General features: G+C 47.3%; 180 protein-coding genes and 3 pseudogenes (1 of these 183 running past the window's edge). 75 read left to right on the top strand and 108 right to left on the bottom strand.

Annotated elements, in window-relative coordinates; genetic code table 11:
* Positions 1 to 829, top strand: partial view of an LL-diaminopimelate aminotransferase gene (locus U2F10_RS12700; RefSeq protein WP_499872299.1) — the 3' portion only. 356 nt of this gene lie to the left of the window's left edge; only the last 829 of its 1,185 coding nucleotides appear in the window; its start codon lies off the left edge, out of view; it ends in the stop codon at positions 827 to 829.
* A gap of 293 nt (positions 830 to 1,122) precedes the next feature.
* Entirely contained in the window at positions 1,123 to 1,743 is a 621-nt protein-coding gene (locus U2F10_RS12695; RefSeq protein WP_499872298.1) for a response regulator, read from the top strand.
* Here the strand turns inward: U2F10_RS12695 and U2F10_RS12690 are convergent.
* The 5 genes from U2F10_RS12690 to dacB form a co-directional block, all read right to left on the bottom strand.
* Positions 1,701 to 1,907: a hypothetical protein gene (locus tag U2F10_RS12690; RefSeq protein ID WP_163659700.1), complete on the bottom strand. Its 207-nt coding sequence runs from the start codon at positions 1,905 to 1,907 to the stop codon at positions 1,701 to 1,703. The genes U2F10_RS12695 and U2F10_RS12690 overlap by 43 nt on opposite strands.
* A 319-nt stretch (positions 1,908 to 2,226) precedes the next feature.
* The gene (locus U2F10_RS12685) at positions 2,227 to 2,568 is read right to left on the bottom strand and encodes a hypothetical protein (RefSeq protein ID WP_163659702.1); all 342 of its coding nucleotides are present in this window, start codon (positions 2,566 to 2,568) and stop codon (positions 2,227 to 2,229) included.
* Positions 2,569 to 3,208: 640 nt separating this feature from the next.
* Positions 3,209 to 4,699, bottom strand: coding sequence for an Asp-tRNA(Asn)/Glu-tRNA(Gln) amidotransferase subunit GatB (gene gatB / locus U2F10_RS12680; protein WP_499872297.1), 1,491 nt, complete (start codon positions 4,697 to 4,699; stop codon positions 3,209 to 3,211).
* 123 nt (positions 4,700 to 4,822) lie between these two features.
* Positions 4,823 to 8,056 carry a glycoside hydrolase family 15 protein gene (locus U2F10_RS12675; RefSeq protein ID WP_163664239.1) on the bottom strand — a complete coding sequence of 1,078 codons (3,234 nt, stop codon included), beginning with the start codon at positions 8,054 to 8,056 and terminating at the stop codon, positions 4,823 to 4,825.
* 202 nt (positions 8,057 to 8,258) lie between these two features.
* Positions 8,259 to 9,656 (bottom strand): D-alanyl-D-alanine carboxypeptidase/D-alanyl-D-alanine endopeptidase, encoded by a 1,398-nt coding sequence (gene dacB / locus U2F10_RS12670; RefSeq protein ID WP_499866797.1) that lies wholly within the window; start codon positions 9,654 to 9,656, stop codon positions 8,259 to 8,261.
* A 59-nt stretch (positions 9,657 to 9,715) separates the two neighbouring features.
* On the opposite strand from dacB, the gene U2F10_RS12665 reads away from it, so the two are divergent.
* A complete protein-coding gene (locus tag U2F10_RS12665; protein ID WP_499866796.1) occupies positions 9,716 to 10,291 on the top strand; it encodes a Uma2 family endonuclease in 576 nt (191 codons plus the stop codon).
* Between the two features lie 137 nt (positions 10,292 to 10,428).
* On the opposite strand, the pseudogene U2F10_RS12660 reads toward U2F10_RS12665, so the two are convergent.
* A pseudogene (locus U2F10_RS12660) lies at positions 10,429 to 10,572 on the bottom strand (Uma2 family endonuclease); the annotation flags it as partial.
* Between the two features lie 799 nt (positions 10,573 to 11,371).
* Between U2F10_RS12660 and U2F10_RS12655 the strand changes: the two are divergent.
* The 4 genes from U2F10_RS12655 to U2F10_RS12640 all read left to right on the top strand — a co-directional run bounded on the left by U2F10_RS12655 (position 11,372) and on the right by U2F10_RS12640 (position 15,832).
* Positions 11,372 to 12,250 carry a hypothetical protein gene (locus U2F10_RS12655; RefSeq protein ID WP_499866795.1) on the top strand — a complete coding sequence of 293 codons (879 nt, stop codon included), beginning with the start codon at positions 11,372 to 11,374 and terminating at the stop codon, positions 12,248 to 12,250.
* A gap of 4 nt (positions 12,251 to 12,254) precedes the next feature.
* The gene (locus tag U2F10_RS12650; protein WP_499872295.1) at positions 12,255 to 13,562 is read left to right on the top strand and encodes a YcaO-like family protein; all 1,308 of its coding nucleotides are present in this window, start codon (positions 12,255 to 12,257) and stop codon (positions 13,560 to 13,562) included.
* 145 nt (positions 13,563 to 13,707) lie between these two features.
* A complete protein-coding gene (locus U2F10_RS12645) occupies positions 13,708 to 14,619 on the top strand; it encodes a SagB/ThcOx family dehydrogenase (protein WP_499872294.1) in 912 nt (303 codons plus the stop codon).
* A gap of 16 nt (positions 14,620 to 14,635) precedes the next feature.
* Positions 14,636 to 15,832, top strand: a complete 1,197-nt coding sequence (locus U2F10_RS12640; RefSeq protein ID WP_499872293.1) for a hypothetical protein — start codon at positions 14,636 to 14,638, stop codon at positions 15,830 to 15,832.
* 82 nt (positions 15,833 to 15,914) lie between these two features.
* Here U2F10_RS12640 and U2F10_RS12635 read toward each other — a convergent pair whose 3' ends face one another.
* The 3 genes from U2F10_RS12635 to fraC all read right to left on the bottom strand — a co-directional run bounded on the left by U2F10_RS12635 (position 15,915) and on the right by fraC (position 18,332).
* Entirely contained in the window at positions 15,915 to 16,697 is a 783-nt protein-coding gene (locus tag U2F10_RS12635) for an ABC transporter permease (RefSeq protein ID WP_006514805.1), read from the bottom strand.
* Positions 16,698 to 16,770: 73 nt separating this feature from the next.
* Positions 16,771 to 17,766, bottom strand: a complete 996-nt coding sequence (locus U2F10_RS12630; RefSeq protein WP_163664255.1) for a DUF5357 family protein — start codon at positions 17,764 to 17,766, stop codon at positions 16,771 to 16,773.
* A complete protein-coding gene (gene fraC / locus U2F10_RS12625) occupies positions 17,763 to 18,332 on the bottom strand; it encodes a filament integrity protein FraC (protein WP_163664257.1) in 570 nt (189 codons plus the stop codon). The genes U2F10_RS12630 and fraC overlap by 4 nt, the downstream gene beginning before the upstream one ends.
* A 177-nt stretch (positions 18,333 to 18,509) precedes the next feature.
* On the opposite strand from fraC, the gene U2F10_RS12620 reads away from it, so the two are divergent.
* Complete coding sequence (locus tag U2F10_RS12620) at positions 18,510 to 19,643, top strand: cob(I)yrinic acid a,c-diamide adenosyltransferase (protein WP_163671647.1); 1,134 nt, start codon at positions 18,510 to 18,512, stop codon at positions 19,641 to 19,643.
* Positions 19,644 to 19,732: 89 nt separating this feature from the next.
* On the top strand, positions 19,733 to 19,999 hold the full coding sequence (gene grxC, locus U2F10_RS12615; protein WP_163664259.1) for a glutaredoxin 3: 267 nt from the start codon (positions 19,733 to 19,735) through the stop codon (positions 19,997 to 19,999).
* A 64-nt stretch (positions 20,000 to 20,063) separates the two neighbouring features.
* On the opposite strand, the gene U2F10_RS12610 is transcribed toward grxC, so the two are convergent.
* The 3 genes from U2F10_RS12610 to U2F10_RS12600 all read right to left on the bottom strand — a co-directional run bounded on the left by U2F10_RS12610 (position 20,064) and on the right by U2F10_RS12600 (position 22,514).
* Positions 20,064 to 20,342 carry a hypothetical protein gene (locus U2F10_RS12610; protein ID WP_006514800.1) on the bottom strand — a complete coding sequence of 93 codons (279 nt, stop codon included), beginning with the start codon at positions 20,340 to 20,342 and terminating at the stop codon, positions 20,064 to 20,066.
* Positions 20,343 to 20,597: 255 nt separating this feature from the next.
* A complete protein-coding gene (locus U2F10_RS12605; protein WP_163664261.1) occupies positions 20,598 to 20,870 on the bottom strand; it encodes a hypothetical protein in 273 nt (90 codons plus the stop codon).
* Between the two features lie 399 nt (positions 20,871 to 21,269).
* A complete protein-coding gene (locus U2F10_RS12600; RefSeq protein ID WP_499872291.1) occupies positions 21,270 to 22,514 on the bottom strand; it encodes an FAD-dependent hydroxylase in 1,245 nt (414 codons plus the stop codon).
* 426 nt (positions 22,515 to 22,940) lie between these two features.
* Here U2F10_RS12600 and U2F10_RS12595 point away from each other — a divergent pair, with 426 nt between their 5' ends.
* Complete coding sequence (locus tag U2F10_RS12595; RefSeq protein ID WP_499872290.1) at positions 22,941 to 25,313, top strand: tetratricopeptide repeat protein; 2,373 nt, start codon at positions 22,941 to 22,943, stop codon at positions 25,311 to 25,313.
* 391 nt (positions 25,314 to 25,704) lie between these two features.
* Here the strand turns inward: U2F10_RS12595 and U2F10_RS12590 are convergent, their stop codons facing one another.
* Entirely contained in the window at positions 25,705 to 25,944 is a 240-nt protein-coding gene (locus tag U2F10_RS12590) for a hypothetical protein (RefSeq protein WP_499872288.1), read from the bottom strand.
* Positions 25,945 to 26,374: 430 nt separating this feature from the next.
* Here U2F10_RS12590 and U2F10_RS12585 point away from each other — a divergent pair, with 430 nt between their 5' ends.
* Positions 26,375 to 27,031, top strand: a complete 657-nt coding sequence (locus U2F10_RS12585) for a hypothetical protein (protein WP_499872287.1) — start codon at positions 26,375 to 26,377, stop codon at positions 27,029 to 27,031.
* Positions 27,032 to 27,033: 2 nt separating this feature from the next.
* On the top strand, positions 27,034 to 28,656 hold the full coding sequence (locus tag U2F10_RS12580; RefSeq protein WP_499872285.1) for a tetratricopeptide repeat protein: 1,623 nt from the start codon (positions 27,034 to 27,036) through the stop codon (positions 28,654 to 28,656).
* A 7-nt stretch (positions 28,657 to 28,663) separates the two neighbouring features.
* Here U2F10_RS12580 and U2F10_RS12575 read toward each other — a convergent pair whose 3' ends face one another.
* The 6 genes from U2F10_RS12575 to U2F10_RS12550 form a co-directional block, all read right to left on the bottom strand.
* Positions 28,664 to 29,254: a Uma2 family endonuclease gene (locus U2F10_RS12575; protein ID WP_499872284.1), complete on the bottom strand. Its 591-nt coding sequence runs from the start codon at positions 29,252 to 29,254 to the stop codon at positions 28,664 to 28,666.
* A 440-nt stretch (positions 29,255 to 29,694) separates the two neighbouring features.
* Positions 29,695 to 30,282 carry a Uma2 family endonuclease gene (locus U2F10_RS12570; RefSeq protein ID WP_499872282.1) on the bottom strand — a complete coding sequence of 196 codons (588 nt, stop codon included), beginning with the start codon at positions 30,280 to 30,282 and terminating at the stop codon, positions 29,695 to 29,697.
* A 198-nt stretch (positions 30,283 to 30,480) separates the two neighbouring features.
* Positions 30,481 to 31,629: an ABC transporter permease gene (locus U2F10_RS12565; protein WP_163664269.1), complete on the bottom strand. Its 1,149-nt coding sequence runs from the start codon at positions 31,627 to 31,629 to the stop codon at positions 30,481 to 30,483.
* A 62-nt stretch (positions 31,630 to 31,691) separates the two neighbouring features.
* Entirely contained in the window at positions 31,692 to 32,561 is an 870-nt protein-coding gene (argB, locus tag U2F10_RS12560) for an acetylglutamate kinase (RefSeq protein WP_499872281.1), read from the bottom strand.
* Positions 32,562 to 32,622: 61 nt separating this feature from the next.
* A complete protein-coding gene (locus tag U2F10_RS12555; protein WP_499872280.1) occupies positions 32,623 to 33,189 on the bottom strand; it encodes a shikimate kinase in 567 nt (188 codons plus the stop codon).
* 51 nt (positions 33,190 to 33,240) lie between these two features.
* Complete coding sequence (locus U2F10_RS12550; protein ID WP_499060802.1) at positions 33,241 to 33,822, bottom strand: DUF3038 domain-containing protein; 582 nt, start codon at positions 33,820 to 33,822, stop codon at positions 33,241 to 33,243.
* A gap of 302 nt (positions 33,823 to 34,124) precedes the next feature.
* On the opposite strand from U2F10_RS12550, the gene U2F10_RS12545 reads away from it, so the two are divergent.
* From U2F10_RS12545 to U2F10_RS12500, 10 genes are all read left to right on the top strand, one after another.
* Positions 34,125 to 35,261, top strand: a complete 1,137-nt coding sequence (locus tag U2F10_RS12545; protein WP_163664275.1) for a tetratricopeptide repeat protein — start codon at positions 34,125 to 34,127, stop codon at positions 35,259 to 35,261.
* A 226-nt stretch (positions 35,262 to 35,487) separates the two neighbouring features.
* Entirely contained in the window at positions 35,488 to 36,909 is a 1,422-nt protein-coding gene (locus tag U2F10_RS12540; protein ID WP_163699508.1) for a hypothetical protein, read from the top strand.
* Between the two features lie 143 nt (positions 36,910 to 37,052).
* Complete coding sequence (locus tag U2F10_RS12535) at positions 37,053 to 38,378, top strand: FxLYD domain-containing protein (protein ID WP_499872279.1); 1,326 nt, start codon at positions 37,053 to 37,055, stop codon at positions 38,376 to 38,378.
* A gap of 208 nt (positions 38,379 to 38,586) precedes the next feature.
* A complete protein-coding gene (locus U2F10_RS12530; protein ID WP_163664281.1) occupies positions 38,587 to 40,098 on the top strand; it encodes a UbiD family decarboxylase in 1,512 nt (503 codons plus the stop codon).
* 58 nt (positions 40,099 to 40,156) lie between these two features.
* Positions 40,157 to 41,101: a bestrophin family protein gene (locus U2F10_RS12525; RefSeq protein ID WP_163664283.1), complete on the top strand. Its 945-nt coding sequence runs from the start codon at positions 40,157 to 40,159 to the stop codon at positions 41,099 to 41,101.
* Positions 41,102 to 41,603: 502 nt separating this feature from the next.
* Complete coding sequence (locus U2F10_RS12520) at positions 41,604 to 43,655, top strand: c-type heme family protein (protein WP_163664285.1); 2,052 nt, start codon at positions 41,604 to 41,606, stop codon at positions 43,653 to 43,655.
* A gap of 81 nt (positions 43,656 to 43,736) precedes the next feature.
* On the top strand, positions 43,737 to 45,086 hold the full coding sequence (locus tag U2F10_RS12515; RefSeq protein WP_163664287.1) for a response regulator: 1,350 nt from the start codon (positions 43,737 to 43,739) through the stop codon (positions 45,084 to 45,086).
* A 481-nt stretch (positions 45,087 to 45,567) separates the two neighbouring features.
* Positions 45,568 to 46,119, top strand: coding sequence for a ferric reductase-like transmembrane domain-containing protein (locus U2F10_RS12510; protein ID WP_250564925.1), 552 nt, complete (start codon positions 45,568 to 45,570; stop codon positions 46,117 to 46,119).
* Between the two features lie 220 nt (positions 46,120 to 46,339).
* A complete protein-coding gene (locus tag U2F10_RS12505) occupies positions 46,340 to 47,524 on the top strand; it encodes a WD40 repeat domain-containing protein (protein WP_163664289.1) in 1,185 nt (394 codons plus the stop codon).
* A gap of 163 nt (positions 47,525 to 47,687) precedes the next feature.
* Positions 47,688 to 48,014, top strand: coding sequence for a CU044_2847 family protein (locus U2F10_RS12500; RefSeq protein WP_163664291.1), 327 nt, complete (start codon positions 47,688 to 47,690; stop codon positions 48,012 to 48,014).
* A 219-nt stretch (positions 48,015 to 48,233) separates the two neighbouring features.
* On the opposite strand, the gene U2F10_RS12495 is transcribed toward U2F10_RS12500, so the two are convergent.
* From U2F10_RS12495 to U2F10_RS12480, 4 genes are all read right to left on the bottom strand, one after another.
* On the bottom strand, positions 48,234 to 50,864 hold the full coding sequence (locus tag U2F10_RS12495; RefSeq protein ID WP_499872277.1) for a DUF4132 domain-containing protein: 2,631 nt from the start codon (positions 50,862 to 50,864) through the stop codon (positions 48,234 to 48,236).
* A 14-nt stretch (positions 50,865 to 50,878) separates the two neighbouring features.
* On the bottom strand, positions 50,879 to 51,274 hold the full coding sequence (locus tag U2F10_RS12490) for a hypothetical protein (protein WP_163664296.1): 396 nt from the start codon (positions 51,272 to 51,274) through the stop codon (positions 50,879 to 50,881).
* A 101-nt stretch (positions 51,275 to 51,375) separates the two neighbouring features.
* Positions 51,376 to 54,249: a tetratricopeptide repeat protein gene (locus U2F10_RS12485; protein WP_499872275.1), complete on the bottom strand. Its 2,874-nt coding sequence runs from the start codon at positions 54,247 to 54,249 to the stop codon at positions 51,376 to 51,378.
* Positions 54,250 to 54,336: 87 nt separating this feature from the next.
* Positions 54,337 to 54,882 (bottom strand): pentapeptide repeat-containing protein, encoded by a 546-nt coding sequence (locus U2F10_RS12480; RefSeq protein WP_163664300.1) that lies wholly within the window; start codon positions 54,880 to 54,882, stop codon positions 54,337 to 54,339.
* A 225-nt stretch (positions 54,883 to 55,107) separates the two neighbouring features.
* Here U2F10_RS12480 and U2F10_RS12475 point away from each other — a divergent pair, with 225 nt between their 5' ends.
* On the top strand, positions 55,108 to 56,628 hold the full coding sequence (locus tag U2F10_RS12475; protein WP_163664302.1) for a SagB/ThcOx family dehydrogenase: 1,521 nt from the start codon (positions 55,108 to 55,110) through the stop codon (positions 56,626 to 56,628).
* Between the two features lie 53 nt (positions 56,629 to 56,681).
* On the opposite strand, the gene U2F10_RS12470 is transcribed toward U2F10_RS12475, so the two are convergent.
* From U2F10_RS12470 to U2F10_RS12455, 4 genes are all read right to left on the bottom strand, one after another.
* Positions 56,682 to 57,116: an NAD(P)-dependent oxidoreductase gene (locus tag U2F10_RS12470; protein ID WP_499872273.1), complete on the bottom strand. Its 435-nt coding sequence runs from the start codon at positions 57,114 to 57,116 to the stop codon at positions 56,682 to 56,684.
* A gap of 8 nt (positions 57,117 to 57,124) precedes the next feature.
* Positions 57,125 to 57,553 carry an NAD(P)-dependent oxidoreductase gene (locus U2F10_RS12465; RefSeq protein ID WP_499872271.1) on the bottom strand — a complete coding sequence of 143 codons (429 nt, stop codon included), beginning with the start codon at positions 57,551 to 57,553 and terminating at the stop codon, positions 57,125 to 57,127.
* 115 nt (positions 57,554 to 57,668) lie between these two features.
* Positions 57,669 to 57,905 (bottom strand): hypothetical protein, encoded by a 237-nt coding sequence (locus U2F10_RS12460; protein WP_163699497.1) that lies wholly within the window; start codon positions 57,903 to 57,905, stop codon positions 57,669 to 57,671.
* Between the two features lie 162 nt (positions 57,906 to 58,067).
* Positions 58,068 to 58,985, bottom strand: coding sequence for a formylglycine-generating enzyme family protein (locus tag U2F10_RS12455; protein ID WP_163699495.1), 918 nt, complete (start codon positions 58,983 to 58,985; stop codon positions 58,068 to 58,070).
* A gap of 466 nt (positions 58,986 to 59,451) precedes the next feature.
* Here U2F10_RS12455 and U2F10_RS12450 point away from each other — a divergent pair, with 466 nt between their 5' ends.
* On the top strand, positions 59,452 to 60,063 hold the full coding sequence (locus U2F10_RS12450) for a cysteine dioxygenase family protein (protein WP_163664310.1): 612 nt from the start codon (positions 59,452 to 59,454) through the stop codon (positions 60,061 to 60,063).
* A 111-nt stretch (positions 60,064 to 60,174) separates the two neighbouring features.
* Here U2F10_RS12450 and cutA read toward each other — a convergent pair whose 3' ends face one another.
* On the bottom strand, positions 60,175 to 60,516 hold the full coding sequence (gene cutA / locus U2F10_RS12445; protein ID WP_163699493.1) for a divalent-cation tolerance protein CutA: 342 nt from the start codon (positions 60,514 to 60,516) through the stop codon (positions 60,175 to 60,177).
* 41 nt (positions 60,517 to 60,557) lie between these two features.
* Positions 60,558 to 61,487, bottom strand: coding sequence for a pentapeptide repeat-containing protein (locus U2F10_RS12440; protein ID WP_163699491.1), 930 nt, complete (start codon positions 61,485 to 61,487; stop codon positions 60,558 to 60,560).
* 391 nt (positions 61,488 to 61,878) lie between these two features.
* Between U2F10_RS12440 and U2F10_RS12435 the strand changes: the two genes are divergently transcribed.
* The 7 genes from U2F10_RS12435 to U2F10_RS12405 all read left to right on the top strand — a co-directional run bounded on the left by U2F10_RS12435 (position 61,879) and on the right by U2F10_RS12405 (position 70,100).
* On the top strand, positions 61,879 to 62,235 hold the full coding sequence (locus tag U2F10_RS12435) for a hypothetical protein (RefSeq protein ID WP_163699489.1): 357 nt from the start codon (positions 61,879 to 61,881) through the stop codon (positions 62,233 to 62,235).
* Between the two features lie 326 nt (positions 62,236 to 62,561).
* The gene (locus tag U2F10_RS12430) at positions 62,562 to 64,118 is read left to right on the top strand and encodes an FAD-dependent oxidoreductase (RefSeq protein WP_163699487.1); all 1,557 of its coding nucleotides are present in this window, start codon (positions 62,562 to 62,564) and stop codon (positions 64,116 to 64,118) included.
* 196 nt (positions 64,119 to 64,314) lie between these two features.
* Positions 64,315 to 65,133 carry a SirB1 family protein gene (locus U2F10_RS12425; RefSeq protein ID WP_348918705.1) on the top strand — a complete coding sequence of 273 codons (819 nt, stop codon included), beginning with the start codon at positions 64,315 to 64,317 and terminating at the stop codon, positions 65,131 to 65,133.
* Between the two features lie 137 nt (positions 65,134 to 65,270).
* Positions 65,271 to 66,044, top strand: coding sequence for a 1-(5-phosphoribosyl)-5-[(5-phosphoribosylamino)methylideneamino]imidazole-4-carboxamide isomerase (hisA, locus tag U2F10_RS12420; protein ID WP_163664317.1), 774 nt, complete (start codon positions 65,271 to 65,273; stop codon positions 66,042 to 66,044).
* A 534-nt stretch (positions 66,045 to 66,578) separates the two neighbouring features.
* A complete protein-coding gene (locus tag U2F10_RS12415) occupies positions 66,579 to 67,229 on the top strand; it encodes a hypothetical protein (protein ID WP_163699485.1) in 651 nt (216 codons plus the stop codon).
* 656 nt (positions 67,230 to 67,885) lie between these two features.
* Complete coding sequence (gene hpsE / locus U2F10_RS12410; protein WP_163699483.1) at positions 67,886 to 68,935, top strand: hormogonium polysaccharide biosynthesis glycosyltransferase HpsE; 1,050 nt, start codon at positions 67,886 to 67,888, stop codon at positions 68,933 to 68,935.
* A 157-nt stretch (positions 68,936 to 69,092) separates the two neighbouring features.
* Positions 69,093 to 70,100, top strand: coding sequence for a glycosyltransferase (locus tag U2F10_RS12405; protein ID WP_250564926.1), 1,008 nt, complete (start codon positions 69,093 to 69,095; stop codon positions 70,098 to 70,100).
* A 42-nt stretch (positions 70,101 to 70,142) separates the two neighbouring features.
* On the opposite strand, the gene U2F10_RS12400 is transcribed toward U2F10_RS12405, so the two are convergent.
* The 13 genes from U2F10_RS12400 to ndhL form a co-directional block, all read right to left on the bottom strand.
* Positions 70,143 to 71,117, bottom strand: coding sequence for a glycosyltransferase family 2 protein (locus U2F10_RS12400; RefSeq protein WP_163699481.1), 975 nt, complete (start codon positions 71,115 to 71,117; stop codon positions 70,143 to 70,145).
* Between the two features lie 133 nt (positions 71,118 to 71,250).
* On the bottom strand, positions 71,251 to 72,480 hold the full coding sequence (locus U2F10_RS12395; RefSeq protein ID WP_163699479.1) for a glycosyltransferase family 4 protein: 1,230 nt from the start codon (positions 72,478 to 72,480) through the stop codon (positions 71,251 to 71,253).
* A 79-nt stretch (positions 72,481 to 72,559) separates the two neighbouring features.
* Complete coding sequence (locus U2F10_RS12390) at positions 72,560 to 73,327, bottom strand: hypothetical protein (protein WP_163699478.1); 768 nt, start codon at positions 73,325 to 73,327, stop codon at positions 72,560 to 72,562.
* Positions 73,328 to 73,611: 284 nt separating this feature from the next.
* Complete coding sequence (locus U2F10_RS12385) at positions 73,612 to 74,613, bottom strand: sulfotransferase family protein (protein WP_499866775.1); 1,002 nt, start codon at positions 74,611 to 74,613, stop codon at positions 73,612 to 73,614.
* Between the two features lie 2 nt (positions 74,614 to 74,615).
* Positions 74,616 to 75,833, bottom strand: a complete 1,218-nt coding sequence (locus U2F10_RS12380) for a polysaccharide pyruvyl transferase family protein (RefSeq protein ID WP_499872268.1) — start codon at positions 75,831 to 75,833, stop codon at positions 74,616 to 74,618.
* Between the two features lie 18 nt (positions 75,834 to 75,851).
* Positions 75,852 to 76,712, bottom strand: a complete 861-nt coding sequence (locus tag U2F10_RS12375; protein ID WP_163664335.1) for an O-fucosyltransferase family protein — start codon at positions 76,710 to 76,712, stop codon at positions 75,852 to 75,854.
* 169 nt (positions 76,713 to 76,881) lie between these two features.
* Complete coding sequence (locus U2F10_RS12370) at positions 76,882 to 80,505, bottom strand: CLIPPER-2 domain-containing protein (protein ID WP_499872266.1); 3,624 nt, start codon at positions 80,503 to 80,505, stop codon at positions 76,882 to 76,884.
* A gap of 57 nt (positions 80,506 to 80,562) precedes the next feature.
* Positions 80,563 to 82,641, bottom strand: coding sequence for an OmpA family protein (locus U2F10_RS12365; RefSeq protein ID WP_499872265.1), 2,079 nt, complete (start codon positions 82,639 to 82,641; stop codon positions 80,563 to 80,565).
* Positions 82,641 to 86,150 carry a TonB-dependent receptor gene (locus U2F10_RS12360; protein WP_499872264.1) on the bottom strand — a complete coding sequence of 1,170 codons (3,510 nt, stop codon included), beginning with the start codon at positions 86,148 to 86,150 and terminating at the stop codon, positions 82,641 to 82,643. The genes U2F10_RS12365 and U2F10_RS12360 overlap by 1 nt, the downstream gene beginning before the upstream one ends.
* Positions 86,150 to 87,124 (bottom strand): DUF11 domain-containing protein, encoded by a 975-nt coding sequence (locus U2F10_RS12355; RefSeq protein WP_163668795.1) that lies wholly within the window; start codon positions 87,122 to 87,124, stop codon positions 86,150 to 86,152. The genes U2F10_RS12360 and U2F10_RS12355 overlap by 1 nt, the downstream gene beginning before the upstream one ends.
* 704 nt (positions 87,125 to 87,828) lie before the next feature.
* The gene (gene trpA / locus U2F10_RS12350; RefSeq protein WP_163668793.1) at positions 87,829 to 88,626 is read right to left on the bottom strand and encodes a tryptophan synthase subunit alpha; all 798 of its coding nucleotides are present in this window, start codon (positions 88,624 to 88,626) and stop codon (positions 87,829 to 87,831) included.
* Between the two features lie 55 nt (positions 88,627 to 88,681).
* Entirely contained in the window at positions 88,682 to 88,999 is a 318-nt protein-coding gene (locus U2F10_RS12345) for a DUF3007 family protein (RefSeq protein ID WP_499872262.1), read from the bottom strand.
* 2 nt (positions 89,000 to 89,001) lie between these two features.
* A complete protein-coding gene (gene ndhL / locus U2F10_RS12340) occupies positions 89,002 to 89,232 on the bottom strand; it encodes an NAD(P)H-quinone oxidoreductase subunit L (RefSeq protein ID WP_006514742.1) in 231 nt (76 codons plus the stop codon).
* A gap of 859 nt (positions 89,233 to 90,091) precedes the next feature.
* Here ndhL and U2F10_RS12335 point away from each other — a divergent pair.
* Positions 90,092 to 91,441 carry a Sll1247 family protein gene (locus U2F10_RS12335; protein WP_163668789.1) on the top strand — a complete coding sequence of 450 codons (1,350 nt, stop codon included), beginning with the start codon at positions 90,092 to 90,094 and terminating at the stop codon, positions 91,439 to 91,441.
* A 44-nt stretch (positions 91,442 to 91,485) separates the two neighbouring features.
* Here the strand turns inward: U2F10_RS12335 and larC are convergent, their stop codons facing one another.
* Positions 91,486 to 92,862, bottom strand: a complete 1,377-nt coding sequence (gene larC / locus U2F10_RS12330) for a nickel pincer cofactor biosynthesis protein LarC (RefSeq protein ID WP_499872260.1) — start codon at positions 92,860 to 92,862, stop codon at positions 91,486 to 91,488.
* A 550-nt stretch (positions 92,863 to 93,412) separates the two neighbouring features.
* Between larC and U2F10_RS12325 the strand changes: the two genes are divergently transcribed.
* The gene (locus U2F10_RS12325; protein ID WP_163700677.1) at positions 93,413 to 94,735 is read left to right on the top strand and encodes a HetZ-related protein; all 1,323 of its coding nucleotides are present in this window, start codon (positions 93,413 to 93,415) and stop codon (positions 94,733 to 94,735) included.
* Positions 94,736 to 95,028: 293 nt separating this feature from the next.
* On the opposite strand, the gene U2F10_RS12320 is transcribed toward U2F10_RS12325, so the two are convergent.
* On the bottom strand, positions 95,029 to 95,751 hold the full coding sequence (locus tag U2F10_RS12320) for a response regulator transcription factor (protein ID WP_006514738.1): 723 nt from the start codon (positions 95,749 to 95,751) through the stop codon (positions 95,029 to 95,031).
* A 630-nt stretch (positions 95,752 to 96,381) separates the two neighbouring features.
* Here U2F10_RS12320 and U2F10_RS12315 point away from each other — a divergent pair.
* Positions 96,382 to 97,005, top strand: a complete 624-nt coding sequence (locus tag U2F10_RS12315; protein ID WP_163668783.1) for a CPP1-like family protein — start codon at positions 96,382 to 96,384, stop codon at positions 97,003 to 97,005.
* A gap of 172 nt (positions 97,006 to 97,177) precedes the next feature.
* On the opposite strand, the gene U2F10_RS12310 is transcribed toward U2F10_RS12315, so the two are convergent.
* A complete protein-coding gene (locus U2F10_RS12310; protein ID WP_163668781.1) occupies positions 97,178 to 97,987 on the bottom strand; it encodes a hypothetical protein in 810 nt (269 codons plus the stop codon).
* Between the two features lie 223 nt (positions 97,988 to 98,210).
* A complete protein-coding gene (locus U2F10_RS12305; protein ID WP_163700671.1) occupies positions 98,211 to 99,299 on the bottom strand; it encodes a Gfo/Idh/MocA family protein in 1,089 nt (362 codons plus the stop codon).
* A 154-nt stretch (positions 99,300 to 99,453) separates the two neighbouring features.
* Between U2F10_RS12305 and U2F10_RS12300 the strand changes: the two genes are divergently transcribed.
* On the top strand, positions 99,454 to 99,828 hold the full coding sequence (locus U2F10_RS12300; protein WP_163668777.1) for a hypothetical protein: 375 nt from the start codon (positions 99,454 to 99,456) through the stop codon (positions 99,826 to 99,828).
* A gap of 193 nt (positions 99,829 to 100,021) precedes the next feature.
* On the opposite strand, the gene U2F10_RS12295 is transcribed toward U2F10_RS12300, so the two are convergent.
* From U2F10_RS12295 to U2F10_RS12275, 5 genes are all read right to left on the bottom strand, one after another.
* Positions 100,022 to 100,882 (bottom strand): tetratricopeptide repeat protein, encoded by an 861-nt coding sequence (locus U2F10_RS12295; protein WP_163668775.1) that lies wholly within the window; start codon positions 100,880 to 100,882, stop codon positions 100,022 to 100,024.
* Between the two features lie 158 nt (positions 100,883 to 101,040).
* On the bottom strand, positions 101,041 to 101,757 hold the full coding sequence (locus U2F10_RS12290; RefSeq protein ID WP_163668772.1) for an ABC transporter ATP-binding protein: 717 nt from the start codon (positions 101,755 to 101,757) through the stop codon (positions 101,041 to 101,043).
* 14 nt (positions 101,758 to 101,771) lie between these two features.
* Positions 101,772 to 102,998, bottom strand: coding sequence for an ABC transporter permease (locus U2F10_RS12285; protein WP_163668770.1), 1,227 nt, complete (start codon positions 102,996 to 102,998; stop codon positions 101,772 to 101,774).
* 157 nt (positions 102,999 to 103,155) lie between these two features.
* The gene (locus tag U2F10_RS12280) at positions 103,156 to 104,445 is read right to left on the bottom strand and encodes a glucose-1-phosphate adenylyltransferase (RefSeq protein ID WP_163668768.1); all 1,290 of its coding nucleotides are present in this window, start codon (positions 104,443 to 104,445) and stop codon (positions 103,156 to 103,158) included.
* Between the two features lie 426 nt (positions 104,446 to 104,871).
* The gene (locus U2F10_RS12275; protein WP_499060821.1) at positions 104,872 to 106,254 is read right to left on the bottom strand and encodes a serine hydrolase; all 1,383 of its coding nucleotides are present in this window, start codon (positions 106,252 to 106,254) and stop codon (positions 104,872 to 104,874) included.
* A 425-nt stretch (positions 106,255 to 106,679) separates the two neighbouring features.
* Here U2F10_RS12275 and gatA point away from each other — a divergent pair, with 425 nt between their 5' ends.
* From gatA to ilvC, 3 genes are all read left to right on the top strand, one after another.
* Positions 106,680 to 108,125: an Asp-tRNA(Asn)/Glu-tRNA(Gln) amidotransferase subunit GatA gene (gatA, locus tag U2F10_RS12270; RefSeq protein ID WP_006514728.1), complete on the top strand. Its 1,446-nt coding sequence runs from the start codon at positions 106,680 to 106,682 to the stop codon at positions 108,123 to 108,125.
* 462 nt (positions 108,126 to 108,587) lie between these two features.
* Positions 108,588 to 109,454 (top strand): Npun_F0296 family exosortase-dependent surface protein, encoded by an 867-nt coding sequence (locus U2F10_RS12265; protein ID WP_163668762.1) that lies wholly within the window; start codon positions 108,588 to 108,590, stop codon positions 109,452 to 109,454.
* Positions 109,455 to 109,783: 329 nt separating this feature from the next.
* Positions 109,784 to 110,779 (top strand): ketol-acid reductoisomerase, encoded by a 996-nt coding sequence (ilvC, locus tag U2F10_RS12260; protein WP_163668760.1) that lies wholly within the window; start codon positions 109,784 to 109,786, stop codon positions 110,777 to 110,779.
* Between the two features lie 169 nt (positions 110,780 to 110,948).
* On the opposite strand, the gene U2F10_RS12255 is transcribed toward ilvC, so the two are convergent.
* Both U2F10_RS12255 and U2F10_RS12250 read right to left on the bottom strand, forming a co-directional pair.
* Positions 110,949 to 111,119 (bottom strand): hypothetical protein, encoded by a 171-nt coding sequence (locus U2F10_RS12255; protein ID WP_163668758.1) that lies wholly within the window; start codon positions 111,117 to 111,119, stop codon positions 110,949 to 110,951.
* A gap of 181 nt (positions 111,120 to 111,300) precedes the next feature.
* Positions 111,301 to 112,143 carry an Npun_F0296 family exosortase-dependent surface protein gene (locus U2F10_RS12250; protein WP_499060275.1) on the bottom strand — a complete coding sequence of 281 codons (843 nt, stop codon included), beginning with the start codon at positions 112,141 to 112,143 and terminating at the stop codon, positions 111,301 to 111,303.
* 661 nt (positions 112,144 to 112,804) lie between these two features.
* On the opposite strand from U2F10_RS12250, the gene U2F10_RS12245 reads away from it, so the two are divergent.
* From U2F10_RS12245 to U2F10_RS12235, 3 genes are all read left to right on the top strand, one after another.
* Complete coding sequence (locus U2F10_RS12245; RefSeq protein WP_499872258.1) at positions 112,805 to 114,175, top strand: hypothetical protein; 1,371 nt, start codon at positions 112,805 to 112,807, stop codon at positions 114,173 to 114,175.
* 31 nt (positions 114,176 to 114,206) lie between these two features.
* Positions 114,207 to 114,737 carry a hypothetical protein gene (locus tag U2F10_RS12240; protein ID WP_163668752.1) on the top strand — a complete coding sequence of 177 codons (531 nt, stop codon included), beginning with the start codon at positions 114,207 to 114,209 and terminating at the stop codon, positions 114,735 to 114,737.
* Between the two features lie 68 nt (positions 114,738 to 114,805).
* The gene (locus U2F10_RS12235) at positions 114,806 to 115,453 is read left to right on the top strand and encodes a hypothetical protein (RefSeq protein WP_163668750.1); all 648 of its coding nucleotides are present in this window, start codon (positions 114,806 to 114,808) and stop codon (positions 115,451 to 115,453) included.
* A 189-nt stretch (positions 115,454 to 115,642) separates the two neighbouring features.
* On the opposite strand, the gene U2F10_RS12230 is transcribed toward U2F10_RS12235, so the two are convergent.
* The 3 genes from U2F10_RS12230 to hisH form a co-directional block, all read right to left on the bottom strand.
* On the bottom strand, positions 115,643 to 115,846 hold the full coding sequence (locus U2F10_RS12230) for a hypothetical protein (RefSeq protein WP_163668748.1): 204 nt from the start codon (positions 115,844 to 115,846) through the stop codon (positions 115,643 to 115,645).
* Between the two features lie 98 nt (positions 115,847 to 115,944).
* Positions 115,945 to 116,664: a M15 family metallopeptidase gene (locus tag U2F10_RS12225; protein ID WP_163668746.1), complete on the bottom strand. Its 720-nt coding sequence runs from the start codon at positions 116,662 to 116,664 to the stop codon at positions 115,945 to 115,947.
* Between the two features lie 5 nt (positions 116,665 to 116,669).
* On the bottom strand, positions 116,670 to 117,308 hold the full coding sequence (gene hisH / locus U2F10_RS12220; protein WP_163700773.1) for an imidazole glycerol phosphate synthase subunit HisH: 639 nt from the start codon (positions 117,306 to 117,308) through the stop codon (positions 116,670 to 116,672).
* A 130-nt stretch (positions 117,309 to 117,438) separates the two neighbouring features.
* Between hisH and U2F10_RS12215 the strand changes: the two genes are divergently transcribed.
* The 4 genes from U2F10_RS12215 (at position 117,439) to U2F10_RS12200 (ending at position 122,499) form a co-directional block, all read left to right on the top strand.
* Positions 117,439 to 117,942 carry a pyroglutamyl-peptidase I family protein gene (locus tag U2F10_RS12215; protein ID WP_163668742.1) on the top strand — a complete coding sequence of 168 codons (504 nt, stop codon included), beginning with the start codon at positions 117,439 to 117,441 and terminating at the stop codon, positions 117,940 to 117,942.
* A gap of 89 nt (positions 117,943 to 118,031) precedes the next feature.
* Positions 118,032 to 119,363: a DUF3370 domain-containing protein gene (locus U2F10_RS12210; RefSeq protein ID WP_163668740.1), complete on the top strand. Its 1,332-nt coding sequence runs from the start codon at positions 118,032 to 118,034 to the stop codon at positions 119,361 to 119,363.
* A 319-nt stretch (positions 119,364 to 119,682) separates the two neighbouring features.
* Complete coding sequence (locus U2F10_RS12205; protein ID WP_163668738.1) at positions 119,683 to 120,999, top strand: response regulator; 1,317 nt, start codon at positions 119,683 to 119,685, stop codon at positions 120,997 to 120,999.
* Positions 121,000 to 121,119: 120 nt separating this feature from the next.
* Positions 121,120 to 122,499: an Hpt domain-containing protein gene (locus U2F10_RS12200; RefSeq protein WP_499872257.1), complete on the top strand. Its 1,380-nt coding sequence runs from the start codon at positions 121,120 to 121,122 to the stop codon at positions 122,497 to 122,499.
* Between the two features lie 184 nt (positions 122,500 to 122,683).
* Here U2F10_RS12200 and U2F10_RS12195 read toward each other — a convergent pair whose 3' ends face one another.
* The 4 genes from U2F10_RS12195 to U2F10_RS12180 all read right to left on the bottom strand — a co-directional run bounded on the left by U2F10_RS12195 (position 122,684) and on the right by U2F10_RS12180 (position 127,299).
* Positions 122,684 to 123,319: a DUF938 domain-containing protein gene (locus tag U2F10_RS12195; protein WP_163668734.1), complete on the bottom strand. Its 636-nt coding sequence runs from the start codon at positions 123,317 to 123,319 to the stop codon at positions 122,684 to 122,686.
* A 129-nt stretch (positions 123,320 to 123,448) separates the two neighbouring features.
* On the bottom strand, positions 123,449 to 125,449 hold the full coding sequence (locus U2F10_RS12190) for a dynamin family protein (protein WP_499872255.1): 2,001 nt from the start codon (positions 125,447 to 125,449) through the stop codon (positions 123,449 to 123,451).
* A gap of 175 nt (positions 125,450 to 125,624) precedes the next feature.
* Entirely contained in the window at positions 125,625 to 127,133 is a 1,509-nt protein-coding gene (locus U2F10_RS12185; RefSeq protein WP_499872253.1) for a GMC oxidoreductase, read from the bottom strand.
* A gap of 28 nt (positions 127,134 to 127,161) precedes the next feature.
* A complete protein-coding gene (locus tag U2F10_RS12180) occupies positions 127,162 to 127,299 on the bottom strand; it encodes a hypothetical protein (protein ID WP_006514708.1) in 138 nt (45 codons plus the stop codon).
* Between the two features lie 478 nt (positions 127,300 to 127,777).
* On the opposite strand from U2F10_RS12180, the gene U2F10_RS12175 reads away from it, so the two are divergent.
* Positions 127,778 to 128,563: a superoxide dismutase gene (locus tag U2F10_RS12175; protein WP_163668728.1), complete on the top strand. Its 786-nt coding sequence runs from the start codon at positions 127,778 to 127,780 to the stop codon at positions 128,561 to 128,563.
* A gap of 101 nt (positions 128,564 to 128,664) precedes the next feature.
* Here U2F10_RS12175 and U2F10_RS12170 read toward each other — a convergent pair whose 3' ends face one another.
* Positions 128,665 to 130,188 (bottom strand): phosphomannomutase/phosphoglucomutase, encoded by a 1,524-nt coding sequence (locus U2F10_RS12170; protein ID WP_499872251.1) that lies wholly within the window; start codon positions 130,186 to 130,188, stop codon positions 128,665 to 128,667.
* A gap of 268 nt (positions 130,189 to 130,456) precedes the next feature.
* On the opposite strand from U2F10_RS12170, the gene U2F10_RS12165 reads away from it, so the two are divergent.
* From U2F10_RS12165 to U2F10_RS12155, 3 genes are all read left to right on the top strand, one after another.
* Positions 130,457 to 131,032, top strand: a complete 576-nt coding sequence (locus tag U2F10_RS12165) for a TetR/AcrR family transcriptional regulator (protein WP_499872249.1) — start codon at positions 130,457 to 130,459, stop codon at positions 131,030 to 131,032.
* Between the two features lie 67 nt (positions 131,033 to 131,099).
* Positions 131,100 to 131,882 carry an SDR family NAD(P)-dependent oxidoreductase gene (locus tag U2F10_RS12160; protein WP_499872248.1) on the top strand — a complete coding sequence of 261 codons (783 nt, stop codon included), beginning with the start codon at positions 131,100 to 131,102 and terminating at the stop codon, positions 131,880 to 131,882.
* A gap of 118 nt (positions 131,883 to 132,000) precedes the next feature.
* Complete coding sequence (locus tag U2F10_RS12155) at positions 132,001 to 132,654, top strand: cupin domain-containing protein (RefSeq protein ID WP_163668720.1); 654 nt, start codon at positions 132,001 to 132,003, stop codon at positions 132,652 to 132,654.
* A 57-nt stretch (positions 132,655 to 132,711) separates the two neighbouring features.
* On the opposite strand, the gene U2F10_RS12150 is transcribed toward U2F10_RS12155, so the two are convergent.
* From U2F10_RS12150 to U2F10_RS12140, 3 genes are all read right to left on the bottom strand, one after another.
* Positions 132,712 to 133,293 (bottom strand): antibiotic biosynthesis monooxygenase, encoded by a 582-nt coding sequence (locus U2F10_RS12150; protein WP_499872246.1) that lies wholly within the window; start codon positions 133,291 to 133,293, stop codon positions 132,712 to 132,714.
* A gap of 144 nt (positions 133,294 to 133,437) precedes the next feature.
* Positions 133,438 to 133,644 carry a CDGSH iron-sulfur domain-containing protein gene (locus U2F10_RS12145; protein WP_499872245.1) on the bottom strand — a complete coding sequence of 69 codons (207 nt, stop codon included), beginning with the start codon at positions 133,642 to 133,644 and terminating at the stop codon, positions 133,438 to 133,440.
* 414 nt (positions 133,645 to 134,058) lie between these two features.
* Positions 134,059 to 134,613: an NUDIX hydrolase gene (locus U2F10_RS12140; RefSeq protein ID WP_499872244.1), complete on the bottom strand. Its 555-nt coding sequence runs from the start codon at positions 134,611 to 134,613 to the stop codon at positions 134,059 to 134,061.
* A gap of 96 nt (positions 134,614 to 134,709) precedes the next feature.
* Here U2F10_RS12140 and U2F10_RS12135 point away from each other — a divergent pair, with 96 nt between their 5' ends.
* From U2F10_RS12135 to U2F10_RS12120, 4 genes are all read left to right on the top strand, one after another.
* Positions 134,710 to 135,126: a YeeE/YedE family protein gene (locus U2F10_RS12135; RefSeq protein ID WP_163697622.1), complete on the top strand. Its 417-nt coding sequence runs from the start codon at positions 134,710 to 134,712 to the stop codon at positions 135,124 to 135,126.
* A 5-nt stretch (positions 135,127 to 135,131) separates the two neighbouring features.
* Positions 135,132 to 135,578 (top strand): DUF6691 family protein, encoded by a 447-nt coding sequence (locus U2F10_RS12130; protein ID WP_250565118.1) that lies wholly within the window; start codon positions 135,132 to 135,134, stop codon positions 135,576 to 135,578.
* 259 nt (positions 135,579 to 135,837) lie between these two features.
* Positions 135,838 to 136,254, top strand: a complete 417-nt coding sequence (locus U2F10_RS12125; protein ID WP_163668712.1) for a DUF302 domain-containing protein — start codon at positions 135,838 to 135,840, stop codon at positions 136,252 to 136,254.
* Positions 136,255 to 136,297: 43 nt separating this feature from the next.
* On the top strand, positions 136,298 to 136,516 hold the full coding sequence (locus tag U2F10_RS12120; RefSeq protein ID WP_163668710.1) for a YgaP family membrane protein: 219 nt from the start codon (positions 136,298 to 136,300) through the stop codon (positions 136,514 to 136,516).
* Between the two features lie 346 nt (positions 136,517 to 136,862).
* Here the strand turns inward: U2F10_RS12120 and U2F10_RS12115 are convergent, their stop codons facing one another.
* The 6 genes from U2F10_RS12115 to U2F10_RS12090 form a co-directional block, all read right to left on the bottom strand.
* Positions 136,863 to 137,147: a hypothetical protein gene (locus tag U2F10_RS12115; RefSeq protein ID WP_499872242.1), complete on the bottom strand. Its 285-nt coding sequence runs from the start codon at positions 137,145 to 137,147 to the stop codon at positions 136,863 to 136,865.
* Positions 137,148 to 137,149: 2 nt separating this feature from the next.
* Positions 137,150 to 137,842, bottom strand: coding sequence for a hypothetical protein (locus U2F10_RS12110; RefSeq protein ID WP_499872241.1), 693 nt, complete (start codon positions 137,840 to 137,842; stop codon positions 137,150 to 137,152).
* A 52-nt stretch (positions 137,843 to 137,894) separates the two neighbouring features.
* Complete coding sequence (locus U2F10_RS12105) at positions 137,895 to 138,395, bottom strand: hypothetical protein (protein ID WP_499872239.1); 501 nt, start codon at positions 138,393 to 138,395, stop codon at positions 137,895 to 137,897.
* An 811-nt stretch (positions 138,396 to 139,206) separates the two neighbouring features.
* Complete coding sequence (locus tag U2F10_RS12100) at positions 139,207 to 139,923, bottom strand: hypothetical protein (RefSeq protein ID WP_499872237.1); 717 nt, start codon at positions 139,921 to 139,923, stop codon at positions 139,207 to 139,209.
* Between the two features lie 135 nt (positions 139,924 to 140,058).
* Positions 140,059 to 140,265, bottom strand: coding sequence for a DUF6444 domain-containing protein (locus U2F10_RS12095; RefSeq protein ID WP_163668706.1), 207 nt, complete (start codon positions 140,263 to 140,265; stop codon positions 140,059 to 140,061).
* Positions 140,266 to 140,359: 94 nt separating this feature from the next.
* The gene (locus U2F10_RS12090; RefSeq protein WP_163697633.1) at positions 140,360 to 141,568 is read right to left on the bottom strand and encodes a pentapeptide repeat-containing protein; all 1,209 of its coding nucleotides are present in this window, start codon (positions 141,566 to 141,568) and stop codon (positions 140,360 to 140,362) included.
* A 177-nt stretch (positions 141,569 to 141,745) separates the two neighbouring features.
* On the opposite strand from U2F10_RS12090, the gene U2F10_RS12085 reads away from it, so the two are divergent.
* The 4 genes from U2F10_RS12085 (at position 141,746) to U2F10_RS12070 (ending at position 147,075) form a co-directional block, all read left to right on the top strand.
* Positions 141,746 to 143,419 carry a tetratricopeptide repeat protein gene (locus U2F10_RS12085; protein WP_499872236.1) on the top strand — a complete coding sequence of 558 codons (1,674 nt, stop codon included), beginning with the start codon at positions 141,746 to 141,748 and terminating at the stop codon, positions 143,417 to 143,419.
* Between the two features lie 270 nt (positions 143,420 to 143,689).
* A complete protein-coding gene (locus U2F10_RS12080; protein WP_499872234.1) occupies positions 143,690 to 145,957 on the top strand; it encodes an eCIS core domain-containing protein in 2,268 nt (755 codons plus the stop codon).
* Between the two features lie 106 nt (positions 145,958 to 146,063).
* Complete coding sequence (locus U2F10_RS12075; protein WP_163668699.1) at positions 146,064 to 146,555, top strand: hypothetical protein; 492 nt, start codon at positions 146,064 to 146,066, stop codon at positions 146,553 to 146,555.
* Between the two features lie 19 nt (positions 146,556 to 146,574).
* Positions 146,575 to 147,075, top strand: a complete 501-nt coding sequence (locus U2F10_RS12070; protein ID WP_499872232.1) for a hypothetical protein — start codon at positions 146,575 to 146,577, stop codon at positions 147,073 to 147,075.
* 256 nt (positions 147,076 to 147,331) lie between these two features.
* Here the strand turns inward: U2F10_RS12070 and U2F10_RS12065 are convergent, their stop codons facing one another.
* Positions 147,332 to 149,116, bottom strand: a complete 1,785-nt coding sequence (locus U2F10_RS12065) for an eCIS core domain-containing protein (protein ID WP_499872231.1) — start codon at positions 149,114 to 149,116, stop codon at positions 147,332 to 147,334.
* 301 nt (positions 149,117 to 149,417) lie between these two features.
* Between U2F10_RS12065 and U2F10_RS12060 the strand changes: the two genes are divergently transcribed.
* Entirely contained in the window at positions 149,418 to 151,706 is a 2,289-nt protein-coding gene (locus U2F10_RS12060) for a substrate-binding domain-containing protein (protein ID WP_499872230.1), read from the top strand.
* 91 nt (positions 151,707 to 151,797) lie between these two features.
* Here U2F10_RS12060 and U2F10_RS12055 read toward each other — a convergent pair whose 3' ends face one another.
* Both U2F10_RS12055 and U2F10_RS12050 read right to left on the bottom strand, forming a co-directional pair.
* Entirely contained in the window at positions 151,798 to 153,585 is a 1,788-nt protein-coding gene (locus U2F10_RS12055) for a hydantoinase B/oxoprolinase family protein (RefSeq protein WP_499872229.1), read from the bottom strand.
* A gap of 77 nt (positions 153,586 to 153,662) precedes the next feature.
* Positions 153,663 to 155,783 carry a hydantoinase/oxoprolinase family protein gene (locus U2F10_RS12050; protein ID WP_499872228.1) on the bottom strand — a complete coding sequence of 707 codons (2,121 nt, stop codon included), beginning with the start codon at positions 155,781 to 155,783 and terminating at the stop codon, positions 153,663 to 153,665.
* A 179-nt stretch (positions 155,784 to 155,962) separates the two neighbouring features.
* Between U2F10_RS12050 and U2F10_RS12045 the strand changes: the two genes are divergently transcribed.
* A complete protein-coding gene (locus tag U2F10_RS12045; RefSeq protein ID WP_250565115.1) occupies positions 155,963 to 157,222 on the top strand; it encodes a Zn-dependent hydrolase in 1,260 nt (419 codons plus the stop codon).
* Positions 157,223 to 157,412: 190 nt separating this feature from the next.
* Positions 157,413 to 159,581 (top strand): response regulator, encoded by a 2,169-nt coding sequence (locus U2F10_RS12040; protein WP_499872227.1) that lies wholly within the window; start codon positions 157,413 to 157,415, stop codon positions 159,579 to 159,581.
* A 52-nt stretch (positions 159,582 to 159,633) separates the two neighbouring features.
* On the opposite strand, the gene U2F10_RS12035 is transcribed toward U2F10_RS12040, so the two are convergent.
* The 8 genes from U2F10_RS12035 to U2F10_RS12000 form a co-directional block, all read right to left on the bottom strand.
* Positions 159,634 to 160,419: a PEP-CTERM sorting domain-containing protein gene (locus tag U2F10_RS12035; RefSeq protein WP_163668685.1), complete on the bottom strand. Its 786-nt coding sequence runs from the start codon at positions 160,417 to 160,419 to the stop codon at positions 159,634 to 159,636.
* A gap of 317 nt (positions 160,420 to 160,736) precedes the next feature.
* Positions 160,737 to 161,705 (bottom strand): lysylphosphatidylglycerol synthase transmembrane domain-containing protein, encoded by a 969-nt coding sequence (locus U2F10_RS12030; RefSeq protein WP_499872225.1) that lies wholly within the window; start codon positions 161,703 to 161,705, stop codon positions 160,737 to 160,739.
* A gap of 107 nt (positions 161,706 to 161,812) precedes the next feature.
* Positions 161,813 to 165,139: an ArnT family glycosyltransferase gene (locus U2F10_RS12025; RefSeq protein WP_499872224.1), complete on the bottom strand. Its 3,327-nt coding sequence runs from the start codon at positions 165,137 to 165,139 to the stop codon at positions 161,813 to 161,815.
* Positions 165,132 to 166,448 carry a hypothetical protein gene (locus U2F10_RS12020; RefSeq protein ID WP_499872223.1) on the bottom strand — a complete coding sequence of 439 codons (1,317 nt, stop codon included), beginning with the start codon at positions 166,446 to 166,448 and terminating at the stop codon, positions 165,132 to 165,134. Before U2F10_RS12020 ends, U2F10_RS12025 begins: the two co-directional genes overlap by 8 nt.
* A 23-nt stretch (positions 166,449 to 166,471) precedes the next feature.
* The gene (locus U2F10_RS12015) at positions 166,472 to 166,750 is read right to left on the bottom strand and encodes a hypothetical protein (protein WP_499872222.1); all 279 of its coding nucleotides are present in this window, start codon (positions 166,748 to 166,750) and stop codon (positions 166,472 to 166,474) included.
* Positions 166,747 to 168,189 carry an efflux RND transporter periplasmic adaptor subunit gene (locus U2F10_RS12010; RefSeq protein ID WP_499872221.1) on the bottom strand — a complete coding sequence of 481 codons (1,443 nt, stop codon included), beginning with the start codon at positions 168,187 to 168,189 and terminating at the stop codon, positions 166,747 to 166,749. The genes U2F10_RS12015 and U2F10_RS12010 overlap by 4 nt, the downstream gene beginning before the upstream one ends.
* Before the next feature lie 122 nt (positions 168,190 to 168,311).
* Complete coding sequence (locus U2F10_RS12005) at positions 168,312 to 169,499, bottom strand: glycosyltransferase family 4 protein (RefSeq protein WP_499866743.1); 1,188 nt, start codon at positions 169,497 to 169,499, stop codon at positions 168,312 to 168,314.
* A 158-nt stretch (positions 169,500 to 169,657) separates the two neighbouring features.
* The gene (locus tag U2F10_RS12000; RefSeq protein WP_499872220.1) at positions 169,658 to 170,539 is read right to left on the bottom strand and encodes a glycosyltransferase family 2 protein; all 882 of its coding nucleotides are present in this window, start codon (positions 170,537 to 170,539) and stop codon (positions 169,658 to 169,660) included.
* Positions 170,540 to 171,029: 490 nt separating this feature from the next.
* On the opposite strand from U2F10_RS12000, the gene tnpC reads away from it, so the two are divergent.
* Positions 171,030 to 172,520, top strand: coding sequence for an IS66 family transposase (gene tnpC, locus U2F10_RS11995; RefSeq protein ID WP_499870809.1), 1,491 nt, complete (start codon positions 171,030 to 171,032; stop codon positions 172,518 to 172,520).
* A 386-nt stretch (positions 172,521 to 172,906) separates the two neighbouring features.
* Here tnpC and U2F10_RS11990 read toward each other — a convergent pair whose 3' ends face one another.
* The 7 genes and pseudogenes from U2F10_RS11990 to U2F10_RS11960 all read right to left on the bottom strand — a co-directional run bounded on the left by U2F10_RS11990 (position 172,907) and on the right by U2F10_RS11960 (position 179,511).
* Positions 172,907 to 175,561: a fimbria/pilus outer membrane usher protein gene (locus tag U2F10_RS11990; RefSeq protein WP_499872218.1), complete on the bottom strand. Its 2,655-nt coding sequence runs from the start codon at positions 175,559 to 175,561 to the stop codon at positions 172,907 to 172,909.
* 24 nt (positions 175,562 to 175,585) lie between these two features.
* Positions 175,586 to 176,341: a fimbrial biogenesis chaperone gene (locus U2F10_RS11985; protein WP_499866740.1), complete on the bottom strand. Its 756-nt coding sequence runs from the start codon at positions 176,339 to 176,341 to the stop codon at positions 175,586 to 175,588.
* A 2-nt stretch (positions 176,342 to 176,343) separates the two neighbouring features.
* Positions 176,344 to 176,790: a hypothetical protein gene (locus tag U2F10_RS11980; protein WP_499866739.1), complete on the bottom strand. Its 447-nt coding sequence runs from the start codon at positions 176,788 to 176,790 to the stop codon at positions 176,344 to 176,346.
* Between the two features lie 63 nt (positions 176,791 to 176,853).
* Complete coding sequence (locus U2F10_RS11975; RefSeq protein WP_499872216.1) at positions 176,854 to 177,363, bottom strand: hypothetical protein; 510 nt, start codon at positions 177,361 to 177,363, stop codon at positions 176,854 to 176,856.
* Positions 177,364 to 178,003: 640 nt separating this feature from the next.
* Positions 178,004 to 178,429: pseudogene (locus U2F10_RS11970) on the bottom strand (DUF8737 domain-containing protein); the annotation flags it as partial.
* A gap of 104 nt (positions 178,430 to 178,533) precedes the next feature.
* Positions 178,534 to 179,001, bottom strand: coding sequence for a MarR family winged helix-turn-helix transcriptional regulator (locus tag U2F10_RS11965; RefSeq protein WP_163668654.1), 468 nt, complete (start codon positions 178,999 to 179,001; stop codon positions 178,534 to 178,536).
* Between the two features lie 204 nt (positions 179,002 to 179,205).
* Positions 179,206 to 179,511: a hypothetical protein gene (locus tag U2F10_RS11960; RefSeq protein WP_499872215.1), complete on the bottom strand. Its 306-nt coding sequence runs from the start codon at positions 179,509 to 179,511 to the stop codon at positions 179,206 to 179,208.
* 248 nt (positions 179,512 to 179,759) lie between these two features.
* On the opposite strand from U2F10_RS11960, the gene U2F10_RS11955 reads away from it, so the two are divergent.
* On the top strand, positions 179,760 to 181,553 hold the full coding sequence (locus U2F10_RS11955) for a response regulator (RefSeq protein ID WP_163668651.1): 1,794 nt from the start codon (positions 179,760 to 179,762) through the stop codon (positions 181,551 to 181,553).
* Positions 181,554 to 181,583: 30 nt separating this feature from the next.
* On the opposite strand, the gene U2F10_RS11950 is transcribed toward U2F10_RS11955, so the two are convergent.
* Positions 181,584 to 181,973 carry a hypothetical protein gene (locus tag U2F10_RS11950; RefSeq protein ID WP_006514648.1) on the bottom strand — a complete coding sequence of 130 codons (390 nt, stop codon included), beginning with the start codon at positions 181,971 to 181,973 and terminating at the stop codon, positions 181,584 to 181,586.
* Positions 181,974 to 182,191: 218 nt separating this feature from the next.
* Here U2F10_RS11950 and U2F10_RS11945 point away from each other — a divergent pair, with 218 nt between their 5' ends.
* Positions 182,192 to 184,105, top strand: a complete 1,914-nt coding sequence (locus tag U2F10_RS11945) for a PAS domain-containing sensor histidine kinase (protein ID WP_499872212.1) — start codon at positions 182,192 to 182,194, stop codon at positions 184,103 to 184,105.
* 11 nt (positions 184,106 to 184,116) lie between these two features.
* A complete protein-coding gene (locus U2F10_RS11940; RefSeq protein WP_163668647.1) occupies positions 184,117 to 184,497 on the top strand; it encodes a response regulator in 381 nt (126 codons plus the stop codon).
* Between the two features lie 43 nt (positions 184,498 to 184,540).
* Here U2F10_RS11940 and U2F10_RS11935 read toward each other — a convergent pair whose 3' ends face one another.
* From U2F10_RS11935 to U2F10_RS11920, 4 genes are all read right to left on the bottom strand, one after another.
* Positions 184,541 to 184,909 (bottom strand): response regulator, encoded by a 369-nt coding sequence (locus tag U2F10_RS11935; RefSeq protein WP_163668645.1) that lies wholly within the window; start codon positions 184,907 to 184,909, stop codon positions 184,541 to 184,543.
* 135 nt (positions 184,910 to 185,044) lie between these two features.
* Positions 185,045 to 188,719, bottom strand: coding sequence for a response regulator (locus tag U2F10_RS11930; protein ID WP_499872211.1), 3,675 nt, complete (start codon positions 188,717 to 188,719; stop codon positions 185,045 to 185,047).
* 21 nt (positions 188,720 to 188,740) lie between these two features.
* Positions 188,741 to 191,158: a response regulator gene (locus U2F10_RS11925; protein ID WP_499872209.1), complete on the bottom strand. Its 2,418-nt coding sequence runs from the start codon at positions 191,156 to 191,158 to the stop codon at positions 188,741 to 188,743.
* Positions 191,159 to 191,461: 303 nt separating this feature from the next.
* On the bottom strand, positions 191,462 to 191,698 hold the full coding sequence (locus U2F10_RS11920; RefSeq protein ID WP_163668639.1) for a hypothetical protein: 237 nt from the start codon (positions 191,696 to 191,698) through the stop codon (positions 191,462 to 191,464).
* Positions 191,699 to 192,072: 374 nt separating this feature from the next.
* Here U2F10_RS11920 and U2F10_RS11915 point away from each other — a divergent pair, with 374 nt between their 5' ends.
* A complete protein-coding gene (locus tag U2F10_RS11915; protein ID WP_499872207.1) occupies positions 192,073 to 192,732 on the top strand; it encodes a GerMN domain-containing protein in 660 nt (219 codons plus the stop codon).
* A gap of 91 nt (positions 192,733 to 192,823) precedes the next feature.
* On the opposite strand, the gene U2F10_RS11910 is transcribed toward U2F10_RS11915, so the two are convergent.
* From U2F10_RS11910 to U2F10_RS11885, 6 genes are all read right to left on the bottom strand, one after another.
* The gene (locus tag U2F10_RS11910; protein ID WP_499060210.1) at positions 192,824 to 193,552 is read right to left on the bottom strand and encodes an LOG family protein; all 729 of its coding nucleotides are present in this window, start codon (positions 193,550 to 193,552) and stop codon (positions 192,824 to 192,826) included.
* Between the two features lie 27 nt (positions 193,553 to 193,579).
* On the bottom strand, positions 193,580 to 194,734 hold the full coding sequence (locus U2F10_RS11905; RefSeq protein ID WP_499872206.1) for a hypothetical protein: 1,155 nt from the start codon (positions 194,732 to 194,734) through the stop codon (positions 193,580 to 193,582).
* Positions 194,735 to 195,136: 402 nt separating this feature from the next.
* A complete protein-coding gene (locus tag U2F10_RS11900; RefSeq protein WP_163668630.1) occupies positions 195,137 to 195,604 on the bottom strand; it encodes an Hsp20/alpha crystallin family protein in 468 nt (155 codons plus the stop codon).
* Positions 195,605 to 195,835: 231 nt separating this feature from the next.
* Positions 195,836 to 197,392 (bottom strand): bifunctional aminoglycoside phosphotransferase/ATP-binding protein, encoded by a 1,557-nt coding sequence (locus tag U2F10_RS11895; protein ID WP_499872205.1) that lies wholly within the window; start codon positions 197,390 to 197,392, stop codon positions 195,836 to 195,838.
* A 220-nt stretch (positions 197,393 to 197,612) separates the two neighbouring features.
* Positions 197,613 to 198,032, bottom strand: coding sequence for a response regulator (locus tag U2F10_RS11890; protein WP_163668626.1), 420 nt, complete (start codon positions 198,030 to 198,032; stop codon positions 197,613 to 197,615).
* Positions 198,033 to 198,034: 2 nt separating this feature from the next.
* Positions 198,035 to 200,593 (bottom strand): HWE histidine kinase domain-containing protein, encoded by a 2,559-nt coding sequence (locus U2F10_RS11885; protein WP_499872203.1) that lies wholly within the window; start codon positions 200,591 to 200,593, stop codon positions 198,035 to 198,037.
* A gap of 569 nt (positions 200,594 to 201,162) precedes the next feature.
* Here U2F10_RS11885 and U2F10_RS11880 point away from each other — a divergent pair.
* Positions 201,163 to 205,365 (top strand): chemotaxis protein CheB, encoded by a 4,203-nt coding sequence (locus U2F10_RS11880; RefSeq protein WP_499872201.1) that lies wholly within the window; start codon positions 201,163 to 201,165, stop codon positions 205,363 to 205,365.
* A 335-nt stretch (positions 205,366 to 205,700) separates the two neighbouring features.
* Here U2F10_RS11880 and U2F10_RS11875 read toward each other — a convergent pair whose 3' ends face one another.
* The 3 genes from U2F10_RS11875 to U2F10_RS11865 all read right to left on the bottom strand — a co-directional run bounded on the left by U2F10_RS11875 (position 205,701) and on the right by U2F10_RS11865 (position 208,185).
* Positions 205,701 to 206,126, bottom strand: coding sequence for a response regulator (locus U2F10_RS11875; protein ID WP_499872199.1), 426 nt, complete (start codon positions 206,124 to 206,126; stop codon positions 205,701 to 205,703).
* Positions 206,127 to 206,143: 17 nt separating this feature from the next.
* Positions 206,144 to 207,328 (bottom strand): PAS domain-containing protein, encoded by a 1,185-nt coding sequence (locus tag U2F10_RS11870; RefSeq protein ID WP_499872198.1) that lies wholly within the window; start codon positions 207,326 to 207,328, stop codon positions 206,144 to 206,146.
* 308 nt (positions 207,329 to 207,636) lie between these two features.
* Positions 207,637 to 208,185 carry a HigA family addiction module antitoxin gene (locus tag U2F10_RS11865; protein ID WP_499872196.1) on the bottom strand — a complete coding sequence of 183 codons (549 nt, stop codon included), beginning with the start codon at positions 208,183 to 208,185 and terminating at the stop codon, positions 207,637 to 207,639.
* Between the two features lie 924 nt (positions 208,186 to 209,109).
* Between U2F10_RS11865 and U2F10_RS11860 the strand changes: the two genes are divergently transcribed.
* The 4 genes from U2F10_RS11860 to U2F10_RS11845 all read left to right on the top strand — a co-directional run bounded on the left by U2F10_RS11860 (position 209,110) and on the right by U2F10_RS11845 (position 215,386).
* Positions 209,110 to 209,442, top strand: a complete 333-nt coding sequence (locus U2F10_RS11860; protein ID WP_163668610.1) for a hypothetical protein — start codon at positions 209,110 to 209,112, stop codon at positions 209,440 to 209,442.
* 340 nt (positions 209,443 to 209,782) lie between these two features.
* Entirely contained in the window at positions 209,783 to 210,445 is a 663-nt protein-coding gene (locus U2F10_RS11855; RefSeq protein ID WP_250565113.1) for a potassium channel family protein, read from the top strand.
* A gap of 163 nt (positions 210,446 to 210,608) precedes the next feature.
* Positions 210,609 to 212,114: an efflux RND transporter periplasmic adaptor subunit gene (locus U2F10_RS11850; RefSeq protein ID WP_499872194.1), complete on the top strand. Its 1,506-nt coding sequence runs from the start codon at positions 210,609 to 210,611 to the stop codon at positions 212,112 to 212,114.
* Positions 212,115 to 212,119: 5 nt separating this feature from the next.
* Positions 212,120 to 215,386, top strand: coding sequence for an efflux RND transporter permease subunit (locus U2F10_RS11845; RefSeq protein ID WP_499872192.1), 3,267 nt, complete (start codon positions 212,120 to 212,122; stop codon positions 215,384 to 215,386).
* A 145-nt stretch (positions 215,387 to 215,531) separates the two neighbouring features.
* Here the strand turns inward: U2F10_RS11845 and U2F10_RS11840 are convergent, their stop codons facing one another.
* Positions 215,532 to 215,780 (bottom strand): hypothetical protein, encoded by a 249-nt coding sequence (locus U2F10_RS11840; RefSeq protein WP_163699156.1) that lies wholly within the window; start codon positions 215,778 to 215,780, stop codon positions 215,532 to 215,534.
* Positions 215,781 to 216,153: 373 nt separating this feature from the next.
* Positions 216,154 to 216,839 (bottom strand): annotated as a pseudogene (locus U2F10_RS11835) (phage integrase N-terminal SAM-like domain-containing protein).
* Between the two features lie 286 nt (positions 216,840 to 217,125).
* Between U2F10_RS11835 and U2F10_RS11830 the strand changes: the two are divergent.
* Positions 217,126 to 218,409, top strand: a complete 1,284-nt coding sequence (locus U2F10_RS11830) for a hypothetical protein (protein ID WP_499872191.1) — start codon at positions 217,126 to 217,128, stop codon at positions 218,407 to 218,409.
* Between the two features lie 136 nt (positions 218,410 to 218,545).
* Here the strand turns inward: U2F10_RS11830 and U2F10_RS11825 are convergent, their stop codons facing one another.
* The 3 genes from U2F10_RS11825 to U2F10_RS11815 all read right to left on the bottom strand — a co-directional run bounded on the left by U2F10_RS11825 (position 218,546) and on the right by U2F10_RS11815 (position 219,668).
* Complete coding sequence (locus U2F10_RS11825; protein WP_499872189.1) at positions 218,546 to 218,725, bottom strand: hypothetical protein; 180 nt, start codon at positions 218,723 to 218,725, stop codon at positions 218,546 to 218,548.
* 4 nt (positions 218,726 to 218,729) lie between these two features.
* Complete coding sequence (locus U2F10_RS11820) at positions 218,730 to 219,383, bottom strand: FMN-dependent NADH-azoreductase (RefSeq protein ID WP_163668598.1); 654 nt, start codon at positions 219,381 to 219,383, stop codon at positions 218,730 to 218,732.
* A gap of 126 nt (positions 219,384 to 219,509) precedes the next feature.
* Complete coding sequence (locus U2F10_RS11815) at positions 219,510 to 219,668, bottom strand: hypothetical protein (protein ID WP_499872187.1); 159 nt, start codon at positions 219,666 to 219,668, stop codon at positions 219,510 to 219,512.
* Between the two features lie 301 nt (positions 219,669 to 219,969).
* On the opposite strand from U2F10_RS11815, the gene gcvA reads away from it, so the two are divergent.
* The gene (gene gcvA / locus U2F10_RS11810) at positions 219,970 to 220,872 is read left to right on the top strand and encodes a transcriptional regulator GcvA (RefSeq protein WP_499872185.1); all 903 of its coding nucleotides are present in this window, start codon (positions 219,970 to 219,972) and stop codon (positions 220,870 to 220,872) included.
* A 541-nt stretch (positions 220,873 to 221,413) separates the two neighbouring features.
* Here gcvA and U2F10_RS11805 read toward each other — a convergent pair.
* Entirely contained in the window at positions 221,414 to 225,550 is a 4,137-nt protein-coding gene (locus U2F10_RS11805) for a LamG-like jellyroll fold domain-containing protein (protein ID WP_499872183.1), read from the bottom strand.
* Positions 225,551 to 226,831: 1,281 nt separating this feature from the next.
* Between U2F10_RS11805 and U2F10_RS11800 the strand changes: the two genes are divergently transcribed.
* From U2F10_RS11800 to U2F10_RS11790, 3 genes are all read left to right on the top strand, one after another.
* Positions 226,832 to 228,298 (top strand): DUF1254 domain-containing protein, encoded by a 1,467-nt coding sequence (locus tag U2F10_RS11800; RefSeq protein ID WP_499872181.1) that lies wholly within the window; start codon positions 226,832 to 226,834, stop codon positions 228,296 to 228,298.
* 657 nt (positions 228,299 to 228,955) lie between these two features.
* Positions 228,956 to 229,438 (top strand): hypothetical protein, encoded by a 483-nt coding sequence (locus U2F10_RS11795; RefSeq protein ID WP_163699297.1) that lies wholly within the window; start codon positions 228,956 to 228,958, stop codon positions 229,436 to 229,438.
* Positions 229,439 to 230,010: 572 nt separating this feature from the next.
* Positions 230,011 to 230,679: a hypothetical protein gene (locus U2F10_RS11790; RefSeq protein WP_163699295.1), complete on the top strand. Its 669-nt coding sequence runs from the start codon at positions 230,011 to 230,013 to the stop codon at positions 230,677 to 230,679.
* The last annotated feature ends 7 nt before the right edge of the window (positions 230,680 to 230,686 follow it).

Here is a 230,686-nt window from a genome sequence, read left to right as displayed (position 1 = left end):
CTTACTGACAGACCCTTGCTATCCCTCCCATGCAGGGGGTATTCACCTGGCCAACGGGCAAATTTATTCCATGCCGTTACTGGCAGAAAAAGACTTTTTGCCCGTGTTCAGCGACATCCCAGCAGCAGTAATCGCCCAGGCACGGCTAATGGTGCTGAGCTATCCCCACAATCCCACGACAGCTACGGCAACACCTGATTTTTTTGCAGAGGCCGTAGCCTTTTGCCAGAAACACGACCTGGTGCTGGTCCATGACTTTCCCTACGCCGACCATTGCTTCAATGGAAAACCTGCGCCGTCGGTGTTGCAAGCGGATCGAGACAAGACCTGCTCCATTGAGTTTTTTAGCTTTTCCAAGGCTTACAACATGGGGGGGTTTCGCATTGCCTATGCCATTGGTAACCCAGAGCTGATTTTGGCACTGCGTCAGGTCAAAGCAACGGTGGATTTTAATCAGTATCAAGGAATTTTGCGGGGTGCGATCGCAGCCCTAGACGGCCCACAGGACTGTGTGCGTGCCACCGTTAATACATTCAAAAACCGGCGTGATGCCATGGTTAACGGCCTCAATCACTACGGTTGGGCAGTGCCTAGCCCTGACGCCACTATGTACCTTTGGGCCAGGCTCCCTGAAGAATTTAACGACTCCATTGACTTTTGTGTGCGTCTGGTAGAGGCCACTGGTGTAGCACTAGCCCCGGGTAGAGGGTTCGGAAAATCTGGCGAAGGCTACGTTCGTTTTGCTCTCGTGCAATCCCCTGAGATTTTAGAACAGGCTGCTCAGCACATCGTTGAGTTTATGAATAGAAAAAATAAATTCAGTGTATAGAAACTTTACTGATGAAGAAACAAGCCTAAACGTATACACTTCAAACACCCCAGATATTACAGGTGATTATCCTTAGGTGTACCAAGTATTTTTATGACACGTATGGGTATGATTTATACGACGAAAAAATGGAGCCCAGTATTCGTACGTATATAGCAACACAGCAAATCATTACTGTGTCCTGTCAAATGAGGTCCTAGTTCAACCATTAAGAGATTTGTTTCAACCGGGTCTTGTAAATGTTACATCTGCCAATCAATGTTGATTAGCCTGCAAGTGCGCTGCAACTGCTTATGAATTTTCCAGAAGAGCAACGCCGTATATTACTGATCGAAGATGATTATGGTAACCGTGTGTTGTTTGCAGACTTTTTAGAGCAATGCGGCTACCGGGTATTGCCACTGGCTGATGGCAACAACTGTATTGAGATTATGCAGGAGTTTTTACCCCATTTGGTATTGCTAGATATCAAGCTACCTCACATAGATGGAGTCACGCTGATCCAGGCAATTCGAAACCATGCCCAATTTCACGCCATCCCTATTTTGGTTGTCAGTGGCTATGCGTTTCAAGCTGATCGTCGCAGGGCATTAGCAGCTGGAGCAACCGACTATATGGTTAAACCTATTTTGCCAGTCACCCTCAACAGCAAAATTCTCTCTTTGTTAAAGCTGCCACCCAAACCTATTTCTTACGAGAGGCTCTCCCAGGAGAATGCCTCCCAGGAGAATGCCTCCCAGGAGAATGTCTCTCAGGAGAGAGCCCCTGAGGAGAGAACCCCTGAGGAGAATGTCTCCCAGGAGAGGGCCTCCCAGGAGAGAGCCTCCCAAGAGCGGGCCTCCCAAGAGCGGGGGAGGCACGAGAGGAAGGGTCAAGACTCAGAACCTGGCTCATCATCAGGTTTTTGGCGCTGATCGCTAATAAATTCTTCTGTTGTGCGGCTGAGTTGTTGCAAAGAGACACTAATCTCTTCTACGGTTCCTTGCAGGTTTGATGAAAGCAGTGTTACTCGCTGAAGCTGATTAAGGGCATTGCCCATCATTTCGCGATAATACTGCTCAAATTCATCTAGAGACATGGCATTTAATTCGTTGACATGACTCTAGTCTCCGCTAATTCTGAGCTGAGTTGGATAAAAACTGCGAAAATACCCTGAATTTTTACGTAATGTTTGATACGTGAAGTCGTGGCTTTATACGGACATATAACGTAAGCCAAATATCTCAGATTGTTAAGACAATTTGCACTCGTTGTTGAATTCTATGGGCTGTAAGAGAAACGAAGCAAGTAAAACATTTAGGGTAAGCTTTGATCTTTTGAAGGCGATGCATCTCTTGACATACATGCGTTTGATCCCTCCGTAGGGGGGACAAGCCTCCTCCTACGGAGGGATGCGTTCAATTTTCGATTAATCCTTCAAATTCGGTACGTAAACTCTGAAAATTCGCTATTCGACCCACAAGCAAACTGGTCTCTTCGGCCTGGGCCAACTCTTTCTTCCACTGGCTCACATGATCCCCAGCATTTAACCAAAAGGTTACCATTTCGCTGACAACCTTATCCCAATCCCAATCCGGCTTTTTATAGATCAGCGATGTCGCCTCAATAAAGCCATCCAGGGTGCACTCGTAGCTACCCAAATAAGCACAGCTGCGATTAGGCGACTGCTCTACATACTGCTGATGTTTAAAGAAATTCCAAACTGGAGAGACTCCGACGATGTCAAAGTTATAAGTCATGGTGATTCTGAGAGATATCAAAAGGCTTAAAGCTGCCCTAGCCGTAGATACTAAAAAGGCACAGGAAAATTCCCGTGCCTAATGCATACCTTTGGGGCTAGAAAAATGCAGCATAACGTGCTCGTTATAGATAGATTTCACACATAGGTGTCATTGTTGAGCACCCCATAACTGAAGTCTTCACACAATGAAACCTTAAGGATTAGTTAAATTCTACCCGAGGAATAACCCTAAAAGAGTTCTCTGTTAACCTCTGTAGCGATCGAGAACCTATTCTTTAGGGTGAGAGGTTTGAGTACAGCAGGGGGCTGCCGCTGCGACAAAAATCCTATATCTAAAAAAACTTTTGCCGCCAAAAAATACTCAAAAAAAAGGAGAGCTACAAGCTCTCCAACCATCAGGGTGCATCTACTTAACATAGTATGCCACGGATGGGATGTGGGGTGTAACCCCCTATTCGGTTTTTTTGCGAATCTTGCTAGAACTTTACAAGTATGAAGTCAGTGTAAAGTCAGTGGCTCAAACCATCATGTGGACGTTTTTGACCATCCTTAAAACCCTAAATGCGAGCCTAGAGCCTACGATAGGCGCTTTTCAATGTCCTGAAACAGGATAACCGCCCATCAACAACACGTCCAGTCTACCCATTTAGCTTTTTGCCGAGTAACTGATTGGTCAATTTAGGATCTGCTCTTCCACCGGAGCGCTTCATGACCTGACCCACAAAGAAACCTTGCAGCTTCTTCTTGCCAGCACGATGCTTGGCTAATTCATCTGGGTTATCTGCCATGACTTCATCGATGATGGCTTCAATGGCAGCAGGGTCAGAAATCTGGACGAGGCCTTTTTCTTCGACGATGGCCTTAGGTGAACCACCTTCCTTAAGTAAGGTGGGCAGAAGATCTTTACCGATTTTATTGCTAATGGTGCCGGAGCTAATCAGAGTCACCATTTCACCCAGCCCTTCAGGGGTTAACCCAATATCGCCAATGGATAGCTTCTCAGCATTGAGGTAACCAGCGATATCGCCCATGACCCAGTTGGCAGATACTTTTGCATCAGCACCAGTGGCAATGGTGCGCTCAAAGTAGTTGGCAATAGAACTATCATCTGTCAACACACGGGTGTCATATGCAGACAGGCCTAGATCAGTTTCATAGCGATGACGTTTATCGGCGGGCAGCTCAGGTAGCGCAGCTTTCCAAGTTTCGAGCTGCTTTTTTGACACCTCAATGGGAGGCAAGTCAGGCTCTGGGAAATAGCGGTAGTCGCTAGAACCTTCCTTAGAGCGCATGCTCTTAGTAACCTGGGTGCTTTCATCCCACAGACGGGTTTCTTGAACAATCTCTTCGTCGCCACTTTCAACTGCTTCTGTCTGACGCTCAATTTCGTAATCAATCGCCTTTTGAATGGCGCTGAAGGAGTTCATGTTTTTGATTTCCACCTTGGTCCCAAAGGCTTCTTGACCTTTGGGGCGGATGGAAATATTGACATCGCAACGGAGCGAGCCTTCCTGCATGTTGCCGTCGCCAACGCCCAGGTAGCGAACAATGCGGCGGACTTCCTGGGCATACTCAGCGGCTTCTTTGCCCGTGCGCAAATCAGGTTCAGAGACGATTTCGACGAGGGGAACGCCTGCTCGGTTGTAGTCCACCAATGAATATGTGGAACCTGCAAGGCGATCGCTACCGGCATGGACCAACTTACCGGCGTCTTCTTCCATGTGTAGACGGGTAATGCCGATTTTCTTGCGTTCTACATTGCCGCTTTTTTTATCCACCAGTTCTATCTCAATCCAACCATGCTCAGCAATGGGCAGGTCGTACTGGGAAATTTGGTAGTTCTTCGGCAAGTCAGGATAGAAGTATTGCTTACGGTCGAACTTGCTATAGGGTGCAATCTGGCAATTCAAAGCCAGGCCTGTTTTGACCGCATATTCCAAAACCTTTTCATTGAGCACCGGTAATACCCCAGGCATGCCCACGGTGATGGGGTCAATGTGGGTGTTAGGATCTGCCCCAAACTCCGCTGAGCTGGGGGTGAAAATTTTCGTATTGGTGCTGAGTTGGCAGTGGATCTCTAAGCCAATGACGGCTTCGTACTCGGTCTTTGCAGGTGCCGCAGCGGTCATAGTGGACAGTGGGTGAAATAGAACGTGTCCTATTGTAGCGGCTGGCGGGAGATTGGGGGCAATGGTGTAGGGGCATTCCACGGAACGCCCCTACACCATTGCCAAAAACAATTTTGCAAAATACTACGTTGGCAATACCTCTCCCTCGTTTAGCTCAATCAAGAACTGCATTGATCGAGCAATGTATTTGGCGCAACAGTGGGGAGAATCTTGGTAAAACGAGCGCCAGGCTTTGGCTTTATCTTGAAGATAACGATGGGCGCGATGGTCGCCGCCATCGATCCAGGCGAGACGGACGGCGTGCCCGACGAGGACATCGAGCACGATATAGTCGTCTACCTGCCAGTCAGGGTTGAGGTCAAAGAGTTCTGAAAGTTCCATCAGGGCTTCAACATTGACTTGACGGTATTCGGGGGCCTGAATTTTATTGAACAGGTGCTCGATGCGGAGGGCAAAGTCTTTTTCTTCAGGGGTCGTATCGGACAAAACAAGCTCGCTGACGAGTCGATTACGCCGCTCTAGTTTGTCGCCGATGACGATGCCTTTACAGTGTTTCAGCAGTCGCCATACCCGTGGATAAAAGTCTTCGGGTACGCGATGCAGTCCACCTTCTCGCTGACGTTTGTGCAACCAGTCTTCTTCTTCGGAGAGGTCAGTTTCTTCAGCCAGAGGGAGGACCACCCAGTTTACGGATTGGGGTTTACGGGACTGAATAGATTCCTGGCGAAACAGATTGTTATCTAGCCCTTCGTAACCTGCCAAGACCTGCCGCAGACGCATCTTGATTTCAAAAGGACTCATGGCCATGAGGGTTTCGTAGGCTTCATCCTGGGTGCAGTGTTGCTCGCGGCAAATCTCACTGTTAATCAACAAGATTACATAGCTGATGCGTAGGGTGAGTAGGCCTTCGAACAGTTCGGGTTCTGAGGTGATGAGAACGCTGAGGTAAATCAGGATTTCTTGGGTGAGGGTGCGATCGCGAATATCCTCACCACAAAACTCATTGATCTTGGTCAGTAATTCCTTCGGCGATAGCGGATCAGTAATGAGGGAGGCCTCACTGTAGGCCTTACCCACCGCAATCTGTTTCTGACGCACCAACAGTTCAGTGGCCGCATCCGCTAGACCAATGGCCATCTTATTGAGCAAACCCGCTGCCCGGCGCACAATGCCCCACAGCTCTAAACGCCCGGCTTTGATATAAATCTCATTCAATAAATTGGCCAGGGTTACTGTTTCACCCGTTTCTGCCCCCCAGCCAGTATCAAAGGCCAGATTTTCTAAGCGACACAAATTACTGAGGAGTTCAATTTGCTCATACAGGTTGTCAGACGCTTTAAGAGATTGCAGTAGCCGCCAACCATCCGTTTCTCGTTCCAGATCTAGCTCCTGAATCTGACTGAGGGGCTTCGTATTGCTATCGGATAGGGGCAGATAGGCTGAAATCGGCATGGTGTAAGACGACAGCGTCTCACCTGAATTCGGCAAAGGCACATCTTCTATGCGCTCAGTGGCCGCCGTTAGCATCAGCTGAAACAGAGAGCCTACCTTAATGGGGACGCCATTACACTCACCATCTTTTAACTCAAAAATCAACTGTAGCAGCGGGGAATCATTGATGGCTTTATGCCCCAACTCAAACATGCGATGGGTCAATAGCAAGGTAACCGTCGGGCGGCCTGGCTCGTTCCAATGTTCATGAATGTAGGCCAGTTCGCTCCGAATCTGGGCCACCAAAAACTGATAGTCGAGGGTGATATAGAACTGACTGGGATCTAAAAAAGCTGGCACAAAGACAACCGTCTCGCGCTGAATGCGAAAGATGCGTGACGTGGTCAAACTGCGCAGACGACGATCAGGACGCCCCGTTGTTGCTAATTTCTCATTACAGCCAATTTGGGCATAGAGGTCGGCTAAATCGGTCGATGTTCGCACCTGAACCGGATCGATTTGTTCTAACACCTGAGTCTCAATGCCATAGTTGGCTAACTCTCGCTGTAGGTCACTGTCTTCTGATAGCAGCGAAACCTGCACAATGGGCTGACGATTTTGCCCCACCTTTAGATGCCGGGCCAACGGATCAATATCACCCAAGGTAATCAGCCCGTCCTGGAGCATTTGCCCCATGTAATAAAGACTTTGGGCCCAGACCAGGGGCACATTGTCATTGGGCTCACGAATTTGGCTGTGGGGATTTTCGCGCTCCGCTTCAATCACTGCCATGGGCACATAATAAAGCTCAGGTAACAGTTCTAAGCCATCTTTATTGAGCGCCAAAGCCTCCAGCCGCTCTCGATAGAAAGCCGCCTGAGCACCCTGATTACGGAAGAGACTATTGAGCAGCAGGTAGCAGAAAAATAAGGGCCACTCACATTCAATATGCTCAAAGGCCTTGAGTTCACCCGGCTCATAATGTAAGCGCTCAGCATCTTCAACAACAGATTGGTGCCCATCTCGCAGAAAACGCTTACAGCCATATTGTCCCTGTAGCTTCTCCACAATGGCATCGTGGGTCGCTTGCAATAGCTCAGGGTTATCAACGGCAAAGGCAGGAAAGCCAATCACACTGAGGAGGGCGGCATCGATTTCTTTAGAACCCGATTCCCTAGGCAGCAAAGATTCTAAAGTAATGCGAGTACGGGCAATTTCGTCAGGTAGAACATGGACAACTGAGCCGTGGCCGCCACGCACACCAAACAGGTTCAGGCCATTCATGGCTTCCAGGGCTGCTTTAGCCATACCGACTGAACTACCGTTCAACTCAGGCTTACCGTGGTTGAGTTTATTGCCCCGTTCCCAAATACCATAATCAGCTGTGCGATAGGCACGACCGATGTAGTAAACCAAATTTTGAACAAAGTCGACCTCGTCACGGGTGTAGATAATCTGTAGTCCCGAACTGGTCATCTGCGCCAGCATCAACAGATAAACCGAGGTGGCATCCAACTGTAGGTGGCCCCATTCATCATCGCCAACCACGGTGCTACCGGTGGGTGTATCGTACTTGGCATGGAGTGAATCCAATGGATCTTGTGTGCGTTTAAACGTTTCCACTTTGGCCGTTTGTTGCATCATGGCAAACAGCAAACCGCGCATAAGTTTAGTAACGCTTTGCTCTAGCTCGTAGGTACGCCCCAGGTTTTCATCAATTTTGCGATAGGCTAGGGCCAGTCCCCACACCGCCATGATGCTGTAGACATTGTCTCGAACCCAGGCATCCGTGTAGTCGCCGTGGGTATTAACAGCGGTACTCGCAGGCAGCAGACCTGTCACTGGATTTTGACGCGACAAAATAACCGTTTGAATCTGCTGGTAGTAATAATCGAGATGTTCTTGGCGAGAGGAAAAGCGAGACATGCGATGCTAGGGAATATCAGTAATTCCTTGCCTACGAATCAGCAGGGAACGTTAAGGAATATTTGTAGAGATAGGAACCTAAAAAAAGTATTAAGTAAGGTTATATATTAACTTACCCCCCTGCAATATTCCCAGGTGGCTGATGACTCTCGTCTAATTTGCCTGGACGGGGTCAGTATTTTCCACATTCTGGCTAGCTGGATTAGCAATCATTCAATTGGGCAGCAACTTTGACGATGTCGTCGATATGTCGCCGCAGCACGCTGCCACGCTGATCCAAGTTATTGATGATGATACTGAGCACTAAGGGGTCATAGTTGGCGGGTTCTAGGTAACCAGACAGGGATGCATTGTGACTGACAGCCCCTGTCTTACCGGTAAAGCGAATGCCACCTAGACGATTGCGGAGGGTGCCACTGCTGCCCGCTACAGCTAGGGAGTTGCGATAGATAGTGGCATGGGGGGATTGGGCCATGGCCTGGAGGGTGTCGACAAAGGCTTGGGGAGTGGCCAGGTTATGGCGCGATAGACCAGAGCCATCGACAATTTCATAGAGTTCTGGGTTGACACCGGCCCGTTGCAAAATGGTTTCTACGGCCATAATGCCGGCGGCAGTGGCATCTTCATCACTTTTGGCTCCTAGGGATTTCAGCATGGCCTCGGCATAGATATTCTTACTGTTGCGGTTGGTGCGCACGATCCATTGAGCGAGGGGCGGTGAGGTCACGGCGGCTAGCTCTGGGCCATTGGGGGCTGAGGTTGTGAGTCTGCTTTGGTTAACAGTAATGCCCTGAAGGTTGAGGCTTTGGCGAAAGCGGTTAATGAAATAATCGGCAGGATTGGGGACGGCAACTGACGCGGTGTCAGGGGCGGCTCCGGAAATAAGCTGACCGTAAACTCGCAAAATGGGGCGGCTCAGGTCACGACCAATGTCGATATATTCTGGTTGGCCAGCGGCAACGGAGCGGGAAAAGTTGTCAATCTGCCATTGGCGCTGTAGGGCAGGGTCGTCCCATTCCACCCGTAGAGGTTGGCCGACCGCCTGAGGGTAAAGGGTGAGGCCCAGCTCATTGGCATTAATAATTAAGCTATTGGCAGGGGCTCCATAACCGGCCTGGACGTCTTCCCATTCCCAGTTGGGATTAACAGTGGGTCCAGCAAAATAGGTGTCATTGCCAAGGAGATTACTGATATTGCTAACGCCCTGGGTTTTGAGCTGGCTGGCCAGGTTGTTGAGTTGCTCGTCGCTAAATGTGGGGTCGCCTCGGCCCACCACTTGCAGACTGTTTGACTGGGGCTGACTGTAGACCGAGGTGCGAATGGTGAAGTTAGGCCCGAGACTAGATAGGGCTGCTGCTGTTGTGAGTAATTTAACGTTAGAGGCGGGCACGAAGTAGCGATCGGCATCGCGACTGTAAATGACCTGACCGGACTGGGTTTCAATCAGCACACCGAGGCGAGCTTTTTTGAGTAGAGGCTGGGCTGCGATGGTGTCAATTTCTCGGGTGAGGTCAGCACGACAGTAGGCGCTGGCTGAGGTGCTGGGAAACAGAACAGCGAGGGCAGTGATCAGGGTGACCCAAGGTTTGACATGCTTCATGGAATAAACCGATCTTCTATAATCTGAATCAGCAATGGCTAATCTTAGCGTTTTTGCCCATGACTGCTTTCACCATTACCCTTGACCCGGTTGGTATCCTGACAGACGAGGCGTTTTATCAGCTTTGTCGAGCCAACCCAGATGTGAAATTTGAGCGTTCTGCCCAGGGAGAATTGGTAATTATGTCCCCTACAGGTGGTGAAAGCGGTCGTCGTAATGCTGATATCACGACTGATTTGAATCTATGGAATCGACAGGTCAAACTGGGCTATACGTTTGATTCGTCCACCTGCTTTAAGTTACCTAATGGAGCAGAGCGGTCTCCCGATGCATCCTGGATTGAGCGTAGTCGGTGGGGAGCACTGAGTCCCGCAGACCGGGAAAAGTTTCCTCCCATTGCGCCTGATTTTGTCATAGAGCTGCGTTCTGTAACGGATCGATTGGCAACGCTGCAGGCGAAAATGGAAGAGTATCGGGAAAACGGTGTGCGGTTGGGGTGGTTGATTAACCCGCAGGAGAAAGCTGTGGAGATTTATCGTCCGGGTCAGACTGTTGAAGTATTACAAGATCCACAACAGCTTAAGGGCGGAGATATCTTACCAGGCTTTGTTTTAAACGTTGAGAATATCCTGTAGGGCGGGCACGGCCCACCATCCAACCGATTGAGCTAGCGTTCCCTGAGCGGAGTCGAAGGGAACGCCTACGCAGGTATGAGACCTGCCCCTACAGGAATGGTTGTTGTTCTATGATTTCATTCCTCGACCATAATCTTCTACTGGCATGGCCGCAAAGCTCTCACCCATGGGCGTAATTCGTGGTCAGCCCTCATTTCACTTTCTCTGGCTGTTGCTAAAAACTCATATAGCTTTGTCTTTGGCACCTGGGGAAATGTTGGACTTTGTTCCACTTCGTTATAGCCAGAGCCCAGTAGCTTATTCTATGAGAATTGGTATAACACCTGAATAAACCTGAATAAATCTGAATTTAAACCTGAATAAACCTGAACTTTTCAGGATTTTTTCCGCCAAGGATTTCTGTAATAGTTAAGTTGTCCAAAAGCACAGGATTGGAAGCTTATCCATCATGAGAAGAATCTTAGGCTATGTAGTGACATACAAAGGATTATTAACATGACATTTTGTCTTTGGACGGATTAATTTACTAATGCTTCACTAGAGTGATTATCGTACTACTAAAATTGGAGTGATTAAGTTGTGAAAAAATTATCTACAATGCCATCTAATGGGGAAGTCGCAGGGACTCCAGAAAAGACAAAGCTATCATTGACCCTTGAATCTGTGGAAAAAAGGAATGGACCAGCATATATGAGTGAGAGACCTGTCGCTGCCGCCTGCTGTAGCTGCTGCTGTAGCTGCTGTGTAGGGGTGTAGGATAAGGTGGCTATAACGCCTCTATAACAACTTTATGAGGAAACTCACAAGGATTCTGGGAAGCTAAGACTATGTATGATTCCTTGAACCTGTGGAAAACAGGGCTGAGTGAGTATCTTCTACCGCTGTTCCCTGTCCTCTTGCTACACCTGTAGCTATTGTATTTGAAGGAATACTCCTTGTGCAGGTGTCTAATGTGCTGTGTTGTTGTAGCGGGCTACACCCGCTACAACAACACAATTAATGTGCTCCCACTGTGAACGTTGATGGACCACTAGTATGGTGTAGAGCGAATTTCTTCAGGTAGGATTGTTCTTTATTCAGATGACTAAATTACTAGCGTTGACTAACACTTCCGTATTTTCCAATGAAGATACGCTTTTCTTTTCAAAAGGCGATCATCAGTTAATGCAGGCGAAAGGTGAGCAAAGTCAGATCGTTGGGGACATCTTGCAGTATTTAAAAGATGAACCCAACCCTGATCGCGTTTTTGAGCAAGTTAAGCATAAACTCGATGACGACAAGGAGCTTTTTGTTCAAATCATAGATTGGTTAATTGCCAACGAAATTGTTACACCTGTTCAAGCTACTCCCTTTACCAAGGCGACCATTGGCATTTTCTCCACATTAGAAAATAATCATATTCTTTTCAATGCCTTAAGTCAGCGCCTACAAAAATTCGAATGGGTAAATATTGAAAATTTCGACACCGACTTAGAAAAAGCCACATTAACTTTGGTTGTCGCCCCTATATTTAAAGACTATAATCGCTTTTTACAATTAAATAAAAAAGCCTATAAAGACGGATTTACCTTGTTCCACCTGAGCATGGATAATTCATCGTTTACGTTGGGGCCTATTTCCGAGCCGAGGTTCAAGAGTCCTTGTTTGCAGTGTTACGCGAAAAGAAAAATCGTAAACTTTGAAAATCCAACCAAATATCTTTCCTTTATTGAAAGTTTTAACAAAAATTCGTTGCACCTATTTGACACAACCAAAACGCCTTACTTTGAAGCCGCGCTGAATTATTTAGACATCGAATTAAACAAATACTTCATCACAGAAGGGACATATTCGTCTTTGATCGGCAGAAGTATCACATTTGACAATTTCGATTTTCAGGTTTCCCGCGCTAGGGTATTAAAAATCCCGCATTGTGACGTTTGTAACCCCTATTACCATAAGACCCCTGTCAATATTTAAATCTATGCATTTTCGAAATGAATTGATCGAAAAAGAGGCGGGACTCATCAACGGCAAGTTGTACAGAATCCCTAATAGGAGCTTTTTGCCCAGCAATTTGTACCAAAGTGTCTGCGAGGGATCAAACCTTGACATGCTGGGCAGTAAACTATCAAAACTCACCGCTGGAGCGATTGCTTTTGGCGAAACTGACGCAGACGCCGCCGTCATTGGAGAATTCTATGAAAGATATTGCTCTACCATTTATGACAGCAGTATGTTGGTGCGTGGAGCCTACGAAGACATCGTTAAAATAGGCAATGCTTTGCATCCAGATGAAATAATACTTTATGCCGGTTTTCAATATGAGAAAGAAGGTTTCCTCACTTCAAGGCTGCGACCAAGCGACGAGATAAATTGGGTACTGTGCCATGACTTGATGTCTAATAACGAACCTTGTTATGTGCCAGCATTTTTAATCTTTTTTGGTTATCGCCCTGACTGTTTTGAGAGAGTTCATATCTTCAATACTACGACTACCGGATTGGCAGCTGGGCCTACTCCAAAGCATGCTATTGAGGGAGGATTTTGTGAATGTGCTGAAAGGCATGCCTTCTGCAATTTTTGGTACAACCAGAATAGATTACGGTTGCCACAATATTCACCAAGCATGATTCTGGAGGCTTTTGGTGACGATCCGAAGATAGCCAATTTGTACGATAATCCAGCGGTGCAAATGAAAATATTTGATTTGTCGCCTATCTCTTGCATTGAGGCTGCTGTTGTTTTTATGTATTTTAAGTACAAGGGCAAAGTTTACCAATCGACGGGCTCAGCGGCTGCTTTCGATAAGTGCCAATCTTTAATGAAAGCAGCGCTAGAAGCTTATCAGGGGGTTGATTATGCAATTATGCTTTACAACAAGCAATTGTGGGGCGATCAAAAGAAGTTGAATGATTTTGACTCATTGGACAGTTTCGAAAAACATTTTGCTTACTACAATAATTTCCCCGAACAAAGAAAAGAGGTGCCGGTTATTCGTGACGCCATGAATTTCGAGGATGTTAGTGATAAAATTTTCTTCAAGCCAAACGAGAAAAAAATAACCTCTTTACAGGATATTCTTGAGAAATATCAACAATTTGATTTCAACAAAGTTCTATATTACGAATCAACCACGCCGGATGCGGCCAGTGTTAATTATTTCACGATGCGAGTTGTTGTGCCAGGATGGGCATACCTTACCGGCGTCCATAATTATCCATTTCTAGGCTCGGATATCTTCAACGAAAACAACCATTTATTTACACACTTGCCCCATCCCTTTCCATGATTGTTGAATCTAACACCTTGGCTACGTTCAAATTTGGTGTTTGCCTATAGGAACACTCAAATTTTCACATTGGTGGAGTATAAAATTTTAATTTTAGGGCGTTCAAACGACTTTTAACCGTAAATTAGAGAAGGATGTAGACAACATGAGAGGTCAGAATAATTATTACCTTGTAGATGTTAAGGATAAACATCACAATGCATTTTATGACAAGCATTTAAGTCCAGAATCATATGACTTTATAGAAGTCTCAAAGATTACGCGATATAACGTTGATGATTTCGGTAAGCACGTTCATGAGATTACGAGCAACTCATATATCGTGCGACATATCTGCAACAATAGCGCAGAACTCAGCTCGTTCGACAGTATACCTTTGCCAGACTTGTCAGACGACAACTCAGCCTGTGAGCTGTTAGATAGTCTACAGGAAATCTATCATCGTCGACAAAGCAACCGCCATTATTCTCCTGAAGGAATCACCTTTGATGAATTATCAAAAGTGTTGCAAGGCGGTTGTTTTATTTTAGACCCTGCGAAAAGAAAAGATGATGACAAACCGATTATGAGGGGCATGCCTGCAAGGCGAAACATAGGTTCTGGTGGAGGCCTATACCCAATTGAGTTGTTCTTGATCAGTTCAAATACGGTCGGTTTAGAGAATGGGGTTTACCATTATAATCAAGAGCAAGTTACTCTGGATAGACTTGTGCCGAGGGGGGGCTTTCGGGATAACAATGTTAAAGAAATCGTCCAAGAGATTTTCTTTTCACTTAGTCGAGCTGATATGGATTTTGTGAACGTTTCTGGAATCATTATTCTGGCGGGATGCTTAAATCGAACTGCATACAAATATCAAGATCGAGGTTTGCGGTTTGCTTTGATTGATGCAGGTGCCATTACACAAAATCTGTACTTGACTTGTGCGGCCATGGACTTGGGATGTTGTGCTTGTGGAGGCTATTACGATGATGAGTTAAATGAGGTGTTGGGCTTAGATGGGGCTGATGAAACAGTTCTAAACGTCGTTTTAGTTGGCAAGAAGGACATCAGATAGACACTATATTGGAAATATGCAAGAAGCGCTAAATAAAAACTTTGAAGTTGTTTATATTGATTATGAAAACGATGCCTTGGTGCTGAGAAACCAGATCAATCAGGCAATTTTGCGCTTAAGTAAAATCGAATATGAAATGATCAAACAGTATGCTAAAACACCTGACTACCAGATAATTTTTAATATCTATAAAGATAAATTTGATTTTGATGTTGAATTTGTTGAGGAGCTTATAGGACATGCTCGCAGGTTGAAGTTACTGCTTAGCTTAGAGGAGCAAAGAAAACTGGCTGTAGATATTGCCAGGATGCAAAAAAAGACGATCTTTGACTATGCCTTTCTGAAATTAGCGGCGATCTTGAAAAAGAAATTCGGGCTGAATTTGAAAAGGGAAATGAGAGGTAATTTCCAATTTTTTAAGCTATTTTCAGTAGATTTAAAGGGGACCTGGCTGGAAAAGGCCTGTTCGAATAAAATTTTTCAGAAATTTTCAATACTGACTTATTTCTTACTTGTTTTAGGTAATATTTTACTGTTAGCTGCGAGAGAAAACTATAACATTGAGTTTATCCACTTGGCGAGTCTCATTACTCTCCCGCAGGTACTTATTTCTTTGATTGTACTATTTTTAATTGCACTGACTACGTTTCTTCACGAAAGCGCGCACTATCTTATCTATAAATGGCTTGGGGGATACTCTAACAGCATGGGTTTGGCGCTTCTGCAAGGGATGATTCCTGTTGTTTATACATCAGTAGACTCGGTGTCTTTCTGGAAAGACAAAGGTAAAAAAATTAAAGTCTCGATTGCTGGCATCGCAATGGACATATTGTTGTTACTTTTGTTGGCAAATATAGTTTTTGTTAGGCAGGTTTTTGGGCCAGATATGTCTTTTATCTGCTTTCTTTTGCTATGTTTTATGGCACTTCGTGTTTTGATTAATGGAAACTTTTTTGTTCCTGGCTCTGACGGATATTTTGTATTTGTAGATGCTCTTGGTGTAGAAGAATTTTGCCAAAATTCTATGGTTGAAGTTAAAAGAGGCTTTAGGTTTTTAGTGTCTTGCAGACCAGATAAGTTTTTGGCATCTTTTTCGATGAATTTGGGTAAATATTTATATGCTTCAATATCTATATTTTTCATTACTGTTTATTGGTTAATGATATTCGCAATTATTTTCTTTCCCACTATCTATCATTTTTTTTGGACCTAGTTGTAACCGTCCCAGGAAGTTAAAGAAAATTCTGGATAGTCGCATCTGGGAAAGAAGTTAGGTAAATGAGGCTGCTGGGCTCTTAAAACTGTCGGCGGGTGAAAATGTTACCGGCAATGAGGAGTAAAAGGGCTGTATAGATTAAGGCGTAGACCGCGTTTAGGGCTAGGGTGCCAGGGTCTGGCAGCAGTGTGGCCCCATAGACGGCTTCGTTTTTGAGGTTGAGGCGTTCCAGGTCGGGAATGACCAAATACATGGCTTCTATGGCTTTCTGAAAGTTCTCGGATTCGGCTAGCTGACTGAGTTTGAGGAGGTCGGTGCTGAGGTGGCCGACCAGGTAGGTGCCAAATGAGAGCAATGTGGCGAGTAGAGAGCTGGTGAAGACGCCAAATACAATAGTGATGGCGATCATAAGCAGCATTTCGAGATACATGAAGGCGATCGCAACCAACATGCTCCCGGCTGGAAATTCAATTTGTTGAACGGTAAGCAGCACGATAAAAATGCCTGTCTGCACCAGCATTAACACCCCGATCACAGCGGATAGCCCCAGGTGTTTACCCAGAATAATTTCAAACCGGCTGACGGGTTTGGCAATGAGCACCAGCACCGTTTTTTTCTCGATTTCTTTGTTGACTAAGCTAGTGCCTACAAAGATCGCCACCACCAGGGTAAATAGGTTGATGGCTGCCATGCCCAGGTCTAGAAAGATCTTTTCCGATGTACCAGCTGCAATGGGGGGGAGCAATACTGAAGCAAGCACCATCAGTACGGCAAATAGCCCTGCTAGATAAAGGATGCGATCGCGAATGACTTCTAAAAAGACATTACGTGCAACTACGATGATGCGAGGCAGATTTAGCATAGGCGGATTTATCTCTCATTTAATTTTTGTCACGTGGGGACGTTCCATGGAACGTCCCCACAGATATCGGCATCTAGGTGGCCGCATCTTCAAGGATGCCCTGACGCTCAACCTTGGTAGTCTGATCAGCACAGGTTACCTGGGCGGTGGGGGTTGAATTCTGAGGAGATTCGTCATTGGTATTTTTTTTGAGAGTGCGGGGTAAAAGGGTGCACACTTTTTCAACGTAATAGCCATTTTGTTGGGCAGTGGGTCCTAGCCAGTTGGCGCGTAACCGTAGCTGATAGCCATTGGACAGAGATTTAGGACGGGGGGCATCCAGGCTCCAAAAGACGCCTTCATTTATCGCATTGAGGACAATTCCTTCGGCAACGGAATTAATACTGTTGTCCAAGTTCAGCAGCCAGCGCTCAACGCGGGGCCAGGGGGCATTATCCAACTCTTTAACTAGGGTATCCGCCGCGCTAGTTAACAGGATATTGGCCTGGGAATCGCTGTCCGTATTACTGCCAAGCCGGTAGACAAAGGCGCTGTTATCTAAATTTTCGGCAATGAGGCTAGGATAGTCGTTAAACCAATGCTGGATGCGAAAGTAAAACATGATCCAGCTGCTAAACAACAGGTTGATTAGCAATAGGACAATCAGTTCCTGACGTACCGGGGGCTTGGGTAGCTTCCACTCCAGTTTCCAGTTTGAAAATTTAGGAATCGCCACCAGGATCGTTGCGATCACTGGCCAGAGACTAATGGCTAACTGCAAACGCTCAGTCGTCCAGGGCCTGAACAGAAAAACACAGAGGACCGCTGATGTAATCCAGGGACTGATGGAAATATCCCCCAGCATCACCGGATTTTTGGCTAGCCCCCACCAGATGGCAACGGTTAAAAATAACCAGCTAAAGGCACTCAGTAAGGCCACTGTGAAGGGGGTGGCCTCAGTACTGTCAGCAATGGTTGCCATGCCCCAAGAAAATAAACTGAGCAGCAACAATGTTTGCCAAGACAGATAGCTAGGTGGGGTAATCAGGCCGCGAATTTTATTAATGGCATCCTTGAGTACGTCAATCATGCGACACCCCTCAGAACGTAAGACCGCAGTATCAATAATAGTAGGATGGCACTAAAACTCAGGGCATTGGCCTGGAGGACTGCGATCGCAAATTGAGAGGCAGCTTCCTTATATAAGGTTGTACCCGTTCGAGAGCGACTATAGCGTTCCTTACGGGTCAGATTTTTCGGCTTAGAGGGTAAGTTCCATTCATTGGCAGCTCTCATCATCAGCTCCAGTCCTTTGAGCTTCAGAATTAGCGTCATAAAGAACGCCACCAGGCCCATCACCAGAATGATCCATCCCATCTGGGGCTTGAGGGTATTGTTGATCAAGTTGTCAAACAACACATAGCTAATCACCTGGGCCTGGAGCCTGGGTTCAAACAACGGCTCGATTGCCAAAAAGGCCAACCAACCGACCACCACCGCCAGTAAATTAACCGCCGCTGCATATCGGATACTTTGCTTGTAACCAAGCCGTAGCTGTTGCCGCAGCACCATTCCTTCTAAGGCAATGGCCACCAATAAAAATACAATCTGGAACATTACCGCTTTGAGCGGAAAAACCGGTTCAAGTTCGCCCATAGACCCATCCGAGAATCTCAGACATTAGGGTATACCCAATTTGCAAATAAGAACATCTAAATATATAAATGATGCGTTTAATTTTGGGGCATTGGTGTAGAGACGTTGCATACAATGCCCCTACAACGTTGCCTAACGCTACAATCAAAGGCGGCCAACTATACTCCTAAGCTCCCCATGGTTCGTTCCGGTATCGGTATTCGTACCGCGCAAAAAAACTCAGAGCGCATGGTGGGGCAGATCCATGTCTACGATGGCGAAGGTAAAGGTAAATCCCAGGTGGCGTTGGGGGTGGTTCTGCGTTCCATTGGCTTAGGTATCCAAACTTTTATGGAAAGTCGGGTGCTGCTGTTGCGGTTTCTGAAAGGCCCCGGACGCACCTATGACGAAGATGCCGCCATTGAGGCATTGCAACGGGGCTTTCCCCACCTGATCGATCAGGTGCGTACGGGACGAGCTGAGTATTTTGGAGCTGACGACATTACTAAGTTTGATAAGCAAGAAGCACAGCGAGGCTGGGATGTGGCGAAGGGAGCGATCGCATCGGGCCTCTATTCTGTTGTGGTGCTGGATGAGTTAAACCCGGTCCTTGACCTGGGACTGCTGGACATTGACGATGTTGTCCGTACCCTGCGACGCAAGCCTGACTATTTAGAAATTATTGCAACCGGGCGTAGTGCCCCTGTCGCCTTGCTAGAGGTGGCCGATCTACACTCGGAGATGAAACCCCAACACTATGCCACCTCCGAGATTCCAGGTCTCACTGGCATTGAAATTTACACCGGAGACGGCAAAGGAAAATCCACCAGCGCCCTGGGCAAAGCGCTACAGGCCATCGGCATTGGCATCAGCCAGGACAAGTCTCACCGGGTCATGATCATTCAGTGGCTAAAGGGAGGAAAGGGATATACCGAGGACTCAGCCATTGCCGCCCTGCGTCAGAGCTACCCGAACCTGGTGGACCACCAACGTTGTGGGCGGGATGCCATTGTCTGGCGCGGTCAGCAGCAAACCATTGACTATGTGGAGGCTGAACGCGGCTGGGAAATCGCTCGCACAGCCATTGCTTCGGGCCTATACAAAACCATCATTTTGGATGAACTCAACCCCACCGTAGACCTGGAACTCTTGCCAGAAGAGCCCATTATCCAGGCATTATTGCGTAAACCGAAGGATACCCAAGTAATCATCACGGGTCGGTGCAAAAACCCCCCAGCCTACTTTCAATTGGCCAGTGCCCATTCCGAAGTATTTAACCACAAACACTATGCAGAGCGGGGTGTGGAACTCAAACGTGGTGTAGATTTTTAAGCCGCATATTTAACAGATTTCTGGCATGATTTCTGGCATATAGATGCGTTAGGATCTCACCAGCAGTTTTTATTTCCGGTATCTAAACTATGGCAAAGGTAGAGATCTACACTTGGATGACCTGCCCTTTCTGTATTCGCGCCAAGCGACTTTTAGACAGCAAAGGTGTTGATTATCTTGAGCATATAATTGATGGGGACGAAGAAGCACGGGATGCTATGGTGGCCCGTGGGTCTGATGGTAAACGTTCAGTTCCTCAGATTTTTATTAATGACGAGCATGTTGGCGGCTGTGATTCGCTCCATGCCCTGGATGCTAGTCAGAAGCTAGATGAGCTGCTAGCAGTCTCAGCGTAGATTATTATTGATAATAATTTTGTGATAGGGGCGCACAGCTGTGCGCCCCTACGTGTAAATACTTTCAGCTGCCTAGCAACATTTCTAAACGCCACAGACCAACAGCGCATAGATGCTGACAGTAGCGGCCAATTAAGCGCTTCTCCTCAAACGATGGACGGCAGTCAAGATGGCTGTAACGAACAACTGCAATTGCAATTTCTTTGGCGTGATCCTGGGGGACACCAACTCTCATCAGGCGCTGCCAATGCTTGATTCCTATACGCTTAAGCTTTGCTCGCTTAGAGCCTTTGGAAATGGATTTTGTTTTTCTTTCTAATAAAACAGCTGCTGGTGACTGCATAAGATCCCCCTCCACATAAGCGGGTAAGTGTGACTCAGGAAACAACAAATCTTATAGAACACCGTGGGACCGTTAGATTGCTGACTCCATGTAAAGCCTTTACAAAAACCGTGAAGACTATGTTTTTAAATTTATTCAACCTGCGAAAAGGTTGGTGTGATTTGCTCCCATATCTTTGGGGTGATTGATCACACAGACCCTGTGTACCCCGTCAATTCAATTGTTAAATACCTAAGCACAAGCGTTTGAACTTCCCTAAAATTGCAGAGATGACAATCTCGCAGCACAAATATGTTGCTGGTATTGATCAATTAAATATTTTTGTGTCTTGGATGGGGTGCTATCTAAATAGATGAAGTGAACAATTGCGATCGCAAGTTCCCTAGCGTCTTTAAAGGGCACACCTTGATTGATTAAACAACGCCAACAACGAGCTCCCATCCGCTGCATAGTAGATGCCTTAACAGCTGGCATTGGATAGTTGTTCGCTTGAAAGCGAGCAGGGTTAGGTAGAGATAAAGACTGCATAATGCGACGTTTTCCAGGTGTAGTGGTTGATGCGTAGGTAGAAATGACACGTCAGCCAAGTAAGGCCTGACTGCAAGTTGTTATCGTTAAACAACCGTTATTGACTAACACTGTCATTTGAAACACCCTTGATACAAAGAATAGGAAATCCACGCCAGCAAAACCATCAGCAATCCTAGTAATCGTTTACGCCAAAAAGCGTAATGTATATCCTGGGCTACGGTGGATACATATCAAATTAGGTTTATGCAGTCCGTAATACATTTATGAATATCTATTAAAACAGCGTTAAGTATAAGTCTCCTAACGCTGCTCAACTGGATTATTTAGGGTAGTCCTCACCTATATGACTGACTCCCATGTCTGCACTTTCAGCTGCATCTTTGCAATAAACTTGCCTTAAATGGTGGGCTGTCGTCCAAAGAAACCGGTCATCACTCGCAAAAGCATGCGTTTGAGGGGGGCCGTATGTTCAATCACCCAGAACCCTGACTGGCGGAGCCACCGCAGCGGCAGAATACTATTAGAAAACATCCGATTGAGAAGATCGGTCATGCCTAAAATCAGCCAGTTCTCAGTGCGCCGCCAACGTTCGTAACGCTTCAGTACTTGGATATCAGCAATGGATTCTTGGCGACTGTGGGCAGTCTGCAAAATTGTTGCCAGGGCCGCCGCATCACGAATCCCCATATTCAGCCCTTGCCCCCCCACGGGATGACAACAGTGCGCCGCATCCCCCACCAGGGCCAGACCCGGTTTTACATAGTGATGGCTTTGCATTAATTGCACAGGAAATATCATGGGAGGATTTAACATTTTCAAGTCGCCCATGTCGTCACCATAACGCCGACGTAGCTCAGCCATAAAGGCCTTTTCGGGGAGATCTACCATGGCTTGGGCTTCAGCATGGGGAGCTGTCCAAACCACCTGACACCGATTACCAGGAAGCGGCAGAATAGCAAACGGGCCACTGGGCCAAAACTTTTCGTAAGCCGTATTCTGATGGGACTTAGCTGGGGCCAATACCGTGGTGATACAGGATTGCCAATACGCCCATCCGGCGGTTTGAATTCCGGCATAGTTGCGAATTTGGGAGCGGGCACCATCGGCCCCCACTAACAGGCGGGCACGTAAGACTTGTCGCTCATCCCCTCGCTCTAAGGTCAGCTCCGTCGCCGTTGGTGTTGATTGGATATCAACTACCGTCGTTTCATAGTAGGTTGTGATGCACTGAATGTGGGGTACTAAGCCCTGAAGAGCCTGAATCAAAACTGGATGCTCTGCGCTATAGTAAACCACCTCAGCTGGGCTATCACTGGGATAAAAATTAACCGCCTGGCCATGGTCTGAATCAGACATACGAACGCGCTGATAGTGGGTGATGTTGGGGCCCACCTGGTCCCATACCCCCAGCTGTTGAAAGATACGCGCCGATACTAGAGAAAACGCGTAGGCGCGATCGCGAGCAGCCGTTCCCGCCTGACTCTGAGTTTCAATAATGGTTACCGATAGCCCGCTATGGCGAAGCGCACAGGCTAAGGTCAATCCCACTATACCGGCCCCGACAATAGCAACATCAGTTTGGGCAATCTGCTGTTGATGGGCGGTTGTTTCGTTAGGGTAGCTAGCAGTAGAAGTGTTCAAAGTTACAGGTTATAACATAACTACTTATATTTTTGCGCGTTCATTTAATAGTGGCAACTTTAGTTTCGTTGGGTGCCCATCTTAGGCGAGACACCCTGAACAGTATGTGTGCTGATTTAAAGGATGCATCGGTCTAAAGCTATGGCTATTTCACGATGTTTTATGACTGATGTTTTATGACTAAAGTCATCCCGAGGATCAGCAATGCCATCCTAAAAATAGGCAGTAGCTCAAATTGGCCCATTTAGATACCCCCAAGCGGGTAGACCTCCTTCGTTTAGCCATTGGATTGTGCAGCAATATGGATTGAAACTACGGTGTGGTCGAGTATTTTTCGAGAATGCTAGAACTGCTAAGGGCAAAGCTCTGTGCTGTGTATTTTTGCTTTGTTTTTCAGTTATGTTCTCCTGACGTTAGCCGTTAGTTATGGGTATTCAACAATTTATGTACCGTTACAGCCACCGTTGGTTGGCACTTGCCTGCTTGGGTAGTTTGGTCTGGTTGGGCGTGGCCCTGCCGGTGCGATCGCAATCTCCCCAAATGTGCATCAATGAGAAAAATGATTATCTGCGCTACCGGATTACTGAACGAACTGAATGGGGCCGTATCGCCCTGGACAAAGGCTATATCCAGTCTGCTGTCGAGCATCTGACCCAGGGACTAGAATTGTCGAAGGCCACTGATAGTAATATCAGAGCAGGGATTTTAGAGAATTTTATTCTTGAAAATGGTGTCAATATCGATGAGGGTATCCGTGAGGTGGATACTCTGATTAAGCTTGGCGACACTGCTGCCGCCCGCACTGTGCTGACATCAGCCAACACCTTAGTCCAGGGAATACCGGACGATTACAGGTTTGAAAAAAGTGGTTTGTTAACAAAAACCGCCGCAGGCTATGCCGCCCTGGGAGAGCAAACAACAGCTCTAGATCTACTCTCCCAGGCGCGACAACTTGCCGCCAATGTGCAGGGGGCAGGGCTGCAAACAACAGCATTAACGATGGTTGGCCGACAATATGCGGCTGTTGGTGCGGGTGCGATCGCGATCGAAGTTGCCAACCAAGCCTTACAACAGGCTGAGACCATTAACCCTCAGGACTCAGACAGGCAGGCTCAAACCTTAGCCGCCATTGCTGTCATTTACGCTGAAGCGGGAGATATAGGTCAGGCCCTACAGCTAGCGAAGTCTATCGAGCAGCCTTACGCCCAAGAAAATGCCATGGGCAGTATTGCCCTATCAGCGGCTCGACTGGGGCAAATGGACCAGGCCGCCGATCTAGTACAGCAATTGACACTGGACGAGCCGACGATCGAAGCATCCAAGAACATTGGTGTATACCTGGCCAAACGCGATGATCAGGCCCAGGCCCAGCTATATTTTGATCAGGCCATTACGGCCATTGCCAACCATGGTTATCCAGGGCCACTTTTTACCGAAACGATGCTGGATGCTGGCCTTTCTGAAACAACCATGAAGGCACTTGCAGTTGCTCCAGGGGATCAGTTCAAAGTTGATGGCCTCATGGATTTGGCCACCTACTATGCCAACGTTGAAAACAATAAAGCTGTAGCCAGCGATGCCTTGCAGCAGGCCATGACGGCAACGGCTGAGGTGGAACAGGATTACATGCAACGTGATCTGTGGGAGAAAATCTATAAGCGTGCCATTGAGCTAGAAAATTATGACCTGGCCCTTGCAGCCGTTGACATGTTAGTTGCCAAAGGTCTGTCATTTAACGAGATTGAAGATTACACCACCATTGCCGTTGCCGCTGCTAAGTCGGGGCAAATAGAATCTGCCCTCAAGGCAACTGAACAGATTGACCCCAGTTACATCGCCAACACAAATCGAGCCTGGGGTGAGATTGCCGTGGCCTATGCCGTTGCTGGAGACTTTGACACCGCCTTTGCCACAGTAGAGAAAACCAATTCTTTCCCTGGCCCTGATTATGTTAGAGCATTGGTCAGGATTGGCTTGCAACAACAACAGGGCGGTTTATTAGAAGCAGCGGATGTCACAGTAGAGCAGGCACATCAAGTGGCGCAGGCCATAGACAATGAACCCGATCAGTTGATAGCGTTAAATGCCATTGCTCTGGAACATGCCAGAATGGGGCTGACTGAAGCGGCTAATAACTTTTTGGAGCCGGTCTTGGTAACTCTAAAGGCGCAATCAACCGATGATTTGTGGATGTTACAACCATTGGTTGAGGCTTGGGCCGAAATTGGGGAATATGGCTTTGCAGTGCAGATGTTAGATGCAGTGCCAGAAGAGTATCCTGAAAGTCCTCGCTGGAAAACGCTGCTGGTTGATCGCTTAATTGAGGATCAAGAAGACTATGCCACTGCGTTAGAGGTGATTGAATCTCGTGAGGATTCTGCCATTAAAGCGGCTGAAATGATGCGAGTGGCAGAACTCTATTTTCGAGATGGTAAGACTGACCAAACTTTAAAGATTTTGAATCGGGTTGCTAATGCTTCTGATGTCGGTGTAGATCAGTGGCTACGCATGGCTGAGTTGTATAGCTATCTGGGACAGACGGAGTCCATTGTGCCGCTGTTGGATCGGGCCTTTGAGGTGGCTAAGACAGTCCCCGGTGAAGAGTCTCAGGTGATTTATCTGCGTGAGGATTTGGCGGTTGATGATGAACAGGATCGGGGTAGTCTCTATGAGAAAATTGCGGTTGCCTATGGCAGAAACGGGTCGTACGATCGGGGCTTGGCTGTTGCGGAACAGTTGCAGGATACGCTGAATCGTAATCAGACAATGGATCGGCTGAATTGTTATCGTGATTTTTGAGGGTTTGAATGTTTTATAGGGTGGGTTATTGTCTGTGGTTGTGTGCGATCGCATTCCAACCCACCCACCTGTAGGTTGGGTTGCACCCCATCAAGATATGTCGCACCTTGCCAAAATTCCCATCAACCCAACATTGCCGACTTGGCACAGAATTTACATCAAGGTTGGTTGTGAAGCTCAAGCCCACTCCTAAAGTTTATTTGGCAGAGATGAGAGCGCTCTCAAAGGCTTGGCGATACTTGGTTCCCCTTACCAAGGGGAACCGTCAGGGATGGGTTTTCGAGACTTGGCACTAGTGGTCGAGATCCCTCCGCCTACGGCACCTCCCCTTGGTAAGGGGAGGACGTTGTTTAATATGCTTTTAGCCGATATTTCGTTACCCGTTCACTCCTCAATCCACTCGCACCCGCTTACTCAAAATTGCCATCATTTCATTGGGTCGCCCTGTGGGCAGAGGTTTACTCCAGTCGTTCGGCTCTGCATAGTGGAGCTTATGCAACAGGGCAATGGTATTACGGATGGCGGTAAGGCTGCCGAATAGGGTGTGGTTAACGGTTTCGTATTGGTAGTCGGGCAGGGGATTGTTGGCAGGCGGAATGTTAAACGCGCCTTGGGCGTTGTCTTGAAACATGGGTTCTGGTTCTCCGGTTGGGTACAGGGCCTCGGTGCAGAGGCGAAGGAAAGCCAGAACCTAAAAACTCAGCCACCCCGCGAATGTTTTGCTAATCGAGGTGACTGAGGCATAATAATGCCCAGACTCCAGATTGGCTAGTGCTTTCTGGGGGTTAGCCATCGGTACGGTGTTGCCGCACCTGCCGATGGTGCCAAATTATTAGGTTCTAGTGGGATAGTCGTGAGCGTCACGACATTAGACGAAAGTAGGACAAAAATCTGTTGGAGTCAAGATACAAAGTGTTAATCAGGCATCGAAGGTTTCATATTGAAAAAGGTTGATGAGTACTGAATTGCTTAACTGAAATATTTGCGGCTAATGCCGGTATTTTTCACGTCAATTCAGTCATTTGCTATAACTGTGGCAACCCTCGACCTGAGCAACCATAATGCAAAAGATCACGTTATTTTTAGCTTCCTCGTCAGAGCTAAAGGCCGATCGTGAGCAGTTTGAAATTTTTATCTATCGCAAATGCAAAGCCTGGTTTGATCGAGGTATCTTTTTGCATTTGGATATCTGGGAAGATTTTCTGGATGCTATGTCGGCAGGTGGTTTGCAAAGCGAATATAACAAGGCAATTCAGGACTGCGATATTTTCGTGCTGTTGGCCTTTAATAAGGTGGGCAAGTACACTGCCGAAGAGTTTGAAAAGGCATTTGGCCAGTTTTCGGAAACTAAGAAGCCTTTTATTTTTACCTACTTTAAGCCGTCGGAGACTATAGACCGAGATGAGCTGCAGAGCCTGTGGGCCTTTGAAGATAAGCTAAAAGAGTTGAAGCACTACAAGACCGAATACAAAACCATCGAAGGGCTGCGGGAGCATTTTAATAATCAGCTTGATAAGTTGGCAGCTAGCGGTTTTCTAGCACTAAAGATTGATGGGGATTTACCAGAAGTTCCCGAGCCAGTATCGGATACCATGCAAAATAATACAACTGTTTCTGGTGATGGCAATAAGGTTTATCAGAACGTTAATGAGAGCATCATTAACGATAGTTCCAAGACCTACACCATCGACAAGATTGACTCTGCGAGGTTTGAGTAGCTGTGGGCGATACTAAAACCTACAACATAAAAGCTATTGATAGCGCCCAGTTTTATGGTGATTTCAATAATGCAGAAATCGCCATTCAAAATACTCAGATTACGAGCGTAATTCACCAGTCTTCAGATTATGGTGAACTCCTGAGTCGTATTGAAGAAAAACGTGAACTCATAGAGCTTTTACAATCCACCGGTAAAACTGATCGTGCCTTAAAAGTCGATGCTGAGCTGGAAGAACTGGAGCATCAGCTGGAGCAGTTCAAAGAGAACGTATTGCGGTTATACGAAACATTTACCAAAATCGAGATCGATACCGAACGTCTGGCAAAGGCCAAAACCCACTTTGATCAAGGGGAGTTTCGAGAGGCTGATGCCATTTTGGATGCCGAGGATATGGCACAGGATCTGGATCAGCTGATTGAACGAGATCAGCAACTGGATCAGGAAAAAGCTGAGGTGGCTAAAAATAGGACCCAGCTAGCCAACGAATATGCGATTAAAGCGCGACTGTGGGCTACCTTCTATGACCGGCCCAATTGGTTTGAGCAGGTTTGCGAATATTTTGAAGAAGCGTTGCGGGCTGCTAACACACCAGAAATCAGATTTAGATATGGAATATTTTTGCAAAAACACAATTGCTTCAATAAAGCGAGGCCACTATACGAGGAATCGTTGCAGGTGTATCGCGAGTTGGCCTCGGAAAATCCACGCACCTATTTACCTCATGTAGCAGGAATGTTGAACAATTTAGCGATTTTGCAATCGGAGCAAAATAAGTATGAAGCAGCCCAGGGCAACTACAAAGAAGCGTTGCAAATCCGATGCGAGTTAGCCAAAGAGAACCCGAACATCTATTTGCCTTATGTAGCAGGAACGCTGAACAACTTGGCCAACTGTCAACAGTTTCAAAATGAGTATGAAGCGGCCAAAGGCAACTATGAAAAAGCGTTGCAGGTATATAGTGGGTTAGCCCAAGAGAACCCGCGTACCTATTCGCCTAAAGTAGCAGGAACACTGAACAATTTGGCGATTTTGCAATCGGGGCAAAATGAGTATGAAGCGGCCAAGGGCAACTATGAAAAAGCGTTGCAGGTATATAGTGGGTTAGCCCAAGAGAACCCGCGTACCTATTCGCCTAAAGTAGCAGGAACACTGAACAATTTGGCGATTTTGCAATCGGGGCAAAATGAGTATGAAGCGGCCAAGGGCAACTATGAAGAAGCGTTGCAGGTATATAGTGGGTTAGCCCAAGAGAACCTATGTACCTATTTGCCTAAAGTGGCGATGACGCTGAACAATTTGGCGATTTTGCAATCGGGGCAAAATGAGTATGAAGCGGCCCAGGCTAACTACGAAGAAGCGTTGCAGCTCCGTCGCGACTTAGCCGAGAAGAACCCGCGCACCTATTTGCCGTATGTTGCAACGACGCTGATTAATCTGAGTATTTTTTATTTGCAATCAAAGCCTGACTCACAAAAATCCGTGGCGCTGGCTTTAGAGGCGTTGAACTGCCTTCAAGACTTTCAGCAAATTCCCAGTCTGAACAACTATGCCCAGATTGCTTATCAGGTTTTAGAGGCTAACGACGTAGATAAGACAGGTAAACCTTTATCTACAAAAGAGTAGCGAAAACCTAGAAATGCAATACCTTACGAAACTCATTCGCCGCATCTAATCGAGATGTCTGTCCCATCAACACACAGCGAGTCAGCACATCAATGTCCAAGCCTGAAAGTTCTGGGATCTCACTGCATGGAATCTGAACATAATCACCATTCTTCAATCGATAAAGGCTAAACACCCCATCCTGCCAAAACCACACTTCAGAAATCCCCAAGGCTCGATAGCGCGACAGCTTACTAAGCCCTCCACTGGTAAACACCACCTCAATTACCAAATCAGGCGTCAGTTTAGAATCACCAAAACAATAGGACTCATCCGCTTGCGCCGATACTTCACCTTCGCGCTCATGAGTCATCGAACCAGTCGGTTCAAATTCAATACCTTTTTCCAGACAAAATAACCCAATCAAAAAGCCGATCAATCGGCTAAACATCTCATGCTCACGCCCTGGCATCAGAATTTCGATAGTCTTGTCATAATAAGCAAGACGGATGCCAGGAGAATCAGCAAACCCCGAACGGATCAGCTGAAACTTTGACCAGCTAATGCCAGAATACACAATCTGCTGATCGTTGACCGTACGAGAAAGGGTTTGCGTCATGGTTAGATACCATTAGCTCAATGTCCTGGCTTTTATCCTAGCTGATTACATCAATCATGCTTAGAAGCAGTTTTTCCGTTTGACCTCTCTGTATCGCGAAGATTATAAATTGGCGAAGATATCGAAGGAGGCATCCACAAGGGAGTTTCCCTACGTGGGGTTTCTGTTTTATCCCCTGCATCCAAAATCCCCGATACAAAACCGATAATTCTGTAGGGGTGGTGCCTTGTGCCCACCCTGGGATAACGGATGCCATTCACCAGAATTCCGTAATAATAAATTGTCCTATGGCCTTTCAGAATTGTGAGGATCGTCAATTTGTAACCATGTCGAAAGGGGCATCCACAAGGGAGTGCCCCTACGTCGCGCCATAATCTTTGACCCCAATTCAAACCGACCACCCTGGGATAACGGGACGCTATATCTACAGCTAAAGCCTTCTACAGACCAGCTCGCAGTACCTGATTAGCTGTTAAATCCACTACAGTACATTGAGACGACAGTAATACCTGATCACCCTCAAACTTACATTCCTGATAATCCCCATCCACCAGCGTTAAGACACAAACAACCTCTGCCACTGGGTCGATAATCCAATACTCCGGCACCTTGAGTTCTGAATATTCCTGTCGCTTCTCCACATAATCCCGCTCTCGCGATTTCAGATCCGTATCACTGCTAGATACCACTTCCACCACCAAATCAGGTATCGGCATTCCCAACCGCAACAACTTACCATCCCGCAAAATTGCAGCGGCAGACTCTTCCGAATGCACTACTAAATCTGGTTCCCGCGCCGACGCTTTCTCAGATGTAACCTCTAGCTGATGCCCAACAGCAAGTCTGTAATACGGAATCCCTAACCGCAAAAAATAACTCACCAAAAACATGACGATGGTCTTATTAATCGGGCTCTCGGTTGGCATTTCTACTAACACCCCGTTGACCAACTCATAGCGAGCACCTGTACCATCGTCGTAGGTCAGATACTCTTCCAGAGTTAAGGTTTTATTCGTAGCAATCGTCATGGGGATTACCGGTTGCGATTGACTCTAGGATAGCGTGCCCACTATTTTTCCAAAATCCGGATGCATCGAGGATCGCAACTTGGCAACCATATCGCAAGGGGCATCCACAAGGGAGTGCCCCTACGTCGTGCCATTATTCATACCCGCGGTTCAAACCAACAACCCTGTAGGGGTGGTGCCTCGTGCCACCCTGGGAGATCATTCCTCCAAACTACGTGGATCCAACGCATCCCGCAGACCATCACCCAACAGGTTAAAACACAACACCGTAATCACAATCAACGCTGCCGGAGGCCAAATCAACCACGGATGCAACACCAAAATCGATGCATTTGTTGCCGAAGATAACATGTTGCCCCAGGATGCATCCGGCTGCTGAATGCCTAGACCAATAAAGCTTAGGGCTGACTCTGAGAGAATATAACCCGGAATTGCCAACGTTGCTGAGATAACCACATAGGTGGCTGTCTGGGGCAAAATGTGTCGCAAAATGATGTGCAACGACCGCCCCCCCATGGCCTGACTTGCTTGCACAAAGGTGCGTTCTTTTAGTGACAACACTTCACCGCGAATAATCCGCGCTAGGCCCGTCCAGCCAATAAATGACAGAATCAGAACAATTAGTAAGAATCGCTGGGAACTGCTGAGGCCCGCTGGTAACACCGCCGCCAGTGTGACCAACAAGAAGAAACCTGGAATGGTCATAATCATTTCAACCAGGCGCATGATCACCGTATCAACGGTACCGCCAAAGTAACCAGAAATGCCGCCCACCAATAGGCCCAGGGGGAACGTAATCATAATTCCCACAAGACCAATGCTGAGACTAATGCGACCACCGTGAATCAATCGGCTGAGCTGGTCTCGGGCTGACTCATCGGTGCCAAAAATATTCCACTTACCTTCACCAACGGTGCCAAACACATGACGGTCAAAGGTAAACCCTTTGAAGAGTTCTGTCTCTTCTAGCTGCATGGACTCTTCAAAGGAAATGCTTTTCACAAAGGGTAGCTTTAGCTGAAACAGCTTATATTCTGACCCTTTAACCCACAACCGAATCGGTGATGGCTTTGAAAAATCTGTTGCAGTTACTCGCTCACCGGTTTCAATGTCTACCGGTCCCTGGGTCACTGGATACACATGGGGACCAATAAACTGCCCAGATACCTGATCCGTCCAATACACCGTAGTCGGCGGTAACAACGACCCACTGGGCTGCTGCTCGTAAGGATTATAGGGAGCCGTTATCTCTGCAAATGCTACCGTCAGGTAGAAAATAATCAGAACCGTAGCGCCAAACCGGGCCAGGGAGTTTTGTTTGAGTTTTTTCCACCAGGTAGCTGACATATCTAAGGTTGGAGGAATAGGGTGCAGGGTTTGTAGTTAAACTGCAAACCTTGCGCCCTATTCTAAGCTGTCTGATGCGAGGCGACTAGCATTGTGCCGATGCCGGAGTTGGTAAAGGTTTCGAGGAGGAGTGAATGGGGCACCCGCCCGTCAATGATGTGAGTACCGCGGACGCCCTGGGCCAGGGCACGAACGCAGCAGGTGACTTTGGGAATCATGCCGCCGGAAACGATGTCGGCATCGATCAATGCACGGGCTTCTTGAATGTCGAGTTTGTTATAGAGCGTAGAGGCGTCGTGGTAGTCCTTGAGGATGCCGGGGGTGTCGGTGAGCAGAATCAGCTTTTCGGCACTGAGGGCGGCGGCTAGCTCACCGGCCACGGTGTCGGCGTTGATGTTGTAGGGTTGGCCATTGGTGTCGGCGGCAACGCTGGAGATGATGGGGATGTAGCCTGCGTCTACCAGGGATTGGACGAGCTTGGGTTTGATATGGGTGACTTCGCCGACAAAGCCGATGCCCTCAGCCGCATGGGGGCGGGCGGTGATCAGATTGCCGTCTTTACCACAGAGGCCAACGGCGCTACCGCCCGCTGCGTTGACTAAACCGACAAGTTCTTTGTTTACCCGCCCCACCAGAACCATTTCCACCACATCCATGGTGGGGGCATCGGTGACGCGCAGACCGTCTCTAAACTGGGGTTCGATGTTGAGCTTGCTGAGCCAGGTGTTAATTTCAGGACCGCCGCCATGAACGACGACGGGATGAATGCCGACACAGGCCATAAATACAATGTCGCGGATGACGTCGTCCTTGAGGCTACTGTCTTTCATGGCGGCACCGCCGTATTTAATTACAACGGTACGGCCACGAAATCGTTGGATGTAGGGTAGGGCTTCGCTGAGGATTTGAACGCGATTGGCGGCGGTTTCCATATGGATTGAAGGGATAGGGAACGGGGGTAGGGACGTTCCATGGAACGTCCCTGCAAAATGGTTATCGATCGAGGGTGGTGCTGGTGGCTGGGTTTTTGGTAATGACGGTTTGTAGGGTATCGAGGATGCGGGATGCGATCGCATCCACCTTTTCCCCATGCTGATAAACCACCGTCGCATCGGCCTGGGCATAACGAGCCTGGCGCTGCTCTAACAGCGTGGTGAGCTTATGGCGCAGGTCGCCCTCCTGTAACAATGGACGGGACTTATCTCGACTCAGGCGAGCGATCAGTTCATCAACGGCCACATTAATCCACACCACCAGCCCCGATTGTAAATAGCTCCAGTTCTGCTGTTTAATCACCATGCCACCGCCCGTGGCGATGACCGTGTGGGTATAGGGCGCAACCTGGCCTAGCACCTGGGTTTCAATATCGCGAAAAGCCGCTTCCCCCTGCGCCGCAAAAATGTCATTGATGCTTTGCCCAGTGGCCTGCACAATCACATCGTCAGTATCAATAAAGCGGTAGTTGAGAAGTTTGGCCAGGTGTTTGCCGATGGTCGTTTTGCCAGAACCCATCATGCCTACCAGGTATAGGTTTGTACCCTTAAGCAGCTCTGTGGTCATGTGCCATGTGCGTTTTTTGACCCACCCATTATCGGCCTATTCGGGGTCAATCTATTCGGCCCGATCTAAAAGCGCTTGCCAAAGTCGCTGCTGGCCGCCACCACCGCTATAAAATAGCAAATCAATTAATAGCTGAAAGGCAAGTTTCTCCAACACATTGGGCTTCACATCCTCTTCCATCCGTTCAGTATAGGTATTGCTAAACCGATCGAGATAGTCGCCTAAAATCGCCACACGGTGGGGTGGGGTACTGTCTGCTGTCGCCTTTTCTAACGCGGTTACAGCCTGGTGAATGGCCTGCCGATGTTTGCTGGCTAGCTGGGCTGTGGTCAACACTAGCGCCCGCGCCTCATCCACATCCAGTTTTTTACGGCCCTGCCCTTTACGCAAAGGACTCGACTGCCGCAACCGCCAAAGGTTTACCCGATCCGATAGGAAGGTGTTGAGTCCGGCGGCTTTGGCCTGGTCTAAAATTGCTTCTGATCCAATGCCCACAAGTGTTTCAAGGGCAATCAGCACCAGGTCAAGCTGGCCCTTAATAGAACGTAGTTGATCAGGGGTAAGGTTAACAGACACCACTAGGCACAACGGGAACACAGTTGGACCGCCAGGGAAACCCAGAATCGGGCGCATCCCATTAAGATCGCACCCTGATCTAGATTAAACAGTCACGTTGTAGTTTAACGTTGCATCGTCTCTAGTTCGCTATCTATCCCTTGATGCCATTGCCCTAAATCATGGATGCACTGTAAAGACTTTATTGAATTTAGTCGAAACTTTATCCGTATCTAATAAGGCCCATTGCGAATTCATTAACAAGGGACAGGGTCAACCATGGGTTGGGTCAGCATCATTGAGACGATTTCCAATGATCGCTTGCCTATAAACCGATTACGCAATCTACCCTCAGGCAATTGCTAAAACGGAGTAGACTTATGGGTCGCGCTAGCATTATTGAAGCTTATATTCAACGGCTGCTTGAATTGAACCAGCCAGTGACACCAGCCATCCTCGAAGCGATTGCTAAAGAGGTCGGCATTACCAAGGGTGAAATAGAGGCTATCAATGTACAGGTTAAGGGACATCTTAGCCGTGGCCAGAACTATATTGAATTTGGCTACCTGGAGAAGGCTCTTGATGAATTTAATCAGGCTAAAGCTCTAAATCCGATCAGCCTGGACGTTTTGTTTGCTTTAGTGAAGATTTATAACCTTCGCTACAAACAGGATAGTGGTCTGGAAGATCGTCAGGAAGCAATACGTCTGGCTAAGCGATGCATAGAACTACAGCCCCAGAATAAAGAAGCCCAGGCACTGGTGCGGTCTCTACGGCGCAATGCTATTCCTGAAGCAATCTCGTTACAGTCAAAGCCAAACATCTTTATTTTGATTGGCTTTCTAGAAAATGTCTTTAGTCCGACAATGCTCTCTCGTCGAACTAAGACAAAAATTGCCCTGCTAATTCTCTTTCTACAGCAGCCGATTCGTACCCCAAATGCAGCGGCATTGGTCAGTCAGCTAGCACTGCTAGTGGGTAGTGTCGGAATCATTGGTATTGGTTTTATGAGTGTTAGCCGTTTGCCTGTCTTTTCTGACACCATCGTCGAGATCGATCCAGAAGACACATTTTCTGACACCGCTGGACCCACAACGGCCAGTACCGGTAGCTACACCTTTGACCCAGGCCCCAATGTACCGGTGGCCTTTAACTATCCTGGCCTACTGATTGAACCGAGGTTGTCGCGCCTGGGTGAGTATAAAGGAGAGCCTTATTACAAGCTCCATGGCATTGTTATTAATGACAGTGGCCAAGAAGTTATCAAGCTTGACCTGAAGGTGGAATTGTTAGATGGGAATGGCTTGCCGATTTCCATTATTCATCAAGTTAGTGTAACTGACACAAACACCATCATCCGACCTGGCGATACCCGGTCTTTTAGACTCTTTCACAAAATTACGCCAGACTTAATGAGCGTTCGTGTCACTGTGAATGACATTCAGCAGGTTGTTGGTCTCACCACCTATGAGTCCCCCAGTGCTGATAGTTCTACCTGGAGTGCATCTGTCCCCTAGGGCAACAACTTTAAACTGTTGGGTCAAACAGTTTAGTCGCAACCGAGAGAAAAATGGTTCAGATTAAACTGGGACAGGGACACCATCAGCGACAACGGCACCTTGAACAATCTTGATCAAGATCCAATTTGTGCTCCTACCACAAAGACTTTACTCAACTTAGTCACATTTTTATCCTTATTCACTCAGGGGATAGGGAATGCATTGAGTAGACACGGAGTAGATTATGGGTCGAGATCGCATCATTGAAGCTTATATTCAACGACTGCTGGCTTGGGAAAAACCAGTAACGCACGCAACCCTCGCAGCCATTGCTGAAGAGGTGGGGATTACAGATGCTGAGCTGGAGGCCATTAACAACCAGGCTCAGGCACACCTCACCCGTGGTCGTGCGTACATCGAATTTGGCTGCGTTGATGATGCTGTTAAGGAACTCAACCAGGCAGCCAATTTGGATCCGCTTAACCTGGAGGTGCTGCATTCCTTAGCCAATGTCTATAACCTGCGCCATAACCGCACCAAAGACGCCACGGATCGTCAGCGATCGCTCCTCGTTGCCAGGCGTTGTGTGGAACTTAAACCCGATGACAAGGAAGCACTGGTTTTAATTAGCTTTTTAGAGCATAACCCGGCAAAAGGCCCAAAAAACGCCTCTCAATGGACCCGGCAAAAGGTGGCCCTGTTAGCCGGTGGCGCTGCTACGGTCGGCATTGGGTTAATGGGTGTCAGTCGTTTACCCATGTTCTCTAAACCCCCAGCACCCATGGGGCCTGCCCCCGGCACCATCGTTCCAGGGTCAGCCCTGTATGCCTCCGGCGATGCTACCCAGGCCGCTGCTGATACCGCAGCCAGCACGGTAGAACTAGACTTTTCCGCTGATGTGGACATTCCCGTTTTCTTTGACCATGCGGGTCTGGTGCTAGAAGCACGGCTGTCGGAGCTGGGGGACTACGAAAACGAGGTTTACTATCAGCTGCAGGGCATTTTTATCAATGCCAGTGACCAAGAATTTAGAAGACTTGCGCTGAATGTGGAGTTCCTGGACCGCAATGATGTTGCGATCGCATCCACCAGCAAAGAAGCCATTGCCACCAGCGATGCCATCATTCGCCCTGGCGATACCCACACCTTTAATTTGCTCCAAAAAATTCCCTCAGATTTAGCCAGTGTGCGTCTGGGCGTCACCCATCTAGAGCAGGCCCCCGCCCGCAGAACCTATGTGCCACCCACACCGATCAACTACAGCTGGGAATCCTTAGAATCTGACAGCATCCGCTTTGAACTCGCCAGTCGCAGTGAAGACGTTGGCGTATCCGATATGGCGATACCCACTAAACCTGACAATCTGGACCCGACCGCTAACACCACCGACAAAACGGACACCGATCAGAAAAAGCCGCCCACAGGTCCGAACACTTTTAATGCTGAATGGGTGATTATCAATACCAGCGATGTTCCCATTCAAAAACTCAAGCTCGAAGCCAACTTTTATAGCGCCAACGATCGGCTTTTACAGAAAGAAGACATCCTGGCCATTCAAAATAACGACGCCCCGCTGCTGCCGGGTGAAATCCGCCCTTTCCGGGTGATTAAACCCATTGTTTCAGGGTATACCCGCTATCAAGTTACCGTAGTGGAGGCAGAATAGGTCATAACGCATTGGTTAACCGCAAACACATTCATGCAAAAGATAAATCAGGAATTACCGGCATTTTGTTCGTAATTCCGTGATTTATTGCGTATTGCTATGGTGTAGATGGTGGCGAAATAACCAGGTCAACGGAGTGCCCCATGGGTCGTGAGCAAATTATCGAAACCTATATTCAACGACTATTGGCGTGGGAAGAGCCCCTAACAGCCGATAAACTCAGTGCCCTAGCTGAAGAAGTTGGGTTGAGTTCGGAGGATGTAGCTGCTGTTCAGCAAAAAGCCCAGGACCATCTTGAACGCGGACGCAACTACCTGGACTTTGACTGCCTTGATGAAGCCATCACAGAACTCACCCAGGCAACAGCCCTGGATCCATTAAATTTTGAAAGCCTGCAAACCCTCACATACGCCTACGATCAGCGCTACGGCAAACACAAGCATATCGAAGACAAACAACAAGCCATTGCCCTAGCCAAACGTTGCCTGGAACTGAACCCCAGCAACGAAGACGCGGTCATGTTAATCAGCGCCCTGGAACATGAAGTCAGTGGTCGTCAGCGCCTGCTGTGGTTTGGTTTAGCTGGCCTGTTATTGTTGGGCGGCTTGAAATTCACCGTTGACACGATTGTCAAACGGTCCGAAATCAGACAGCTCACCCAAGACGCTGTCCTTGAGGCCACCCCAGGGCAACCCCCTGGCCAGACCCCAGATCGCCCATCCGCTGCTCCAAACACCGCTGCTGAAGATATTGCAATTGACACCCCAGGCACAGGTACCGCCGTCGATATTCCCATCAACTTTGACCAGCCCGGTGTCGTTATTGAGCCACGGTTATCTCGGTTAGATAACTACACAGATTCCTCTTACTACACGTTGCAGGGCGTGGTGCTCAACGATAGCGATCAAGAAATCGATAGCCTACAGCTACAGATTGAGTATTTAAACAAAGATGGCGTGGCGATCGCAACCGACAGCACAGACGCCATTGCCGAGAATGACGCCACCGTCCGCCCCGGTGATTCCCACGCCTTTGACCTGATCCAAAAAATCACCCCAGAACTGACCGACGTTCGCCTAAACCTCACCACCATCGACGAGGTTCCCGCTCCGCCCAATTACGCACAAGCCCCCCCCGTCGACTACACCTGGAGTTTTCAGCAACCCACCCAGGTCAAGTTTGCATTAGCCACCCGCAGCGAAAACTTCAATCTTTACGACCTCACCGACAGCGCCTTTTTCGATGCCGAATGGAGCGTCACCAACACCGGCGACAGTGCCATTCGCAAACTCAAGCTACAGGCCAGTTTTTACAATACCAACGGAGAACTAATTCTCAACCAAGACATCCTTGCCGTTTACGGCAGCGACGCCCCCATGTTGCCTGGCGAAGTCCGCCCGGTGCGAGTGATTAAATCGATTGAACAAGACTACGCCCGGTATGAAGTCACGGTATTAGAAGCGGAGTAGCCCTCATCTCCCACCCCCTTCTCCCCTGACCAACCCCGCTCATCACTGTGCCAAATCATCCCACCCCGCTCATTTCCTCGCATAATAGAAAATGCGGCTTTACGTTTCGTAAACTTGCATCATCTACCGAGGACCCCCCTTGGTCTCCTCTTCTAAAGGGGGGAAATCTCTGCGGGATTCTCATTACCACAAAGACCCACTTACCCCCATGGCCCGAGATCTCCGCGAATTCATTAACCTAGTCGAACAACGTGGCCAACTACGCCGCATCAAAGCCCTCGTCGACCCCGAGCTAGAAATAGCAGAAATCTCCAACCGCATGCTGCAATGCGGCGGCCCCGCCCTCCTCTTCGAAAACGTTAAAGGCTCTCCCCACCCCGTCGTCGTTAATTTGCTCGGTACCGTAGAACGCACCTGCTGGTCCATGGGCATGGAACACCCCCAGGAGCTAGAAACCCTGGGCAAAAAGCTCGGCATGCTCCAGCAGCCCAAGCCCCCCAAAAAAATCTCCCAAGCCATCGAATTTGGCAAAGTTCTATTTGACGTCCTCAAAGCCAAACCCCAGCGAGACCTGTTGCCACCCTGTCACCAGGTCGTCCTCAAAGGCGACGACGTCGATCTCACCCAAATTCCCATGATCCAGCCCTACCCCCAGGACGGCGGTAAAGTGGTTACCCTGGGGCTGGTGATCACCAAAGACTGCGAAACCGGTATTCCCAATGTCGGCGTTTACCGTCTACAGCTCCAAAGCAAAAACACCATGACCGTCCAGTGGCTGTCAGTGCGGGGCGGAGCCAGACATTTACGCAAAGCGGCTGAGAATGGGAAGAAACTGGAAATTGCGATCGCAATCGGCGTCCATCCCCTAATTATTATGGCTGCCGCCACCCCCATCCCTGTGGATCTATCCGAATGGCTCTTCGCCGGACTCTACGGCGGCAGCGGTGTGCATTTGGCTAAATGTAAAACCATCGATCTAGAAGTCCCCGCCACGTCGGAATTTGTTCTCGAAGGCACCATCACCCCCGGCGAAGTCGCCATTGACGGCCCCTTTGGCGACCACATGGGCTATTATGGGCCGCAAAATGAGCAGGCCCCACTGATCCGATTCAATTGTGTGACTCACCGCAAAGAGCCCATTTACTTAACCACCTTTAGCGGTCGGCCCCCTAAAGAAGAAGCGATGATTGCCATCGCCCTCAACCGCATTTACACACCCATTTTGCGACAGCAGGTTTCCGAAATTGTGGACTTCTTCCTACCCATGGAAGCCCTCAGTTATAAAGCTGCCGTCATTTCCATCAAAAAAGCCTATCCAGGCCAGGCCCGCCGTGCCGCCATGGCCTTCTGGACCGCCCTGCCCCAGTTCACCTACACCAAATTTGTCATCGTCGTCGACCATGACATCAATATCCGCGACCCGCGCCAGGTGATCTGGGCGCTCACCTCTAAAGTAGACCCCACCCGCGATGTGTTTATCCTGCCGGATAACCCCTTTGACTCCTTAGACTTTGCCAACGAAAAACTAGGGCTAGGTGGCCGCATGGGCATTGATGCCACCACCAAGGTACCCCCCGAAACCGATCACCAGTGGGGCGACGAGCTGAAGTCTGATCCAGAGATAGCCGCCATGGTGGAACGCCGCTGGGCTGAATACGGTCTGGGGGATCTAGAGATGGGTGAAGCTGACCCCAATTTGTTTGGCTATGATATCCGCTAGCAATTGACCATTATCAATTAATAATTGTCAATTGTTAATTATCAATTTACCAATGACCATGGCAGAAGATCGTCGACCCTGGTTTAAAACCCTGTTTTGCCTGCGCGGTTCCGTGATTCGGGCGGTGATGCCCAGGGTCGGTATCTGTGTTGGGTTTGCCCTGATCGTAACGCTGTTGGATAACGCAGGCTTTGCCGTTTCCTGGCCAATTTTAGGCGGTGTTGTCCCCAGCATTGTCCTGGGGTTGCTGCTGGTCTTTCGCACCAATGCCTCCTATGAACGCTTCTGGGAAGGCCGCAAGCTCTGGGGCAACATCGTCAATACCACCCGCAACCTGGCCCGCCAAATCTGGGTGTCGGTGGATACCAGCCGCCAGTCTAAGGAGCAGGCGCTGAAATTACTGGTGGCATTTGCGATCGCAACCAAGCAACATCTGAGACAGCAGCCTTGCGCCCATGAGCTGAACCATCTAGTGACTCCCCCACAGCTAGAAAAACTCATGGGTATGAATAGCCCACCGCTAGAAATTGCCTTTTGGCTAGGGGACTATCTACAGGTGCAACAGCTTAAAGGTCGGATTAATGCCTATCAGCTCCAGGCCATGACCTCACAACTAAACAGTTTGGTCAATTCCCTGGGCGGCTGCGAACGCATCCTCAACACACCCTTGCCCTTGGCCTACTCGATCCACCTTAAACAGCTACTGGTGATGTACTGTTTGGCCCTACCCTTTCAGGTGGTGAGCGAGCTCAACGGGTGGACGATTCCGGTGGTTGCCCTGGTTGCCTTTGCTGTGTTTGGTGTGGAAGAAATTGGCCTGGAAATTGAAAATCCTTTTGGGTGCGATCGCAATGATCTGCCCCTAAATGCCATCTGTCAAACTATGGAGCACAATATCCAAGACCTGATAACCCTGACACCAAGTATCGAAAAAAACGAACAACAACCCTGGCAGATCACCACACTGTTGCCCATGGGTAAAGAAAAACAAAATGTCGAATAGTCGAGGGCCGATCTATCAGTTGCCCAATTTTAAAGCGACATAATTCATAAGAGCTGGTTATGACCGCTTTCTCCAGACCCATTCATCTGCAAATAAAGCAACGGTAATTTTACTGATAAGCCCTTCAATCTACAGATTTCATCAAAGCTAAATATTCAGCCTTGAGAAATAGGAACAGAAATTATATATCTCTCCAAAAAAGTAGCTATAACGGATGAAATGTACTCTATAGCTACGGTTCTATCCACCAGGAAAGAACCAAAATATTTTAGCGAATATCTACATACCCATAAATTATTGGTTTTACCGTTGAGCCATACTTTATTCCTCACCATGGCATAACACATAATCGACCCATAGAGGAATTATTGCTGTTGCTGATTTAAGGGATGAAGCGATCGGGCAGGATTGCTTTACATCAGTGTTTCTTAGATTGACCCCTGCCAAGGATCAGCAACACCAAATTATTTATATGCCTAACTTTTAGGGTGAGTCATACACTATGAGGTCTCAACGCCGTCTTTCTAGTCTTGGTAATCAATTTACCAGGATGTTAACGATTATTTTTTTCGTGGGCATTATTGCCAGTGGGTTAATTCTCTCAGCTGCGATGCGTCAGAAAGCTGAGGGCGAAATCGTCCATCGGGCAGAAATATTAATCCAAACCATGAATGCGGTCAGAAACTACACCAGTGCGCAGGTAAGACCCCATCTGGCAGATGAACTGGCTGAAGCGACAGAATTTATTCCTGAAACCGTACCGGCCTATTCCGCCAGGGAAGTATTTGAAGGTTTCCGCGCCGCGAATGAATATGAGGATTTTCTATACAAAGAAGCAACCCTAAATCCAACTAATCCAAGGGATCAAGCAGACGAGTTTGAAACCCAAGTTGTCAATCAATTTCGAGAAAACAGCAAGCTAGAAGAACTCAAAGGTTATCGCAGAATGGAGGGTAAAAAGCTGCTGTACATCAGCCGCCCGCTCACCATTGAAAAAGAGAGCTGTTTAGAATGCCATGGCATCCCCTCAGATGCGCCACCCAGTATGCGGCAAACCTATGGTACTGAAAATGGCTACGGCTGGAAACTAGGAGAAACCGTTGCGGCTCAGACCATATACGTCCCCTCCAGCCAGGTATTTATAGAAGGAAATCAATATCTCTTACTCGCGGTTGCCATCTTTACCGGTGTATTTGCTGTCGTCATTGGCGTTATCAATCACCTGCTAAGAAAAACAGTGATTAGTCCCCTCGGCCAACTCAACAAGCTCATCCGCGACATCAGTCTAGGACAACGGGTCACCCTACCCACTAACTCAGACGGCACCACATCCCTCAGCAGTTTGACATCCCGCACCGACGAGCCGGGGCAACTGGCTCGAGCCTTTGAGCACATGGCCAACGAAGTTGTCCTCAGGGAACAATCTTTAAGCCACGCTAAAGAAAGCGCTGAAGCGTCAACCCAGGCAAAGAGCGAATTTTTGGCCAATATGAGCCATGAGCTACGCACACCTCTCAATGCCATTATTGGCTACAGTGAGATGCTGGCTGAAGAAGCTGAAGACCTTTCTGTCGAAGATGCCCAAACCGATCTGTATCGTATTCAAGATGCCGGCAAACAACTACTGACCCTAATTAATTCAGTCCTTGACCTCTCCAAGATTGAATCAGGTCGCATGGAGCTATTCATTGAGGAATTCTCCATTTCCTTCTTAGTTGAACAGGTTGCTGATGTCCTCAATCCCCTCATTCAAAAGAAGGGTAATAAGCTAATTGTCCATCAGGGAGCTAATGTAGACGTAATTTCGGCCGATCACTCTAAAGTGCATCAGAGCTTGTTAAACCTGCTCAGTAATGCTAACAAATTTACTCAAGATGGAACCATTGCCTTAACAGTTAAATCAAGCATGGAAGGGGATCAACCATGGATTGATTTTATTGTCACAGACACTGGCATTGGTATGACATCGGAACAACAGAAAAAGGTCTTTGAAGCCTTTGCCCAAGCCGATAGTTCAACCACTCGACAGTTTGGCGGCACAGGACTCGGCCTGACCATCACCAAACAGTTTGCCAACATGATGGGAGGAGATATTACAGTAGAAAGTCAGTCTGATAGAGGCTCCCAGTTTACTCTGCGCTTACCTCAAGTGGTTCAAGGCAACCGCCAGCCCATCCAAGAAGAGCAACCATGGCTTTTAGTACTGCAAGCACGCGAAAAGAATGAAGAAGTTATTACTCGTATGCTGCAGCAAGAAACCTGGTTAGTTAAGTGTATTGACAATAGTGCCGATGCCTTGACGCTGGCTCAGGTAGACAAACCACCGACCCTTATTTTAATTGACTTAAGTCTGGAGTCTGATGCGATTCAGTGTATCAAGTCGCTGCGACAGACGTCGGCGTTTGAGGAAATTCCTATTATTGCGATCGCTAATTCAGTTATCGAAACAGAGATCAGCATCCAAATTGCCAATGATGTTCAAAGTATCTACTATCGCAACGATTTGAATTTGCAAGACTTTTTAGAAGAACTGCATGTTTGTGCTGCGGTCTAATTTTGCTAAGTCGGTTGGGCGACAGCTTAACCATGACGTCCTGACATCGTTGAGTGTTCAATCTATCCCTTATTATTCGCCATGCCTAAGGTTTTGTTAGTAGAAAACAATGCATTAAACCGCAAAATGCTGGAACGACGCCTGAAGCATTGCGGATACGAGGTTCTGACTGCAACCGATGGCGACAAAGGTGTATCACTGGCCATCGAAAAGCAGCCCGATTTAATCATCATGGATACGGATTTACCCGTGATGGATGGATGGCAGTCAATCAAAATCCTGAAAGCATCCACGGCAGCGGCACATATCCCTATCATTGCGTTAACAACTAACAATAAATCAGGTAACTGGAAAACAGCGTTAGAAGTTGGCTGCAACGACTACGATACTAAACCCATTGTACTTAAGCGTCTGCTAGGCAAGGTGAATACATTGTTAGGGGTGACATCCCCTGACAGCACATCGTCAGCAGCCAACCCCCTAACCTTCACAAAATTAGAATCTGCGCTATCTCAATTTTCAGAATTAGAAAGCGAGTTTTCATCATTAAAGACACAGTTCACATCTCCGCAGCCTAGCCGGAACAAGTCCTCTGAGGAGTCTCTAAAGGGGCGCTACGAAGTTAGCCGAGTGCTGAGTGAAAACACATTTGGCCAGCGATTATTGGCTAAAGATCTCGACAATGATGCCAAATCAGTCATCATCAATGTCTTTAACCTACCAGTCGGAAATTCTTCACTACTGCCCCTGGTGCGTGATGCCCTGGACTCAGAAATGAAGTTTCTCAAGGTCATCACTCGACAGGATGATATTGCCACTTGCCTAGATTCGTTTGAGCAAGATGATAAATTCTACTGGGTACAGTCCGATATTGTAGGCACATCCTTAGTCGATGAGCTCGACAGTGCGCAATCCATGGGCCACGTCTTGCAGCTAACCCACAATTTGCTTAGCAGCATACACCCCTTTCACCAAGGGAAAATTGTCCACTGTGAATGTCATCCCCAAAGCTTTGTACGTCGTCAATCGGACGATCGCATCATCCTGGTGGAATATGGTGTCCTCAAGCGGCTATTTGTCAATCTGCGGTCCCATTCATTGGCCTACCGCCAAGCAATTTTGAAACACCACAACTATCAACCCGTTGAGCAGCGTGCTGGTAATCCTCAGCTAAACAGCGACGTCTATTCCATCGGCATGATTGTCCTACAATCATTAACAGGACAGTCTCCTGAATGGCTCGTTAAGACCAGCAGCAAGGGCAAGCTAACGGATTTGGTCAAGGCAGATTCGAACATTATTAAACTTTTCGAGCGAATGGTCAGTCCAAATTACCATCTTCGCTTTGAGTCAGCGGGTGAAGCCCTTAAGGCGCTCCCTTTAGGACTAATACTGAAAAAGTCTAACTATCGGCAAGCTTTATCATCCTAAGCTAGAAAAATCGCCCTAAATAACTTAATTCAGCACTTCCCTCCTAGTTTGGCATTATTCAGATACTAGGGGGGAAGTTATGTTGTTAGTAATATGAAGACATAAAAGTCAAGTCATGATTTGACTCTCTACAGAATCTTTAGCAATTCATGGGGAAACTAGAAACTTTTGATAAAGTCTCCGGATCAATATGAGTGGGTGAAATTACTCCGTTCTAACATATATACGTTAGCAAGAGCATTTATTATTTCCCTGCTCAACTACATTTAGCAGGGATTTTTTCAAACGTATCTTGTTTGATCGGGGACACAATGGGTGCATCATTATTTTTCATTTAGTCTAAAGTCGGAGTCTTAAAAATGTTTGAAGCCTTGTTACAGCGTTGCAAGTAGACTCCGTACTCACAGACAATTCGACCGTTAAGGAGATTTCACGCCAACGTTTAGTTCGGTTTGGGCGTCTCCTAAGCAGCAGTTAACCGATGAGTGTTCTACCTGAGATGAGTCTATCGTTTGAGCCCGTGCCCCTTGGAAACCATCTGGGGTTTCTGGCACTGGTTGCCTATGTCGCCACTTTGGCACCAACCATTATCCGCGTTGTCTTTCCAGCTTTCAAAAGCCATAGCATTGTTCGCTGGCTACTCAAACAGCGACGAGCTATTGGCATTCTATCTTTTGTACTTGCGGTTGGTCATACCTACTTTGTCATTCGCAAACGTAATTTTGACTTTTTTGATTTCCATACCTACCGAGCCAGTGTTGAGGGGTTGTCAACACTCATTATTTTTACGCTACTAACAATCACCTCTAACAACTGGAGCATAAAGCGGCTCAAAAAAAATTGGAAACGCCTCCATACATTGACCTATGCCGCCATGTTTCTGCTGACCTGGCATGTCATCAATAAAATGGCAGGTCAGTGGACAATGGTTACTCCAATTGCTGCCATCTGCATTATCGCCATTACAGTTTTGTTCCTGGTTCGCAAAGGATCAGAATTTCAGAAAGACCTGGTTAAAGTCAGAATCAACTAATATTTACCTCATTTCATCGAACCTGGGGGTTCAAACATGGCCCAGCGGATGATTTGAGGTGCCCTTTGTTATTGATATACTCCCTCACTAAACACAAGAGGGGGCCCATTCGAGGATGTCTGTCCACCTCTTTATGGGCAGCAGCCATGGCTAAGGAGTTCTATGTCTAGCTAGGCATAGGCTTCTGTTGGAATTTATCAGTGGTGCCAGTATAAACGTCATGATCGTCACATCAAAATCTACCGAAGCTAAGAAAAGGAACTCATTTTTAAAAAATCTTGCCAGTAAAAAGCGTCAGCAACGCGAAAATCAACCATCTAAAGCTAAAAAATCCCGTAAAAAGAAGACATCCACCGCTGAAAAGCTGAGTTTAATTAGCTTAGTGGCTGCCTGTATCGCAGTGGGTATAGACATGGTTGCGCCACCGATGGCGACCCGTATGGGTGCCGTTAATGTAGCGTCAGGTGTCACCGATGCCCATGCCTCTTTTGGTTTTGATAATCGTTTTGGCTCACGGCAGGCCTTTACAACCGATGCGGTGACCTATGGCAGCACCATGCATGCGGCCAGCCAGATTTTTGCAACGGGGCATTTTGATGGCACTATTTCGGTCTGGGATTCCGTATCTGGCAAGTTGTTGCAATCCCACCAAGTTCATTCTGATGCGGTCGAAGATGTTGTCTTGACTCCGAGTGGCAAGCTGCTGGCCAGCGGTAGCTGGGACAACGATATTCGCATTTGGAACTTAATGACAAAGCAACTGTTTCATGATTTGGTTGGGCATACCGATGATGTGAAATCGTTGGCCATCAGCGAAGATGGCAGCCTTTTGGTGAGTGGCAGTTTTGATAAAACTGTCAGAATTTGGGATATCTGGTCCGGTGAGCTGTTACACACGTTTGAGCACCCCCACGGAATTACGGCGGTGGCTATTAGCCCCAATGGCAAGACTATTGTCAGCGGGGATCGGCGCGGTATGCTTCACGTGTGGGATCTCAAAACTAAGATGAAGCTACTCACGCTGCATGGGCACAAGAGAACGGTGTGGGATTTAGCATTTAGCCCCGATAGCACCATGGTGGTGAGCGGTAGTCAAGATAGGACCGCGATTGCCTGGGATTTGCAAAAATTTGAACCTGTTTGTATGTTTGTGGGCCATGGGCGCGCAGTATATTCAGTGGCGTTTAGCCCCGATGGGCGCACGGTGGCCAGTGGCAGCTATGATCACACAGTGAAACTATGGGATGTGAAAAATCATCAGCGGGTGCAAACCCTGAGGGGGCACACAATGGCTGTATGGGATCTGGAATTTGCTGATGAGGGCAAGGTGTTGATGAGCAGCAGTGCTGATGGTGCAGTGCGCTTTTGGTCCGCAGAGTGGCTGACGAATAGGGCGGCGCTGTAGGAAGAGACGTTGCCGTAATCAGTCAAATTTTGGTTAAGTTTCCTGGAACATCCGAGTCACCTTTTAATGGGGGTGGCTTTTTTTTGCCTGTCGAAATGTTGCTGGTGGGTTGGGTAATTGTGGTACGAGCGTTATAACAGAGCTGATGTTTTAGCGCTTGCTCATGAATTACGAATCGGGCCAAACAGTCCCTGTAGAGTTAGACGATGGCAGCTTGATTTATGTCAAGGTAAAACCACCCCAAGTAACACGGGGTAATTCAGATAAGTTAGGGTCTAAGTCTTCGTTTGATAGGGTAACGTCTTCCATTGAGGGGATTGTGAAGGCCGTTGCAAAGCCGATTAATGCAGCGAAACCAACCAAAGCCAGTGTGACCTTTGGTGTGGAGGTGGAGGTGCAGGAGGGTCATCTGATTGCGGCGTTGGCCAGGGGAACTGGGACGACAAGTTTGGAGATTACCCTGGAGTGGGAAAAGGCTGAGGATGAGTAGTATAAGCTTGAATTATCGTTCAATTCTGCCTGACAGGTAGATACTATGTCCGGCTTCTTGACCATGTTGCCGATCGTCTCTTCTTGCAAAAGGTCAGTGGGGGCGATATTGTCATTCACCAGAGATGAACATCCCCCGTAGGTTGGGTTGATAACTTTATCCAACATTCTCTGCTCCCTTGCGGCTCTCCAAAACCCAACAATCCACTTCAACCCCAACCTACGGGTTAATCTGGCTCAAAATTGTTTTGTCTGTAATTTTTGTATCCTCGGCCAGCAAAAACGCCTTGCTCAAAATCAGCGCCAGGGTCTTATCCCCCTCAAAGGGCAGAAACACTTTATCCGCCGCACTTTTTCCTGCCCGCACAATACACAAATACTGATCATTCGGCTCCATCAAAATATTCCCACTGCCCAGGTGAATCTTATAGGTGCGAATATCCCCCCTCACCACCAAAAATCGTTCCTGAAACGAACAGCGGCTAGCAATCTTCTTCAACTTGGGCACCAAATTTTCCAACACTTGCCGTCGCGTCTGGGCAGTCGCCGATAGCTCCCCAAACGAATAATCATGCCAGTAGTCATAATACTGTCGTCGTCCTTCAGCGCCACCATCCGTCCAGTTTGGATCATTGCCCACACTGGCAACACCCACAAACAAATCTACATCCCGTAACACCTCTGTCAATACCAATGCCGGAATGTCACTCAACGGTATCGGCTCTGCTGGAGCATTACGATAGGTGCCATAACCACCACCACCCGCATGGGCAAAATTACTCGCCGCATCAATTGGGTAAAACCTCACCTGGTCCGTCGCTAAATAAAGATAGGTACCCGCCTCAGTCGTATCGCTACCGTAGTCATCCCCAATCCCTTCAATCCAAAACTCTGCCCGCAAATCCCACTTGGGCAATAGTAACCGTGCCGGTTCATAATCATCATCCACCATCAGCCTCAGCTGATTCTTCCAGCCCCGCTGACCACACAGCGCATTAAACTGATGCTGCTTAATAATGTGGGCTGCAAACCGATTGGAGTACACACGAGTAGTCTCTTCAGCCGCCGTGAGTAGATAAATCTCCCGGTGGGCCTGTTTAAACGGCTGCTGAATCCCATGGTTAACTAACCAACTGCGCCAGGCCTGAATGGTCTCAGTTGTTGCTGTAATCGGATGCCATAGACTGACGCGAGTTTTATGTGTCAACCAGTCAATGGGTTTTCCTTGTAGATCGACTAGATTTGTCTTCAAAGATGTTTGAGTCGTGTTGGCTATCTTGCCTTGGCCCCCTAAATCCTCCAAGTCTGGGGGACTTTGAGCAGAGACTTCCCCCAAGTTTTGGGAGCTGGGGGGACCGTTTTCCCTGTCAAACCAGAACCCTACAGCATGTTTTCCATCTTCTTCAAACTGCCAGAGCATCCGTCTCGCTAAAGTACCCACCAATGGATGATTGACATAACGCTCCTGCCAGATAGTAAAACCCCACGTCTTCTGCTGTAGATAAAATGCCTCGATGCGGTCTCTCTGGGCGGGCAACATCTTCTGAATATCTTTTGCTGCCTGTTTTAGCTCCTTTAGATCCTCACCGTAGTTATCCTTAACGGCCTTAGGCACTGACTTTTGCACGTTGCCATCTGCCTTAAGCCACCGTAGCACTGTGCTACTAGTGCCAGTCACCATCAGCTCAGCCGTAAACTCGCCCAATGTCTCTCGCCGCACGCCCACCTCACTCAACCCATAGGTGGGCACCGCCAACTCTTCAATTTCTTCTCGGGGTAGTCCCTCTCGCTCAGCCGCAGCTGTCAGTGCTTTTTCAATTCCCTTTTGGGCCGTGCCAAACTTTACCTTTACCTTTAACAATGCCAGCTGACCAATGGCATCCGCTGTGGGCATTTGCCCCAAGGCCCACACACAGGCATTGCCCAGCTTCACGCACCGTGGTCCAATGCCAGGAATTTTGCGATAGGCTGAAACTGCTAGTTTTCCCAAAGCACGCACCAACTCTTCCTCGGTTTGATCCGCACAGAGCCACACTAAACCTTTGAGAATGTCGGCATTTTTGTCTTGAATCACATCATCACCACCACGCCAACCGGGCAAAGGCTGCGTGCGGGGCTGGTCTACCAGTGGACACCACTCCACTAGATACTGTTGAAAGGTGTCTATACCTACAGCCTGGCGCAGAGGTTTGGCGCTTTTGAGCCACTTGGCGGTGGGTTTACCGCCAGAGGCTGTAGAGCAGGCTGCAAGCAGTTGAATCCAGGTAGCTTGTTTGGTTTCGGGCAGTGCTTCGATAGTTTGTTTAGCTGCATCAGACCAGGGTTCTCCGGGGGTGACTGCCAGAGTTTTGGTCTCAGCGGAGATTAACAAGCGTAGTTGGTTGGCGGCTTTGGGTGCATCGCCGTAAAGTTGTGACCAGCTGTTGCAGGTTGCTTCAATAGCAGCTTGCAGCTCGGGCGTTAGAACATGGTCTTTGAGATAATCTCGCGTCAGCTTTTTGACAGGTGTATACCAATACCAGGTGCGCAGATTCCGATCTTGACAGGTGACTAGAAATTCAATCACACCGTCTGCGGTAAAAGGTAGTTTGCGATTTAAGATCAGTAGCAACACATTGGCAATACCAGAGGCGTTGCCATAGGCATCACCATCGTCATTGTTAGTCGCCTGTTCCATGTGGTGCTTATAGGCTTGCACCATGGCAAGGGCTAACTCAGCTTGCTCAGCTCGATTGAGTTTAGAGATTTCTTCCCAAATGTCAGACTCTTTGAAGTTGTAAGAGGGACCCTTGGTTGGTTCTTGATGCTCTTGCAGAACTGCTTGGATGATATCAGCATTGTTGATGGTCATGGTTAACCTCCCAACTAACCGCCCACCAGGGGGACCAATTTCATAAAGGTGACCGAAGTCTCAGGGGCAATGGTGATCTCGTCTTCCAGCTCCGTCACTTGTTCGTCATCCACCAAAATGATAAAGCCGTTACTTTGAAAGGCGGTAATGGCTTTTTCAAACTGAGCTTCCCAGTTAATCTTGCGGGGTTTACGCAGTTTGTAACCGTTTAGTGTCTGTTCGGTTTCAGTGGGTTGCACCAATCCTGTAAAAACGTCCGGCTGCTTCGCATTAAAGTCTTTCACTTCTTGATAAACCCGACTGCGAATTAGCTCTCGCACCGTAATCTGTTCGGTTAAAAAATCTAGTACCAGCATGGGGCCATCATCACCCAGGGTGTTGGTATCTCGGATATTTAAGCGGTTTTTCATGGGTTTGAAATGCGATCGCTAAACCTAGCAGACTTAATGACAGCTGACCTAGTTCCTTCTCGCGTATTTAGATTGTTGGGTTTCTCAAAATTCAACCCAACCTACGCCACTAACTCTTTGAACCAGTTGTCCTGCCAAATATCTTCAAAGCTCTCGTCTGCCTGGGCTTCTTCTTTATAGCGCGGATCAATCTGCACCGCTTTCTGCAAATTTTCTAGGGACTTATCAGTCTCCCGCTGTAGGGCATAACAAACGGCACGGTTGTAGTACGTCTTTGCATAGGCCGGGTTTAACTCCAGTGCTTTTTCAAAACTCTTGAGGGCATCCCGGTCTCGACCCAGCTTAACGAGTGCCAATCCGCGATTATCCCAGGCCTTGACTAAATCTGGCTTAAACCGTGTGGCCTGCTCAAACGACGGTACCGCATCTTCAAAGCGCTCTAGATCCAACAGTGCCAATCCCCGATTTAGCCAGGCCACACCGTCGTTTTCCTGAATCTTGACTGCCTTATCAAAGGACTTAAATGCTTCCTCTGGCTGTTGCAAAATACCGTAGGCCACTCCACGGTTCACCCAGGCTTCGTGGTAAGTGGGGTTAAGGGCAATGGCCTTATCAAAGGAAATAATTGCCTTTTCTCGCTGCTTGAGACGGCTGAGCACCATGCCCTTATTGAGCCAGGCTCTTGGGTCCGTATCATTGAGTTCAATCACCCGTTCAAAGGTGGTCAGGGCATCGTCATAGCGACGTAGCTCACGCAGTACTAGACCGCGTTGATACCAGGCTTCTTTGCGCTGGGGTTCCAGGTCAATCACCTTTTGCAACGCCGTTAGGGCCTCATCACGACGTTTCAGCTGGGTGAGGGGTTTACTGCGGGCTAACCACAGTTCCGCATTGTTTGGCTGGATGGCTAGGGCTCGATCGTAGGTTGCGATCGCATCTTCTAAATTACCGGCTTCAATCTGGCCTTCAGCCTCGGCCACAAGCTCGTCAATGGTCTCAAACAGCTCGGGGCGATTAGACTGTAGCCGTGCCAGGCGCTCGGTCAGGCTTTGCAGTTGAGTTTGAGCCGTATCCACAAACGAATCAGCCACATATTCAGGCGTCACTTCCCCTAACTGGCGCATAATCTGGTCCTTTTGCACCTTGGCATCAGTTTGCAAGCTATCCAGCTGCTCCGCAAAGCTCTGTTTTAGCTGCTCCAAATCAGCGGCTGAGGTAGACTGCTCTCCTTCAAACCGGGTTTTCAGGTCGTCAAGGGCTGTAGCAAAGCGCTCAACAATCACCATTAGCCGCTGCTGGGCTTCCTGCTGACGACTACGGGCGGCATTCGCCAGCTCATTGATCTGCGTCCCCAGGCTGGCATCAAACTGATCCAGCTTGTCGATCACCACGTCGCGACGGCCAAACACCACATCACGCACTTGCCCCAATTGCTGGGTAAACTCGCCCTCAAGCTGCTGCAGACTTTGCAGTGATTCTTGCTGCTGCTGGGTCACACTGGACTGCAGCTCCGTAAGCTGACGGTTAAATTCGCGGGCAGCGCCATCAATAGTCTGCAGCGTGCGAGACTGCTGATCACCTGTTTCACTTTGCAACTGGCTGAGCTGATTGGCAAAACTGTTAGCCGTCTGCTGCAATGCTCGAAATGACTCATCTCGCTCGGTGCTGAGGTCCCCTTGCAGTCGTTCTAGCTGGTGCTTAAAGTTGGCGGCCACCTGGTCCATATCCCCTAACAGCACCCCTTTACGACCTTCCACATCCACTCGGAGGGTGGCAAACTGGGTCAAAAAGTCATCGGTGGACTGACGTAACTGCTGCATCAGGTCAGCTTTGCGGCCTTCAATATCGTTACGCAGCTGCTGAAACTGCTGTTGCAGGTCACCCACTGAACGTTCAATGGTCTGCAGTGCTAATTCTTTATGGCCCAGGGCATTAGCCTGCATCTCGTTCAGCTGCTGGGCAAATTCTCCCCGGCTTTGCTGCATTTCCTGGGTAAAGTCCCCCCGATCCTGCTGCATTTCTTCGATAATGTTGTCCCGCTGCTGCTCCAGCTGTGCTTTCATTGCCTTACGCAAATCTTCCAGCTGGGGGCCAATATTTTTTTCCAGGCTGGTCAGCTTTTCTAACCAGCGATCTCGCTGCTCAATGGTGTTGGCCTGTAGTGTACCAATCTCGTCAGAAAAGATAGATTCTTTGCGCTCTAGCTCATCGAGATAAATACCTTGGCGATGGTCAGCGGTGGCTTTAAGACCTGCCAAATGATTATCCAGGGTGGACTGGGCAGTATCTAACCCCTGAAATACAGACTGTTGCTGCCGCCGGGTATCGGCTTGGAGAGTTTGCAGCTGCTGAATCGTGGTCTGTTTCAGGTTATCCAGCTCTTGCAGAAAATCGGTTTGGGTCGTGCCAAAAGACTGGCGAGCATTATCCAGCTCCGTTTGCCAATCTTTAACGGTTCGTGCCTTCAGGTCAGTAATATCCGCCAGTAGCTTGGTTAAACTATTGCGCTGGGTGGTCAGGTCTCGCTGAAAACTGGTGGAGCGTTCCACCAGCTCATCGGCGCGGTCGTCAGCCTCAGCCAAAATGCCATCAATTCTACGGGTGGCAGCCTGGATCTTGCTCTCCAGGTTTTCGATTTCATTGAGCTGACCAAGGACGTTTTTAGTCACATTCTTGGTGATTTCTGTTTCCACCGCACTGCGCATTACCCAGAGCATGGCCATCCCCATCCCCAGGAGCAAGATCAAGGTGCCGATCAAAATGCTCAGCAGCACAATGCTCCAGTCAGAAGAATCACCAGCATCGTCAGGACGCTGATTCACAGCCGTCGTCGCTTCAGCCGTGGAGCTGTTACCCAAGGATGTGATCGTGGTGTCCGTCTGGGCATGACCCGGTCGAATGGGAGCACACATTAAGATCAGCATGAGGGCCAACTTTGGCCAATTAGCGGATTTTGATGATGCGCTCACAGTCATAGAGGGGAAGGGCAGGACAGGTCTTAAAGACTGCTCATAGCATACCTGAGCTAGGGCGGCTTGTAGAGGCGTTCCACCGGAACGCCTCTACAATTCATTCTCGCTATTTTCTATAGGATAACCATCGGGACCAATGGTGGTGCGATCGCATATCACGTCACTTAAATCCACCTGCCGGGCCCGGAATAAATTAGCACCCCGCAAATCTACCTGGGTTAAGTTGGCCTGGGTTAAGTTGGCCCGACTTAAATTCACCTGACGTAGATCGGCTCCCGTTAAATCAGCCCCGGTTAAGTCAGCCCTGTAAAGGTTGGCCTGATACAACGTCGCGTCAGATAACTTGGCTCCCCGCAAATTCCCATAGGACAGGATGGCCCGCTGTAGGTTAGCTTGCGACAAATCTGAAGCCTGTAGTAAGGCATTACCCAGATTGGCATCCGTTAAGGTGGCCTCAATTAACCGCACCCGACTGAGCTTGGCATAGGGTAAATAGGCTCCCTGCAGGTGAGCACCCGTGAGATCACAGTTGCGGATATCGCAATCAAATAAGTTAGCTGCTTCTAGCACAATGTCTTGAAAGTCACGTTTCCCAGCTTGATAGGCCGCTAAGAATTCATCAACCGTCATACCCATCTACGTCAAAATTGAATTGGATACCTGCCACTTGCGATAAGGCCAGCCTCCAACTGGCTCAATAAATATTGCTCCAGAAATGTTTGGCACCTGAAAGCAAGATGTTACAGAATGTAAATTAAGATACATATCGTAGAAAAAAGGCTTTCTTAAGCGTCACTTAAGATTTTCGGGGGCATCCTCGGCCTTGGGTATCCACTCAATCGATAGCTCCACTGCACAGCCATGACTAAGGCATCGCGCTCTCTCGCCTATCACTATCACCAACGCACTAAGTATTTCCCCGATGCGCTGCCCCAAGGAACCCTAAACTGGGCTGACCAGCCTGAAGTTTACAAACGTTATCCCTTGGGCAGCCGGTTTGATCTACAGGGCTATTTAGGAGCGGTGGAACGTCCCAGCGATCAATGGTGGCAGCGGCTATCGCAATTTTTATTCCACAGCTATGGGTTAACGGCCAAATTTACCAGCACGATAGGGGATACGGTTTATCTGCGTTCGGCCCCATCCGCCGGTGCGCTGTACCCGGCAGAAGTTTACTTGATTTCCCGGGGCACATCCCATCTGCCTGCTGGTTTATACAATTACCAGGTCAAGACCCATAGTTTGGTGCGGTTCTGGGACGATCATCCGTGGCAGCGATTGCAGGAGGCTTGTTTTTGGCATCCGGCCCTGGAGCACACTCACCTGGCGATGGTGACCAGCGTTGTGTTCCAGCGTTCGGTCTGGCGTTATCAGGCCCGGGCCTATCGTCGGGTATGTCTGGACACAGGCCATTTATTGGGCAATGTGGATCTGGCGGCATCGCTGTGTGACTATCGCCCCCATCTGATCGGTGGATTTGTGGATGATGCGGTGAATGATCTGCTGTACCTGAACCCAGAAGAGGAGGGTGCGATCGCGGTTTTAGCCCTGGCCGATTTGCTACAGGTCGAGCAGAACCTACCCCGGGGCTGCACCACATTGTCCAGTGATTTACAGGTATCTGAGCATGGGGTGACGGTAGATGACGGTCAGCTGCTGGCCGCACTGCATCAGGCCAGCAAAATTACCCCTCAGCCAGATAAAAGTCTGGAGCAAGCCCGGTTAGATCATTCGCCTCAACTCGCTGGCTCCCAGTATGCGTTTCCATTTGGCAATAACGCCAGTACCAAAGTAGCCCCTATCAGTTGGGGAGAAGGGCTGGAGTATTTGACTAAATCTATGCTGCACCGGCGTTCGACTCGCCGTTATCGGGGTGCGGCAATTTCCTTGGATCCTCTACGGCAGCTGCTGGATTTTACCTATCACCCTGAAAACTATAGCGAACAAGGGTTCGACCCGCAGCCCGACTATTTTGATTTGAGCCTGATTCAGACGTTTATCGTCGTGTTGGCCGTCAACAATCTGGATGCAGGCTGCTATTACTACGATCCGGCAGAAACCACCCTACGACAGGTGCGGTTTAAGCATTTCCGGCGCGAGCTACATCATCTTTGCTTAGAACAGCACTTAGGCCGTGATGCCAGTGTGGCCATTATGCATACGGCCAATTTGAAACAGGCCGTTGAGCGCCATTGTGATCGGACATATCGCTATTTGCACATGGATGCCGGTCATCTAGGGCAGCGGCTGAATGTGGCAGCCACACGCTTAGGTCTCGGTGTGAGCGGCATTGCCGGGTTCTTTGACGATCAGGTCAATGACGTCCTCGGCATCCCCGAGGATGAGGCCGTGCTATACATCACCACCATCGGCGTACCTTAAGCTCCTGATGCGGAAAGCGGGCAGGGTCCTCCCGTCCGATCTCCGTACACCCTTTAGATCCCCCCCATCTCTCGCAGACTACGAGCAATCGCTGACATATCTTCATCCCCAAAGCCCTGAGCGATCAGCCCACTCTCAATCTGCTCCACATAGGCTGCCATGGGTAGTGGCAACCCCAGTTCGCGGGCTGCCTCCAGAGCAATGAGCAAATCTTTGCGGTGCAGCCGCATCCGGAACCCAAGGGGATAGGTATTATCGAGCATATTGCCAGACCGATTGGTAAAGGCCCAAGAACTAGCCGCACCACCACCCACGGCCTGGACGACTTTTTCCATATCCAACTCCGCTTTTAGCCCCAGAGCTAACCCTTCAGCAACGGCCCAAAAGGTACCTGCAACAACGATCTGATTAATGGCCTTGGTGGTTTGCCCAGCACCGATGGGGCCAACGTGGGTAATTGTTTTACCCAGGGCCTGCAGGACAGGCATCGCTTTAGTTAGTGCTTCAGCTTCCCCCCCACCATGATGGATAGAGTGCCGTTGGTCGCCCCTTCTGAACCGCCGGATACGGGAGCATCCAACATGGCAATCTGCTGCTCAGCCAGCTCAGCTGCAATGGCTCGGGTGACCGTGGGGCTAATGGTGGACATGTCGATGACTAAACTATTGGGCTGTGCTCCTGAAATCACACCCTCAGGCCCGAGAAGCACTGCTTCAACGTCGGGCGTATCGCTAACGCAAATTACAATAATTTCAGCCTCTGTGGCAGCAGCAGCGGGTGTGGCGGCTCGCTGGGCACCTGCCTCGACCAGGGGTAATTCGCGATCGCGACTACGATTATGGACAATGAGCTGATGGCCTGTAGCTAGCAAATTTAGGGCCATGGGCATGCCCATAGTACCAAGGCCAATAAATGCAACCTTCATAGCAGTCTTCCTGTGGTGTTAGCTGTGGCACAGTCACCATAGCAAAAGCTTCCTGAAACTAATTTCAGGAAGCTGAATTTGTAAATATCCAGTTGTCTTTGAGCTGTACTAGACGTTAGCTGCCTGCACAGGGGTCAGCCGCACAAGGATCAGCCGCACAGGGATCAGCCGCACAGGGGTCAGCCGCACAAGGATCAGCCGCACAAGGAGCTGCACAGGGAGCAACTTCTTCAGTGGGTGCTGCGCAAGGGTCAGCGGCACAGGGATTTGCGCCGCCGCCGCCGCAACCAGTTAAAACACCAACACTCAACACAGAAGCAGCTGCAACAGCCGCTAAATAATTAACTTTCATCAGAGGGCTCCTCTTAAAGCATTGAACAGATAATAATGCAGCCGAAACCAAATCGACAAATTAATCCGCGAATAATTATTCGCGATCAACCTTAATGTTGGCTGAGAAAAAGATGCTAATTACCTGAAAGGCAAGGGAGTTTAGCTGATTTTTCAGCCAAAACTAGCGTTTTGGGTCCGAAACCAAACGAAATCCAAACAAAATATGACGATAGGTCGTAGGTCGGCCATGGCGATAGGCAGTCCGACAAAATCCTGGCAGATCATCCCAGGCGCACCCTTTCATAATGGCCCGCTCCTGACCGTCCTGCACGTATACGGTTGATGTAAATTCAAACACATTGCCCGCCATGTCTTCCACACCGTAAGGACTCTTACTCAGGGGATAAGCACCCACACGGCTAGTTCCTTCGGGTCCGTTTTTCTGCCAGTTTGTAGCCTGCTCTTGCCATTCGCTACCCCAGGCAAAATAACGTCCATCCATCCCGCGAGCTGCTTTTTCCCATTCGTCAGCTGTGGGCAGTCGATACTCAAGCCCATCTTCCTGGCTTTTCCAAGCGGCATAGGCTAAGGCATCTTTTTGAGACACCAGCACAACCGGGTGTTGCGCTTTACCCGGAGGGAACTGGTAGCCCCGCCAAAAGTATGGGCGCAGGTCTTGATAGGAGTGCACCAGCATATTTTGCTCTTGGTAGTTCTCGGCAGTGATGCCAGGCTGATGATAACCAGTTGCGAGCACAAACTCTTGATAATCTGTGTTTGTAACTAGATTGCGACTAATGCAAAATGCTGCCAGACGTTGATTGCCAGCCTCAGGTTCAAAATCAAACCATCGCTGCTGGCGTAAACGAGTTTCTATATCCAGGGCCTCTTCTGGCGTAGTCGCTAAAGACTGGGCCGAAATACGATAGGCAAAGTCCCGTTCCTTTTGGTCGCTACCAGATATGTAACGGCCCCGCTCAACATATAAGGAATCTTTAGTGCACCGAATATCTTGACCATCTGGGCCAATATGAACGCTCGGATCCACCTGCGAGTTGGCTTGACCACATCCAGTTGCCAAGACAACTGTAAATAGCATCCAAGTTAAAGACCGACGAAGGTACTGTTTTGAGCGTGAGTTAAGCATATACACCAAAAGCGTTCCGGGGGCGTAAACGGAGTCGAGTTCTACTGGCTAAGATTCCCTAACGTTGGCACTATTTGCCCTGCCCAGTAAGTCACTTTGAGCTCTAAGGAATAACGCAGAAGATAATTGGTTTGACCTTGAAAATCACAAAAAGGTTTATGGCTATAATCCCCTCAAAGCTAAATAGCTTAAGTTTGCTCCGCCTATTAGCTGAATTAGGCTACAGACAAGAGAATTTAACCCAGTGTCTAGGTGCGGACTGTAAGCACACCGCTGTTACAAGATGAAACGTTTCTTTCATATAACACTGTTACATTAGGGCAATGTTCTAAGTACCAGCGGATGGCTATATCTTTGTGTGTTTGAGAATCTAAGATGAAGCCATTAGTCTGATAAATCTACTCTTGCCCCTTTGCCCATGACAAACCATAACTGGTTAATTACCGATGACGGTCAGCCAACCACGTTTGGAAGCACGGATAATGTGCAGCCCCCAAAACGTGTTTATCGGCTGTATCGCTTTTTAACGGATTTAGAAGACATTTTGGCAGACGAGAAGGATGACAGTATTCGTATTCAGAAGATTGTGCCCCTTGTCCGTAAGCTACTAACTAGCTCCTACTGGTTACAAATGGAGTATGATGCACCGTCCCCAAAAACTGGATGGTCCGTAAAATTTCTGTATCGAGAATATGAATTTCCCCTAACAGTTCAAATGGTGGCCTGGGCACCTGGCCAAGTATCAACAATCCATAACCACTCAGCATGGGGGATTGTTGCTTTGATTGGTGGCGAGGAAAAAAATCATTTGTGGCAACGTTCCCCCACTGAAGACAAGCCCCATCGTCTAGAGTCGGCTGGGGAGATAGATCTAGTACCTGGCGACATTATTGGCTTTACACCAGGGGCAATTCACCAGGTACAACCCATAGGAGATGAACCGACAGTTTCCTTTAACCTCTACGGAGTCACTGACTACAAGACTCGGTACGAGTATGACGTGAAGGCGCAAACAGCGAAGCTGTTTTAAGGGGGAATGGGACTCAGGGAGTGGACAGTAGGGACGACTGCGCTATTTCTGTTGAAATGGAAAACTCCATCAAGATATCCCTTTCACAGCTGTAGCCCCACTCCCTATTCCCTAGTCCCTACTTGCTCTCTCACCAACCTGTTCCCTCACCCACTGGCCGTAACTCTCAGTGCTCTCAACAATAGGGACTGCTATAATCTCTGGCAAATCGTAGCTGTGCTGGTGCTCTATCTGTGCGGCAATTTGGTCAAATAGCGCCAGGTCAGTTTTAATCGACAATTGGTACTCAGAGTCGCTGTGAACAGCCCCCTGCCAACGATAAATTGATTGAATTGGAGTCAAGGTGACGCAGGCTGTCAATCTAGACTCAATCAAGCTTTTAACAATTGCACGGGCTTCTGTTTCAGTAGCCGTAGTGACTAACACGAGACCCAGTTGGGAAGATGACGTCATATCTCAAAGCTAAAATCTAAACCAGACAACATTAAAGGGATCTAACCGAAACTGGAGAGAATAGTCCCATGGGCACTCTGGGTGCTATTGCAGATGTCTGAGACTGAATGGCAGAAATACTTACTTACTGATTTTCGCGCTAATATCCCTTGATTTACGACTACAGTTCCTGGCTTGGATTTTTCTAGGGTTGTATGGGTGAGTATGACGCCTGTTAAATCTGCTTGATCAATATTGGCGCGACTAAGATCGACATTCACAAGATTAGCCCGTTGCAGTTGGGCATAGTGCAAGTTGGCCCCAACCATTTGAGCCTTTTGCAGATTGGCATGTTGTAATTGAGCGTGGGAAAAATTGGCGGCTGTTAAGTTAGTTCCCTGCAAATTTGCTCCCTTCATATGGGCATGGGAAAAGTTAATTCCGTTCAGGTCATAGTCTTGAAAATTAAGGCCGTTAAGCCGCGCCCCTTCTAAATGTGCGCCATTAAATTGCACAGCGGTAATGTCGGCACCATAAAGACGGGCATCGCTCAAGTTGGCCCAGGCAAGATTGGCCCCCCTTAATTGGGCTTCTCGCAAGTTAGCTCCAGCCAGGACTGCGCCGCAAAAATTAGCACAGTGTAAACGACTCTGGCGAAAGTTTACATGGGCCAGCTGAGCACCACTTAACCGGGCATGGGAGAGATCAGATTTAATCCAAAAAGTTCCACGACCCTCAATTTTGGTGAGATTGGCACGGCTAAAGTTACTCTCGCTCAGCTTGGCAAATTGCAAATTGGTTCGTTGTAGCTGAGCACCGACAAATTGTCCCTTGGTGAGAAAGGCTCGACTCAGGTTAGCAGCCGTCAAATTAGCACCGGACAAATCGACATTAACTAAAATGCAGTTCGACAGATCAGCACCGCTCAGATTAACTCCTTTAAAGTTTCGATGGCCTGATTCGTATAGCCGCAGGAACTCGTGAACTCTCATCTTAGGTTAGGACCCTAGCGTTTTAAAGATTGCCGCTGGCGAATAGGTGCTGGTAGGCAAGTCACACTGGCGACACTTCTATAGAGTAGACGGCACCTCGTACAATTAATGGGATGGTTGATGTTGGTTGATATACCAACTTAAAACTTAAGAAAATCTGAACTTTCAACACACCATAACTTTATGAAGATATCCGAGGAGGTTGCTATATCCCCCTCATTAACAGGGCAATGGCAGTCATTTTTCCTAGGAGCACTTTGGTTAGGTTTTGTAACTTATGCAGTCTTACTGGCACCACCCAGTACCCCTGATACCTTAGATGTCATTTGTCAACTGTCAGCGGGGCAATGGGTTGATCTGACCCCATTGCCCCGTTGTTTTGTTTAATCTGATGGGGCTATGGCCAATTATCTACGCCAGTCTAGTCTTGACGGATGGACGAGATCAGACATTACCGGCTTGGCCATTTGTGGTGAGTTCTTTCGGCTTTGGAGCTTTGGCTTTAATGCCTTACTTGGCTTTGAGAAAATCAACTAACGCTCTGCTATATCGAGCACCAGATACTACACGGCTAAAGGTATTTAATCAGCGATTGGTAGGGATTGGGGGTGCGATCGCGACTATCCTCCTGATCGTCTATGGCATCCAACCAGGTACATGGAGTGAGAGTGGATATACATCCGTAAGACTGTTGGTGAGTGGCGAGGGTCATTTATTCAGTTTTCTCCAGACACTCCAAATGTGTTAAGGCGCTTGCGCTTAAATAATCACCCCATTACCCCATCACTCATCCAACCATCTATAGTCCCAACCTGGGTCTTTATTTTTGTGCAGTCCCCTAACCCTTGAAGAAGATCGGCCAGATCAGCACAGGTGTTTGGTGTTAAAACGCACTCCCAAGGGAAACCCAACTCACACCATGAAACGAGACCTGGGCTATCCCGATGCAGCACCCTACATCTCTTATGCTGGAAACACGGGGATAATTCTTTTGGGTAGTCTTTTGACCATTAGGTTTGGACTGCTTCTTTATTTCCGGTTTTTGTTGCCTCTACCTCCCCTGCTTCTGATCTCATGTCCCCCACCCAAACCATTCTCCAAGCCATTCCTGGCAATCCCTATATTGGTCTCCAACGAGCTGATGCCCTATGGCATGACTATCGCCATGGCCAGATTCCCACGCCCGATGTGGTGTCTACCCAAACTGAGCCCTTGGACCTAGAGAACCAGTCTGACACCTATGATGTCATCATTTGTGGTGGCACCCTGGGCATTCTCTTAGGCGCTACTCTGGCCCGTCAGGGATGGCGTGTAGCCCTATTAGAAAGAAATATCCTGAAGGGACGGGATCAGGAGTGGAATATATCTCGTAGTGAGTTAAGGACATTTGTTGAGCTTGGTCTATTAAGTGAGACGGAACTGGAGACTGCGATCGCAACGGAATATAATCCGGCCCGCGTTTACTTCGATGGTGGTGAAGACCTCTGGGTACGCGATGTGCTCAATGTTGGCGTTGACCCGGTTTATCTGCTCGATACCCTGAAACGAGTCTTTCTAGATGCGGGGGGTGAACTTTTGGAAAAGACCCCCTTCTCCAAGGCTCGGGTGGCTCCCGATGGCGTGCAAGTGACTGCAGGTGAGCACACGTTTGTTACCCGTCTGCTGATCGATACCATGGGCCATTTCTCCCCGATTGTGCAGCAGGCCCGTCAGGGAGAGTCCCCTGATGCCGTATGTCTTGTGGTAGGAACCTGTGCCACCGGATATGAACATAATCAAACCGGAGATCTAATTGCCTCATTCACCCCGATTAAAAATCAGTGCCAATATTTTTGGGAGGCTTTTCCCGCCCGTGATGGCCGCACCACCTATCTGTTCACCTATCTCGATGCTCATCCCGACCGCATCACCCTAGAAGACCTGTTTGAAGACTACTTTCAGTTACTACCTGACTATCAAGGAGTTTCCCTAGAGCAGCTTCACTTTAAGCGGGCCTTGTTTGGGTTTTTCCCCGCTTATCGCAATAGCCCCCTACGTTTTTCTTGGGATCGGCTGTTGGCAGTTGGGGATGCTAGCGGCCACCAGTCTCCCCTCAGTTTTGGCGGATTTGGGGCCATGATTCGGCACCTAACGCGTCTGAGTGCAGGCATCAATGATGCTTTACGGCAAGATCAGCTGAATGCAGCCGCTCTTGGCTGGTTACAGCCTTATCAGCCGAATATTGCTGTTACCTGGCTGTTTCAAAAAGCCATGAGTCTTTCCATGGGTCAATCCCTGGATCAACACCACATCAACAGCCTACTAACAACCATTTTTCAAGATATGGCAGCCTTGGGTGAGCCAGTGCTACGGCCATTTCTCCAAGACGTTGTACAGTTCTTGCCCTTAGCAAAAACGTTACTGCGCACCTCTGTTTATCATCCGATGCTTGTCGCCAAAATTTTGCCCCAAGTAGGTGTTCCAGCGGTTTTAGACTGGACTGGACATTATCTCAGTTTGGCTATCTATAGCGCCCTCAATCAGATACTAACCACTCCTGCCAAAGATGCTGGCTACTATTGGCGACGGTGGAGAGAGGCCTTAATCTATGGCAGTGGCAGTGACTACGATGGGCCTTCAGCTCAACGTTAGAGGGAAGAGTTATGGGCTCTTAGTTCCTGGTTTCTGGTGTTGAGTTACCTGCGTATGCATGGATTACTCCTATCCACAGGCATTCACTCAACACTCAAAATTCAACTAACTCCCCCCTGCTCCTCTAAGACCTTTGTCGGTCCTTGTCGCCCCTGATCACCCCTCTCTCAAAGCCTTTTTAACCTCACCAATCTCCATGACCCTGCGCTTCTCCCAGGCCCGACAGCAGTTTCGCCAATTGATTGCTCAGCCCACTCGCAACCTGGCTGCAGCCGCACTCTGTCCGGCGCAAGAAATTTATCCTGAGCTTGATCCCGCCGAGATTCTGCAACAGCTGGATGCCATTGCAACGGCTATCAGACCTAACATTTCTACCTATCCCCTCAAGACCATTCAGGCCATTAATCACTATCTCTACAGAGAACTGGGCTTTAGGGGCAACCAAATGGAGTATTACGATCCTGATAATAGCTATCTCAATCGGGTGCTAGAAAGACGATTAGGCATCCCCATTACCCTGGCGCTGGTGTATCTAGAAGTTGCTCAGCGGTTAGATTTCCCGATGATTGGCGTGGGCATGCCGGGACATTTTTTAGCACGCCCTACGATTGAGGAGATGGAGGTATACATAGACCCGTTTAATCAGGGAGAGGTCCTCTTTACAACCGATTGTCAGGCTATTTTTCATCGGCTATACGGTGACAATGCGGCTTGGAGCAGCCACTATCTTGCTCCAATTACCGATAAGTCCCTTCTAGCAAGGCTTCTCAATAATTTGAAGCTAATTTACCTGAATCGGCGTGACTTAACAAACACTTTGATGATCCTTGATTATTTGCTCCTGCTGCTGCCCAATGAGCCCAGCAACAGCCGAGATCGGGGATTAGTTCATTACCAATTGCAAAACCTGTTGGCTGCCCGCAGTGACTTAGAAACCTATCTGACCCATAGCCCCATGGCTCCAGATCGTGACCAGATATCACAGTTACTAGATAACATTACGGATAATCTCTAGGCACTGGAGTCTGATTGTTTACAGTAGCTAGAAGGTCAGGCATTCAAGGCTCTTACCCATGGTGCTAACGATTTCCTCTCCCCTTTTTCTGTACAATTTGAACCATTACTTACCCTATCGAACGGTAGATTTTTACTATGGATGTGATCCCTGCCATTGATTTACTCGGCGGTCGCTGTGTTCGCTTATTTCAAGGAGACTATGACCAGTCTCAGGTCTTTGGTGATGATCCGGTGGCTGTTGCTCGCCGCTGGGCAGAACAGGGAGCTTCTCGCATTCACCTGGTAGATTTAGACGGTGCTAAAGCGGGTAAACCCGAGAACTGGCAGGCAATTACCGAGATTGTTCAGGCCGTTGATGTACCGGTTCAAGTGGGGGGAGGATTACGCGATCGCAACCGTGTAGCAGAGCTATTTGAACTGGGCGTACAGTACGCCATCTTAGGTACTGTTGCCGTTGAGAATCCTGATGTAGTGGGAGAACTCAGTGCCGAGTTTCCAGGACGTATTTTCGTAGGGATTGATGCCCGTGATGGCAAAGTTGCTACCCGTGGCTGGTTAGAAACCTCCAGTGTTATGGCTGATGATCTTGCCCGCCGCATGGGAGATTTAGGGGCTGCTGCCATTATTTACACCGACATTAAACGGGATGGCACCCTCAAAGGACCCAATTTAGACGCGCTTAGAGATCTCGCTGGAAAAATTGATACCCCTATTATTGCGTCGGGAGGGGTGAGTTCCACAAGCGATTTACTCAGTCTGTTAGGCGTAGCCCCATTAGGTGTCAGCGGTGTGATTGTTGGGAAAGCCCTCTACACGGGTAATGTTGACTTATCAGAGGCCATCAAAGCGATTGGCCCAGGCCGACTTCAGGATGTTCCCCCTAACTTACAATCAACGCGGTGGGGATAAATCAATTGACAATTTCATAAAAGAAGAAAAACTAGTTCAAATGAACTAGTTTTTCTTCTTTTAAAGGGAGACTTGGTTCATCATTAACAGTTTGCATTGTTCTGTCTTCCTAAATTTTTAGAAAAATTTTGCTGATTCTTTCCCAGAAAATAATTAAGGGGGATGACTGCAAAAGCCCCCTCACCGAGGAGGCAAAAAAATCCTTCATAAAGCGCTCTTTAAAGCTGTTTCTCGTTAGTTTTCAAACCTGAAAACCTTTGTCATTAGGAGGTTGTAGCTTAAATGTATATGTTGTATCTTTTGCCGTTTTTGCCCAAGCAAACGTGACTACCCGTTGGATCTGATCTCGAAAATTGAGGTTGTTGGCGAGGCAAAAAAGCTGCCGATGATAGTGCTTTTTTGTGTTTGGGTATCTTTTTGGTGTTAAAAACTTGTTGAATTAGTGCTATATGTTTGTAGAATTAAAAAACCAACGAGACTATCTTTCTCAAATATCACTCAAATTCATTGCAACAAAGTGAGGTTTAACCCGATATGGCTACCAATGTCCTTGATCAGCTCAAGGAAGTTGAATCCCAGTTGGCTTCTCAAGTTGAAGCACTAAGCGATCAACTCTCCGCCGCCGCAAAACAGCGCGAAGGCCTTTTGACTGTTATTAACATGTTTCAGTCAACCGGTGACACTAATGGTGTTGCCGCCAATGTTACTGAAATTCTTAGCAGCGCGGTTGCTACCGTACAAGAGGAAGAAGCGCCTGAACCTGCTCCTGCTAAGAAACCTGGCAAGCGTCGTGGCCGCAAGCCATCTGTTAAAACAGCTGCAAAAGCAAAAGCTGCCCCTAAAGCAAAAGCCCCTAAGGCCAAAGCAGCAGCGGCAGCACCCGCTGCTAAGGCTACTCGCAAGCCCCGTGGAGGCAAATCTCCTAACTGGCAGCGCTATGTGCAAGATCCTTTCCGTAAGACACCTCTACCTGATGTTGTTGCTAACATCCTAAAGGCCCAGCCAGATGAGGCATTTAAAATTGCTGAGGTTATGGATGCTATTTTCAAGAGTGATATGCCTAAGGCTACGTTCTTGAAAGCACGTAACCGTGTTTCTAATATCTTGTCTGCTGGTGCACGTACCAGTGAGTGGTACCGTGGCCGCGGTGGTAAGTACAGCATGAGCAAGAAAGCATTGTCGTAACACATCACCAACATCGGGTTAGTGAAACGAGTAAAGGTCATCTAACTTGAATATTGCTGTAAACTCCCTTGGTCGTAGGTTCAGTTAACTCTATGGCCAGGGGAGTTGCATTTATATAAACTAAAGTCGAATGTACTAACTTTTGAGAATTAATGATTTTTGGGTATGGGGTATGCACTTTTTGGGAAACACTTAACTGATGGGTCCGTCACACGTGACTCCTCCTAACCAAAAGGGGGTAGATACTTTTTCCCAGACACTTAATGAAACGGTGATTTAATTGTAAATTTTTAGATTTTTGCTGATTTAGGTTGCCTGGGGGTCACTTCTTTAGGTGGTACTGATTAGCTTTCGCAGTTATCTTGTAGTGAATACACTGAGGGCATTGCATGGTAGCAGATATATGGATGGCGCTATAACTGTATGGATATTGCTACGTCCCAGGTCTCACCCTCTAGTATTACAACCGTCTATGTAATCTTCAATTACTATCCTACGTATTAATACGAATTTACTGTTGTCATCCGTGAGTTGGCTAAGTCATAGTTTAAACAATTCAATGTCAGGTAAATTCCTCAACTTAGCTGTGGTTTTAACTGAATTCAGTAAGATATGTTCCTATAGGTGCCCAGGCGACTGTAGCGTTACTCAAATCTATGATTGATTTTTCGGTTGCTATTCGTCTTTATAACGGTGCTTTAACATTACCTAAAATTCTAGATGCCCTCAGTCTCCAGGCTATTTCGAGCAGCATCAATTGGGAAATAATTATCGTTGATAATAACAGTGTTGATGGGACAGTTGATATTGTCCATAGGTATCAGCAAACATGGACGGCATGTTCGCTGAGATATGTATTAGAAGCGCGACAAGGGGCCTCTTTTGCCCGTCGTCGTGCCATCGTGGAAGCACAGGGGACGTGGATTGGCTTTTTGGATGATGACAATATTCCTGATTCCCATTGGGTACAGTCGGCGTATGAATTTGGCTGTACCCATCCCAAGGCAGCAGCTTTTGGGAGCCAGATTCATCCAAACTATGAGACCCCACCACCTGCCAACTTTGAGCGCATTGCCCCCTTTATTCCTGTGGTAGAGCGCCAGGAGGAGGTTTGTTTCACCACGGGATGGCGCGCTATGAGTAACTTAGTTCCTCCCGGAGCTGGCTTAGTGATTTTACGCCAGGCATGGTTAGATAATGTTCCCTACCCTTTGACACTGAGAGGTCCCGTCGGAAACTCTCTAAACTTGAAAGGAGAGGATGTGGAAGCATTGCTATATCTTAAAAAAGCAAACTGGGAAATCTGGTTCAATCCGCTGATGCACATCGAGCATCAAATTCCCAGCTGGCGCTTTGAGAAAAGTTATTTATTGCGTTTTTTCCATGGCATTGGTCTGAGTAAGTATGCCACTCGTATGGTGGGTATATCCCCCTGGCGGCGACCGCTATGGGTACTCTTATTTATGGGCAATGACTGCCGAAAGCTATTGCTGCATCTGGTTAAACATCATCGTCACTTAAATAGAGATGTGGTGTCTGCAGCCGAACTACAGTTACTTATCAGCAGCTTGTTAAGTCCTTTTTATGCCTGGAAACAACGTCTGTATAACCGTGGCGAGTCTAGTTCTTCTGACTTTATACCAGCGCATGATCTGGGCAAGAAAAGTAAGCTGGGCAAGAAAGCGTCAGCATTGCCTAAATCCTAATGACTAGAAGCTTCTTATGTCCACGGTTTTAATTTATCGTGACCAGCTTTTACCGTACTCAGAGACCTTTATCCCCGCCCAAGGAGGTAACCTTTCGTGTTACAGGGCTATCTACGTAGGTACGAGCCGATTAAATCATAATTTTAATCATCGAGACATGGTTGTCTTGGGAGATCATGGCTTTCCCAGTCGACTGTGGAAAGGCTTGTACAAGTTTGGCGGCATTACGTCTCCTCGGTGGACAAAAGTCTTAAAACACTATGCTCCTAACCTGGTGCATGCCCATTTTGGCAGTGATGGTGGTTTAGTCTTGCCGCTGTGCCAGCAATTAAACGTTCCCCTGGTGGTTACTTTTCATGGCTATGATGCTACTTGGGAAACCCCTTCATGGACAACAGTACGTAGTCAAGGGGATTTCTTTAGAGCCTTGTTATTACATAAACGAGACCGAGCATTGGCGGCTGCTAACCGTATCGTTACGGTGTCTGAGTTTATCCGTGAGCAATTGCTGTTAAGGGGGGGAGATGCCCATAGGATTGTGGTGCATTACATTGGTATTGACCGACAATATTTTCAACCCTCTCCGGATCTAGATCGAGAGCCCATGGTGCTATTTGTCGGACGACTGGTCGAGAAAAAAGGGGGAGAGTATCTGATACGAGCCATGGCAGCGGTGCAACGTCAGTTGCCGCCGGTAAAGTTGGTGATCATTGGAGATGGAGGATTGAGATCGCACCTCCAAACCCTTGCTGATCAGCTTTCTGTACGGGGTCAATTTTTAGGCAAACAGTCTCCGGAGCAGGTTCGTCACTGGATGAATCGCGCCCAGGTATTTTGTGGCCCCAGTATCATCGCCCGCTCAGGTGATGCGGAAGGTTTTGGCATGGTTTTTGCCGAGGCCCAGGCCATGGGGCTACCGGTTGTGAGCTTTGCCACGGGCGGCATTCCTGAAGCCGTTATCCATGGCGAAACTGGGTTGCTGGCTCCAGAAAAAGATACTGAGCAGCTAGCCAAACATCTGCTCCGCCTATTGGAAGACACAGAATTGAGACAGCAATTCGCCCAAGCAGGGCAAGCCCACGTAGCAGCAAATTTTGATCTGCAAAGAAATACCCGCCAGTTAGAACGCATTTATGACGAAGTGGTTGCTCAATATCAGGGTTAGCCATTGCCCATCCATGACCACTGGAGAATAGGTAATGCCCGTCTACGAGCCCCGCTTAAATCCTTTTAAAGTTCGCCGCAAATTGGGCACATTAGCAATCAGGTAGTCCACCCGTTTACGCCAATCTTGAAACATTTGCTTGCGGGCCTCGGGAAATGCGTCAAACAAACGATTGACTGTGGTCAAATCTTCAGCCGTCGTGGCACGATAAGCGGCAATGGCAGCATAGGTATTCAAAATACTTTCTAGTAGGGGACGGTAGCTTTCAGGACAGCTGCGACGCAGAGGTTCGGGCTCAAGTAACATGGGCCAGGGCGGTCGCACCTGATTCCAGACAGCCAGGTCAGAGGCTTCGGTGTGATACCACATAAGGGGCTGTAGATCCCGATAGATGGGATAGTTGAGAATCACCTGGAGCCACAGATAAATGTCTTCGCCATAGGTGCAATGATGCTTGTCATAAAACCCACCAAAACGATTGACGATGGTGCGATCGCACACAATAGCTCCTGAGTGGAGCACATCAATGTTGGGTTTAAATTGCTCTGGCGGTAACCCATGGGGAAGTTGCCATCGTCCCGATGTTAACCCCAGAGCAGATAGCGTCTTACACCAATCAGACCGATTTTTACCCCGATATTGACCCGTGACACAAAGGGCACAGTCGGGGTGCTGTCTCAAGTGATTAAGCGTTATTTCTAAGAAATTAGGTAGCCACTCATCATCAGCATCTAAAAAGGCCACATAGTTTGCGTTTGCTGCCAGCAATCCTCGATTACGCGCACTACCAGGACCTTGATTATCTTGGTAAATCAGCTGAATCCGCTCATCTTCCATCGCGTTTACCAAGTCTGGACCATCATCTGTTGAGCCATCATCTACAACAATGATTTCCTGGGAAGGATGAGTTTGCGCCAGAATTGAGTTTAGTGTTTGTTCAATATACGCGGCCTTATTATATAGAGGCACCACCACACTGACGGTAAGGGGTTCCTGGAGTACCTGAAGTTGAGGCATCTGTTTACATCAAAGCAAAAGCATAGATAATTGTTTGGCATTGCTGATCCTCGAGATGGCTTTAGTTGTGAGATACCTTCAAATAGCAAGGCCTCTAGACCAGTTCATCCCCTAAATTAGCAATCGCAATTTTTTATCTGGAAAGCTGTGTCAAAGAGTTCTGAATCTTTTGACCGACAGCAGTCCAAGTGTAACGTTTTAGAAAATAGCTATGGGCTGCTTCTGTCAATGCTTGAACCTTGCGAGGATCCTGCCATAGTCGCCGAACTGCTTCCACAATAGTAGCGGGGGACTCTCTTAAGAGTAAATGTTTCTCATCTTCTACCTCCAGGCCTTCAGCTCCCTTTGTTGTACTAATAACAGGGCATTTAGCAGCAAACGCCTCTAAAAGCTTGAGCCGGGTACCACTCCCTTTTTGTAAGGGAACGACCATAACCGCTGCTCTCGCTAAGTAGGGGCGAACATCATCCACTTGACCTGTGACAATAATATTTGCATCGGCTTGGGCCGCTTTCAGCATAGCTTCGGTCGGATCACATCCCACCAATAGAAGCTGACAATTGCCAACGGTTTTTTTCAGCAAGGGATAGATCTGGTTGAGCAAAATAGATGCGGCCTCAGCATTCGGTTGATACGAGAAACGCCCAAGATAGAGCAACGTTTTAGCCTTGTCGGACAATATAGTGTTTGACTGTACAGCTTTATAGTAGTCAGGATTAACACCATTAGGGATAACATAGGCCTTCTTCTCTTCCATCGGATATAGCTGATGTAAGTGACGTACATCCTCGTGACTACACATCCAAACTTGATCAACTGCTCGAATAAATCTTGCTTCGATGTGTTTTACTTGAGCCAATATCGTAGGAGTTATAGCGTCGCTCCCCTGGTAGCGGCGATCGTCACCCTCAACATTATGATTATCGAGAATTAAAGGACATCCAACTTGTTGCAAAATAGGCAGGTAGCGGTATAACCAAATCTCCTCAACGATAATGAGAGTTGGTTTAAAACTAGTAATTCTCTGACGCAGTTGATTAGCAGCATCCTGGGTGTATAACCAATCACTACGCCCATGACCGGTGGGTCGAAACCGCCAGAGGCGACGCTGCAACTTTTCCCAAATAGAACGTGATGGTGCCGATAGATCGTAATGCTGCCAAACAGCAGTCAATGGTAATGAGCCTGCATCAGCACTGCCCTTATAAAGGGAAAAAATAGCGATTGGCCCTCGTTGAGCTAAAAGGTTAATATTTTGCCAATTACGCAAAGAAACCCCACCACTTAACGGATAGGGTTTTACCTGTACAAGAAAGAGAGTGCGATGTTCCGTACCTACAGGCAAGGCGCTTGATTGGCGCATAGTGGTCATAAGCTCGAACGCCTCTGGTCAGCAATGGAATTACAACAGATGTAATTATGCTAGCGAATGAGCCCTGTCACTAAACGGTAGAAAGGACTGAACAAGGCTCAAGATAGTGATGGTAGGGAGTTGCTCTAAGATAGCTAATTAATTCATCATAGTTTTCTACAGATGCCTGTAGAGTCTGTGGCGACACCTTTTGATATTGACTCACCGCAGCTCTAGATTGAATCCCCAGATGCTGACAGATGGTATCAATGGTGAATTGATGCTGACTCTCATTAGCTAGATTTTTTTCGTAGGTCAATTCCAAATAAGGAATATCTCGCAATAAGGACAACTCGTACTGCCATAGCTGTTGACTTTTTTCTATCCAATCAACGACTGTCACTGGGTTGACGTGGATTTTATTTTTTTGGAAACCTTGAACTAACCGACTTTTATGAAAGCCAAAGTTCCGAGCGCGGATGTTAGAAATAGCATGGTCTAGCAAGTTTTCTCGTCTCAAGTAAAGAATATGAAATCCTGCTTGACTTAATTCATACAGAAAGTGTGATCCCTGTTGAATGCTATGTATATTTCGCAGTTGATAGCTTAGCACCTTACAACCGTAGACAGATGCCTGTGCACTTGCAGCTTTGGCTTTAAGGTATAGTTGGGGCCAAAGTACGGGTTGAGCTAAGATTTCACCGTCACAGCAAACATCAGGCAAACAATTGAGGAGGCTGACCAGGGCAGTGCTACCCGATCGACCTCTGCCAAAAATAATGAATTGTTTAGATGCCTGAGATGATGACGAACGAAGCAGATCAAGATAGATGCGTAACTGACTTTTAAGAGGGAACATTCGAGTTAAACCACGATTGCAGGGTGAAATCTGTGGTTTGGGGGTAAAATTACTGGTTCTAATAGTAGGACATTCAACAGTACAAGTCTAGAAAACTGGATACAGATAACGAATATGAACCTGATTTTTTTGTTAACTGAAGCAAAGCATAAAGAACTGACAAAATAAGTTGACTCTTAAGCTTTTAGCTTGTAGAAGAGCTTTAAGCCTGTATGAGTGCGATTATTGAAGCTAAGCTTTGCAAAACGCTGATATTTTGGTTGAACCGTAATTTTTGACAGAAATTATTCAGGGGCAGCACCGATATATTTCCCCGTCTGTATGGGCTGCTGCGCTACTTTTGTGCGCCAATACACCAGTTTTCGATCAAGTTTTACCCTCAGCTTTTCTAAAGTGAGAATAAAACGAGCATAGGCTTCGAATGTTGATGCACTGGCAAGGTAGCCATAATTGGCAGCATTAGGAAACGTTAATACGTCGATAATCTCAATTTGATGGTTAGCAAGCTCACGTTGCCATTTATGAATAGCGTTAGTAGATATGGGTTCTAGCACAGATTGTAAATGCTGAACAGCCCATCCCTGGCGATTGATCAGAGGATGATTGACTTCGGAACGGGCGGTTAACATCTCAAGTGCATATGTTTCACCTAGAAACTGACATAGCGTTGTGAGAGATTGTTCAGGCTGTTGTATAAGTTTTTCATATCGTAAGAGCATGACGCGGGAATCTCGTTGCCAATTCCGTTCAAAATTGCGCAGGCTCTCATGCCACTGCTCAGCATGAATGTGGATATAATTACTGGCCCAGGGCACCTTACTCAAAGAGGCTGCAACAGCTCTTGGATCTCTCAACATCCAAATAGCTTGAGCATTGGGGAACCAAGTGAACAGTTGATGTAGGTGTTGATAGTGCAGCGGAGTTTTTTCACCCCAACGAGGTTTGTTAATGGCGTTGGCATACTCCTCTAGCCAGCCTGCAAAAATATGCTGATGTGAAGGAGAACCTTTGGCTAAAATTCTCTCCCGTGTTTTGTTTGCATCAATCCCAAAATAGGAAAATCGCTGACTATGACTTAAGGTTTGCCAAAAAATGTCGAAATCTTGGTCAGAAGATAGCTTGAGGTTTTTATATTGCCGCATCCAGTAGCAAAGATAATGAGTTTCTGGGGCGATCGCAATCCTGGGATGGGTCGACAGCATACTAGTCAGGAGCGTTGTTCCAGAACGGGGCATGCCCACAATAAATATGGGCGATTCGCTGCTAGAAGAATGACTCATCACCATCGTCAGCTACCTAAAAGTTGGCATAACTTGTCTGCAACAGGTTCCATCGTTTGACGATAATCCTCAACTGCCTTGACGAGCTTAAGGCGATTTTCCGGTTGGTGAGTCAGCAGCTTTTCGAGACGGGGTTTGACCCTTTCCAGGGTAAACTGCTGCACGGCAATACTATTGAGCTGTTGGTCAATTTCTGTCATAAACCCAGAAACTTTTTTATCGTAAACGGCGGCCAATATGGGAATCCCCAAGCCTGCGGCTAATATAAGTGAATGAAGCCGAGTGCCAATGACTAAGTCAAATGACTGTAATGTATTGATCGCTTGTTCCACCGAATCAAACGCTTCGTAAACGTTAACCTGCTGTCGTTGTTGACATTGAGTTAATACGGTTGCGATCGCATCTTCATCATTATCTTGAGGACGACGCTGGGCTCTATCGCTGGGCGTATGGGTTTGAAAAGGTAGTAGCGAAACCGTTGCCCCTTGAGTGCCAATCAAATAATCGATGATCTTGGCCATTTCTCGATAAAAGCTTTGCTCAACATCAGCATCAAGCTCTGATGAGCGCCCCACCAAAGACCGAATGGAAATACCTATGTTGAGAGCTGAACCATTAGAAGCCGATTGAGATAATGCTGTTTGAGACCTAGACAGTGATTGTGTTGATGTTATCTGAAGGGCTAAATCACTGATCACATGAATAGGACGAATGACCCCCATCTGTTGCAGTTGCTTCTGAGACTGTTGATCGCGCACAGCAATCAGGGTCACCTGATTTAAGGTTTTCACAATGGCCTCTTGCGTCTGAGTTTTCCAAACCTCTCCTACACTAATACCCAGAACAATAGTTTGACAGCCCAAAGCCATCGCGCGTTGTAGCGGCCCTAACCAAACGGTAGCCACCTCCCGATCAGGGGAATCTCGCAATAAATCACCTCCCCCTAGTATGAAAAAATCATGTTGCCATAACGCCAGGGTGTGTTCAGCCCACTTGATCCACTGTTCACGACGACGACGGGAAAACTGATTCCGTAACGTAGCAACACCATGTTGTTTAGCAGTATCATCCGGATCATTAGAATAAACCGTGACCCGATGCAGATAGTCCGGCCCCAGACAACGTTTAAGTAAACACAACATGCCTACCAACATGGCCTCATCCCCTAAATTGTGATGACCATAAAAACCACAAATTAACAGGCGATGGCGTTTCCAGAAAACCATAAGGATTAAAACAATGGGTTAGGTGGTCAGGGCATTAAGAACAACCAGCTCTATATTCGAAATATTGGCAGCAACCCTTGAATAGGAACTCCAATAAGAACCATATATTTTTCGTGTTCGTGATAAGGCATATAAGTCGATGACAGCGTCTTGCATGCCTTGTTCGCTGTTGCGATCGGTGGGGGCTAATTGGGTGATAATGCGATCTCCGAACTGGTCTAAAAGTCTATGCTTTATCTGTAGTGAATCCGATGCCAGATAAAAGTTACTATCTGCATTTTTGTTGATTTCTTGAGTGATGGCATTTATAAACAGGTCCAGCGGACTATGTCGAATAGCCTTGTCATGATCGCCTCGACGGATATGCAATCCAACAGTGTGTCTCCCAAACGCAGCCATACGTCTTTGAATGGCACTTTCTAGGGTTGGAATTGGTTTAAACACATCGTAGGTATTTGCCGAATCAAAACTGCGATCAGTCATAATCATCAAACTTTGATAATTAGCCAACGTTGCCAGCTGATCAGTTTTAATCAGCTTAATAGCTTCATCGTTATCAATGATTTTTTGAAAGTTGACTGTTTGAAATACCTGGGCAGAGAAAGATAGGAGTGTTCTTTTTAACGGACTAGAGATTTGAATAGATTGAGGATTTATATAAATTGATGTCAGCTGTGGCGAGATGAGATGAAGCTGGGGAATCGGCTGAAATAGCTTATTAAAGGGACATCGTAACTGAGACGTATTCTCAAGCCAGATCACAGTCAGCTGCTTGTGCAGTCTGCGGCTCAACCTTAATGCAGAGTCAATGGCTCTCATCCGATTACACAAACCGCCATGGGGAACCAACGTCAATTTTGAGTCAAATCTAAAAGCCATTGGCGCAAAATTATGTCCCGTGATAAACAACGGTATCCCACAACTATGCAACTTTTACTACCATCTAACTTGAGATTCCTCCTGATAAATACTCAATATCAAAGAGCTCTAGTTAGGTTTTACCCACACTAGAGCTCTTATCAGATATACAGAAGCTAATCTCCCTATCCTAGGGAAGTTGAATTTCGAAACTGAAGGCTCCTACTTCACCCGTATCAACATTGAGACCAGAGTTAGGACCCCCAACAACTACGCCACCACCGGCACCGACACCGAGACCACCAGCGGGGACACCAGATGGAAAGGTTCCAGGTGCAGAGAGACAGGAAGGCTCTAGGGGAGATAGGGGAGCCCGTGCTGATAAGGGCCCAATATTAGAGAAGTTTAGGGTTGTTCCACCGATGGCAAGCGGTGTTGGCTGCGCCAGCCCCAAACTCGGTGGTTGCAGAACGCTCGGTGGTTGCAACTCATCACACAACTCTACATTTTCAGCGGTACCCAGTCCGGCATTGAAGAAGTAAACAGTGTACTCAACAACATCACCAGACTGTAACGATTGAGAGATATTCGCTAATCCCAAAGGTAAGCTGCTGCCCGATAATGCAGCCAGGGTGTTGTCATTAGAGTCACCAGCTTGATCATTGAATCCGCCAATACCAGGAATAGCCACTTCGTTACCATTGCGAGTAACGCGAGTGATGCGCTTCACAAGGCGTATATCAGGAGCAAACCGCACCCGTGTTGGGGTGTTTTCATTGCCATCATCGGCAGGATTATCTGGATCCGCTGGTGAACCATTATCTTCATTTGGTTCACCGTCACCATCCGGATCAACATCCGTACCACTGTCGGATAGATCGCTGGTTGTATTACCATTGGCGTCTGTTGCCGTAGCACTCACCTGATTATCATAGGGACCCGGCAAAGCAGGTGTAAGGTTTGGATTGCTAACATCCACATCCACCACTAGCTGGAAGGTACTAGTGGCACCAATTGCGAGGGTTCCAGTAGGCGTACCTGCAGCATCCGCTAGCAGAGTCGTGTTGCCGCCAGCGATGCCATCGAAATTAGGATCGGCAACCACCGTAGTCGCTCCGTTGACAAAGGTTACACTGACTACCTGGAACGTACCAGCACCGTAAACAGGGTTGAAGTCCTCATCTAATTGAACCTGCTCAAGGGGAACAGTACCGATATTGGCAACCACAATGTTGTAGGTTACCCGGGCTGTATTAGTGCCAAATGTACCTGATGGTTCAGGAACGGTCGATACGACCTGTTTGGCCACACCAATAACGGGTCTAGGTGGCAAGACGACGGGGGTGGGGTCATTTTCATTCGGGCCTCCACCTGGGTTCCCATCATTTGGATTAGCATCAGTATCAACGCCATCATCCGATACATCATTAACATTAGTCCCGTTGGGGGATGTACCCACCGCCTCGATTTGATTGACAAAGGTATCTGGCGTGGTGATCAGGTCACTTTCCACTTCCACGGTGAATTGAAAGGTGGAGTTTTCACCGACCTGAAGTGTTTGAGCCGCTGCCAGAATGCTGGTATCCCCAGGGGTGCCATTGGGTTCATCGGCATCAAAGTTAGCATTGGGCGTCAGTTGCACCTCATTGGCCAAGCCCCGGGCTGTAAATACGGGTGCACCGATAATGGAGAAAGCGCCTTCTCCGTAGGTGTCATCCAGGTCTTCAGTGAGCTGAACATTGTTCAATGTGACGTTACCCAGGTTCTCCACCGTGGTTTCGTACACCACTTCAAAGTCACCATCGGCCTGGGTGATAGCAGATACCACTCGCTTGGATACACCAATGGCCGGGGTCTCTGGCGGTGGTAACTGTACCGGGGTTGGATCGTTTTCACCCGGTTCATTCCCGTTACCGTCTCCGTCTGCATCGGTTTCCAGCCCGTCGTCCGAATCGTCGTCCACATTAGTCCCGTTGGGGGATGTGCCGATTGCCTCAATTTGGTTAGTAAACGTTCCTGGTGTGTTGACCAGGTCACTTTCCACTTCCACGGTGAATCGGAAGGTGGAGTTTTCACCGACCTGAAGCGTTTGAGCCGCTGCCAGAATGCTGGTATCCCCAGGGGTGCCATTGGGTTCATCGGCATCAAAGTTAGCATTGGGCGTCAGTTGCACCTCATTGGCTAAGCCCCGGGCTGTAAATACGGGTGCACCAATAATGGAGAAAGCGCCTTCTCCGTAGGTGTCATCCAGGTCTTCAGTGAGCTGAACATTGTTCAATGTGACATTACCCAGGTTCTCCACCGTGGTTTCGTACACCACTTCAAAGTCACCATCGGCCTGGGTGATAGCAGATACCACTCGCTTGGATACACCAATGGCCGGGGTCTCTGGCGGTGGTAACTGCACCGGGGTTGGATCGTTTTCACCCGGCTCATTCCCGTTACCGTCTCCGTCTGCATCGGTTTCCAATCCGTCATCCGACGCATCATCAACATTAGTCCCGTTGGGAGATGTACCGATTGCCTCAATTTGGTTAGTAAATGTTCCTGGTGTGTTGACCAGGTCACTTTCCACTTCCACGGTGAATCGGAAGGTGGAGTTTTCACCGACCTGAAGCGTTTGGGCTGCTGCCAGGATGCTGGTATCCCCAGGGATGCCGTTGGGTTCATCGGCATCAAAGTTAGCATTGGGCGTCAGTTGCACCTCATTGGCTAAGCCCCGGGCTGTAAATACGGGTGCACCGATAATGGAGAAAGCGCCTTCTCCGTAGGTGTCATCCAGGTCTTCGGTGAGCTGAACATTGTTCAATGTGACGTTACCCAGGTTCTCCACCGTGGTTTCGTACACCACTTCAAAGTCACCATCGGCCTGAGTTGTTGTTGAAACCACTCGTTTCGATACACCAATGGCAGGTTGTTCTGCAACAAGAGGAGGAGCCGTAAAGGCAATGTCACCGATGGCGATCGCATGGGGAGCAAGGTCATTACTCCCCGGGCCATTGCGGAATACCAGTGAAATGGTGTCAGCAGCAGCAGGAACATTTACTGTAGCAGTACCATTTGAAAAATTATTTGAGGTTTGAGGATTAACAGCAGCGGGGGTTCTCGGCGAATTGGCGTTCTGGGTAGGATTATTAGGATCATCACCCGGTGCAACCCCCGTAATAATGACTGAATTACCTGCAACTACCTCCTGATTAAATATTCCTACGGGGTCAGTCTCACCACCCGCCGTAATACCAGCTACAGGCACCCCTCCTGAGGAAGCAGAGACAACAACTTCATCCTGCCAAGATACCGTACCGTTGTTGATAAGAATATCTAGATCATAAATGGGAAAAGAAGCCAGAGTAACATCAACAGGGGTGGTGGTGCCGGTTAAAAAGAATTCAACGGTGATGGTGGCTTCATCACCAGCATCGCCTAAAAGGTTAACGAGGAGGGCCTCGTCGGGGGGGGCAGGGCTAACAAATGCGGAGTCGGTAAGGTTGAGATTAGCATTGCCATTGTTGCCAACATCGCCGCCAACCGTGACGCGCACATCTACACCACTTCCTCCAACATCTGTATAGGTGTTTTGATTGCTACCCACGGGAAAGTCAACAGCTTCCCCTGCAGCGCCAGTACCCCAATCTAGGGCAGTAGCTACCTGTGCTTGTGCCGTAGGCGCAATAGATAAAAGGCAAACTAGGGGTAAGCTCCAGGCGAGAGCACGATCAATACCCCTATTCCAGGCTGTCCCAAGATGCCGGATACCAGCTTGAGAAAGACCTTGACAGCACTTTTTCTTTGAGTTGTTATGACAAAATTTCACGGTTAGATTCTCTACTAATACTGACGATACTGAAAAGTTGACAAGTCAAAGAAGGCCTTATTCAAACTGCAAATCTGTTTCCAAATTTTCGTAGATAATGTCGAGACCACGAGTATCTGTAAAGATAAACTCGGTGCGGCGATCGCGGGCATAGTCAATGCGTCCGCTGCCACTCGATACCCGTTGTGTTTCTCCAAAGGAGCGAATGCGCATCCGTTCAGCGGCAATGCCTCGCTGTAGCAGATAATTTCTGGCGGCCAAAGCTCGGCGTTCACCCAAGGCCTGGTTATAAGCGTTGCTGGCTCGTGGATCGGTATGCCCCTGCAGTTCAACGGTAATGAATGGATACTCTTCTAAAACAGCAATAATCTCATCCATAATGACCGCAGATGCCGGGGAGATATCTGATTTATCAAGAGCAAAGTGAATATTGCGGGGAATGCGCAAGACCAAGGGTTCCGGAGGAAGCTCTGGTTCTGGCTCTGGCGGATCTTGAGCAATTTCACAGCTGGGCATGGCCGGTGTTGTGGGGCCATCCTCCAATGTGCCAACGGCCGTAATGGCTGAGGGCTCAGATGTACCGTACACATCATCCGTGGCAATGGCACTCAACAACGTTCCCTCAGGGGCATTGACATCAACGCTGAAACTGCCGGTTTCATCTGCAGACACGGTGGTAACGTATTCGTTTAACGCTCCATAGTATCCTTGACGGTCGACAACCTTATAAATGTCAATGGCAGTGCCTGGATCGGCCACACCGCTAAGGGTTGCCGATCCACCGCTGCTCGGAAAGACATAATCGTCAAACTCAGGGGCATTGATGGCGGCATTGGCGGTATCCCGACGGCGCATTGACGAATTACGCGGTGGGTTGGGGCCGTCTTTACGCTGAAAATCTTGGATGCCGCTGTTGTCGTTATGGCCCAGGTCTACACTGAGGCCATCTAAAGCCGCGAATGTGTTGTTCCGAATAATGTTGCCTTCACTGCGGGGGTAAGATGCGATCGCAACGCCCGGTCCCGGCTGATGCTGAATCACATTTTCAGTCACCTCATGGCCGTTACCCATCAAATAAATGGCCGCCCGCCTAAAGCGCCGACCATTAAACCGAATATCGTTGCCATAGATCCGTGCGGAGCCCTCTGGCTTGAACATAAATACACCGCTACCATCGGTGCCGCAGATGAGATTACCGTGGATCTGGGCCCCATCAATATTGCCATCAAGACGAATACCATCGGGAATCCCTGCAACACCATTGGTCCGCATGGTATTTTCGGTCACATCCATGCCCATGGCCTGGGCAGCCGTGAGAATGCCGCTACCTTCATGGAATTCAATCCGGTTACGCTGAATGACCGTATCAAGACCATTAAAAACAACTACACCGAGGGCCGACATCTGCTCCACAGGGGGCATTTCACCAGACGGCGACATCCCTAACCAGTTGTCTTCAATCACCACACCAACGGGGGCATCTGAATCTTCATTGGGCAGCAAAGTCCGCCAACCAGGGGGATCAGGCAGCCCAGCATCCACAGGGGGAACCAAGTGGGTGATTAAGATATCTGCCGGTGGTGTTGTCTGCGTAGACCGATGTTTAGAAGAAAATCCATAGAGACTTAAGCCTCTCACGGTCACCGCATCAGCCGTAATCGTCAACCCTCGCAACACTTCGGCCCCCGCCGCTGGGGTTAAAGCGACCACTGGTGTAGGCACCGGGGTAACCATTGTATCGGTGGTAGACAGAGGCCCGTAACCTGGCTGGCTAGCACCATCGACCAATGTGCCAGCAGCCATAATTGGAGGCAGGGGCTCCACCAGCTCGATAGTTGGATCATCCGCCAAACTAAAGTTGATGGATGGGCTGGCAGCAGGGGTCACTCGAGCACGCTCAGCAGCACTCAGCGCATCAACCGGCAGAGTTCCATTCACCACAGAAATGGCTTCTCGCAATGTCAGCGCGTCATCAGGACGAATGTCACCGTCACCAGACGAGTTCACAATCACAGAGTAAGGCGTAATCTCTTGGGCACTGACCGTTTGGATAGCCACTGCCTGAGCCACTAATGGCACCGTGGCTGCCAGTGCAGCTGTCCCAACTAGCTTAGATAGATACATGGTTAATTTCATTACTCCTCACCCCCAGCAGTTGTCTGTGTACCCTCAGCCGCATTGGCTGCATCAACATTATTAACGTCGTTATCGTCAGCGGCGGTGGCTGAAGCCGGAACAACACTCACCGGTTCTGCTGTGGGTGAACCGTCTGCCTCCATTAGCGACTCTTCCTGTTGTTGGGGCGCTACCTGCTGGAGACCAAACTGATCCCACAGTTCATTGACCTTGAAGGTGACGCCAAGGTAGGGGCCATCATCGGAGCGGAAACCACTGCCTCCCAAGGAGCGATCATTGACGCTACCAAAGCTATACCCCACTCCCAAACGCAGCTCTGGGGTCAGGTAATAGCCCGCTTCAATTGCCATACCGACTTCGTCATAGTTGGTCTCGGGCTGAGTGATGTAACGAACTTCACCGGTAATATCCCAACGGTAGGCAAACCGGTGGGTGGCTCTCAATTGACCCAGATGAATCGCATTAGACGACGTCACGCCTAAGGAGTCTAAGTCGGCATTGGTGGCTCGTAGGGCATATTTACCGTAGAACTCCCAACGCCAGCTCGGAGCATAAATGCCTTCCATGGCCAAGGTATGCTCCTGAATAGAGTCTGAACCTGCACCCACTAAAAGAGAGTTGGGAGTACTGGATGGGTTAATGGCATATTCATAACTCAACAACGCGTTGAATTTATCGCTTTGAGGATTACGATACGCCAGACCTAATCGAGCACTGGTGGAACTATTCAGACGATCGGTAATGGTCTGGTTAGCAAAGTTAGCATGCTCAATGCGGGCCAGGGTGGTCAAAGCGTCTGAGAGTTTACCCGCAGCTGAGGCGGTGATGACAGTGTTATCACCATCATCCGAATCACGATGCTCAAACCGAGCGCTAGCCTGGAAGTCAGAACTATCCGTATATTCCAGCCCTAGCGTATAGGTTGTGCCGCTAACCAGACCCAGGGAAGCCGCTGATTGACCCACGGCATAGGGCTGTAGCACCCGGTTACCGCCAGTAATGGACGAAAGACTATCACCAAAGATCCGCTGGAAGCCCAAGTCTACATGTAAACCAGGGCTGAGATTAATTCTATGGTTCAGACCGAGAGCTCCCTGGCCGCTCATGCCATTATTGGCACCCAAAATGGAGTAACGACCAGTCAGAAGCGTGTTGTCCGTTAGATCGTAGTTAACAAGAGCATCAACAGTAGTCAGGGCATCGGGCGTGACATCATCATCGTGGAAGAACCGTTGGGCAAATCTTAGGGTCACCTCTGGCAGTACATCCCAATCCAGGCCGACCACCGTCTGGCCTGGATAGGCATCATCTTCATCACTTAAAGCGATGTCTGTCTGGGCCCGGAAGGATAATTTCTCAGCCAGGGGCCAGGTCAACCCGGCAGAAATTTGGTTTGACTCGATATCATCGCCGGTGATCCGATCGTTGCGATCTCGATAAACCCAATCCAAATTCCCCGTTATCGACCCAAACTGTTGTTGGACACCTGCCCGCACTGTGGTGATGGAATTGTTCACCGTTGCTCCATCAGTCCGCACTAAGCCCGGATTGATCAGCTGGTCCAGAGTAGTGGGAATCAGATCTTCGTTACCCCGGTTGCGCTCACGATCAAACTGTAATTGCAGCTGAGTGTTACGACTAACGTTATAGCCCAGCTGACCGCCCCAGCGGGTTTGACCAGCCCTAAAACTCGTGGTTGCCGTATTCCGAAAGCCACTGTCAGCATCCCTAAAGTAGGCGGTACCCGCCAAATCAGGCGTAATCCGTCCCGTGGCCTCTACCCGAATCGCTGTTCCATCTTCATCAACCGTTGGATTATCCAATGAAGAGTGGGCAAGCTCAGCCACCAACTGGCCAGCATCACCCAGCTGTAGCAACGCATCTACACCGATTAAACTAAAGTCTTGAGCACCCTGGTCCTCAAAGATGGCCGACGCACCAACCCAGCTAGGAGACTCGAGACTGGTGTCAAAGTTATACTGCAGCCGCCCACCAAACAAATCGCCATCATCATCGTCACCGTCTATCTGATATGTGGCCACAATGCGACGCACTAGAGCCGGGCCAAACGGGTTAGCGTCAACGGCAGACACAGGGCTGTTAAACAGAATTGCCCCTCGGTCATAGTCAATGGTGTAATCGACACCGCGCGCTAGTCGCACTCGTTCAATCACTGTTCCTGGACGGTTGAGTTCCTCTATCTCAAAAAAGAGATCCTCACTACCGGCCAACACCAAACGACGAGACAAGAAATAGTAACCACTGGTGCCGTCAGGCACAATCGTGTCACGCTGTAGCGCTCGTAAATTGTTGGCATACAGTGCAGTGAGCTGCAAACCATTGTTAAAGGTGTAGTTCCCCTTAAAACCATGGAGTTGACGATTTAACGCCGAGAATTCTTGAGAGAAACGAGAGAATTCTGCCGTATCGTAATCCCCCCACATAAGGAAGTCAGGCTCATAGCCGACGATCTGAGAATCTCGTTCAAACCGAACATAGAAACTATCAATGGATGGTGTTAAAAAGTCGGTGGTTGAACTATCTCCATAAGTGGGGTAAGTTTGTTCACAATTTTGCACGTCCCGGTAAAGACGATTGTCGTTACAACGCTCGTTTAAGGCTCGCTCACTATTAAACGCTGCTGTCAACAACCAGCTACCAATGGTGCCTGTGGCAAAAATACCCGCATCAAGGTCAGCGTCATAATCTCCGATATCACCCGGATCGAGGAAGTCGGCATAGCGACCCCAGAAATCAGTCGCTCCAGGGCCAAATCGAAAGTCGACAACACCAGCCACCAAGGATGGGCGATAGGGTGTTGTGAAATTGACCTGGGTATAACCATCAACGTCAGCGGCGGGTTGTTGCGCGGTTGCATCATCACCCATCAGACCCAGAGCTTCACGAGCTTGTACACTGGCCCGAATGGTTACAGGCTGGGCATCAAGGGCTGAACGGAGTTCAACCTCAAATTCTCCCTGGCGAGCCAGTACTTGAAAACCACTGCGATCAATATCGTAGTCAGCCCCAATAAATGTACCTGCTGAAGATGTCAGCGTGACTACCACATCTTCACGCACAGGTCGCCCAGACTCATCCAAAATATTTCCCTGCAACCCCATGGTTGAGCGACCATCAGCAGGGATAAACGCATCACCCGTTGGAAAAATCTCCAGGGTCAACTCATCACCCAGTTCATCCTGAATCAGCGGTGGCAACCCACTGGGCACCTGACGAATAATCGTGCCATCGATAAATCCTTCAGCTTCACCAGGATCTTCTTCCACGGGTAGCGTATTCGAGTCCAGCAAATCGCTAGGCAAATCATCGCTCGCCTGGGTCAATAGCTCAGGCACATTAACAGGTGCCACGAGAATATCTGACTCAACAATTGACGCAGAATTTGTTGTTTCTTGAGCCGCTTGAGCTGGTTGCAGTAGAGCCACCACACCCGTCAGGGTAGTGAGCAGTCCTAGACAAATTGAGTTGGATAACAAACGCATCATCATTAGTTCTGGCCCTCCCCGAAGGTCGGTGTTACTGCAAAGTTCATACGTGCCAGACCACCTGGCTCTAAGCGAACCAGTCTAGACTGACTGTTATTTTCTAGGCGGTAGAGGTTGGGGGCCAAGGTGTAGCCTGGCAAACTGCTGAGGTCAAGCACACCTACACGATTACCAGAAACCACATTGGCCATGGAGAAGAGACCATCTGGGTCAGCAATGATGCGGTTACCATCATCAAGGTAGATGACCGCATTGGGTACACCCGCCTCGCCTGACTGTTGTTCACCATCAAAGTTCTTATCTACAAAGACCCGACCAATAATGGTGCCGCAGTCAGACAAGATACCGGGGCGAATGGTTAAGCTAAACTCAGCCTGAGCCGTGGGGAAACCAGGCGCTGAAGCAGTGGCTACGTTGACACCAGAACCACGTACAGAATCAGGCGTCAAGGTGACAGCATACAGAATCTCAAGCAAGGAGTTGGCAGGCAAAGAGTCAAACTGAAAGTTGAGCTGCCTACCTGCGACTTCAAAATTTGTCAAATTAGGTGGTATTGGGGCGCTGTTAACAGAGTCGTCGATGTACTCTAGGCCTCGCGGCAGATTATCCATGACAGTTAATGGAGTCGCTGCTACCGCACTTATGTTCTCCACCAAAAGCCGATAAATGACAATGTCACCAGGTTCAGCCGCTGACTTATCAGCTGTTTTTGTTATTCTCAGCAGTTGATTTTCAACTGGGGGAGTACCAATTGTTGTTGGGTTACTTGGTGCTCTCACCCTAGGTCGATTAGGGTTTGTCGGATCGTCGAAAGCACCAGACGCAGTGTTGGTAACTTGAACCTGCGCACCTACGGGCATCACAGGGGTATGTAAATAAACCAGCAAAGTGCTCAGCAGAACACCCACTAAAAAAAAACTTACAGCTTTAAACAGGTGTCGAATGACACCTTTAGGACGGCTTTTCAAAACTCTCATGACCCCTCACAGGCACCAACAACAAGGCAAACGGCTAAACATTGCTTTTGATCTACAATCAACTCGAAGCAATGATTCGCAATTGCTTATGACCAAACTTGCGTATCGTCACAAACACAACGTGACCGAATCAAAATTTATCAGTAAAAACTCTAACCAGAAGATGGTTAAAGAGCTAGGAAAAACCACTTACTGCAACACCTAAACAATTTACAAATCAAAGAAGTTTGCCGTATTTATACGGTTATTCCTCTCTTTGGTCAAGGATTATGACACTCTGGTTTGGCTGAGTGCAATACCTCACAGCGACAGACAAAATTTAGGAGCTTATACTGAGGATTACCAAATCAGGAAATTTTGATAACGACACTAAGAAAATATCTAAGTTTTAGCGACTTTACCTAGCAAATTCATGGGGATCGCCGCTCCCATGTCCTGATTTAAGAGAAGTGTGACCCTTCATTGAAGATCAGTTGAACTAACATGAAGAATTATTGAAGGTTACATTGCTCAACATTTGTCAGCAAACGTTAACGATAGCCTGTTGCTGTTTGCATAATTCCCTAAGTTAGATCAAAAAAAATTGAAGTGTCCAACATTGTTCAACAATGTTGGACACTTCAATTGCTACGTCTATTCTTTTTTACAGATAGTTCAACAATTTAGTATCTGAACGGCTTGGGTTGTGATTGTTAACGAAGTCCTTATTTCAAAGCCGTCCTTAGTTGTTGACAGAAGCTCTCAACTTCTGAAACACCATCACCTGAGCCATTGGCAGCTAATCTCTTGACAAAAGCACTGCCAACAATTACGCCATCTGCACCCCATGTTTTGAGTTGGGCTGCCTGCTCGGGGGACGAAACGCCAAACCCAACCCCTACAGGCTTATCAGTAACCGTTCGGAGCTCTTGCAATAAATTATGAACGCGGTTACCAATTTGTTGACGCATGCCGGTTACACCGGTAACGCTAACTAGATAAATAAAGCCTTGACACTGTTGTGCGATCGCAACAATTCTTTCTTTAGGCGTCGTCGGTGCCACTAGCAACGTAACTTCAATGCCAATTTCCTTAGCGGGTTTCAGCAGGACGTCCATTTCTTCAAGGGGTAAATCAGGCACCACAAGACCGCGGGCACCAGCCTGATAAATATCCTGCAAAAATTGTTCAATGCCTCGGTTGAGAATAGGATTGTAATAGGTGAACAGTACAATTGGCGCTGATAAGTCCGGTGATACCTCGGCAACTAAGCTTAAAACCGCATCTAAAGTGACGCCCCGCTCCAACGCGCGAGTAGCTGCCGCCTGGATCACCGGACCATCAGCCAACGGATCGGAATAGGGAACACCCAGTTCAATTAAGTCTGCACCCGCTCGATCCAATGCCCGGAGAGCTTCTGCAGTGGTAGCTAAATCGGGGTCGCCAGCCGTAATAAATGGAATAAGCGCGCAGTCTTTGTGGTCACGCAATGTCTGAAATTGAGCTGAAACCGATTTACCCATCATTTATCTATCTGAACCTGTGTTATTTGCGGTGATCAATGTGGTAAGTAAAAATTTAGGAGGATGACTGGGATTTTTTCTCGGCGTCCAGTTCTGCCTGCAGCTGAGCTAGCTCCTCTTCAGACATCTCGTCCAGGCGTTTTTGCAAAACAGCATCTTCATAATCTTTGAGCTGCTGATTGTAAGTCATCTTTTTAGAAAACACCCGTGTCAGGTAAGTAAATACCCAGCCTAAAAGCCCGCCAGTGAAAATAACCTGACTCCATATGCCTGCCGAAAGCCCATCTAGGCCAGTCATTGAAAGGGCCAAGTATAGACCGCCACCAGCGACAAAAATTCCCAGCCCGACGCCAATTACATCAATACGGCGCATAGCTAAATCTCACGACGTTGGGGTCTAAAGTTGAGAAAGGGCGATAGCAACAACATGCCTGGAAAAAATACAAACACCAGTGAATAAATCAGCAAGCGCTCAATGGATGACGCCACATTCCAACGCTGCTTTAGATAAAAAAGCAGAATGCCAGGAACCACTAGCAAATAAAGACCTGCCAAACCAGCATATACAGCCAACGTAATCAAAAGTGAAATATCGAGGTTATCCATAGCCCTTAAGGTTTTTGCCCACGTCGTTAGTCATCATAGCGTTCAGGGGGTTGCACAGAGTACCACTTGGTGTTGGAATTAAACAGGAGTTTTGGTTAACCGGTTAGCGAAGGGTCGCTCCCCAACCTGCCGTTAGCAATAACTCAACTAAGGGGGCGTGGCGGAATGGTAGACGCTGCGGACTTAGAAAACTGAGCCTTAGTGGAGAAATCTGCTAAGTGGAAGCTCTCAAACTCAGGGAAACCTAAGTCAGCCTCAATCAGATACCCCAGGGTTATGGTTGAGGAGATATGGCAATCCTGAGCCAAGCCGTTTGATAGCAATGGCTATTGCCGTTCTTCAAGCGGAAGGTGCAGAGGCCCGACGGGAGCTACCCTAACGTCAAGTCGAGGGTAAAGGGAGGGTCCAATCCTCAAAGCCCGCTGAGCGTGGCAGCAGCGAAAGCTGTGGGAGGGTGAAAATCCGCTGACCTTAAACGGTCGTGAGGGTTCAAGTCCCTCCGCCCCCATTTTAAAAGTCTTTCTTAAGTCTTTTTTAAGTAACGCCAAATTGCTGCTGACCTATAATGCGTCTGTAAGTTTGTACGGAATGCAGCATAGATTGTGCCTAGATCCTGGCATGATAGTATCTAGACATCGATAAGCCGCTTATGCAGAGAGTTTCATTCTCTAGATTGAGTGTTAGATATTCATGAGTCAGTGGTGTTACGGAGGAAAATTCGGCGCAACTATACTTCCCAGTTTGGGTAATTTCTTGTTAAAAATTGAATATTCGAATACATCTTTTTGCTTCTTACACTATCTATCTAGTTAGCCGTGAATGCTAATGGCATGAGTTGCCCTGTATACCAGTAACTTACATGGTTGTTGATAGAGTTTCTGATTCGTTTAATCCAAGACGTCGAAATCAAGACGTTCAGCAGGCCCAGCAGACAATTTATGACTTCCTGCTAGAAATTGTTAAAGATTGGCCTTCAACTGATGTGCTCGAAGAATTTAGGGGCCTATTTCTGCAACATCAGGAAACGGTAAGTACAAATACTGCTCCTGCGTTGTATTCCATTCTATTTTCGAATAATAAGCAGGAATTCCACAACACGCTTAAGCGTTCCTGCTACATCTTAATTAATAATTGGGAAGTAGCCCGCGAGTATGGGGCTATTCGAAGCCTTATTCAACTGTTTACTGACCCGACAATTCGTAAGGTATCCCTTTCACCCACCATCAAGCGGTTGCGGCATTGGTTACAGTCCTTCGTTGATAGTGAAGACTTTAAAGACCTTAAGCTTTTTGTTCAAAACCGGTTTAGTAATGAGGCTCCCCATTGGTCGAGGCGTTATACGGCCTATTTACTGGCCCCCCAGTATATAGACACCAGTAACCCATTAGAACAGCGGGAAGCGGCCAGAGCTTTATCTCAGCGACTGAGGGACAAGTTCAAGTTTGATTTGGCCATGTATACAGCACATTTTCCAAAAGCCACTGCTCAACGAGAGCGTCGAGTTAATCCGACTATGCTGGGAGACAGTGCTTTACGGGTGATTAGAGCCCTTGTTGCCAAGCGTGGCATGTTTAGCCACCGCAACTTGGCTCGAATTTTCCAGCAGCAAACCCAAGGGCTAACCTACGGCAGCTACAAAAATAGTCTGGTTGAATACCTGCTCTTTTCTGCCATTAAAACTGACTTTGTAGTGACCCTTGAAACCCGTTTGCAAAAAAAGCTAAATGGCTTGTACGTCAAGTTTAATCACCAGCCGTTGGATGCTTCCCTGGCCTTGCTGACAAGCAATCGAGTGATTGACTACCTGATGACGGAGGACGAAGAAACTCCGTCATCTCTTTTTAGTTTGTTATTAACGAATGGTCGCCCCCTGACGTTGGCAATCGTGCTGCTGAAGCTGCTGTTGATTTCTCCCAGTTCCCATCCATATTTGGATGCTCGAATTGCTGATCTAATTCGTTATTACGAGCAATTTCCTCGGGAAGAGTGTCAGTGGATCATTAACTTTTTGGAGATATACGGGGTCACCTTAGCTATCTGCGGCAGCGACGTGCAGTACAACTTGGTGCAAGTTCAGCAGGATGGTGCCCAGGCCAGTAATCCAGAAACAGCCTCATTGGAGGAATATCGCATCTTTTCTCAAATGATGCGAGAGTTGCATTGGGCACCTGTCCATCGTGCATCAGAGGATGTTAATGGCATCAGCTAGGTACCCAGACTACTTATGACATTCCTTTTATGATATTCCTTGGTTTATCGGGTGAGGTGAGTGGGTGTGTGGTCCCATTCCGCAGCCCTATATTCATCCTGATATATTGATTGGGCAGCGGCAATGGCAGCCCACTGAACTTGCTTCCAACCTATGGAATGTTGGCGAGCAAGCTGAGCACAGGTTTCATACTCAGGCTGTAGATTCACAACTGGGCCATTGGGTGTGGCGAGTCCCGCTTTAACCTGCACCGGACCGTAGTCAGTTGTAATGGATTGCCAGGACCGATAGAGCGTCTGACGTTGCTGCCCATGGCTGCGAATGCCCAACGTCGTCGTTTCTGAAAACAGCAAGGACTGACAGGCTGCAGCATCGGCTTCGGCACAAATAACCGTCAATAAAATGCCCGGACGATTTTTTTTCATGCCAATGGCTTGGGTAAATACATCCAGGGCACCAGCCTTAAACAAACCGTCATATAGATAACCGATAGCCTGGGGGGTTAAGTCATCCAGCTGGGTTTGTAGCTCCACAATGGCTTCACAATAGCCAGGAATAGTTTGCTGATGACCATGCTCAGGGGCCGACTGCTGGTGCTCTGCATGGGGATGGTCTGTGGGCTGAGGGTCTGTGGACTGGTCATGGCTATGGGCTGACTTGTGGGCTCCATGGTCGGTTGTCCGTGGCTGCGCTCCGGTCCCAATCCATAACCGCAAAATATTGGGAATGGGTAAGTCATGACTGCCTGCCCCTAAGCCCACCCGGTTTAAGGTCATGGCAGGGGGAGGACCAAAGGCATCACTGAGGGTGGTTGCGATCGCAGCTCCAGTCGGTGTAACCAATTCTTTGTCAATACCATTGCTATAAATAGGCGCTTGAGCACGGCGGAGCAGTTCCAAAACAGCGGGGGCAGGTACCGGTAATCGACCATGGGCTGCCCTGACAGTGCCGCCACCTATCGGTAAAGGCGAACAGACCACCCGGTCCACACCCAGCCACTCCAGGCCTAAACAGGTCCCTACCACATCGATCAGGGCATCCGTAGCACCCACCTCATGGAAATGCACCTGCTCTGCAGGAATGCCATGGACGGCAGCTTCAGCAGCGGCCAATTCTCGAAAAATAGCCAGGCTCCAGTCCACTACCCGAGTGGGCAAGTGGGCCTGACGGATCAAGTTCTCTATCTCAGGTAAATGGCGATGACCACGGACAGCGTCACTGTTCAAACTGATCGTAACTGCGGTCGCTGCTTGTTCCTGACGCCTTACCTGAGTCACTGTAAATTCATACTCATCCTCTAAACCCAGGCGTTTGAGCTGATCCAACAAATTGTCTAAAGGCATCCCTGCCGCCAAAATTGCACCGAGGCACATATTGCCAGCAATGCCCGTTGGGCAATCGAAATAAGCGATCTTTTCCATAGCTTTACGGAATCTCCCCTGAGCGCCAAATTTCCCTACATACACTTCATCCAGGCCTCCTGTAAAAACACCGGACAGGCTCAGACATTAACGTAGCTATTAAATAGTGCAATACGTCAGGGAACTATTAGAATATTCGGCGGTTCATCAATTGTTATTGATGTATTGAGATTAATGGATAGAAACCCATAAATTTCATGTCAATCCCATGCAACTGTCACAAGGTTAAAAATGGACTTACGGGATAGACTATCTACTCAACTGTCACAGTCAAGGACATTGCCTTCACGCGTGTGTCATCTCGTTCGAGCTATCTACCAAATGATTACACAGTAAGTATTTTAGAGTTATTGATGCCCCATTCTTTCGAGCAGCATTCAGTCTTTCAGCAGACTTTTTGGCGATTTGGTTTGGATAGTGACACACTGGTATTCAGGTTCCAGATTGAGTCCCTTTACAGTGAAACTGTCCACTAGCGGACAGGCCTACAGCTCCAACTGCCAATTGAACAGCTCCTCGAATTGTAGGGGCGTGCATCACTAAGGGAATTATGAAAGCTCAATCTACCGCTACAAACGTATTAAACCTAACTAAGCCATCTAATAACGTCGTTCTTCATCCCACGGCTGGCTCTATCCGGTCAACTAAGGACGACACTGTGAATGCAAACCATGAAAATGAACTGTGTCCTGTTGATCAGGCCCTGGTCAGTTTTTTGGTTCAACTAATTCAAGAGCAGGTTAAAGGCAGTACTCGTACTGTCAATGCTGTGGCCAACCGTTTGGCTATCGAAGTGGCTCGTATTTGCCGCAAAAGCGACCGAATTCAAGCCTCTGGCGAAGTTAATGCTTGGCAACACTCCCTAGCGGAGAACCGGATTCAGAAGTATTTGGAGTACTACCGTTTAGGCTCTCGCCAGGGTCGGGTGGAACTGCAAAGTCGACTGAGTGCGATCGCATATCGCTACATCGCTCCGGCTAAGACTCAGCTAGGTTTCCAGGGACGTTGCAATCTACTAGAGGATTTCCTCCAAGGCTTCTACATCGAAGTACTTAAGGCATTTCGTCGGGAAAATCACCTCGAAGCTGACTACACGCCTAGAACTCGCCTGGAGTTGGCTGAATATATGGCCTTCACTGAGCAGTACGCGAAGCGTCGAATTTCTCTACCGGGTTGTTACAACCAGCAGCTCTTGGTTCTACGGGCCCAAAGCTTTGCCAAACGTCTACCCGCTGAGACCTGTGTTGATATTGAAATGGCCGTTGATTCACCGAAGAGTGATGATGCCGATTCCCGTTCTTCAGCACTACAGCAAATTCGCGAGCAAATGGTGGCCGATGTCACTGACCCTGCTGAGGCGGTGCTACGCGATCGCATCATCCGCGAACTAGTGGAGTATCTCGAAGACCAGGATCAGTCCGCCTGCATCGATTATTTAGCACTACGTCTACAAGACATGGCTGCTTCTGAAATTGATGAAGTGCTCGGTCTGACACCACGGCAGCGTGATTATCTACAACAGCGCTTTAAGTACCATGTGGAAAAATTTGCCCAGTCTCACAACTGGGAATTGGTTCACCAGTGGTTAGGAGCTGATCTAGATAAAAACCTCGGGTTGTCCCCCAAAGAGTGGACCGCATTTACCGCTGAGCTAACCGCTGACCAACAGCATCTGCTAGCACTCAAGCAGCAACAAATGCAAGATCCCCAGCGGTCTACTCCTTCAGATGCTGATATTGCTCAGCAGCTGGGGTGGACTCCAAAACGAGTACAGCGCCGTTGGAGTCAAATTGTATCGAGTGCCTGGAAACTTCGTAACACTAGCCGCTCCGCCAAGACTACAGCTAAACCTGTAGCGAAGGTAGAGCAGTAGGCGGCTCCTAAAACATTTCCTTGAGTGCACGTCCATGGCCTTCGCTTTGCGGAGGCTTTTTTTGGGAATGGGGAACTAGGCAGTGGAGAATGGGGAGTTCGCTACCCTAGGGCAGGGTGTAGGTGATTGTAGAGACCCATATAAATAGAAGATATAGAAAGAAAATATAGAAATGTATATGAATAAATGACGGCTACAGAATGGCTCTGTAGCCGTCAAAGGTGATGTCAAAAATTAGCGAGAATGGGGAGTGGATTAAGCCTTTGCGTAACAAGAGACCCACCCCCATGTTTTTATCCTTCAGCTACCTCAGCGCCTGTTGCAGGAGGCTCAAACTTATAGCCAACGCCACGAACAGTTTGAATTAATGTGGGCTGATTGGTATCAATCTCAATTTTTTTGCGAATCTGACCAATATGGACATCCACAACTCGCTGATCGCCGACATATTCATAGTCCCAAACTTTTTGAATCAGTTCGGTACGCCGCCATACTCGGCCAGGATGGCTAGCAAGGAAGTGCAGTAGGTCGAATTCCAACGCCGTTAAGGGAACCAACTGGCTTTCAAGGGTGACCTCTCGGCGGATTGGATCAATGGCCAGGGAGTTGAAGGTGAGACATTGCTGCTCAGCCGCTGTCACTGGTCGCTGACGCTTGAGAATTGCCCCGACCCGTACCTCAAGTTCACCTAAGCTAAATGGCTTAGTAATGTAATCATCAGCCCCTTGATTGAAACCATGAATCTTATCTGATTCATCGGTACGACTGGTAAGCATCAATACAAAAACACCTGTGCGTGATTGCATCTCTTTACACAGGTCGTAGCCATTGGCATCGGGTAAATTAACATCCAAGATGACTAAATCTGGATTGAACTGTTCAAACACAGCCAGAGCATGCTTCCCATCCTCAGCAGACTCCATTTCATAGGTCTGCTTCGCTAAAAATCTGTGAATAAGATTGCGAATGGCTGGGTCGTCGTCAACAACTAAAATTTTGGCAGAGGCCGTGGTCATAATCCTTACACCAAAAAATACGAATCTAGGTAAAAAGGTAAAAATAAATCTGACGTTGCTAATCCCAGAAAGACTTTAATCTGAGAAGGTCTGACAAACGGCACCCATTCTAGATCGATTCATTCTACAAATCAGCAACGGCATAAATCCTAGTAAGATTTAGACTGCCCGTGAAAGCACGTCTAAAGTCCTATTTCACAAGTTTTCAATAACTTCAGAGAAGTTTTACAGAGCTTCCACACCTTATCAAAGAATTCTGCTAAAAACAGCTGGTTAATTGGCACTATAGATAGCCACACCTGTAAGTTTATTGAAATATATTGAACTTATCGGTTGGGAATGTAAGCAGTGCATTATAAACATATGCACCAGTTCTCAATATAGATACCGTAGTTGCCAGTCATTATAAGGATGCGACCGTTATAGACAAAGAAACTTCTAAAAAGTTATCTGACATTTCTGTCATCCTCAGCTTGTTTTTTTTTCAGGATGGTTAAACTGATAGTTATTATTGGCAATGGTGCCAGTTGGCAATGGTGTTTTGATGTACAGTGCACTATTTGCCACAGGTGTACGTCATATCACTATTTGTAATCGTCGTAATGGCCACCGTACATATCAGGTGTCGAAATGAATGAGAGCAACTACAAAACGTTGGGATTAGATGAGTCCTCCTCCTTTGAAGAAGTGCAGGTTGCGCGTAAGCGACTTTTAGAAGAGTGCGATGAAAACAATCCCCAACAAAAGGAGGCCATTGAGGCTGCCTACGACGCCATTTTGATGGAACGGCTGCGAATGCGGCAAGAAGGCAAAATTAAGGTACCTGACCGAATTCGGTTTGCTGAAAAAGCAGCTGAGTCATCATCATCGTCATCGAAGGTATCTTTGCCTGCGCCCCAGCCTCCTAGTTGGCTTCAGGACTGGCTGGATACTCCAAGTCGGGACGATATTTTATGGCCATCGGTTACGTTTTTAGCTTTAGCAGCCCTAGGGTGGTTTTCAGCCAATAGTGCGGCGACTGCCTTGGGTTTCTCAGTGGCAGCGACTATTTACTTTCTCAATCGCAAAGAGCGTAAGTTTTGGCGTTCGTTTGGGTTTGCAGCTGGCGGTTTACTAGTGGGTGTTTTGCTGGGGCTGTTGATGATTAGCTTAATTGGTCAGCAAAGTCTGGGGTTAACACCAGAGCGCCTAAATGCGGTGGTGGCGATCATGACTATGACACTTTTGTGGTTTATCAGTAGCTTTCTGCGGTAGGGCTGATTTCAGCGTCAAGTTTAGGTCTAACCCAGGCATCCTAACTGATGGGAATGGATATCGAAGGGCATCCACAAGGGAGTGCCCCTACAAGATGGTTCATTCTCAGAAAATTTAGAACGTTAAAATGGCTGTTGAGCAATGATTAAGGTCTACTCAACAGCCATTTTTTTTAGACTAACTTTGCTGTGCGTTGCATGGCTGCTGCGATCGCTTGATTACTAGATTTGGCCACATAGCAATTGCCTGCATAACGGTCAATATGGCGAAAGATACCAATGGGTGACACGATGCGGCAGGTGTAGAATTCAACAGCAAACTTCCCATTCGGTAAGCTGTGTACCCTTGGAGTTAATGTTTTAGGCTGATCCATACGCCACTGCCAGTCCCGCTGTGAGGGGACAGTGCCGATCAGTCGATGATAATGCCAACGGTAGAAACGACCGCAGCGGCCAAATTCTTGCAATTCTCGCTGTAGAACAGACGCAATTAAAAAGGAACTCGGTGTGAAATTGCCGGTTATGGCATTCATATAATTATGCAGCGCCCCCTCTGGGTAGGGAGGCGTATTATGGTCACCAGCCAGGACTAAGGCGGCTTCCAGATGGGACGTGGTACTCAGTGCATTTGCCATAGCCCAGGTAACTGCACCACCATGGTTAGTATTGGCTCGTCTAATACGGTAGAGATAGGTAACTAGGCAGTAGTCAGGTTTGAGCGCAATGCCCGGTAGATTTTTAAGGGCAGTGCTCGCATCAGCGGTACTAATAAACCATCGACCATTGGCATTGGGCGTTGATCCTTCAGTATGGACAATTCCCCCTTTGCGAAACAGGTTGCTTAAAGTAGCGAGTGAGTCAGGCTCAGGCTCGTCTGCAACTACAGCACTGGGCGCATGTTCACAAGCTGGTAATACCAGTTGCTGCTTAAGCGAGCGTCTGAGGGCTTGTACGGAACTAATGGGAAATTGTTGCGACGACATGGCTGTGGATGACCTGTATCCTCAACGAGCTACGCATCATCATCAATGTATATTACTCAGTACGTGACGGGTTATCCCGTTTAGTTAGGCTATTGTTGCCATAGGACAAGCCATGATCTAAAGAGATAGATAGTATGCGTTTTTGTAATGATCGAATTCTTTAGCTGGCTTGTCTAGATACTTTTGGCTCCAATACCTCAGCAATTTTCATTAGATAAATGAATTAATTGGGGACTGTTAGCCAAGTTTTTTGACTATGGGCCTGGTGGGTAAGATCCATCAGTAATTGTGAATAGACACCCTCTGCGAGAGAAGGAGCTAAAGATTGTTGCTTATCAATACATGATACCCAGTGATCCACTACCCGTATAAAAGGCGCAAGCCTGCCATCATCGTAAAGTTTGGGAAATGCAAGATGGTCTGGAATTTCCAGCTCAGTTAGGGGCTCACCCGCTTGGCTACCAGATAGTGTAAACCCATGAATGTAATCTTTTTGGTTAGCATTACCGAGTACCAAAGTACCCTTATCACCATAGACTTCAACCCAGTGCCCTCGCCCAGCCATGGCTACAGCGCTTAGGGTTACCTGCACAGGAGTCCCATCGGCTAGCTCCAGGCTAATGCTGCAGGTGTCGTCAGAATCAACGGGCTTATAGTCACCCGATACTGGATCAGGACGCTGGGTAATGGTGGTACTCAGATTGGCAGATAACCGTTTGACTGGCCCAAACAACCAGTCGACATAGTCAAACATATGGGAGCCAATGGACCCCAATGCTCCACCGCCTTGATCTTTGCGAGCATACCAGTTCCAAGCCCGTTCAGGATTGGCTCGACTACCGGCAATCCAATCTATTTTAATGAGACGCTTTTGCCCAACGTAGCCTGCTTGGAGAAGTTCTGCTAAGTGTTGCCAGGCAGGGATAAATCGAAACTCAAAGTCCATGACAGCGGCCACATTATGCTGTTGCGCTAGGGCATGGAGCTCTTGAGCTTCCTGAATATTAAGGGCGGTGGGCTTTTCTAACAGTAGGTGTTTACCCGCTTTTAGCACCGCTGATGCCATGGGGTGGTGGGCAAACGGTGGAGTCGCCACACTGACGGCCTGAACCTGGGGCAGGGAGACAACCTCCTCAAGGGTGTCACAGCCATGGGGAATGCCATGGTGTTGGGCAATGGCTTGGGCTTGGTTGCGATCGCGATGATACACCGCCACCACCTCGGTGCGATGGTGAGCTTTAAACCCTGGAATATGGATTTTTTGGCCAAAGCCTGTGCCAATAACAGCAACGCCAATGGATGCCTGAGTCATAGTGCAACGAAAATTAGACAGTAGTAAAAGTTCAGAAAGGCAGACAACCTCTTTGACTACATAGCCTAGCGATAAGCGGGGACACAGCGCTAGCGGCCACTGCTGAGCGTATAATAAGGGTTATTAACAGAACTTTACACAATACGGCCTAGCCATGACCTACTACTACTTGTTTACGCCTCCCTACTTTTTTATGGTGGCCGGTCTTTTGATCGCAGTGACGTCAGGGGCCGCCTTTAGTGCCGTCCTCAAAGACATCGTAGAGGCCTGGCGTAAAACGCGTTCATCTGAAGTAGTTGCTAAGCTGGGTGGTTTGAATATTCAACTGCCATTTTTGGGGATTTGTGCTGGCACCGCCATCTTTTTGGCGTCAGGTTTAGGCTGTTTTGGTACCCCCATCTGGCTGTCCTATGCTACAGCGGCTCCTCTCACATTCCTGAGTGCAGGCCTGGTATGGCGACAGTTAAAGAGTAATCTGGCCCTATTGGAAAGCGGCCAGGCTCGTGCATTCGAGTTGGATTTCTTTTAGCTAGGCGATTGATTGGGGTGATCCCGTAAGGGCATCCCCTTGTGGGTGCCCCAGATTTGAAGGATGGGTAAACTATCACCCTTAGATCATTCTTGCCGACAACGGATTTTATTCACCAGGGCACAGGGGTAGCCACAAGGGCGACCCCTACAAAAACGCAAAAATAAATTTAGGTGACCAATCAGGGCGGCTCCTACTGGCGGATGCGGTCTAACTGGGCTTGAGTGTTAGTTATCCACTGGTTACGGCCCTGGTTAATGTATAAGCCAAGGGCCTGTTGCAAGACTTGTTCAGCTTCATCAGTCCGTCCTAGTTCTGCCAGGGCTAGACCTTTAGAATAGTAGGCATGGCCAAAGGTGGGATATAGCTGAATCGCTCGATCAAAATGTTCAAGGGCAACAGCTGATTCACCGCGACCAAAGTGGGTAATCCCAAGGTTGTAGTGAGCTTCAGGATAGTTACTATCCAAACTAATGGCTGTTTCAAGGGCTTGTACAGCCCCATCTAATTGGTTTTGTTGTAGGTAAATCAGCCCAATTTGATAGTGAACTTCTGGCGCTTGAGGACTGTACTCTACCGCTTTTAAGAATGAATCGAGGGCCACAGGTAGCTTGCCCTGACGACGCTGAACTAACCCCAGGTTGTAATGGCCAATCCCCAACTGGGGTTCCAAGGTAACCGCTCGTTGTAAGTAGCTCTCTGCTTGCTCTAGATTGCCTCCATCCAGTAAGGCAGCACCTAGATTTACGTAAGCCATCGTAAACTGATCATCAGCCTGGGTTGCCTGCCAAAAGGCATCGGCCGCTGCCTGCATTTGGCTCTGTTCACGATAGGCAAGACCCAGGTTATAGTGGGCAATGGCTAATGTTGGATCAAGGGCAACAGCACTCCGGAAGGCTGAGATCGCATCGTCTAGTTGCCCCTGTTGCACATGGATAACACCTTGCTCTAAGGCCGCCTCAGCGCTCTGAAAATCCTGAGCAAGCGTTGGTTTGGCGGCAGTAATGCTTAATGCCATTAACAGTGGCAGTCCGTAGCGATGACCTAGGTTCATGATTTGGTCTCCCTGAGTTGCTACTTAGTGAGCAATATCGGTACACGATCTATGTCTTACAGTCAATCCTTACTTAAGGATATGAAATAATACGTGGGATGGTCCATAGCCTACCATCTAATCCTGATTACTCTACCTTGGTTTGTCAGTAATTTCCCTTACTCGACTAATGTTCCATAGCTAACATCGTCAGGGTTCATATGGGTATGAATAACTTCGCCGTCGCGAAACCAGACTACTCGCTCGGTTAGCCTGGCCACTGCCGGTTCGTGAGTGACCATCACCACCGTAATTCCACTGTGATTGAGCTCGGCAAAAATGGTCATCACCTCTTCAGTGGTGGTGGTATCTAGAGCACCGGTTGGTTCATCAGCCAGCAGCAAGAGGGGGCGATTAACAATTGCGCGTGCGATCGCAACTCGCTGTTGTTGTCCCCCTGATAATTGGCTGGGTTTATTATGCAGCCGATTGCCCAGCCCCACTTGTTTGAGAGCACTGGCTGCCCGTTCACGCCGTTCGGCAGCGGGAGTGCCAGCGTACACCATGGGCAGAGCCACGTTATCCAAGGCACTGAGTTGGGACAGCAGATGAAACTGCTGAAACACGAAGCCAATTTTGCGATTGCGAATCATCGCCAGGGTGTCATCGTCCAGCTGGGCCACATCCTGACCATCAAAAAAATAGTGACCCTGAGTAGGACGATCCAGACAACCAATCACATTCATTGCCGTAGACTTGCCTGAACCCGAAGGTCCCATAATGGCGCAATAGTCTCCCTGGGTAATGGACAGGTTGACATCCCACAGGGCTTTTACTTCCGTATTGCCACTGCCGTAGACTTTGGAAATGTTGCGAAGGTCGATGAGGGAGGGCATGGGGACAATAAATTTTAAATACTTCTCAGCGCCACAATCGGATCTAACTTGGCAGCTTGACGGGCAGGAATAACGCCGAAGAATAGGCCAATGCTGCCAGATACGCCGACGGCGATGACAATGACGCTGACTGAAGCGGAGGATTCGAAGGGGGTGAGGATACTCAGCAGACTGATGCCGCTGACGCCCAGCAGGGTGCCGATGATACCGCCAGCGGCGGAGAGAATAATAGCCTCGATTAAAAATTGCACGAGGATATCTTGCTGAGATGCGCCAATGGCTTTGCGGAGGCCAATTTCTTGGGTACGTTCGCGGACGGAGACTAGCATGATGTTCATGATGCCGATGCCACCAACCAGGAGAGAAATGCTTGCGATCGCAGCTAACATCAGAGTCAACGCGCTGGTAATCGTATCGGCAATGGTGAGCAGCGTATCCTGGTTTTGAATAAAAAAGTCGTCATCTTCAGGTCGAGTAATGCCATGGCGCAGCCGCAGCAGATTGGTAATCTGAAATTCTGCTGTTTGCATACTGGCGGCATCACGGGCTGTTGCTGAAATAAAACCAACCTCGATGCCGAAGGGAGACGTGCGGCCCACAAGGCGACTTGCTTGGGTGGTCAGGGGAACCATCACGGCATCATCATAGTTAACGCCCAAGTTCGACCCTTGAACCGCTAGTACACCGATAACTTCAAAGGAAACATCATTGATGCGGAGTGACTGTCCAAGGGGCACTTGATCGTCAAACAGACGGTTAGCCAGGGAGTTGCCTAAAACAGCAACCGCACTGGTACGCTCCATATCTAGATCAGAAATAAAGCGCCCTTGGTCTGTATCGAAGTTGCGGACATTAATAAAGGCTGGGTTAGTGCCAATCACACTGACATTGGCATTGCGATTGAGAAATGTGGCCAAGCCAGGGGTGGTGTTTTCAGCCGCAACATCAATCACCGAAGGGACCTGTTCTGCAATGGCATTGGCATCCTCCAGGACAAGGTTACGGGTAATTTCCAAACCGCCCAGTTCACGGGTTTCTCGGTTGCCTGGCAAGATAAATAAAATGTTGGGGCCTAAGCTTTGAATTTGCTCATTGATGTAGCGACGTCCCCCATCGCCTAACCCCACCATTGAGATGACTGACGCATTGCCAATGATGATGCCTAACATCGTCAAGGTACTGCGAAGCTTGCTGGCAGTCAGGGTTTTGATTGCCATTTTGAAACTTTCGCGAAGATCCATCTTTAAACCGTTGCAGGGTAGGCATTGCCCACCAAAGAGCTACACCACTAGAATAAACCTAAGATTCAATAACGACATTTATTACGAAAGGCCCCCAGTGATGGGGGCCTTTTTGCAACATTTAATACCCGTGAATGGTGGGCAGTCCCCACTACGGCTAAATAATCATGCCGTCAGGAATTACCGCATTTTTGAGAACAACGACGATACCACTACGGATGTAAAATCCGAGATCTTCCCGCTCAGCTTCTTGAATGTTTTCTTTATTGACAATTTTCACATTCCGGCCAATGCGAGCATTTTTGTCAACAATGGCCTGTTTGATAATCGTGCCTTCACCAATGCCCACCGGTACTTTGCCACGGGTCAAGTGCTGATGACTCTCAGTTGCAGACTCATAGTAGTCAGAGCCCATGAGTAATGCATGATCAATCTCACAGTTTGCTCCAATGCGCTGACGCAGACCAATCACCGTGCGATTAATGAGGCAATCTTTAAGGATGCAACCATCCCCCACAATGGACTCAGTAATCTTACAATCGAGAACTTTGCTCGGGGGAAGATAGCGAGCGCGAGTATAAATTGGAGCGTCTTCTTCGTAGAAACTAAATGGGGGTCGAGGCTGTTGAGTAAGCGCTAGATTGGAATTGAAAAAGGCTTCAATAGTCCCAATATCTTCCCAGTAATCATCAAACAGATAGGCCTGAATATTGTAGTCACGGGCAGCGCCTGGAATAATCTCCTTACCAAAGTCCGTCTGTTCGGGAGAACGGCGTAGTAAATCAATCAGTGTCTGTTTCTTAAATACGTAGATACCCATGGAAGCAATAAAAGGCTTCTCTTTTGCCTCTTCAGGGTTCAGACCGAGGGTGCATGTATTCACCTTCATAGCTTCCAAGGCATCACCCTTGGGCTTCTCATTGAAATCAACGATACGACCGGAGCCATCGATCTTCATTAGACCGAAGCTAGACGCAACTTTGTAGCCGACGGGAACGACCGAAAGAGTGACATCAGCGCCAGTGCTGCGGTGGCGCTCCACAAACAGACTGTAATCCATACGGTAGAGATGATCGCCTGAAAGGATGACAATTTCATCCACATCCCAGCTTTCGAATAGCCATAGATACTTACGGACGGCATCGGCAGTTCCTTGGAACCAGCTAGGACTTTCAGGGGTTTGCTGGGCAGCCAGCACTTCCACAAAACCATCACTGAATTGAGAAAAGTTGTAGGCGCGAGTGATATGTCTGTTGAGCGATGCTGAATTAAACTGAGTGAGAACGTAGATTTTTAATATTTCTGAGTTGATACAGTTACTAACTGGAATATCAATTAACCGATATTTACCTGCTAGGGGAACTGCGGGCTTTGCACGAAACTTCGTTAAAGGGTAGAGGCGAGTGCCAGCACCACCGCCAAGAATAATTGAAAGAACTCTTTTCACAGGCTCGTCTCACTAGCGCAGTTTATTAATTCATTATTTAGTTTGAGGGTGTATCCAATCCTTGACAAGAGGCTGAAACAAATTATTTTTGGGTTTGTGTCCTGAGATACTCGATAGTTGGAATCACCTTAAGCCTATTCCTATCAACGCCATAAGTTGGGCAAATATATATAAAAGCCCTAAGCCTCACAGCTATTATTCCAAGCAGTGCAGCACTTTAACGATGGTTAACCTCAAGCGTCATACCTAGTCACTAAAACGGACAATTCACACCGCTGATAGCCAGTTTTTTCATGGAGAAAATGACTAGAAAAATTGATTTCTATACATAATAAAAATGCCATAGCCCAAACATCTATGTTCTAATTTTCATTAGAACATTAGTGCCTTCTATGGGCTCAGCTTGAAAAAGTGAATGACTAATTTTTAAATTTTTTGAGCGATTTTAGAGGTGAATTGTTGATCTAAAGGACCATTATCTAGCACATGGCGAGCCGCATCTCGGATAATCTGACGCAGTCGGAATTGATTGGCGCTTTTATCAATGGTGACGGTCATGACATAGCGCTCTTCACCGACCTTGAACGCCACGGTGCTGCCAATTACTGAAGAGTTTTGCCCGGTTTTCTCACCAATCCAAAAAATATCGGGCTTTTCTCTAACTAGAGCTCGATAACCAAAGTCAAGGTCATACTGACCCACTAATGCGTTGAGAATCTCTTCATCGCTGGCTTTGGTAAAGCTGTAGATGCGCATCATCATCTGAGTTAGCTCATCAGCCGTGCTAACGTTTCGACCAGATCCCATACTTTTGGGAAAGGTGCTACTACCAACGAGTTTGTGGCCCACTGTAGTCTTTGTGAAACCTTCTGCTTTGAGGGCAGCGTTGATGGTGTCGTACCCCAGGTAATCGATCAGCTGATTGGTGGCGATGTTATTACTCTCAGTAATCATTCGCACCATCACCTCTCGCAGGGTGTAGGTCTTGTCAACAAAAATCTTGGCACCCTGGGCATTCTCTGTAAAGTTGCTGGGGTCAATGTAAATTTGATCGTCTAAATTTGCCTGGCCGTTGGTGACCTGATGCATCAAAGCAACGGCAATAGGCAGTTTTACCAAGCTAGCCAGGCTCAGGGGAGGAACATCACCTCGATAGCCCCGACACTCGCTGGTGCCTAGCTGACACAGGGAAATACGGACAGTATTAGGATTGCCCAATGCAGACGCAATCGGTATCAAGAAGTCAGAACGCTGCTGCTCAATGCGACGACTCACAAATGTGGCAACGTTGCTATATTCCTTGAGCTTAGCCTGGGCTTGAGAATATTCTTCTGAATCACTATTGACGGACTCAAGTGCCCAAATTGCTTGTTGCCAGAGGGCTTTTTCCCGTTGGCTCAGTTCAATATTGCTGCCTTGTTTGCGTAGGGATAACGCTTCTTGAGCGAGGGCGATCGCACGCTCATAACCAGACCCCCATTGCTTCTTTTCCAAGACACGCTCCGTCAGACCATGACTAAATCGGGTTAGCGCAATGTAAGGCCGCACCACCCCTTCTGGATTGATCTGGCCCACGGATGCTTGAGCAACCTGGATCGGCGCTGCTGTCGCTGTAGAGTCCGCTTCAATAACTGCACCATCCACGGTTTGTTCTGGAGACCCTGCTAGTGTTCCAGGTGCCACTGCCCATTCGGCAGGTAGTCGGGGGATAACCAGAAACATAACCCCAAGGGTACTGCCGGACAACAGCAACAGTCGCAGCCAGGTCTGACGCCAAATGGGCTTAGGAGTAGAACGAAAAAGGAGCATAAACGATTATGAAACAGAATCAACAATCGCGATGATTATCAGGGAAACAAGCGGGGCCAGTATGGACGTGTCTTTGTAGGACTTAGTTACTAAATACACTAAGTATCCATTAAAGATTTAATAGAAAAATAATAAGAAAGATTGTACCTGGCTACACATTTACCTAAAAACATTCATGGGCAGCTTAGACCTATATCCAGGCTATTACGCCTAAAAGCATTGCTTAGAAAAGCGCTTACTACTACTTTAGTGAACCCACCAGATTGATCCGAAAAATTAACGTCGTCAGAGTAAATTTTCGTGGTAGAAACGCTATTTATCATGGGCATGATGAATTCTGTAGCTGGCTGACCCATTAGTCCCATTGCCGCCATTCCCACCTATACTGTTAGCTTGGAATTGCTAGGCATACTGAAGGAGCCCGAATGTCAGTCATCCGCAAGTTGCAGCGACAGCTCACCCAAAAAGAGCGTACTGCGGTTGAAATTACTCAAGCATATCTAGATCGATTGCAGGCGCTAGAGCCTAAATTACATAGTTTTTTGGCTGTAACGGCTGATAAGGCATTGGCTCAGGCCCAGCAGGTAGATAGTGCGATCGCAGCAGGCGAGGCCCTCAGTCCCCTGGCCGGTATCCCCATTGCTCTTAAGGATAACCTTTGCACTAAAGGCATTCGCACCACCTGTGCTTCAAAGATTTTGGAGGGCTTTATTCCGCCCTATGAATCGACAGTAACCCAGCGCTTAGCCGATGCTGGAGCAATTTTCCTGGGTAAAACCAACATGGATGAGTTTGCCATGGGCAGCTCCACCGAAAACTCTGCCTATCAGCTCACTGCCAATCCCTGGGATACAACCCGTGTTCCCGGGGGCTCTTCTGGGGGCTCTGCTGCTGCCGTAGCTGCTGATCAGGCCCCGATTTCCCTGGGGTCAGATACGGGGGGATCTATCCGTCAGCCTGCGGCCTATTGTGGTGTGGTGGGGATGAAGCCCACCTATGGGTTGGTGTCCCGCTACGGATTGGTGGCCTTTGCCTCATCGTTGGATCAGATTGGTCCCTTTAGTCGTACGGTGGAGGATGCCGCGATTTTGCTGGGTGCGATCGCAGGCCATGACACCAAAGATTCCACCAGCTTGAATGTCAAGATTCCTGACTATACCCAGCACCTAAAAACCGACCTCAAAGGCAAGCGCATTGGTTTGATTAAAGAAACCTTTGGCGAAGGTCTGGACGGTGATGTGGCCCAGGCCATGGAGGCGGCCATTGAGCAAATGAAGGACCTGGGGGCCAAGATTGTTGAAATTTCCTGTCCCAACTTCAAATATGGTCTGCCCACCTATTACATCATCGCCCCGTCAGAAGCCTCATCAAACCTGGCTCGCTATGACGGTGTTCGCTACGGTCAGCGGGCTGAGACCGACAACCTGCTGTCCATGTACAAACAAACCCGAGCTGAAGGGTTTGGCGCAGAAGTGAAACGTCGCATCATGATCGGCACCTATGCCCTCTCTGCCGGTTACTATGACGCCTATTATCTCCAGGCACAAAAGGTGCGCACCCTGATCAAGCAAGATTTTGAAGCCGCATTTAAAGACGTGGATGTGTTGCTCACCCCCACGGTACCCAGCACCGCCTTTAAAGCCGGAGATAAAGTGAACGACCCCCTCAGCATGTATTTGTCTGACTTGATGACAATTACAGTGAATCTGGCGGGTTTACCCGGTATCAGTCTACCCTGTGGGTTTGATGAGTCTGGGTTACCCATTGGTATGCAACTCATTGGCAATGCCCTGCGAGAAGACACCTTATTTGAAGTAGCATCGGCCTACGAACAAGCCACACCCTGGCATGAAAAGATGCCGCAGGTCTAGGGCAACAACGTAGGACTAAAAAGCTAGACATATCGGTTGATCAAGGGTAACCGGTGAAGAGAATCCACTCTTCACCGGTTACTCTTTTAATTTGCATAAATTGGTTTGAATAAAATTTATGCAATTAGCAAGGCTGACAATAAACTGTGTCTAATCCGAGTCCGAAATAAGACGTAAGCCAATGCTATGGACTCAGTTAAGCTAACTAGAACAAACCTCTTAACCAACAAGTTACTTAAAAGGTTTTCTAAATATATTTACTGACAAATACACGATTGTTGTTTCAATTTAATGTTAATCCTAGAAAAACCAACTAAAGTTCTAATGCGCCTATTTTAGGGGTTTTTCCTGTTAGGGGTGGAGCCCCTTGCTGGTGATACTGATTGCATGCATGTAGCAGAAAGCACATCTGCGACATCCACTCTAAATCATTCATTCAGTATCAAATAAAGCACTCCCACTATGAAGCGTATTTACCAGATGTTGCTGGCTGCAACCGTTGCTGTAGCAGCTCCCCTAACAGTTGCGCCCCTGGCCCAGGCAGACGATTTTGATGATGCATCTTTGCCTGTTTACAGCGAGTTCACCATTGATGGCATCACCGCTAAAGTGACTAAGGGCGTTAACCTGCTCGATGACCCCAACGGTACCCTGGGAGCCTTTTCTGATTTCTATTACAACGAAGGGGTGGTTACCATTGACTTTAATGATCCCAGTGCTCGCGAGTCTGTGGCTGGCAAAGCCAATGCCTATACCTTTGGCGATGAGTCGATGATATTCACCTTTGATAAGGCCCTGGGTGTTGATAGAACAGATGTTAAAAGTGACAAATGGGCACCTACTGGTGCCAATGCTGAGAAAAATACCTCCGATTATTTAGCTGTTTTTCAAGGTAATTCGGTCACTGTTGATTTAGCAAGTAGTCTTAACTACTTTGGAATGAACTGGGGAGCCTTGAGTCCTGAGAACAAGTTTGAGTTCTTGAAAGTTGACGACAATGGCGTTGAAACTAGTCTAGGTTTGTTTGACTATAACAATGTCTTTGGTTCGAGTGACTCTAAGCTGCCCACCCAAGCAGCCCATCACAATAACGAGTACAACGGTTACGTTCACTTCTATGCCAATGAAGTAGACGGTCTGTTTAATCGAATCAAAATTACTCAAACTGGTGGTGGTGGGTTTGAGACCGATAACTATTCCTTCCGCTTTAGCGATAAGTCCTTTGACTTTGAGGAAGGGGAAGATACTGCTCAAACACCTGAACCTGGTATTTTGTTGGGGCTGACTGCTTTCGCTAGCCTGATGATGCGTCGTCGTTTGATGGCATAGGTGTTTTGATCAGCATCTAATAGATTTTTATCGACTGAAAAACCTGTGTGGCTTTGAATATCAAGGCCACACAGGTTTTTAGGGTTATAGCAACCTGCTCATGCATATCTCCACAGGAGAGGCTGCGCCCAGCCATAAATCAGTTCTCAGGGAAGCCTGTAGACATCATGCGTCAGCGACTGACGCATCTTCTAAAGACTTATGTGAATGGATATATCAGTGGCAGGTGGTTTGGTAGGATGAAAGGCTGCACTACTGATTCAGAATGCCGGCGCTGAATTGGGATCTTAAGTTTGGTTACCCGCCGCAAATCAAGGAGAGCTTTCACAATGGCCCAGATGTACTACGACAGCGACGCAAATTTAGATTTACTCAACGGAAAAACCGTTGCCATTATTGGTTACGGCTCCCAGGGACATGCCCATGCCCTGAACCTTAAAGACAGCGGCGTCAACGTCGTTGTGGGTCTCTACGAAGGCAGTCGCTCTAAGGCCAAAGCAGAATCCGCAGGTCTGACGGTTAAGTCCGTAGCGGATGCCGCTGCTGTTGCAGACATGATCATGATTCTGCTTCCCGACGAAGTTCAAAAGACTGTTTACAAAGAGAGCATTGCCCCTAATCTTTCAGCAGGTAACGTACTAGCCTTTGCCCACGGGTTTAACATCAACTTCGCTCAGATCGTTCCCCCCGAAGATGTGGACGTCGTTATGATTGCGCCCAAGGGACCTGGTCACCTTGTACGCCGCACCTATGAGCAAGGCCAAGGTGTACCTGCCCTGTTCGCTGTTTTTCAGGATGCTTCTGGTAAAGGTCGCGACATGGCCATGGCCTATGCCAAGGGCATCGGCGGTACTCGCGCTGGCATTCTAGAGACCACATTCCGTGAAGAAACTGAAACTGACCTCTTTGGTGAGCAGGTTGTTCTATGTGGTGGCCTTAGCGAATTGATTAAAGCTGGTTTTGAAACCTTGATCGAAGCCGGTTACCAACCAGAGTTGGCTTACTTTGAGTGTCTCCACGAAGTAAAACTCATCGTTGACCTGGTGGTTGAAGGTGGTTTGGCCAACATGCGCTACAGCATTTCCAACACGGCTGAATATGGTGACTACACTCGCGGACCCCGCATCATCACCGAAGAAACTAAGAAGGAAATGAAGCAGATCCTCAAAGAGATCCAAACCGGTCAGTTTGCCCGTGAGTTTGTCCTTGAGAGTCAGGCAGGTAACCCTGGGTTTAATGCTATTCGTCGCCGCGAAGCTGAGCACCCCATCGAAGAAGTGGGCAAAGATCTGCGAGCTATGTTTAGCTGGCTGAAAAAAGTCTAAAAACGACTGATCACAGCGGGACGTTTTCCCGAGGGTAGAAGTCAGGAGTCGGGGGGCAAAATATAGGGTCTCACGGACTTCTGACTTCCGATTCACCACCCAGCTGCGCTTTCCCGGTTTAAGTGGATGCCCCATTATTTTTTAATATCGGACGGCATCTTCTGTCCGATTAATATCGAGCGGCATCTTCTGTCCGATTCTGAAACTCTGATGATGTTTGAGTATCTTCCCAAACATCGATTAGCTTTGTGATTAACAAGACCAAACAGGCTAAAGACACACCTAACTTTAGCCAGGTGAACAAACTTGAAAGAATCTCACCATGGTTAAACACTGGCATGGGGTTACTCCTGTGAATAAGAGGCAAAACACTTAATGGCAACGCTGTTGCCTATCGCAGCCATTGAGTGCCAATGAATGAGATGAACCTGTTGGTTAGAAGATAAATAATCTCCTAACAGCTCTTCGAAACGGTTTATCTTTTGTTGATAATGATTTTATTTTTCGGCTGGTCAGGCTAATTAAGCACGGGAAAATCTACACCGTACTATAAACGCCCCAACCACTGCTAAACCTACTACAGTACTAGATTCAGGAACAGTTTCAGGCGTTTGAGGATTGTCGATGTCAGTAACATTGTTGCTCATTCGGAAGGAATGATTATCCGTTTCAAAGCCACTTAGTTGGGTTTGAGAAATAACAATTTGGTTAAAGGTGCTTCCTGTTGTATCGGTATAGAAGTGGACATAGCCATTGCCCTGATTCAATTGGTGGCCAGCTTTTATGGGCAGGATAGGCTCAATGTCACTGGCAGTGAAGGTGCTAATTTTTGTGCCATTATTGAAGAATGATAGCTGGTTGCCATCACTTAAAGATCCCCAATTCATGCCAAAGTAATTGAGTTCTTTGGCAAGGTCGATCGTCACTGAGTTACCTTGGAAAACCGCTAGATAATCCGATACGTTTTTTTCGCCATTGGCACCGGTGGGAGCCCAGCGGTCATTGTAAGTGCCACTATTGTAAATTCCTGTACGGTCACCTGACGTGGTGCTAAGGCTGCTTTCAAATGTGTAGGTAATCAAGTCGCTACCAAAGCTGTAGCTATTGTCTCCTACTTGTGTGGCAGCTGAATTGAAATCGATCGTTGTTGTATTGTCGTCATAAAAATCTGAGAATGCGCCTAATTTACCAGCGCTATCACCAGGGTTTATCCCTTGGGTAGTTTTGGCAGTAATGTCGCCAATGGTGGTCTCACCAAAGATTAAGAGAGCGTCATCGTCAAAATCATTGGCAAGTGCAATATTGCCAGGAGCAACGGATGCTAAAGTCGCAAATGTGCCCAGCGCGAAAGCCTTATAAATCATTTAGATTCTTTATGTGAAAAGCCAAATGCTGAAGATCTGCACCCGTCTCGGCCAGGCTAATCAATATTGAGTTGCTTAATTATGCAAACCTGAGTACTGAAAAGCCAAATGCTGAAGATCTGCACCCGTTTAGCTTATCGATACCCTGTTCAACCTAATCAGGGACAGCACAACGTTGGTTGAATCATAGCCATTAACGTTTTGATTTAGTTAAGGGAATGTAGCCAGTTTTTGATTTCAGTCTTGGCGCTACCACAATCATGATTTTGGTTGCTATAATCTTGAACTTTTCGACAAAAATCATAAAACCATCGAACAATGTGAACTTCTGTAGAGATACATGGCTCTAGAGCACATTAGTCAGCTGAGCTATACCTGGCATAGAAAATGACCCTGGCCGACTTAAATAATTAGCTTCATCTCTAACAATAGGCACCATCGTTCTAGCCATCGCTTTATGGGCGTAGAAAAGAACATTTCTCTCTTCCGCTGGTGTTTTTTAGTAAAGCATCCGTTTTTATTCACAAAGGATTATTGAGAACTATCCCGACCTTCCAGGCCTTTGTCTGAAAATTTCAAAGAAAATACGTCTGATTCAACGATTGGGTGTCTACTGCCATGCTTTGAACATTACACATATATTTGCTCGAGAACTAAAATTGTGTCCAAGCCCCAAAGTAAAGCCCTGCTCAGCTGTTTAACGCTACTTACAACCTATTCTTCAGCGAATTTAGGTTATGGTAAGGCCGCAGAAATCAATGTTGATGCCGATAATAGGTCCGGTGACGATGTACCGGATTTAACCGTTACTCAGCAATCAGATTCTGAGGATGTTTCTGGTGCAACCCTCCATGCCCAAAGCATTCAGCCTGATCATGAAGTACAGCCAGCATTTGCCTCTCAATCAGTTGCCATCACAGGCAATGAAGATATTTCAGCACATGCAACAATAGAAGATAGCAGAGCCGCTAGATTACAGCACCTGGTGGATACAACCACCCGTGATTTACCTTCTGACAACTCTCTGTTGTCAGAAGACATATTAGAGGACATTTCAGAAGATACAGCATCAGCGTTAGCACATAGTGAGGGTGCTATAGAAATCGCTGTTGCAACGGTTCCTGCGGAACAAACGCTTGTAGAGGTATCCACGATTGATGTATTCAATACTGACGCCGTTGATCGTAGTGGAGTCGAAGATGCAGTTGTTTCGGATGAAAATGTAGAGTCTGACTTAGATAGCTCCCTTGAAATTGCCCAATTGCCGCTTGAACCTCCCATTGTGACGCCAAGGTCCCAGGAGCAGAAAGTCATTGAGCAATTACTTGAAGGTGCTCCATCCAGTGCAGATATCCCTACTCCGTATCGTAGTTCTCCAGCGATTACAATTTCTAACCCCTCCGGTTTTGGTGCGGATAACTTTACAGGGTTTATTGGCGTTGGCTATCAAGAAAGAACTCGTTTTGCTAACCAAGACGATGGGGGATTAGTCGTCGGCGTCGGTTTGGGTGATGCCCGTGAAAACATCGGTGTGCAGCTATCCTATACCGTGGCTAGTTTTGGTGGCAGTCGAGATTTTGGCACGGGTGGTTTTAATGCCAAGCTCCATAAGCGATTAGCCGATGATTGGTCAGTGGCGCTAGGCTGGGAAGGTTTTGCCACCACTGGATTTGTTGACTTTGAAGACTCAATTTATGGCTCTGTTTCCCACCTGATTCGTACCCGTGAAAGCATTACCCAGCCGTTTAGTCGCATCGCCTTAACGGCTGGTGTCGGCAACGGTCGTTTTCGCACAGAAGACGACGTTTTTGACGATCGCGATAGTGTTGGCGTCTTTGGTAGCGCAGCTGTGCGCGTGGCAGAACCCGTCAGTGCCATTGTGGAATGGACCGGACAAGATTTAGCTGTGGGACTGTCCATTACACCCTTTAAAGATATTCCAATTGTCCTTCTACCGGCTGTTCGAGACATTACCGGAGCGGGGGATGGTGGCCGATTTGTCATGGGTGCTGGCTTGTCATTTCAACTTTAAATAAAGAGAACTATAGAGGCACGAAATCAACATGCTATTTCTAAAACAGTCAACATCAACGAGTTCCCTTTGGCAGCTTTTGTCAGCTGGTGTGGCAGCAAGCGCAATTATCTGTAGTCCCTCAGTTGGATTAGCCCAGAATCAATCAGATGTGACTGGCCCCAATTTGTCGGATATGACGGGTCCTAATTTATCGGATACCACCGGCACTAACCAGTCGGATACTACAGCGGTTGGTGGAGAACAAATTTTTAGAAATGCCAACGGAGAGTTTGTTAGCCTGGCTGAATTATTTGAAGATTTTTTTGACACCTATGGTGAAGAGCTGGGCATTGATAAAGATGCTAGTTTGTCTGACAAATTAAGGCAGGCCGTTCAAAGCTGTTCTGCTCAAGTGAACAGCGGCACTCGGCGGTTTGCCCGTGATCCAGGCTCTAGTATCCAGCCAGTTTCCCTAGCCTGTGAGGAGTTTAGTCGCTTGGTTCAATCCGCTCAACAATCTTTAAACCAATACAAACAAGCGCGTCCACAATCCAACACAGTGGATCAACGATTGTGGTGAGTGGTATTGGGGTTGCAACGATTACCCAAATAAGATGCATATAAACTTCTCAGAAGGATGATCTAACGATGGGAATTTTTTTTGATTTTATGGCCCAATATGGACGCCGTGTAGCTGTGGGTTTGCTAACAATAGCGGCTACATTGGGGGTGTCGTCGACCGCTACGCAAGCTCAGGAAAGCTTTGGCAATCAAGGCATCCGGCTAGACGTAGACACTATTGTTGAATTTGAGTTTTTAGAATCTAACGGTAGTTATCAATCTACCTTTGGCATTATCAATGTACAAACGGGTGAAAAGTTCCCTATCTACAGTGAAGTTAAAGGGTCCGATGTGCCACAACCTGTAAATAAACCCTCGGATTACCAAGATGATGCCGGTGTGAACAACCGGGATGATTTCCAGGGAACTCCTGGTGTGACCGTGCCTCAACCTTTAGAAGAGTTTCGATTAACAGCAAATACTGAGTATAGCTTTTACTTAGAGTCTTCATTTAATGGGCAACCTGCCGGCATTTTATATTCAACTACCCGGCAAAATGCTGGCAATCGTCAGTATGCTCGATTTGATGGCCCCATAGGAGATGTGATCGATGGTGGTTTGTTGCTGCGCTGGGAGGATGCGGGTGAACTTCTGGTTGGGGCAGAAAATGCCGATTATGACTACGATGATTTTATTGTTCGTATTGGTGGGTATTTGCAATGGGATCAGCCCTAAGGTGATGCAGAACCCCTCCCTGACGGTTCCCCTTACCAAGGGGAACCCTAAGCAGACTATTTGAAACTACTGAATCTTCAGGTTTTTGGCCATTCTCTCTGACTTATGTATACACCGTAGCCAGCATTGGGGGGTGCTCTAATCAAAAGATATTTCTATGATTAAGCAACTGTACTCAGGACTTAGGACTTAAGGCTTTTCTTCAATGATTGGAAAGGCATTGTAAACTTTATGAATGCCTTCCCAGCCGTCTTTTTTTCCGGCGTTTTGTCTAGCAATGTTTTCAGCTGCTTTAACACTGGTGGCGTGAACTGAAACGAGGGTTTTGGTGCCCCATTCGGAAACTACGACATAGTAACAAGAGGTGGGATTGGAAATAGATTGAGACAGCATCAGTGGTAGCCCATGCAACTATATATTCCTCTGTCTCTTGCCAGGGAGGTTATGCATATTCGCTGGCATCCGTAACGAAAGTTTAGCAATACCAAAGCCTATTCAGCGCGGCCATAGTAGGCAAACGCCTTTGAATTATTAGGGGTTTCGTCAACCGTCATCCCTAACCAGGCCCATAGCTGGTCGCCCAGGGAAAAGTGCCACCACTCGTTGGGGTGTTGACGAAACCCAGTCGCCTGCATTGCCTGGGCTAATACGGTGCGATGGTGATGAAATGTTTGGCCATCGAGTTTATCCGCAAAATAGTTGGGATAGGACCGTTCAGAGATTTCGTCAATGTCAGACCCCATATCCACCACCTGCCGCTGGGCATCTACCAGGGTGATGTCGATGGCTGCTCCGGTGCTATGGGGCGGTGGCGTTGCCATGTCATGGCTAGGAGCCGCCCAAAACTGATATACCTGAGCCATCAGTTCTTCCCTAGGTGCGTCGTTAGTTCCCCCCAGTTGCTTACTTTGCCACACCTGCAACAACTGTTCGTAGGTGTAGTTCACCATAAACTGCTGCACAGGAATGGGACGGTAGGCATCAAAGATTTGAATCCGCCAGCCAGGATACCGCTGCTGTAGGTGCACTTGAGCCTGCACTAAAGCCCGTAATACCCCTTCCCGCACATAGTAAGGAGATCGTTCTCCATAGGGAGCCCCCAACATCGCATAGGGATGAGGGTCAACAACTGCAAACTGTTCTAACGGAATTGGTACTAAAGATTCGCCGCATTCTTGAATGGGAATACGTTGGTAGGGCTTAGGGGCCATAAAACCTACCCAACCGCCACCGGCTGTTTCACCCTCTCAACAAAGTTCGCCAACAACTGTAGACCTGTCTTAGCAGACTTCTCAGGGTGAAACTGTACAGCCATCAGATTGTCCTTAGCAACAGCGGCTGTCACCGTTTGACTACCGTGGGTAACAGTGGCTGCAACAATGGAGGGATCGGTTGTCTCGGCATAGTAAGAGTGGACAAAGTAAACCCACTCTTTGGATGAAATTGTGGACCAGAGGGGGTGATCTGGCTGGGTTAGCTGTAGCTGGTTCCAACCCATGTGGGGAATGGTGATGCCGGGCTCGGGCTTAAATTTACGCAGGGTGCCCTTGAGTACACCAATGCCAGGCTCAACACCTTCTTCAGAAGCTTCAAATAAGAGCTGTAGCCCCACACAAATACCCAGGAAGGGTTTACCGCTGGCGATGACATCGCGGATTGGTTGGGCTAGGTTGCGATCGCACAAATGCCGCATCGCCGGGTCAAAGGCACCCACACCGGGTAGCACCACACCATCAGCCCGATGAATCACCTCTGGCTGATCAGTCACTATCGGCGTAGCCCCAGCAAACTCTAGCCCTTTACAGGCCGAGTGCAGATTACCCATGTCGTAATCAATGACAGCGATGGTTGGCATAGTCCCTCTGGTAGGCGATTACTGCTCTATAGTATCGGCTTGACTGAAGGATGGGTAGTTGGGGGGAGGGCAAAAGGGCAGGTATGTTTAAGAACAGCCCCCATTCCCCATTCCCTACTCCCCTAGACCAATGTCCGCGCCTATTTTGATCACCAGCTTCCGACCCTGGAAAGCGCATCAAGGCCTCAATACCAGCGATGTCTTACTAGAACGTGTGGCGGCAAAATTACCGCAGAATGCTATTTTTTTGCGCTGGCTGCCGGTTAATTTTGACCTGGCACCGATGCAGGTGATTAATCACATTGTTCAGTATCGGCCCAAGGCCGTTATCTGCTGCGGCATGGCGGAAATGCGTCAGACATTAACCGTAGAACAGTGGGGCACCCATGGGGACAATCGCCTGGCAACGCCCATTGATCTCAAGACCTTGATCAAGAATACAATTCACACCCACATCAGCAACGATGCTGGCAATTTTGTGTGCAATCGCCTTTACTACCGGGTGCTCAGACATCTTAAGCAACAGTCCGCTGCCGCCCTATTTGTCCATGTGCCGTTGATTACCCCAGCTAACCATACCGTCATTGAGTTTGATTTCCTAAAAATCGTTGACCATTTAAATTCAGCCTGTTGATAATCTTGTATAGTCCCCACCATCAATAGCTCCCAGACAGGTTAGGGGACGGAAAATGTACCTTCTATTTTGCCCCCACTGTTTGTCCAATGTTCTTCCCCCTCATTGCCCAAGCTCCTTCACCGCCGCAAATCGTCCGCCCCCAAGAAGTCAGACCCCTACCGGCTCAGCTAGATACGCTCCCTGTCTTTAATAGCAACAGTCCTGAGCTAATTGGCGAGCCAGGGATTTTACTCTCCACATTTCCACCCGAGGGCATGGAGCATCCAGAAGCCCATCTGGACTTTGCTTTTGAGGGACGATTTGATGTGTTTGCTCACCATGTCTATCGGGCAGATGATCCTGAGGATCTCAGACCAATGTATGTGGCCCTTTTGGTGCACAACCCTGGTGTGGAAACAGTGACGGTGAATGTGTTGGCTGGCGCTAGCTACTTAAGTCAACCAGATGCACCGTTTATCACATTGCCGAGTGCAATCCGCTTTTCGCCCCGTAATCCGGTGTTTGCTGGCCCCGGTAGTCGAGTGATGGGAGATTTGATCCAGGGGCGTCGTCAAGATCTAATCCCGTCTCAATTAGTTGTTCCCCCTGGGGCCAATGCTCTGCTTTTAAATGCACCCATTCCAGTGGCCGAGTTTGACCCACCCATTAATGGTCGCTCCACTTTAATTGAATTGGATAGCAGTGGCCCTGTCTATCTGGCGAGCCTGTCAGAAACCGCCAATGTGGACGGCAATGACCATGAGACTGCCCCCACATTGGCCCAGTGGGCGTCCATAGTAAAGAATTCAGGGTTGGCTGGACCTCGCGATCGCACCCCCACCCCCATCACCGACAATTCAGGTCAGGTGATTTATGGCCGTGTGGCAGGGGTCGCCCAAGGATCTAGCTGGACCGCCACCGTTACTGATGATGGCGCTGACGTGCTGACTATTCCAGCATCAAATACAGCCATTTCCTATGGTCTCAGTACCCTGCATGCAGGGCAAATGGGTACCAACCAAAACCAAAGTGCTCCCATGTTGGTGCGTTATGGAGACACCGCCTACCAAGCCCATGGTAATTATGGTGTGGAATACACCCTGGCATTTCCTTTACAAAACAGCACCGATAGTCATCAAACCGTCACCATTGCCCTGGAAACCCCCATTAAAGAAGACACCCTGTCAACAGCAGGGTTACAGTTTTTCGAAACCCCACCAAACCGCACCTTTTTCCGAGGCCCCGTCCAAGTCAGATATCGCGACGACGACAACCTCCCTCGTATACGCAATTTCCATCTAGTACAACTGCGCGGGCAACAGGCTGAACCCCTAACAACATTAACCCTAGCCCCTCAGGAAAAACGTCGAGTAGACATCATCTTGCGCTATCCCCCCGATGCCACCCCACCCCAAGTTATTACTATCCAAACAGAATAAATAGACCCAACACTTAATCTATGGTGATGATGCGCCATTTGTATTAAACCATGCTTTTATTGCATGGTTTAATGAGAAAATCACATAAACGTCCTTGAGATGTAACGGAACTTACAATCTGTGTCTTCTGAAATAAGGAAGATAACTTGAACTAGCATAACTTGCGGGTTATGCTCGTAATAGAAGACACAGGTGTATGCAATTCCAATACCCTATTGGTGAGTACATTGCTGAACTAGTAGAGGTTTGGGCCGATTTTAAAGAGGCTTTTATCGCAGTCTGTATTCAGCCCTTCTTCATGTAGGGGTAGAGCACAAGCATGTCAAATGTATTCATTATTGGTGAGTTAAATCACAAAATCCAGAGAGCTAAAGAGAGTCTGTTTACCGGAGTACTTGCAATAGGGACCCATAACGAGGTCGAATGGTTCCTATATTTTCTCGTTGGTCAAATTGTTTGGGCGAATACCCGCACCCATTCAAAACGCCGTTGGCATCGCCAATGCCTCAAATACTCTCCGGATTTAAGCAAGAAAGCAATTCATGACATTGCCCATCAACCTGAAAACTATAAAGTGATGGCGCAATTAGTTATGCAACAAAAGTTTAGTCGGGAGCAATTTTCTCAAGTCGTCATAGGCTGCATTTCTGAAATTCTGTTCGATATCATCTACCAGGCGACACTAGAGCTCAAAACCTCGCAAAAACTAATTTATAAAGTTAGCTCCCGCAACGGGGCTAACTTTCCTTGTATCGGCCTTCATCGAGAACCTATCTGGCAGCAGGTTCAACAAGATTGGCATGCCTGGCAACAGGCAAATCTAACTGATTACAATCCTAATCTAGCACCGAAGATTATCAGAGCTGATATTCTTCGGGAGCGCACATCAGAGGCAACATTTCGCGAGTTGGAAAAATTAGCTGATGGTCAGTTAACCCTGCGAGATTTAGCCGTGAAAACAGGCCAACCCCTGATTTTACTAACACAGTCATTGATTCCCCACATCCGTCGGGATCTGATGAAGTTGGTCAACGTGAAAGATTTATCATCTGCCCCCTATATCAAGCCAAGGACCCCAACATCTTTTGTACCGTCTTCTGGTAGTCATCATTCCGTAGCTAAAAAGAGAGCAGCCGTTACCTCTAGCATTAAGGCTAACCCGGTCAAGCGCCAAAGACCTTGTACCTGCAGTCAAGCAAACAATGATAAGGGTAAAGCTGTCGTCGCCTATGTTGACGACAACCTGGCAGATAGCCAGGCAATGGCCGATATTTTCAAAGAATCAGACTATCGCTATGTCAATATTTCTGATTCTTTACAGGCTCTCACCAAGCTGTTGGAGCTTAAACCTCAGCTAATTTTTCTCGATCTGGTTATGCCTGTGGTCAATGGTTATGAACTCTGTGCTCAGATTCGAAGAATCTCGGTACTTAAAGACGTTCCAGTCATCATCATGACTAATAACAACAGTATTCCTGATCGAGTACGGGCCAAAGTGGTGGGTTCCAATGGTTTTTTGGGTAAACCCATTAAACCCAAGCGAGTTTTGAAAGTGGTGCTCAAGCATTTACAAACTGAGCCAGTGACATCAACCAGTCCAGCGCAGTTTAGCAGGCTATCACCATCGTCTGTCTAACCGAGACACGGGGCAACACCGGAGACGGAAACAACTACAAAACAATAAATTTAGCTTAACAGAATAGATATCATCTATCCTTCTGTTAGGACACCATAGCGTTATATTCCTTAAGTCATCATGAGTTCTAATCAGGTCATCTTACAACCACCGCCAACCTATTTTCAACAGGAGGCTTCTCAATTACTTCAGCAAATAGGGGATGAGCTTCAATCTCTAAGTCAAAACTTTAGTATCCAGAAAGCGCATACATTGATGCGTTTAGCTCATACCCTGAAAGGGGCCGCAGCAACCGTGGGGTTAGATGTTATCAAAACCATCACCCAGGCATTAGAAAATGCATTTAAGGCATTGTGTACTCCAGATGCCAACCTAACTCCCGCAGTAGAAGACTTAATTTTTGAAGGGTACAACTGCTTGGAACTGATGGTCTCAGTACGGTTAGCCAAAGAACCCATTGATGAGTCCAATATTTTGGCCCGGATAGCGACTATCGTCTCACAGCTACAGGAAAACCTAGGCGATCGGTTTGGTCAAGATAGCTATTTACCCACGTCCATTGAGCTTGGGGTTGATGTTACTCAGGCGATCTTTGAAAGTGGCGTCACCGACTACTTAAATGAATTAAGCTACGCTCTCAAAACGCCTGACCCTGAATCTTTAAAAGCCCTACTCCATATTCACGCTGATGTCTTCATTGGGTTAGCCGAATCACTTCAATTGCCAGGGTTTGGGGCAATTGCCAAAGCGACGTTAGCGGCCCTCAAACAGCATCCTGCCCAAACTGTTCACATTGCTCAAATTGCATTGGCCGACTATCGTGCTGGCCAGACAAAAGTACTACAGGGCGATCGCAACCAGGGGGGTGCCCCGAGTTCAGCTCTCCTACAGCTGGGCACCCAGGTACCCCAACGAACAAATCGATTGAAGGGCCTATGGCAATGGTTAAACCAACCGATAACAATGCCTCACAAAGCACTCCAAATTCAAGTCACTCAGCCATCAAGCCCTCCGCCAACACTCCCCACAAAACCCATCCCTGTTGTCAAGAAACAGCCCCTCAGTCAGGTATTCCTAAACTGTCAGGAGGACTTGAGTGATTTAACCAGACAGCATGATAAACCTGTTCTGGTCGAAATTCGAGAGAATGAAGTTCTCATTGACCAAGCCATCGCTCAGCGGCTATATGATCCGCTACTACAGCTGGTACACTATGCCTTCAAACAAGATCTTGAGATGCCTACCGTTCGACAGCAGCAAGGGAAATCAGCTCTGGGTAGAATTCAACTGGCGGCCAAGCAAGCAGAGCAGCATCTAGTGATGTGTGTTTGGGACGATGGATACGGCCTCAATCCAGAAACGCCCTGTCAGCAAGTGCGTCCTCAGATCGCCTCCTTACAGGGCACAGTGACTGCGGCCTATTCCCCTGGCAAGGGCACCTGTTTCACCCTGCGCATTCCCCTTAGCACCTGCCGTGTACACACAAGTGTTGGAAACTAGCGCGTTCGCGGTTGCCTCACCCCCTCTAGCTCCCCTGCCTCACCCCCTCTAGCTCCCCCTTACCAAGGGGGAGAACCGGAGTTTCCCCCCTTACCAAGGGGGGATTAAGGGGGGTAATGCAAGATTGTGAACGCCCTTTCGAGATGTGTGTACACGGTAGCCCTTCTAAGGCTTTGAGTAACGACTAAGGTTGTTTATGAAACACTAACGAAAGATTATTAGCAGGCATTTCCACCACCTCCTGCAGAGCTAGCTGATGTGCCTTAGCCGTCTCTTCAACAGTTTCTAAATCCCGCACGCCCCAATCAGGATTCTGTTCTTTCAGCCAGCCATCAAATATGGCATTACTAGGCGCTGTATGCTCACCATTACGCTTAAAGGGACCATATAAGTAAAGAACACCCTTTTCAGGCAGTACACGCCCAGCCCCAGCCATCAAAAAATCACACGCTTTCCACGGAGCAATGTGGATCATATTAATGGTGACAACTGCATCAATCGACCGCTTTTCATCTGCCTCCACAGGCCATGGGGCATGGCAAACATCGAGTTCTATGGGGGGGAGTAGATAGCGAGCATTGGTGGCCTGCTGCCAGGCGGCAATACTCTTCAGCATGGGCTCACTGATATCGCTGGGCCACCACCGTCGGGGTGCAAGTTTAGGGGCGAAAAAACTAGCATGCTCACCCGTACCGCTAGCAATTTCCAACACGGTGCCTGGATTGGGTAGAACGCGCTCTAGCACTGCGAGAATGAACTCACGATTACGCTCAGTGGCAGGGGCATAGAGACGACCGTCATTGGGTTTGAAATCAGGCATGGGAGGGGGGACTTATTGGTGATTAGTTTTGAGTGTAGCAGGGCTGGCACAAGGCGCAGCCCCTACAAGACATCCATCAGGCCCCAAGAACCAAGAACTAAAAACTAGAAACTAAGAACTAAAAACCCCCTAAACCTGACCATAAAGCTGTTGAATCACCTGATCTGCCTGCTGTAGTTGATTTAAAGCCGTCTGCAATTGGTCCAATTCATGTTGTCCCTGGTATTCTTGGTCTTGCTTTTGGGTCAGTAAGGTTTCTAAATCAGCCTTGCGAGCTTTGATGTCGGCATCCAGGCGACTGATGACGGATTGCTCATAGTCGCGAAAGTACTGAATAATGGCTGAATGGATAGGTTGCTGCTGTTCAGCGGCAATGCGGGGTAGGTGGGTTCTGAGTTCCTGGCGCGCCGCTGCGACTAAGGCACGACGGGTTTGGTCAATTTGGAAGGCCCCGATGCCCAGGCTGGCAATCCCTAGGGTAATGGGTCCGGCGATGGTGCTGATCAGACTGGAAGCTAAAAGGCTGGCACCGATGGCAGCGACTACGTTGATCAGAATGCTCTGCAGATCGATGCTGGCCAGAACTGCTTTAATTTCAGGGGTATCTGTCGGTTGGTTGAGGGCATCAATGGCCCATGCTGCCCAGCTGGGTTGGCTGTTGTCGAGGGGAAGCTCCACAAACTGACCGCTGAGGGTATTTAGAATTTGCTGGGTGATTTGGTTGTAGGAGGTACCGTAGTGGGCGGCCCGCTTAGACAGAGCTTGAAAAGCACTGCGTAAGGTGGGTTCCAGGGTGCGACTCCAGTGTAAAAGTCGATCGTTGAGATAGCGTTGAAAGGCCGTCTCTAGGGATTGGTTAAACTGTTGCCGACCGGCAGGGCTGACAAGATCTAACAGGGAGAGATCGGGTTGGTAAGGGGCAAAGTCTTTTTCAAAGGTGGTTTCCAGGCTGAGGATAAAGTCCTTAAAGGAGGAGGTGGTGGCTGTGGCATTGCGATCGCAACTCGTCCGAATCTCCTGCTGAAACTGATCGCGAATCACCACCAGCTGTTCAAACACCGGAGCCAGCTGCAAAATAGTTTGCTTCAGCTCAGCCACACTTTGCGCCAATAGAGTCTGACGCAGCTGCACCTTTTCCGTAAGTTCTGTCAGCGTACGCCGAGATAAGGCCACTACTGGTTGAAACTCAGCCTGGGTCCGCTCATGGGTAAGAAACTGATCCAGGGTGAGCAAAAACCGCGAAAATCCTGGATCGCGAATGGGCTCATCTGGAGTCTTAATCCGCTGACGTAGCACCTCCAAGGCAGAAATGGGAAATACCCGCTGGTCGTAGCGATCGCAATAGTCTTTAAGGGTACTGTGAAACACCTGATGCAGGCGGGATTCTGCCTGGGCCAATTCATCTGGATCATCGGGATCTAGCAAACTATCCTTAATGTGGTCCCAGGCATTCAGCAAGAAAAACAGCGACAGCCCTTTATGTTGCAAGTAGTTATTGAGATAGCGACGCTCAGCCAGGGTGCAAGGCTGTGTAGCTCGCAGCATAAACAAAATTGCATGACAGCTTTGGATATAGCCAAGGGAAAGTTTATTTAGAGCTTCAGTATCGTTGAGACCCGGACTATCAACAATTTCAACACCGTTTTCTAACAGCGATAGCGGATAGTGAATCACCGCATGGCTCACATGGGCAAAAGGTGGGGTACTGCCATTTTGACGCATATCAGCTGGATCGATGGTGTACCGTTGGGTAAATGTCTCCATGTCTAACTGCTCAGGCGGTCGGTCATCGTTGAAGTAAATCGTTGCTTCAGGGGTAGGACCATAGCGCAGCACCGTCAGTAGGGCCGTGCAAGGATTCACATTGCTGGGCAATAAGGGTTCTCCCAGTAGCGCATTGAGAAACGTACTCTTCCCCCGTTTCATATCCCCTAGCACCATGAGGCGAAAGACTCCCTGGCGCAGACCTTCACTAGCAGCCGAGAGATCGATGAGGGGCTGGGTGAGATCAAACGTTTCTTGCAACGGCTGAAGCGTACTGATCATCGTCTCAAGCTGAACAGCAAGGGCTTGACGCAGATTAGAAACTTGGGAGAGATGGGGTAACAGGGACATAGGGAGACGATTCATAATATTCTCAAACGGCTTGACTCATGGCCAGTTGGCCACTTGAGAGTATTTCTATTGTAGGCAATGGTAGAGCAGACAGCTCCGATGCTTCTACAAACGCTGAGGAATGAGGGTTTATGATTTCTCGGTGTGGGAGCGTTCCATGGTTGATGTAGGGGCGTTCCATGGAACGCCCCTACATCAACCGCTCAATTAAATGGTCTCCTACCCGTAAGGCGTTGGCAATCACCGTCAGCGCCGGACTGACGCTGGCATTAGACGGAAAGAAACTGCTGTCCACCACATAAAGATTATCCACGTCATGGGTGCGGCAGTTAGGATTCAAAACCGACGTAGTCCGGTCATTCCCAAATCGGCAGGTACCGCATTGGTTAGCCATCACCTGAATAGGCACCTCACCACGGGGATGGGTACCGCGCTGAAACCCACCTAAGTCTTTTTCAAGGGTCTTTAGCACCTCTATCCAACGATAAACCAGGCGATCATGGGCCTCTAAATTATTGGGAGTATAGTCAATGTAGAGTTTGTTATGGTCGATGCGCACACGGTTGTTGAGGTCAGGTAAGTCTTCAGTTTGAATCCACCAGCCAATGGAGCGCGTGGCCAACTGTTTGAGGCCAAAATCAGGCATATATTTGGCCAGAATTGAGAGCAGTGGGGGAGCCTCAGCAAAAATAATGTCGCTGAGCAGGCCACCTGTATTGTAGATATGGCCCATCGGGTAGGGAAAATCGGTATCTCCCCAGTAAAAATCGTTAATGTAGACAGTTTTAGGAAAATCTCCTGAGTTAGTTTTATTCGTGAGCTGTACCACGGCTGTCAGTAAGCTTTTCATCAGATTACGACCCACCAGGTCAGAACTGTTGGCTAGACCACAGGGGTGTTGCTCATTGGCCGACTGAAGTAATAGAGCCGCTGAATTAACAGCACCACAGGATAGGACAACAATATAGGCAAAGAATAAGTAGGTTTGGTTGCCAATTTGGGTTTCCACCGCTTTGACCATCTGACCGGAGGGGTCAGTGTGGAGAGCGACCACCCTAGCTTCGGTTTTGAGGGTGACGTTGGAGTGGGTGAGGGCCGGGGCAATGCCGCTGACTTCAGAGTCGTTGGTGGGGTCATCGTCCTGGCGAGTAAGGCCCAAGGGTAGACAAGCGGGGTGGAGGTTCTGGGTTGCGATCGCAACCATTATTTCTTCAATCTCTTGCTCTTGGTTAATCGCTTCATAGGGATACTCTCGACTATGCCCAGGCTCCGTTGGATCGCCACCGAGGGTGCCATGCACCTTATACAGCTGCTCAGCTTCAGTGTAGTAAGGCTCAAAATCAGCGTACTTTAAACACCATTCCAGGGAAACACCTGTTTGATGTTCTACCCGCTCAAAGTCTCGTTCTCGCATTCTTAGCAAGGCAGCCCCGTAGATTTTAGTATTGCCACCTACGGCATAGTTCATCTGAGGGGAGAAGGGCTCGCCAGCAGTGTCGTACCATTGCTCGGGAGCATGGTAACGTTCTCGTTTAAAGACATCGACGTCACTGCGATTTTGTTCTTCGAGGGGCATAAAGTCTCCCCGCTCTAGGATCAAAATCTTTTTACCGGTGGGTGCCAGTTTACAGGCTAGGGTACCGCCCCCGGCACCAGTACCGACAATAATTACGTCATACTGCTGGTCATCAATAATCACAAAGTACCCCTTGCCACCAGATCATTTACTAAAACAGGGCACACAGGCCCGACACAGCCAATTCAGCCTGAACTTTAGTTATCAAAGCTGCAAAGATAATTATATTTAAGACAATTAACATTAAGAGCGCATGTACTTGCTCTTCACCGATTCCATCTAAATTCATAGTTGTCCTCCCATCTCAAGGCACGGTTAGCTATTGCATGGTAAAAACCATGGTACAAACATCGACTGATTCTGCAACTGCTATGGGGCTATGTCAAACGACGATTAGTCAAAGATTATGGAACAAATAAAACATTAATTAAAGAGATAATATCAATCCGAGTATTGCCCTGAAGCAATCCTTTTGCAGTGTAGCTACAAATACTTTTGAGGCAGATATTTGTCAGTAATTCTTAAAGCTTATACGGATATCTGCAAGTATCTTTTTTCATAGAGTTCCTTATTGTCTAGGAAAATCAGCGGCAATCTAAGTAAACGATCTTCAATCTGATAGATTTCCTGTCCAGAAGTTCCTGATAAGGTTTCAGTAAAGATTAAAAATTATTTTTTCATCAAGGTTCATTGTTCGTAACTCCAGTAATCATGGTGGGACCCTTGGCAGCGTGAATGAGCAGATGTGATTTCGCAGGGTATTCCCCATGAAACTTAAACGCTTATTTGTGTGGCTTTTTCCCGTTGCATTGGTAATGACTTTGCTATGGGGTAGCGCGCAGCCAGTGGCAGTTGTTGCGGCTACTAATGAAACAACAGGACAGATCCTGCCTCCTCTCAACAGGATTGCTGATCAAACCGCAACGAAGGAATTTACCCTTCCTCCGCTGCCCTATGCCTATGATGCACTGAATGACTATATTGATACCGAGACCATGACGGTGCACCATGACCGACACCATGCTGGGTATGTCAGAAAATTGAACGGTGCGATCGCAAACTATCCCGAGCTACAGTCAAAATCTATAGAAGAGTTACTTAGTAACATAAATGACCTTCCCTTAAATATCCGTGCAACTGTGCGCAAGAACGGTGGCGGCCATGCCAACCACACCATGTTTTGGGAAATCATGACCCCCGACGGTCAGGGACGACCCACTGGAGCCATTGCCGCAGCTATCAATCAAGCATTTGGAGACTTTGAAACCTTCAAACAAACCTTTAATAGTGCCGGTAAAACTCGGTTTGGCAGCGGTTGGGTATGGCTAGTTTTAGACAGAAATGGTCGACTTACCGTGATGAACACTCCCAACCAGGACAGTCCTTTAATGGATGGCTACTACCCCATCATGGGCAACGATGTTTGGGAACATGCCTATTATCTAAAGTATCAAAATCGTCGAGGAGATTACCTCAACGCCTGGTGGAACGTCGTCAACTGGGATGAAGTCAATAATCGTCTGGAACGAGGCAAAGCCTATCTAGCAGGTTAAAAGGATTTATTCCCCCGATCTGTAGGCGATCTCCCCATAGCCCCAACGGGATGTACAGCAGTGCATCCCTACAGGTCTTTAAAATTGTTTAACCTACATTTTTAAGAAAAGGCCGATAGATCCAAAGACTCAATACCATTGAAGAATATCAGCAGTTGTTCAGTAATTTGGGCAACCCCGCCTTCTACATTAGACTCAATATTTAAGGGCAATATAGGGTCATGCAGAGAAAGGCGTAGTAAAAACCACCCGTCTTCTTCTGGAGAGGAACAGGCCACGCGGACACCTTCATAGTTATTCGGGACTAATGACCAATCATCCTGTTGTTCAACAAAGGTTTTAAGCTGACCAATGACACTCTCACCATAGGACTTAAACTCATTTACACCAATCTTGATACGAATCTCTCGACTTTCTCTTGGTTCTTTAAGAGTCGCGATCAAATCTGTCAGTGAGTGCCCAGCCTGTTTCACTTTAGCCAGCTCAATCAACAACTTACTCACCAGATACGCTCCATCATCAAGAAAGTAGTTCTCCCGCATGGCACCGTGGCCGGAGGTTTCAATCGCCAGCCAAGATTCTTCTCCAGTTTGGTTTAAGCGCACAGCTTCGGTAATGACATTTTTATAGCCACGCTTAAAGCGATGGTGTTTACCCCGTAAATCTTGTTCAATGAACTGAGCAAGCCCATCGGAGGTAATGGAGTCAGTCACGATGGTAGACCCTGGGTGTTCCTGTAGCACAATGGCAGATATCAGGGCAATCAGGCGGTTACGGTTCAGTTCCTGGCCTTGATGATCCACAGCAGCAGAACGGTCCACATCCGTATCAAAGATAATACCGAAGTCTGCTTCATTGGCTAATACTGCCTGGCAAATGGAAGCCATGGCATCGTGATTTTCAGGGTTAGGAATGTGGTTAGGAAACATGCCATCAGGCTCTAGGAACTGACTCCCGCTTGTGTCAGCACCCAGGGGTTCGAGCACTTTGCTGGCATAGAAACCACCGGCACCATTACCAGCATCGACAATGATTTTTAGGCCCTGTAAGGGTTGCTCAAAATGTTGAGGATGGTTAACGGCATTGCGAATTTTCTGAACCAGCTGATCGGCATAGACAGCAATAAAGTCACGGGTTTCAATAGTTCCAGCTCTGTCTACTAGTGAGAAGTCGTTTTGTTCAGCTAATGTCAGGATTTCAGTAATATCTGCCTTCGCAAGACCACCCTGGGCAGTAAAAAATTTCAGGCCATTGCGGTTAAAGGGCAGGTGACTGGCGGTCATCATAATGGCCCCATCACAGTCAAAGCCGGGGGTGACGGTGCTCATAAACATGGCGGGCGTAGAGGCCATGCTGACGTCATACACATTTGCACCAAGGCTAGCCATGCCATCCATCACACTTTGCATGAGAGTAGGCCCAGAGACACGGCTATCACGACCGACAGCAAGCTGCAGATCTGTCGCTGGCTTACTAAGTTTTGTGGCGAGCCAGGTGGTAAAGGCTTGCCCTAGCCGCTGAGCGATTTCTGGGGTGAGGTTAACGGGTTCGTTAGGAACACCGTCGATTGCAACACCACGGATGTCCGAGCCATTTTGAAGCTTTTTCCAGTTGAAATCTTGCATGGGAATGGGGGATCACTCAGGTTTGCATTGGGTCACCTTGAGTATGGCGGTTGGGATCGAAAATATGGAAAATTCACTGATTTTGTTAACTCGCGTAAGCTAAGTTGAAGAGACTCCCAAAAATCTCTTCCTACCATCTACAGCCCCAACCTGGGTTCTTATTTTTGTGCAGTCCCCGAATGATTAGGACTTGGCTCAACCTGGGTTGACCGCTTCATCCATAGCTTTATGGTTGACATCTATCTACTAGATGGTAGATACTTAAGCCATGGAAAAAAACACGGCTAAACGCATATTGGATGTTGCTCAAGATATGGTGCGTAATCGAGGCTATAGTGCCTTTAGTTATGCTGATATCGCACAGCAGGTTGGTATTCGCAAAGCTAGTATTCACTACCACTTTCCCTCTAAGGATGAGTTGGTGAAAGAGTTAGTCAAACGATATCGAGAGGAAATGGGAAAGGCGTGCGATCGCATTACCCAGTCCACGGCCAACCTTGATCAGCAAATTGTCCAATTTGCCAATCTCTACCGCAATGGTCTAGAGGAGCATCAGATCTGTCTATGCGCCATGTTAGCAGCAGATTTCGAAGTTTTACCCCAACCTATTCGGGAGGAGATTCAAACCTTCTTTAGCCACACTGAGAACTGGGTCATAAACTTGCTCCAGCAGGGATGTGACAGCGGACATTGGGACTGTCATCCCTCAGTTGAACAGGAGGCAAAGGGGGTGATTGCGATGCTCCAAGGGGCACAGCTACTGGCTCGTTCATCAGCGGACAGTGTGGTTACCTTTGAGCAGGTTGTTTATCCACTGCTTACAGCAAAATTTGCCAAAGCCTAAATTTTTTGTCCTGTTATCTACCTTCTAGTAGGTAGATTGTCCACTATTTCCCAAAAAGGAGCTCAACATGTTGCAGTCATTTGCAGATCAAAAACTCATTGTTATCGGTGGCACCAGTGGTATGGGTAAAGCCGTTGCCCGCATTGTTCTTGAAAATGGTGGTTCAGTTGTTTTAGTTGGCCGTCGTGCAGAAAAGTTGCAGGTCGCCGTTGATGAGCTGAAGGCCTATGGTCCTGTTATGGGAGAGCGTGCTGACATTTCGCAACTTGAGAAACTTCAGGCTTTAATTGCAAAAATTAATCAGGCCCATGCAGACGCTACATTGTTAGTTAATGCAGCTGGAGCCTTTCTCCCCAAACCATTCCTAGACTATGAAGCCGCTGACTATGATCTCTATCTAGATCTGAATAAGGCCACCTTCTTTATTACCCAGGCAGTGGCTCGAAACATGATTAAGCAAAACAACAAAGGTGCCATTGTGAACATTGGCTCTATGTGGGCTAAGCAGGCCATCCAGGCAACGCCATCTTCGGCGTATTCTATGGCCAAAGCGGGTTTGCATTCCTTGACCCAACATCTCGCGATGGAGTTAGCTGAGCACAATATTCGGGTGAATGCAGTCTCTCCTGCTGTGGTGGCAACACCTATTTATGAGGGCTTTATTCCCAAAGAGGATGTGCATGATGCCCTGCAAGGCTTTAACGGATTCCATCCCATTGGCCGCATTGGCACCCCTGAAGATGTAGCTGAAGCCATTGCTTTTTTATTATCTGATAAGGCCGCTTGGGTAACCGGTGCTGTGTGGGATGTGGATGGCGGTGTGATGACTGGGCGAAATCAATACAACTAAGGGTGCTGTAAGGGAGCACTAACCCGATGTGGGTTTGAGCCTCACCCTCTATCTTTGGACAAGACTATGTTCAAGGAACATGCGTTAAATAGCTTCTAGAAATCCACAGAAACCTATCATGAAAATCCATGCCGATTTAACAGAACGAGCCGTGGTCAATACTGAGAACCTACCCTGGATTGACTCTCCCATGGCAGGTGTACAACGGCGTATGATCGAACGCGATGGTGCAGAAGTTGCCCGGGCAACTTCTCTTGTTCGCTATGCTCCCGGCAGCTACTTTTCAGCCCACACCCACGGTGGTGGTGAAGAGTTTTTTGTTTTAGAGGGGGTGTTCTCAGACGAACACGGAGACTTTGGCCCAGGCACCTATGTGCGCAACCCCGTAGGTTCTAGCCATACTCCCCACAGTAAGGACGGTGCAACAATCCTGGTTAAACTGCGACAAATGGATCCAAACGATCAACAGCAAGTGACCATCGACACGAACAAGGCAGGATGGTCTCCTGGTTTAGTGACTGGTTTACACGTGCTGCCTCTACACAGCTACGGCACTGAACAGGTAGCGCTAGTAAAATGGGCACCCGGCACAACGTTTCAACAACATCGCCATTGGGGAGGTGAAGAAATCTTTGTCTTAGAAGGCACATTTGCCGATGAGCAGGGAGTGTATCCTCAGGGCACCTGGCTGCGAAATCCACCCGACAGTGTGCATACGCCCTTTAGCGCAGAAGGCTGTCTCATGTATGTCAAAACCGGCCACCTTCAATGATTCTCTAAATACGCAATATTTTCTGTCATGACCTGATATAAAATATTTGACGCCACACTAGTTAACAACCAACCAACCCTTAAACCATCGAGTCAGTCGGGGCATGATCACATAGGACAGAAGAGCCACTGTAATTGCTACATTGACAGATACCTTAAGCAACCAGGGTAAGAAACTTAGCAATGGTGCCACCAGCGGACTCACCCCCAGGGACACAATCATCACCCCAAGCCAGATTAAAATAGCCTGTTTGTAACGCCTTGGAGCTTTAGGTCCCGGCTGTTTGGGCAATTGAAACCAGGATTCTAACCCTGACAAAACCTGGATGGTTTCCTGGGCTTGAATCAGGGGTTTTACCCGTTCAATCCAAGTATGGCGAGTATCTGAGTTGAGCCAGGCTGTTAGATGACTACAGGCATCAAACTGAAGCACAATGACATAGTCTGGTGGTGTATCAGGCTGATGTCGGAGAATACTCACCCCCAGATGCCCTTCAAATTCACGGGCTGCTGCTGAGATTCCTCTAATCCATTCTTCGTACCCTTCTTGCCGCCCAACTTTGACCCGATGGGTAATAACGGCTGTAACATGTTGATCGATGGCGTTGTCAGGGTCAATATCACTAACAGATGTATTCATTAATATTGTTCTTGGGAGTTTCTTGACACACTAGCTGACAAACTCTCTAAAAATCTGGACAAGATATTGCATCCGCCCCCATCATTTTCTTTTTCTTGTAGGGGCGTTGTCTGTAACGCCCCTACAAGAAAAATTTAATTTTTATTAGTCCCCAGGTGCTCGGTCTGTTGCCTCAAATCCAGCTTTGGCATGAGCCCCATCGCAAAAGGGTTTGTTACTCGATGCACCACAACGACAAAGGGCAACTTGTTCCTGCTTAGGATAGGGCTGTTTATCCCCATCGGTCACAGAAAATTCCCCTTTGACGATCAGTGGGCCATTATCTAAAACAAAAATCTCGGTATCCGCCATGGTTTTATCCTTTACACAATCTAACAGGTCAATCCCAAACCTATGGTTTAGAAACAGAAGCTTGGCATTGATGACTTTCATTGTGAATTGACTCTCCAAAAAAGACAATATGCTTTTCAGGAAACCGATTGTCCTTCAAAAAGAGACAATGTTTAAGTAATTAACCAGCAGCACAAAAGTATCGCCTTTATCGAAGTCACACCATGACATCCCTAAAGATGATCACCCCTGTTTTGTCCCATTATTTGTCCCGTCAAGATTATCTAAGGAATGGAGGTGCCTTGCTACAAGATACCCAGACTTTTCAGAACATCTGAAAAGTCGTGAAATATTGAAAATATCAACCTTTAATAATAGTCAATATATTGCCATAGAGTATTATGGTGAATGGCCTTCGCTTTTTCATATCGCTGCCTAAACTGCGCATTCCCTGGTTCTAGTTGCCCACCACTCTATCAATAGACATCTACATTGCAGACAATTTAGCCTTGTCAATAGCGCTTGGATGCCTGGTTCGGTAGTCGGATAAGTTGCTCCCAGTTTTTCAGACAATAGGGGAGCATCGTCACTGAGCTCAGCTGCAAAACCATAGAGACGTTGATTTGAAAAGGAGCTGTTGATGGACCAGCCAGTTTGATTTAACGGTTTCAAGTGATGCAGGGCCGAGTCAGCAATACCCAGCTCCCGCTGAAGAATTGTTTTTGCCGCATTATGGGGTCTTTGCCCATCAGGGCATCGCCCACCCGGAAAATCCCAAGTGGATTCGCCCACACCCGGACGATACATTGGCGGTGGTAACAGCAAATGCTGTTGGTACAGAGGTAAAACAATGACTGAGTCTGCTTTTTCAACACGCCAATAGTTCAGGGATTGGCCCTCGGGTGTCTCAAGTGTTTCGCCAATCAGCGTTAGCCAACGGTTTTTCAGGGCCAGAATCCGTTCTTTGCATTGCCAGATTTGCTCGCTCATTTGTTTATCAAAGGCAGATACAGTTTATCAAAGTCATGATATAGTATTACCATTTGGTTATATGATGTTTCAATCTCGTTTTGATGGACCCTTGCCATGGTGGAATTAAGTTGGGGAACAGCATTATTAGGTGGGGTATTGATTGGTTTGAGTGCAACAATTTTGCTGGCATTTAATGGTCGGATTGCTGGCATTAGTGGCATTGTTAACGGTGGCATTCAGGGGAATGAACCCTGGCGCTGGCTCTTTTTGGCGGGAATGCTCCTGGGTGGAATACTTTATGAATATGGCCTGGCACCTGAGCCTACTCCCACGCCATCCCTGACAGCAGGGACCATGATCTTAGGCGGTTTTCTGGTGGGGTTTGGCACTCGTCTGGGCAATGGCTGTACCAGCGGTCATGGAGTGTGCGGCTTGGGGCGGTTGTCGTTGCGATCGCTAGTTGCGGTGCTCACCTTTCTCACTACAGCCATGCTAACTGTCTGGCTGACTCGACATGGCATAACTGGATAAGCACTATGGAAAAAGTATCAATACAGCAAACACTAACGCTGAAGCAGAATTTGGTTGCCCTCTCATCTGGCCTCTTATTTGGCCTAGGGTTAGGTCTATCCCAAATGATTGACCGAGAACGGATACTGGGCTTTTTAGATATCACTGGCAATTGGGATCCCGCATTGTTATTTGTCCTGGGCGGGGCTGTGGGGGTCACTGTCATCGCATTCCGATTTGTTTTACGGTTACCCTATCCAATTTTTGCTACTGCCTTTAGATTGCCAACCTATAAAGAGGTTGACCTCCCTCTGGTGTTGGGGGCCGCTATTTTTGGTATTGGATGGGGCATTGCAGGCTATTGTCCAGGACCTGCAATTGTTGCGTTGATCTTAAAATCATGGAGCCCCATGATTTTTCTGGCTGCTTTTGTTGCTGGTTCTCTCACCAGTCAGCTGATCAACCGTAAATAGGACCCGTTTTTAAGAAAGTTGAGCCAGTCTAGCCAAGCTGCCAGGGCATGGTCATTGGTCAACTTTACTGTAGAGGCCATACTTGCTTCATTGGCTAGCTCTACATAAAGCTCTGGCAAAAGCTTTAGGAAAAGAGACTTTAATATAAATTCAGAAAAATGGTTGATTAAATCACTATTTAGTTATATAGTAAATAAAGATTCTAGACTTCACATTAGTCCGATACATTTCTCACAAATCAAGCCAACACACATCAGCCATGTATCATTTTAGTAAGACAATTAAAGCTTCCTTTGATGAAGCTATAGCCCAGGTCACTGAAGCACTTAAGGCTGAAGGAATGGGGATTTTAACCGAAATTGATGTGCAAGCGGCTTTTAAGAAAAAGCTAGGCGCTGATTTCCGTAACTATAAGATTCTCGGAGCCTGTCATCCGCAGGTGGCCTATAGCATGCTACAAACCGATGACAAAGCTGGGGTGCTCTATCCCTGTAATGTTGTTGTTCAAGAGCATGAGAATGGGCAGGTAGAAGTCTCAGCTGTGGATCCACTGATTATGTTTTTGATGATCCATAGTCCTCAGGCTAAAGAGATTGCCTTAGATGCCAGTCAAAAGATGCAAGCGGTCATGGATCGCTTGCCCGCAACGATGCCAGTTGCTGCCGGAGTTGTATAGAACAGATCACGTATTACATAGAAAATCAGGAGGGTTAATTCCCATGTTTAACAATGTTGGTACTATAGATCGTCTGTTGCGGACGCTCGCAGCAATCGTATTGCTATATTTCGGCTTGCTCATCTATGCCGACTCAACCTTAGGCATTGTATTGGATGTTGCCGGTGGTATTGCTTTATTCACAGGGGTCTTTGGTTCCTGTGCCCTCTATGGCTTGTTGGGCATTAATACCCGTAAATCTAACCAGGATTCTCCCACATAGATAGTTCCGAATCAACACTTTCCTCTCTTTCTTAAAGCAAACGCCCGTCTGGAGTTTCTATCAATACTCCAGCACGGGCTTTTTTAGTTGTTCTTATCGTCCACCGCTTGGTGTAATTTACTCAGCATCCATGTGGTCTACTTAGCTGATTGGAAAGCTAGTTTGGTGTTGGTTTTGAAGAGTGCGATCGCATCCCAAATCCGAATTCAGCTGTAACCCTACTTAAAAAAGGACACCCTGGTAGAGATTTCCTTACCAGGGTGTTCTTCGATATCGGACGCAGCTAGCCAGATTCTCTTATCAAACAGCAGGATAAGCTCGATGAATCACGCATCCTACCTGGCTATTATTCAATTGTTTCAAGACAATCACGAATTTTCATAATGACTTTACAAGTTTCACTATAATGCTCATCCAGTAACCGAGCATACTGAATAATTTCTAGCTCATTGCTATAATTGTGAAGTATTTGAAATATTACTCTTTCAACATCTTCTAATAAAGAACCATAGGTTTCCAAGGACTGCTGTAGTTCTGCGACGGAAATTTCCTTATTTTCAAACCTTTTACAGTCTCTAAGAATGTTGGATTGAAGAGTATAGTTTCGGCCACTATTGTTAGGCAATTTCATCGCTATGTTTGAGTGATACCATATACAAGGTATTCTTCATTTCGTTCATAGCCAAACAAATAAATCACATTACCAAGAAATAGCTGATAATACTCTTCCAAAGTTTCCTTAGGATCACCAGAGAGGTCAAGTCTAATTTGCTTAGAAGCTTTTTCCTGAATAAAAAACTTTCTACCCTCAGCTATTTGCATTAAAAAAATTGGTTCTGATGTTGTTTCACACAGGCCAGGAGTTTCGTCTTCCAGTAGCCAATAAGGTTGCCCTCCCACAATGTCATCTTGAATTGATTTTTTTTCAGAATCAATCAATTCCAGCGGTCTATAGATTACTCTCTCTTTGTATGAACTTAAAGGCGTAGATTCCGCACTGTTAAATACTAAAAAACGAAAATTTCTCTGATATCTCTTCAGAAATGAGCTTGGAACATTAATCTGATGAAGTCTCCCTGGTAGCATTTCAGGTATCAAGTAATTTTCATTTGCACATGACATACACGCAAAAATTGAGAGAATTAGTTCAGACCAAGGGTGCTCTTTTGGAAATTGAACTTGTAAAATGAAAGCCTGCGTCTGATTGCATAATTCACAATGTGGAGTGGTAAGTCCTCTAGGCATATGGGGCTTGCCACCTGAAAACGACTTATTGGAACCAATTTGAGATGTTTTAGTGTTCCCGTAGTAAATTTTCCAAGACATTACTCATGCTCGCAGTTATAGGTTAGGGAAGTTGCGTATAGTTGTTTCTCCGTCAACAGTAACTATCTATCTTTTTTGACTCAAGATATATTCCTTTAAGACTATCGATAAATTTGCGACAGTTTCCAACTGTAACAACAGATTCTCCACCAAAATATTCAGTCAATGGGGTATTTGTCATATTGCCGACATTCACTAAACATCTAACAGTAAAAGCATCTTCTTCATTAACTGAAGTTGAATTACCTGAAGTATTTGAATTACAAACCCCAGTTCCTAGCAAGGCGTGAATTTTATACGCACAATCGTATCCCATAAAAACAGGTAATTCATGCTTTAATTCATTGTTAAGATGCTTTTCTAGATACAGGAAAAGCTTTTTAATGTCTTCCAAAAAAATAGTCTTTGCTTTTGATCGAAAAGAATCGGTTGTAATCTTTTGGTTTGGAACAAGATGGGTGATAATTCCCAAGCGCTCTTTGCTCTTATCTAGAGAAGATAAGTACATTCTGAATTCATAGCCAGACGTGACTAATACAGCAGTACGTTTCATAAATCTCACTAATTATTCGCTAACTTATTTCCTTAAAGATATATTTCTTTAAATGAGATTAGATGATTTCTGAGAAAGACACTATTGAGAATAGTAAATTATGTAGATTGAGTTGAATAGTGTAAAACTCACCAGGAAACAGATGTGGAAGATGTCAGGTTTCGCATCTTAATACTAGCCTGTAGTAGTATCTTTATTCCTGGAGATCTTTTTAGGTATTCTAATATAAGCGAATATTTTAAAGATCCCCCGAATGTGGTTTGGCTACCTGAAACATGCAGAAGCTGCTACAGCCGGTGAGTATTTGAAGCCCTAAATCTTAGAGCCACTGCCATTCATTGATCTTAACCATTTTTGATAAATCAGAACTTGTTTTTCTATCATTGCTGTGACCATTTTATTTGTTTGCGGATTATAGACAGTCATATCAAATGGCCCACGATCAGTATTTCTAATGTATACTTTTACACCATCGTTTTGCACTCTAGTTGTTGTCGCGTCGTACATCAACCTGGTCGCTTTATCCCGCTCTCTGCCGGTGTAGCCAAAGCGGAACCGAAATCGGGATTCGTCTCACAGGTGCCCTGACTACAGCTGTCATAGGTGATGTGATTGAGCATTGTGTAGTGATGCTCACCTGTGACCATTTAATCTGATTTTCTCTCTTATCTTAGGCCTACCGAAATGAATGTGATGAGAGCGCATACCAAATCCGAATTCAGCCGTAACCCTACTTAAAAATGGACACCCTGGTAGAGATTTCCCTACCAGGGTGTTCTTCCGGGGGGGGTATATTCTGCATAACCCCTTACTATACTTGGTCGCCCAGATTTATTGTTGATAACCACGATTTCTCATGCTCAGATATAACCGCTATCAAACATATATTTTGATAAGGAAAAAGATAATCACATGAACCTATGATATCTTTCAATATCTTCCACTTTTTCTGATTGTATTTACAGCGAAGCTCAGATATACAAAAATCATATAAACAACAAGCACTATTCCAAATCCAGCTTGAAAACACATTAAATGAATACTCGATGACTAATTCACTAGAATTATCAGATTTTGTTGGATTTTGATCCCATAGCTTTGCACTCAATTTTTCCCAGTCTGCGTCTAAAAAAATCTGAGATAGATTTTCCCAGATAGATTCATCCATAGGGCTTAACCATGCTTCTCTAAAATCACAAAATAACTCCTTATATAACTTTTCCCACCAAAGTTTTTCCTCTATCTGACCTGAAATTTCCAGCTCTAATTCTTTAATAAGATACTGCTCAAATAATAATTCGATGCCACTGCCCATCAGTTCTAACGGTTTATCTAAAAGAAATCTTAAAGCGGATTCTATAGATGAAAAATGGTATATTTCTGGTCTTGTAAGGTTTATTGAAGTATAGAGATCATTAATTGTTTGATTCAAATCATCTAAATTATCTTTTTTTAATAGAGAATTAGACCATTTTCTTGAGTAATCATTCAACATTAGTTCCTGCTGTTTTGAAAGACTATTAACCATGGGAAAGTGTACTATCTCGTTTCAAAGGTGGATACAACTTGTCTTGGTAAATGATAAAAAGCTACGCTTTACATCATTTTTCACTCCTCTGATCCAGTTCTTCTAAAAGAGATAACTCTACCATCTGGTGCAATGTCAATCTTTCTTCTTCCGGTTTTTTCGATTGGCTTTGATGTCTTGTGATGGCGGTTTACTTGAATTCTGGCTGGTCTTTTTGGGACGCTTTTCTAACTCGTCTAAACGCTGACGTAACCGTTGCATTTCTTCCCATAGCATTCGTATCAGAGTATCTTTCGCCTCTGGACTTAACTGGCTTAGGTCAGGAAGGTCTTGCATACCCATACATTACGCATAAGCATCCAGGAAGACAATCCCCCGGAGGGGAGTTGAGCAATTACCTGCCCACCACGATGATTGGCAGTCCTTGGTAAGCTGGCTAATTACAACTACGTTCGCTACCGTCTGGCATAATGGCACCGCAGAGATTGGTGCGAATATCAAACTTAATCCCTTCTAATGTAGCTTGCTGAAAATTCGCCTCAGCAAGATTCGCCCCAGAAAAATCCGTAAAGCTTAGATCGGCTCCTTGGAAATTAACCCCCCGCAGGTTGCTATTAATAAAATTCACCTGCCGCAGATTACTACCACTGAGATCAGTACCCCGCAAATCCAGATTGCTCAGATCTGAACCTGCTAAATCAGCATTAATCAGTCGAATGCCAGCAGGAATCACATCTCTCAGTTGGGATGCCGCAAATTGTGTATCAGTAAAGTCGGCTCCTTGAAGATTGGCTCTGGTGAGATCAATGCCGTCTAATGTGGCTTCGCGAAAGTCAGCAACGAGAAGATTAGCCCTACTCAGTTGCGCATTGGTTAGATCGGCTTGGGTCAACAACGCTCCAGTTAAATCGGCTCTGGTGAGATCAGCTTCAATGAGCGTGGCACTATCCAGGTAGGTCAATGCCAGATCAGCTCGGTTTAAATGAGCTCTAGAGAGATTCACTAGACGAGCATCTGCAGCCCGCAAACTACCATTTTGAAGCTGGCTCTCTGATAGATCTGCTGCTTGTAAATTGGCAATAAAAAAGCTAGTCTCGTCTAGCTGAGCCTGGTTGAAGAGACTGCCACTTAAAAATGTGCCTTCAAAGGTGGTGCCGGTGAGAATGGCCCCGGTCAAATCAGCACCCCGTAAATCAGCACCATCTAAGTTGGCCCCCTGCAAATCTATGCCACGCAGGTCATGCTCACCTAAACCATGGGTGACCAAATCCCAAACCAATCGCCAGCGGTCATCCATGATTGTACGTTCATCCACATGGGCATTGGCTAACTGTGCGCCTTCTAACCGAGCACCGAACAGGTTTACATTGCTGAGGTTGGCGTTACGCAGATCTGTGTCACGGAGATTAGCCTGAAAGAGAAAGGCTCCCTTTAAATCAACACCATTAAGATCAGCTCCTGCGAGGTTAGCTCGTCGCAAATTGGCTTGCTGTAGAAACATGCCTCGCAAATCGGCACCGCGCAGATCGCAGCGAGGGCACTGGCGGGTTTCTTGAAGCTGTGTGAGATCTTTTTTGCTAAAGGTGTAACCGGGTAGGCCCATCAGCGATAGAAGCATCGCTAAACCAATAAATAAGGGTTTCATAACAAGAAATCTCTATCTAACCTAAGGTGCCCGGTCATAATCCCGGATTCTCAACTTTGTCCTGCTTAAATCGCTGAATTCTAAATCTTGGCCAACTTTTCGTACATGGGCTTCCCTTGAGAATCCGGGGATTTAGCAGGGCACTCTAGCTGCACAGACAAAGATTGATATATTGTCATGCTGCTTCCATGGTTCAATCGCCTGATCCCCGGTCTTGTCGTCAGCACATTGCTCGTGACCATCACACCTGTGTTGGCTCAACCGGCATCCTTTGATGCCTTAGAAGATATTACGTATTGGACCGATCTGTGCCGTCTGCAAGCTACAGCAGAAGAGTATGAAAAAGCATTGGCAGCCTGTGAACAAGCGATTGCCCTAGAACCAGAGAATCCTGACATTTGGGCGCAGCATAGCGGTATTTTGATCAAGCTAAAAGCATTTGCGGATGCGATCGCATCCGCAAATCGTGCCCTCACCTTTGATCCCGAAAATTCCCTGGCCATTGCCTACCAATGTGTGGCCTACACAGCCCTAGGAGAAAATGAAACTGCCCTGGATAAATGTAACAACGCCTTAAGAGTTAACGGCAATTGGGGGAGCGAAACCCCCACACTAGCTTGGTTCTATCGCGGTGAGATTTTATCCCAGGCTAAACAGTATGAGTTAGCGCTGGTGGCCTATGAACGTACCCTGTTGCAAGATCCCGAAAACTCCCTGGTTTTAACTCGCCAGTGCGAAGCCTATGTGGCCCTCGAACGTCCTCAAAGTGCTTTAGAGGTCTGTGGGTCAGCCCTGTCTATCGATAAAAATTGGGGAGATATTGGACCTGCCCTGGCCTGGACCTATCAAGGGCAGGCCCATAGCCAGCTGAATCAATACAACCAGGCCATTTTTGCCTACGACCAGGCCATTGGCCTTGACCCCAAAAACGCCCTGACCTGGGCGGCCCAGGGACAGTTACTAGAGACACTGCGCCGCGATCAAGAAGCGCTGGTTTCTTACAATCAGGCGGTTGCCCTCAAGGCAGATTACACCCTGGCGCTGTTGGGGCAGTGTACCTTACTCAATCGGCTGGGCAGCTATGAACCCGCTTTGGCTGCCTGTGATGCTGCCATTGGGGGGGATGGGGATTGGGGTCACCAAACCCTGGCTAAAGGATGGAATCAACGTAGTATTGCCCTGACCGGTGCACAACACTATGAAGAAGCCCTGGCCTCGATCAATCGAGCAGTGGGAATTCAGCCGGACTATGTGGCCGCCCACAATCACCGCAGTACAATTCTTTGGTATTTGGGACGTTATGCAGAAGCCCTTGCGGCTAATCAACAGGCGATCAACCTTGACAAAACCTATGCTCCAGCCTGGTTTGCCCGAGGAGTAATTTTTCGGGCAACAGAACAATATTCCCATGCGCTGGCGGCCTACAATCAGGCCCTGGCATTAAATCCCTTTAGCGATTGGGGCTGGACGAATCGCAGTCTTGTTCTCTGGGAATTAGAACAATACACAGAAGCTCTGCACTCTGCGGAACGGGCAATTGCACTGAATTCAGAATCGGTTCAGGCTTGGTACAACAAGGGTGTGACCCTGGCAGCCATGGGAGAATATAGGGGAGCGATCGCCACCTATGACCAGGTGCTTACCCTCGATGCCACCCACACCGATGCCCTGACGGGGCGTGGCATTGCCTGGTTTAATCTTAATGATTATGTTGCCGCTACCGCTGACTTAAAGGCAGCTCTCGCCCTCAATCCCGACAATGTGCTTGCCCAGAATACCTTAAAAGCATTGACAGCAACCCAATCCACTGAACATCTATCAACACCAATACCACCGCCGCCACCATCTTAATAGTTTGTAGACTTTACCCTCACCCAGGAATAGTAGCTATGTGATACAGACTGTGAGTTCAAGCTATTTTCAGTGAACACTATCTTAGCGATACGACAGTTGCCATGGCCGATCTCCAGGCAACTCTAGCGCTTAATCCTGAAAACACCCTGACCCAATATATCTTAACTGCATTGACACCCAGCACCGACTAACGGTCATCTCTTTTTTTGTTTCTTTTTGTTTCGTATTTGTCTTCATAGAAAAGTCTATTTTTTATTGGAAATCATTATGGGCCGCCAGCGTAATCGCCAATCTTATCAGCCTTCTAAACAGGAAAAAAAAGAGACGATAACAGGACTTCAACCTCGACCCTTTCGGTCGGCGATCGCCCAACGTACGACTGAGACAACAGACCATGAATCAGCAATGGTCGAACCGAAATCCTCGGCGCAAGCAGGCTTTAATTTTGGTCAACTGCAACTCTTTTCGGAGGGGGATGCATCAGTCGATAGGCAGGCGTTCCCAATTCAGACCAAACTGACCTTAGGGAGCCCCAACGACAAGTATGAACAAGAAGCGGATCAAGTGGCAGCAGATGTGGTGCAGCGCATTAATGCACCTCAGGAACAACAACCAGATCCGATTCAGCAAGCATCAGCTGTCTCATCGCTCCAGCAAATGAAGGAGCCAGAAGAAGAAGGGGTCAGGAGGACGTCTTTAATACAGTGTCGCAGCGATCAGACAGACGCCGTATCAAATAATTTGGAAACAGCCATTCATTCGGCACGGGGTCGTGGTCAAAGCTTATCTCCAGATATCCAGACACGGATGGGGCAAGCCATGGGGGCCGATTTTAGCGGCGTGCGTGTGCACACAGATGCCCAGGCCGATAACCTTAACCGCTCCATTCAAGCAAAAGCCTTTACAACAGGACGTGATGTGTTCTTCCGACAGGGAGAATATCAACCTGGGAGTCGGGCTGGACAGGAGTTAATTGCCCACGAGCTAACCCACACTATTCAGCAGGGGCAGTCCCCCACTGTTCAAGCAAAACTGCATAATGGCTCAACGGTGGTGCAGCGAGATGTCACCACTGGCTTTCAGGAAGATACTCCCGATGACATTGTCGGTGATGTAGATCTGTCCGGTTTCACCGATCAGTCTACGAAAACACATCTGGGTGGCAAACAAGAGCTATTAGACGATCCAGAAACAACAACAACGACAAAGGTGGGCGACGGCACCGTCACAACCACAGAAACAAGTAAAAAGGGCTTTTCTGGTGTTGCGGCAGCAGCTCAAAAGATTTCTGAATCCGATGATACCAGTGTTAAGGAAGCCTTTCAGGCTCTAGCCCGAGCTGGGGCATTTGGCGAAGCCGCTGCCAAAAAAGTCAAAGAAACCTCTTCCGGTACCAAGATGGAGGTAGAAGGTAAGTCCAGCGGTTTTGTGGGCGGTGAAAGTGAAGTGGTCAGCACTAAAGTTGTTGATGTCATCGATGGGTTGACCATTATGGCACGGGCCACTACCAAAGCTGGTTTAGGCTTTGACTTAGAAGGGTTAGCTCAAATCTCTAAAGAAGTCGGTGGCATGGAACTATCGGCTCAATTAAAGAGCAAATTAAGCGGCTTTGCCGGAGTTATGGCTGAAGCCAAAGGCAAACTCAATATTACAGCTTTTGGTATTGCAGCATCAGGTTCGGCTAAAGTCATGGCCGGTGTCAAGAGCGAAGGAGAGGTCACCGTTAATATTAAAGCGGGTGAACTAGGGGGTGAAGCACAGGGCAAATTTGAGGCCCTTGCAGGGGTCGAAGCTGGAGTTGAAGGACAAATTTCTGTAAGTCTGCTGGGTATTTCAGCCTCTGGTAAAGCGGAAGCATTTGCTGGTTCAAAAGTAAAAACCAGTGGCTCTGCAGCCGTGAAATATCAAGGACGCATTCTATTCAAGATTTCGGGAGAGGTAGAAGCCTCGGCAGGTGTAGGAGCGTCTATTGAGGGCACCTTCTCGTTCGAAAATGGAAAATTGGTCATTGGTGGTAAGCTCGCAGGGGCACTGGGCCTTGGCGGTGGCGGTGGTGTAACCTTGACGGTGGACTTCAAGGAAATTGGCCTAGTCATCAAGGAAAAACTCAAGAATGCTCTGACTCGGAAGGCTTTGGATAACACCAGCATTTCGGACCAAGATCGGAAGTCTACAGATGACTTAACACCTGAGCAAGAGGAAAATATGAAGTCTGAGTTGTTCGAGGCGGCCCATCCTCACTTGCTAGCTTATGCGAAGAAGAAGGAAACCCGTAAATCAAAAGGTAAAGCCAAAAATCTTGTCAAACGGGAGAATATCCAAGAAATCCTCGACAAAAAAGTGCGTAAGAACAGCAAGGTATCCAAGTATTTAGAGTATAAGTTCTCCGATGGAATTCTGGAGCAGGCCTGTCGTGCCGCATTTGGTGATCAGTTAGTTGACCCTGACGGCATTATTATCCAGGCTGGTGTCATTCGATCGTTCCCGCTGACCGTGGGTAGCACACCCAAGGATGGCTTTAAGAAGCTGTTCTAAATCGTCACAATCCCTCTATAAAATTGCTAATAATGCTAATTATAGAAAGAGGTTGGATCAACGATTTTACCGGCAACACCAAGAACTCGTTTAGAACATTGGCAATATGGCAGACGTACTACATTTTTTTAGTCATCAAACCCATGTCTCACTAGAGCTTCCTGTGGGCTGGGAAGAATTCTCAGAAGATGCACATAATGTCGTTTATTACTATGAAATTTATGATGAAGACGAGGATGAAGACGATTTTTCTAAAAATCCTCGATTGATAATTCAGTTATTTCCATCTCCCAGCACAAACATTGATAATCTCCGTCAAGCCTCTGAGTCAGTGGTGACTGTGCCGCGTAAAAACTTTGAACTAATTTCTCATCAAGAAGAAATTATCGATCAATATCCCGGACTGACGGATGTCTTTAGATATTTCGACGAGGATTTTGGTGCTCTGGCTGTTCGATACCAATCTTTTATCCTGGTGGATAATGTTCTCTTTAGCTTTGCTGGTGCTTGCCTGGCTCAACATGAGGATGAATTACTACCCATGTTTCGAAATGCTTTAGAGTCCATTCGGTTTATCTTTATGACTCAGGCCGTATAGTTTTTTGAGGTGTTAACAGATGGCGACCCTTCCTGATATGGTTAGTTATTTTAATCAAGAGACTATGGTTTCTATTTTAGTGCCAAAGTCTTGGTCTGGAGCGATTGTGGATAGCTCAAAATTCCGTATCTTTGGCTTGCCAGAACCAGGTTTTGAGGAATACTTTGACGAATATAAAGTTTCCATGAGCTATGAATTACAAAAGCCGGATAGTTCTAATGATAGTTGGTTTGAATCTCTCATAGCGCAGAATAATGCCCTTATGCAGCAAGACTATAATGAGTACAAGCTATTACAAGAACAAACCTATGAATTAGGCGGCCACAAGACCTATTGTAATCATTACTCCTGGCGAGAAGAAAATACTGGGTTGCGTTTATTTCAGATGCAGGCATTTATTGTAGGAAGCCCCTATAAGTTTTATCTAATCAACGCAGCTGTTTTAGAATCGTTGGAGCGTAAGTATATCCCTATTTTTGAAAATATTCTAAACTCAACAAGAATTATTCCACGTAATTAATAGAGCGCGATCGCTTTTAGATGCCCCCCATCTAACTGGGCATTTAGCTGATGTTTTCTGAATGTATCTGTTTGTAGTGTGGTCGTTATCTGTACTGGAAAACTGGGTGGGACTTTATGAGGTGTTCAAGGTTACTTAGCCATTGTTAATTTAAAGGATGAACTGGTCTAGAGCTATTGCTGCTACTGAATGGTATCTCACATAAAGTAATCCCGAAGAGCAGCAATACTGAGTACTGATTCTGCCTAACTAGCATTTATGTATTATCTTCAGTCGTATCACTGTCTGATACTTCCTCAGTTGACCAATCGAGCCAGATAACTTCTCCAAACTTCCACTTAAAGTCGAATTTGTCGTTGCGTGTGCCTTCTTTTGTATGACAGTAGTCGTTTGACACTAACTCCTGAATAGTTACTTCGAACGTATAGCCTAATCCCTGATCATAAATTTTCATTTTATCGCCAGCAAACCCAAGTACTGCCATGGCGTGGGCTTCTGCGTTACTCCACTGATAGTCTCTGGTTGGATTATGATTGACCCGCCTGCGGATCGAGTGCATTTTTCTTTCTTTAGCTTCTTCAGTGGGTTGTTGATCGATCTGATCTTTATAAATAGGATCTTTCTTCCATGTGGGATTGAGTCTTTTCGGGCGCTCTGAATTGATGACCACCGTTGTGTTGTTGATGTTTGTTTGTAAATCTTTGAGTTTGCTAGTAGCTTCTCTCGGATCTCTTACTAAATCTAGAGATTCTGTCGATTTCCCTGTTAGCATACCCAATGCACGTCTCGCAGAATCTGATCCCAAATTTGCATAGCTTCCCAAACCCTTCTCAACCGCTAACGCTTTTTCGATAATACCTATAAGCCTGGCAGAGGAAGCTTTTGATCCTTTGCCTGCATAGAGTAACTGTTCTTGAGCCGTCACAGGTAGTTGGGTATCGACTTCAATCTCTTTAGGCTCTTCGCCGCTGGGTGCAAGATTAGCTCCACTCTGATCATTCATTGGATAGAGCTTAACTTTAAAGGTTTGTTTGATGTCATCGTCGATGGTATCACTTGTGCCCTCCTCAATAGAAGCCAATAATTTCTCTGGTTTTGTATAACCCAACGCGATGATTGACGAAATTACCCAACAATCACCTAATGCGCCCTGTTTGCCTAGTTTTCTTAGTTGCTTCCCTTCTATTTGTTCAGTGGCTTTGTCTAGGTTGATCTGGTAGCGTTTCCAGTTGTTTTCTTCATGTCCTGGTCGAACACCGATTTGTCCTTCTGGATCACGCTGAATGCCGGAAGTGTTTGCTTGTTTAATTTGAGTAGATTGATCTACCCTTGTGGCTAATGGTGGACTCTTTTGACCAAACTCTTTTTGAGGTTGTCTTTGTACAGTGTTGCTATTTTGTTGTACCACATGGGTTAGCTCGTGGGCGATAAGTTCCTGACCACCTTTAGAGCCCGGGTTATAGGCTCCTTGTTTAAAGAAAATATCTTGTCCAGTGGTGAAGGCTTTGGCCTGAATTGATTGGCTAAGATGATCCGCTTGTTGATCAGTATGGATTTTTACTCGGCTAAAATTAGCTCCCATGGCAGATTCAAGTTTACCTTGAAGTTTGGGCTCCAGGGAGCTGCCACCGCTGCGTGCCTGGTTTAGTTGGGCTTCAAAGTCACCGTTGGCGACCCCAGTAATAACACCCCCATCACGCTGTATGGTCAGAAAACTAAAGTTATGGGAAAGGCTATGCTGTACGGTATCGTCTTGATCATCTGCTGCTTGCCCACTATGAATTTTTTTTACAACTTCACTGGCTACGCGATCCGCTTCTTGTTCATAAGGATCGTTGGGTTCACCAATGGTGAGTTTGGGCTGTAACACACTTACATCGGAAAAATTAAAATTTGTCGATGCAGTCGATGTATTAGATATTGGATTACTTTGGGGAATATTTGCAGCTTTGGCTGGTGAGGAAGGTGTTAGCTGACTATGGGTCATCTGTGTTTGAGATGCCTGATCGTCTTTTTTCTGAGCGCGATCGCAATCACCCATTGCCAGCCTCCTAACAGAGTTGTTGAACTAACTTCAGCTATAGTGCCCAGCAAACCTTATTGATATCAGCGAGTACTTCTCCAAGGCATTGTCTTCATTCAGCCACTTCTTTATCTTATTCAGATTTAGCGGCTTCAGTATGCCCATGGAGAACCGTATTCAAATTCATCAATAAAATCAGTATCGAGATCGCGATATCCTATTGGGGTATGCTAACAAACAAATAAATTTGTTCTGTTGGCTGAGGATCATTGTGATTATAGGACAGATCTCTAAACGCTTTTTCCGAAGCTATTTACTAATGCTATCTTACCAGGATCGGATCGAGCGATACCAAGACCTTATCGATGTAAAGTGGCTAAAGTCTGTCTTGGAAGACATTAAACCCGATGTTTTTCCTGAACCTCCATCAGAACAGTTGATTAAGGAGACTATTCCTGATCGTATTCAAGCACCTACGCCCTATTATCACCAATATCGGTGTTTGCAGGGAAATCCCTTAAGCTGTCAGGAATCAACTGTCAAAGAAAACGCTAGATGTGAGCAGTGTTATTTCCCGGCCTTACTGCCTACTGGTGGCCAGCTCATTGGTAAACAAGGTGAATATAAAATTGGTCACAGTATAGGACGACGCGGCATTGGCAGACTTTATCAGGGAGTACGTCTTAGCTCCGAAGAATCCGTTGTTATCCAAGAATATTTGCTACCTGAGCGATACTTTAGCCCAGATGAACAGCGGCAATGCCAGGAATCATTCACTACACTAGCAGGATTGGCCTTAGCGGATGGTCGAGTGCAGGATGTGAGAATTGTGCTGCCATTAGAAGCGATCGCAGATTTGTCAGGTGAGCGGTGTTATTTGGTGACATCCGCTGTAGATGGTCAGCCAACGTTGAACCAATACTGTGCGAACCATGGCGCTTTTGGCAGTAAAGCAGTGTTAGCCATGCTCAATCAGGTGCTACAAACTCTGATGTTCTTGCACCAGCAAAAATTTACACTGCCAGCTGGACAGATGCAAACAGGAATTGTCCATGGAAATCTTAGTTTAGACAGTCTGCTATGGGTGAGTGACTCAAAAGAACAAGATTCTCAAGGGTTTGTATATCTGACTGATTTTGCCCTGTGGGAGAGATTTTTTGATCCAGCCCGGGTTGATCGAGAACAGCCCGACTTTCAAGACGATTTAGCCGCTCTGGGGCGAGTGGCATTTTTCCTCTTAAATGGTGCCACCTTAGATAACCAAGGACAGCTTTTAAAACCGCATCTGGATAGTAACTGGCCCGATGTTTATGCCCCACTTAAGCAATTTATCCTCAGGTTGATTGGTATTGAACCATCGTTTGCCAGTGCAGAAGCGGCTCGAACGGCATTGTTAGCGATACCACCTGAAGAGGAGGCAAGTCACTGGGAATCTCGGAATGCAGAACTAATACCCATTAAACCAGCCTGGTATAAACGCTTCATTCCTATTTTGGTCATAGCGGCGATTCTAGCGACGCTAGGCATTTTCGGCTGGTTATTGTTAAGGTCTCAGCGCCCCAGCTATGCAAATATCCCCTTAAATCTTTGCTGTTTGAAGGACATTGATGCTGTGCCTGTAGGAGAGTATCGCTACGGGATACCGGCTGCTGCCTATTGGTATCCGTTATTTCGTGTGGCGGCAGAACCGTCTCTGGAGGTATCTCCTACACTGTTTGAGCAATTACAGGCAACATTTCCACAGATGTCCTTAATTCCCCATGTGACCGGAACGTCAAAAGATGCGATCGCATCCGTTCAATCTGGCCACACCGACTTTGCTATTGTTCCATTAACAGCCCCGTTGCCTGCTGATATCACTAGTACTATCATCGCCTACGACAGTTTAGTGCCAGTGGTTGCTTTTAATTATCCTAAGCGTACTAAGGGATTGCCCGATGCCCTAAAGGGTGAGATTAGTTTGTCTCAGCTGAAGCAGCTTTACACGGGTGCCGTCGATAACTGGCAACGGATCAGCTCCCTTGATTTAGATGTTCAACGCTATTGGGTCAGTGACCCTACGGCCCAGGAAATTTTCACCCAGCGGCTTTTCCAGCCAGGTGAAATGTTGACTACTACTGATGCGGAGTCCTCTACTTCAACGTCCTCCACTTCAACGTCCTCTACTTCAACGTTTATTACAACAGATGGGGTAGATGCTCTGCCAACACTCATGATGCTGCGCTGGATTTTGCAAGATTTTGAGAATACAACGATTGGTAGTATTGGTATTGCCCCCCTTAGTCAGGTTTTTGGTCAGTGTTCGGTATACCCTTTAGCATTAGCAGAGAAGCGTCAGACGGTTAGCCCCTTTGTGTTTAACAATGGTAAGGCGGTGGGGCCAGGGGGGGATTTGTGCGATCGCAAAGGCAGCTATCAGCCTAATGCCGAGGCTCTCCGCAGTGGGATATATCCCTTAGCCTATCCCCTAGCTGTTATCTACCCGTTTGACAACAGCCGTTCTCCCATCGGTAAGAAGGTGGCTGAGCTGCTATTGACTCAAGAAAGTCAGACGTATTTGCGATCGCGAGGCATGGTATCCGCCTATGCCCTATCAGATGCCCAGTAAGCATTATGCGATGGTTGATTTAGGGGATGAATCGGTAGAACTATTGTTATTTGGCGGTGTCTTACAACTAACGTTATGTAGAATCATGTCTCTATTGTCGTAATGACTTTGTTGTTGTTTTATCGATTTCGAATGTGGCTGGATCAATCACCACTTTATAGTCCCGCTGAGCTGATTCAACGGTAAGGAATCCGTCTAGCACATCTTCTAAAACTAAAGCTGGATCACGTTCTAAGGGGTTACCATAGCCACCACCGCAGGGACTGATCGTGCGTAGGGTATCACCAGGTTTTGTTTTGCGACAGGGAAACTTAGACGGTAAAACCTGCACCTCGTCATCCTCTGGATTGAGAATTTGTACACCCCCTGGAGTACCATCCTCTCCACCAAAGATGCCCCAAGGAGCATACTTATTGCCTTCCCCTTCTAAAGACATTTGACCCGGTGTGAGAAACTGAATATCTCGAATCGACCCCAGTCCACCCCGCCATTTACCCGCACCACTGGCATCTTCAATCAGCTCATAACGGGTAACCCTCAGGGGTAAATGGGCTTCAATATCTTCGATGGGGTTATTACGGGTGTTGGCATAGAGGGTATCTACCCCATCCATGCCATCCTTGCCATAGCGACCACCGTAGCTACCTTCGGTGATATCCATGTACACCCAATAATCTTCATCCATGGCACCACTGTAGGACACCACTTTGATATTACCGATGCCACCACTGACATTTTGAGGAGCCACCTGAGCTAAAGCTTTCATCAGGGTATCAGCGACAATATTGCCTGGACAACAGCGGGCAATCACTGGTGCTGGATAGATGGGGTTTGCTAAACACCCCTTAGGGGCAACAATATGAATAGGACGGGTTAGGCCAGAATTCTGGGGCACGTATTCCATCAATGCGGTATCTAGTAAGACAGACCGCAGGGTAACAAAAATAGCAATGTCCACGGTGCCCACAAAGGGCATGTTGATGGGGCGATCATCCACTTGCGGTGCGGTGCCGGTCAGATCGATGGTCATATCACTGCCGTCGATGGTAACCGCAACAGCAATTTTTAAGTCTTTTTTACTGGGATCTGGATCATCCAAAAAACCATCGATAAAGCCTTCCGCAACGTAGGTCCCATCAGGCAACTTCTCAACAGCCTGACGAATCATCCGTTCGGAATAGTTCATCAAGACCTCACTGGCGGCTAATACCGTATCTAGGCCATACTGATCCAACAATTCTAGAAACCGTTGTTCACCCACACGGCAGGCGGCAACCTGGGCTTCGATATCTCCCACCACTACCTGGGCACTGCGAATATTTTGTCGCAGCATTCGCCAAACCTGACGGTTTTTGACACCCTTTTCATAAATTTTTACAGCCTTGAACTGTAGACCTTCAGCAAAGGCATCCACAGCATCAACAATGCCGCAGCTGCCAGGAGACGAGGAGCCAATATCCAGATGGTGGGCGGTGGTAAAGGAATAGCCGATCAGCTCTTCTCCACGAAAAATGGGAATGCCAATGCCAATGTCTGGCCCGTGGGATGCACCGTAATAGGCATGATTATGCAGAATCACATCACCGGGGTAAAACTCTTCATCGTCTTCTTCCATGGCCTTGAGTACCCCCCGCATGTAGCCAGGGATAGGGCCTAACTGTAGAGGTGTGCTGTAGGCGCATTCGGCTAGTTGCTGACAGTCGGCATCAAGAATGGCGGCCCCAAAGTCTTCGGACTCGCGAATAATGCTGGAGTAGGACATGCGGGCCAGCTTATGGCCCATTTCCAGGGCAATTCCGTTGAGGGCTCCAGCGATCACCTGAGCAGTAACTGGGTCGATTTTTGGGAGCTGGCGGTGTTGGGGAGGGGAGACGGTCATGGCAGGGAAAGGGGAAGGGGGAAAAACGTTCTCTCGTAGAGACGTTCCATGGAACGTCTCTACGAGGGGGAAGGCGATTATACAGATCCTTGGGCGATGGCGATGGCCATGGTTTTATCCACCAAGGAATCATCGGTTACGTGAATAACCAAATTACCGTTGGGTTCTACGGTGGTGCGGCTATGGGGGGGTAACAGAATTGTGGAGTCCTTTTGGAAGATGATAGCAGGGCCTTCGAGTTGGGCACCCACGGGTAATCGGTCTCGATCAAAGAATTGGGTGGAGTATTTTTCCAGCTGGCCATTGACGCGGAAATAGGTGACGGCTGTTTTAAGCCAGGCGTCTTGTAAGTTTCCTCCAGTGGGGGCAGAGAAGTTGGAGAGTTTGGGCATGGGTCCGGTGCCGGTGACCCTGAGGGTGACTAGCTCCACCGGGTTTTCTGGAAAGGCATGGCCATATTCGGCGGTATGGAGATCGTGGAACTGTTGCCAGACAGACTGCAGAGCGGTTTCGTCCAGAATGCTGCCGGGGACCTGAGCCCGCAGTTCATAGCCCTGACCCACATAGCGACAGTCGGCAAACCGTTGTAGGGTCATGTCCGTTGCACTAAAGCCGTCGGCCCTTAATTGTTCTTTAACCTGGTCTTCTAGAGATTGTAGGTCAGCGTTTAGTTTAGCCAGATTGGGTTCAGTGCTGAGGGTAAATTCGTTTTGAATTAGATCGTGCTTGAGATCGGTGGTGAGCAGTCCCATGGCGGAGGTAATGCCGGGATAGCGGGGCACAATCACTTCAGGAATGCCAAGGGATAGGGCCACTTCAGCGGCATGGAGGGGGCCTGCACCTCCCTGGGCCACCAGGGCAAATTTGCGGGGGTCTTGCCCTTTCTGGATAGTGCGGGAGCGGATGGCATTGGCCATGTTGTTATTGACAATGGTGAGAATTCCGGCAGCGGTTTCATAGAGGTCTAACCCCATGCGATCTGCTAACGCTTGTACCGCTGCAAAGGCTTTCTCGGGGTAGATGGTCATTTCACCACCGAGAAAATACTCTGGATCTAGCCGATTGAGAACCACATTGGCATCGGTCACGGTGACTTCGGTGCCGCCTTTGTCATAGCAGACAGGACCGGGCGCAGCTCCAGCACTGCGAGGACCCACCCGAAATGCACCACCGGCATCGACGTAGGCAATGCTGCCGCCACCGGCACCGATGGTATGCACATCAATCATAGGCACCATGACGGGGTATCCAGCAATCCAGGTATCTCGCGCTGTGGCCTCGGCAAAGCCACGCTCGGTGACAATGCCAATGTCGGTACTGGTGCCGCCCATATCAAAGGTGATCAGTCGATCGCGATGAGATTGTGCACCAGCCGCTGCACCGCCTAAAACACCAGCTGCTAACCCTGATAACAACAAAGTAACGGGTTGTTCTCCGGCAACATCTGCAGTGGCCACACCACCGTTGGAGCGCATAATGTGCAGTTCGCCCCGCACGGCTTGTTCTTTCAAACTTTGACTCAGGTTGTTGATGTAGCGTTTCACCTTAGGTCCAACAAAGGCGTTAATACAGGCGGTGGTAAACCGTTCAAATTCTCGGAACTGGGGAAAGATGCTGGCGCTGGTGGTGATAAAGGCTTCGGGATAAAGTTCTTGGGCGATGGCGGCCACTCGTTCTTCGTGGCGAGCATCGAAGTAGGAGTTGAGAAAACAGATGGCGATGGATTCGACGCCAGCGGCTTTGAGTTCAAGGATGGCGGTTTTGGCTTCGGCCTCGTCCAGGGGAATGAGGGTGTGACCCTTGGGGTCAAGACGTTCGGAGACGACTTTGCGATCGCGCCTCTTCACCAACGGTCTTGCCTGCCAAGGAATATCCTGCATGATGGAATAATGCTGGGGTCTCTGGTGGCGACCAATATGGACAATGTCCCGATACCCCTTCGTGGTGACCATCCCTGTGCGGGCACCATCATAGGTAAGTAGCGTATTGGTGGCAATGGTGGTGCCATGGAGCACATGCTCAATATCACCGTAGTCAGCCTGGGCCATCTGACACAGGGTTTCAATGCCCTGCATCATGGCCCTGGAAGGATCATCCACCGTTGTTGGCACCTTGTGAATCCAGGTCTGCCGCTGATCCACATCCGCCAGGATCAAATCTGTAAACGTGCCGCCAATGTCTACGCCAATGAGTTTCATACTCGGTCCCCATGGTAGAAGCCATTCGTGAGATTTTACGCATTTACCCTTAGGTAAAGTGTTCAGTATGCACCATTTAACGGTTTCATAATACAAGGGTGAACAATCAGTCACAACCTGTAATGCTTGCAGTAATTTTAATAACAATTCCCTAACTTCTTTCCAGGGAGGATAGACCCATGCGTTTGGGTCCTCCTATGGTTACTGTTGCGTTACAAACCAATCACGCTCGACTCCAGAAACGATTGAGCGATCTGGCTACCATTGGTCAACTCTCCTCTGGTGGTGTACGGCGTACAGCCTATAGCCTCGAAGACTTGGCCGCTCGCCAGCAAGTGATTGCCGCCATGAAAGCGATAGACATGGACATTACCATTGATGCTGCTGGCAACATTATTGGTCGCTACAGCGGTATTCAAGATCTGCCTGCCCTGGCTACAGGTTCCCACATTGATACAGTACCTGCCGGTGGTCGCTATGACGGAGCGTTGGGAGTGCTGGCTGGCATCGAAGTTGTTGCCACTCTCCACGAAGCCGGACAGCGGCTTCACCATCCCATTGAGGTGATTGTGTTCACCGATGAAGAAGGTGAGATGATTGGCAGTAAGGCCATGGCAGGAGCAGCCCATGACACCGATCCTGAATGCTATCGTCGGCTGGATGGCACTTCGATTCAAACCTGTTTACATCAGATTGGTGGCGACTGGCATAATCTGACCACCGCGCAAAGAACATCCCAAGATATCGCTGCTTATCTAGAATTGCACGTGGAACAGGGTGGTGTGCTAGAAGCGAGAGAACGTCAGATTGGTGTAGTCCAGGGCATTGTGGGTCTACAGCGTTACCTGGTGACCATTATGGGGCGTCCTAACCATGCGGGCACCACACCTATGGATATGCGCCAGGATGCCCTCTATGCAGCTTCGTTGTTAGTAGCAGCAGTACATGATGTCGCCGTTGATATTCCTGGGAATCAGGTAGCCACGGTGGGATATTTAAACGTTATTCCCAACGCCGCCAACATTGTACCGGGGCAAGTAGATCTCACCATTGACCTGCGAGATTTATCGCTGGAGACCCTTGGGACTATGGTGAATGTGTTGCAGCAACGGGTTCAAGAAATCGAAGCGATTACGTCTACCCAGATCCAGTTAGAACGACAACATGCGGTAGATCCCACCCTAGCCAGTCCCAAGATTCAAGAGACCATTACAACTGTTTGTAACTCTCTACAGCTGAACCATTATTCCATGCCCAGCCGAGCTATCCACGATGCCCAGGAGATCGGTCGATTTACCCAGATGGGTATGATTTTTGTACCCAGTCAGTCAGGGGTGAGCCATGCAGAAGATGAATATACCTCACCGGAACAATGTGGCCAGGGAGCAGATGTCTTGTTACATACGTTGTTGCAGCTTGATGAACAGGGTGTAACGTAAGCAGAAGCTTTACCATCCAGAGATATTTGACGATTCTGATATTAACTATACCCACATGGCCCGAGCAGTTATGGGTGCAAAAAATATGGGTGTGAAAGATTTTGTATAGGCACTGATGCTACATGATTCAAGTAATATCGCTTGCTTGATCTTATGGGCATGCTAAAGCTTGCACAGGATAAAGCAAGGAATGAATACTCATTTTTGGGAAATGGTATATTCCAGCCACTATATACCTCACGGACATTGTTATTTATGGCAGCCATCGTTAGTTGGGCTCCATGTTGTTAGCAATGGGATCATTGCCCTGGCCTATGCCTCGATTCCGTTAACACTCTTCTGTTTTGCTTATAAACATCGCTGGGAAAATATATATCCATCTAATCAAGTCTTTTTGTTATTTAGCGCGTTTATTAGTCTGTGTGGAATGGGTCATTTATTAGACATTGTGACCCTGTGGTATCCGATTTATTGGGTTACTGGCTTTGTGCGTGCGTGCACAGCTTTAGTTTCTGTATACACAGCTTTTGAGTTACTAACGCTACTGCCCAAATTTTTAACTCTCACCAGCCCACTAGAACTCGCAGAAGTCAATCAAAAGCTCCAATCTGAGATTCATCACCGTCGCAATGCTCAAGTAGCTTTTCAAAGCTTAGTTACCTGTACATCCTTAGCCACAGGAACAGAATATTTTTCCACCCTGGTGATTAGTCTGGCCATGATTCTCAATGTGGACAGTGTGATTGTGGCTGAAAGGTGTGAATCTGATGCTTTAGCATTGAACATTCTAGGTATGTGGCATTATGATCAACACCCCATTGATAGCCTGATCTCAGCTGCTCAAACACCCTGTGTTCAGGTGCTTGAAACAGCAAAGTTGCACTACTGTTCTGATCTTGAATTACCGCCAGATCATCCCATGGGTAAGCTAACGGCGACTACCTACCTGGGAGCCCCCCTATTGGATGGAGACGGTAACGCGATTGGTATTTTATTTATTCTCCATAACGGTTTGTTAGAGGAGCTGGAACTGGCCAAGTCCTTTCTGCGGGTATTTGCGGCTCGTTCTGCGGCTGAACTCAGGCGTCATCAGGCAGAACAGGCATTGCAAAGAGCCTATGACAATCTTGAAGAGCGTATCCAGCAACGTACGATTGAACTCAAAGAAGCCAAGGAAACGGCTGAAATTGCGAACCGTGCTAAGAGTCTTTTCTTAGCAAAAGTTAGCCATGAACTGCGGACTCCTTTGAATGCAATTTTGGGCTTTACTCAGCTGATCAGCCAAGATCAGACGCTTTCGAAGGACCACAGCGAATCATTAGAGATTATTGACACCAGTAGCGCTCATTTACTGGATTTAATTAATAATATTCTAGAATTCACCCAGCTAGAAATTGGTCATGCCCAACTGCACACTGATGATGTGGATATCATTAGTGTGCTTTACGGGCTTGGCAATATGGTACGACTTAAGGCCAAAAAGCGTGGCCTCCAACTCAGGGTAGATTGCGACCCTAACATCCCTCGCTACCTACATATTGATGCTGGCAAACTACGTCAAATCATTCTCAATTTGCTCGATAACGCCATCAAGTACACGGATACTGGCCAAGTAGTCTTAAAAGCCTATGCCATCCCTTCAGACGATGTTTTTAATTTAGGCCTAGAAATCTCCGATACCGGCACTGGCATTAGTCTCCAAGAACAACAGCGAATCTTTAGTCCCTTCTATCAAACAGATGCCTCATCCACGGTGCATGATGCTAGTGATCAGGGTGTGGGTTTGGGGTTAGCCATTTGTCAAGGATTGCTCAAACTCATGGATGGCAGTATCCAATGTCTTAGTTACCCTGGTCAAGGTACCACATTCCATATTCAGCTACCGGTAGAGGTGATTCAGGCACCACAAAAAGCACCCCCAATTACAAAAAAAATCTCAACACCGCCCCAACAACAGTACAACATTTTAGTTGTCGAAGACGCTCCCACCAATCGACGACTACTCAAACATATCCTTGGCAATGCTGGCTTTATCGTGCATGAAGCTGAAAACGGTCAGCAAGCCATTGAACAGTGGCAGTCCCAGCGTCCAGACTTGATCCTGATGGATATCCAAATGCCTGTCATGAATGGCTACGACGCTACAGCTTATATCAAACAGCGGGATCCTAACTTGCCCATCATTGCAATCACAGCTAGTGTTTTAGATAACCAACTGGATAAGATTCTTTCTGTCGGCTGTAATGCCTGTATTCGTAAGCCCGTTAACCGTGAACATCTGTTATGCACCATCAACAATTGTTTAAACACGGACCATGGTTTCACACAACAGTCAAACCCTTCTCAGGTATTAGTATAAGATACAATGCAACCAAGTATGGCTTCACACAGGCAAGAGTAGCAATCCCTCTCTAACCTGGCTGTTGTTGGTAACGCCGTAGTAAACCTAGCCCAACCATTGCTAATCCCACTAAAGCTGTAGGTTCAGGTACAGCTGTTGCAGTGGAAGAGAGGGAGGAATTCTCTTTATGTAGAACAAGCTTGGCCTCACGAATAATCGCGTCATCCATGTAAATAAATGGAATGGCATGCTTCTCATTGGCAATGGTGTAATCTGACATCTCTCCAGCCCAGGAGTTAGGATCGTACCAGGTATTCGTGTGGTCAGTATCGTCAAAGAAAGCTGTCATGACATCATCTACAGTAAAGCCATGATCTAACAGACTTACTGAGAAGCTACCGGCTTCACCCACCTTGGGAATGCTAGCAACAGAAGGCACCTTAATCAGAGCGGCATCGGTAGGCGCTACTTCTGAACCTAAACCAAATCGCATGCCGCCAATGCCAGGAATACCCACCCAATCAGTGGTAACTCGAACGTTCGTTACTTCAATATCTAAAAAGATAAGTTCAGCGGAGACAAGGTCACTGCCATCTGCCAAAAATGCATCTAATAATTCTTGATTTTTATTAAAGTCAAACGTCCAACTAACACTCTCGTCAATACCGTTACCTACGGTTGAGTTACGACCGCTACGGCGAATTTGAAAATCTCGGGACTTAAATCCCTCACCGCGCCCAGCGTTTTCTAACGTTTGACCATATCCACTCTTCACCTGGGCATCAGCTTGAGCTGCACTAGCGGTGGAAAATGCAACCCCAATGGCTAACCCAGTGGCTAATATTTGCTTCAACATGACGATTCTTCTCAAGCCAACAACTGATAGGAGAGGCACCTGTTTGTATTCTTAGAGTACTGATGTAACAATAGATACGAAATCGGCTAATGTGCTCACTTTTACAGAGATGGAGATCTTCTATGGATAAGACATCTAGGTATTTTTGTGGAAACCCTGTAGATTGCCTATATGAAACGCGTATAAATCTCCTTAAAGTTCGGTGCTTTCATAGAATCAGACTGTCTGTTGTTATCTTTTTACTTGAGTAAAATGGTCAATTTTGCGGACTTTTGATAACGACAATAGGTTGGTTAATCTGTTCTTAAACCCTTGCTTTACTTGCCTAAATTTAGGCCTTTGCTAATTCGTTGCCAATCAGAAGTATTTAACAACAAAATGATCCCGCCAGGGATACTGAGGAGCCATCCCAATACGGTCACGGTTAAAGATAGTAACAGGGCCTCTTCTGCCCCCAAACCTACTCGACTAAACAGATATACCCACAAACCTTCTTTGAGGCCTAACCCTCCTAGGGAAATGGGCAATAGAGTAATGACGACGATGATGGGGATAAATACGAGTAGGGCTAAAAATGAGATGCTAATGCCCAGTTGGTGAGCAATGATCGTGTGATAAACCACTATGCCTAACTGCAATATAAGGGATAGGCCAATGGATGATGCTAACGCTGGGCGGTCCTTGGAAAATTGCCACAATAGGTGTTGGATTTTAGCAAACCGGACTGCGATCGCAGCCAATCTAAACCGTCTTAACCAAGGGGTTACCCACCGTAACAACTGGGGGCTCATAATCAGCAGTACCGCGCCTACCAAGGCTCCCACCGCCCCTAAAAATAGAGCAATAATGTCCCAGCGCCCCACCAGCTGAAACGCAGGAGCCAACCCCATCACAGCAATGGCTGACAGGGCCGCTAACCCCGTAAACCGTTCTAAAAATACCGACACCAGGGCCGCTTCAGAATCTTGAGTTGCCTGGTTCACCTGATACACCCGATAGACATCTCCCCCCAGGGAGCCGGGTAAAAAGATATTTAGCCACATGCCCACAAAGTAACTGGATATGAGCTGCCCCATCGGCACGTTATAGCCCTGGGAACGCAATACAATTTGCCAACGCCAGCAGCTGAGCCACTGGAGAACGGTATAAAACAACAAAGCAAACAGCACAAACGGTAATGATAAGGTGTGGAGCTGTTGCCAGGCTTGAGTAAAATCAATTTGCGTAAAAACAAATATGAGGAGAATTACACTAACAGTAATTTTAAGCAGGGTAAGCGGTTTCATAGGTAAGGAGCAAGCCTTCAATAACTTCCAAAATTTGGAAGTTAATTGATTTTATTTCTTAAGTAGATCAGGTCAATTCTTCGACAAAAAGAATCAGTCTTACCCCCCTAATATGCCCCTAAATCCCTGCCCTGCTCTGGCGTATGGGGTATCCATCCATCGGCGGGATCCCATAGCCGTAAGCTAGTACCAAAGCTGTCGTATACGGGTTTGCCCGTGGTTTGGATATATTCCAACATTTGGGCACTGAGACGGCTCTGGCGAGCATCATCGACATGGATCCAGACACGCTGCGATGTTTCTAGTATGCGCTCCAGTTGATCTAAATTACTAATCACCACGCCACCGCCCCAGCGGTCTAGCAGGCGACCGTCACGCCAGTACGTGGCATCAAAAAACCAGGTACCCATAAGAAAGTAATCGACCGGCCCAATGGTGATCGGTCCAAAGGAAGGGGTGGGGGAAATAATGACGTCTCCTGGCTGACGATGGTCACGGATATATTCAAAAATTTCGGTGTTGTGGCGACCAATGGCCTGGGCATAGCTCTGAGCTATGCGCCCGAGTTCTAAGTTGCTGATAAGTAGCAGTACTAAACAAAGACTCACCAGGCCATGGACCGGAAAGTGTTGGAATCGTCCCTGTTTAATGGTGTGGATCAGACCTTGGCTAATTGCGATCGCGCTATACACCGACAGCATGATAAATAGGGGATACACTGAGTAGGCATAGCGTTCAGCAATTTGATAGGTGAGCAGGGTTAATACCAACAGATTGAGCAACACAAAGCTAAACAAATATAAAACCAGACCCGCTTGCCGACGAAGAAAATAAATTGCCCCAACCAGGAAAAATGCTGTGTAGAGAATCTCCAATCGGTTTGGCCCCACAAAAAAGCAAGCCAAAAACCCTGTCACGTTAAGTAAATGGGGTTTGAGATAAGACGACGTACTGGCAGACAATGCTGTCCAGGGGGTGAGGCACTTAATTTTAAAAAAGATAATGTCATAGGCAAAGATGATCATCACCATGATGGTGTTTAACCATAGCCGCCAGTCCGCTTGCCAACGAAATCGAGGGGCAAAACAAAGGTAACCCAATAAAAAACCTGGGGTAATGGTCAGACTGACTTCTTGAATCAGCAAGGTGGCTGTTAGGGCAATAAAAAAGACATATTGATAAAATCGCCCACCCCTGTCGATAAACCCCCGAATAAAGGCCCACAGGGCCAGCAGGGTTGTAAACTGCACCATTTGGTAAAACCGAATAAACCGAGAATACCAAATCTCCCAGGGGTTCAACGCCAGTATAAGTGTCACCACCAAGGCTATCCATACGCGACCCGTGACGCGCCGCGTAATCAAAAACACCAGCACCAGCACCCCGGTACCAAACATGACGGAGAAAAACCGAGCGTTAAAGATAGAGTCCCCCACCAGACGTAGCCAGAGGGCTAGTAAGTAGTGAAATATAGGCCCCCGCGTATACCAAATACCTGATGTGGCTAGGGGAGAGCCCGTGCGCAAAATACCACGGGTGGCATCGTAGGAGGTGTTTTCGTCGGAGTCGAGGTCTTCCTTGGTGAGGCGATACAGACGTAAACAGAAACCGATAAAAACAATGCTGCCTAAAACTGTGGAACGCTGCCAGGCGGGTCCTGTTTCTAAGGTTGCCAACAGCTTAGAGCTCAGGTCCTCTAGCTGGCTTAGTAACTGCCATCGTATGGTGATGACCAGTCCCCCCAGGATGATAAAGATTAGCCATGGGGGCATGGATTGGCTAAATAACAATCCTAGTCCAAGGGCACTGGTTCCAACAGTTATTCCATAGCGCTGCCAGCGGGGACAGTCCCAGCTTATGAGGCTGAGCAACAGTACCAGCAGGCTGCCCAGTAACAAGGTGCGATCGCTCCCCGGTTGCGCAAACCAAATGCCCCAGGCTCCCTCACCATGGCGATGCTTGAGTAAGGTCATCCCCATCAACAATACTAACGATGGCAGCAGTACCTCAGCCCCGGCTACCAGAGAACCAGATGAGCCGCGTAACCACAGATGCCCCACTCCCCAAGCCAGGGCAAAACTGACCCCACAGCCCAGCCACCACCACATCAGTTGATGCCCCACATACCAGCCGATGCACTGCAAAAATGGATGGCCCAAAAAGTGATGAATAAACTCCTGGCCCATCACCTGGCGCACGATGACAACGGGTGTGTATGTTAGCAGTGAGGATTGGTTTTTCTCGGGGAGAGAAACGCCCCCATGCCAATCACCATCGGTATGTACGGCAGATAAAATCTCTCCCTGGTCAGACTCCGCCCAGGCATCGAGAAAAACGCTCAGGGACTCATTGCTAATATCCCTGGTCCAGGCCGATCCTCCAGATTGAGTTAAGGGCACTTCCCCCTGATTAGATTCCGCCCAGGCATCGGTAAAAATGCTTGGGGGTTCCTCATTGGTGTCTTGGGTCCAGGCATCATCCACCGGTTGGTTTAAATGGACGGCCACAATATTTTTGCCAGGTTTGACGTAGGCTGTCACATCAAACATGCGTAGCTGCTTACCCTGGGTAGATGACTGAATATCCACCAAACGGTCATTAATAAACACCGCTGGCTCGCCTATGGCGGCGTAGCGTAACACACTGCGAGTTGCATGGTGGGGCACTTGCCAGGTTTGATAGAGCCATGGTGCTGATGTGGTAATCCATGAACCATGCACCGGTTGGTCAAATAAACGCTGGCTCAGGCGAGTGTAGGTGGTCTCATGCACAGGTCCCAGGGCCAAGGCCTGAGGCCACTCGGTATCGTCAAATTCCAGATGAAACCAGCGCACCGCTGATCGATTTTCAGCTAACGTAGCCATTTTCCACGGTGTGGCACCAGTGGAGAGATTGATGGGGGAGAATTCCTTCTCAGGTAAAACCTGTCCTTCTACGGCAATCCGAGGAGATTTAGTGCCTTTTTGCACTTCGATCGCAATGACATTTTTGCCCGCTCTCACATAGTTGGTCAGGTCTAAATACACTGAAATCTTCCAATCAGGAGAACTGGCCATCACGTAGTTTAGCCCGGTTTTCGCAGCGTAGGGGAGGGTGTCGTTAAACTCCTGCAACGGCACCTTACGACGATAGGCTAATCCTTTGGGACTATTCAGTGCCCCATTTTCACGAATGACCGATTGGCGACCGTTAATGTTAAAGACAAAGTCATCGTCGGCACTGATGCGTACCCAGGCGGCCTGAACACTCTCAGGACCATAGAAGGTGTGTCTGGTGTAAAATCGGTGGCTGGGCGCAGGGGACGTAATCCATTGCACATCGGGGGACCAGTGTACGGGGGTGAGTGGCCCCGTGGATGGCTGCCAGATTGAAAATCCCAGGCTTCCCCAGAGACAGCCTAACAGTAGCAAAACGGCTAACCAGCGCTTACTCATGGGTCTTGGTCTCCTCGCCCCAGGCGTCAGAATCTACTGAGCGACGGTAGGACTCCCAAGCTGCATCCAGATCACCACGATGGTAGGCTGCCCAGGTTTTGTGGACATGGGCCTGGCCCATCAGGCCAATATTGGGGGACTGAAAATAGGTTTGTTCGTTAAGAATGGTGGTTGCGATCGCAGCCGATGCCTCAAACTGTTGATCAATAGCCTTGACGATCATCAAATCGTATAGGGCTTGAATATGGCCAGGAAATATAATCAAGGCTTGCTCTAAAAACTCACTCGTACCGCCAGATTTACGATTATTGAGCTGACGTTGACTGTTGGGAGCAATGGGATTTAGAGGACTATTGGAGAAATTGGGGTAGTTGTTACCGTGGGGGGAAAACGGCAGCGTTGGCGCATTGAAGTACACGATGGCCTGATTAATCAGGGCTGCTGCCAAATGCTCTCGAATCACCCATAGGTGTGGATGCAGATGTAATGCTTGCCTTAAGTAGGGTATGGCCTGGGCAAAGTCGTGCCCCTGATAGTAGGCCATACCCTGATAAAAGGCTGTCAGCCCCGCATCTCCTTGACCACCATAATGTTGAGCTTTGCCATACCGCATCCAAGCATGGGGGTCCCCCTGAACGGGGGGATAAACGCGCATCAACCAGGGACTTTGTTGGATAACTGTTGCATAATTACCACGGGCATAGGCCACCTCCAAAGACCGATCCCAAAGGTTGGCTCCGATCATGTGGGAGAGCAGTAAGCATAGAATGAGCGCTACAATCGGTAGGCCTGTGCGCAGATCCTGGTAGAGAATTCCAAGACGTCCTTTTTCATCCTTAACCGTCCCATGTATGCCGTTGGCGTCAACTTCGCTCAGCCATTTTTCACAGCTGACATCTCCTGGTACTTCTGGGGCGATAATGCCAACAACTTTGCTTAGAAGGCGCTTATCCTTATCCTTATTCTTAACCTCTAGTTTCCTGGAGAGAGGTTTTAGATAGACTGCCAACAACAGAATGGTTAATCCCACAATTGTTAAGCTCCAGCCTTTACCAATAAAGGCAAAGAACCCATTGCCATAGCCCAACCCATCCAGTAAAACGTGATCCCATTGGGAAAGCTGAAAAAACCGACTATCCGGCATGTTAAACGTGGCTAACGTGGGGAGTGGCTGGAATTGAGCCAGTGAAATAAACTGTTTCCAGTGGTTGTGAACATCAGCAAAACTTGTTTCTACCTGGATATTGACCTGTTCCAATTGATGCCAATAGGACAGAGCTAAAAATGCTTGCTGTGGACACCAAGTCATCAGGCTATAGGGAAACAACAATGTTAGCCCCAGGGAACTCCACAATATCCATCGTAGGGGGGGGGGCCGTGCCAGGGCATTAACCCAAAGCCTAGCCCCACAGCCAACAACACACCAGCCGAAACCAGTTGGCCCTCAGGCCAACTATTGATGTGTAACATTTCTAAATTCTCAGCAGGCAGGTGGTACCAGCTATAGCGGAGACTGATTAACAGGATGAGAAGTCCGACCAGTCCCGTTTGACGTCCACGGTTTAACCCCTGTATCAGGCGATATAGTGTCTGAACGCTATGCATAATCATGGTAAATCTTGAAACCTGGCAGCATCCGGTTTAACTGTAGTGGAAGTCACCCGATCGCCAGGCTGTAACACCCGTGGATCAAGAATCACCTGTTCTCCGATTTCTAGACCAGAGATAATCTCACGACTATTGTCAAACCGCTGCCCCACCCCTACCTGACGCACAACTGCCTGCCCACTTTCAATCACCATCACCATGGCTTCGCCCTCAGAAATATGGGTGATGGCTCGCTCTGGCACTTGAACCGCTCTCTGTGATGAATTAAAGGCGGCGAAACCCTGCAGACCAGGGGACATTGGTAACCCTTCCACCTTGATCCAAACTGAGTAGGTATATTGACGATTGATGCTAACCTTTCCCAGTCGAAACCCCTCAGTCTCAACGGCTGGATTGATGCGGACCACACTGCCACTAAATGTTTTTCCTGGATAAGCCACCAAACGGACAGTGACCGGATCACCGACACGAATAGTATCAAGCCGGACCTGATCGACAAATGCTTCGAAGGCAACATTCTGACTCAGGGTAATCAGGGCGTCTTCTCCAATTTCATAAAAGTCTCCGGCATCAACATTGACTTTGCTAATCAGGCCGTCACTCACCGCATAGAGTAGGGTTTTATCTAACAGCCCCTCAGTCTCATTAACGATCGCTTCAGCTTTTTCTACGTCTAATCGCAGGCTTTTCAGCGTTACTGATTGGGTTTGGCGCAAATTAGCCAGCTGTTGTTTAGCGGCTGATAAATCAAGCTCACGTTCTAGAAAAAAGTCACGGTTAATAAATTGGGAGTTCTGGTCTAAAAAATCTCCCCGACTAGCATTCTCAAATTCTTGTAATCTCGCCGCATACAGATCTTCCGCATCCAGTAGACGAAATTCGCTGACAGCTCCCTGCTTGTGCAGATAACGTATGCTTTCAAGACGTTCTCGTGCATTTTCTAACCGTACACGGGCTGCAGTTCTCTCTTGTTCAATTTGTTGCTGAATGCGGACGATGCTATCTTGCACTCTCGCTGTCGCAGTGTTGAGGCGATCCCTGGCCAGGGTGACTTCATCTTCAAGCAGTTGAATCGCTCCCTGGGCATCGACTTCCTTCTGGCGCAATTGGTTTTGCGATCGCGCCAGATCTGTACGAGCCTGTTGAACCCTTGCTAAAATATCATTCTGTCTCAAGCGGAAGAGCAATTGACCTTTACGGACCCAATCACCTTCTTTAACCAAGACACTTTCAACAACACCATTGATTTCAGGTCGAACATTCACATCATCGAGTGCCACTGATACTCCTGGCGCACCAATGGCATTGGTGGCAATTTGCTGACCTACCACAAATGTTTCTACGGCGATAGGTTTACCAGTCTGCCGCTGCCGTGCTGGATAACCGATCCTCGACGAATATATACGCGAATTTGGATCCTTAAGTGTTGGCAGTAAAACCATCAACGTCAAGAAAAGCATACCTACCAACGGACCTACCACCAACGTAGGCAGCAGCCAACTCAAGACTGAAGGTCTAATCCCCCTGAACATAACCTACGTTACGAACCTTAAATGGTTCTCTGCTAAAGGACTCGTTGGTAGATGTCCTGCCACATGGCTATAATGCTCGACCAGTTAAAACGCGTTTGAATATCCGCTAAACCCTGATGTCCTAGTTGGGTTGCCCAGTCTGGCCGATCAAGCAACTCTGCAATTGCTTTGGCCAAAGCCAAGGAGTTTTTCTCAGGCACTAAACATCCCGTTTCCCCTGGCCTAATTACATCCGGGATTCCGCCAACGGCAGTAGCCACCACTGGTTTGGCATGGGCTAGTGCCTCAATCATGACAATACCCAACCCTTCGGTATCTCCTTTACTATCAACAATTGCAGGCAATACAAAAACATCGCATTTAGCATATTCGTCAGCTAGTTGTGCCTTAGAAACAAAACCAAGAAAGTCTACTTGTTGCTCCAATGCCAGACCTTGGACCTGTTCCTTTAACTCAGTTTCTATAATGCCTGTGCCGACAATCCGTAATCGTACATCTCGCTCAGTCAATAAAATTGCCAGTGCGTCCAACAGATAACACACCCCTTTGCGTTCATCTAAGCGACCCACAAATAGCAGGGTAGATATCTGCTCGGGAGCACGAGGTTCAGTCGGTTTGGCTTCTACAGTTAAACCGTAGGGAATCACCTGCAACGGACAAGGGCGTAATTTCTCTACTAGGCCCTTGGTAAAGGATGAATTGGTTGTGACGCCAACTGTGTGGGACAAAAGCCAGCGTAAAATATGGGCAACAAAACCAAACCGCTGAGCTAGCAATAGCTCCCCACCATGGAAACTAAAGACCATGGGAATTTTAAATAGCTTGCTAGCAGGCCAGGCCATTAACCCATGGGGAAAGGGCCAATGGACATGCAACAAATCGGGGCGAATTTTGCGGCAGAGCCAAACTAGTTGCCAGGTTCCTAATACTACATAGCAAACAGCCGGAATCAGGTTAAACGGCTGACGTTTTAACTTAGTCGGTGCACCATCTCGCACCAGTGTCTCAAACCGCTTCCAAAAATATCGAAACCGATAAACCTTGACTCCTTCCAGCTCATAGGATTGGCCACCCTCATAGGCAGGGGCAAACACACTAAACGTTGCTCCTGTTGGCTGTAGTCGCAGAATCGTTTCTCGAATAAATGCTCCATGATTCCCATCTGGAAAGAGGGGATAGACAGAGCTAAGAACAAGAATATGCTTTTTATTTAAGGACATCGACCACTATCCCCTACCCATAGGGCAAATACCTAGATAGTCGAAGATTGCCCAGTTAGTTGAGGACCCTCAACAGAAACCCAGTAATTTTTTGCAAGCCGTCCGCAGTTCAAGCGGGCTCTAAGGATATCTACAGATCAAAGCATTGGGTACTATTTTCAGGCATTGATTGTCTCGGCTAGAAATCTTTCTTGCAAGTAAGTATTGGCCATGGCTATGTAGCGAGAAGCCCGACCCAAGGGTCGCTCCAGGTAAAACCAGGTAACAACTTTCAGAAAGTCTTGGGCAGAGGTCATTAAGCGTTTCTTGCCAAATTTGCTAGTTCCAGCAAACCGTGGATGCCAATGGGTTTTAACTTCTTCTACTTGGTGACCTAACCCTGCTAAGACAGCCAACAAAAATCGGTGGGTAATCAGCTCAATAGGGAGTCCTACCAGGGCATCTCGACGCACTAATTTGATCCAGTTCATGTCGTGAATCTTCAAGCCAAAAGTCCAGCGGCAGGCACGGTTCGCCAATTGAGACGCTTGGGTTTTACCATCACCGCGTTGCTGCCGCCAACCAGCTACTGCCGTCATACCGGGTCGGTAAGCTCTGAGTAATGCTGGAATATCTGTTGCTGGATCAGACTCTAGATCTGCTTGACCCCAGAAAATCCAATCTGTCTTAACGTGTTCCAAGGCTGTTTGCCAGACAGCGGCAACACCACGACGTTGAGGATGTCGAATTACACTCAAGAATGTATGCTTTTCAGCCAACTGTGCCAGAATTTCTGGACTTTCATCGGTGCTACCGTCATCAATAACTAATACGGGTAGTGTCAAACTTAGCTCATCAAAAGCAATAGAGATTCGCTCAAAGAGCTTTTCTAGATTGCCAGCTTCATTTAAAGCTGGAATCACAACCGTTACTGCCCCTGCCTGAAGAGGATCATCGCTTGAAGCCTTAGAGAAGGTAAAATCAAATACCTTTGACTCGAAATTGTCGACGAATGCCAATTTACTTAAAGCTGTATCTTTCTTAGAAACGGCAACAACCATTGACATTGATCTCCATAAAAATAAGGAAAAAGCCTGTATAACCTAGTTAGAAACTTGAGCTTTCACCTCATTTACACCTATCCTTCTAGCTTTGAGCCGCGAGGTAAAATCTAGTAATTTCACTTGGTTGAGTACATCACAAATCTATCAGCTAAAAAAAGGTAACCCTACAGAGATATTACTGACAGAACATTCGTACATCAAAGCAAGTCGGTTCAACTAATCTTATTTTTTAAGGACAAATACAGATATTTTCAAACTCAAAACAATAATCTTTCGAAGAAAGTTAGTTATTTCCCAGGAAGACAGGTAAGGATTGATATTCGATGTTCAGTTTTATTGACTAATTTTGAGCATTTTTCAGCACTTTGATCACTTATTATCGAGATAATTTCGACAAATGGCTGAATAGTCTAAATAGTCGTAACCGTCCCAGGAAAATAAAGAAATCTTAGGGTCCGTCGTACGTGAGCTTCGCTAAGTTGGTGGCATGAGTGAAGAGATCGAAATTGCTGGAGTCAAGGTACCAAGAGCGGACTGGGAGGCAACCCCAGCAAGTATCCGTGCATTGGTGCTGGTTCTTAGCGAGCGCTTGAAGCAACAAGATGAGCGTTTAAGCCAGTTAGAAGAACGATTGAATCAGACCTCACAAAACTCATCAAAACCCCCTTCGAGTGATGGATTCAGCAAGCCTTCAGACGGTAAAAAGAAATATAAAAAGCGGTCTCCACTAGGCCAACCAAGATCGTCACCCCGTCAGGCTCGTAAACTCAAACCCAGCGACGAGTGTGACCAGGTGCATGACGTGATGCCGTCGACGTGTGCAGACTGCGGTGCACCGTTGAGTGGTCACGATAGTCATCCCCACCGTCATCAAGAAATCGAACTACCGCCGATGGAGCCAATGGTGATTGAATATCGCCTGCATCAACTCAGTTGCGGTGTCTGTGGTCAGGTTACCCGAGCGGCTTTACCGCCAGGGGTATCGCCCTTGGGCTATGGGGAACGATTAAGTGCAATCGTGATGCTGTTGAGTGGCCCGTATCGTCACAGCTATCGTCAAGTGTGCGCGCTCATGGCGGACCTGTTTAGCGTTCGTCTCTCTCGTGGGAGTGTCGGTCGCTTGCGCAATGAAATGAGCGACGCCCTCAGCGTACCCGTGGCCGCTGCCAAGGACTATGTTCACACCCAGCCAGTGCTCCATAGTGATGAAACCAGTTTTCCTCAAGGGAATCGGGATGGTCGAAATCCCAAGCAGACGAAAGGATGGTTATGGGTGTTGGTGACACCCCTAGTGAGCTTTTTTGAGGTTGTTCTGAGTCGGTCTCAGAAGACCGCAAAAGGTCTGATTGGTGAATCCTATGAAGGTATCGTGGCCTCTGACCGCTACAGTGCCTATAACTGGATTGCGTTAGACCATCGGCAAGTGTGTTGGGCTCATCTCAAACGAGACTTAACAGCAATGACAGAGCGTATGGGTGTTTCTCACGAGATTGGGAAAGCGTTGCTGCGTCGCCAGCGTCGGCTGTTTCGGTGGTGGCATCAACTGAAAAATAACACGTTGTCCCGTGAGCAGTTTATCCGTCAAGTCACCCAGCTACGGCAAGGATTCAAAACGACGTTAGAAGAGGCTGCTTCACTACCGATTGACCCTCATGAAAAATCTCCGTTGGCGAAGACCGTCAGAACCTGTCGTCGGTTGCTCAAGGTCGAACCTGCGTTATGGACCTTCGTTGCCATCGGAAATGTTGAACCCACCAATAATGCGGCTGAAAGAGCCTTGCGGCCAGCGGTGATTTGGCGGAAAACCAGTTTTGGTTCTCAAGCTCAACACGGTAGTCAGTTTGTTGCACGCTTGTTGACCGTCACTGCCTCGCTCAAGGCTCAGGGCAGAGATATGCTTGATTTCCTCGCTCATGCCTGCTTGGCTGCACGAACTGGAAAAGAGCCTCCTTCGTTGATTCCACAAGATCAACGCTAGGGACGGTTACAAATAGTCGAATAATTGGAGCGCAGTTTCTAGCAATGTATCAACCCTAAAAATTAGGTTGGGAGCATAAAGGGTAGAGAGTGAATACCGATGGAGAGCAGCGTTTTGCCCGTTACTCTTCATTGAACCTTCACCTCAAAATCAAGCCCTGATAGATCACTAATAAGAAGTATCCGATTGACTGAAATCTCCAACGAATAGCTTCAGGAATCAGTTCGTGGCAGACAATACAACCCAGTTCACGACTAGTACAGATGGAGGTTCCTCAAAAGATATGTAACGATCAAATGCAACGAAACATGTTTTGTTGGTAGGTAGCCGACGTCATTAACAATGGATTTGGCTAGTCCTGAACTAGAAACATCGAGCGTGCATATCTAAATATCATTTTGAGCTGCTGGTACAGTCTCAAAGAGCTGCAAAGTACCTATATCGAAGTTGCCTTGTTGCTGTTCAGGGATTTCAAACTCAAGATTTTCTCCATCATTTTTAGATAGATGGAGGCGATAGATACCAGGCTTTAAGCCAGGCGCTACAAAACGACCAGTGCGATTAGTGAAGAATTCAATAGCAGGCCAGTTAGAATCCGACAAAGACTCTATCCATCCTTGCTGTAGAGTAACAGGTTCCTGTCTTTGGTCAACTAATACACCTCGCAAAAACACAGTCGCTTCAGTTCCTGTTGTAATCAACGTACCGCTACGATAGGTGGGTAAGAGTTGATAACTCGTTTGGCCCAAATCTTCTCCTAGACTCAGGCTAGGTGCATCCAGAGATACCTCAGTTAAGGTATAAGGTGCCATGGAAAGAACAGCAGGTCCTGTGCCATTAGCCTGTGCCATATCGCCAGATAACGTAGGATTGACCTTGATAGTTTCTCCTACGGCACTTCCCTGACGGCTGATCAGAGCAAAACTGTTGTCAATGGGGCGAGACCATCCCCAAATACCGTCCACAAAAGCAATTGCTGTCCCCCAAGTCACTGTGGAACTACTTTCAATGGAGTCTTTTTGATCACGAGGTAGCGTAAACTGATGGTTTAACCCTACGCTACTGCGGTAGCCCTGATACTGTAAACGTCCATTAAGTCCATAACTTTGCGGCGACTGTGTCAGGGTTAAATTTGGAGTTATTGCACCTAATGTGTGATTTGGAGAATAACTCCAATTGAGAGAATTTTGAGGTTCTAATGTATTGTTAAACTCTGTACGTGTATTAAATCGTTGACCTGAAAAGGGGAGTGCCCCATTAAAGCCAATGCTAAAGCGATGGTTCGTTTCACTTGAAGAATCTTGCCCATAGTGATAACCGAGGTTAACGTTCAACCCTTGTGCGAATGGACGAGCTAAACTCACACCAATGTTATAGGCATCACTTCCTTCTCGCTTTATTTGATATTCACCATTAAATCTAGCTTGAATATTCTCGAAGAGAGTCTGTTGATATGCAAAGGATACGTTTAGCGCAGTCTTATTCTGGGGAGTATCTTGTCCCAAAATCGAAAAATCTTCACCTCGATACTCTAGTGCTAAACGTAGTTGTCGATTTTGAGACGAGTTCTGAGATGCTTCTAGCCATTCATAAAAGAGCTTGCCTGCTATATCTACCCCATAATCAGTATGGTTACTAGCGGCCATATCCCAGCCAAAGTTACCCACTGTAGTTGCCCAGGTACCATTTAGGCCAGCCATTTGTTGAGTAATATCTCCTTGTAAGTAACCACCTAACGTTAAATTAGGAGTAAAGCCTACTCGGTGAAACATGGATAATGTGGGCCGTGATAAATCATAGGATTTTAACGGTTGCTGTTCGATGGTAGGAAAGCCAGCGTTGTATGCAAACTGGTGAACACCTTCAGCTAACAGGTCACCAGCGATCCCAGTGGAGAAGTTAAGGGTTTCTGTCTGTCCTAAATCATTTGCAATTTTTAAGCGAATATCGTTAATACCCGTCTTTAGAGGTAAGTCGCGAATATCCTGTGGACCAGCCTCTAGGCGTAGTGTTGTTATTAAATTATCATTAACAAATACTTCAACCGTTGAGGGCCGTTCCAAAAAAAAACTATAGCGGCTAGTGGGGCGTGCTACTCGAAATGGCTGTAGCGAAAAATTACGAGCAGCAGAAACTCCCAATAGTGATGGGCTCATTTGGTACCCTGCTGTGGGTACGGACAAATCCCCGAACGTATAGCGAATTGCTTGATCAGGCGCATCTCGAACAACACTGAGTCGATCAAATTGCCATGACTGGCCTACTGTAGCTTGACCATAGGCTTCTAATACCCAGCCCTGCCAATTAATTGCACCATCAAATTGTAAACCCAAGGGTTCTAGCCTAGTGTCATCTGTCCAATTAATTTTCTGATTGCCCCTGAGATTCAGATACCCACTCAGCTGGCCGGGTAACGTTAAGGCAAACTCACCAGGATTATCTGGGGGGACGTTAAGGCTATGAGTATTGGTGAGCCTTAGCTCAGAAGGTACATTAACTTGAAGTTCTAAACGTCTGCGGTCAAAATTGACTTCTAACCCTTCGCTCTGAAGAATTGATAAACTTAGTTGATCATCCGCAGCAATAGCCAATTGCACATTCTTTTGTGTGCTTTCTCCCAAGCTATCTTGCGCTAATGTCAAAAATGCGTTGCCAGCTATCGTTATATGGACAACTTCATTGTGGGGATGAACAAAAATATTCCCAGCAAAGCGACCATTAAGGATTAGGGGCACTTCTATTTGAGTAGAGTAGAGCTCAGAAGGTTGTCCAAATACCTGTTCAAATAGTTGAGCTTCATCCAGTACAGCATTATCTGGAGATTGAGAAATTGTTTGTGATCTAGTGTGAGGATGATCTGTTTTTATATTCTTTTTTGAAGAGAAGAGAACAGCTGATTCTTGTACCTCAATCACCGATAAGGACTGTTGGTCAATATTCTCTTTAAATAGTTCTCCGGATAACTCAGGGTTAACATTGGCAGGAATAGGGCTTACGTCTGCGGGAACAGCAGCAGACGTATCAAACACAAGCGGGAGCATGGCAAAGCCAATCAACTTATAGAATTAATTTTCAAACTGAAAAGTAGCCATTACATCCCCAATGGGCAGTCCTTCGGGCCAGGGAAGATCAAACTGCCGCTGTTGTCCCGGCAGTATTACTCGGCTATTCATTTCTTTTGCTAAAGCAGGAGTAAGCTGCACCGTTTGCCCTTGACCAGCCACTTCTAACTGCCAGTCACTTAACCGCGCATTACCATCTCCTTGATTTTCAAGAACGACAGATAGCTTGGTCTCACCTGAATCAATTACGGTTGGTTCTACCGATACCAGGCTGACATCAGGAGCTACATTTTGGGGGCGAATAAACACGCTAGATATGTAGCGAAAAGAAAGTTTTATCTCTCCACGGGTTTCGTTAGGAATTGGTGCTTCAGGATCCACCAAATGAATAGGCAGTTGTTCTGCAATTAAGCGATAGGTCAATTCCTGAGTCGGGGTTGGATCACCCAGCCATGTCACTCGCACCATTTGTATTTCATCAGGTGCTAGAATCATTTGTGGAGGATAGACTAAAAAGTCATCTTCCGCAGGGGTAAAATTCTCATCTCCTGTCAAGTCCATTTCGCTCAGAACGACAGAAACTTCAACGGCAATGGGCTCATCTGTATCATTAACGATCTCATAGGATTGCGTAGCTTCTGAACCCGTTGGAGTAAATACCTGGGATAGAGGATTGAACTGAAATGCGAGGGATGGACGTGCAGTACCTAGTAATAAACAGGTGGTTAACGTTAGAGCTGAAGAGAAATGTCTGAACACCGTTAATTATCAGTAACAGAAAGGTCAACAGAACTGGTATAGCTGCCAGGATCTTGAAATGGCAAAGGGGTATAGAGAATATACACATCTCTATTTTCGGTTCCGACAGAACCGGTTACATAGGTGTAGTTATTGCCAGAGGGGGTTGAAAAATCTCCACTATTGGGAGGTGAAGCATTGTCGGTCACAGTAGTAACTTGGAATAATATGGGTTGACCACCGATGCGATCAATATCTCCTGATGAGATAGTCAAGGTTAATCCTGAACTATTATCAGTTGAAAGCGCTATATCAGCTACTTTCACCACATGGGTCGATGCATTACCCTCACCATCCAAATCCAACTGCCCTGCGTTGATAGTCGGAGTGGTAGTTAATGTAGGTACAGCCTGAGCAGGTAATAGATATACGCTCCAGAGTCCTACAATTAGGCATCCTGTTCGGATCACGACTAGCTCCACCTCCGTCAATAGTGTCTAGGGATTAAGTGTCTAGATATTGTCTAGAGTGCTTTAGAGATAGCTTTCTACAGTCATGGTAATGGTAGAGCTATAAGTATCAGGATCTAAGTACTCTGGACCATCGTACTCAATGTATAGGTCTTGATTAGCTGCGTTGCTGGAAAAGTCTGTATTATCTACATTTACAGTATCTGATGTAGCGGAGAAAGCCCCAGCTGCTGGTGCTGTGGCATTATCATCAACAAGTTTCACTTGATAAGCCAGAGTGACACCATTAGTACCACCAGTCAAAGCACTATCAGCTTCAGCCTTTAACTCAACACCCTCTGTGTTGTTAGATGTAAGCGCAATATCAGCTACTTTGACAACAACATCGGCCGTAGCAGTCCCTTCACCATAAAGGTTAAGGCTGCCGGCACCAGCCGTGGCCGTCGATGAGATAGTGCTGTAGTTAGACACTGTTCCACCAAGGTTAATCGTATCAGCGAATGCGGCGGCACCACTGAATGCTAGAGTACCTGCCACCAAGCTAGTGGTCAATGCAAAACGACGCATAGTCATAAATGAAATACTCCAAAAGTCAATAAATGATTCTCACGAATTCTATGCTTGTGCACAAGCATAGAATTTAAGCCAATGATGAGAGAAGAAGTAGCAATTTTCAGAAACTCAACAACTCTAGATTTTTCACAACCATAAGAGGTTTTACTAAATTTATTAAGCCTTTTCTTGCTGTCTCTCGCTTACGAGTTTAGAGATTCTTCTGTGCAAAGTCGTCACCATTCCCACGTATCTTTTTTGACATAAATCTCCGCAAAAATGTTGAATCAAAAGAATTTGAATATCCACAAAAAACTAAAGATTTAGATGATGAATTTCAAAAATAAGCGATATAACGCGCTATAAGACTACAAATCCTACTAAATTCAAAATTTAAAGTTGTCGTAAATAGCACACTTATGATTTAGAAAAAAAACGGAGGAGTATAACTTTGACCCTAGTTAATTTTGCGGAGACGATTAATTTATAGCTCAGCCAATGAGCCTAGAATTTTAGGCACTGGTGCGTAAGCAAGATCCAATTATCATGATTTCGACTTGCTTGTATCAACTTTATGGAATGCACCTACTGACGCTGGCAGTAGGTGACTAAGCCATGACCAGTACACTTAGTATTCTCAGTCTAGATAGAGCTGTTTTACTTAGACGTTGAGTGCCGCCACTTGACGAGATTCACCTAGGAAGGGAACCACAAATGTTGGAATATACCAGGTTGCCCCGAAATATGGCACAACCTCCGTCTGACGAAAAGCATTTATCAAGTCCCCTGCGCCAACAATATTGAAGAACCAGACCAATGGTAGCGAAAATCTCCAACTAACTCACAGGGTTATCAAGGAAAAGAGCGCCAGCAAACCACTTATAAAATCCCCATAGGCAGCGGCATTAGCAAAAGCTCCAGGCAGTGGTTGGACCACTTGGGGTATTAAAAAGGCTAATCCTAAATACCGAAATGCATGGGGAATAATTAGCGGGATTAATGCTTGGTTGATGGGTTTCTTGGAAAGCCACGGCATCAAGTACCACTTGGCTAAGAGAGCATAAACAACAAGGCTAAAAACAAATTGAAGACCAAAAACTGTTAGGCGTGTCCATAGAACTACCTCTCAATGGGTGTAAAAGTAAATCTTGTATTTTAAAAAGATGCATATGCACATATTTCGACAAAAAATCAGGTTGCTGCAAATTTGATTGAAATCTTGCTGAGTTCCGCTAAAAGTTGGTGGACATTGGTTTTGCCTAGAAGTTCTTCAGTTTGACTTTGAGCCTTTTTCCAGGCAGGAAATGCCTCTTTCAGCCGCTGATGACCATCGGTTGTTAGGGATATTTCCTTTACCCGACGATCCGTTCCAGGCTGTACTTGAATCAACCCCTGGCGCGCCAGGGATGCTAAATTACGGGTCAACGTGGTTCGATCTGTCACCGTACATTCAGCCAGAGTTTTCTGATTAACAGGCTGCTGTAGCCGAATGGCAATGAGAAGGGTGAACTGAGTTGACTTCAATCGGTGAGGTCTGAGCATTTCATCATACAGTTGCATAATAATCCGATCTGCCTGACGCAAATGCTTAGACAGGCAGGTGTCTCTCACTTCAAAGGCCGCTTCGACTTCCAGGGAATTAAGCGTTGATTCAATCATATATGTGCATATACACCTTTTGCTTCGATGATATATTTCAAAGTCAGTTTTGGGATGGCTTTTGGGCTCAGACTACTACATGTGCAGTAATGTTTGTGGGAAGTTTAACCCGCTTGGATCTTGATACTTTAGGGCTTACAGGTCATAGACTTACAACTATGATTTAGATAGCTCATTTCTCACATCCCTTCTTTGGCTAACAGATCAGTCTTTAAACTGCTCTACTATTTCGGGACTGATTGTTAAAGATGGCTCGATTTCTTCTTCGCCTGATAGTTTCTGTATTTCTTGCTCAAGCTGAGCATCGCCAGCTTCAAAAAACCGTTGTGCACTGTTGGGATAGGCCAGATCAGCTACCAGTCTTGCCAGGGTGGCCTGATCCAGAGTTGCTGGAATCGCTGAACTCGGTACAGATTGGGCCATGGCAGTGGCACTTCCACCGACAACAACAGTTAATATAACAACTGTAGTGCTAATGATATAGGGAATTGTTACGGGAGGTTGTTGCATACAGTCCTCTGCTTAACCTACAGTTAGAGGGGGTCTCTATAATTAGAGAGGGGTCTCTACAAACCTTACTTACTATTGTAGAAATTTCTTCTAGAATTGTGTTGAGTCGCTCCAACAAACTAACTAAGATGCTTTATTTACTTTCTTTGGGGTAAATAATTTTTATAAAAGCTCGTTCATATACAAGCCGTTTCCGACTTATATAGATAGGTAACGTTTCCCATAGATAGGTTTCCTATCTTGTATCGATGCGCATATTGCTGGTAGACGATGATGAAGCGCTGATGGATGCATTGGCTAATCACCTGATTCATCATCGCTATGCCGTGGATATTACAATCGATGGTCAAAGTGCTCGAGAATATCTCGACATGTTTAACTATGACTTGGTGGTACTCGATCTTGATCTGCCCGATGGCAGTGGTATTGAGTTTTGCCAGATCTTTCGGAAAATGGGGTATGAGCAACCGATTTTGATGTTATCGGCAACGGATACCCCAGCTCAAAAAGTAAAAGCCCTAGATGCAGGGGCTGATGATTATGTGGTCAAGCCCTTTGATTTAGATGAACTGGATGCCCGCATTCGAGCGTTACTGCGACGTGAACAAGTAGGATTGCCGACTGTATTGCGGTTAGGAGGGATTAATCTAGACCCGAGTACCTGTGAAACCACCTACAACGGAACGCTGGTGCATCTTACCCCTAAAGAGTTTGCACTGTTGGAATTGTTTTTACGGCGGCCTAATCGGGTCTACAGTCTAGATGCCATCATTGATGATCTTTGGGCCTTTGAGAATCCCCCCAGTGAAGATGCTGTCCGGACCCATATTAAAGGGTTACGGCAAAAACTGAGTGCGGTGGGCGCACCTAAAAATTTAATCAAAACGGTCTATGGTTTGGGCTATCGACTCAATGTCAGTGAGTCGACGGAGCCACCCACACCAAAATCCACCACTACTGCTGCTGTGGAGCAGGCCTGGCAAAAGTATCAGGGGGTGATGCAGGAGCGGGTAGCGGTGCTGGAGAAGGCTGCGATCGCAATCGAGCAAGGTACCCTGGGCAGCGAGCTATACCAAACCAGCCAAATGACGGCCCATAAGCTCGTGGGGGCACTAGGTAGTTTTGGCTTTCCCATGGGGTCCACCCTCGCACAACGGTTAGAAAAACTCTTACAAATCACTCCATCCACTAATATTCCGTCGATGCAGTTTAATCAGCTGGTGCAGCAGTTGCGCCACGAAATTGATGAAACCTCGATGGAAGATGCCACTGAAACCTTAGCGGCTGGGGCTCCCCTGCTGTTGCTAATTAGTCCTGACAGTACTTTGGTGGAGCAATTGAGTCTAGAGGCAACACAGCAATCCTTACGGGTCCGTCAAGCTAATAGTCTGATCCACGCCCATCGTTTGCTCCAAGCCCTTAAACCTCAGCTGGTTATTTTTGATATCCTGGCATCCCTGCAAGGGGAAGAGCTGCCAAATCAACTGCTCAACGATATTGCAACCTTTACCGATCAATTTACCGGCCCCTTTTTGCTGCTCCTGCCACCCCTGCCCGCCCAGTCACGGCTCCAACTCGTACAACAGGGGGCCAGTCAGCTACTGGATCGCACCCATCCACCCGCCCAGCTGATGACAGAAGCTCTGCAAATCATGCGGACTAAAACCACCCCCGCCAAAATCATCATTGTTGATGACGATCCGCAAATCTTAAAACTGCTACAGGTTAGCCTGACACCCTGGAATTTTGATATTACCCCCCTCACCAATGCCAAACAGCTGTGGGAAGTTCTAGAAAAAATCCAGCCAGATGCCTTAGTGCTGGATGTCACCATGCCAGAAATGAACGGCTTTGAAATCTGTCAGTTACTGCGGGCAGATCCCCGTTGGCGCAACCTACCCATCGTGTTTCTCACCGTTCATGAAGCAGAAACCACCCGTGGTCGAGCATTTCGCTTTGGCGGGGATGATTTTATTAACAAATCAGTTGCTACTTCTGAGCTGGCCATCCGTATTCTCAATCAAATCAATCACCATACATAGGTGTGTCTGAATAGCTGAATACGTTGGGGGCTATACCAAACTGGGCGGATAGTATCCTAACCCCTCAACAAAGCGGGCACAGAATTCATGCAGCTCTGTCGGGTCAGGCACCCCATGGGAAACCACAACCACCTGATACTCACTCATCACTTCAGTGGGCGTTTTACCCTTGTCCAAAGCACGGAGGGTATCCCGCAACTGCATAGATGGCTTATGGGGCATGCCATTTTCCATCAGGAAAGCGATTAAGTTTTTCTCTGCATCAGCGCCCAAGGCATTCCTTAACTTAAGACGCAGCACCCACCGATCAACTAGATAGATAACCGTCACAGATTCTAAGGACAGACCAATCATCTGCGATAACCGATCCATCACCCTTAGAATTAAACTTACGTTTGCGAAGCTGTAGAGATATTGCATTGCCATTGCCTCCTAACGTCTACACCCTACGGGAAAATTCTGAAGAAAATGTGAGGATTGGCAATTCATATAGGTTTTTGTTGGCTAGCAAACCCTTGATTCTAAGGATGGTCTGTAACAGCGTGTAAAGAACTAGGCCCAGGTATCAGTGTTCCCGAAAAGGATCGCTAGGATAGACTCGGGATCACCCTTTCGCATTGAGGTGGCGGACGTTGTCTATGGTCAGCTCTGAGCATCATCAAGCTAAGCCACCCTTGTTTGGGCAAAACCTGGAATTATTCTTTGCCATCACACCAAGTCTGCTGTGCATTACTGATTTTGATGGCTATTTCAAGCACGTTAATCCTCAATTTTCTAAGGTTCTAGGGTATTCCTCGCTCGCTTCTATCACCCAGCCTTTGATCGAGTTTGTGCATCCCGATGATCGTGAGGCTACTCAACATGCTTTGGATGGGCTAGTCCATCACCACCAGGCGATTACCTTTGACCATCGCTATCGCTGTGCCAATGGTGGCTATCGCTATTTGGTATGGAATGCGATCGCACAGGGCAATCTAATCTACGCTGCCGCCAATGATATTACTGAGCAAAAGCAAACCGAACAGACCCTATTCCAAGAGCGCGATTTTTCAAAATCCATCCTGGCGACGATCAATAGTATCAATGAACATCCTCGTTCCCGTATTACCCAGCACTATAGTCAACAAACCCTAGAAAACATTTTTGACCTGGCTGGAGAAGCGATTATCTGCGTTGATCAGCGCCAGACTATTCGTCTATTTAACCAGGCGGCTGAACGTATTTTTGGATACATGGCGGCTGAAGCCATCAACCAACCCCTTGATTTATTGCTACCGGCGGCATTTAAGGTCATTCATCGGCAGCATATAGATAAATTTGGCAAGTCCTCTGTGCCCTCACTGCGGATGGGTGAGCGTCGGGGTAACGTGAGTGGCCGCCGTAAAAATGGCGAAATTTTTCCGGCAGAGGCGTCTATTTCTAAAAGTAGGACCAAGGACGGGCTGGTATGGTACACCGTTATGCTGCAGGACATTACTGAACGGCTACAGGCGGAAGCGGCCATTCGTCGTAGTGAAGAGCAACTGCGCAAAACAACCAATGCCCTGCCAGTATTGATTGCCTACATTGATGCGGAGGAGTGCTATCGCTTTAATAATCGTGCCTACGAAGATTGGTTGGGGGTACCTTATGAAAGCTTAGAGGGGCAATCCTTAGCCACAGCCTTGGGGCCTGAGATTTATGGTACTATTCAGCCCTATTTACGACAGGCGCTCGACGGCCAAAGTGTCACCTTTGAGGTGGAGTTTCCCGGAAGTGATAGCCCTTACCGTTGGGTGAGTGTCAGCTATCAACCGGATATTCATGATGGCAGAGTGAGGGGGTGTTTTGCCATGACCCAAGACATTAGCGATCATAAAGCAGCTGACCAGCTGAAAAATGAGTTTGTTTCGGTGGTTAGCCACGAGTTACGCACGCCCCTTACGTCCATCCATGGGGCGCTGAAGCTTTTAACGACAGGGCAGTTGGGGCAGCTACAGCCCCAGGGCCAGGAACTGCTTGAAATTGCTCTAAGTAATACGGAGCGGCTGACGCGGTTGATCAATGATGTTCTCGATTTAGAGCGCATTGAGTCGGGTCGCATCAAGATGATTAAGGTACAGTGTCAGGTGGCGGAGGTGTTACAAAAGGCGGCACAGGCGATGATGCCCATGGCTCAGACTCACGGGGTGACGGTACAGGTGTTGCCTATCGATACCTATATCTATGCTGACCCTGACCACATTGAACAGACGCTAACAAATTTACTGAGTAATGCGATTAAGTATTCACCTCGGGGGGAAATTGTTGTTCTCAAGGCTGTAGACCATCCGCAACAGGTAGTTTTCAAGGTGGTTGACCATGGTCGAGGGATTCCTGAAAATAAGCTGGAGACAATTTTTGAGCGGTTTCAACAGGTGGATGCATCGGATACTCGCAAGCATGGTGGTACGGGTCTGGGGTTAGCAATCTGTCGTGAGATTGTGCAACATCACAAGGGTCGCATTTGGGTGACCAGCGTCCATGGTGAGGGGAGTACATTCTGTTTTTCTTTGCCTAAGACGTTCACCTAAGAGAATCCATCATGACTTGTCGTACGGTTTTGTTGATTGATGATGAGACTGATATTCAGACCGTTGCCAAAATTGGTCTGACGTTGAATACGGATTGGTCTGTGACGACGGCGAATTCGGGTGAGGCGGGGTTGGATGTGGCGATCGCCACTCTCCCTGATGTGATTTTGTTGGATGTGGCGATGCCGGGTATGGATGGTCTGGCGACGCTGGCGGCATTGCAGAAGAATCCAATAACGGCAAAGATTCCGATTATTTTTTTAACGGCGAAGGCCCAGGCGTCAGATCGACGACGACTCTACGAAGCGGGCGCGTCTGGGGTGATTACGAAGCCGTTTGATCCGACCACCTTGGCGAGTCAGATTGCCGGTTTTTTGGCATGGACGATATAGGGTTAACCCACCCCGTTACCCTTCTCGTACCCCCCTATATTCCCTACCAATCCAAAATTTCAGCAATTTGATCCGCCAACAACATTACCTTAAATGGCTTCGTAATAATGGCCGTTACCCCCAGGCTCAAAAACCGCTGCTGATCAGCCGCTTGAGTTTTGGCCGTCATCAACAGCACAGGAATATCCTGAATTTGCGACTCAGCCCGCATGCGCTTAAACACTTCAATGCCATCCATATCTGGCATCATGACATCGAGTAAAACAACATCAGGGGGATCTGCCTGCATCTGGGCTAATCCCTCAGGTCCTGTGCTAGCAGTTGATACACGCCACCCCCCAATGGTTTCAAGGGCAACCTGAGCGACATCACGAATATCGTCTTCGTCATCAATAATTAGAATGTGTTTCATAAAAACTGATACTTAAAATGGTTATCCCATTGATGATTTTAGCGTTGCTGACTCAGGGGACGAGTCGATCCGACATAGTTACACTCAGTCCAGACTTTTCATATGGCATCATACCGAGGATCAGCAACACCGATTTTACCCAATGGGATCAGTAACACGATGGATTAATTGCATCACTTGTTTTTCAAAGTCATCGGGGGAAACACGACCTTTGGTTAAAAATAAAGTTTGCCCCAGGCGCAGGCGCTGTCGCTCGGTATCATCCAAATCTTGAGCAGTGTAGATAACCAGGGGAACACGGCAGAGCTGGTTATGTTGTCGCAACCAGTCAACAACGGCAAACCCATTGCTTTCGGGTAGGGCCAAGTCGAGGACGAGTAGATCGGGGGTGACCTGCTGAATCAGATGAATCCCCGTTTGTCCTGTGGCAGCATGGTGTGAGGTAATGCCGTGACGTTCAAAAATAGCTGTGAGCACCTGGGCCAGATCCAGATCATCTTCGATGATCAATACCTGAATCTCTTTTCGGGATGATGCTAATGCCTGTTGTAGAGCCTGAAATAGGCCATCTTCATCCGGAGGCTTCACAATCCAATCGCTGATGTCAGAATGCAGCGAGCCCCCTTCTTCAGGACTGAGACCGCTGAGGATAATCACTGGGATATTTTGGGTTTGCGATCGCGCCTTCAACGCCGCCAATGTTTCCCAACCGGTCATTTCCGGCATCAGTAGGTTTAACAAAATCACATCAGGTTGTTGCTCTATGGCTTGGGTCAATGCCGCTTGCCCTGATTCAACAGCAATCACACGATAGCTATGCTGCTCCAGCATAGCTTCCACGACCATTCGTATGGATGGGTCATCATCACATACCAGGACCAGGGGATGATGTGAGTCATCATCCAGCACTGGTGTAGGCGGCGGCAACACCGGCAGACTGACAAAAAAGGTGCTGCCCTGCTCCAGAACACTTTCAACCCAGATGCGACCACCATGGTGCTGAACAATACTGCGACACACCGCCAAACCTAAACCAGTGCCTCCTCGTCTACGGGCATCAGATGCATCCACTTGCTGGAAGCGACCAAAAATTGTCGTGAGTTGATCGGGAGGAATACCCCGACCCTGATCCCTCACTTGAAACTGTACCCGTTGGGTTGATACCGGTAAGGCTGCACAGGGAGCTGCTTCTGGGGCATCTTCCAGATTGGCCGTAAGTTCTACGGTTGTGCCCTCGCCGGAAAACTTAATGGCGTTGCTGAGGAGATTGGTGAAGACCTGAATAATTCGATCGGGGTCAGCCCAAATCCGCACAGGCAGTGGAGTCACGACAAGCTGGATACCCGATTGTGTGGCTAGGGTGTGAATTTCATCCGTTGCCGTTTGCATGAGTTTGGCCCCATCACACACCTGCTTATTTAGGGTCATCTTGCCGGATTCGATGCGTTCAATATCCAGCATGTCGTTAATCAAACGCACCAATCGATCGGCATTGTTAGCCGCAATCTGTAGCATGCGCTGTCCTTTTTCAGGTTGAGTGCTTAAGACACCGCTGGCCAAAAGATCTAACGATCCTAAAATCGAGGTCAGAGGTGTGCGTAGCTCATGATTGACAACGGAAATAAATTCATCTTTGAGTTTTTCTACTTCATGGCGATCGCTAATGTCAATACAGGTGCCGATATACCCAGCAAAACTGTTGTCAGATCTAAACCTGGGTACCCCACGACTCAATAACCAGCGGTATTGGCCATCTTCCCTATGCAGACGATATTCCAGCTCAAAGGTGCTACGGGCATCAAAGGCTTTAATGTAGGTGTCAAGAAAGTGATCGCGATCCTCAGGATGAATGCCCTCAGTCCAACCGTTACCTAATTCTTGTTCTAGCTGACGACCGGTAAACGTCAGCCAGGTTTGGTTCAGAAACGTGCAACGGGTATCGGTGCCGGTCATCCACAACAGCACTGGCGCACTGTTGGCCATCATACGAAAACGGGCTTCACTCTCTCGCAAGGCTTCTTCAATTGCTCGCTGTTGTTGCTGAGCGAGATCGGTGGCCAAAAATCGGCCAATGCTCTGGGCCATCAACTCAATAATCTCTTGTTCATGGCGAGAGAACTCATGCTCATGAATCTGGGTAGATGAGAAGTTGAGGGTGCCATAGATCTCGCCATTCACCCAAATGGGAGTACCGAGGTAGCTCTCCAGATGAAGATTTTGATAAACCGGGTGCCCTTTCATCACCGCATGACCACCCACATGCTTATAGGTAACGGTTTGTTGCCCCTTAACAACCGCTGCACAGTAGGTGTTGCTCAGGGTAAAGGATTGATTGGCCACTAGAGAGTCTAAGTCTGACTGCACTGAGCGAATGGTATAGGTTTGACCCGTCACCTGGCTAATGATGCCGGTTTCTAATCCGAGAATTTGCCGACCGGTTTCTAGACAATCGGCAAATAATGCATCAAAGGTTTCATAGTGGGTTGTGTTGATGCGGTGTAGATGCTTGAGGTTGGCACTAAACTGTTTGAGGTTTTCTTCTGTGATTTTGCGGTCGGTAGTATCTCGGGCCACCGCGTAGAGTAGACCGGTTTTGGTAGCAGGGAAAGCGGCCCAGTGTAGCCAGCGGTAGCTACCGTCACGACACCGATAGCGATTTTCAAAACTCAGGGTGGCCTGGCCATTCGTCAGGCTTTCCATTTCAGTCAGGGTGGATGCCTGATCATCTGGATGAACAAAGTTGATAAATGGTTGAGAGAGAAAGACCTCTGTCGGATGACCTAGGGTTCTTTCAAAAGCGGGATTAATGTGTTTAAAGTAGCCGTCCGTGCCAGTGACACAAAGTAAATCCACCGATAGACTAAAGAATCTTTCTAAATCTTGTTCAGCTCTCTGGCGTTCAGTACTTTCAGTAACCAGTTGCTGGTAGCGTTGCTGAGATTTTTGGGTTAGCCAAACCACCCATGTAGCTAACCCGGACAGCAACAAACCACTGACTAAAATCACCGTGGGTAGGGGAGACTGTTCATGGGCCAATAGCGCTGATGTTGGCCAAATTTCTAGCTCCCAAATAGTGCCATGGATGTCAATTTCAGCATGCTGACTCCAGCGATTTCGTAGACTCGTGGTCGCCGATTGAGGTGTGTCAGTCGGGAGATGGCGATAAATCTCAGTGCCGTTTTGTTGGATTGCGATCGCATAATCATCAGTCACCTGATCGCTCAAAATGGTATCGACCAGATGCTGCACCCGAAACACCCCTAAAATAAACCCATCAAATGATTGATCAGAGGCGAGGAAGAGGGGTGAATAGACCAAAACCCCTTTCCCACCCTGCACCAAATCCACCATGGACGACACAGTCATAGTGCGAGTTGTGCGAGCCAATTCCAAGGTTGCTTTGCGTTCAGGATCGGTAACGAGGTTAAAATCTTGGGCGGCTTCATTACCCGCCATGGGAACAATCCAACGGACATATAAATTTGGATCAACCCACTCAATGGCCTGATAACCAGGGTAGTCATGCAGCAGACTCTCGGCATCAATCGTCCAATTTTCCTGTGAAAGTCCGTCTTGGGCCTCCCACCGACGTGACATGCGCACCAACGCCTGGATGCGGTTGTCAGTCTGAGAGCGAATTTCCCGACTAATACTGACTCTGGCAAAATCCACCTGTTGGTGAATGTGCGTTTGTTCGTGGATCTTGAGAGATTGCCAAAAAAACAAGACAATGGGAAGCGTACCCACTCCCACCACTGCGGGTAACCACGTCGCTTGCCAGAGAGCAGATCGTCGTAATAAGCGCCACATAGGGGGAATCTCCCTGACTTTTTAAACCGATAAACTATGGCCAGGCTGAGCTCGCTCTAAACGTTTCAGCGCCTTAATCACCAGACTGACATGATCACCCACGGGCCAATTATCTGATAATGCCTGGTCCTCTGACGGATAGATCGCTAAGCCAGCACTAAAGCTGATGGGTGATAGATAAGGTTGAGGCTTTTCAGTCGACTGATCTCTAGAAAATTCGCTGTTTCTCTGTTGAGGCAGTGGCACCTGATGAAGCTGTTTGCGCACGGTGCGTAACCGATGCATGGCCTCCTCAATGGTGAGACCATACATGGCCACGATAAATAAGCGTCCCGCCCAGCGCCCCACCACATCATCACCCACAAACGTTTGGTGGAGAAGATGGGCAAAATGTACGAGCACTTTGTCACCTAAGTCATAGCCATAATGGCGATTAATGGCATCTAGATGATCGAGGGATAGCATCGCAATGCACACCCTTTGATGGTGTTGTTGGCCTTGCGCTAAGGCCTGGGTCACGGTCTGAATCGCCTGATGACGATTGGCCAGGCGCGTTAACGTATCAATCTCTATCTGAGATTGTGTCATCCTTGCCCGTTCTAAACGATTCAGGATGCGAGTGACAAGTTCTGGCCCAACAATGGGTTTGGAAACATAATCGTCAGCCCCCATCTCAAATACCTGGTGCTTGGTGCCAACATCGGCATGGGCGGTGAGAAACAGAATGGGAATATGGCACCATCGTAAGTCGCTGCGGACCACCTGGCATAGGGCCAAACCATCCACATGGGGCATTTCAACATCGAGCACCAGCACATCCGGTTGGATTTCATTCAAGACATCCCAAAACAGCCGTGGGTCTACCAAGGTAAAGACTTTTAACCCCCAGGGTTTTAAAAGACCTCCCATGGCGTCTAGAATCTGGGGGTCATCATCGACGACCAAAACCTTAGCTATGTGGGCGTGGGAGCGCATCCAGAGATCAATGACGGTCTCCACAACGGCTGATGCAGGTGTTGTCGATGGAATAAATCCCCGTCCCCCTAATTGGGAAGCCTTGACCCGATCTAGCAGGCTACCGTGCTCGGTGCGCAGTAATACTGGCACAGGGGGAGTTGAGGCCTGTAGCTCAGCCAAGAAGGCCACCATATCAGGGCTGAGGGATACCGTTTCTGGATGATCATCGGTCGCTGACAAATCTAAAATAACCACATCTGGGTGATGGCTATTCAGCAGCGTCAGGGCCTCAATGGGATCGGCTTGCAACTGTAGTGTCCAATCAGTGGCCACATTCGCTAATGCGGCTGCACATTCGGCCTGGAAGTCTTCATGCGGGCTAACAATCAACAAGGATGCCGTATGGATGGTCAAGGCAGCGCCTTGGGGCGGTGCTGGTTTGGGATAAAACAGGGTGGGGGTGTCACTATGTACAGCACGTTGGACCGTATGCCGTAGTTGACCAATTAAGTCGGCCAGTTGCGTGCGCTCATGATCAGGGAGCGTTGGCCAGTTTTGGAAGGCCTGTTCAGCCTTGTGGGCTAGCTTTGAACCCAGATCAAAATTGAACATGCCTAAGGACCCCGCTAGCTTGTGGGCCTCTGTCTCGGCTTGCTGTCGCAGGTCTTCAGCTAGGGTATTGCTAACACCGGCAGAGGTGGCTTTTTCAATGACCGCAATGCGCTTGCTCAGGCGTTGTTTAGCTCGTTCCCAAATTGCCATGGTCGCCGCATTAGCCTGGCTTACCACTTCAGACGATAGTTCTGATGTTTCTGCATGGAGTCGATAGCCAATACCGTACACCGTTTCGATGGGGTCATGGGGTACACCAGCTGCTTTTAAATGCTGCCGTAGCCCCTTGATGTGGGCGGTGATTGTTTCTTCACCGGGGGATCCTTCAAAGGACCACAGGTGATCGAGAATGGCCCCACGACTAAACACGCGTTGGGGATTACGCAAAAAAAGTTCTAGTAGATCGTATTCCCGTGGCCTTAGATAAATGGGCTTACCCCGATGGGTGACTTCACGGGGGCTAGGGTCCAGGGATAGTTCTTCCCAGGTCAGTACCGGCAGCAACGTGCCCGACTCCCGTCGCTGTAGTGCTCGAATACGTGCCAGCAGCTCCGCCAGGTTGAAGGGCTTGGTCACGTAGTCGTCAGCCCCGGCATCCAGCCCCAGTACTTTGCTGCTGCTGTTGTCCTGGGCCGTCAGCAATAAAATGGATGTCTGAATGCCCTGGGCCCTCAATTTGCGGCAAAGGCTCATGCCATCCAGTTTTGGCAACATGACATCTAGCAAAATTAAGTCATAGACGTCAACGGAGGCCAATTCCCAGCCTGTTTGACCATCAGTCGCTACGTCGACAGCATAGTGCTCTGCTGTCAAAGCCCTAACCAATGCTTCTATTAAAATAGTGTCATCTTCAACCAGGAGAATCTTCACGCTTAACTCCCCTACTGCAACTACCACACCAAAAATTAGCGCTATCAGGCCACTATTAGGTCATGGGTCTATTGGCCCACGCTAACGCGAGTTCAAGATGACTTAGACAGGTGTTTGTAAATTGCAACACTCATGGGAGAGGAGTGAGCAAGAAGCGAGGGCGTTTGAGGGAGTGAAGTCGTTCTATGCACGGGTTTTTTAAAACTCTGTGGACCCTACTAATCATAAATAAAACCATTAAGTTTATTTTTTAAATAAAACTTAATTTTATAGGGCTCCCGGCCATATATCACGTTAAAAACTTTAGTTAGAACATTGGGGACTCAGGGATGACGCGGCAGGCGTTGATGGCTCATTGAGCAATCTGTTATCGGATTCAGACCATGCCGGGATACGGCGTATTATTGGCATAATCTCTTGTTTTGCCAAAATTTGACCATTTTCATCAATTTTAAAGTCCCGTTCGGGGATGTATCCGGCCAGGGTCAGTGTGAGTAGTAACTGATTGACTTCAGCCTTAGTGAGATGACGTATTGCCATGATGGAGGCGAACATTCCTTAACTTTGCTTAATCCTAGCCTAATAAGTAATTCTGAAAATGTGGTGAAACAACTGTTCAGAAGTCTGAATTAAGAGGCATCACTGTCTACATAAAATCCTCAAATTGTTGAGTTAGCTTGAAGACAATGGTTAAGCTCAATAAACACGCTTGATAAATTCTGGGGTGTTGCTGATTCTTAAGAAGATTTAAGCTCAAAAATCCTGATATAGGGCGATCTTGCCAGATCGATTCATTCTCTAAATCAGCAACGGCAATAAATCAGCAACGGCAATCCTGATTGGGTTTAGTCAATATCTGCCATAGAAATATCTGTCGTAGATGAATATCAGAACAGTTGTTTCTGGAGCAAGCTATGAGCGCACAAAAGACCTTACATCCCTTCAATTGGAAAACACTAGAAATGTATCTAGTGGCCATTATCTTGGGTAGTTTGGCAGGCTGGGGATACTGGTGGACGTCTCAACAAACTGACTATGTGTCAGGGGGGATAACGAGGGTAGAGAGTCTAGATTTGTCGGATGCGATCGCAAGGCTCAACTCGTCCTTACCAGCGGAGCTGGCTGCCTTAGTCATCGTGCAGCCCCAAACCTACTGGGTGAGCATTTCCAATCAGCAAGAGCAGCTATTACCTCAACCGCTATCAGTAGAAGCGCAAGCATCTCCAGCAGTGATGCTGACTGAAGCCATGGAAATGTTGCTGGCAGGCTCAGTGAAGATCGACGATGCCTTCACCGCTATTCCTAAAAACACCCAGTTACTCAGTTTGACCACCAATTCTAGGGGTATCTATGTGAATTTATCCCAGGAATTCACCTATGGTGGGGGCTCCAGTTCAATGATCTATCGAGTTGCCCAGGTCATTTATACCGTCACAAGCCTGGACCCCAATGCAAAAGTCTATTTATCAGTGGCAGGGCATCTAATTGATGACGCCCATCCACTGGGGGGTGAAGGTCTTGTATTAGAACAGCCTGTCACCCGTCAGTCTTTTGCTAAAGAGTTTTCTTTTTAAGTCATAACAAAACCTTAGAACAACCATGCTTTTGAGGGTTTCATGCGATCCAAGGAGATTTTATGATGAGGGCTGAACTTACACCAATGGTCTAAGCGGCGGGGTGTGCCTGCTGCCAACGTTGCTGAGAGGCCCGGAGAATTGCGATCGCATCTTCATACCGCTCCACACAGCGAGGGATAGCCATATCGGCTGGATCAATCATGGGCGTTTGCTCATCAAGCATGCTGGTCTGGGTCCAGTCCAATAGACCTTTCCACATGGAACCAACCAAAATAAACGGTGTTTGATCGAGTTTACGCACTTGCAGTAGCTGCCAAATCATCAGCGCTTCTAAGGTTGTGCCAATACCACCTGGCATCACGACAAAAGCATCCGACATTAGAACAAAGTGGTGTAGTCGAGAGAAAAATGTACGATGACAGTAAGCCTCTTCCACAAATGGGTTAGTGGCTTGCTCGTGTTTTAAATCAACTCGAATTCCAATGGATTTGACCTGATCATTGGGGTCGGCTAAGACACTACCCTCATTCGCTGCCTGCATTAAACCAGGGCCACCCCCCGTGACAATGTCACAGCCCAGTAGGGTTAATTCACTTGCTAACTGCTTAACCTCTTGATAGAGTTCGCTCCCTGGTGCCATACGAGCCGATCCAAAAATTGTGACCCGATAGCGAGCTCGCTTAGGAGGACGTAGGGCTGTTAAATTGTTCACCACCTCCCACAGACCTAATATTGATTGTTCTACGACTTCGAAAACAGCTTTGCTATCTGTTTCTATGGCTGTTGATAAACCCCTGAAATGGTCCGAATCAGCCATTAGGCATCTCCAGTAGCGACCTATCCATTATGCCCAAACATCGTCCATTTCGGGTATTTCCAATAAATCGGTCTGGTCACTATCGGATGAACCATTATTTAAGGCAGTTTGTTTAAGTGGAGGATGTTTCGCCAGGGATAAACTGGGTTTAATTTCATGTGTCTGACGATGGCTAGGCTGCTGGCTAGTATCTGGATTATTTATTATGGGAGATGGCGGCGCAGCATCTAGACGAGTTTTAGTCACTTTCCAGGCAGTCTGAGCACCAAGTTTACCAACTTTTACAAACGTCCATGTACCTCGCTGATAGATTTTGTCTTTTCCATGGCACTTAGGCTTAACTCCCATCAGTTGCTCAATCTCGTCAGTGGTCAGCAACCACTGTGCTGTTGCCGCCCGCTCTAACACATCCATATACCACAGTGGATTTGTCGTATGGGATTGAGCCATAATGGTTTGATTGAGTTGGTGTAGCGCCTGTGATATTTCAGAAATTGCATCCGCCAGTTGCTGATTCACCTTGAGCTGTAATGACGTGGTCAGCGGCTGTGTGGACACTATCGGCTGTGATGGGCTGCCGCCTTCATCTTCGTTAGCAACGTCCTTAGCGTTTGCCACCTTAGAACTCTGGTCTGTATTTTCTGTTGCAGAATCAGCTGTTTTCAAGGGTACATGGGAAGACTCTTTTTGCAGCTCAGGCTGAAAGGCGTGAGCTGCAATCCATGCTTGGTTGAGCTCATCTGCCAGATGTTGTAAATAGTCGGCTGACTCATCTGATCCTTGTTGTTTAAGTTGTTGAGCCACCTGTTGCATCTGATGGACCAACCCTGGTCCAATTAAATCATGGTGCTTGGCTAACAGACGTTCTTTATCGTCTTCTGAAGAACTTAACAGATCCTGTATCAGGGCTAAATATGCCTGGAATTTATCATCTTCTGGTTTGGGTATTGGCGTTTCTTTAACTAAAATATGGTGAAGTTTTGCCGCCCAATTGTGTAAAAAAATAGCAGCCTGGCGATTGCCCTCTCGCAACAATTGTGAGGCCACTTGTTCCATGACTTGAAGCAGCTCAGAATCCACTAAATGCTCATGCTGCTTAAGCCGAATCCATTCTTCACCTTTGGGGCAGGTTAACAGTTCTTGAATAAGATTCAGATAGGCGTTGAGACGACGCTGTTGCATGGAAATATCCTCTTGATAAAATTATTTGTAGGGGCGTACGGTATTACCCCCTCTGCCTTTAGAGGCTACGGTGTACACACATCTAGAAGATAATGTCCCAAAAGGTATACCTGACCTTGAATTGGCCCTCATCCTAAATCCTTCTCCCCCAGGGAGAAGGACTTTGAGGCCAGGCCCCCCTTCTCCCCCAGGGAGTAAGGGGTTGGGGGATGAGGGCTCGATACTTGGAGCCACTCTCCGACTTCTGTATACACCGTAGCTGCCTTGAGAGGGGGTATCGATCGTCAGTGCTATATCTCGATACCCCCTTCCCCAATGGTTCCCCTAAGCCCTTTGGGCAGGCTTTGCCAACGTCAGGGGAACCACATCGCCAAGCCTCTGGAGATGGGAGACTGTTAATCCTTAAGTGGCTTTAATTTTTACGGTTTTAGAAGCAGCAACGTCCGATTTGGGCAGCACCAGGCGAAGGATGCCATTGTTGTACTCAGCTGAAACAGCATCTTTGACAATATGGCTAGATAGGGGAATCACACGCTCAAATTTGCCATAGTGAAACTCAGAGCGAGTAATGTTATCTTCTTCTGTCTTCGACTCAGATTTGCGCTCGCCTTTAACGGTAACCGCTGTATCAGTTACCTCAATATTGAGATCATCCGCTGTCATGCCAGGGACTTCAAACTTAAGATGGATTTCAGTATCGGTTTCGTCCATCTCAGCTGATGGCATAAAGCTAAAACTAGCTTGAGCGTCAGAGGGACCAGGGGTAAATTGGGCAAACAATTTATCCAGCTCTTTTCTCAGTGTTTCCATTTCGCTGAAAGGTTCCCAATGTTCGATTTGACGGAATGGTTGCCAGTGCGTGAGTGTCATAGTAAACCCTCTAAAAAACATTTTTTTATAGGGTCAGCCCTGGTTGGTCATAACTCCATAACCTCCAGGCGAACCCTTAACTTTATGGTAGGACGCAAAATTGAGGAATTTATGGGGCCAAAACATAGGAGTACGGAGACCGGAAGCAAAAGTCAATGGGCATATATTCTGCCTCCTGCCTCCTGATGCCCCACCCAGCCGAGATTTTCTGGCTGACGTTGATGTCCAGCCTTAACACTCAGGGCTTTCAGCAGATGATGTGTAAGCTGTCACAGAGCCCATCTTGGCTGCTAGAGCTTGAATGCTTTCCCTTAAATTCATGTTGGTGTCAAGATATGTGGCTAGGGATTCTTCTTCGTGAGTTAATGCTTCTGCAGTTACTTTTTGCTTTGTCAATAACTCGCTGGTCGCATCAGAAATGTCATCTTTGCGCTGTTGCAGTCGCTGGCAAATGACACCGAAAGGCGCTTGGCACACAAGAATCGAGACGGGAATCCTTGACGCTTTGGCCTGAGTCAGGACAGCTTGCCGAGTAGCGATGCGATCGTATTTTGCATCGAGAATAACAATATGCCCGAGTTTTGCTAATCGGATACCTAAATCACCCAAGCGATCATAGGTTCTTTGGGTCATCTCTGACGTGTATAGATTCGCATCTCCTCGCTGCTGGAGTGACATCCCTGCCAGGTGTTTACGCACGGCATCAGAACGAATATGGAGTGCATTGGTGAGCAGGGCCAACTCCTGGGCTACGGTGCTTTTACCGACCCCAGAAAGCCCTGACATCAGGACTAGTTGTCCTGAGTGTAGCTGGGTATAACGCCAAGCCAGGGTGTAGTAGGCTTGGGACTGGGTTTGGATCTGCTCTTTTTTCTCAGCATCAATGGTGGGATCGTCCAAAAGAAACGAAGTGGTTTTTGCTCGAACATAGGCTTGGCGACTAAGGTATAGCGGTAAAACCTCTAACCCTTCCCAATCACCCGTTTCCTCTAGATAGGTATTAAGAAAGAGGTTACCCAGGTCATAACGTCCATGGGCATCACAATCCATCACTGTAAATGCCACGTCATACATGGTGTCTACGTATCGAAATGCTTCGTTGAACTCAATACAATCAAATAGAAAGATACGGTCTTGCCATAGGCAAATATTTCTCAGGTGCAGATCGCCATGGCATTCACGAATCTTTTGTTGTTGGATACGCGTTTGAAAGCGCTTTTGATGCTCAGTAAAAATTCGATCCGTATACTTTTGAGTGTCTTGTAGCTGCTGTTGGGTTTGACCACGACCAATATACGGTAGGCTCTGGGCATAGTTTTCATCAAATGCCTGACGAATCTTGACAACAGTGCCAAATGACTGAATGTAGTCGCTAACCATAGCGCGCTGATGGAAGACCGCCACTTGATGGGCAAGTCTTTTGATCAACGCTGGAGTTAATTTACCCTGAGTCAATAAATCAGAAAATAGAGAACCCGAGGGGAACTGATGCATTTTGACCGCATATTCAACCGGTTCTCCCTGCTCTAAAAGACTGAACTGTTCTCCCCGCTGATAAATGGGGATAGCGGCTAAATAAATTTCTTGAGCGGTGCGTTGATTTAACCGTAATTCTTCTTCCACATAGTGTTTGCGAGCTGCCAGGGTCGTATAGTTAAGAAAGCCATAGTTCACTGGCTTTTTGACCTTATAGGCATAGTTTCCTGTCAATAGGACATAGGCAGTGTGGGTTTGTACCAGTTCAATCTTATCTTGCGTCCAGTGAGGATAGAAACTGGGCCATAGCATTTGTTGAATAAGAGGAGGAAGCCCCTGAGAGATCACTGCATACCTACCTATGAAAAGCCTACAGATATTTATTGCCTCGCTATACTATAGGATAGTAGAGCAATAATATGAGTATGTTGTGAGGGCAGAAAAAAATTAAATATAGGTCATCGGTAGTGCTATGACCTAACATAGGTATTAAGAAAATATAAGGCTAAGAGCCTGAAACTTTGGGTCGAATCTAGCGATTTTCTAAGGATGGCTGTCGATTCGCTAAACACTGGTTAATAATGTCTACTAAGTGATCGGGGGCAATTGGCTTGTAGAGAGTTATATTTACACCTGTCCGTTTGGCGAGTTCTAGAGGCGTAGATTTGCTATAAACTCCGGGCTTGTATCCACTCACCCCGATGATATAAGGTGAGCCGTCATACTCCATTTTTAGTCGGGCTAGAAGTGTCAGCCCCCCTTCTGGAACAAACCGGCCATTCTGTTTAATCATCATGTCCATAATCACTATATCGGGCTGAATAGCTGTTGCGATCGCTAATGCATTTCGTATAGTTGTGCAACAGCAGACGTAGTGATTATAGGTTTCTAGTAACTGTCGCCATTGCAAGGCCAAGGCCATGTTGTCTTCAAAAATAAGTACGGTAGCCATAATCAACTAAGCAGGTCACTAACGAGTTTTTCTAACTTTGATTCATCAATGGGTTTTTTTAGGAGCGGCACCGACTCCAAGGAATTGGGAAGAGCGTGCTTGGAGTTATAACCTGTGGTAAAGGCAAACGGTATACCTTGTTCAAGCAGGAAGTTAGCAATTTCAAAACTTGTTTCCTGTTTCAGATCAATATCCAATAAACAGAGCTGATAGCTTTCTTGCCGCAGATATTTAAAGGCGCGAGCGACGCTGGGGGCTGAGGTGATCGATTCTAATCCAATCTTTTTTAAAATACTTTCCATCTCCATCGCAACTAACAAGCTATCCTCTACCACTAATACTTGAATCTGTTCCATGGGCTTGAGTCGGTCAGTTTCTGGTACATTCGCCAAAGGACTAGGCTTTGTACCTCCTGCTTGACCCCACCGAATAAGATTATTGGGCAACCAAAATTCAGCCCTGATTCCAGAGGATAGAAAGTGGATCGTAGCCTCGCCCTCAAATTCATAGGGAATAGCTCGTTCAATTAGATCACGACCGAACCCCCGTCGCTGGGGAGGAGTCACGGTGGGGCCACCCGATTCTTGCCAGATCAGCTTAATCCCACCATAGTGTTCATACCACTGCACAGTCACATTGCCTGATGTAACTGATAAAGCACCATATTTAGCGGCATTGGAGGTGAGTTCATGGATCACTAAAACAAATGTTGGGACAAAATTGGCCTTGAGGCCAATCACGGGACCCGTCAGGGTTACCCTAGGGACTATATCGCTCAGGTAGGGGCGTAATTCAATAGCGAGTAAATTGCGTAAATTGGGCCATTCTAACCCATAGCCTGTGACTAGATCATGGGCAGCGGACAACGCGGCGATGCGGCTTTTTAGGGTTGTTGTATACTCTTCTAGAGAATTTGTAGACATTTCAGTTTGGCGAGCTATTGAGCGAATTAACGCCAAAATGTTTTTAACCCGGTGATTCAGTTCTGCCACTAAAAGATTTTGTTGACGTTGTTGAAAGTCTTGGATTTTAATTCTGGCTAAACGAATCAATTCAGTTCGGATCTCTAGGGCAATATTCAGGTCCGAAGGTGTCCAGGGGGCACAATGGCCCTTAACAATTTGCTTGTACTCTTCAAAGGAGCGTCTTGGGCGTAACTTAGGTTTAGGGCTATCTTCTACGAGCTCTTTACTCTCTGGATTACCTGCCCAGCGAATATCGCTAAGAATCTCATTTCTGAAGAAAATCAGATACAGGGGGGCATCGGAAGGAATTGTAAAGCATAGGCCCCCGGCACTACTGCCCCATGTTTTCACATCAGGCATATCAAGGTCCTGTAGACACTCAATAGTCGTGATATCGGTCTGCCCATGGTCATTATGGTGGTTTGCCAGGGCTAGAACTGTTGAAGTTGAGGGACTATTCCCGTAGCTCGCTAATACCTGTTGCTCACTGATAAAGGCTACGCCATGGGCCGATAGCAGCTGACAAAAGGGTTGGCTAGCTTGAATGATGATCTTGATCCAGTCTTTGGGTGTGGCTTGATCCGCTTGAATAGAGAAAAGCTTGTCTAGTATGGATGCTGCTTGTTTGCGATCGCGAAATCGTTCTTCAGCCAAGATTTGCTGGAACTGTAAGGAAAATAATTGCCTAAATAGTTCAACAACAGTGCGAAGATCGGGGGGGATTACCTTGGATTGTCGGTGGTGTAGGGCAAACAATCCCCACAGTTGCCCCTGCACTGTAATGGCAATGGCCATACTGGCAGTGACCCCCATATTCTTTAAATATTCACCATGGATCAACGATGAACCCCGAATTAAAGCCAGAGACAAGTCGAGGTCAGCTTCTGTTTTATCCAATGCCAGGATCGGAGCCATAGGGGCATGAACATCTGCCACAACACGAACACCTGTTTTCCAAAACAGACGACGGGTGGTATCTGGAATATCAGACGCCGGATAGCGTAAGCCTAAATAGGACTGAGAACCTGGACTGCTGGCTTCTGCGACAACTTCTCCGGACCCATCTGGTAAAAAGCGATAGGCCATCACCCGATCAAACCCAGTGGTGTTGCGTAACTCCTTTACAGCGAGAGCCAGCAATTGCTCTGAGCTAGACGTTTTCTCGAGCATTAATTGAGCTCGCATTAGGAGTGGAGTATGGGTATCCAGGTTTTCAGTAACAGGCTCTAGCTCAATCAAGGTGTGGGTGGAGCTACAATGGACACTCACATCAAGCCAGCATCCATGAATCTCATAAATTCCTAATCGATGGCGTTGAGTGGTAATTGTCGATAATCCGCAGGCATTATTAAGGTCATGAACGAGCGTGTCGGGTAAAATCGCATCTAGCGGCTGTCCCAAAACATCAGCACTTATCTCGTCAGTCTCATGTCCCAAGAGGTTACTCAGGTTATCGGAAACGTGGGTAATATACTCTAATGCACGGTCAGTGGCTAATAGTGCGCCAAAAGACTGAATTACTCCTGGGCTATGAATAGGTTCCTGAGCACAGGTAGTTAGCGCAATCTCCCATTGTTGAGCAAGGTCAGCAGACATAAGGTAACTCGTCTTTGTCGCGCAAAGTGTTTATTAATACATTTCACGTTATATCGTCCCAGTCTATTCGTGTTCTTATGAATTATTTTCAAATTTCTGGAGTTATGCCCAAGGGTAAGGTCATTGTTTGACATATGTTTGACCCTACAAAAAACATAATTTTAGACATAAGTAGGTTGTCACCATTAGCTATCCGATATCATAGCCCCCTTTGCCCAATTCTGGGGGAGACCAAGCCCAAAGCCCTCAGAATTAGGGTTTGGGGGTAAACTCGCAGAAATTAAACAACTGGTTGGCAGTGTATAAGGAACTGAGCTGACCTACTTAGGTCTAAACTTTAACAACTGCATGTCAAGAAAAAATTAGGTGATTGAGAAGATTTCAATCATAAAAGAATCATAAAAAGCTCTAGGTTTGATCAACTAAATGTTTCTAGCTCTGTTACGCTAAAAAGCTAAGGAAGAAAAAAGAAAAAATAATAGAAATATTCCGAGAATATACTGAGGTGCCATTAGAAACATTCCTATTATTTTGAGAAATTGTCTGTCCCCCCTGACTAGAACACATCAATGGTAGATACGATTGATAGACAAACTAGCACTAGCTTTTTGATTGTCGGTATTGGTACGTCTGCAGGTGGGTTGCGTGCCCTCGAAGATTTTTTTGGGAATATGCCCAGCGATAGTAACGCTGCTTTTATCGTTGTTCAACACCTGTCACCTGATTACAAAAGCTTAATGAGTGAACTGCTCAAACGACATACCGACATGGATGTTCAACAGGTGACAGATCAGGTGTCCCTATGCCCTAATACTGTTTTCTTGATACCACCGGGTCAAAATATGGTACTCAAGGACGGATGTTTGCATCTGACGCCACAGGAACGAGGTCGGGGTCGTCAGCCTAATTTACCCATCGACTTATTTTTTAAATCTCTGTCTTTGGAGAGTCGAGAGAAGACTATCAGCGTGATTCTATCAGGAACCGGCAGCGATGGTTCACAAGGGATTCAGGAAATCTCAGAAAAGGGTGGCATTGTCCTGGTCCAGGCTCCAGAAACAGCTGAGTTTGACGGCATGCCCCAAAGCGCTATCTCCACCGGAGTTGTTGATCTAATCTTGCCTGCCAGTGAACTGGCTCAAACGACGTATCAATTAGTGACCGCCCCGAACGGGTTGCAAGTCCTACGGGATAATCTGCAAAACCAGCTAATCCCTATCCAGCTACAAAAAATCATCAATATCATTGAGCAACATGATGATATTGATTTTGGTCATTATAAGCCCAGCTCGATTACTCGACGTATTCGACGACGATGTTTGATTGCAGGTTATCAAGATTTAGATAGCTATATCAGTCGATTAAACGCCTCAAAAGAAGAGCGCAACTGCTTGCGTAATGATTTATTGATTACTGTCACACGTTTTTTTAGAGATGCAGAGGCGTGGCAATTTTTAGAAAACAATGTTCTACCTGAACTACTTGACAGATTTTCCTCAGGACAGACGCTGCGTATTTGGATTACAGCTTGTGCCACGGGGGAAGAGGCCTATTCCATGGCCATCTTAGTCAGAGAACTGCTGGATCAACGCCAGCTGTCTATCGAAGTTAAGATTTTTGCTACGGATCTGGATCAAGTTGCTTTGAATAAAGCATCTTTAGGGATTTATCCAGCACCAATTGTTAATGAAATCGGTGAAGCTCGTGTCAGTCGCTTTTTTACCTCTAGGAATGATGGCTCCTTTGAGGTATCGCGAGCAATTCGAGAGATGATTATTTTTGCCAATCATAATTTGGCTAAAGACGCAGGATTTACCCAGGTGGACTTGGTGACTTGCCGTAATGTCCTGATTTACATGCAAACTGATCTTCAAGCTCAAGTCTTGAGAAATCTGCATTTTGCCCTGAACGTCAATGGTATTCTGTTCTTGGGTGAGTCAGAAACCCTAGGCATTCTTGAAGAAGAGTTTGACACTTTACACCGGAAGTGGAAAATCTATCAGAAATTGAGAGATGTCAAGCTATCCTTATCCACAGGAGCGTTTGCGGCCTTAAAGATCAATAGACCCCAGCTTCAAGTTGCTCTTTCAGATAAAAACTCTCGCTTTGATCCGCTGTTGGAGCAAGCTTTCAAGACTCTCTTAAATCAACGTGAAGCCACTTGTCTACTAGTCGATCGACAGATGCAATTGCTGTATGTGTGTGGTGACACATTAAGTCTCTTAAGGGTGCCCGATGGCAGACAATCGAATGATCTAATCGAGATGCTTCCGCAGTCACTACAGCTACCGCTCAGTACTGCATTGCACCGCATCTGCCAGGGGAGAGATAGTAGAGTTTGCTATAACAGTTACCAGATTAAAGAGCCTGAATACGAGTGTTTGACGGTAAATGTAGAAGTGAGCCGCCAGGCTGCCAATCGTAAGACAGGTGAGTTTTTTTTAATAGTCATTTCTCAGGAGAGCGGGCCTGACACCGCCCTACCTTCAAACCAGTTTGAGACCAGTGACGATACTGCTCAATATGTGTTGCAATTAGAGAGAGACTTGCAGCATACCCGCGAAAATCTTCAGGCTACTATTGAAGAATTAGAAACAACGAACGAAGAACAACAAGCCACTAATGAAGAACTAATTGCATCTAACGAAGAGCTGCAAAGTACTAACGAAGAACTACAGTCCGTTAACGAAGAGCTTTATACTGTCAATGCTGAGTACCAGTCTAAAATTCAAAGTCTAACTGAGCTCAATAATGATTTAGATAATCTGCTAAGCAACATTGAGGTTGGCGTCATTTTTCTAGATAATGGGCTGCGAATTAGAAAATATACGTCTGCGGCTACTGTTGCCTATAACCTGGTTGCCAACGATGTGGGTCGACCCATTGGGCACTTATCTCACAACCTGGAGAATCTTGATTTGCTGGTTGTGCTAGAGCAATTTAGAGAGCAGAGAAAGACTATTGAACAAGAGGTTCAGGTCAAGCACCAGGGACCCCATTTACTGATGCGGATTCACCCGTACTTGGCAGAAAATCAAACAGTTGATGGGGTGATCCTCACGTTTGTCAATATTGATGAAATTAAACGCACTCAGCTACGCTTAGAGGCCGCTGAGGCCAGGTTAAGTCAATCCTATGAGATTCTAGAACAAAAAATACAAGGGCGCACCGCTGAATTAACCGCCAGTCAAGAACGCTACGATCTGGCGGTTAAAGGGGCTCGGGTGGGTCTTTGGGATCGGAATCTTCTAACCAATGAGAATTATATATCGCCCCAATATGGAGAAATTCTGGGGTATGAAGACGATCAAGATGAACTTCAAAATTGGCATACTGCATTTGAATCAAAGCTGCATCCCGATGACTATGGTCGGGTTATGGAGGCCTTGAATAACCATCTACAGCATCGGGTTCCTTATCAGGCAGAATACCGCATGCGTAAAAAAAACGGCGACTATTGTTGGGTTTATGCCAGGGGGCAAGCTATTTGGGATGAGTCGGGCAATCCGGTACGGATAACGGGTTCAGTGATTGACATTAGCGATCGCAAAGCTGCCGAAAAAGAGCTACAGGATAGCGAGGCACGCTACCGCAACCTGTACGAAAGCACTCCAGCAATACTATGTTCTATCAACAATGAAGACGAATTAGTTAGCATCAGTCATCACTGGCTGCAAACGTTTGGATATGACCATACCGAAGTGATTGGCCGTAAATTTACAGAGTTTCTGACTCCAGAGTCTCGTCAATACGCTGTAGATGTGGTTATGCCAGATTTTTTGGAGAATGGAGTTTGTCACAATATTCCATATCAATGGATATGCAAAGACGGTAGTATTCGTGATGTATTACTATCTGCAACCGTTGAACAGGGTACGTCCGGCATCTTGCCTCGTTCCTTAGCAGTGCTGAGCGATGTCACAGAACACAACAAATCTCAGGCCGAGCTTGTTCGCTACCAAGAGCATTTGGAAGAATTAGTTGAAGGCCGAACTGCTGAAATTAAACAAGCCAACCAGCAACTACAAGCTGAAGTTCTAGAACGGCAACGAGCTCAAAGTGAACTGGCCAACCGTGCCCAAGCCTTAGAACAGTCCAATGCGGATCTAGAACAGTTTGCCTACGTCGTTTCCCATGATTTACAAGAACCACTGCGGGCCATGACAGTTTTTGCACAACTGCTAGAAGGGGATTATGGTAAGCAACTAGACGCCACAGCCCATGACTATATTGGTCATATTGTCGAGGGTGGCATCCGCATGCATGGGTTAATTAATGGCATTTTGGCCTTTTCACGGGCTACCCATCGTGAGATTACCTTTACAGCTGTGGAGCTTGAGCAAGTATTGACCGCTGCTATCAAAAACTTAAGCTCTGCCATTGAAGAATCTCAAGCGGTCATCACCCATGATGTCCTACCCAGCCTTAACGTAGATGAACCCCAGATACTACAGCTATTTCAGAACCTGATTAGCAACGCCATTAAGTTTCGAAGGGCTGAACCTCCCCGCATCCATATGGGTGCTGAATGGAAGAACAATCAATGGACCTTTAGTCTGCAAGACAACGGCATCGGTATACCCAAAGAACAACAAGAGAGAACCTTTGGCCTGTTTCAACGTTTGCATACCCGCGAAGAAAAGGAAGGCTATGGCATCGGTCTAGCCGTCTGCAAAAAAGTTGTAGAACGACATCAAGGCCACATCTGGCTAGAGTCAGAACCCGGACAGGGCTCAGCCTTTTATTTTACCCTTGGAATGCCAAAGGGTTAGTTGTTACATAAAGCACCAGCTATTTTCTCGACGCCCGATGCCCCATTCCCTAACGTCGGCACCTGTAGTATCCCCTTCGTGCTCACAATGGTAGCAACCTTTCAGGCTGTCTTAATATTTAGGCAGCTCTACCCCTAACAACAGTAGGTACAATAATCTTGTATACGAAACAAAGGTAGTAGACTTAGTATTTTACAGGATAGGTACTCAAGTCTTTTCACGGCAGATGCCTTACTTCGTATATTCCATTAGCAAATACTCTCTAGTAGCTATAGGTTTTGGCTGCTAGAGAGTATTTTTTATAGGAGTGTTTAAGTTACTACCATATACATCACCTATAGCAACTGTACCTTGGCAGTTTTAAGCCAAAAATCATAGATATGCTGAGCCGTTAATTTATACTCTTCGAGAACAATTGGTTTAGCAATATAGGCGTTTGCATATAGCTCATAGCTCTTGGCAATATCATCCTCCCGCGAAGAGCTAGAAACAATAATCACTGGGATCCTTCGCAGCTGATGATGGCCCTTGATTTCCTGTAGCATTTCATGGCCAGATTTACGGGGTAAGTTGAGATCCAACAGAATCAACTGAGGTAAATCGGCCATTCCATTCCTGAGCAACTGTTCCAGCCAGTTCAGAGCTTGAATACCATCCTTAACAATCTCGATATGTCCCGCATAACCAATACACCTAAAAGCTGTGAGCATAATAGCCGCATCTGTCGATGAATCTTCCACTAAAAGAATAGGAGCATCCATGAACCAGAACCACCCTCTTAAACACCCATAGCATCATTCATTCTAGTAATCAGCAGCACCTTAATTCGCACTACATTTGTAGTCGGGTGATGCTCCCCCAAATTCTCTTCAAATAGAGCTAATGCCTCCTGATAAAGAAATTTAGCTTTCTTATAACGACCTTGATTATCATACAGTGTGGCAAGCTGATAAACATTTGCCATTACATCAACATGGCTATTGCCTAAGAGCCATTTACGCATCATCAAGGTTCCTTCTAATAGAGAAACCGCTTCATCTGGTTGATCTTGTTCGAGGTGAAGGTTGGCTAAATTAGAGAGAATGCCAATTGCAATGTAGTGCAGCGTTGATTGAGTCGCATCCTGGCCCTGCTGAGATGTGTGGGCCAACTGCGTTTTAATACTCATGTCGGTTTGACAGCCCACCAGACGATAAGCAACACCGGCTGGATCCCACATGGCTGTTGCCCGGGTTAACACCCAAAGATAATCCCCATTTTGATGTTGAATGCGATACTCACAATGAAATGGGGATTGCTGCTGCTGCTGCAAATAATTATTTAACTTTTTATCAAAGAGCTCTTGATCCTCTGGATGAATGCGCGATAGCCATTCATCAGGGTTGTCACTAAGGGGTATATGTTCTAGCCCCAGGAGGGATTTCCACTGAGGAGAATAGTAAATAGAGTCTGTTGTTAAGTTCCAATCCCAAATGCCATCGTTCGCTTCCTGAGCAATTAATGCGTAACGTTCTTGATCTTGATTGAGTCTTTGGCTAGATTCTGTTCGCTTAATTGCATACTGAATACGTTGAACAAGTTGATGGCCCACATTAACATAGCCTAGTTGCTTTAGGTAAGCTGGAGAGAAAAAATCGGATTTGACCACATAATCCTGAACGCCTGCTTGAAGCGCGGCCTCTACAACCGTTTGATCCTGGAGGCCCGTGAGCACAACAATAGGTGTCTGAGGTGCCAACTGCTTTAATCGTTTAATTAGAGATAAGCCTTCCCCATCCGGTAAATGCAAATCTAACAAAATAATATCAAAGGTATTAACTTCTAATACAGTCAGTGCCTCATTAAAGCGACGAACATGATGAAATATAGGCTTGTCAACACTTGCTAAGTTGATAATTTTTTTCACTAGCTGAGCATCAGAGGGGCTATCCTCCACAAGGAGTGCATCAATAGTTGATTTCATAGGTTGCGACGAAACGGTATATATACAGAATGATGGGTAACAATGATCCAGATTTCTGGATAAGCTGTTTAGAAAAAGGGTTTTGAAAAAATGTTTGAGTATAATTCAATCTTTGCCTGATAACACCTACTGTTTAGCGGTTAATTTAACTAAAAAAGTTAAATTAAATATTCTTGTTATAGATTACCCACATTATCAAGAACACTATCGGGGTGGGACCATAGAGCCTTAAACGAATTTTCGTTGGGACGGTAATATCGTCGTTGGCTGATTGTCGAGGCTCATGTATACGCTGAGCTACTTATTGGCTATGGTGCTGACACCCGTCTGGCCATGGGGTATTCAGAGGTCTCTTGTGTCAAGGTATTCACCCGGGCAATATTAAGGCCATAAAAGGTCTGCCCATATTGTTGATGAGTGGTTACAAGTGCAGCAGTCTCAAGCGACTGAAGATGTAAAGAGAGCTGATCCTGGGGCATTTTTAACTGCTCACATATATCCTCCAGAGCCATCTCGCTCTCCTCTAGCAACTCAAGGATTTGCACCCTAATTGGAGTCGACAAAGAATGAGAAGAGGAAAAAGCCTGTCCAAGGGTTGATACATCCAGGGTTTGCTCAGCCTCCCAAAGAGAATAGTGAGACTGCATACTCAACCAGAAATAGGCACTGCTTCCTAGAACAGCCGATAAGCGTAAAGCCATTTCAGGAGTGACAACAATCTCCTTATTCAGCAGCTTTTTCACAGTTGATGGATCAACATTTAATTTTCCCGCTAGTTTTGTATATCTGATTCCTAACGGCTGCAAATATACATGGGTGATAAACTCTCCGGGGTGTAAAGGTTTCGACATGTTCATACATAATAAGCCTTGTAATCACGAGGTTGTTAGTTAGGGTGTATACAAGGCAGAGAAATTTAGATGTACACGTGCCATCTTAGAAGATCTCCTCCTGTCGAAAAGTTCTAAGACTCTAAAACTCCTTCACCTTGTATACCGTGGTAATATTCCCACGCTCATTTACAGCTACCCTCATCAAATCCTAATAAAACATAAAGAAGACCTAAAGGTGTTAATCTCATTTTTCTCCTATCCACTGTCAGTAGAGAGCTTTCATAATATTCATCCGAAAATTTATATATCAACCTTTTGCATCGTTTTATCTGTGACCATAGTAACTATCTATGAAAGTTGATGCGTCTCGTAAATTTTCGATAACTCGTGATACTAGGGCGCTATCAGCAAAAATCAAAACATAGCCTAAAGGACCATTAAGGTAGGCGGTCCTTTATTGGGCTAAGGGGATTGAGATTGAGAGCTGATAAAATAGGTTGCGATCGCAGCTATATCAATTACCAGAGAGCGGTGGATTGAGGGCAGTTCCGAGAAAACTTGCGCAATTCCGCTGAAGAGTTGCGCTAATTTGCCGTAGATCTAGAACTTTGAATATTTGAACGTATTACATAGTGGAGTCCGCAGTTCTAAACCATGGGTCCATGTTTTCCCATGTTTCCAGGTGAGCGGCTCTGGTTAACATCCCTGAGCCCTGCCAAATCATGCTGGTGGGTGAGCGGCTCTGATTAACATCCCTGAGCCCTGCCAAATCATGCTGGTGGGTGAGCGGCTCTGGTTAACATCCCTGAGCCCTACACAAATTATGCGGGTGCAGGACATACGTAACCACAGGGTTAAACGGTTAAGGTCTCTGGCTCAATAGAGTTACTTGAACGTCAGTGACATTGCTCTCAATAGCTGCGTAATTGACACAAAATATTAGGTCCCATGTCTCTAAAATCTGAATGGCAAGCATCGGCACTACCCAGTTACAAATTCAGTAGTTTTACAGTGGGAGTTGATCTGTCTCCGTTCTTGGATTGGTGGATACAAAATCGAGAAAACTTAAAAACAGAATCAGAGCCTACACCAGATTTGGGCTGCAACTGGTACTATAGTGAACCTGATATCAACAACTTGGTGCGCGTCCAGGTTCGGAATGAATTTTTTTATGCCCCCCAACAGGTAGCAGAACAGCATCAAGCGGCTGTAGCTCAGGGAGGGACTCAATGGCAAGAAGTTTTACAGAGATATTCCAACGTTATCAGGTCACTGAACTGATCGTCCTGACCTTTTAGTTGTCGATAAGACTAACTGACAACAATCCCAAAGAACAGAATTAATGCACCCAGGGTAAAGCCAAAAGCTAAAAGCTAATACCCAATGAAAGCCCCTAGAATTTTGGCTTTGGGGGCAAACTCGCAGATGTTACACAGCTCGCTTACCTTTTATAAAGGCTTGAACTGACCTACTGAAGGATTCAGAGTTTACCAACCCCCATAGACATTCCTACTTAGATTAATTGATATCGACTTCAGCTATATTATGATGTTTGGCAAATAGCTGCTACTTAGATTACATCCTCCATTAATATCGGGGTATTCCAGAGTTAATGCCCTGTATGAAATCTCTTCAAGAAAACAAAAAGCAAAAATATCGACAGTTGCTAATTGTACTGGCGATAACCTTTGTGGTATCGCCATTTTTGCAGGCTGGGATTGGTAATATTTTCCTGATTTCGCTGCTGTTGTATACGATTATGCTGATCATCAGCAGCTTTCCACTACCTCGAAAGTTATTGGCCATTTATGGCGCGATCGCAATTATTGCCTTCTGTTTAGAAGTTATTTCTACCCTAAACGGGGGCTTTTATCTGAATCAAACATTTAGCCTCATATCTCAAATTGTTTTTGCCATTTACTTAGCAGGAGCCGCTTACTGGATTGGTCGAGATATCTTTACTACGCCCGAAGTCACCATAGATATTGTGCGAGGTGGTATTAGTGTTTATTTATTGATTGGGTTTGTCTGGGCGTTGTTGTATGGCATTGTGAACACTTTAGATGCTAATGCCTTCTCTCAACCACTTGTACGAGTAGACTCTTATCTCAGAACAATACATTTTAGTTTTACCACCCTGACTACTTTGGGATATGGCGATATTGTGCCTTTAAGTGAAGTTGCCCAAGTATTAACAAATTTGGAAGCTATTATAGGCCAGATGTACTCTTCTATTTTTATTGCTATTCTGATCGGTAGCTATCTCAGTCACCGCTCCAATTAACATCGTTAACACGATAAAACATGACATTAGGTGACCTGAAAATCAGATGTTAAACTCTGTGTACTTGTGCTTTGTTGACTAGCATTCAGTAAATTTATTTGGCAACATTAGGCAAATCTAATCCGGGACGTTCCATAGTTACAGTTTCGCAACTACCTACTCTATGTCCTCTGACGGTATCAGCCCTCAACCGCCGATTGAGCAGTCATCCAATAATTTATCAAATACTAATGTAGAGACGGCAGTCGAAACGCCTCCCCCATCTACAGATGCGGCTTCTCAATCCAGTGCTTTGCCAAAATGGCGTAGTAAGTCTAAGAAACCGCTGTGGCCAGCCGTTGCCCTGGCTATGTTAGTGGTAGCTGGATTTGTGGGTGTAAAAGCCTATCAAACATTGACAGCCGCTCCTCCATTAGAAGAAACAGATGATGCAACCAATCAATCTCGTTTACCCATAAGGGTGCTCAGGGCGCAAAAAGGGCCAATTCAGGGATGGGTGTTTGATGAAGGTTCCGTTTGGCCAGTCCGACGGCGGATACTTAACTTTCAGGCCAGTGGTGACATTATTTATGTGGCTAAGGTCGATGGCGTCGAACTGCGAGAAGGAGATTTTGTCTCCCAGGGGCAGCTGCTGGCCACCATTGATGCCCGCAGACAGGAATCTAGCATTGCCACAGCTGAGGCGGATATCCAAGTTTCAGAAACCCAGCTAAACCAGTCCAGAGCCAGTTTATTGCAATCCCAGGCGAATCTAGAAAAGGCCAAGTCGGACCTGGCCCTGGCTGAGACTGAGTTACAGCGTTATGAGAATTTATTTGAGCAGGGGGCAGTATCGGAAAGCGATCGCGACGCCTACATCAACCGAGTAGACCAGGCCGCCGCCGCCCTGAAGACCGCTGAACAAGATGTCCGCTCTGCCGGCGAGAGCATTCGTTCTTCCGAAGCAGGGGTGAATGCGTCAGTGGCTCGCCTTAATCAAAGTGCCGTTGACCTAGAAGATACACAGTTAGTCTCTCCATTAGATGGAGTGGTGGCTTATATCAACATTCGAGAAGGAGAGTATTGGAGCACCCAATATCTCAATACAAGCAGCCCCCAAGATTTGATTGAGTCTGCCCCCATCGTGGTAGTTGATCCTCAATCCTTTGAAGTAGAGATCGAACTACAGGCAGGGGAAGCCGGAGAGATTAAGCCCGGTCAGCGAGCCTATGTTGTCTTAGAAGAAGAGGTCAGTGCGCTCCAGGCAGCTGGAGCTAACTCCCAGGGATTACTTGATATTGCTAGACAGCGGGGCAGTGGTGGTCAAGTATTTGCGGTTAGCCCTTCCCAAACACCTGGCAGTCGGGGCACTGAAATCACGATTCGAAACCTGGAACAGGTCGGTAATTTAAAGGTAGGGGGCCGGGTTTATGTATGGATTGAAGTGGCTCGCGATAACGATGCCGTGGTTTTACCCCTCGGGGCTCTAGTCTCCAGAAATCAGCAATATTATGCCTTTGTCGTCAATGAAACTGATGGTACCGTCCAACAGCGACGCATTACCGGCGGGATTGAAGGATTATCTGGCGTAGAAATTCTCTCCGGTATTGAACCCGGTGAGCTGGTGGTAATCGAAGGCCAAAACCGTCTGGTAGATGGCACCCCCGTCGAGATTGTTGACCGAAATTAAGCACTATGCAAATTGACGAGCGCGTTACGGCTGCTCCTGAAACTGAGAAGGGTGCTGATATCTCGTCAGTTCCCGCCTGGATGGAGTTCTTCTTTACTCAGCAGATCTTTGCCATTCTCCTCTGCTTTATGCTGATGATGGGGGGCCTGATGGGCTATTTCTCCATGGTGAAAGAGGGCGATCCCGAAATTAAAATTGCTCGGGCCATGATCACCACCACCTGGGGGGGGACCGATGCCGAGACCCTCGAAAATCAGGTCACAGACAAGCTAGAAGAAGAAATCAAAAGTCTTCAAGGTCTAGATGACTTTACCAGCGCCACCTTCAATTCATTTTCCATTATTAATGTTGCCTTTAAGGCAGAATCCCCCGTTGCAGAATCCATTCAAGAACTGCGGGGTAAAGTTGACGACGCCGAGACAGAACTCCCTGAAGAATCCACCGGACGTGAAAAGCCAGATTTTGAGCAGCTATCCCAACAGGATTCACCGGTTCTCACCCTGGCGCTAACAGGAGAGGGGTTAGACATTGGCTTACTCAGTCAGGCTTCAGAAGATTTACAAGAACGCCTGGAATCTGTTCAAAACGTACGAGAGGTAAATCTAGGCGGTCAGCGCGACGAAGTGATCCACGTACAAATGATTCCTAGCCGGTTGACCACCTTGGGGATTGCCGCCACCCAGGTGCGCGATGCCATCCAGGGGGGCAATATTGACCGCTCTTGGGACCTGGTGCGGGATGATGAAATTGGGGCCCAGGTGCGTCTATATGGTCGTTTTCGTACCCTGGAAGATTTAAAGAATTTGCCCGTAACCCGCTTGGATGAGAATCGGGTGGTCTTGCTGTCGGAGGTGGCCGACGTCTACCAGGGACTGGAGCGGGAAACCCAACGGGCCTTTTTAAGCTGGGAAGGGAGTGAGTTTAGCCCCACCATCAACCTGGAGGTGGTCAAAGTTGCTGGTAGCGACACCATTCAGGTAATCGAAGACGTCCTGGCAGAAATGGAACTGGTGAAAAATGATCCCAGTATCTGGCTCCATGGCATGGATTATCAGGTGCTCACCAATGATGCCGACACCATTCGCAGCGACCTGGCAAATTTGGGTAGTAACGTCCTACAAGCATCGCTGTTAGTCTTTGCCATTTTGTTTGTGGCCCTGACCTGGCGAGAGGCACTGATTGCAGGTTTAGCGATTCCCATGACCTTTGCCGGGGTGTTGTTTATCCTCTGGATGCTGGGCTACACCCTCAACACCATGGTCACCGTGGGGATGATCTTAGCCCTGGGACTCTTGGTGGATGTATTTATTCTCATGTTAGAGGGGCTGCACGATGGCATTTTTGTACAGGGTTTGAGCTTTCCTAAAGCGGCCATTAAAACTGTGCAAACCTATGCATCGCCTGCCTTTACCGGACAGCTTACCACCATTTTGGCCATGGCTCCACTGATGGCCATCTCCGGCACCCTGGGTAAGTATATTCGGCTGATTCCCATTAGTGCCATTACCTGTTTAGTGATGAGCTATGCCCTGGCCCTGTTGGCGGTGATTCCCTTATCCAGATTTCTGCTCGGTAATCAAGGTGGCAGCGGTGAGTCTAAAACCTACGTCGACCGTCTAACAGAAGCTGCATCTGAAAAGTTTTCCCACTGGAGTTTACGCATGACCATTCCCAATCGTCATGTGGCTCGTATGTGGACAGCAAGTGCGATCGCGCTGTTTGTCTGTGCCATTCTTTTATTTAGCCAGCTGCCCAGTTCTCTGTTTGCCGTTAGCGACGACAATAAACTCAGCCTCAATGTGGAACTGCCCCCAGCCGCTACCTTAGAAACCTCTCAAGAGGTAGCCGATCGCATGGGTGAAGTGGTGCGCAACTACAGTGACCCCAATGGCGAGAAGGTGTTTGAAAGTGTGGTGAAGCTAGTGGGAAAGCGCAGTAACCTGGTTGCTACCAGCGAAATTAAACCGGGCAATGCCGATTATTTTGTCGGTCTGTCGGCAGTCTTAGTGGATCGTAACCAGCGGGCACGAGATTCTTTTAAATATGCTTACGACCTCAAAGTTCAACTAGAAAAAGAGATTATCCGTAACTACCCAGGGGCTGTATTGAGTACAGGGTTTCCACTGTCTGGTGGTGGGTCTGATCCAATTCAAATCGAGATTTTTGGTGACGACTTACAAACCCTAAGGGAAATCTCCAGCGAAGTACAACAGGCACTGCGAGAAATTCCAGGCACCATGGATGTGCGTGACGACCTGGGTAATCTACGAGAAGATTATAAGCTTGTGCCTAAGCGGGAGTCTCTTAACTTTTATGGCATCAGCCAGGATGAAGTGGGTTTGCAGGGACGTTATCTGATGATTGATAACGATGTGGGTGACTTCTCCATTGGCAGTGGTGAAGAGGATCTTGAAATTCGCCTGAGTACCCAGTGGCCATCTCAACAGGGGCGGATTGGTGGGCCTTCTCGCCTGGATGAATTTGCCACGATGCGGTTTATCAACTCAGACGGTGAAGCCATATCGCCCGATGCCCTGTTGGAAGAAGTGCCAGGTGCTGTCCCCCTGGCGATCACCCACCGTGATACTCAGCGCAGCGTAACGGTACTGGCTAAGGTGATACCGGGGCAGGACTTCTATGACTCCCAAATCCTGGCTGAACTGACGCCCAAGCTAGAGGCAATGCAGTATGACCCCAACGATGAGGGCAATGCTGACCGCTGGCCTCGGGGGTATTCCTATCGGTTTGGTGGGGATGCGGATACCAGCAGTGAGACCTTTGGTTCTGCGGGTCAGATGCTGGTGGTGGCCATCTTCTTGGTGTTTGCGGTGCTGGTGTTGCAGTTTGGTTCCTACACTCAGCCGTTGATTATTATTCTCACCATTCCCTTTGCCTTAATTGGTACCTTGTTTGGGTTCTTTTTGTTGAGGCTATCGTTCTCCTTCCCGGCCATGATTGGTGTGATTGCGCTAGTCGGAATTGTGGTGAATGATGCCATTGTTATGGTGGAGACGATGAACGAGCGACGGAAAGAGGGGCTGGATGTACGCCATGCGGCAGCGGCAGGGGCCAGCGATCGACTGCGACCAATTTTGACCACATCGATTACCACTATTATTGGTCTGTTGCCGTTGGCGCTGAGTGATGCTCAGTGGTTCCCGCTGTGTATGGCGATTATTTTTGGGTTGTTGTCGGCGACGTTGATTGCGTTGCTGGTGGTGCCAGGGCTTTACTTGCAGCTCACACCAACCAATTCCAAAGCTGTTTTGTAACTATCCTGATATTAAGGCGTATACAGACCCTCAGTGAGTCTCTAAACTGGGTGCGTAATGGACCGTTAAAAACGGTATGGACCGTTAAAAACGGTATGGACCGTTAAAAGTTGCGATCGCAAAACGCACCAAGTTTATACCTCGTCTATTGCTTGATGGCCAACCGTTTGGTCAAAATGGCCATCACTTCATTGGGCCGTCCGGTGGAGATGGGTTTACTCCAATCGTTGGGCTCAGCGTAGTGTTTTTTGTGCAGGTCTTGAATGGTCAGTCGCACGGCGGTAAGGCTGCCAAAGAGCAGATGGCGAACGGTTTCGTATTGATGGTCGGGCAACGGTGCGGTGCTAACAGGTAATGTGGACGCAACAGCGCCCTGAGTCATATCGAGAAACATAAGCTTTGGTCTCCAAACGTAGGGTTGTTAAACCGTTGCCGCGTTTGAAAGCTGTAGCTAAAGCACTACAGTCTGGCGGCTCGGTAAGAAACCAAAGCTCAAACTTAGCTGCCCCGATTATGTGATGCAAACCGGGGCAGCAATAGGATAAAGTATCCCAAGCCTCGGACTGCTGTACTCAGTCGGGGGTTAGCTGGCGGTTCGGTGTTAGCCGCACCTGCCGCCAGTGCTAAATATTGAGCTTTGTGGTCATGCCCAGAAGGGCGTGAGAACTAAAGTACCGCTAAGACATTTCTCACGTCAAGCCATAGATATAGCTTTGCGCACACAGTTCACAACAGAGGTGATTGCTAACAACCTACATAGCCGTTGATTACGAATCCAATGGACTCCGTACTCCACGTCCACCGCGATTAAGCACATGGGTATAAATCATTGTGGTCTTCACATCCTTGTGGCCTAATAGCTCTTGTACGGTGCGGATATCATAGCCATCTTCCAAAAGAAAAAGAGTTGTAATGGACCAACTAGCGAGTTGGGCAACATGGTACGGCGATCTTTCTGGCCTTTGCCATCTCGCACTGTAATCTGGTGGTACTCAAAATCTAAATCCTTAATACGTAGACGTAGCCCTTCCATCAAGCGCATGCCCGTTCCGTAAAGCAGACTGACTATCAGATGTTGGATGCCGTCTAGGTTCGTTAAAATTCGCTTTACTTCTGAGCGGGTAAATACAACCGGTAAGCGCTGAGGTTGTCTAGCTCGTTCGATATCATCTATATACGGTAATTCTATATCTAGAACTTGACGATATAGAAACAATAAGGCACTTAGAGAAACGGTTTGAGTTGATGCCGCCACATTACGGTGAATCGCTAGATGTGACAAGTAAGCCCTGATTTCAGGCGCTCCCATATCCTTGGGATGTCGCTTGTTATGAAACAGAATGAAATCCCGAATGTAGTGAACATAGGACTTTTCAGTTAAAAGGCTGAAATGCTTTAAGTGAGCGACTTCTCTAACTTGATCGAGCAAGCGCGGCGGCTTGGGTTGTGCCATGGTAAATGCTGTATAACTCCCGTATAGGGATGCTTATCTATCAGATCTGCTGGATAAGATCCCTATTTCCCATACTTAACTGTCAGAAGTGCTGGATAACACCCTGGATTCCCGGAGTTATACAGCAAAAATTCGGTATAAGTTCTATGAATAGGGATGTTATCACGCAGATCTGCTGGATAAGATCTAGAGGGTTGGATCTTATCCAGCAGATCTGACACTGAATTACAAGTTAGACAGACAAAATCATGGCAATCTAAAGCCATCTTGCGTAAAGTATGAAGTTATGGAATACATCGACGGAATACCAATTTACACACGCGAAGAGGCTCTTGCCGAGACATACGAACACTTCGGATTAAGATACGGTGATCCCCAGATTGTAATAAAGGCTATTGAGTATCTAACGCAAATACAACAGAAAAATACTACTGAAGCACTTCGAGAAGCTGTTTTTCTCTTGCGATCACTATGGTCTGCTGTCTCTGGACATTGGGAGTCGGAGCATTACTACAATTGGATATGTACTTATTCCCAGTTTTTCCTACATGTCATTCAGAACACTTATGAACTTGATTTAGAGTACGAAATTAAGTATTTATTACTTGGGGAACAATTCCTTGACGATATGGTTAGAGTTGTTCCAGGGTTAGATGCTATTGCACGAATCTTTGATGAGCGAGGCTTAGATTTCTTTTTGTCCTATTATTTTTGTGGCGAAGTCAAAGAAGAAGTATTGCTAGATTACTCTGGCGATAGGCTTTGCAGAGCCATGAAAGAGGTTGGGCGAATAGAAGAATCAGATAAAATATCTTTTGAGATTGAAAACAGGGCTAATGGACTAAAGATTGCTCAGCAGGATGGGGTTCTGGAGAATTTAAGGCTGGAAGGAGAGCGAGCTTGGTTTCAATATTTAGGAATTGAAAATTGGCGGATGCTTCCTGATAAAGCAAGAAGTGAGCTAGTTGATTCATACTCAATGCAAAGAATGATTGAATACAGGGTGCTGAAAATGTGGGCACCTGTTGTTTTAGCAATGACTAAAGTTGCAGAGGCTGAGTTGAACCATGCCCTTGTTGAACCTTGGCGAGAGTTTTTTGCTTCATCAAGATTTCAGACAGTTGATAGTCCCAGCAAAAAACAGGAAAAAAAGATCGAAAGACGCAGACAACTGTTTAATTCTGTGAAGAAAGCTGCCACAACAGGCCCAGAACTAACCCTTGGACAAATTCAAGTACTTCTTGAAAACTTTGACGATGATCGGATGGACAGTTGCACTGATGCTTTCATTAGAATTCGATTAGTTCTTGGCAATCTACTTCCAGAGTTTCAAGAACTTTTAACTCGTATTAAAACTTGCTTTCTGGCCCGTGAGTCAGAAATGAGTATTGTGGACTTGCGAAATGCTAGTGCTCATCCTCGACCGGATTCAGTCAATATTGATTGGGAAACTTCTGTGCTATGGCTTCAGCAACTACTTGGAACTCCACCGCTAGAGCTTGTGACAAATATTAGAATGTTGAAACGGCTGTCTAACACTGCGTTGCAACGGCGGGGCATAAGCACTTGATCAGAGGCTAAAATTACCGCCGCCGTTGAACGCCACGTTATATGGCCTGCTTTTAAGCTGATGTACATTCAAGTTGCAGGATTTGTGCGCTGAAACCCAGTCAGGCCATGAATCGGTCTGGAAATTTAAATGCTGATTAGCTTATGAGACCCGTATTCAAAGTCCTACAGACAGGAAATAACTGAGCTTCTGGCACAAACCCTGTTTCAAAGGCTGCCCAGTGAGCTGTCTGGTCGGCTGACCAGTTCAAGCTAGCAAACTGTGAATTAATCAACGCCTGGATGGTAGATTTGTCATCTGGCTGAGTTGTCATCATCGATTTAATCTTTTATCTTTTGTGTGATCTGTTGCACCAAGTCTGGAATTGCCCCATAGGCCGATTGAATCGATTTCTGATGGCGATCGTCCCCAAATTCCTGGTATTCAATTCGAATAACGTGGTGTTTGCTAACTCCAAACAGTCTTGAGGCAACCACAATGTGAGGATCAAGGTGGTTTATTGCCGCATTAGCACCGCCAAGTTTAAATCCACCTTCTCCTGATGCAGATAGAATCACTAAAGTCTTGCCAATCAAAATAGGTTCGATTGGCTGTTCACCACGCGCCAAATCAAAGGAAAAGGTACGTCCAATCCGAATCACCTGGTCGATCCAGGCTTTCAGAGATGCTGGCATACCGTAGTTGTACATCGGTGTACCGATCACAATGACAGCAGCAGCCTCCAGTTCATCAATCAGTTGATCAGAAATCTTAAGCACTTCCAGTTGTTCAGGCGCACGCTTCTCAGGTGCAGTGAAGGCAGCGGCGATCCAGGCTTCGCTCACGACTGGTGGGGGATTAAGTCCTACATCGCGTGTAATGACAGTATCATTAGGTCGAGACTTTAACCATTGTTGTGTAAAAGCCGTCGTTAATCCCCGGCTCAGGGAACGAGTGACACGCGCGCTGGCGTCAATTTTTAGAATAGTAGCCATGATTGTAAGTTTCTAAGAAGGGTGAGGGAACCAGGCTTCGGGTTCCGGTAGAAAGTGTTGGAGAGTGAGGATGCCGTAAGTGCTTGAATGGGGGCTAAGCTGGCTTCCATCATTGTTACGATCGATTCAGTTATGGTGGTGCTTTTTGTCATCTGGAGAGTCAGTGGCTGAGGTAGTTTTAGCATAAACACCACCATCAAAAACTCCAGTCATGGCAACAGAAAAATTCGTCGCATCGATCGCTCGAATATTGGCTGTTCCACCAATGGATAGAGTGTCAGACATGATAGTCCTCCTGATAAGCTGTAAAAGTTCCTTGAAATAGGAAGAGTGACCTGTTTTCAATGCTCCAAAATCCAACAGACTTCGCTGAGCACAATGTTCACTGCACACACAAACGCGATTGTTTAGTTGGGACACACCCAAGGAGTTTGCTTAGATACGTAGCTTTAGATGAGTTTTATGCAGGTCTTGAGCGATTGAAAACCTGTTTTATTCCCTTAATTTGAAGAATAACAAGGGATAGAGGAATATTGCAAATTCAATATATTCAGGCTTAAGATGAAAGAAATTCACCCACAAGCCGATGCGATCGCTTCCCCCACTTAACGCTTTGCATACCTTTGAAGTGGCAGCGCGGCATCTGAGTTTTCAGCAAGCGGCTGAAGAACTGGATGTCACCTCAACGGCAATTAGCCATCAAATCAAAGTCCTAGAAAATTACCTGGAAGTTTCTTTGTTTCGCCGACGTCCTCGCCCTCTGTCGCTGACAGAAGCAGGTCAACTTTTATATCCGGTTGTACGTGAAAGCTTGGATTCAATTGCTGAGGCGATTACCCAATTAAAGCAAGTTCCAATATCCACGACGTTAACGGTAAGCGTGACAACGGTGTTTGCAGCTAAGTGGCTAGTTCCTCGTTTAGCTGAGTTTCAACGGACGCATCCTGAAATTGATCTACGACTACAAACCTCAAACGATGTGGTAAATCTACAGCGGCAAACAGTCGATTTAGCCATTCGCTACGGTAAAGGCAATTATCCAGGATTAGCAGTTCACCGATTGATGTCTGATCGGTTTGTGCCCGTTTGTAGTCCACGTTTGTTGGAGAACAACCATCCAATTAGAAAACCGGATGATGTCGTGCATTATCCCCTGCTGCATTTTGAGTGGATTCACTTTGGAATCGATGCTCCTGATTGGAAAAACTGGTTTAGCGCTACGGGATTGAACACTGTTGCCCCCGACCACGGACTGAAATTTAACGAAGAAAGTTTAGCCATTCAAGCAGCGATCGCAGGTCAAGGTATAGCATTATGCAGCACTGTTCATGTTGCAGATGATGTAGCGTTAGGTTTTCTTGTGCAACCCCTCAATGTGATGCTAGACGGGTTTAACTATTCAGCAGTGTATCTAGAAAATCACCCGAAAGAAGTGCTGATTCTGAAGTTTATAGATTGGTTAGTGGAAATGGCTGGTCATGTCTCTTAAACCAGAGTCTTAAGGTAAAATGGAGTTTTTCGATCGCCGTATAACTACTCAAATGCAGCGGACGGTTGAGAGTCGTTGGTGTGGAGTTTGAGGCTATCTACTGCCGCTGATTTGAAACGTTGTCCCTCACTTCGAATCTCAAAGCCATTAAGAATTCTGCAAGAAAGCTAACACCGGATCTTGCATCTGCCTAGCCGCAGGAAAGCACAAAGTGAGAATATGGAAGCGCCAGCGACGAGATTTCGGAAAGAGCTTATCTTTTCAGCCACTAGTAACATCAGATAAATTTCATACTGGCTGGGTAATTCAGGGTTTTACCGCTTTGTCCAGTGTTTGAGACTGCTATCATATTCGACGCCTGGGGTTAATAAAGTTTGTGGGAAAGCTTGAAAATATAGCCAAAGCGCCAGAACCTGTACTGACCAATCATTCTCTGCTTAGAGTTATCATGGTCGTCCTGGTGCCAGCGCTTTGGCATGTCATCTTGTCAGTGGTCCTCTAATTATTGGTCAGAGGTTGTGCCAGTTCTTCTCCCGTTCACTTACAACTGTTGCTTTAACTCAGCTACATCATTTTGTAGGAACTGTATATTGAAGATTGTTGTAGAAACACCCGAAACAAGATTTATGATAAACATCGCAGACAGGGCTGAAAACTCAAACTTAGGACTCTTAATAGCTCGCAAAAAGGCAAACGAACCCGGTAGCATCCCTAGCACTTCATTGGCAATTGTACGCTTTTTGTCTTCTTTGACAGTGGACAAATATTTGCCAGCTAACCCGAGTTCAACCCAAGCGAGCACGGTGGAAAGTTCTATTATCGGTGCTGTTTTATCAAGAAGTCTAGTGGCTCGTCTGAGTCTCTGTCTTGGAAACTTATCCTTATCGATCCCAGAGGCCTGAGCACCTATAGCGCCAATTACATAGACGATATCTATGCCCAACATCGCCGTTCTCCATCCCCACAGAACGCGTTCCCAGTACATTTCCTCCTCTTCTTTCTTGGACTTGCTAACGTTGTGTTTCTTTTGTCCGATGGCGTAAGGGTAACCACCGGGTTCTACTTTAGAGCTGGGGAAACTTCCCAACCAGCTAACGCCACTCAAAAAGAGACTCATATACTCGAAGAAAATCGGACCTTCTTCACCGCCTTCGGGGATTAAATCCATCTTTGTGCTGATGAAAGCATTGACGACATCGGCTGCGATCGCAATCCCACCAAAAGCCTGCATCTTGAGTATAGTGTTCTCGATATCAATCCCATCCTCATTTGACTGAACAGAAAGAAGCTGTTGATCGGACGCTACTATCTGTTTTGTGGAAAACTCAGGCTCTGGAACATCCCCTAGGGAAACCTTCCCAAACATCAGTTTTGTCATTACCGTAGCCGGAATAGATACCAATAGACTGGTGAGATTGAGGATAGTCAGCTTACCCGCACCTAGCATCTTAAACAGAGCAGAAACGAGAGGAATCCGAATTTCCGCATTCAGCAAATCCTGGAACAGCTCAATCGCCGCTACAACAATATCAAGGAAGATGAAGATGATATCTTCGCCCAAGTCTAAGGTCCCGATACCCACATCTCTAAAGGTGTCGATGACAGTGGCCAGGGCCAATTCTGGTCGGTTCGGATTGGCAATGATGGTTTCAACGGTGCCAATCAGTCCGTCAAACATTTCAAACTTGATATTCACAGCCGTTTTAAGCGCTTCTAGAAAGCTTTCAAAAGCCTGCTGCATCGCCGATAAGGCGGTCCGATCTTTCTCTGCCAGGTCTTCCTCGGGGTTGGTTTTACTGTCTGAACGTTTTGAACCGCCTAAGATTTTATTGAGCAACCACTCAGCCGCTTCGGGTAAGTCAAAACTAGACCCTTTATCCACCTCATCAGGCTCAACACCCAAGGCTCGAATTAAGTCATCGGCTCCTTTATTTAAGCCGTCTTGTAAATCATCTACAAAGGCTGATACATGACCTTTAGCAGAAGCAACCAACCCACTGGCAGAATCCAAAGCAGAGTTGATCGTTTTGACCAGCAGGCGATGAGTTGCCAGAATATCGTCCCAGTTGAACAAAAACTGTAGAAACTCGATGAACTGTTTGATGGACTTCACCACCGTTTCTACCACCCCTTCAACAAAGTCAGCTACCTTTTCAGCGGTGTCCACCACAAAGTCAATGATGCCTTCAGCGGTTTTGACAATCACATGCACAATGTCTTTAACCTTGCCAATGACAACCGATGTGGCTTTTTTGATTGCCTTTTTAAATTTTCTGCCGAGGCGGCGGCCAAACTTTTTGGCAGAGAAGACCCTGGCAGTGCCTAGGGTGACCGGACCGTTAGCCTCTGGACTATCCTCTTCTTCAGCGGGTGCGGCTTGGGTAAGCAGTTTTTGCCATTCATCCGAGCTAACCTGTCTTTCTGCGATCAGAGGTTTGGCAATCACCGATCGTCGACCATCACCCGGTCGAGCAGGTTTAGCGCTTCCTGTAGCGCCCAGGGTCAGCTCCCATGGCTTGTCGATAGTCGTGCCAGAGACAGCCCGATTGGCTGACTGAACCCGGTTTTTCCCTGTGGGGGTATCCTCACCATAGTTCACGGTGGCCATTACCCGTTTGATGGTGTTTTGGGCGCTGGCGACCTCTGCTTTGCTATGGGCCTTGCGATCCACAATTAAGTTGCCTTTAGCATCTTTGGCATTCCACAGTGCGCCATCCTCTAGTTCAGCGATTTGCTTATGGGCCTCTCGGTTGGGGAAAATCACCACCCGCTCATTGGAGGCCATGTCGCTGGTGCGAATCTTCAGACCTGGGGTGTTGAGGCCATCGGCCTCGGAGGTGATCATAATCTGATTTAGCTGATTGGGGCTGAGGCTGACCGAGCGCTCTTCATCGATGTCATAGGTGGTGCCGTCAACTTCGATTTGGGTCAGATCAGTTGCTGCAATCTCGATCTCACCAGCGCCGGGGTCAAACCTCAGAGTCGTACGATAGGACGAAAACTCTTCTAGGTTATCCCCCACCATGCGATAGTCTTGGCTCAGTTTGGTTGTATAAGAGGTAAAAACATCTTCAGGGGCAATCGTTCTAAAGATTTGAATCGAGGAAATCGTATCATTACCGATCTGCCTATCACTCAAGCGTGGAACATTTTCGACGATATCTTCAATCTCTTCTTCCCGTTTATCGTCAGCGGCCTGATGGTCGAGGTTTTTAAATACTGTCACCCCCGTATCTGGACCTAATCGAATGGATGATGTTTGATCATTTAAATCGTGAAAGTCTTTCAGGTGTGTATACTTACCTGAAGTATATTTGTCACTATCAGACAAGATCCAGGTTCTCCCGTAGTAGGCTCTATGCTTATATAGGGCTACTTCTCCCGGTGCTAGTTCTCCCACCTGGCCTTCATTGTCTGCCATTTTGGCCACACGGATGAAAATGGCACGGTCTTCCTTTTGCCCGGTCCAGTCGAATGTGTTGTCTTCAACGAGTGCTAACCATTGGTTATTGGCCTGATTGATAATCGAGAACTCATCTTTGAGATGCTCTAAATCATCAACAAACAGATGGGTGGGGTCCTCCCCAGGAGATACTTTCAACAAGGTGCTTTCTTGATCGGAGCCAGGAATGAGCTGAAGCTGATTTCGCTGTAGATTGTAGTGGAATCTAAACAGCTCGTGGAATGACCTTCGGGGCGATGTGGTCAGGACAGATTTAGCCAGGCTCAAGAACTGACCTTTGGGCGCTTTGATCACCCACTTGCCAGTAAACGGCTCTTCGATAGCTGGCCAAATCCGGATTGATTTAGGAAAGTTCTCCAGTCGTGAGAGCCGGATATCCGGCAGGTCTGCATAGCACTTTTGCGCTGTTCCCCTAAAATTATTTTGCTGATATAGGGTAACGCCGGTATTGTGACCCACCCGCAGCTGCTTAAAGCTACTGGAAAAACGGGATAGATCCTCAACATTTTGAGTAAGGATGACGGCGGCGTTATCGGCACCCACCAGTTCAATTTCACCGTCGCGCAGTGGTGGATTTGCAGGTGGAACCAGGGCTTGAATCTCGGCATCGCTGAGAGCTGTGTGGTAGATGCGCAGGTCTTCGTATTGGGCGTTTGGAGTCCCTCGTCTTGAATGACCCAGCTTCACATCGACGTTATTGCTAATGTTGGCCACACCTGTTTTTGATTCGGCTTCCGCTGCGAGTACCCCATCAATGTAGATCTTGATTGTGCGTCCTTGTCTAACAACGGCTACATGAAACCAGGTTCTATTGGGCATCATCGATAGGCGCTTAGTTGCAACTTTCACATAATGCTTGGCCTTACTATTTTCATCGACGTGGAAAAATATTCTTCTATCAGATAGCCGCACAGAGAAAAAATTACCGTGCCCCTGCATCACCTGGTCACCGATAATGTCTAATTCATTATCGCCATGGGTACTGATATTCCTCATGCCAAACGCCACGGTAAAGTTGCTGGTGCCAAATTGACCCACCTCTTTACCCAAATTGACATGGGAACCTTTGGTGAGTAAATGAATGGCATTGCCAATGCGGCCATGTCCCTTGAATGCAGCCTCAGAAAGACGTGATTGAACACCGTTTACGGTATCTACGGTTGTTGTTCCTTGTCTTTCAGTAAACTGCCAGTGGTATTTAGGTTGAACTGTCATGTTTTTCCTATTGTGAATTGGTGTGAGCTATAAAAATTTGAACCTTGACCACATCAAAACCAGCGTCTTCCCCGAAGAAAACTCTCAGGCTTGAAATTGAGTTTGGCTTACATAAATTGGTGCACTCTTTAGAGGTATTTAGGTCATCAAAGAGCCACGCAGAAGGTTACTTCCAGTCATGCTGTTCGGATTCCAGAAAACATGGAAAGATTGTTTTTGTAATCTAGGGTGAGAAGGGTTTAATCGGTAGATCTTTCTTTCTAAGCAGACTAAAAACAAAATTTCCAAGAGGATATTGACACACTTAAACGCCTTTATTAGAGGGGCATAAGTGTTGTTTCAAATATTCTTTTTTAGGTAGAGCACAAAAAACAGATAACCAATTGCTTTTCAATGGCAAGCCCATACGTGGGATACGAACACAATTGATTGTCAGTTATGGATACGAATAATAGTTAAACAAAGCAAGCGCTCTATACACCAAGCCTTGACATCCAACGTGAACCTCCTCATATCAATCAATATTTGACTATTTGACTATCAATACGAATGAGGGGGCAATTTGGATGAAAAATATGCCGTTGCTGATTTAGAGTATGAATCGATCGAGTAGTGATGTAATTTTGCAGAATCTTCCAGATAAAATCATCCCGAGGATCAGCAACGCCAAAAATAGTTAAATTGATCTAAAAGCAAGCCAGCTGTAAAGCACTTTATTCTCGCATCCACCATGCTTCGTTCAAGACCTTGGATAATGTGGGTCATCTGTCACAATTGGAGGCACCGCAGATCGTCTTAGAGGAGTTCGTAAATTTTTTGTCAGACAAGCGAACTGATTAGTGAACCGAGACGTTAGCCAAAAAACAGCTAGCCGTTGGGCATACAGCTAAGAAATGAGCATCAAATAACTTCCTAACGCTCTAGCTCTATAAAAGCAGCCCTCATCCCCCAGCCCCTTCTCCCAGCGGGAGAAGGGGCACCAGTGTCACAGTCCCTGGTATCTACACTCAGTAAGAGAACCTGTGTCTGTTGTTGGTATCTCAACTGAACTCGATATTCCAGATCAAAAGTTCCGACAATCAACAGATATAAACCTTTGGCACTTATGCAAAAAGTCATTGTTGGTGCATGAAAATCTTCCTCGCTCCGTATTACGTCTGACACTTCGCCGACGTGGGCGATTTTCATATATTGGATATGAATCATAGACTTACTGGTTGCCATTCAGCTTCACCATCAGTTTTCTATGTTCATTGAATACTACATAAAGGAGAATTTAGAATGATTGGTTCGTCTACACTGACTCCACAAGAAGCCCGATTGATCACGAAAGATGCGTTTATTTACGCCTATCCAATGGTGGACAGTTATCGGATTCTTTTTGCCTACTTTCTTTGGCCCAATAATGCCGAATACAAGGGACCCTTGAATCAATTGCTTGGCGAAGCACGACTGTTTACGCCAGCGGACAAAACAATTCAGACACCGAACGCGGATACACCTTACTGTGTGGTTGGCGCAGATCTTCGGGCGGAACCTTTAGTGTTGACGGTCCCAACTATAGACCCTAAACGATACTACTCTATCCAACTCATTGATGCTTACACTCACAATTTCGAATACGTTGGTACTCGAACGACAGGCAATGGCGGAGGCAATTACTTGCTGGCGGGTCCTGACTGGACGGGGGAGATACCGGCTGGAATCACTGCCGTTATCCGTAGCGAAACCAGTCTTGCCCTAGCTTTGTACCGCACCCAGCTTTTCGACTCAGATGACTTAGAGAATGTCGCAGACATCATTAAGAACGGTTACGAGGTGCAGCCGCTGAGTAAGTTTACAAAGACGGAGTCACCGGCGGAAATGCCAGCGGTGAAATACCCAAGACCCGTAAGACTGGACGAAGGCGAAACGTCACCCAGAATATTTAGCCTGTTGAACTTCCTGCTGACGACGTTTTGTTCAACACATGCATCGGAAACAGAATTGATGGCGCGCTTCGCTAAGCTAAACATCGGACCTGGTCTGATCTTTAATCCGACAGAACTCTCTGAGAAATTGAAACAGGCCATCGAGCAAGGCATAAAAGACGGTTGGGAGACTTATCTGGAGCTGAAGAAGACTAAACTTGCCACTCAAGACGTCACCGCCGCCGACCTATTTGGCACCCGTGAACACTTGACGGCAACCGGTAACATTTATCTATACCGCCTGGCTGGCGCGATTCTTGGCATCTGGGGCAATTCTATTGAAGAGGCCATGTATCCTTCCTACTATAACGATTCAGACGGCAACGAATTAAATGCATCAGGCGACGTCTGTTATACACTACGCTTTGAGCCAGGTGAATTGCCACCGGCTGACGCTTTCTGGTCGGCAACGATGTATAACCTCCCCGAGCAGCTCCTTGTCGAGAACAAACTCGAGCGCTACCTGATTAATTCAACGATGTTAGAAAATAACGAACTTGTTCTCGATGAAGATGGGGGACTGACGCTTTATATCCAATACGCTCAACCCACTGAAGAAAAAAAGAGGAAGAACTGGCTACCTGCACCGGATCAGGGCTTCTTCATATCCTTACGGCTTTACTTACCGCAACAAGAGGCGATTAATGGCACCTGGCAAACGCCACCACTAAAGCGAGTAAAGCCTGCACTGCACTGGACAATCAGGCTTAAGCGTATCTTTTTAGCTCTCTTTCGTGCTGGTAACTCCCCCTCGTTAGAGCCCCGGTCCCTAGGATGAGAGTGCGTGACAGAAGTGGGAATGTATATGGTTTAATGCGATTAATACGGTCATAAAGAATATTAAATGCATATTACTCCTAAGAAACACAAGCTAATCAACCCTAAAATAGACTGATTGTCGACAGAATCACGACAATTGTGTTTCTTGCCGGTTGAGCGAACAGCCCTACTGTTCGTAAAAGGCTCAGATCTTGCACTAAGGTCGGTTGTGAAGCTCAAACCCACGTTGGGTTCAAAACCCAACGCTAATTGAGGGCTGTCCACTCAAGGGACAAGATTGGCTGGGCAGCTCTAAATATCGAGCTTTTAGGGATTCTTTAACCGCTTGAGCGGTTTTGAGCCAGTTAGCCTTGCGACTTTGAGTCCAAGGTGGGTTAATGCTTCCTTGCCAGGTGCAAGATCTCAGTTAACCTACCGCCGCTGCGTTATGCCAATAGGCTGTACTTTCAGAACCTTGTTCTCAATCAGGAAGCTGCAGCCGTGCGATCGCTCCACATCATCCCAAATATGTCATCATAACTGTATTCGTTTCACTTGCTCCTAGTCTGAGGCTAGCTTGAGCTTCTCTCAGGCTGAAAAGCTGGAAGAGGTTAAAGAAAAACTAAAAGAAATGCACACTATTCAAGCATCTGAGTCGATCATAAGGTGAATAAACATGCCGTTTTCTGCTCGCAAAGTGATAAGTGCGATCAAACACTTCTTCACCGAAAAGAACGCCGTCGCAGGAGTTTCCGACGCATTTTCGGTCGTCACCGTTATCAACAGCTTCATGATGGTGAACGGTCTCGATACACCGAAAGAAGGACAGTTTGCTTACGTTCATCTCCTGATGCGGCTGGGAATCATCACAGGGATCTGGGTTGTTTTCGATTTTTCGTACACCATCTCATCAACCAAAGAGTTCTTTCGGGACCTGCGAGCTGGGCTCGGTCGGTACATTCGCCACAACGTGTATGACGCGATCGCAATCACCTATACATCGTTGATCGTCCTCCTCTGTATCGCCGGATCGACAAGCCTGTTCCCTCTTCACGGCGGGCGCGGGCTCTATCAGGGATTGTTGTTGCTGTTTCCCGGCGTCTGCGCAGGAATCTTGGCGACCAAGGTGCTGGGAAAGAAGGACGAACCCAAAACTTAAGCTGCACCGCGCCGGTTGGTGGTCCAACTGCTCGGCCACGGGCTGTTCCTATGCCCAGGGTTTACACCGCGTCAGCGTGGCGGCGACTCCGTTGTCGGAACCTTTCAGTCAAGCATCTGGAAACGTGCGATCGCTCCACATCGAATACATAGTTATGCAGCGTAATCACCCTGTCTTTCAAACTAGACTCCTTTAAGGGAATCCTTGCATCTGACATAGAGAAAACTATAACTTATGCCTTGAGCATGACCAATCAACACGAAGACAAGGATCGGGTTTTGGATGCAGTGCGAAATCTTGCACATGCTGCTAATGGCCATCTCAACTTAGTTTCAGCAGTATCTGAATATATAAATGCAACCTCGTTATTATCTGTTTCCAAGCTAGAGTATTGGGAAAGAACCTTCCGTTATGAGATTTATGTAGAACCGCACTCAAGATCCAAGTCATTCTCGCTCCGTGAACGGCGTTTACTAATTCCTTGGTTAGATCATTGCAACGGAGACGGGTATCTACGAGAAAAAGCATTGCGCTCTTTACGCGAAGGTGCACCGAATGGGTTCCTTTTTGCTATGATTCTTCGACGGTTAAACGATTGGGTTCCTCAAGTACGAGCTGCAGCTCGTGAGCATGTCCCGCAGATAGCAGCTAACACCAAACCTGAGTTCATACTAGAAACACTCTGGGCAATTTTGCCATACCTGCATACCTGGGGACGCTTACAGGACGAGGATCTAGAAGTCTTGATAAGTCTTCTTTCTATAGATGGTATACCGTCACGACTGGCATCGAAGCTTGTTGAGGTGACCGCCGGTCCGGCTGCTTCAATTCTTGGACAAGCAGGTCGCAAGCCCGTGCTCGATAATTTTTTACCGACTATCTCTGAGGAAGCAGTTCAACCAGCAGTCCGCGCCAAGGCGTATCTTAGCCAGTTAGAGGAGCGTATGGTATGGTTCGAGGGTCGAAAATGGGTATGGACAGATATTCGTTGGTGTGAAGGACGTCATGAGCCAGTTCTTGGTGAGAGGGCAATAAAGGTCAATCGATCGTTCTTGGAAACCCTTAAAAAAGCAGCTAGAGACAGTTCTCCGGTAGTTCGAAGGGTGGCCGGGAATGTGCTCATTGCTAAGCTAGACAGTATTGGCACGGAGGCTTTACCCATTGCTGAGATATTGTCGAAGGATTCATATCCATCAGTTGTGGAACGGGGGAAATTCGTGCTGGCAAGACTCAAAGCTTGAATTGTAG

It is taken from the genome of Leptothoe sp. EHU-05/26/07-4 (assembly GCF_043421015.1).
Taxonomy (GTDB): Bacteria; Cyanobacteriota; Cyanobacteriia; order Phormidesmidales; family Phormidesmidaceae; genus Leptothoe; species Leptothoe turfae.
Note: the sequence above shows the minus strand (reverse complement) of the source record. Positions and strands in the feature narration are given on the sequence as shown.

What these genes read in the sequence shown, in the direction of transcription:
- U2F10_RS12695 (WP_499872298.1), top strand. Translation starts at nt 1,123, where the DNA reads ATGAATTTTCCAGAAGAGCAACGCCGTATATTACTGATCGAAGATGAT.
- U2F10_RS12690 (WP_163659700.1), bottom strand. Translation starts at nt 1,907, where the DNA reads ATGTCTCTAGATGAATTTGAGCAGTATTATCGCGAAATGATGGGCAAT.
- U2F10_RS12685 (WP_163659702.1), bottom strand. Translation starts at nt 2,568, where the DNA reads ATGACTTATAACTTTGACATCGTCGGAGTCTCTCCAGTTTGGAATTTC.
- gatB (WP_499872297.1), bottom strand. Translation starts at nt 4,699, where the DNA reads ATGACCGCTGCGGCACCTGCAAAGACCGAGTACGAAGCCGTCATTGGC.
- U2F10_RS12675 (WP_163664239.1), bottom strand. Translation starts at nt 8,056, where the DNA reads ATGTCTCGCTTTTCCTCTCGCCAAGAACATCTCGATTATTACTACCAG.
- dacB (WP_499866797.1), bottom strand. Translation starts at nt 9,656, where the DNA reads ATGAAGCATGTCAAACCTTGGGTCACCCTGATCACTGCCCTCGCTGTT.
- U2F10_RS12665 (WP_499866796.1), top strand. Translation starts at nt 9,716, where the DNA reads ATGACTGCTTTCACCATTACCCTTGACCCGGTTGGTATCCTGACAGAC.
- U2F10_RS12655 (WP_499866795.1), top strand. Translation starts at nt 11,372, where the DNA reads ATGACTAAATTACTAGCGTTGACTAACACTTCCGTATTTTCCAATGAA.
- U2F10_RS12650 (WP_499872295.1), top strand. Translation starts at nt 12,255, where the DNA reads ATGCATTTTCGAAATGAATTGATCGAAAAAGAGGCGGGACTCATCAAC.
- U2F10_RS12645 (WP_499872294.1), top strand. Translation starts at nt 13,708, where the DNA reads ATGAGAGGTCAGAATAATTATTACCTTGTAGATGTTAAGGATAAACAT.
- U2F10_RS12640 (WP_499872293.1), top strand. Translation starts at nt 14,636, where the DNA reads ATGCAAGAAGCGCTAAATAAAAACTTTGAAGTTGTTTATATTGATTAT.
- U2F10_RS12635 (WP_006514805.1), bottom strand. Translation starts at nt 16,697, where the DNA reads ATGCTAAATCTGCCTCGCATCATCGTAGTTGCACGTAATGTCTTTTTA.
- U2F10_RS12630 (WP_163664255.1), bottom strand. Translation starts at nt 17,766, where the DNA reads ATGATTGACGTACTCAAGGATGCCATTAATAAAATTCGCGGCCTGATT.
- fraC (WP_163664257.1), bottom strand. Translation starts at nt 18,332, where the DNA reads ATGGGCGAACTTGAACCGGTTTTTCCGCTCAAAGCGGTAATGTTCCAG.
- U2F10_RS12620 (WP_163671647.1), top strand. Translation starts at nt 18,510, where the DNA reads ATGGTTCGTTCCGGTATCGGTATTCGTACCGCGCAAAAAAACTCAGAG.
- grxC (WP_163664259.1), top strand. Translation starts at nt 19,733, where the DNA reads ATGGCAAAGGTAGAGATCTACACTTGGATGACCTGCCCTTTCTGTATT.
- U2F10_RS12610 (WP_006514800.1), bottom strand. Translation starts at nt 20,342, where the DNA reads ATGCAGTCACCAGCAGCTGTTTTATTAGAAAGAAAAACAAAATCCATT.
- U2F10_RS12605 (WP_163664261.1), bottom strand. Translation starts at nt 20,870, where the DNA reads ATGCAGTCTTTATCTCTACCTAACCCTGCTCGCTTTCAAGCGAACAAC.
- U2F10_RS12595 (WP_499872290.1), top strand. Translation starts at nt 22,941, where the DNA reads ATGGGTATTCAACAATTTATGTACCGTTACAGCCACCGTTGGTTGGCA.
- U2F10_RS12590 (WP_499872288.1), bottom strand. Translation starts at nt 25,944, where the DNA reads ATGTTTCAAGACAACGCCCAAGGCGCGTTTAACATTCCGCCTGCCAAC.
- U2F10_RS12585 (WP_499872287.1), top strand. Translation starts at nt 26,375, where the DNA reads ATGCAAAAGATCACGTTATTTTTAGCTTCCTCGTCAGAGCTAAAGGCC.
- U2F10_RS12575 (WP_499872284.1), bottom strand. Translation starts at nt 29,254, where the DNA reads ATGACGCAAACCCTTTCTCGTACGGTCAACGATCAGCAGATTGTGTAT.
- U2F10_RS12570 (WP_499872282.1), bottom strand. Translation starts at nt 30,282, where the DNA reads ATGACGATTGCTACGAATAAAACCTTAACTCTGGAAGAGTATCTGACC.
- U2F10_RS12565 (WP_163664269.1), bottom strand. Translation starts at nt 31,629, where the DNA reads ATGTCAGCTACCTGGTGGAAAAAACTCAAACAAAACTCCCTGGCCCGG.
- argB (WP_499872281.1), bottom strand. Translation starts at nt 32,561, where the DNA reads ATGGAAACCGCCGCCAATCGCGTTCAAATCCTCAGCGAAGCCCTACCC.
- U2F10_RS12555 (WP_499872280.1), bottom strand. Translation starts at nt 33,189, where the DNA reads ATGACCACAGAGCTGCTTAAGGGTACAAACCTATACCTGGTAGGCATG.
- U2F10_RS12550 (WP_499060802.1), bottom strand. Translation starts at nt 33,822, where the DNA reads ATGCGCCCGATTCTGGGTTTCCCTGGCGGTCCAACTGTGTTCCCGTTG.
- U2F10_RS12545 (WP_163664275.1), top strand. Translation starts at nt 34,125, where the DNA reads ATGGGTCGCGCTAGCATTATTGAAGCTTATATTCAACGGCTGCTTGAA.
- U2F10_RS12540 (WP_163699508.1), top strand. Translation starts at nt 35,488, where the DNA reads ATGGGTCGAGATCGCATCATTGAAGCTTATATTCAACGACTGCTGGCT.
- U2F10_RS12535 (WP_499872279.1), top strand. Translation starts at nt 37,053, where the DNA reads ATGGGTCGTGAGCAAATTATCGAAACCTATATTCAACGACTATTGGCG.
- U2F10_RS12530 (WP_163664281.1), top strand. Translation starts at nt 38,587, where the DNA reads ATGGCCCGAGATCTCCGCGAATTCATTAACCTAGTCGAACAACGTGGC.
- U2F10_RS12525 (WP_163664283.1), top strand. Translation starts at nt 40,157, where the DNA reads ATGGCAGAAGATCGTCGACCCTGGTTTAAAACCCTGTTTTGCCTGCGC.
- U2F10_RS12520 (WP_163664285.1), top strand. Translation starts at nt 41,604, where the DNA reads ATGAGGTCTCAACGCCGTCTTTCTAGTCTTGGTAATCAATTTACCAGG.
- U2F10_RS12515 (WP_163664287.1), top strand. Translation starts at nt 43,737, where the DNA reads ATGCCTAAGGTTTTGTTAGTAGAAAACAATGCATTAAACCGCAAAATG.
- U2F10_RS12510 (WP_250564925.1), top strand. Translation starts at nt 45,568, where the DNA reads ATGAGTGTTCTACCTGAGATGAGTCTATCGTTTGAGCCCGTGCCCCTT.
- U2F10_RS12505 (WP_163664289.1), top strand. Translation starts at nt 46,340, where the DNA reads ATGATCGTCACATCAAAATCTACCGAAGCTAAGAAAAGGAACTCATTT.
- U2F10_RS12500 (WP_163664291.1), top strand. Translation starts at nt 47,688, where the DNA reads ATGAATTACGAATCGGGCCAAACAGTCCCTGTAGAGTTAGACGATGGC.
- U2F10_RS12495 (WP_499872277.1), bottom strand. Translation starts at nt 50,864, where the DNA reads ATGACCATCAACAATGCTGATATCATCCAAGCAGTTCTGCAAGAGCAT.
- U2F10_RS12490 (WP_163664296.1), bottom strand. Translation starts at nt 51,274, where the DNA reads ATGAAAAACCGCTTAAATATCCGAGATACCAACACCCTGGGTGATGAT.
- U2F10_RS12485 (WP_499872275.1), bottom strand. Translation starts at nt 54,249, where the DNA reads ATGACTGTGAGCGCATCATCAAAATCCGCTAATTGGCCAAAGTTGGCC.
- U2F10_RS12480 (WP_163664300.1), bottom strand. Translation starts at nt 54,882, where the DNA reads ATGGGTATGACGGTTGATGAATTCTTAGCGGCCTATCAAGCTGGGAAA.
- U2F10_RS12475 (WP_163664302.1), top strand. Translation starts at nt 55,108, where the DNA reads ATGACTAAGGCATCGCGCTCTCTCGCCTATCACTATCACCAACGCACT.
- U2F10_RS12470 (WP_499872273.1), bottom strand. Translation starts at nt 57,116, where the DNA reads ATGCCTGTCCTGCAGGCCCTGGGTAAAACAATTACCCACGTTGGCCCC.
- U2F10_RS12465 (WP_499872271.1), bottom strand. Translation starts at nt 57,553, where the DNA reads ATGAAGGTTGCATTTATTGGCCTTGGTACTATGGGCATGCCCATGGCC.
- U2F10_RS12460 (WP_163699497.1), bottom strand. Translation starts at nt 57,905, where the DNA reads ATGAAAGTTAATTATTTAGCGGCTGTTGCAGCTGCTTCTGTGTTGAGT.
- U2F10_RS12455 (WP_163699495.1), bottom strand. Translation starts at nt 58,985, where the DNA reads ATGCTATTTACAGTTGTCTTGGCAACTGGATGTGGTCAAGCCAACTCG.
- U2F10_RS12450 (WP_163664310.1), top strand. Translation starts at nt 59,452, where the DNA reads ATGACAAACCATAACTGGTTAATTACCGATGACGGTCAGCCAACCACG.
- cutA (WP_163699493.1), bottom strand. Translation starts at nt 60,516, where the DNA reads ATGACGTCATCTTCCCAACTGGGTCTCGTGTTAGTCACTACGGCTACT.
- U2F10_RS12440 (WP_163699491.1), bottom strand. Translation starts at nt 61,487, where the DNA reads ATGAGAGTTCACGAGTTCCTGCGGCTATACGAATCAGGCCATCGAAAC.
- U2F10_RS12435 (WP_163699489.1), top strand. Translation starts at nt 61,879, where the DNA reads ATGGGGCTATGGCCAATTATCTACGCCAGTCTAGTCTTGACGGATGGA.
- U2F10_RS12430 (WP_163699487.1), top strand. Translation starts at nt 62,562, where the DNA reads ATGTCCCCCACCCAAACCATTCTCCAAGCCATTCCTGGCAATCCCTAT.
- U2F10_RS12425 (WP_348918705.1), top strand. Translation starts at nt 64,315, where the DNA reads ATGACCCTGCGCTTCTCCCAGGCCCGACAGCAGTTTCGCCAATTGATT.
- hisA (WP_163664317.1), top strand. Translation starts at nt 65,271, where the DNA reads ATGGATGTGATCCCTGCCATTGATTTACTCGGCGGTCGCTGTGTTCGC.
- U2F10_RS12415 (WP_163699485.1), top strand. Translation starts at nt 66,579, where the DNA reads ATGGCTACCAATGTCCTTGATCAGCTCAAGGAAGTTGAATCCCAGTTG.
- hpsE (WP_163699483.1), top strand. Translation starts at nt 67,886, where the DNA reads ATGATTGATTTTTCGGTTGCTATTCGTCTTTATAACGGTGCTTTAACA.
- U2F10_RS12405 (WP_250564926.1), top strand. Translation starts at nt 69,093, where the DNA reads ATGGTTGTCTTGGGAGATCATGGCTTTCCCAGTCGACTGTGGAAAGGC.
- U2F10_RS12400 (WP_163699481.1), bottom strand. Translation starts at nt 71,117, where the DNA reads ATGCCTCAACTTCAGGTACTCCAGGAACCCCTTACCGTCAGTGTGGTG.
- U2F10_RS12395 (WP_163699479.1), bottom strand. Translation starts at nt 72,480, where the DNA reads ATGCGCCAATCAAGCGCCTTGCCTGTAGGTACGGAACATCGCACTCTC.
- U2F10_RS12390 (WP_163699478.1), bottom strand. Translation starts at nt 73,327, where the DNA reads ATGTTCCCTCTTAAAAGTCAGTTACGCATCTATCTTGATCTGCTTCGT.
- U2F10_RS12385 (WP_499866775.1), bottom strand. Translation starts at nt 74,613, where the DNA reads ATGGTGATGAGTCATTCTTCTAGCAGCGAATCGCCCATATTTATTGTG.
- U2F10_RS12380 (WP_499872268.1), bottom strand. Translation starts at nt 75,833, where the DNA reads ATGGTTTTCTGGAAACGCCATCGCCTGTTAATTTGTGGTTTTTATGGT.
- U2F10_RS12375 (WP_163664335.1), bottom strand. Translation starts at nt 76,712, where the DNA reads ATGGCTTTTAGATTTGACTCAAAATTGACGTTGGTTCCCCATGGCGGT.
- U2F10_RS12365 (WP_499872265.1), bottom strand. Translation starts at nt 82,641, where the DNA reads ATGAAATTAACCATGTATCTATCTAAGCTAGTTGGGACAGCTGCACTG.
- U2F10_RS12360 (WP_499872264.1), bottom strand. Translation starts at nt 86,150, where the DNA reads ATGATGATGCGTTTGTTATCCAACTCAATTTGTCTAGGACTGCTCACT.
- U2F10_RS12355 (WP_163668795.1), bottom strand. Translation starts at nt 87,124, where the DNA reads ATGAGAGTTTTGAAAAGCCGTCCTAAAGGTGTCATTCGACACCTGTTT.
- trpA (WP_163668793.1), bottom strand. Translation starts at nt 88,626, where the DNA reads ATGGGTAAATCGGTTTCAGCTCAATTTCAGACATTGCGTGACCACAAA.
- U2F10_RS12345 (WP_499872262.1), bottom strand. Translation starts at nt 88,999, where the DNA reads ATGCGCCGTATTGATGTAATTGGCGTCGGGCTGGGAATTTTTGTCGCT.
- ndhL (WP_006514742.1), bottom strand. Translation starts at nt 89,232, where the DNA reads ATGGATAACCTCGATATTTCACTTTTGATTACGTTGGCTGTATATGCT.
- U2F10_RS12335 (WP_163668789.1), top strand. Translation starts at nt 90,092, where the DNA reads ATGGTTGTTGATAGAGTTTCTGATTCGTTTAATCCAAGACGTCGAAAT.
- larC (WP_499872260.1), bottom strand. Translation starts at nt 92,862, where the DNA reads ATGGAAAAGATCGCTTATTTCGATTGCCCAACGGGCATTGCTGGCAAT.
- U2F10_RS12325 (WP_163700677.1), top strand. Translation starts at nt 93,413, where the DNA reads ATGAAAGCTCAATCTACCGCTACAAACGTATTAAACCTAACTAAGCCA.
- U2F10_RS12320 (WP_006514738.1), bottom strand. Translation starts at nt 95,751, where the DNA reads ATGACCACGGCCTCTGCCAAAATTTTAGTTGTTGACGACGACCCAGCC.
- U2F10_RS12315 (WP_163668783.1), top strand. Translation starts at nt 96,382, where the DNA reads ATGAATGAGAGCAACTACAAAACGTTGGGATTAGATGAGTCCTCCTCC.
- U2F10_RS12310 (WP_163668781.1), bottom strand. Translation starts at nt 97,987, where the DNA reads ATGTCGTCGCAACAATTTCCCATTAGTTCCGTACAAGCCCTCAGACGC.
- U2F10_RS12305 (WP_163700671.1), bottom strand. Translation starts at nt 99,299, where the DNA reads ATGACTCAGGCATCCATTGGCGTTGCTGTTATTGGCACAGGCTTTGGC.
- U2F10_RS12300 (WP_163668777.1), top strand. Translation starts at nt 99,454, where the DNA reads ATGACCTACTACTACTTGTTTACGCCTCCCTACTTTTTTATGGTGGCC.
- U2F10_RS12295 (WP_163668775.1), bottom strand. Translation starts at nt 100,882, where the DNA reads ATGAACCTAGGTCATCGCTACGGACTGCCACTGTTAATGGCATTAAGC.
- U2F10_RS12290 (WP_163668772.1), bottom strand. Translation starts at nt 101,757, where the DNA reads ATGCCCTCCCTCATCGACCTTCGCAACATTTCCAAAGTCTACGGCAGT.
- U2F10_RS12285 (WP_163668770.1), bottom strand. Translation starts at nt 102,998, where the DNA reads ATGGATCTTCGCGAAAGTTTCAAAATGGCAATCAAAACCCTGACTGCC.
- U2F10_RS12275 (WP_499060821.1), bottom strand. Translation starts at nt 106,254, where the DNA reads ATGCTCCTTTTTCGTTCTACTCCTAAGCCCATTTGGCGTCAGACCTGG.
- gatA (WP_006514728.1), top strand. Translation starts at nt 106,680, where the DNA reads ATGTCAGTCATCCGCAAGTTGCAGCGACAGCTCACCCAAAAAGAGCGT.
- U2F10_RS12265 (WP_163668762.1), top strand. Translation starts at nt 108,588, where the DNA reads ATGAAGCGTATTTACCAGATGTTGCTGGCTGCAACCGTTGCTGTAGCA.
- ilvC (WP_163668760.1), top strand. Translation starts at nt 109,784, where the DNA reads ATGGCCCAGATGTACTACGACAGCGACGCAAATTTAGATTTACTCAAC.
- U2F10_RS12255 (WP_163668758.1), bottom strand. Translation starts at nt 111,119, where the DNA reads ATGCCAGTGTTTAACCATGGTGAGATTCTTTCAAGTTTGTTCACCTGG.
- U2F10_RS12250 (WP_499060275.1), bottom strand. Translation starts at nt 112,143, where the DNA reads ATGATTTATAAGGCTTTCGCGCTGGGCACATTTGCGACTTTAGCATCC.
- U2F10_RS12240 (WP_163668752.1), top strand. Translation starts at nt 114,207, where the DNA reads ATGCTATTTCTAAAACAGTCAACATCAACGAGTTCCCTTTGGCAGCTT.
- U2F10_RS12235 (WP_163668750.1), top strand. Translation starts at nt 114,806, where the DNA reads ATGGGAATTTTTTTTGATTTTATGGCCCAATATGGACGCCGTGTAGCT.
- U2F10_RS12230 (WP_163668748.1), bottom strand. Translation starts at nt 115,846, where the DNA reads ATGCTGTCTCAATCTATTTCCAATCCCACCTCTTGTTACTATGTCGTA.
- U2F10_RS12225 (WP_163668746.1), bottom strand. Translation starts at nt 116,664, where the DNA reads ATGGCCCCTAAGCCCTACCAACGTATTCCCATTCAAGAATGCGGCGAA.
- hisH (WP_163700773.1), bottom strand. Translation starts at nt 117,308, where the DNA reads ATGCCAACCATCGCTGTCATTGATTACGACATGGGTAATCTGCACTCG.
- U2F10_RS12215 (WP_163668742.1), top strand. Translation starts at nt 117,439, where the DNA reads ATGTCCGCGCCTATTTTGATCACCAGCTTCCGACCCTGGAAAGCGCAT.
- U2F10_RS12210 (WP_163668740.1), top strand. Translation starts at nt 118,032, where the DNA reads ATGTTCTTCCCCCTCATTGCCCAAGCTCCTTCACCGCCGCAAATCGTC.
- U2F10_RS12205 (WP_163668738.1), top strand. Translation starts at nt 119,683, where the DNA reads ATGTCAAATGTATTCATTATTGGTGAGTTAAATCACAAAATCCAGAGA.
- U2F10_RS12200 (WP_499872257.1), top strand. Translation starts at nt 121,120, where the DNA reads ATGAGTTCTAATCAGGTCATCTTACAACCACCGCCAACCTATTTTCAA.
- U2F10_RS12195 (WP_163668734.1), bottom strand. Translation starts at nt 123,319, where the DNA reads ATGCCTGATTTCAAACCCAATGACGGTCGTCTCTATGCCCCTGCCACT.
- U2F10_RS12190 (WP_499872255.1), bottom strand. Translation starts at nt 125,449, where the DNA reads ATGAATCGTCTCCCTATGTCCCTGTTACCCCATCTCTCCCAAGTTTCT.
- U2F10_RS12180 (WP_006514708.1), bottom strand. Translation starts at nt 127,299, where the DNA reads ATGAATTTAGATGGAATCGGTGAAGAGCAAGTACATGCGCTCTTAATG.
- U2F10_RS12175 (WP_163668728.1), top strand. Translation starts at nt 127,778, where the DNA reads ATGAAACTTAAACGCTTATTTGTGTGGCTTTTTCCCGTTGCATTGGTA.
- U2F10_RS12170 (WP_499872251.1), bottom strand. Translation starts at nt 130,188, where the DNA reads ATGCAAGATTTCAACTGGAAAAAGCTTCAAAATGGCTCGGACATCCGT.
- U2F10_RS12165 (WP_499872249.1), top strand. Translation starts at nt 130,457, where the DNA reads ATGGAAAAAAACACGGCTAAACGCATATTGGATGTTGCTCAAGATATG.
- U2F10_RS12160 (WP_499872248.1), top strand. Translation starts at nt 131,100, where the DNA reads ATGTTGCAGTCATTTGCAGATCAAAAACTCATTGTTATCGGTGGCACC.
- U2F10_RS12155 (WP_163668720.1), top strand. Translation starts at nt 132,001, where the DNA reads ATGAAAATCCATGCCGATTTAACAGAACGAGCCGTGGTCAATACTGAG.
- U2F10_RS12150 (WP_499872246.1), bottom strand. Translation starts at nt 133,293, where the DNA reads ATGAATACATCTGTTAGTGATATTGACCCTGACAACGCCATCGATCAA.
- U2F10_RS12145 (WP_499872245.1), bottom strand. Translation starts at nt 133,644, where the DNA reads ATGGCGGATACCGAGATTTTTGTTTTAGATAATGGCCCACTGATCGTC.
- U2F10_RS12140 (WP_499872244.1), bottom strand. Translation starts at nt 134,613, where the DNA reads ATGAGCGAGCAAATCTGGCAATGCAAAGAACGGATTCTGGCCCTGAAA.
- U2F10_RS12135 (WP_163697622.1), top strand. Translation starts at nt 134,710, where the DNA reads ATGGTGGAATTAAGTTGGGGAACAGCATTATTAGGTGGGGTATTGATT.
- U2F10_RS12130 (WP_250565118.1), top strand. Translation starts at nt 135,132, where the DNA reads ATGGAAAAAGTATCAATACAGCAAACACTAACGCTGAAGCAGAATTTG.
- U2F10_RS12125 (WP_163668712.1), top strand. Translation starts at nt 135,838, where the DNA reads ATGTATCATTTTAGTAAGACAATTAAAGCTTCCTTTGATGAAGCTATA.
- U2F10_RS12120 (WP_163668710.1), top strand. Translation starts at nt 136,298, where the DNA reads ATGTTTAACAATGTTGGTACTATAGATCGTCTGTTGCGGACGCTCGCA.
- U2F10_RS12115 (WP_499872242.1), bottom strand. Translation starts at nt 137,147, where the DNA reads ATGAAATTGCCTAACAATAGTGGCCGAAACTATACTCTTCAATCCAAC.
- U2F10_RS12110 (WP_499872241.1), bottom strand. Translation starts at nt 137,842, where the DNA reads ATGTCTTGGAAAATTTACTACGGGAACACTAAAACATCTCAAATTGGT.
- U2F10_RS12105 (WP_499872239.1), bottom strand. Translation starts at nt 138,395, where the DNA reads ATGAAACGTACTGCTGTATTAGTCACGTCTGGCTATGAATTCAGAATG.
- U2F10_RS12100 (WP_499872237.1), bottom strand. Translation starts at nt 139,923, where the DNA reads ATGGTTAATAGTCTTTCAAAACAGCAGGAACTAATGTTGAATGATTAC.
- U2F10_RS12095 (WP_163668706.1), bottom strand. Translation starts at nt 140,265, where the DNA reads ATGGGTATGCAAGACCTTCCTGACCTAAGCCAGTTAAGTCCAGAGGCG.
- U2F10_RS12090 (WP_163697633.1), bottom strand. Translation starts at nt 141,568, where the DNA reads ATGAAACCCTTATTTATTGGTTTAGCGATGCTTCTATCGCTGATGGGC.
- U2F10_RS12085 (WP_499872236.1), top strand. Translation starts at nt 141,746, where the DNA reads ATGCTGCTTCCATGGTTCAATCGCCTGATCCCCGGTCTTGTCGTCAGC.
- U2F10_RS12080 (WP_499872234.1), top strand. Translation starts at nt 143,690, where the DNA reads ATGGGCCGCCAGCGTAATCGCCAATCTTATCAGCCTTCTAAACAGGAA.
- U2F10_RS12075 (WP_163668699.1), top strand. Translation starts at nt 146,064, where the DNA reads ATGGCAGACGTACTACATTTTTTTAGTCATCAAACCCATGTCTCACTA.
- U2F10_RS12070 (WP_499872232.1), top strand. Translation starts at nt 146,575, where the DNA reads ATGGCGACCCTTCCTGATATGGTTAGTTATTTTAATCAAGAGACTATG.
- U2F10_RS12065 (WP_499872231.1), bottom strand. Translation starts at nt 149,116, where the DNA reads ATGGGTGATTGCGATCGCGCTCAGAAAAAAGACGATCAGGCATCTCAA.
- U2F10_RS12060 (WP_499872230.1), top strand. Translation starts at nt 149,418, where the DNA reads ATGCTATCTTACCAGGATCGGATCGAGCGATACCAAGACCTTATCGAT.
- U2F10_RS12055 (WP_499872229.1), bottom strand. Translation starts at nt 153,585, where the DNA reads ATGACCGTCTCCCCTCCCCAACACCGCCAGCTCCCAAAAATCGACCCA.
- U2F10_RS12050 (WP_499872228.1), bottom strand. Translation starts at nt 155,783, where the DNA reads ATGAAACTCATTGGCGTAGACATTGGCGGCACGTTTACAGATTTGATC.
- U2F10_RS12045 (WP_250565115.1), top strand. Translation starts at nt 155,963, where the DNA reads ATGCGTTTGGGTCCTCCTATGGTTACTGTTGCGTTACAAACCAATCAC.
- U2F10_RS12040 (WP_499872227.1), top strand. Translation starts at nt 157,413, where the DNA reads ATGAATACTCATTTTTGGGAAATGGTATATTCCAGCCACTATATACCT.
- U2F10_RS12035 (WP_163668685.1), bottom strand. Translation starts at nt 160,419, where the DNA reads ATGTTGAAGCAAATATTAGCCACTGGGTTAGCCATTGGGGTTGCATTT.
- U2F10_RS12030 (WP_499872225.1), bottom strand. Translation starts at nt 161,705, where the DNA reads ATGAAACCGCTTACCCTGCTTAAAATTACTGTTAGTGTAATTCTCCTC.
- U2F10_RS12025 (WP_499872224.1), bottom strand. Translation starts at nt 165,139, where the DNA reads ATGAGTAAGCGCTGGTTAGCCGTTTTGCTACTGTTAGGCTGTCTCTGG.
- U2F10_RS12020 (WP_499872223.1), bottom strand. Translation starts at nt 166,448, where the DNA reads ATGACTTGGTGTCCACAGCAAGCATTTTTAGCTCTGTCCTATTGGCAT.
- U2F10_RS12015 (WP_499872222.1), bottom strand. Translation starts at nt 166,750, where the DNA reads ATGATTATGCATAGCGTTCAGACACTATATCGCCTGATACAGGGGTTA.
- U2F10_RS12010 (WP_499872221.1), bottom strand. Translation starts at nt 168,189, where the DNA reads ATGGTTTTACTGCCAACACTTAAGGATCCAAATTCGCGTATATATTCG.
- U2F10_RS12005 (WP_499866743.1), bottom strand. Translation starts at nt 169,499, where the DNA reads ATGTCCTTAAATAAAAAGCATATTCTTGTTCTTAGCTCTGTCTATCCC.
- U2F10_RS12000 (WP_499872220.1), bottom strand. Translation starts at nt 170,539, where the DNA reads ATGGTTGTTGCCGTTTCTAAGAAAGATACAGCTTTAAGTAAATTGGCA.
- tnpC (WP_499870809.1), top strand. Translation starts at nt 171,030, where the DNA reads ATGAGTGAAGAGATCGAAATTGCTGGAGTCAAGGTACCAAGAGCGGAC.
- U2F10_RS11990 (WP_499872218.1), bottom strand. Translation starts at nt 175,561, where the DNA reads ATGCTCCCGCTTGTGTTTGATACGTCTGCTGCTGTTCCCGCAGACGTA.
- U2F10_RS11975 (WP_499872216.1), bottom strand. Translation starts at nt 177,363, where the DNA reads ATGACTATGCGTCGTTTTGCATTGACCACTAGCTTGGTGGCAGGTACT.
- U2F10_RS11965 (WP_163668654.1), bottom strand. Translation starts at nt 179,001, where the DNA reads ATGATTGAATCAACGCTTAATTCCCTGGAAGTCGAAGCGGCCTTTGAA.
- U2F10_RS11960 (WP_499872215.1), bottom strand. Translation starts at nt 179,511, where the DNA reads ATGCAACAACCTCCCGTAACAATTCCCTATATCATTAGCACTACAGTT.
- U2F10_RS11955 (WP_163668651.1), top strand. Translation starts at nt 179,760, where the DNA reads ATGCGCATATTGCTGGTAGACGATGATGAAGCGCTGATGGATGCATTG.
- U2F10_RS11950 (WP_006514648.1), bottom strand. Translation starts at nt 181,973, where the DNA reads ATGCAATATCTCTACAGCTTCGCAAACGTAAGTTTAATTCTAAGGGTG.
- U2F10_RS11945 (WP_499872212.1), top strand. Translation starts at nt 182,192, where the DNA reads ATGGTCAGCTCTGAGCATCATCAAGCTAAGCCACCCTTGTTTGGGCAA.
- U2F10_RS11940 (WP_163668647.1), top strand. Translation starts at nt 184,117, where the DNA reads ATGACTTGTCGTACGGTTTTGTTGATTGATGATGAGACTGATATTCAG.
- U2F10_RS11935 (WP_163668645.1), bottom strand. Translation starts at nt 184,909, where the DNA reads ATGAAACACATTCTAATTATTGATGACGAAGACGATATTCGTGATGTC.
- U2F10_RS11930 (WP_499872211.1), bottom strand. Translation starts at nt 188,719, where the DNA reads ATGTGGCGCTTATTACGACGATCTGCTCTCTGGCAAGCGACGTGGTTA.
- U2F10_RS11920 (WP_163668639.1), bottom strand. Translation starts at nt 191,698, where the DNA reads ATGGCAATACGTCATCTCACTAAGGCTGAAGTCAATCAGTTACTACTC.
- U2F10_RS11915 (WP_499872207.1), top strand. Translation starts at nt 192,073, where the DNA reads ATGAGCGCACAAAAGACCTTACATCCCTTCAATTGGAAAACACTAGAA.
- U2F10_RS11910 (WP_499060210.1), bottom strand. Translation starts at nt 193,552, where the DNA reads ATGGCTGATTCGGACCATTTCAGGGGTTTATCAACAGCCATAGAAACA.
- U2F10_RS11905 (WP_499872206.1), bottom strand. Translation starts at nt 194,734, where the DNA reads ATGCAACAGCGTCGTCTCAACGCCTATCTGAATCTTATTCAAGAACTG.
- U2F10_RS11900 (WP_163668630.1), bottom strand. Translation starts at nt 195,604, where the DNA reads ATGACACTCACGCACTGGCAACCATTCCGTCAAATCGAACATTGGGAA.
- U2F10_RS11895 (WP_499872205.1), bottom strand. Translation starts at nt 197,392, where the DNA reads ATGCTATGGCCCAGTTTCTATCCTCACTGGACGCAAGATAAGATTGAA.
- U2F10_RS11890 (WP_163668626.1), bottom strand. Translation starts at nt 198,032, where the DNA reads ATGGCTACCGTACTTATTTTTGAAGACAACATGGCCTTGGCCTTGCAA.
- U2F10_RS11885 (WP_499872203.1), bottom strand. Translation starts at nt 200,593, where the DNA reads ATGTCTGCTGACCTTGCTCAACAATGGGAGATTGCGCTAACTACCTGT.
- U2F10_RS11880 (WP_499872201.1), top strand. Translation starts at nt 201,163, where the DNA reads ATGGTAGATACGATTGATAGACAAACTAGCACTAGCTTTTTGATTGTC.
- U2F10_RS11875 (WP_499872199.1), bottom strand. Translation starts at nt 206,126, where the DNA reads ATGGATGCTCCTATTCTTTTAGTGGAAGATTCATCGACAGATGCGGCT.
- U2F10_RS11870 (WP_499872198.1), bottom strand. Translation starts at nt 207,328, where the DNA reads ATGAAATCAACTATTGATGCACTCCTTGTGGAGGATAGCCCCTCTGAT.
- U2F10_RS11865 (WP_499872196.1), bottom strand. Translation starts at nt 208,185, where the DNA reads ATGAACATGTCGAAACCTTTACACCCCGGAGAGTTTATCACCCATGTA.
- U2F10_RS11860 (WP_163668610.1), top strand. Translation starts at nt 209,110, where the DNA reads ATGTCTCTAAAATCTGAATGGCAAGCATCGGCACTACCCAGTTACAAA.
- U2F10_RS11855 (WP_250565113.1), top strand. Translation starts at nt 209,783, where the DNA reads ATGAAATCTCTTCAAGAAAACAAAAAGCAAAAATATCGACAGTTGCTA.
- U2F10_RS11850 (WP_499872194.1), top strand. Translation starts at nt 210,609, where the DNA reads ATGTCCTCTGACGGTATCAGCCCTCAACCGCCGATTGAGCAGTCATCC.
- U2F10_RS11845 (WP_499872192.1), top strand. Translation starts at nt 212,120, where the DNA reads ATGCAAATTGACGAGCGCGTTACGGCTGCTCCTGAAACTGAGAAGGGT.
- U2F10_RS11840 (WP_163699156.1), bottom strand. Translation starts at nt 215,780, where the DNA reads ATGTTTCTCGATATGACTCAGGGCGCTGTTGCGTCCACATTACCTGTT.
- U2F10_RS11830 (WP_499872191.1), top strand. Translation starts at nt 217,126, where the DNA reads ATGGAATACATCGACGGAATACCAATTTACACACGCGAAGAGGCTCTT.
- U2F10_RS11825 (WP_499872189.1), bottom strand. Translation starts at nt 218,725, where the DNA reads ATGATGACAACTCAGCCAGATGACAAATCTACCATCCAGGCGTTGATT.
- U2F10_RS11820 (WP_163668598.1), bottom strand. Translation starts at nt 219,383, where the DNA reads ATGGCTACTATTCTAAAAATTGACGCCAGCGCGCGTGTCACTCGTTCC.
- U2F10_RS11815 (WP_499872187.1), bottom strand. Translation starts at nt 219,668, where the DNA reads ATGTCTGACACTCTATCCATTGGTGGAACAGCCAATATTCGAGCGATC.
- gcvA (WP_499872185.1), top strand. Translation starts at nt 219,970, where the DNA reads ATGCGATCGCTTCCCCCACTTAACGCTTTGCATACCTTTGAAGTGGCA.
- U2F10_RS11805 (WP_499872183.1), bottom strand. Translation starts at nt 225,550, where the DNA reads ATGACAGTTCAACCTAAATACCACTGGCAGTTTACTGAAAGACAAGGA.
- U2F10_RS11800 (WP_499872181.1), top strand. Translation starts at nt 226,832, where the DNA reads ATGATTGGTTCGTCTACACTGACTCCACAAGAAGCCCGATTGATCACG.
- U2F10_RS11795 (WP_163699297.1), top strand. Translation starts at nt 228,956, where the DNA reads ATGCCGTTTTCTGCTCGCAAAGTGATAAGTGCGATCAAACACTTCTTC.
- U2F10_RS11790 (WP_163699295.1), top strand. Translation starts at nt 230,011, where the DNA reads ATGATTCTTCGACGGTTAAACGATTGGGTTCCTCAAGTACGAGCTGCA.